The organism is Microbispora rosea, from assembly GCF_900156315.1.
Taxonomy (GTDB): Bacteria; Actinomycetota; Actinomycetes; order Streptosporangiales; family Streptosporangiaceae; genus Microbispora; species Microbispora rosea.
The window spans coordinates 112724-342704 of the sequence record NZ_FTNI01000002.1 but is presented as its reverse complement, the minus strand read 5'-3'; the positions used below and the strand labels follow the sequence as shown (position 1 = coordinate 342704).

At 72.1% G+C, this 229981-nt stretch carries 204 protein-coding genes and 1 pseudogene (2 of these 205 cut by a window edge); 79 read left to right on the top strand and 126 right to left on the bottom strand.

Annotated elements, in window-relative coordinates:
• The 5 genes from BXA11_RS04250 to BXA11_RS04230 form a co-directional block, all read right to left on the bottom strand.
• Positions 1-396: the beginning of a lysylphosphatidylglycerol synthase transmembrane domain-containing protein gene (locus BXA11_RS04250; protein WP_030509379.1), read on the bottom strand. Its footprint begins 531 nt before the window's first position; only the first 396 of its 927 coding nucleotides appear in the window; the start codon lies at positions 394-396; its stop codon lies beyond the left edge, outside the window.
• Complete coding sequence (locus BXA11_RS04245) at positions 393-1247, bottom strand: class I SAM-dependent methyltransferase (RefSeq protein WP_204053445.1); 855 nt, start codon at positions 1245-1247, stop codon at positions 393-395. Before BXA11_RS04245 ends, BXA11_RS04250 begins: the two co-directional genes overlap by 4 nt.
• A gap of 122 nt (positions 1248-1369) precedes the next feature.
• Positions 1370-2485, bottom strand: coding sequence for a glycosyltransferase family 4 protein (locus BXA11_RS04240; RefSeq protein WP_076432846.1), 1116 nt, complete (start codon positions 2483-2485; stop codon positions 1370-1372).
• Positions 2482-3414, bottom strand: a complete 933-nt coding sequence (locus tag BXA11_RS04235) for a glycosyltransferase family 2 protein (RefSeq protein WP_051761954.1) — start codon at positions 3412-3414, stop codon at positions 2482-2484. Before BXA11_RS04235 ends, BXA11_RS04240 begins: the two co-directional genes overlap by 4 nt.
• 63 nt (positions 3415-3477) lie before the next feature.
• Positions 3478-5601, bottom strand: coding sequence for a hypothetical protein (locus BXA11_RS04230; protein ID WP_239104730.1), 2124 nt, complete (start codon positions 5599-5601; stop codon positions 3478-3480).
• Between the two features lie 259 nt (positions 5602-5860).
• Here BXA11_RS04230 and BXA11_RS04225 point away from each other — a divergent pair, with 259 nt between their 5' ends.
• The 4 genes from BXA11_RS04225 (at position 5861) to BXA11_RS04210 (ending at position 13584) form a co-directional block, all read left to right on the top strand.
• A complete protein-coding gene (locus tag BXA11_RS04225) occupies positions 5861-7441 on the top strand; it encodes a hypothetical protein (protein ID WP_083743939.1) in 1581 nt (526 codons plus the stop codon).
• 303 nt (positions 7442-7744) lie between these two features.
• A complete protein-coding gene (locus BXA11_RS04220; protein ID WP_239104732.1) occupies positions 7745-9682 on the top strand; it encodes an LCP family protein in 1938 nt (645 codons plus the stop codon).
• Positions 9683-9980: 298 nt separating this feature from the next.
• Entirely contained in the window at positions 9981-12380 is a 2400-nt protein-coding gene (locus tag BXA11_RS41140) for an acyltransferase family protein (protein ID WP_143734068.1), read from the top strand.
• A 67-nt stretch (positions 12381-12447) separates the two neighbouring features.
• Positions 12448-13584, top strand: coding sequence for a glycosyltransferase (locus BXA11_RS04210; protein WP_076432844.1), 1137 nt, complete (start codon positions 12448-12450; stop codon positions 13582-13584).
• A gap of 22 nt (positions 13585-13606) precedes the next feature.
• Here the strand turns inward: BXA11_RS04210 and BXA11_RS04205 are convergent, their stop codons facing one another.
• Both BXA11_RS04205 and BXA11_RS04200 read right to left on the bottom strand, forming a co-directional pair.
• Positions 13607-14854, bottom strand: a complete 1248-nt coding sequence (locus BXA11_RS04205; protein ID WP_076432843.1) for an RNA polymerase sigma factor — start codon at positions 14852-14854, stop codon at positions 13607-13609.
• Complete coding sequence (locus BXA11_RS04200; RefSeq protein ID WP_076433154.1) at positions 14838-15206, bottom strand: YciI family protein; 369 nt, start codon at positions 15204-15206, stop codon at positions 14838-14840. Before BXA11_RS04200 ends, BXA11_RS04205 begins: the two co-directional genes overlap by 17 nt.
• A gap of 159 nt (positions 15207-15365) precedes the next feature.
• On the opposite strand from BXA11_RS04200, the gene BXA11_RS04195 reads away from it, so the two are divergent.
• Complete coding sequence (locus tag BXA11_RS04195; protein WP_076432841.1) at positions 15366-16115, top strand: acetoacetate decarboxylase family protein; 750 nt, start codon at positions 15366-15368, stop codon at positions 16113-16115.
• Between the two features lie 5 nt (positions 16116-16120).
• Here the strand turns inward: BXA11_RS04195 and BXA11_RS04190 are convergent, their stop codons facing one another.
• Complete coding sequence (locus tag BXA11_RS04190; RefSeq protein ID WP_083743967.1) at positions 16121-17011, bottom strand: ion transporter; 891 nt, start codon at positions 17009-17011, stop codon at positions 16121-16123.
• Positions 17012-17152: 141 nt separating this feature from the next.
• Here BXA11_RS04190 and BXA11_RS04185 point away from each other — a divergent pair, with 141 nt between their 5' ends.
• The gene (locus BXA11_RS04185; protein WP_076432837.1) at positions 17153-18004 is read left to right on the top strand and encodes a GNAT family N-acetyltransferase; all 852 of its coding nucleotides are present in this window, start codon (positions 17153-17155) and stop codon (positions 18002-18004) included.
• 18 nt (positions 18005-18022) lie between these two features.
• Here BXA11_RS04185 and BXA11_RS04180 read toward each other — a convergent pair whose 3' ends face one another.
• The 6 genes from BXA11_RS04180 to BXA11_RS04155 all read right to left on the bottom strand — a co-directional run bounded on the left by BXA11_RS04180 (position 18023) and on the right by BXA11_RS04155 (position 24005).
• Positions 18023-18904, bottom strand: coding sequence for a glycosyltransferase family 2 protein (locus BXA11_RS04180; protein ID WP_076432835.1), 882 nt, complete (start codon positions 18902-18904; stop codon positions 18023-18025).
• A 180-nt stretch (positions 18905-19084) separates the two neighbouring features.
• Complete coding sequence (locus BXA11_RS04175) at positions 19085-19843, bottom strand: CDP-alcohol phosphatidyltransferase family protein (RefSeq protein ID WP_076432833.1); 759 nt, start codon at positions 19841-19843, stop codon at positions 19085-19087.
• On the bottom strand, positions 19821-20861 hold the full coding sequence (locus BXA11_RS04170) for an iron-containing alcohol dehydrogenase family protein (RefSeq protein ID WP_076432831.1): 1041 nt from the start codon (positions 20859-20861) through the stop codon (positions 19821-19823). Before BXA11_RS04170 ends, BXA11_RS04175 begins: the two co-directional genes overlap by 23 nt.
• Positions 20862-20905: 44 nt before the next feature.
• Positions 20906-21637, bottom strand: a complete 732-nt coding sequence (locus tag BXA11_RS04165; RefSeq protein WP_030509397.1) for a phosphocholine cytidylyltransferase family protein — start codon at positions 21635-21637, stop codon at positions 20906-20908.
• A 93-nt stretch (positions 21638-21730) separates the two neighbouring features.
• Complete coding sequence (locus BXA11_RS04160; protein WP_083743936.1) at positions 21731-22396, bottom strand: DUF5941 domain-containing protein; 666 nt, start codon at positions 22394-22396, stop codon at positions 21731-21733.
• Between the two features lie 100 nt (positions 22397-22496).
• Positions 22497-24005 carry a CDP-alcohol phosphatidyltransferase family protein gene (locus tag BXA11_RS04155; RefSeq protein WP_239104734.1) on the bottom strand — a complete coding sequence of 503 codons (1509 nt, stop codon included), beginning with the start codon at positions 24003-24005 and terminating at the stop codon, positions 22497-22499.
• Between the two features lie 168 nt (positions 24006-24173).
• Here BXA11_RS04155 and BXA11_RS04150 point away from each other — a divergent pair, with 168 nt between their 5' ends.
• The 3 genes from BXA11_RS04150 to BXA11_RS04140 are packed head-to-tail and all read left to right on the top strand — an operon-like array spanning position 24174 to position 28135.
• The gene (locus BXA11_RS04150; protein ID WP_036407482.1) at positions 24174-25580 is read left to right on the top strand and encodes a bifunctional cytidylyltransferase/SDR family oxidoreductase; all 1407 of its coding nucleotides are present in this window, start codon (positions 24174-24176) and stop codon (positions 25578-25580) included.
• 34 nt (positions 25581-25614) lie between these two features.
• On the top strand, positions 25615-27465 hold the full coding sequence (locus tag BXA11_RS04145; RefSeq protein ID WP_083743935.1) for a CDP-glycerol glycerophosphotransferase family protein: 1851 nt from the start codon (positions 25615-25617) through the stop codon (positions 27463-27465).
• Positions 27466-27520: 55 nt separating this feature from the next.
• Complete coding sequence (locus tag BXA11_RS04140) at positions 27521-28135, top strand: Uma2 family endonuclease (RefSeq protein WP_076432827.1); 615 nt, start codon at positions 27521-27523, stop codon at positions 28133-28135.
• Here BXA11_RS04140 and BXA11_RS04135 read toward each other — a convergent pair.
• Positions 28112-29170 carry a glycosyltransferase family 2 protein gene (locus BXA11_RS04135; protein ID WP_030509403.1) on the bottom strand — a complete coding sequence of 353 codons (1059 nt, stop codon included), beginning with the start codon at positions 29168-29170 and terminating at the stop codon, positions 28112-28114. The genes BXA11_RS04140 and BXA11_RS04135 overlap by 24 nt on opposite strands.
• Before the next feature lie 54 nt (positions 29171-29224).
• Here BXA11_RS04135 and BXA11_RS04130 point away from each other — a divergent pair, with 54 nt between their 5' ends.
• Positions 29225-30763, top strand: a complete 1539-nt coding sequence (locus tag BXA11_RS04130; protein WP_076432825.1) for an LCP family protein — start codon at positions 29225-29227, stop codon at positions 30761-30763.
• A 34-nt stretch (positions 30764-30797) separates the two neighbouring features.
• Here BXA11_RS04130 and BXA11_RS04125 read toward each other — a convergent pair whose 3' ends face one another.
• The 3 genes from BXA11_RS04125 to BXA11_RS04115 form a co-directional block, all read right to left on the bottom strand.
• A complete protein-coding gene (locus tag BXA11_RS04125; protein WP_076432823.1) occupies positions 30798-31982 on the bottom strand; it encodes a serine hydrolase domain-containing protein in 1185 nt (394 codons plus the stop codon).
• Between the two features lie 40 nt (positions 31983-32022).
• Positions 32023-32400, bottom strand: a complete 378-nt coding sequence (locus BXA11_RS04120; protein WP_076432821.1) for a hypothetical protein — start codon at positions 32398-32400, stop codon at positions 32023-32025.
• 158 nt (positions 32401-32558) lie between these two features.
• Positions 32559-33212, bottom strand: a complete 654-nt coding sequence (locus BXA11_RS04115) for a TetR/AcrR family transcriptional regulator (protein ID WP_076432819.1) — start codon at positions 33210-33212, stop codon at positions 32559-32561.
• Positions 33213-33374: 162 nt separating this feature from the next.
• Between BXA11_RS04115 and BXA11_RS04110 the strand changes: the two genes are divergently transcribed.
• Positions 33375-35255 carry an AfsR/SARP family transcriptional regulator gene (locus BXA11_RS04110; protein ID WP_143734067.1) on the top strand — a complete coding sequence of 627 codons (1881 nt, stop codon included), beginning with the start codon at positions 33375-33377 and terminating at the stop codon, positions 35253-35255.
• A 71-nt stretch (positions 35256-35326) separates the two neighbouring features.
• Here the strand turns inward: BXA11_RS04110 and BXA11_RS42995 are convergent, their stop codons facing one another.
• From BXA11_RS42995 to BXA11_RS04090, 5 genes are all read right to left on the bottom strand, one after another.
• Positions 35327-35503, bottom strand: a complete 177-nt coding sequence (locus BXA11_RS42995) for a hypothetical protein (RefSeq protein ID WP_156081009.1) — start codon at positions 35501-35503, stop codon at positions 35327-35329.
• A gap of 104 nt (positions 35504-35607) precedes the next feature.
• On the bottom strand, positions 35608-36063 hold the full coding sequence (locus BXA11_RS04105) for a S26 family signal peptidase (protein WP_076432815.1): 456 nt from the start codon (positions 36061-36063) through the stop codon (positions 35608-35610).
• Positions 36060-37964, bottom strand: coding sequence for an ABC transporter ATP-binding protein (locus BXA11_RS04100; RefSeq protein WP_239104735.1), 1905 nt, complete (start codon positions 37962-37964; stop codon positions 36060-36062). Before BXA11_RS04100 ends, BXA11_RS04105 begins: the two co-directional genes overlap by 4 nt.
• Positions 37961-38503: a TlpA family protein disulfide reductase gene (locus BXA11_RS04095; protein WP_076432813.1), complete on the bottom strand. Its 543-nt coding sequence runs from the start codon at positions 38501-38503 to the stop codon at positions 37961-37963. The genes BXA11_RS04100 and BXA11_RS04095 overlap by 4 nt, the downstream gene beginning before the upstream one ends.
• Before the next feature lie 6 nt (positions 38504-38509).
• Positions 38510-39061, bottom strand: coding sequence for a MauE/DoxX family redox-associated membrane protein (locus BXA11_RS04090; protein ID WP_076432811.1), 552 nt, complete (start codon positions 39059-39061; stop codon positions 38510-38512).
• A 363-nt stretch (positions 39062-39424) separates the two neighbouring features.
• On the opposite strand from BXA11_RS04090, the gene BXA11_RS04085 reads away from it, so the two are divergent.
• Positions 39425-40777: a penicillin-binding protein gene (locus BXA11_RS04085; protein WP_076432809.1), complete on the top strand. Its 1353-nt coding sequence runs from the start codon at positions 39425-39427 to the stop codon at positions 40775-40777.
• A gap of 15 nt (positions 40778-40792) precedes the next feature.
• Here BXA11_RS04085 and BXA11_RS04080 read toward each other — a convergent pair whose 3' ends face one another.
• Positions 40793-41866, bottom strand: coding sequence for an FUSC family protein (locus tag BXA11_RS04080; protein ID WP_076433148.1), 1074 nt, complete (start codon positions 41864-41866; stop codon positions 40793-40795).
• A gap of 115 nt (positions 41867-41981) precedes the next feature.
• Positions 41982-42956, bottom strand: coding sequence for a GlxA family transcriptional regulator (locus BXA11_RS04075; protein ID WP_239104736.1), 975 nt, complete (start codon positions 42954-42956; stop codon positions 41982-41984).
• Between the two features lie 283 nt (positions 42957-43239).
• Between BXA11_RS04075 and BXA11_RS04070 the strand changes: the two genes are divergently transcribed.
• From BXA11_RS04070 to BXA11_RS04055, 4 genes are all read left to right on the top strand, one after another.
• Positions 43240-43878 carry an HD domain-containing protein gene (locus tag BXA11_RS04070; RefSeq protein ID WP_076432805.1) on the top strand — a complete coding sequence of 213 codons (639 nt, stop codon included), beginning with the start codon at positions 43240-43242 and terminating at the stop codon, positions 43876-43878.
• A gap of 71 nt (positions 43879-43949) precedes the next feature.
• A complete protein-coding gene (locus tag BXA11_RS04065; RefSeq protein WP_076432803.1) occupies positions 43950-44888 on the top strand; it encodes an NADP-dependent oxidoreductase in 939 nt (312 codons plus the stop codon).
• A 146-nt stretch (positions 44889-45034) separates the two neighbouring features.
• The gene (locus tag BXA11_RS04060) at positions 45035-46054 is read left to right on the top strand and encodes a methyltransferase (RefSeq protein WP_083743931.1); all 1020 of its coding nucleotides are present in this window, start codon (positions 45035-45037) and stop codon (positions 46052-46054) included.
• Between the two features lie 113 nt (positions 46055-46167).
• Positions 46168-47103, top strand: coding sequence for an LLM class F420-dependent oxidoreductase (locus BXA11_RS04055; protein WP_076432801.1), 936 nt, complete (start codon positions 46168-46170; stop codon positions 47101-47103).
• Positions 47104-47278: 175 nt separating this feature from the next.
• Here the strand turns inward: BXA11_RS04055 and BXA11_RS04050 are convergent, their stop codons facing one another.
• Positions 47279-48442: an acyl-CoA dehydrogenase family protein gene (locus BXA11_RS04050; RefSeq protein WP_076432799.1), complete on the bottom strand. Its 1164-nt coding sequence runs from the start codon at positions 48440-48442 to the stop codon at positions 47279-47281.
• Between the two features lie 225 nt (positions 48443-48667).
• Here BXA11_RS04050 and BXA11_RS04045 point away from each other — a divergent pair, with 225 nt between their 5' ends.
• Positions 48668-49981, top strand: a complete 1314-nt coding sequence (locus tag BXA11_RS04045; RefSeq protein WP_143734066.1) for a UDP-glucose dehydrogenase family protein — start codon at positions 48668-48670, stop codon at positions 49979-49981.
• On the opposite strand, the gene purE is transcribed toward BXA11_RS04045, so the two are convergent.
• Genes purE through BXA11_RS04030 form a run of 3 tightly spaced genes read right to left on the bottom strand, consistent with a single transcriptional unit; the run spans position 49978 to position 52663 of the window.
• Positions 49978-50493, bottom strand: coding sequence for a 5-(carboxyamino)imidazole ribonucleotide mutase (gene purE / locus BXA11_RS04040; protein ID WP_030509431.1), 516 nt, complete (start codon positions 50491-50493; stop codon positions 49978-49980). The genes BXA11_RS04045 and purE overlap by 4 nt on opposite strands.
• Entirely contained in the window at positions 50486-51652 is a 1167-nt protein-coding gene (locus BXA11_RS04035; protein ID WP_030509432.1) for a 5-(carboxyamino)imidazole ribonucleotide synthase, read from the bottom strand. Before BXA11_RS04035 ends, purE begins: the two co-directional genes overlap by 8 nt.
• A gap of 36 nt (positions 51653-51688) precedes the next feature.
• Positions 51689-52663 (bottom strand): hypothetical protein, encoded by a 975-nt coding sequence (locus tag BXA11_RS04030; protein ID WP_143734065.1) that lies wholly within the window; start codon positions 52661-52663, stop codon positions 51689-51691.
• Between the two features lie 242 nt (positions 52664-52905).
• On the opposite strand from BXA11_RS04030, the gene BXA11_RS04025 reads away from it, so the two are divergent.
• Positions 52906-53460 (top strand): GtrA family protein, encoded by a 555-nt coding sequence (locus BXA11_RS04025; protein ID WP_083743966.1) that lies wholly within the window; start codon positions 52906-52908, stop codon positions 53458-53460.
• 16 nt (positions 53461-53476) lie between these two features.
• Here the strand turns inward: BXA11_RS04025 and BXA11_RS04020 are convergent, their stop codons facing one another.
• The 9 genes from BXA11_RS04020 to BXA11_RS03980 all read right to left on the bottom strand — a co-directional run bounded on the left by BXA11_RS04020 (position 53477) and on the right by BXA11_RS03980 (position 61325).
• Complete coding sequence (locus BXA11_RS04020; RefSeq protein ID WP_076432793.1) at positions 53477-54745, bottom strand: sensor histidine kinase; 1269 nt, start codon at positions 54743-54745, stop codon at positions 53477-53479.
• Between the two features lie 35 nt (positions 54746-54780).
• Positions 54781-55449, bottom strand: coding sequence for a response regulator transcription factor (locus tag BXA11_RS04015; RefSeq protein WP_030451323.1), 669 nt, complete (start codon positions 55447-55449; stop codon positions 54781-54783).
• 284 nt (positions 55450-55733) lie between these two features.
• The gene (gene bfr / locus BXA11_RS04010) at positions 55734-56216 is read right to left on the bottom strand and encodes a bacterioferritin (protein WP_030509436.1); all 483 of its coding nucleotides are present in this window, start codon (positions 56214-56216) and stop codon (positions 55734-55736) included.
• Positions 56217-56229: 13 nt separating this feature from the next.
• Complete coding sequence (locus BXA11_RS04005) at positions 56230-56409, bottom strand: (2Fe-2S)-binding protein (RefSeq protein ID WP_030509437.1); 180 nt, start codon at positions 56407-56409, stop codon at positions 56230-56232.
• A 135-nt stretch (positions 56410-56544) separates the two neighbouring features.
• Positions 56545-57630 carry an S-(hydroxymethyl)mycothiol dehydrogenase gene (locus tag BXA11_RS04000; RefSeq protein ID WP_076433144.1) on the bottom strand — a complete coding sequence of 362 codons (1086 nt, stop codon included), beginning with the start codon at positions 57628-57630 and terminating at the stop codon, positions 56545-56547.
• Between the two features lie 10 nt (positions 57631-57640).
• A complete protein-coding gene (locus BXA11_RS03995) occupies positions 57641-58642 on the bottom strand; it encodes an adenylate/guanylate cyclase domain-containing protein (protein ID WP_239104737.1) in 1002 nt (333 codons plus the stop codon).
• Between the two features lie 39 nt (positions 58643-58681).
• The gene (locus tag BXA11_RS03990; RefSeq protein WP_076432791.1) at positions 58682-59194 is read right to left on the bottom strand and encodes a PH domain-containing protein; all 513 of its coding nucleotides are present in this window, start codon (positions 59192-59194) and stop codon (positions 58682-58684) included.
• A gap of 94 nt (positions 59195-59288) precedes the next feature.
• Complete coding sequence (locus tag BXA11_RS03985; protein ID WP_076432789.1) at positions 59289-60140, bottom strand: biotin--[acetyl-CoA-carboxylase] ligase; 852 nt, start codon at positions 60138-60140, stop codon at positions 59289-59291.
• A gap of 57 nt (positions 60141-60197) precedes the next feature.
• The gene (locus BXA11_RS03980) at positions 60198-61325 is read right to left on the bottom strand and encodes a glycosyltransferase family 9 protein (protein ID WP_204053447.1); all 1128 of its coding nucleotides are present in this window, start codon (positions 61323-61325) and stop codon (positions 60198-60200) included.
• Between the two features lie 114 nt (positions 61326-61439).
• Between BXA11_RS03980 and BXA11_RS03975 the strand changes: the two genes are divergently transcribed.
• The 3 genes from BXA11_RS03975 to fdhD all read left to right on the top strand — a co-directional run bounded on the left by BXA11_RS03975 (position 61440) and on the right by fdhD (position 63952).
• Positions 61440-61931: a glycosyltransferase gene (locus BXA11_RS03975; RefSeq protein ID WP_342200397.1), complete on the top strand. Its 492-nt coding sequence runs from the start codon at positions 61440-61442 to the stop codon at positions 61929-61931.
• Complete coding sequence (locus tag BXA11_RS03970) at positions 61924-62991, top strand: glycosyltransferase family 9 protein (protein ID WP_076432783.1); 1068 nt, start codon at positions 61924-61926, stop codon at positions 62989-62991. Before BXA11_RS03975 ends, BXA11_RS03970 begins: the two co-directional genes overlap by 8 nt.
• A 61-nt stretch (positions 62992-63052) precedes the next feature.
• Entirely contained in the window at positions 63053-63952 is a 900-nt protein-coding gene (fdhD, locus tag BXA11_RS03965; protein ID WP_076432781.1) for a formate dehydrogenase accessory sulfurtransferase FdhD, read from the top strand.
• Positions 63953-64059: 107 nt separating this feature from the next.
• On the opposite strand, the gene BXA11_RS03960 is transcribed toward fdhD, so the two are convergent.
• The 4 genes from BXA11_RS03960 to BXA11_RS03945 form a co-directional block, all read right to left on the bottom strand.
• Positions 64060-66696 (bottom strand): phosphoenolpyruvate carboxylase, encoded by a 2637-nt coding sequence (locus tag BXA11_RS03960; protein WP_076432780.1) that lies wholly within the window; start codon positions 66694-66696, stop codon positions 64060-64062.
• Positions 66697-66774: 78 nt separating this feature from the next.
• Entirely contained in the window at positions 66775-67248 is a 474-nt protein-coding gene (locus BXA11_RS03955) for a hypothetical protein (protein WP_143734064.1), read from the bottom strand.
• Between the two features lie 112 nt (positions 67249-67360).
• Positions 67361-68944, bottom strand: coding sequence for a hypothetical protein (locus tag BXA11_RS03950; protein ID WP_239104738.1), 1584 nt, complete (start codon positions 68942-68944; stop codon positions 67361-67363).
• Complete coding sequence (locus tag BXA11_RS03945; protein ID WP_076432777.1) at positions 68923-69684, bottom strand: ABC transporter ATP-binding protein; 762 nt, start codon at positions 69682-69684, stop codon at positions 68923-68925. Before BXA11_RS03945 ends, BXA11_RS03950 begins: the two co-directional genes overlap by 22 nt.
• Before the next feature lie 223 nt (positions 69685-69907).
• On the opposite strand from BXA11_RS03945, the gene BXA11_RS03940 reads away from it, so the two are divergent.
• The 5 genes from BXA11_RS03940 (at position 69908) to BXA11_RS03920 (ending at position 74987) form a co-directional block, all read left to right on the top strand.
• Complete coding sequence (locus BXA11_RS03940; RefSeq protein WP_076432775.1) at positions 69908-71497, top strand: acyl-CoA carboxylase subunit beta; 1590 nt, start codon at positions 69908-69910, stop codon at positions 71495-71497.
• Complete coding sequence (locus tag BXA11_RS03935; protein ID WP_076432773.1) at positions 71494-71730, top strand: acyl-CoA carboxylase epsilon subunit; 237 nt, start codon at positions 71494-71496, stop codon at positions 71728-71730. The genes BXA11_RS03940 and BXA11_RS03935 overlap by 4 nt, the downstream gene beginning before the upstream one ends.
• Positions 71731-71927: 197 nt before the next feature.
• Positions 71928-72812 carry an NYN domain-containing protein gene (locus tag BXA11_RS03930; RefSeq protein ID WP_231513917.1) on the top strand — a complete coding sequence of 295 codons (885 nt, stop codon included), beginning with the start codon at positions 71928-71930 and terminating at the stop codon, positions 72810-72812.
• A 169-nt stretch (positions 72813-72981) separates the two neighbouring features.
• Positions 72982-74496, top strand: coding sequence for a DNA-3-methyladenine glycosylase 2 family protein (locus BXA11_RS03925; RefSeq protein WP_076432771.1), 1515 nt, complete (start codon positions 72982-72984; stop codon positions 74494-74496).
• A complete protein-coding gene (locus BXA11_RS03920) occupies positions 74493-74987 on the top strand; it encodes a methylated-DNA--[protein]-cysteine S-methyltransferase (RefSeq protein WP_076432769.1) in 495 nt (164 codons plus the stop codon). Before BXA11_RS03925 ends, BXA11_RS03920 begins: the two co-directional genes overlap by 4 nt.
• A 97-nt stretch (positions 74988-75084) precedes the next feature.
• Here BXA11_RS03920 and BXA11_RS03915 read toward each other — a convergent pair whose 3' ends face one another.
• The 12 genes from BXA11_RS03915 to BXA11_RS03855 all read right to left on the bottom strand — a co-directional run bounded on the left by BXA11_RS03915 (position 75085) and on the right by BXA11_RS03855 (position 86864).
• Positions 75085-76050, bottom strand: coding sequence for a hypothetical protein (locus BXA11_RS03915; RefSeq protein ID WP_076432767.1), 966 nt, complete (start codon positions 76048-76050; stop codon positions 75085-75087).
• Positions 76047-76748, bottom strand: coding sequence for a hypothetical protein (locus tag BXA11_RS03910; protein ID WP_030508549.1), 702 nt, complete (start codon positions 76746-76748; stop codon positions 76047-76049). The genes BXA11_RS03915 and BXA11_RS03910 overlap by 4 nt, the downstream gene beginning before the upstream one ends.
• 142 nt (positions 76749-76890) lie before the next feature.
• Positions 76891-80247, bottom strand: coding sequence for a hypothetical protein (locus BXA11_RS43835; protein ID WP_076432765.1), 3357 nt, complete (start codon positions 80245-80247; stop codon positions 76891-76893).
• Positions 80244-80645: a pilus assembly protein TadG-related protein gene (locus tag BXA11_RS03900; protein WP_036406869.1), complete on the bottom strand. Its 402-nt coding sequence runs from the start codon at positions 80643-80645 to the stop codon at positions 80244-80246. Before BXA11_RS03900 ends, BXA11_RS43835 begins: the two co-directional genes overlap by 4 nt.
• Before the next feature lie 212 nt (positions 80646-80857).
• Positions 80858-81223, bottom strand: coding sequence for a TadE/TadG family type IV pilus assembly protein (locus tag BXA11_RS03895; RefSeq protein WP_076433136.1), 366 nt, complete (start codon positions 81221-81223; stop codon positions 80858-80860).
• A 20-nt stretch (positions 81224-81243) separates the two neighbouring features.
• Positions 81244-81831 (bottom strand): TadE family protein, encoded by a 588-nt coding sequence (locus tag BXA11_RS44325; RefSeq protein ID WP_239104740.1) that lies wholly within the window; start codon positions 81829-81831, stop codon positions 81244-81246.
• Positions 81832-81842: 11 nt separating this feature from the next.
• The gene (locus BXA11_RS03885; protein WP_030508544.1) at positions 81843-82082 is read right to left on the bottom strand and encodes a hypothetical protein; all 240 of its coding nucleotides are present in this window, start codon (positions 82080-82082) and stop codon (positions 81843-81845) included.
• A complete protein-coding gene (locus BXA11_RS44320; RefSeq protein ID WP_239104741.1) occupies positions 82082-83146 on the bottom strand; it encodes a type II secretion system protein in 1065 nt (354 codons plus the stop codon). Before BXA11_RS44320 ends, BXA11_RS03885 begins: the two co-directional genes overlap by 1 nt.
• Positions 83143-84075: a type II secretion system F family protein gene (locus tag BXA11_RS03870; protein ID WP_051761822.1), complete on the bottom strand. Its 933-nt coding sequence runs from the start codon at positions 84073-84075 to the stop codon at positions 83143-83145. Before BXA11_RS03870 ends, BXA11_RS44320 begins: the two co-directional genes overlap by 4 nt.
• Complete coding sequence (locus tag BXA11_RS03865; RefSeq protein ID WP_231513915.1) at positions 84072-85391, bottom strand: TadA family conjugal transfer-associated ATPase; 1320 nt, start codon at positions 85389-85391, stop codon at positions 84072-84074. The genes BXA11_RS03870 and BXA11_RS03865 overlap by 4 nt, the downstream gene beginning before the upstream one ends.
• On the bottom strand, positions 85388-86179 hold the full coding sequence (locus BXA11_RS03860) for a CpaE/TadZ family protein (RefSeq protein WP_030508540.1): 792 nt from the start codon (positions 86177-86179) through the stop codon (positions 85388-85390). Before BXA11_RS03860 ends, BXA11_RS03865 begins: the two co-directional genes overlap by 4 nt.
• 1 nt (position 86180) lies before the next feature.
• Positions 86181-86864: a hypothetical protein gene (locus BXA11_RS03855; protein ID WP_030508539.1), complete on the bottom strand. Its 684-nt coding sequence runs from the start codon at positions 86862-86864 to the stop codon at positions 86181-86183.
• A 506-nt stretch (positions 86865-87370) separates the two neighbouring features.
• On the opposite strand from BXA11_RS03855, the gene BXA11_RS03850 reads away from it, so the two are divergent.
• Entirely contained in the window at positions 87371-92131 is a 4761-nt protein-coding gene (locus BXA11_RS03850; RefSeq protein WP_076432763.1) for a type VII secretion EssC family protein, read from the top strand.
• Positions 92132-92178: 47 nt separating this feature from the next.
• Complete coding sequence (locus tag BXA11_RS03845; RefSeq protein WP_076432761.1) at positions 92179-92811, top strand: GNAT family N-acetyltransferase; 633 nt, start codon at positions 92179-92181, stop codon at positions 92809-92811.
• A gap of 59 nt (positions 92812-92870) precedes the next feature.
• Here the strand turns inward: BXA11_RS03845 and BXA11_RS03840 are convergent, their stop codons facing one another.
• Both BXA11_RS03840 and BXA11_RS03835 read right to left on the bottom strand, forming a co-directional pair.
• Positions 92871-93143: a WXG100 family type VII secretion target gene (locus tag BXA11_RS03840; RefSeq protein WP_030508536.1), complete on the bottom strand. Its 273-nt coding sequence runs from the start codon at positions 93141-93143 to the stop codon at positions 92871-92873.
• A 254-nt stretch (positions 93144-93397) separates the two neighbouring features.
• A complete protein-coding gene (locus BXA11_RS03835; RefSeq protein ID WP_231513914.1) occupies positions 93398-94030 on the bottom strand; it encodes a LysE family translocator in 633 nt (210 codons plus the stop codon).
• 165 nt (positions 94031-94195) lie between these two features.
• On the opposite strand from BXA11_RS03835, the gene BXA11_RS03830 reads away from it, so the two are divergent.
• Positions 94196-94633 (top strand): Rrf2 family transcriptional regulator, encoded by a 438-nt coding sequence (locus BXA11_RS03830; RefSeq protein ID WP_076432759.1) that lies wholly within the window; start codon positions 94196-94198, stop codon positions 94631-94633.
• A gap of 80 nt (positions 94634-94713) precedes the next feature.
• On the opposite strand, the gene BXA11_RS03825 is transcribed toward BXA11_RS03830, so the two are convergent.
• Positions 94714-95463, bottom strand: a complete 750-nt coding sequence (locus BXA11_RS03825; protein ID WP_076432757.1) for a glucose 1-dehydrogenase — start codon at positions 95461-95463, stop codon at positions 94714-94716.
• Positions 95464-95640: 177 nt separating this feature from the next.
• On the opposite strand from BXA11_RS03825, the gene eccB reads away from it, so the two are divergent.
• A complete protein-coding gene (gene eccB, locus BXA11_RS03820) occupies positions 95641-97056 on the top strand; it encodes a type VII secretion protein EccB (RefSeq protein WP_076432755.1) in 1416 nt (471 codons plus the stop codon).
• Between the two features lies 1 nt (position 97057).
• Here eccB and BXA11_RS03815 read toward each other — a convergent pair whose 3' ends face one another.
• From BXA11_RS03815 to BXA11_RS03790, 6 genes are all read right to left on the bottom strand, one after another.
• On the bottom strand, positions 97058-97600 hold the full coding sequence (locus BXA11_RS03815) for a hypothetical protein (RefSeq protein ID WP_076432753.1): 543 nt from the start codon (positions 97598-97600) through the stop codon (positions 97058-97060).
• A 10-nt stretch (positions 97601-97610) separates the two neighbouring features.
• The gene (locus BXA11_RS03810; protein WP_076432751.1) at positions 97611-98120 is read right to left on the bottom strand and encodes a hypothetical protein; all 510 of its coding nucleotides are present in this window, start codon (positions 98118-98120) and stop codon (positions 97611-97613) included.
• Entirely contained in the window at positions 98120-108055 is a 9936-nt protein-coding gene (locus BXA11_RS03805) for a WXG100-like domain-containing protein (RefSeq protein WP_076432749.1), read from the bottom strand. Before BXA11_RS03805 ends, BXA11_RS03810 begins: the two co-directional genes overlap by 1 nt.
• A 2-nt stretch (positions 108056-108057) precedes the next feature.
• Positions 108058-108408, bottom strand: a complete 351-nt coding sequence (locus BXA11_RS03800; protein WP_076432747.1) for a hypothetical protein — start codon at positions 108406-108408, stop codon at positions 108058-108060.
• Positions 108409-108438: 30 nt separating this feature from the next.
• Positions 108439-108855 (bottom strand): YbaB/EbfC family nucleoid-associated protein, encoded by a 417-nt coding sequence (locus BXA11_RS03795; protein ID WP_076433134.1) that lies wholly within the window; start codon positions 108853-108855, stop codon positions 108439-108441.
• An 85-nt stretch (positions 108856-108940) separates the two neighbouring features.
• Positions 108941-109792, bottom strand: a complete 852-nt coding sequence (locus BXA11_RS03790) for a helix-turn-helix transcriptional regulator (protein ID WP_076432745.1) — start codon at positions 109790-109792, stop codon at positions 108941-108943.
• Positions 109793-109895: 103 nt separating this feature from the next.
• Between BXA11_RS03790 and BXA11_RS03785 the strand changes: the two genes are divergently transcribed.
• Positions 109896-110264, top strand: coding sequence for a cupin domain-containing protein (locus BXA11_RS03785; RefSeq protein ID WP_076432743.1), 369 nt, complete (start codon positions 109896-109898; stop codon positions 110262-110264).
• Between the two features lie 146 nt (positions 110265-110410).
• Here BXA11_RS03785 and BXA11_RS03780 read toward each other — a convergent pair whose 3' ends face one another.
• Genes BXA11_RS03780 through BXA11_RS03760 form a run of 4 tightly spaced genes read right to left on the bottom strand, consistent with a single transcriptional unit; the run spans position 110411 to position 113966 of the window.
• Positions 110411-110749 (bottom strand): hypothetical protein, encoded by a 339-nt coding sequence (locus BXA11_RS03780; RefSeq protein WP_076432741.1) that lies wholly within the window; start codon positions 110747-110749, stop codon positions 110411-110413.
• Positions 110746-112026: an SseB family protein gene (locus tag BXA11_RS41130; protein ID WP_083743929.1), complete on the bottom strand. Its 1281-nt coding sequence runs from the start codon at positions 112024-112026 to the stop codon at positions 110746-110748. Before BXA11_RS41130 ends, BXA11_RS03780 begins: the two co-directional genes overlap by 4 nt.
• Positions 112026-112811 carry a hypothetical protein gene (locus tag BXA11_RS03765; protein ID WP_076432739.1) on the bottom strand — a complete coding sequence of 262 codons (786 nt, stop codon included), beginning with the start codon at positions 112809-112811 and terminating at the stop codon, positions 112026-112028. The genes BXA11_RS41130 and BXA11_RS03765 overlap by 1 nt, the downstream gene beginning before the upstream one ends.
• Positions 112812-112814: 3 nt before the next feature.
• Positions 112815-113966 (bottom strand): hypothetical protein, encoded by a 1152-nt coding sequence (locus BXA11_RS03760; protein ID WP_076432737.1) that lies wholly within the window; start codon positions 113964-113966, stop codon positions 112815-112817.
• Between the two features lie 239 nt (positions 113967-114205).
• Here BXA11_RS03760 and BXA11_RS03755 point away from each other — a divergent pair, with 239 nt between their 5' ends.
• The 6 genes from BXA11_RS03755 to BXA11_RS03730 all read left to right on the top strand — a co-directional run bounded on the left by BXA11_RS03755 (position 114206) and on the right by BXA11_RS03730 (position 118699).
• Entirely contained in the window at positions 114206-114556 is a 351-nt protein-coding gene (locus BXA11_RS03755; protein ID WP_143734063.1) for a WXG100 family type VII secretion target, read from the top strand.
• A 39-nt stretch (positions 114557-114595) separates the two neighbouring features.
• A complete protein-coding gene (locus BXA11_RS03750) occupies positions 114596-114895 on the top strand; it encodes a WXG100 family type VII secretion target (RefSeq protein WP_030508519.1) in 300 nt (99 codons plus the stop codon).
• 93 nt (positions 114896-114988) lie between these two features.
• Positions 114989-115345 carry a hypothetical protein gene (locus BXA11_RS03745; RefSeq protein ID WP_030508518.1) on the top strand — a complete coding sequence of 119 codons (357 nt, stop codon included), beginning with the start codon at positions 114989-114991 and terminating at the stop codon, positions 115343-115345.
• A gap of 30 nt (positions 115346-115375) precedes the next feature.
• The gene (locus BXA11_RS03740; RefSeq protein WP_076432733.1) at positions 115376-116842 is read left to right on the top strand and encodes a WXG100 family type VII secretion target; all 1467 of its coding nucleotides are present in this window, start codon (positions 115376-115378) and stop codon (positions 116840-116842) included.
• Between the two features lie 16 nt (positions 116843-116858).
• Complete coding sequence (locus BXA11_RS03735) at positions 116859-117284, top strand: hypothetical protein (protein WP_030508516.1); 426 nt, start codon at positions 116859-116861, stop codon at positions 117282-117284.
• A 26-nt stretch (positions 117285-117310) separates the two neighbouring features.
• On the top strand, positions 117311-118699 hold the full coding sequence (locus tag BXA11_RS03730; RefSeq protein ID WP_076432731.1) for a hypothetical protein: 1389 nt from the start codon (positions 117311-117313) through the stop codon (positions 118697-118699).
• A gap of 93 nt (positions 118700-118792) precedes the next feature.
• Here the strand turns inward: BXA11_RS03730 and BXA11_RS03725 are convergent, their stop codons facing one another.
• Both BXA11_RS03725 and BXA11_RS03720 read right to left on the bottom strand, forming a co-directional pair.
• Positions 118793-119233: a hypothetical protein gene (locus BXA11_RS03725; protein WP_030508514.1), complete on the bottom strand. Its 441-nt coding sequence runs from the start codon at positions 119231-119233 to the stop codon at positions 118793-118795.
• 191 nt (positions 119234-119424) lie between these two features.
• On the bottom strand, positions 119425-119835 hold the full coding sequence (locus BXA11_RS03720; RefSeq protein ID WP_076432729.1) for a hypothetical protein: 411 nt from the start codon (positions 119833-119835) through the stop codon (positions 119425-119427).
• Here BXA11_RS03720 and BXA11_RS41870 point away from each other — a divergent pair.
• The 4 genes from BXA11_RS41870 to BXA11_RS03700 are packed head-to-tail and all read left to right on the top strand — an operon-like array spanning position 119813 to position 122004.
• Positions 119813-120298: a hypothetical protein gene (locus tag BXA11_RS41870; protein ID WP_143734062.1), complete on the top strand. Its 486-nt coding sequence runs from the start codon at positions 119813-119815 to the stop codon at positions 120296-120298. The genes BXA11_RS03720 and BXA11_RS41870 overlap by 23 nt on opposite strands.
• Before the next feature lie 10 nt (positions 120299-120308).
• Complete coding sequence (locus BXA11_RS03710; RefSeq protein WP_030508511.1) at positions 120309-121181, top strand: hypothetical protein; 873 nt, start codon at positions 120309-120311, stop codon at positions 121179-121181.
• On the top strand, positions 121178-121615 hold the full coding sequence (locus tag BXA11_RS03705) for a YbaB/EbfC family nucleoid-associated protein (protein WP_076432725.1): 438 nt from the start codon (positions 121178-121180) through the stop codon (positions 121613-121615). The genes BXA11_RS03710 and BXA11_RS03705 overlap by 4 nt, the downstream gene beginning before the upstream one ends.
• Before the next feature lie 11 nt (positions 121616-121626).
• Positions 121627-122004 (top strand): YbaB/EbfC family nucleoid-associated protein, encoded by a 378-nt coding sequence (locus BXA11_RS03700; RefSeq protein ID WP_239104758.1) that lies wholly within the window; start codon positions 121627-121629, stop codon positions 122002-122004.
• 426 nt (positions 122005-122430) lie between these two features.
• Here the strand turns inward: BXA11_RS03700 and BXA11_RS03690 are convergent.
• Positions 122431-122730 (bottom strand): annotated as a pseudogene (locus tag BXA11_RS03690) (RNA-guided endonuclease InsQ/TnpB family protein); the annotation flags it as partial.
• 655 nt (positions 122731-123385) lie between these two features.
• Here BXA11_RS03690 and BXA11_RS03685 point away from each other — a divergent pair.
• On the top strand, positions 123386-124027 hold the full coding sequence (locus tag BXA11_RS03685; protein WP_083743927.1) for a PadR family transcriptional regulator: 642 nt from the start codon (positions 123386-123388) through the stop codon (positions 124025-124027).
• On the top strand, positions 124014-124793 hold the full coding sequence (locus BXA11_RS03680) for an SGNH/GDSL hydrolase family protein (RefSeq protein ID WP_076432719.1): 780 nt from the start codon (positions 124014-124016) through the stop codon (positions 124791-124793). Before BXA11_RS03685 ends, BXA11_RS03680 begins: the two co-directional genes overlap by 14 nt.
• Positions 124794-124843: 50 nt before the next feature.
• On the opposite strand, the gene eccD is transcribed toward BXA11_RS03680, so the two are convergent.
• Complete coding sequence (gene eccD / locus BXA11_RS03675) at positions 124844-126352, bottom strand: type VII secretion integral membrane protein EccD (RefSeq protein ID WP_239104743.1); 1509 nt, start codon at positions 126350-126352, stop codon at positions 124844-124846.
• Positions 126353-126425: 73 nt separating this feature from the next.
• On the opposite strand from eccD, the gene eccCa reads away from it, so the two are divergent.
• The 3 genes from eccCa to BXA11_RS03660 are packed head-to-tail and all read left to right on the top strand — an operon-like array spanning position 126426 to position 131856.
• Entirely contained in the window at positions 126426-130406 is a 3981-nt protein-coding gene (gene eccCa / locus BXA11_RS03670; protein WP_076432717.1) for a type VII secretion protein EccCa, read from the top strand.
• A gap of 20 nt (positions 130407-130426) precedes the next feature.
• Positions 130427-130732, top strand: coding sequence for a hypothetical protein (locus tag BXA11_RS03665; RefSeq protein ID WP_030508502.1), 306 nt, complete (start codon positions 130427-130429; stop codon positions 130730-130732).
• The gene (locus tag BXA11_RS03660; protein WP_076432715.1) at positions 130729-131856 is read left to right on the top strand and encodes a WXG100 family type VII secretion target; all 1128 of its coding nucleotides are present in this window, start codon (positions 130729-130731) and stop codon (positions 131854-131856) included. The genes BXA11_RS03665 and BXA11_RS03660 overlap by 4 nt, the downstream gene beginning before the upstream one ends.
• 4 nt (positions 131857-131860) lie before the next feature.
• Here the strand turns inward: BXA11_RS03660 and BXA11_RS03655 are convergent, their stop codons facing one another.
• Positions 131861-132721, bottom strand: coding sequence for an SDR family NAD(P)-dependent oxidoreductase (locus tag BXA11_RS03655; RefSeq protein WP_076432713.1), 861 nt, complete (start codon positions 132719-132721; stop codon positions 131861-131863).
• Between the two features lie 251 nt (positions 132722-132972).
• Between BXA11_RS03655 and BXA11_RS03650 the strand changes: the two genes are divergently transcribed.
• Positions 132973-133851, top strand: coding sequence for a helix-turn-helix transcriptional regulator (locus tag BXA11_RS03650; RefSeq protein ID WP_076432711.1), 879 nt, complete (start codon positions 132973-132975; stop codon positions 133849-133851).
• On the opposite strand, the gene BXA11_RS03645 is transcribed toward BXA11_RS03650, so the two are convergent.
• Positions 133838-134419 carry a TetR/AcrR family transcriptional regulator gene (locus BXA11_RS03645; RefSeq protein WP_076432709.1) on the bottom strand — a complete coding sequence of 194 codons (582 nt, stop codon included), beginning with the start codon at positions 134417-134419 and terminating at the stop codon, positions 133838-133840. The genes BXA11_RS03650 and BXA11_RS03645 overlap by 14 nt on opposite strands.
• A 74-nt stretch (positions 134420-134493) precedes the next feature.
• Between BXA11_RS03645 and BXA11_RS03640 the strand changes: the two genes are divergently transcribed.
• Positions 134494-135267 carry an oxidoreductase gene (locus tag BXA11_RS03640; RefSeq protein WP_076432707.1) on the top strand — a complete coding sequence of 258 codons (774 nt, stop codon included), beginning with the start codon at positions 134494-134496 and terminating at the stop codon, positions 135265-135267.
• On the top strand, positions 135264-135707 hold the full coding sequence (locus tag BXA11_RS03635; RefSeq protein WP_204053449.1) for a VOC family protein: 444 nt from the start codon (positions 135264-135266) through the stop codon (positions 135705-135707). Before BXA11_RS03640 ends, BXA11_RS03635 begins: the two co-directional genes overlap by 4 nt.
• Positions 135708-135881: 174 nt before the next feature.
• Here BXA11_RS03635 and BXA11_RS03630 read toward each other — a convergent pair whose 3' ends face one another.
• On the bottom strand, positions 135882-138188 hold the full coding sequence (locus BXA11_RS03630) for a serine/threonine protein kinase (protein WP_159454729.1): 2307 nt from the start codon (positions 138186-138188) through the stop codon (positions 135882-135884).
• A 116-nt stretch (positions 138189-138304) separates the two neighbouring features.
• Complete coding sequence (gene mycP / locus BXA11_RS03625; RefSeq protein ID WP_076432703.1) at positions 138305-139459, bottom strand: type VII secretion-associated serine protease mycosin; 1155 nt, start codon at positions 139457-139459, stop codon at positions 138305-138307.
• 210 nt (positions 139460-139669) lie between these two features.
• Here mycP and BXA11_RS03620 point away from each other — a divergent pair, with 210 nt between their 5' ends.
• The 3 genes from BXA11_RS03620 to BXA11_RS03610 all read left to right on the top strand — a co-directional run bounded on the left by BXA11_RS03620 (position 139670) and on the right by BXA11_RS03610 (position 144666).
• Positions 139670-141430: an acetyl/propionyl/methylcrotonyl-CoA carboxylase subunit alpha gene (locus BXA11_RS03620; RefSeq protein ID WP_076433128.1), complete on the top strand. Its 1761-nt coding sequence runs from the start codon at positions 139670-139672 to the stop codon at positions 141428-141430.
• 216 nt (positions 141431-141646) lie between these two features.
• Positions 141647-143062, top strand: a complete 1416-nt coding sequence (locus BXA11_RS43620; protein WP_076432700.1) for a hypothetical protein — start codon at positions 141647-141649, stop codon at positions 143060-143062.
• A gap of 350 nt (positions 143063-143412) precedes the next feature.
• A complete protein-coding gene (locus tag BXA11_RS03610) occupies positions 143413-144666 on the top strand; it encodes a pentapeptide repeat-containing protein (RefSeq protein ID WP_076432698.1) in 1254 nt (417 codons plus the stop codon).
• An 11-nt stretch (positions 144667-144677) separates the two neighbouring features.
• Here BXA11_RS03610 and BXA11_RS03605 read toward each other — a convergent pair whose 3' ends face one another.
• Positions 144678-145706, bottom strand: coding sequence for an ROK family transcriptional regulator (locus BXA11_RS03605; protein ID WP_076432696.1), 1029 nt, complete (start codon positions 145704-145706; stop codon positions 144678-144680).
• Between the two features lie 46 nt (positions 145707-145752).
• Here BXA11_RS03605 and BXA11_RS03600 point away from each other — a divergent pair, with 46 nt between their 5' ends.
• Positions 145753-146922 (top strand): MFS transporter, encoded by a 1170-nt coding sequence (locus BXA11_RS03600; RefSeq protein ID WP_076432694.1) that lies wholly within the window; start codon positions 145753-145755, stop codon positions 146920-146922.
• A gap of 24 nt (positions 146923-146946) precedes the next feature.
• On the opposite strand, the gene BXA11_RS03595 is transcribed toward BXA11_RS03600, so the two are convergent.
• Positions 146947-148338 carry an NAD(P)H-quinone dehydrogenase gene (locus BXA11_RS03595; RefSeq protein WP_076433126.1) on the bottom strand — a complete coding sequence of 464 codons (1392 nt, stop codon included), beginning with the start codon at positions 148336-148338 and terminating at the stop codon, positions 146947-146949.
• Between the two features lie 138 nt (positions 148339-148476).
• Between BXA11_RS03595 and BXA11_RS03590 the strand changes: the two genes are divergently transcribed.
• The 3 genes from BXA11_RS03590 to BXA11_RS03580 are packed head-to-tail and all read left to right on the top strand — an operon-like array spanning position 148477 to position 151438.
• The gene (locus tag BXA11_RS03590) at positions 148477-148929 is read left to right on the top strand and encodes a gamma-glutamylcyclotransferase family protein (RefSeq protein ID WP_030508487.1); all 453 of its coding nucleotides are present in this window, start codon (positions 148477-148479) and stop codon (positions 148927-148929) included.
• Between the two features lie 53 nt (positions 148930-148982).
• The gene (locus BXA11_RS03585; protein ID WP_373320529.1) at positions 148983-149780 is read left to right on the top strand and encodes a purine-nucleoside phosphorylase; all 798 of its coding nucleotides are present in this window, start codon (positions 148983-148985) and stop codon (positions 149778-149780) included.
• Positions 149781-149791: 11 nt separating this feature from the next.
• Positions 149792-151438, top strand: a complete 1647-nt coding sequence (locus tag BXA11_RS03580) for a phospho-sugar mutase (RefSeq protein WP_239104744.1) — start codon at positions 149792-149794, stop codon at positions 151436-151438.
• 207 nt (positions 151439-151645) lie between these two features.
• Here the strand turns inward: BXA11_RS03580 and BXA11_RS03575 are convergent, their stop codons facing one another.
• Both BXA11_RS03575 and BXA11_RS03570 read right to left on the bottom strand, forming a co-directional pair.
• Entirely contained in the window at positions 151646-154051 is a 2406-nt protein-coding gene (locus BXA11_RS03575; protein ID WP_076432692.1) for an ABC transporter permease, read from the bottom strand.
• Positions 154048-154782, bottom strand: coding sequence for an ABC transporter ATP-binding protein (locus BXA11_RS03570; RefSeq protein WP_076432690.1), 735 nt, complete (start codon positions 154780-154782; stop codon positions 154048-154050). Before BXA11_RS03570 ends, BXA11_RS03575 begins: the two co-directional genes overlap by 4 nt.
• A gap of 98 nt (positions 154783-154880) precedes the next feature.
• On the opposite strand from BXA11_RS03570, the gene BXA11_RS03565 reads away from it, so the two are divergent.
• A complete protein-coding gene (locus BXA11_RS03565; RefSeq protein ID WP_076432688.1) occupies positions 154881-155489 on the top strand; it encodes a response regulator transcription factor in 609 nt (202 codons plus the stop codon).
• 45 nt (positions 155490-155534) lie between these two features.
• Here the strand turns inward: BXA11_RS03565 and BXA11_RS03560 are convergent, their stop codons facing one another.
• From BXA11_RS03560 to BXA11_RS03545, 4 genes are all read right to left on the bottom strand, one after another.
• The gene (locus BXA11_RS03560; RefSeq protein ID WP_204053450.1) at positions 155535-157727 is read right to left on the bottom strand and encodes a sensor histidine kinase; all 2193 of its coding nucleotides are present in this window, start codon (positions 157725-157727) and stop codon (positions 155535-155537) included.
• Positions 157728-157809: 82 nt separating this feature from the next.
• Positions 157810-158391 (bottom strand): PH domain-containing protein, encoded by a 582-nt coding sequence (locus BXA11_RS03555; protein WP_076432686.1) that lies wholly within the window; start codon positions 158389-158391, stop codon positions 157810-157812.
• Positions 158388-159476, bottom strand: coding sequence for an adenosine deaminase (locus tag BXA11_RS03550; protein WP_030508479.1), 1089 nt, complete (start codon positions 159474-159476; stop codon positions 158388-158390). Before BXA11_RS03550 ends, BXA11_RS03555 begins: the two co-directional genes overlap by 4 nt.
• Before the next feature lie 47 nt (positions 159477-159523).
• On the bottom strand, positions 159524-159877 hold the full coding sequence (locus BXA11_RS03545) for a cupin domain-containing protein (RefSeq protein ID WP_030508478.1): 354 nt from the start codon (positions 159875-159877) through the stop codon (positions 159524-159526).
• A 156-nt stretch (positions 159878-160033) separates the two neighbouring features.
• Here BXA11_RS03545 and BXA11_RS03540 point away from each other — a divergent pair, with 156 nt between their 5' ends.
• Positions 160034-161980, top strand: coding sequence for a SigE family RNA polymerase sigma factor (locus tag BXA11_RS03540; RefSeq protein ID WP_076432684.1), 1947 nt, complete (start codon positions 160034-160036; stop codon positions 161978-161980).
• Positions 161981-162118: 138 nt separating this feature from the next.
• On the opposite strand, the gene BXA11_RS03535 is transcribed toward BXA11_RS03540, so the two are convergent.
• Positions 162119-163537: an MFS transporter gene (locus tag BXA11_RS03535; protein ID WP_036406766.1), complete on the bottom strand. Its 1419-nt coding sequence runs from the start codon at positions 163535-163537 to the stop codon at positions 162119-162121.
• A 104-nt stretch (positions 163538-163641) separates the two neighbouring features.
• On the opposite strand from BXA11_RS03535, the gene BXA11_RS03530 reads away from it, so the two are divergent.
• Positions 163642-164106: a MarR family winged helix-turn-helix transcriptional regulator gene (locus BXA11_RS03530; RefSeq protein ID WP_076432680.1), complete on the top strand. Its 465-nt coding sequence runs from the start codon at positions 163642-163644 to the stop codon at positions 164104-164106.
• 102 nt (positions 164107-164208) lie between these two features.
• On the opposite strand, the gene BXA11_RS03525 is transcribed toward BXA11_RS03530, so the two are convergent.
• Together BXA11_RS03525 and BXA11_RS03520 are read right to left on the bottom strand one after the other, a co-directional pair.
• The gene (locus tag BXA11_RS03525; protein ID WP_159454728.1) at positions 164209-165111 is read right to left on the bottom strand and encodes a VOC family protein; all 903 of its coding nucleotides are present in this window, start codon (positions 165109-165111) and stop codon (positions 164209-164211) included.
• Between the two features lie 11 nt (positions 165112-165122).
• A complete protein-coding gene (locus BXA11_RS03520; RefSeq protein WP_076432676.1) occupies positions 165123-166367 on the bottom strand; it encodes an MFS transporter in 1245 nt (414 codons plus the stop codon).
• A 58-nt stretch (positions 166368-166425) separates the two neighbouring features.
• Between BXA11_RS03520 and BXA11_RS03515 the strand changes: the two genes are divergently transcribed.
• From BXA11_RS03515 to BXA11_RS03505, 3 genes are all read left to right on the top strand, one after another.
• Positions 166426-167406, top strand: coding sequence for an ArsR/SmtB family transcription factor (locus BXA11_RS03515; protein ID WP_076432674.1), 981 nt, complete (start codon positions 166426-166428; stop codon positions 167404-167406).
• Between the two features lie 30 nt (positions 167407-167436).
• Positions 167437-167982, top strand: coding sequence for a helix-turn-helix domain-containing protein (locus tag BXA11_RS03510; RefSeq protein WP_076432672.1), 546 nt, complete (start codon positions 167437-167439; stop codon positions 167980-167982).
• 101 nt (positions 167983-168083) lie between these two features.
• Positions 168084-168761, top strand: coding sequence for a LysE family translocator (locus tag BXA11_RS03505; RefSeq protein ID WP_076432670.1), 678 nt, complete (start codon positions 168084-168086; stop codon positions 168759-168761).
• 3 nt (positions 168762-168764) lie between these two features.
• Here BXA11_RS03505 and BXA11_RS03500 read toward each other — a convergent pair whose 3' ends face one another.
• The 11 genes from BXA11_RS03500 to BXA11_RS03450 form a co-directional block, all read right to left on the bottom strand.
• Positions 168765-170051: a thymidine phosphorylase gene (locus BXA11_RS03500; protein ID WP_076432668.1), complete on the bottom strand. Its 1287-nt coding sequence runs from the start codon at positions 170049-170051 to the stop codon at positions 168765-168767.
• Positions 170052-170061: 10 nt separating this feature from the next.
• Positions 170062-170451: a cytidine deaminase gene (locus BXA11_RS03495; protein ID WP_030508470.1), complete on the bottom strand. Its 390-nt coding sequence runs from the start codon at positions 170449-170451 to the stop codon at positions 170062-170064.
• On the bottom strand, positions 170448-171719 hold the full coding sequence (locus tag BXA11_RS03490; protein WP_030508469.1) for an ABC transporter permease: 1272 nt from the start codon (positions 171717-171719) through the stop codon (positions 170448-170450). The genes BXA11_RS03495 and BXA11_RS03490 overlap by 4 nt, the downstream gene beginning before the upstream one ends.
• Positions 171720-171750: 31 nt before the next feature.
• Positions 171751-172881, bottom strand: a complete 1131-nt coding sequence (locus tag BXA11_RS03485; RefSeq protein WP_030508468.1) for an ABC transporter permease — start codon at positions 172879-172881, stop codon at positions 171751-171753.
• Complete coding sequence (locus tag BXA11_RS03480; RefSeq protein WP_076432666.1) at positions 172878-174413, bottom strand: ABC transporter ATP-binding protein; 1536 nt, start codon at positions 174411-174413, stop codon at positions 172878-172880. The genes BXA11_RS03485 and BXA11_RS03480 overlap by 4 nt, the downstream gene beginning before the upstream one ends.
• 101 nt (positions 174414-174514) lie before the next feature.
• Positions 174515-175582 carry a BMP family lipoprotein gene (locus tag BXA11_RS03475; RefSeq protein WP_204053451.1) on the bottom strand — a complete coding sequence of 356 codons (1068 nt, stop codon included), beginning with the start codon at positions 175580-175582 and terminating at the stop codon, positions 174515-174517.
• A 168-nt stretch (positions 175583-175750) separates the two neighbouring features.
• Positions 175751-176761, bottom strand: a complete 1011-nt coding sequence (locus BXA11_RS03470; RefSeq protein ID WP_239104745.1) for a BMP family lipoprotein — start codon at positions 176759-176761, stop codon at positions 175751-175753.
• 117 nt (positions 176762-176878) lie between these two features.
• On the bottom strand, positions 176879-178357 hold the full coding sequence (locus tag BXA11_RS03465; protein ID WP_076432660.1) for a serine/threonine-protein kinase: 1479 nt from the start codon (positions 178355-178357) through the stop codon (positions 176879-176881).
• A gap of 104 nt (positions 178358-178461) precedes the next feature.
• Positions 178462-179703, bottom strand: coding sequence for an amidohydrolase (locus BXA11_RS03460; RefSeq protein WP_373320530.1), 1242 nt, complete (start codon positions 179701-179703; stop codon positions 178462-178464).
• A gap of 240 nt (positions 179704-179943) precedes the next feature.
• Complete coding sequence (locus BXA11_RS03455) at positions 179944-181116, bottom strand: glutamate--cysteine ligase (RefSeq protein WP_030508462.1); 1173 nt, start codon at positions 181114-181116, stop codon at positions 179944-179946.
• Positions 181117-181182: 66 nt separating this feature from the next.
• Positions 181183-181383 (bottom strand): SCO4848 family membrane protein, encoded by a 201-nt coding sequence (locus BXA11_RS03450; protein ID WP_239104746.1) that lies wholly within the window; start codon positions 181381-181383, stop codon positions 181183-181185.
• 93 nt (positions 181384-181476) lie between these two features.
• Between BXA11_RS03450 and BXA11_RS03445 the strand changes: the two genes are divergently transcribed.
• A complete protein-coding gene (locus tag BXA11_RS03445) occupies positions 181477-182757 on the top strand; it encodes a D-alanyl-D-alanine carboxypeptidase family protein (RefSeq protein ID WP_076432656.1) in 1281 nt (426 codons plus the stop codon).
• On the opposite strand, the gene BXA11_RS03440 is transcribed toward BXA11_RS03445, so the two are convergent.
• Positions 182754-183614: an SDR family oxidoreductase gene (locus BXA11_RS03440; protein ID WP_076432654.1), complete on the bottom strand. Its 861-nt coding sequence runs from the start codon at positions 183612-183614 to the stop codon at positions 182754-182756. The genes BXA11_RS03445 and BXA11_RS03440 overlap by 4 nt on opposite strands.
• Positions 183615-183736: 122 nt before the next feature.
• Between BXA11_RS03440 and BXA11_RS03435 the strand changes: the two genes are divergently transcribed.
• Complete coding sequence (locus tag BXA11_RS03435; RefSeq protein WP_076432652.1) at positions 183737-184342, top strand: TetR/AcrR family transcriptional regulator; 606 nt, start codon at positions 183737-183739, stop codon at positions 184340-184342.
• A 15-nt stretch (positions 184343-184357) separates the two neighbouring features.
• Here the strand turns inward: BXA11_RS03435 and BXA11_RS03430 are convergent, their stop codons facing one another.
• From BXA11_RS03430 to BXA11_RS03420, 3 genes are all read right to left on the bottom strand, one after another.
• Positions 184358-185320, bottom strand: a complete 963-nt coding sequence (locus tag BXA11_RS03430; protein WP_239104749.1) for a YihY/virulence factor BrkB family protein — start codon at positions 185318-185320, stop codon at positions 184358-184360.
• 127 nt (positions 185321-185447) lie between these two features.
• The gene (trpS, locus tag BXA11_RS03425) at positions 185448-186461 is read right to left on the bottom strand and encodes a tryptophan--tRNA ligase (RefSeq protein WP_030508456.1); all 1014 of its coding nucleotides are present in this window, start codon (positions 186459-186461) and stop codon (positions 185448-185450) included.
• Positions 186462-186607: 146 nt separating this feature from the next.
• Positions 186608-187927, bottom strand: coding sequence for a hemolysin family protein (locus BXA11_RS03420; protein ID WP_076432648.1), 1320 nt, complete (start codon positions 187925-187927; stop codon positions 186608-186610).
• 158 nt (positions 187928-188085) lie between these two features.
• On the opposite strand from BXA11_RS03420, the gene galE reads away from it, so the two are divergent.
• Positions 188086-189036, top strand: a complete 951-nt coding sequence (gene galE, locus BXA11_RS03415; RefSeq protein WP_076432646.1) for a UDP-glucose 4-epimerase GalE — start codon at positions 188086-188088, stop codon at positions 189034-189036.
• A gap of 135 nt (positions 189037-189171) precedes the next feature.
• Here galE and BXA11_RS03410 read toward each other — a convergent pair whose 3' ends face one another.
• On the bottom strand, positions 189172-189918 hold the full coding sequence (locus tag BXA11_RS03410) for a CARDB domain-containing protein (protein WP_076432644.1): 747 nt from the start codon (positions 189916-189918) through the stop codon (positions 189172-189174).
• A gap of 213 nt (positions 189919-190131) precedes the next feature.
• Positions 190132-191559 carry an MDR family MFS transporter gene (locus tag BXA11_RS03405; RefSeq protein WP_239104750.1) on the bottom strand — a complete coding sequence of 476 codons (1428 nt, stop codon included), beginning with the start codon at positions 191557-191559 and terminating at the stop codon, positions 190132-190134.
• Between the two features lie 56 nt (positions 191560-191615).
• Here BXA11_RS03405 and BXA11_RS03400 point away from each other — a divergent pair, with 56 nt between their 5' ends.
• Positions 191616-192152, top strand: coding sequence for a PadR family transcriptional regulator (locus BXA11_RS03400; protein WP_076432641.1), 537 nt, complete (start codon positions 191616-191618; stop codon positions 192150-192152).
• A gap of 76 nt (positions 192153-192228) precedes the next feature.
• Here BXA11_RS03400 and BXA11_RS03395 read toward each other — a convergent pair whose 3' ends face one another.
• The 4 genes from BXA11_RS03395 to BXA11_RS03380 all read right to left on the bottom strand — a co-directional run bounded on the left by BXA11_RS03395 (position 192229) and on the right by BXA11_RS03380 (position 197688).
• Positions 192229-194598: a serine/threonine-protein kinase gene (locus BXA11_RS03395; RefSeq protein WP_143734060.1), complete on the bottom strand. Its 2370-nt coding sequence runs from the start codon at positions 194596-194598 to the stop codon at positions 192229-192231.
• 313 nt (positions 194599-194911) lie between these two features.
• Positions 194912-196129 (bottom strand): NADP-dependent isocitrate dehydrogenase, encoded by a 1218-nt coding sequence (locus BXA11_RS03390; RefSeq protein WP_030508449.1) that lies wholly within the window; start codon positions 196127-196129, stop codon positions 194912-194914.
• Positions 196130-196236: 107 nt separating this feature from the next.
• On the bottom strand, positions 196237-196521 hold the full coding sequence (locus tag BXA11_RS03385; protein WP_030508448.1) for a DUF3017 domain-containing protein: 285 nt from the start codon (positions 196519-196521) through the stop codon (positions 196237-196239).
• A 45-nt stretch (positions 196522-196566) separates the two neighbouring features.
• Entirely contained in the window at positions 196567-197688 is a 1122-nt protein-coding gene (locus tag BXA11_RS03380) for a citrate/2-methylcitrate synthase (protein WP_076432635.1), read from the bottom strand.
• 181 nt (positions 197689-197869) lie between these two features.
• Here BXA11_RS03380 and BXA11_RS03375 point away from each other — a divergent pair, with 181 nt between their 5' ends.
• Positions 197870-198526, top strand: coding sequence for an FHA domain-containing protein (locus BXA11_RS03375; RefSeq protein WP_030508446.1), 657 nt, complete (start codon positions 197870-197872; stop codon positions 198524-198526).
• 717 nt (positions 198527-199243) lie between these two features.
• Here BXA11_RS03375 and BXA11_RS03370 read toward each other — a convergent pair.
• The 3 genes from BXA11_RS03370 to BXA11_RS03360 are packed head-to-tail and all read right to left on the bottom strand — an operon-like array spanning position 199244 to position 202083.
• Complete coding sequence (locus BXA11_RS03370) at positions 199244-199813, bottom strand: hypothetical protein (protein ID WP_076432634.1); 570 nt, start codon at positions 199811-199813, stop codon at positions 199244-199246.
• A 6-nt stretch (positions 199814-199819) separates the two neighbouring features.
• Positions 199820-200650, bottom strand: a complete 831-nt coding sequence (locus BXA11_RS03365; protein WP_076432632.1) for a hypothetical protein — start codon at positions 200648-200650, stop codon at positions 199820-199822.
• 17 nt (positions 200651-200667) lie between these two features.
• Positions 200668-202083 carry a hypothetical protein gene (locus BXA11_RS03360; protein ID WP_076432631.1) on the bottom strand — a complete coding sequence of 472 codons (1416 nt, stop codon included), beginning with the start codon at positions 202081-202083 and terminating at the stop codon, positions 200668-200670.
• A gap of 57 nt (positions 202084-202140) precedes the next feature.
• Here BXA11_RS03360 and BXA11_RS03355 point away from each other — a divergent pair, with 57 nt between their 5' ends.
• Together BXA11_RS03355 and BXA11_RS03350 are read left to right on the top strand one after the other, a co-directional pair.
• Complete coding sequence (locus BXA11_RS03355; protein ID WP_076432630.1) at positions 202141-202395, top strand: hypothetical protein; 255 nt, start codon at positions 202141-202143, stop codon at positions 202393-202395.
• 86 nt (positions 202396-202481) lie between these two features.
• Positions 202482-203156 (top strand): hypothetical protein, encoded by a 675-nt coding sequence (locus BXA11_RS03350; RefSeq protein ID WP_076432629.1) that lies wholly within the window; start codon positions 202482-202484, stop codon positions 203154-203156.
• On the opposite strand, the gene BXA11_RS03345 is transcribed toward BXA11_RS03350, so the two are convergent.
• Complete coding sequence (locus tag BXA11_RS03345; protein WP_076432624.1) at positions 203095-204879, bottom strand: phosphatidylglycerol lysyltransferase domain-containing protein; 1785 nt, start codon at positions 204877-204879, stop codon at positions 203095-203097. The genes BXA11_RS03350 and BXA11_RS03345 overlap by 62 nt on opposite strands.
• Positions 204880-205052: 173 nt before the next feature.
• Between BXA11_RS03345 and BXA11_RS03340 the strand changes: the two genes are divergently transcribed.
• The gene (locus BXA11_RS03340; protein ID WP_083743922.1) at positions 205053-206324 is read left to right on the top strand and encodes an alpha/beta hydrolase; all 1272 of its coding nucleotides are present in this window, start codon (positions 205053-205055) and stop codon (positions 206322-206324) included.
• Between the two features lie 63 nt (positions 206325-206387).
• Here BXA11_RS03340 and BXA11_RS03335 read toward each other — a convergent pair whose 3' ends face one another.
• The 4 genes from BXA11_RS03335 to purN all read right to left on the bottom strand — a co-directional run bounded on the left by BXA11_RS03335 (position 206388) and on the right by purN (position 209757).
• The gene (locus BXA11_RS03335; protein ID WP_076432622.1) at positions 206388-207233 is read right to left on the bottom strand and encodes a bifunctional methylenetetrahydrofolate dehydrogenase/methenyltetrahydrofolate cyclohydrolase; all 846 of its coding nucleotides are present in this window, start codon (positions 207231-207233) and stop codon (positions 206388-206390) included.
• A gap of 35 nt (positions 207234-207268) precedes the next feature.
• Entirely contained in the window at positions 207269-207436 is a 168-nt protein-coding gene (locus BXA11_RS43615) for a hypothetical protein (protein ID WP_167769247.1), read from the bottom strand.
• A gap of 126 nt (positions 207437-207562) precedes the next feature.
• Positions 207563-209104: a bifunctional phosphoribosylaminoimidazolecarboxamide formyltransferase/IMP cyclohydrolase gene (gene purH, locus BXA11_RS03330; RefSeq protein WP_076432621.1), complete on the bottom strand. Its 1542-nt coding sequence runs from the start codon at positions 209102-209104 to the stop codon at positions 207563-207565.
• Entirely contained in the window at positions 209101-209757 is a 657-nt protein-coding gene (gene purN / locus BXA11_RS03325) for a phosphoribosylglycinamide formyltransferase (protein ID WP_076432620.1), read from the bottom strand. Before purN ends, purH begins: the two co-directional genes overlap by 4 nt.
• A 167-nt stretch (positions 209758-209924) precedes the next feature.
• Here purN and BXA11_RS03320 point away from each other — a divergent pair, with 167 nt between their 5' ends.
• The 3 genes from BXA11_RS03320 to BXA11_RS03310 all read left to right on the top strand — a co-directional run bounded on the left by BXA11_RS03320 (position 209925) and on the right by BXA11_RS03310 (position 211930).
• On the top strand, positions 209925-210329 hold the full coding sequence (locus tag BXA11_RS03320) for a hypothetical protein (protein ID WP_076432618.1): 405 nt from the start codon (positions 209925-209927) through the stop codon (positions 210327-210329).
• 156 nt (positions 210330-210485) lie between these two features.
• Positions 210486-211502, top strand: a complete 1017-nt coding sequence (locus tag BXA11_RS03315) for an MDR family NADP-dependent oxidoreductase (protein ID WP_076432617.1) — start codon at positions 210486-210488, stop codon at positions 211500-211502.
• A 23-nt stretch (positions 211503-211525) separates the two neighbouring features.
• A complete protein-coding gene (locus BXA11_RS03310) occupies positions 211526-211930 on the top strand; it encodes a MerR family transcriptional regulator (RefSeq protein ID WP_030508432.1) in 405 nt (134 codons plus the stop codon).
• On the opposite strand, the gene BXA11_RS03305 is transcribed toward BXA11_RS03310, so the two are convergent.
• The 4 genes from BXA11_RS03305 to icmB form a co-directional block, all read right to left on the bottom strand.
• Positions 211909-213570 (bottom strand): cell division protein PerM, encoded by a 1662-nt coding sequence (locus tag BXA11_RS03305; RefSeq protein WP_030508431.1) that lies wholly within the window; start codon positions 213568-213570, stop codon positions 211909-211911. The genes BXA11_RS03310 and BXA11_RS03305 overlap by 22 nt on opposite strands.
• Positions 213571-213879: 309 nt before the next feature.
• Positions 213880-214752 carry a succinate--CoA ligase subunit alpha gene (gene sucD / locus BXA11_RS03300; RefSeq protein WP_030508430.1) on the bottom strand — a complete coding sequence of 291 codons (873 nt, stop codon included), beginning with the start codon at positions 214750-214752 and terminating at the stop codon, positions 213880-213882.
• Entirely contained in the window at positions 214752-215933 is a 1182-nt protein-coding gene (sucC, locus tag BXA11_RS03295; protein WP_030508429.1) for an ADP-forming succinate--CoA ligase subunit beta, read from the bottom strand. The genes sucD and sucC overlap by 1 nt, the downstream gene beginning before the upstream one ends.
• 157 nt (positions 215934-216090) lie before the next feature.
• Entirely contained in the window at positions 216091-216492 is a 402-nt protein-coding gene (gene icmB / locus BXA11_RS03290; protein WP_076433118.1) for a coenzyme B12-dependent isobutyryl CoA mutase small subunit, read from the bottom strand.
• 309 nt (positions 216493-216801) lie between these two features.
• On the opposite strand from icmB, the gene BXA11_RS03285 reads away from it, so the two are divergent.
• Positions 216802-217695: a hypothetical protein gene (locus BXA11_RS03285; protein ID WP_143734059.1), complete on the top strand. Its 894-nt coding sequence runs from the start codon at positions 216802-216804 to the stop codon at positions 217693-217695.
• 161 nt (positions 217696-217856) lie between these two features.
• On the opposite strand, the gene BXA11_RS41125 is transcribed toward BXA11_RS03285, so the two are convergent.
• Both BXA11_RS41125 and pcrA read right to left on the bottom strand, forming a co-directional pair.
• Complete coding sequence (locus tag BXA11_RS41125) at positions 217857-218423, bottom strand: copper chaperone PCu(A)C (RefSeq protein WP_159454727.1); 567 nt, start codon at positions 218421-218423, stop codon at positions 217857-217859.
• A gap of 477 nt (positions 218424-218900) precedes the next feature.
• Complete coding sequence (gene pcrA, locus BXA11_RS03275) at positions 218901-221216, bottom strand: DNA helicase PcrA (protein ID WP_076432613.1); 2316 nt, start codon at positions 221214-221216, stop codon at positions 218901-218903.
• A gap of 49 nt (positions 221217-221265) precedes the next feature.
• On the opposite strand from pcrA, the gene BXA11_RS03270 reads away from it, so the two are divergent.
• From BXA11_RS03270 to BXA11_RS45245, 4 genes are all read left to right on the top strand, one after another.
• The gene (locus BXA11_RS03270) at positions 221266-222000 is read left to right on the top strand and encodes a PIG-L deacetylase family protein (RefSeq protein ID WP_143734058.1); all 735 of its coding nucleotides are present in this window, start codon (positions 221266-221268) and stop codon (positions 221998-222000) included.
• 110 nt (positions 222001-222110) lie between these two features.
• Positions 222111-222599, top strand: a complete 489-nt coding sequence (locus BXA11_RS03265) for a hypothetical protein (RefSeq protein ID WP_076432610.1) — start codon at positions 222111-222113, stop codon at positions 222597-222599.
• A 9-nt stretch (positions 222600-222608) separates the two neighbouring features.
• On the top strand, positions 222609-223769 hold the full coding sequence (locus BXA11_RS03260) for a sensor histidine kinase (RefSeq protein WP_076432608.1): 1161 nt from the start codon (positions 222609-222611) through the stop codon (positions 223767-223769).
• On the top strand, positions 223766-224605 hold the full coding sequence (locus BXA11_RS45245) for a response regulator transcription factor (RefSeq protein WP_076432606.1): 840 nt from the start codon (positions 223766-223768) through the stop codon (positions 224603-224605). The genes BXA11_RS03260 and BXA11_RS45245 overlap by 4 nt, the downstream gene beginning before the upstream one ends.
• On the opposite strand, the gene BXA11_RS03250 is transcribed toward BXA11_RS45245, so the two are convergent.
• The 5 genes from BXA11_RS03250 to BXA11_RS03230 form a co-directional block, all read right to left on the bottom strand.
• On the bottom strand, positions 224569-225429 hold the full coding sequence (locus BXA11_RS03250; protein WP_239104751.1) for a CPBP family glutamic-type intramembrane protease: 861 nt from the start codon (positions 225427-225429) through the stop codon (positions 224569-224571). The genes BXA11_RS45245 and BXA11_RS03250 overlap by 37 nt on opposite strands.
• A gap of 52 nt (positions 225430-225481) precedes the next feature.
• Positions 225482-226171, bottom strand: coding sequence for a neutral zinc metallopeptidase (locus tag BXA11_RS03245; RefSeq protein WP_076432603.1), 690 nt, complete (start codon positions 226169-226171; stop codon positions 225482-225484).
• 59 nt (positions 226172-226230) lie between these two features.
• Positions 226231-227691: a glutamate-cysteine ligase family protein gene (locus BXA11_RS03240; RefSeq protein WP_076432601.1), complete on the bottom strand. Its 1461-nt coding sequence runs from the start codon at positions 227689-227691 to the stop codon at positions 226231-226233.
• Positions 227692-227760: 69 nt separating this feature from the next.
• Complete coding sequence (locus BXA11_RS03235; protein WP_076432599.1) at positions 227761-228399, bottom strand: response regulator; 639 nt, start codon at positions 228397-228399, stop codon at positions 227761-227763.
• Entirely contained in the window at positions 228396-229571 is a 1176-nt protein-coding gene (locus tag BXA11_RS03230; protein ID WP_076433114.1) for an ATP-binding protein, read from the bottom strand. Before BXA11_RS03230 ends, BXA11_RS03235 begins: the two co-directional genes overlap by 4 nt.
• A gap of 143 nt (positions 229572-229714) precedes the next feature.
• Here BXA11_RS03230 and BXA11_RS03225 point away from each other — a divergent pair, with 143 nt between their 5' ends.
• On the top strand, positions 229715-229981 hold the start of the coding sequence (locus tag BXA11_RS03225) for a PspC domain-containing protein (protein ID WP_076432598.1). 1767 nt of this gene lie beyond the right edge of the window; only the first 267 of its 2034 coding nucleotides appear in the window; the start codon lies at positions 229715-229717; its stop codon lies off the right edge, out of view.

Genomic DNA, 229981 nt, shown 5'->3' with positions numbered 1-229981 from the left:
GGCGACCAGCAGTCCGGTGCCGAGGTAGATCGGATAGGTCAGGAAGAAGGCGGCCGCGCTGCGCGGCCGGGGGATGCCGTGGTCGCGGCCCATCTCCATCTGCGCGAGCATCGGCCACACCGACCCCGGGATGTACTTGCCGAGCTGGCCCACGAAGAAGATCTTGGAGGCGTCGGTGAACGCCAGCGGGGAGCCCAGGTCGGTCAGCAGCGCCCGCCACATGAGCATCCCCGACAGCAGCGCGCCGAGCACCGCCACGAGCGAGCCGGCGAGCTCCACCCACGACAGCCGGGCGAACCCGTCCGCCACGGCGGTCCACTGGCTCGCCACCGCCCAGACGCCGAACCCCAGCGCCACGAGCAGGAACAGCGCGCGTACGGCCTTGCGGCGAGTCATCGGGACGTGCGGACCGGCTCGGGCGACTGCGGGAGCGGCGCACCAAGGGGGCGGCGGGGCGTCTTGGTCGCGACCCACAGATACGTGGGGACGACCGGCAGCAGCGCCCGCAGGGCCGGGCGCGGAGTCCGCTCCAGCGTGGCCTTGGCGGCACGGCCGGCCGCGCCGGGGAACAGCTCGCCCCCGGCGAACCGCTCGGGCGCGGCCAGCACGGGGAACGTGTAGTCCCACACGTGGAAGTCCGCCAGCATGCGCCGGAGCCCGGGCCGGGTGCGGAAGCGCTCGTAGTAGTGGTCGGCGCGGCCGAACGCCCGCACGTACCGGTCGGCCGCGGCGGGCGGCAGGTAGGACAGGAAGGGCAGCTTGTAGTGCGGCTCCATGATCCCGAGCCGGTTGCCCAGGCCGAGGTAGAGCACGCCGTCGTCGGACAGCACCCGGTGCATGTCGGCGATCACGGCGTCGGGGTCCACCACGTGCTCGTAGATGTGGTTGAAGACCAGCACGTCGATCGAGCCGTCCGGGAACGGCAGGCGCGAGCCGTCCGAGCAGACGAACCCGACCCGGCCGCCGAAGCGGTCGGAGGCCTTGCGCAGGCCGGGGACGTCGATGTCGAGCCCGAGCGTGTGGCGCGCGCCCGCGGCGGCGAGCTCGTCGGCGATGAACCCGGCCGAGCACCCGACGTCGCCGACCGTCAACCCCGACAGCACCTCGCCGGGCTTGGCCGCGTCCCTGCCCAGGAAGTGCGCGAGCACGGCGATGATCTTGGCGGCCTTGCGCCTGCGCTTGTCCTCGTCGAGCATCGCGGCCTGGAACTCGGAGTATTCGAGCTGGGCCGCGCGTTCCGCGCTCACCCTCGTCCTCCGCTCACCCTCGTCTTCACGCTGCCCAACAGTACCCGTGCCCGCGCCGCCCCCGTCTCCCGATCAGCCCACCCTGTGGATAACCCGCGTGGCGGACCTACCGATCGGTAGCTTCAGGCCTCACCCTGGGGCGCGGCCAGCAACGTGTCGAGGTAGACCGCCCAGTGCGGCTCGGGATCGACGGGGGCGACGCCCGCCCGCAGCCGCTCGGGCGTCCCCGGCTCGTAGAACCGCTTGATCGCCTCCGCCAGCGCGCCGACCGAACCCGGCTCCACCAGGAGGCCGTCCACGTCGTCGCGTACGTTGTCGGGCAGCGCCCCGACCCGGGTGGCGATCACCGGCACGCCGTGCTCGTGACCGAGCCACACGTTCTGGCTCGCGGTCGCCGACCGGTAGGGCAGCACCAGCGCGTCGGCCTCGGCGAACAGCCCGGGCACCTCCTCGGCCGCCACGTATCCCGGCCGGATCTCCACCCGATCCGCCAGGCCGAGCCGGGCGATCAGGGCGCGGGTGTCCTCCAGACCTCCCCAGAACTCCCCCGCGACCGTCAGCCGTACGCCGGGCGCCTGCGTGAGCGCCTCGAGCAACAGGTCGAGACCCTTGTAGGGCCGGACGATGCCGAAGAACAGCAGCCTGCCGTGCGCCGTGTGCCCGGCCGCCTCCCGGGCGCCGCGCGCGGGCAGGTGCGGGGCGAGGGCGGCCACCCGCACCGGCGCGCCGGTGAGCGCGCGGGCGAGGTCCGCCTGCTGCTCGGAGTGGACGAGCACGCCGTCCACGCGACGCAGCAGCGCCTTCATCAGCGGCCTGTCGTACGGCTTGCTCTCGTGCGGCAGCACGTTGTGGCACAGTGCCACCACCCGCGCCTCTCGGCGCGATGCGACCACCGGCGTGCGGCGGCGCAGGCCGGACAGGATGCCGAGATACGCGGGCACCTGCACCGGGCTGAGCACGGTGAGCACGACGAGGTCGGCGCCGCGCAGCCGCCGCCCGCAGGCCACCCAGCCGTCCGGCCGCCGCCAGTCGAGGTCGCGGCGGGTGCCCGGGTAGGGCTCGCCCTCCGGGCTGTCGATCGTCTGCTGCCCGGGATACAGGAACGAGGGATACTGCGCCCGCCACGACTCGATGACCACGTCGTGGCCCCGGGCCCGCAGCCGGTGGGCCAGCTCGGTCGTGTGCTGCGCCCCGCCGCCCTTGTACGGATATGTCGGGCCGACGATCGCGATCCTCACACATCACCCCGAGATCGCACGATCAGGTCGGCCAGCAGGGCCACCGCCCCGATCAGCATGCCGGATATGAAGATCACGATGGCGTTGCTGGTGAGGTAGAAGCCGTAGCGGATCACGTCGTACAGGCCCTTGACGAAACCGATGCCGACCAGCCAGAGCGCGGGCGGCATGAGCACCTTGAGCGGGTTGAAGTACATGACCATCCGCAGCACCTGCAGGATGTAGCGGTAGGCGTCGGAGACGAAGTTGAACTTCGACTTCCCGGCCCGCTTCGAATACTCGATCGGCAGGTAGTAGACGTCGTGCTGGTTCGACATGAACGCCAGCGTGATCGTCGTGACGCAGGAGAAGCCGGGGGGCAGCAGGCGCAGGTACGGCTTGGCGACCGACTTGCGGAAGGCCCGCAGGCCCGAGTTGAGGTCGGGGATCTTCTGCCCGGCCAGCCGCTCGGCCACCTTGCGGATGAACCACTTCGCGGGCACCCGCAGGACCTTGTGCGAGCCCTCCTCCGTGGTGCGCGCGCCCACGACCTGGTCGATCGTCTGGTCCTTCTCCAGGATCTGCACCAGCTCGGGGATGCGCTCGTTCGGGTAGCTCATGTCGGCGTCGGTCCACACGACGATCTCGCCGCGGGCCTCCTGGCTGCCGATCCTGCGTACGGTGCCCGAGCCGCCGTTGCGGTGGAACGCCCTGATCCGCATGTGCGGGAAGCGCGGCGCGGCCTCCTGCAGGCGCGCCAGCGTCTCGTCGGTGGAGCAGTCGTCCACGGCCAGCAGTTCGTAGCTGTACCCGCTGGCGTCCATGGCCGCGCAGATGCGCTCGACCTCGTCGATGACGTGGTCCTGCTCGTTGTAACACGGCAGAACAATCGTGACGTACGGGGTTTCTGCGGGAGTCACGGCGCTTCCAGAGGTCTCGGGCGAGGTCACGTCCGGCTAGGGTACTCTGCCCCGCCAAATCCCGGTCTCACTTCACGGACGCCGTCCTGCCTGTCAGGTGGGTACGGTCATCCAGACGTCGATGGTGAGCGACCAGGTGCCGTTGGGCGGATCCACCAGCGAGCGTTCGTCCTGCCGGGTGTGCAGGCTCATCACCCGGGTCGCCGGGCCGTACGCCATGAGCTGCTCGGGCTCGGCGGCGAGCAGCACGGGCACGCGCCCGGTGCGGCGCACGGCCTCGGTCAGGCGCAGCACGTCGGCCCGGAGCGGCACGTCGGATCGCTGGGGATAGACCACCCGGGCCGTCGGCAGCCCGCACTGGCCGCGCAGGACCTGGGTCAGCCGGTCGCCGGTGACGCGCTCGGCGATGAGCACCGAGGCGTTCGCCGGGATCGCCCGGCACAGGCCCGCCACCGCCGCGGCCTCCCCCCGGTTGACCGGCGTGAACGCGGTGCCGATGGACGTGATCGCGGGCGGGACCGCCAGCAGCAGCGCCCCCGCCGCGACGGCGGCCCGCGAGCGTGCCGGACGGGCGGCGAACCAGCGCGTACGCGAGAACCGCCGCGAAAGCCACCGCAGCCCCCAGACGGCGAGCAGCACCAGGCCCGGGATGACGATCGGCACCAGCCTGCGCGAGGCGAAGGGGTGGTCGGGGGTGATCGCGGGACGCCAGAGCGTCGTCACCGTCGTCCAGCCGATCACGGCCAGCGGCAGCAGCCAGCCGAACCCCCCTCCCCGCATCGGGCCGCCCCTGGTCAGGCGCCGGGCGAGCACGGCCGCCGCCAGGGTCGCCAGCACGACGGCGGGGATCCCGACGTACCAGAAGACCCAGTCGAGGGAGTGCTCGTAGTACAGCCGGGACTTGTCGGGCATCAGGCCGTTGGCGACCTGCGTCTTCTCGATGAAGTCGGCCGTGAGCCTGTCCTCGGGCGTGACCGCGTCACGACGCACGGTCTGCGCCCAGGGCCGTACGGCGAAGCCCGCCATGACCAGCACGACCAGGGCCGCGGCGGCGTTCGGCAGCCACCCCGCTCCCGCGCGGATCCGGCGCACGCGTACGGCGATCCAGGGCGCGAGAGCCGTGCCGGCGACCGTGAGCGCCACGACGACGGCGCAGATCGCGAGCAGCGGCATGAGCGAGCCCGACAGATACTCCAGGTATGGCCGGGCGAGGACGTAGCCGTCGGTGAACCCCCACAGGGCGCCCACGGCCAGCCCGGCCAGCAGGGGCACGCCCAGCCGTCCCTCGGGGAAGGGCCTCGCGCGGGGAATCCGCCGCGACGCGATGAGCACCCCGGCGAAGGCGAGCACGGGCAGCACGTCACGCAGGCCGTCGATGCGCACCAGCAGCGCCAGCCCGAACGACAGCCCCGCGAGCGCGGCGGACGGGAAACCAGCCCCGGGCAGTGCCGCCTCGAGCCGGGCCCGGGCGTCGAGCAGCAGGTTCATCGCGCCGAACAGCAGGATCAGCGAGGGGATCTCGCTGAACGTCGTCCGCGACGTGTAGAGGATCGGCAGGCTGATCGCGAACAGGAGCGCGGCGAGGGGCGCCCAGCGCGTGCCCACGAGCCGCGCGGCGGTCCCGGCGACGGTGAGCACCGCGAGCGCGCCCAGCACGGGCGGCACGAGCAGCAGGCCGGGCACGCCGCCCAGCCAGTGGCCGATCGCGTAGGTCATCGGCGGCCCGGCCATGAACTGGGGGACGATCCCGCCGCCGGTCATGTAGACGCCCATGCTGTCGAAGCGGAGCGCGGGATCGGGACCGCCGAAGTCCCCCACCGGGATCGGCAGCGACCCGTGCCGGGCGAGCCAGACGGCGTACTGCGCGTAGGTCGACGGATCACGCCGGACGATCAGCTGCTCGCCGTGCAGGAGCCCGTTGAACACTCCCGATCCGAGCGCCACGGCGAATGTGGCGGCCGTGGCCCACCGGTGCGGCGTGGCGGTCCCGGGCAGACGGCGCAGGCCGTACGCGCAGAGCAGGAGGGCCGCGGCGCCGCCGAGCAGCGCCATGGGCAGCGGCCGGAACCACCCGAGCAGCAGGAGTGGCAGCCCGGCGAGCAGCCACCCGCTCAGCGCGAGCGCGGGCACGACGGAGGCGGCCGCGAGCGTCCTGCCCGCCGCCTCCTGCTCTGACGGCAGCCCTGTGCGGCCACGTGAGCGGCCGGATCTGTTCACTGGAATGCACCCGAGACTAGCGGCCCGCTCCCGCGTCACGCCTTCACCAGGAAGATCGTCCGCTGCGCGCGTCGCGGTTGTCCACAGGCGCGTACGGGGCTCACACGGGGGTCGTACGGAGCCGGTAGCGTACGCCGGGAGGCAGGCGGGGGGGCATATGAGGGTGTCGGACAGCCGGGGCTCGGCGCCCTGGCCCGAGCAGGATGGGCCCGAGCGGGACGGACCCGCCCGGTCCGGTGAGCCCTCGTCGAGGCCGCCCATGACGTCCGCGCGGGAACGGCTCGCGGGCCGGCGGCTCGGGAGCCGGGTGCGCGAGCGTCTGGCGCCCCGCGATCCGCTGCACCCGGTGGCCTGGGCGCGTGCGGAGCTCCGCGGGTGGGCGCGCAGGCATCGGTGGTTCCTCGTGGTCTTCGGACTGGGGACGCTCCTGCGGGTGGTGACCACGCTCGGCTACCGGCCCGCGCTGTGGTTCCCCGACTCCTACACCTATGTCGTGACGGCCATGCGGCCGAGGCCCGACCTCGTCCGCCCGGCGGGCTACTCGATGTTCCTGAGGCTCCTGGAGGCCTTCCACAGTTTCGCCCTGGTCGTGACCGTGCAGCACGTGCTGGGGCTGCTCGTCGGCGTGATGCTCTACGTGACCGTCCTGCGGCGCGGCGGCCCTCCGTGGGCGGGCGCCCTGGCCTGCGTGCCGGTGCTGCTCGACGCGTACCAGATCGAGCTGGAGCACCTGCTCGTCTCCGACACGCTGTTCACGTTCCTGGTCGTGGGAGCGGTGTGCCTGGCCATGCGCCGCCCGCTGACGCCGCGCTCGGCCGCCGCGCTCGGCCTCGTGCTGGCCGCCGCCACGCTGACCAGGACCGTCGGGCTGCCGCTGATCGCCGTCTTCGCGCTCCTCCTGCTCGCGTACGGCGTGCGCGGCGCGAGCGCGGACGCCCGCCCGGGCAGGGCGGTGGCCAGGCTCACCGTGCCCTTCCTGGTGGCCGCGCTCCTGCCGGTCGCGGGCTACGCGGGGTGGTTCTACGCGACCTACCAGCGCGTCGGGCTGGTCGGCTCGAACGGCGTCTTCCTCTACGCCCGCACGATGGCGTTCGCCGACTGTTCGGTGATGAAGCCGCCGCCCGACCTCGCCGTGTTGTGCGACTCCCGGCCTCCGGCGTCCCGGCCCGCGTCCCAGGAGTACATCTGGAACGCCGAATCCCCGCTCGTCCGGTTGCCCGGCATCACGTTCACCAAGGAGACCGACACCCTGGCCGGGAGGTTCGCCTCGCTCGCGATCCGCAGCCAGCCGCTCGACTACCTCCGCGGCATGCTGACCGAGCTCGGCAGGTCGTTCACGCTTGACCGGCCCGTCTACCCGGATCCCGAGACGTACGGGTACTACGAGTTCCCGGAGACCGTGCCGCCGCCGCCCGGGCGGCACCCCGCACTCGTCGGCAAGGAGTTCTCGCAGCGTTACGAGCGCGGGCCCGTCACGGTCCGCATCACCGAGCCGTTCGCCGGCGTGATGCGGGCCTATCAGGACGTCGCACGGCTGCCGGGGACCGCGCTGCTGGTGATCCTCCTGGTCCCCCCGGCCGCCTGGGCCGTGCGGGCCCGGTGGCGGCCGGGCGCGGCACGCACGCGACGGCCGCCCGCGCACCGGCTCCGCTCGAACGGGACCCACTCGAACTGGGCCGACTCGAACTGGGGCGTTGCCTATGTGACCGCCTGGGCTCTGCTGCTCGTCCCGCCCGCCACGGCCCAGTTCGACTACCGCTACGCCCTGCCCGCGGTGCCGCTCGCCTGTCTGGCCGCCGCCCTGTCCGTCCGGGCGTCACGGCCGGACATGACCGGCTGAACTGACCAAACAACATCCGAAACATCAAATCCCGGTAAAGGGAAACTCAATCCCATACCCAGAATGTCGGTGTTTAGTATGCTCTGCCCCTGGATCAGGGGGACGTGGCACGGCGTGATCGCGGCCCGGATCCTCCCAATCGCGGCGCCCGCAGACGCTCCAGTGACCTACCCTCGGAGCGCCACGTGTGATCGCCAGGCAAGGAGGACAAGTGTGCGAGCGAACCAGTAATCCTGCCGGCCCCTCGCCCACTCGTCCGGCCGCCCCACCATGCCGTACGGCCGCCTGCCGGGCAGGCCTGCGGTGAGTGAGCACAGGCGCATCGGCGCGCGTTCCGGCCGTCCGCCGGCTCCGTCCGACCAGAGAGTCTGGGGTTCCCCCGAAGACGGCGCGTACGACGGCGCCTTCGAGGCTCCCCGAGGCCGCAGAGGAGCCTCCGCGCCCGCGGGGTACGCCGACATGCCGGTGGCCACCGCCCCCGCGGGCTACGCGGAGATGCCGGCGAGACGAGGCCGGCAGCGGCCACCCGAGAACGGCTACCCGCCCGAGGCGTACGACGGGGGACGCCGGCGAGGCGGGCGGCGCGCCGAGCCGTCCGAGCCCCTGTACGAGCCCGATCCTCTCTATGAGGAGGAGGAGGAGGCACCGCGGCGGCGCGGCCGCAGGCGCGGCGGCGACGAGGACAGCGGCTACGGCGCGGCCCCCACCGCCCCGGGCCGCGCCTCTGGAGGCGGCGGCGAGCTCCCTCCGGACGACAGGCCGTCCCGCCGGCGCGGCGGGGGCGGCGGGGGCCGGTCCGGCCTGGGGATCGGCGGCTGGATCAGCGTGGTGCTCACGTGTGTGCTGGTCATCGGCACGCTGACGGCCTACAAGGTCTATCGGAGCACCATCGGCCTGATCAACAGAGGCGCGTCCACCGACGACCTCGACAAGAACCGTCCCGTCAACGAGACCGGTGCGATCAACGTTCTGCTCGTGGGTTCCGACACCCGGGCGGGGGACAACAAGAAGTACGGCCAGCACCTGGTCAACGATGGTGAGCGCACCGACACGATCATGCTGCTCCACGTGTCGCCCAACCGCGACGGGGCGACGCTGCTGAGCTTCCCCCGCGACTCCATGGTGATGATCCCCGCCTGCTACAACAGGAACAAGACGCTCGTCCCCGCGCATCTCGGGATGATCAACTCCGCGTTCTCCGACGGCGGGATGATCTGCACGCGCCGGACCATCGAGACCCTCACCGGTATCAGCGTCCAGCACTACGTGAAGGTGGACTTCACCGGCTTCAAGAACATCGTGAACGCGCTCGGCGGCATCGAGATCTGCCTGCCGCAGGCCGTCAACGACAAGAAGTCGAAGCTCACGCTGCCGGCCGGCAAGCAGATCGTGAAGGGCGAGGCCGCGCTCGGCTACGTGCGGCTGCGCTACGGCCTCGGCGACGGCAGCGACATCTCCCGCATCAAGCGCCAGCAGGTCTTCATCTCCCAGGTCGTGAAGAAGGCGACCAGCAGCGCCCTGCTCACCGACGTCGGCAAGCTGCAGAACTTCATCGCCGCCGCGGCGAAGTCCGTCACCATGGACGACGCGCTCAACACCGAGGAGCTCCTCAAGGTCGCCCAGAGCGCGCAGAAGCTCTCCGCGAAGGGCTTCAAGGCCACCACCGTGCCGTGGGAGCCGTACGTCGCCGACAAGAACCGCGTCCAGTGGAAGCAGCCGGCCGCGGGCAACCTCTTCAAGGCCATCGCGAACGACACCGAGGTGACCCCCACCGCCAGCGCCGCTCCGAGCGCGGCCGCCTCGCCCTCGGGCCCGGTGGTCACCAAGCCGCAGCAGGTCAAGGTGCAGGTGTTCAACGGCACCAACACCCCTGGGCGGGCCAAGGAGGTCGCCGAGGAGCTCGCCGGGCTCGGCTTCAACGTCGTCGGCGTCGGCGACGCGAAGAAGCCCGACGGCACCGACCAGCCGAAGACCATGGTCCGCTACACCGGTCAGGGCTGGAACTACTCGAAGATCCTGGTCGGCAAGCTGCTCAACCCCGTCAGCCCGGAGACCGGCAAGGCGGCGAGCGGCCCGGTCACGCCCTTCACGCCGTCCTCGCCCCCGCCGGACGCGCCCAAGGGCAAGGTGCGCGGGCCGATCATCCAGCTCGTCATCGGCGCCGACTGGAAGGGCGTGCGCGTCCCGCTGCAGGTCGGGGACAACGCGGTGACGTCCGAGACCAACATCTGCGCGAGCTGACACGCGTCGCGGCCGGGCCGGGGCTCCGAGATCGTCCACGAGGGCGAAGGGCCCCGGCCGGTTCCGTTTCCGCCGGTCTGACAACAAATCCCACAGAACTCACAGGATCTTCGTTCAACCCCAGAGGCGACATCGGCGTCCCAAGAACGTTAGGGTGAACACCTGGCGAACGCGCCCTGTTCGCCCGTTCGGGCTGATGCGCCGGGGCGCCTTCGCTAGTGTCCGAAAGGACGCGGCGACGCTACGCCAGGCGTGGCCGTTCCCCCGAACCTCCAACAGATAGCTGAGCGTTTCTCCCGTGAGTGACCCCCGCCATCACCCGCCGGTTCCCGGATCCCCGCAAGGCAACGACCCCGATGCCGAAGAGGCTCCCACCGGAGTGATAGGACGCATCACCGGAGACTGGCCCGCTCCGGACGGTGGCCTGCCACGGCGGGAGCCGAAGACCACGGGCGGTCCCGAGGCGGAGCAGGGTACGGGCCGGCCCGGCTTCCAGTCCCACGAGCGGCACGAGCACGGGCGTCACGAGGGCGGCGTTCCGGCGCCCGGCGACGAGGGCACGGCCGCACCGGCGTACGGTCGCCACGAGAGCGGTGAGAGGGCCCCGGGCAGCGCGGCAGGCGCCGCCGCCGAAGCGGGGAGCCCCGAAGGCCCCGGCGCCGCGCCGAGCGGTTCCACACCCGTCGGCGCCCCGACGTACGACAGCCCGTACGAGAAGCAGCCGCTGCCCGTGCGCAAGCCGCGGAGCGCCGGGGGGCCCGGCATCTCGCCCGGCAATGCCGCGACGGCCGGTTCCATGCCGGCCAATGCCATGCCGGCCGGTTCCACGCCCGCCCCCGCACCGGCGCCCGCCGCTTCCGCGTCGCATGACACGCCCTACGAGAAGCAGCCCCTGCCCGTACGCAAGCCGCGCCAGCCGGGCGCCTCCCGCCTGGGTATGCCGCCCGCGTCCGCCCCGAAGCCGGAGGGCTTCGACTACTTCTCCGCAGGCCGGGGCCTGGCTGGTCAGGACACGGCTCGCCAGGACACGGCTCGTCAGGGCATGCAACGTCCCGCGCCGCGCGCGGGCGCCGCCGACGACGCCGCGTGGCCGCAGGCGTTCCCCGAGCACGGTCCTCGCAACCTCGCGGACGCGTTCCCCGCCGCCGCCCGGCGGTCGTCCGCCCCCGGGCCGCAGGACGGCCCCGACGCCCCCACGCCCCCCTTCGGCGAATCCCCTGCCTTCCCCGCCCCGGCCTTCGGAGCCGGGCCGGAACCGGCGCCGACGCGCTTCGCGGGCTTCCCGGAGCCCCCTGCCTTTCCCGAACCCCTCGGCTTCCCTTCGCCGGCGGCGGCCGCCGGCAGGACGGCCAACCCCTTCCTCGACACTCCCCCGTCCGGCGCCGGCCCGGCCGTCACCCCGGACGACCCCTTCGGCGCCGCACCGGCCCCCGCGTGGCCGGGGCAGGAGGCCGGCGACCCCGCCCAGTGGGACCCCTGGCGGCGCTCCCCGGACGGCCCCGACGGCGCGAACGACCCCCGCCAGACCGGTCCGCTCGGCAGGCCGCTGCGTGCCCCGCTGCCCGCCTGGGCCGAGGCGCCCGCCGGGCCGGGCGACTCGGCCGCCCGAGGCGCGGGGCGGCGTGACGGCCAGGAGGGCGAGCGCGAGCAGGAGCGCGCGCCCCGGGCCAAGAAGCCGCGTGACCCCTACCTGGACAACGTGAAGTTCGTCGGCATCGCCCTGGTGCCGATCGGCCACTCGCTGGTCCCGACGCTGGCGGCCGACTCCTCACGGGCGGCCTACCTGTTCATCTACGTCTTCCACATGCCGCTGTTCGTCATCGTCAGCGGTTACCTGTCCAGGAACTTCTGGAATTCCAACGCGAAGACCAACAAGCTGGTCGACACGTTCCTCGTGCCGTACGTGGTCGTCGAGCTGGGATACGCGGTGCTGCGCACCGCCTTCGGGCACAAGTTCAGCATCACGATCACGGATCCCGCCTGGTTGAACTGGTATCTGCTCGCGCTGCTGTTCTGGCGGCTGTCCACACCCGTGTGGAAGCGGATGAAGTATCCGTTCGTCATCTCGATCGTCGTCTACCTGTTCGCCGGGTTCTCCCAGCTCTCCGGCGACTTCAGCATGGACCGCTTCTTCGGCCTCATGCCGTTCTTCGTCCTCGGCCTCGTGCTCAAGCCGGAGGTCTTCGACTTCCTCAAGCAGCGCTGGGTGATGGTGCTGTCGGTGATCGTGCTGCTGGGCGCCGCGGCCGTGGCGATCTTCCTGGTGAAGAACTACTCGATCAAGCTCGGCCCGATCTACTACAAGAACAGCTACAAGAACCTCCACCTGGTCTGGTGGAAGGGCATGCTGCTGCGCACCGGTCTGCTGGTGGCCGCGCTGGCCATGTCGGCGGCCGTGATGTCGCTGATCCCCCGCCGCCAGACGTGGTTCACCGACCTCGGCACCCGCACGCTCTACTGCTACCTGCTGCACGGCGTGCCGGTGATGATCGCCAAGGAGATGGGCTGGCTCAGCTTCTCCTGGCTGTACGGCCCGCTCGGCGTGGCGGCCATCGCGTGCTCCTGCTTCGCGCTGGCCATCGTGCTGTGCCTGCCGATCACCCGTACGGCGTTCAAGTGGCTGCTCGAACCCCGGCTGACCTGGTTGTACCGGAGGCCGAGCGCGCGGACTCCGCAACCGGCGAACACCGGAAGTTAAGCGCTATTTCGAGGAGCATTCACCCGGCGCATCCGGTCATTTCGGACGGTGCGGTCAACCTCGCCGTATGAGGGTATGCGTCGGCACGACAGTCCATCACCCCGAGGACGCCCGGATCGCTCACCGGCAGATCCGGGCGCTGCTCGACGCCGGGCACGAGGTCACCTTCGTCGCGCCGTTCACGCACTGCAACGTGACGCCGCGGCCGGGCATCCGGGCCGTCGACGTGCCGAGGGCCGTGGGCCTGCGCCGCGGCAAGGCGCTGCGGGCCGCCACCTCCGCCCTGCGCACGGCCGCGCGAGACGCCGACCTGCTGCTCGTGCACGACACCGAGCTGCTGCTCGCGCTGCCGCGCAAACGGCCGCCCACCGTCTGGGACGTCCACGAGGACACGATCGGGGCGCTGAACGCCAAGACGTACCTCCCCGGGCCGGTGCGGAGCGTCCTGCCGCCGCTGATCCGCGCCATCGAGGGCCGGGCGGAGCGCAACCTCCATCTCATCCTCGCCGAGGAGGCCTACCGTGAGCGCTTCCCCGGCACGCATCCCGTGGTGCCCAACCACACGTACGTGCCTCCGGCTCCGCCCGCGCCGCCGGGGGACTCCCGGGTCGTCTACGTGGGGCAGATCTCCCTGGCGCGCGGCGCGGCGGAGATGGTGGAGATCGCCCGGCGGCTCCGGCCACACGGCATCCGCCTGGATCTGATCGGCCCGGCCGACGCCGCGGTGCGTCCGATGCTGCGCGACGCACAGCGCGCTGGGCTGCTCGACTGGTTCGGGTACGTCCCCAACAACCACGCGCTGCGAATGGCCGAGGGCGCCCTGGCCGGGCTGTCCCTGCTGCACGACGTGCCGAACTATCGCCAGTCGACACCCACGAAGGTCGTCGAATACATGGCCCGCGGCATCCCCGTCGTGACGACCCCGCTGCCGAGGGCGGCGTCCCTGGTCGGGCGGGTCGACTGCGGGACGATCGTCCCGTTCGGCGACGTCGGCGCGGTGGCGGACGCGGTCGTGCAGTGCGTGCTCCGCCTGCGCGAGGACGCCGAACGGCGGGCCGCGATGGGCGCCCGGGGCTACGTCGAGGCGCTGAACCACTACCACTGGCCCGCCGTGGCCGGGGAGTTCGTCGCCCTGCTGGAGCGGTGGGCCCAGGCCCCGACCACGGTCCCGGCCCTGAGCCCCAGCCGTACGGTCCCGGCCTGACGCCGCTCAGCACCGCTCGCACTCAGGGCCGCTCAGGCTCCCGGACCTGACGCAGGCGCCGGTCGAGGAAGGCCCGCTCCGAGGCGTTCCGGGTGCGGGCGATCGCCGCCTCGTACGCCCGCGCGGCCTCCCCGGCCCGGCCGAGCCGCCGCAGCAGGTCGGCCCTGACGGCGTGGAACAGGTGGTAGCCGTCCAGGTCGAGATCGTCCACGAGGGCGAGCGCGGCCTGCGGCCCGTCCACCTCGGCCACCGCGACGGCCCGGTTCAGGGCCACGACCGGGTTGGGGGCGAGGGCGAGCAGGTGGTCGTACAGGCTCAGGATCTGCCGCCAGTCCGTGGCGGCGGCGACCGGCGCGTCGGCGTGGACGGCGTTGATCGCCGCCTGGATCTGGTAGGGCCCCGGCCGGCCGCGCCGCAGGCACGCCCGCACGATGTCCTGGCCCTCGGTGACGAGCGCGCGGTCCCACCGGCCGCGGTCCTGCTCCGGCAGCGGCACGAGGTCGCCGGCCGGGGTGGTGCGGGCGTCGCGGCGGGCGTGGACGAGCAGCATGAGCGCGAGCAGCCCCATGACCTCCGGCTCGTCGGGCATCAGCGCGGCCAGCAGGCGGCCGAGCCTGACGGCCTCCGCGCACAGGTCCTCGCGGGCCAGCCGGTCGCCCGCGCTCGCCGTGTGCCCTTCGTTGAAGATCAGGTAAACGACGGCGAGCACGGCCCGGAGGCGGTCCGGCAGGTCGGCCTCCCTCGGGACGCGGTACGGGATCCCCGCGTCACGGATCTTGGCCTTGGCCCGGACCAGCCGCTGGGCCATGGTCGGCTCGGGGACCAGGAACGCCCGCGCGATCTCGGCCGTGGTGAGGCCGCCGAGCAGGCGCAGCGTCAGCGCGACCCGGGTGGCCGGGGCGAGCGCGGGATGGCAGCAGGTGAAGATCAGACGGAGCCGGTCGTCGTGCACGGGGCCCTCCTCGGCCGGTTCGCCGCCGGCGTCGCCGGGGGTGTGGAGCAGGGCCGCCCGCGCGTGCCTGTCCGCACGCAGGGACTCCCGGCGGTGGCGGTCGATCACCCGGTTGCGGGCGGTCGTGATGATCCAGCCGGCCGGGCTGGGCGGCGGCCCGTCGCGCGGCCAGCGCCGCACCGCCTCGGCGAACGCGTCCTGGACCGCCTCCTCCGCGACGTCGATGTCGCCGAAGTGGCGGACCAGGACCGCGACGGCCCGGCCGTACTCCTCCCGGAACACCCGCTCGATGCCGGGGTCCCTACCGCCGGTCGTCATCGCCCTCCACGACGCCCGCGAAGGGGCGCACCTCCACCGGGAGCGTGGTCGCGCGGGCGAGCCTGCGCCCCCACTCCAGCGCCGCGTCGAGGTCGGGCGCCTTGATGATCGTGAGCCCGCCGACGTGCTCCTTGCCCTCGGTGTACGGGCCGTCGGTGACGAACTCCTCCCCGTCGCGCACCCGCACCACCGTCGCCGTGCCCGGATCGTGCAGCCCACCGGAGAACACCCACGCCCCCGCGGCGCGCAGCTCCTCGTTGAGGACCGCCAGATCACGCATGATCGGCTCCAGGACCTCCGGCGGGGGCGTCCCGCCGTCGGGCTGCTGGATGCTGAGCAGATAGTGCCTCATGGTCTCGTATGCCTCCTCGGCGAGGCCCGCCGGGCGCGGGCCGCTCACCCTTTACACGAACGGCCGCCCCGGATATCGACGTCCGCCGGAGAGCAGGTCTGGGACAACCTTGCCGCCGTACGGCTGTCGCCCGGCCGCCCGGCTTGCTGTACTGGGAGCATGGCTAGCCATCTCGTCCAGGGTCGCAGGGTCGAGACGCCGGTGAAGGTCCGTGACGCGTCGGTCTGCCTCGCCGCCTACCTGGTACGGGCCGACGCGGCCCGTGCGGTCCTCGCGTACTCCAGGATGGACGTCACCGAGGTCCTGCCGGGCAAAGCCCTGTGCTCGCTGGTGTTCGTCCGCTACCACGATTCCGATCTGGGCTCCTACAACGAGTTCGGGGTGACCTTCCTCGTACGGCCGGCCGACGCCGGTCCTCCGCCGAGGCGCGGGCCGCTGGCCGGGCTGAGGGACCTGCGCGGGGCGGGCTCGGGCGCCTTCGTCCACTGGTTGCCGGTCGATCAGACGTTCACGCTGGAGGCCGGGCGGACCATCTGGGGCTTCCCGAAGGAGCTGGCCGATGTGGACCTGCGGCTCGGCTCGCCGTACAAGCGGTGTCTGCTGCGCAGGGACGGCCGGATGGTCGTCGACCTGCTGCTCAGGCCCGGCATTCCGGCGACGCCCGCGCCGCTGCTCGGCGAGACGCTGCCCGTGCCGGACGCCTACGCCCACCTGGACGGGGTCACCCGCCGCATCCCCTGGACGGTCCGCGCCCGGGGCATCCGCTGGCGGCCGGGAGGCGCGCTCATCCGCCTGGGCAACCACCCGATCGCCAAGGAGCTGAGCGAGCTCGGCCTGCCCCGGCGGGCCCTGATGACGGCCACGGCCGAGCACGTGTCGATGGCCTTCCTGGAGCCGGGACGCGAGTGACGCCCTCACTCGGGCTGAGGCGCCTCGCCGCCCGTCGTGCGATCCGCCGGCGCGGCGTCACGGGCGTCGGCGCCCGCGGGACGGGTGCTCACGGCCACCGGCAGGGCGGCCGCCAGCCGGTCGACCCGCTCGCTCAGCGCCCTGATCTCGTCCATGACCGCGGTGTGCTGCTTCAGCTCCAGTTCCTGGTCCTCTTTCCACCGCTGGGCGTTCACCTCCGCCTCCATCGCGGAGACGATCACACCGATGAGCAGGTTGAGCACGAAGAACGCCGTGATCACGATGAAGGTGGCGAAGAAGATCCACGCCAGGGGCTCCTTCGCCATCACGTCCCCGGCCACCTGCGGCCCGTTCTCGACCGTGAGCACCGTGAACATGGTGAACAGCGACTGCCCGAGGTCCCCGAAGTACTGCGGGGCCACTTCGTGGAAGAGCTGCTCACCGATCACGGACGCCGTGTAGAGCGACAGCAGCAGGAGGACCACGGCCGAGGCCAGCCCCGGAATCGCGGTGAACAGCGCCGAGACGACCCGTCGCATGCCCGGCACGACGGAGATCAGCCGCAGGACCCGAAGGAACCGGAAGAGCCGCAGGATCGACACCGACTCCGAGGCCGGCACGAGGGCCATTCCGACGATGATCAGGTCGAACCAGCTCCACGGGTCACGGAAGAACGCCTTGCCGTGGACGACGATCCGCAGGATGATCTCGATGACGAAAACGCCGAGGATGACCCGGTCGATCACGAGGAAGGCCGTGGCGTGGCGGTCGGCCAGCTCGTGCGACGTCTCCAGCCCGAGCGCGATCCCGTTCAGCGCGATGACGGCGATGACCGCACGGTGGAAGACCGGAGAGTCGACGAAGACGCGGAGCCGTTCGCGATCGAAAACGGGCAATCCCACACCCCAAGATCAGACAGTGTGAACGCCCGAAATCCTCCAGTTTGCGCCTGACCTTGGTTCCAGAGCATCACCCGCCGCCGACCCCGGCCGCCTGCCGGGGCGCTACCGTCGGAGGGCCGTCGACGAAAGGTGCCCATGAAGCCCGCAGACCCGTCCTTCCCGCCCGTCCGCCGCCTCGGCCTCGGCGACCTGCCCCACTGCCTCGACCTGGCGCAGGATCGCTCCTGGCCCCGGGAGGAGCGCAAGTGGCGGCTCCTGCTGGAGAACGGCGAGGGCTTCGGCGCCGACGCCCCGGACGGCGGCCTGGCGGGGACCGTCGTCCTCACCCGGTACGGCACGACGGCGGCAGCGGTCGGCATGATGCTGGTGGCCTCCCGCTACAGCGGGCGAGGGCTGGGGCACCGTCTCCTGACCCACGTCCTGGCGGAGGCCGCAGACGCGACCGTGTTCCTGTGCGCGACGGAGTACGGCCGTCCCCTCTACGAGAAACTCGGCTTCGAGACGGCCGGTGTGGTCGAGGCCCGGGTCGGCCACTTCGACACCGGCGGCGACCCGAACACCACACGACTCGCCGAGCCCGGGCGGGACCTGGCCGCGCTGTGCGCCCTCGACGCGGAGGTCTTCGGGGCCGACCGATCGCACCTGCTGGCCCGTCTGTTCGCCTTCGCCGAGCAGGTCCGGGTCGCCGAGCGGGACGGCGAGATCACCGGCTACGGGGCGGCCTGGCCGAGCGGCGACAAACTGTTCGTGGGGCCGATCGTCGCGGAGGACGACGCGATCGCCCGCGCCCTCGTCACCGACCTGGCCCGGGACGCGGACGTCCGGATCAGGATCGACCTCCACCCCCGCCACGAGGAGTTGATCCCGTGGCTCGCCGGGCGCGGCCTGGCGCGGGCCTCCACGACGTCCTTCATGGTCCACGGCGGGCGGGTGCTCCCCGGCGACCGGTCCCGTCTCGTCGCGTCGTTCATGTCGGCGCTCGGCTGAGCGCCCGACAAGGCACTACTAGACGATGGGCGGGCGGCCGAGGCGGAGCATGCGCCAGGCGGTGCGCCAGGCCATCGGACGGCGCTCGCCGGCCGGCTCGCGCAGCCCTTCGAAGAAGCCGCGGAACCACGCCTTGATCGCGGGCATCGAGCGCTCGCGTACGAGCGTGAGCACGACCCAGTTGAGCAGGTAGAGCATCGCGAGCGGCCACGGCAGGTTGCGCCGGGCCAGCCAGACCCGGTTGCGGGCGTTCAGCCGGTAGAAGTCCGTGTGCCGGGACGGCAGCACCAGCGGGTGGTACATGACCGTCTCGGCGTCGTACTCGATGCGGTAGCCCTCGCCGAGCAGGCGCCAGGCGAGGTCGCTCTCCTCGTGGGCGTAGAAGAACCGCTCGGGCAGCCCGCCGACCTGGAGGAACGCCGACTTGCGGATCGCGCAGGCGCCGCCGAGGAAGGTCGTCACCGGGGAGGACCGCTCGGGGTCGCCGGCCCGCAGGCGCGGCACGTGCCGCCGCTGCACCGAACCGCCCTCGGGGTCCATCACCCGGAAACTGATCACGGCGAGGTCGGGCTCGTGCGTGAACCGCTCGCGGACGTGCGCGGCGACCTTGGAGTTGGCGTACCAGCCGTCGTCGTCCAGGAACAGGACGATGTCGCCCGAGCACTCCTGCACGCCGCGGTTGCGCCCCTCGGGGATGCCCGCGTTGTGCTCCAGCCGTACGGTCTTGATCGACGCGGCGGAGCCGGGCAGCGGCCGGACGGTCAGCTCCGGCACGTCCGCGCCGTTGCCGACGATGACCACCTCGATGTCGCCGTCGGTCTGGGTGAGCGCGGATTCCACTGCCCGGTCGAGCTCGGCGATCCTGTTGCCCATGGTGAGAATGACACAGGAGATTTTCACCGCGTCATCGCCTCGACGTGGGGCACACTACACACGACTTCATGATCACCGAGTCTGTATGGCCGGGCAATCCGGAATCTGCCTGGTTTACCGTTGAACAAGGGTATCGGAACTGCCACCAAACCCCTACCCAACCGCGAATGTACGGCCCATTAGCACGCCGCGCGGGAACCGGCGCGCTCATGAGAGCCGCCGGGAGGCGAGGATGCTGACCAGGTGCAGCAGGAGCTGGACCACCGCGATGATCACGCAGGCCACCACGAGGATCCGGGTGGCGGAGAACCAGTTGTCGAGCACCGCCGCGACCACGACGATCAGCGACAGCTCGACGGCCTGGATCACCCGGTGGAACCGCAGCGCCGCCGCGGCCTTGCGGGCCAGCGCGAGCCGCGGCGAGGTGAACTGCTGCGCCGCCGCCTCGGTGGTCGCCACCAGGCCCGACCGGGCGCGGGCGACGTCGACCAGGTCGGTCTCCGACTTGATCAGGATCGCGCCGAGCGCCGCCGCCACGCCCATCACCGTGTACCAGTCGGGCAGGGTGTCCGAGGCCCGGAAGCCCAGCCCGATCAGCAGGGCCGCCTCGGCGAAGTAGTGCCCGACCCGGTCGAGGTAGACCCCGGTGATCGAGGTCCGGCCGGTCCAGCGGGCCAGCTCCCCGTCGGAGCAGTCGAGCAGCAGGTAGACCTGGATGAGCAGGGCCGCGCCCAGCGCCGCCCAGAAGCCCGGGAGGGCGAGCACGGCGCCCGCCGCCACCCCGCACAGGATCATCAGGCCGGTGACCTGGTTCGGCGAGATGGGGGTCTTGGCCAGCAGCCAGGTGGCGTAGATGGACAGGCGCCGCATGTAGAGCAGGCCGGCCCAGTGCTCGCCGCTGCGGCGGTCCATGGTGGTCTGCGGCTGGGCGACCGCGCGAAGCTCAGCGACCGACGGCGCGGACATAGTCCTCAACTCTCCCCCGGACCTCGTGCTCGGACAGCCGGAGGTGCTCAAGGATGGTGTAGCGGCCGGGCCGGGTGCTGGGAGCCAGCATCACCGCGGCCGTGAACTGGTCGATCGTCAGCCCGACGTCGCCGGGGGCGACGGGCAGGCCGTGCCGTCTGAGACAGCCGGTCACCTGGCCGAGCCGGTGCGCGTCCTCACGGAGGAAGTAGCAGAACGCCGCACCGATGCCGGCCAGCTCACCGTGGTTGGAGGTGCCGGGGAATAGCTGGTCCACAGCATGAAGGATCTCATGATCGCCGCCACTCGCCGGACGGCTTGACCCCGCGATGACCATCGACATCCCCGACAGGATCAGCGCCTCGGCGAGCACGGTCAGGAACGCGTCCGACTCGATCGAGTCCGGCCGGCCGAGCACGGCCTCGGCGGCGGTGCGCGACATGGAGATCGCCAGCCCGTCGATGGGCTCGCCCCGCTCGGTGTTGCCGAGCTGCCAGTCCTCGATGGCCGACAGGTTGCTGAGCACGTCGCCGATGCCGGACCGGACGAGCGGGGGCGGGGCGTCGTGGACGAACTCGAGGTCCACCATGATCGCCAACGGCATGGGGACGCCGAACGAGCCCTTGCCGCCCTCGTGCACGAGTGAGGCCACCGGCGAGCAGATGCCGTCGTGCGAGAGGTTCGTGGCGACGGCGACGATCGGGATGCCGGCGAGCGACGCGGCGTACTTGGTGGCGTCGATCGTCCTGCCGCCGCCGACGCCGACGACGGCCTCGTAGTTGCCCTTGCGCAGATCCGCGCCGAGCGACACGGCGGCGTCCACGGTGCCGTCCGCCACCCGGAGCACCTTGGCCTCACCCAGCGAAGGCGCGATGACCTCCGCGATGCGGTCGCCCTGCCCGACGCCGACCGCGACCGCGACCCGGCCGGAGGTGGCCACCCTGCTGTCGGCGAGCAGGGTTCCGAGCTGCGCGATCGCGCCCCGCCGCACCTCCATGGTGAGAGGTGCGGGGAGCATCCTTGCCAGAATCGGCATGCGTACTCCTCAGAAGACCGCGGAAATCAGTACCGGCACGCGATCTCACGGGCCTTCGCGAGGTCGTCGTGGTTGTCCACCTCGACCCACTCGACCTTGCCGATCGGCGCGACGGCGATCTTCTCGCCGCGCTCCACCATCTCCTGGTAGCCGTCCTCGTAGTAGAGCTGCGGGTCGCGCTCGAACGTGGCCTTCAGCGCGTCGGCGAGCCGCTCGGCCGCGCCCGGCCGGATCAGCGTCGCGCCGATGTACTCGCCGTACGCGTCGGCCGGGTCCATGAGCTTGGTGATCCGCTTCAGCCGGCCGTCCTCCAGGGTGACCTTCATCTCCTCGTCCGCCAGCGACTTCACGTCGTCGACGGCGAGCAGGATGTCGGAGGTGTCCTCCGCGGCCAGCAGGGTCCGCTCCACCGACACGGGGTGGACGGTGTCGCCGTTGACCAGCAGCGCGCCCTGGGAGAAGTAGTCGCGGGCGCACCACAGCGAATAGGCGTTGTTCCACTCCTCGGCCTTGTCGTTGTGGACAAGCGTGAGCTTCACCCCGTGGCGGCGCTCCAGGTCGGCCTGCCGTTCCCGTACGGCCTGGGCCTGGTAGCCGACGATCACCACGACCTCGCGGAGGTCCACGGCCGCCAGGTTACGCAGAGCGATGTCGAGGATCGTGGTCTCACCGTCGACCGGCACCAGCGCCTTCGGCAGCGTGTCGGTGTACGGCCGCAGGCGACGTCCGGCCCCGGCGGCCAGCACCATTCCGAGCAATTTCCCGCACTCCTTGAGGTCGAGCGTCAGACAGTAACCCCAAAGGTTAGTTGGCTCGGCACCCCGATTGGGTAATCCACCGTTGGTCTGACGTTAATCGGCGGGTGCCGGTTCCACGGCCTCGTCGGGCGTGCGGGGGGCGGCGAGCCAGCAGGTCACGCTCTCCCAGGCGAACAGGGCCCACAGATAGACCGCGAGCAACACGAACACGGCCGTCACCACGTCGAGCAGGCCGCCCAGGGCGACGGCGAGCATCCGGCCGTCCCAGCCCAGCCCGGCCGTCGCCAGCCACGGCGGCGGATACACGTGCTGACGCAGCCGGTAGACCGTGTCGTAGTGGTGGAAGGCCATCGCGCCGAGCAGCGCGACGATGAGCACCGGCGGGACGGAACGGGCGAACCCGGCCGAGGCGATGAAGCCGTACTCGGTCAGCCGCAGTATCGGGGGCGCCAGCCAGTCGAGCCGGCCGTCGTGCCGGTGGGCGCTGCCCGCCCCCGCCAGCAGCAGGGCCACTGCCGGGGCGAAGACCGCGAAGTCGTCGGCCCCGGCGATGCCGAGCACCAGCAGCACGGCGGTCACGAAGGCTCCCGCGACCACGGGCGGCAGCGGCGGGAGCTGCCCGGCCACGAGCAGCCCCATCGCCTTCGACAGCGGGCCGTCGTCGCGGTTGGCCACCACGACGCTGCGCGGCACCGGGGTCATGTGCACGGAGATCGCGCCCCTGGCCTTCCCGCCCGTCTCACGAGGCCGCCTGCTCATGCCACCTCCTCGCCTTCGGCTCGGAGTCCGGTCGTGCCGGAGGCACGCGAATCAGCACTTCGCCAAGCGCTGTGTCTACCGATTCGCTCGCTACGCTCGCTCATGCGAAGGACCTCGCCATCCGCCCGCCAGTCGTGTAGGCCAGGGCCACCGCGCCCCAGCCCAGCAGCGCGAGGAACGTCACCCGCGCGTCGAACAGCGCGGCGGTCACCGAGATCAGCGCCATGCGCTCCCCAATCGGCAGGACGATCATCTTCTTCGCCCAGTAGGCCACGCCCCTCGCGGCGCTCAGCGCGTCGAGCCGCCGCGACAGCGCCAGCACCGATCCGGTGCCCTTCGCGGCGGCCGCCGCGGGCGCCTCGTCCCAGGGCACGGCCATCGAACGCGGGGCCGCCGCCCGCAGGCCGGCCGCTCTGGCCCGGTCGGCCATCGCTCCCGCGTAGGAGAAGTCGACCATGTGGCGGACCGTCTGGAGGATCATCGCGCCCACCGCCAGGGCCCAGATCTCCCACGGCTCCCGGGACCCTGCCACGTATCCGGCCGCCAGGCCGACGTACACCAGGTATTCCTTCAGCCGGTCGCAGATCGCGTCGAGCCAGCTCCCGAGCGGCGAGAAGCGGCGCGTGTACCGGGCGAGCTGCCCGTCGAGGCAGTCGAGCACGAACGACAGGTAGAGCGCGACGGCGCCGACCACGAGCCCCGCCCGGCGTCCGTCGGAGAACCAGATCGCGGCGATGGCGGCGAACCCGACCGAGATGCCGGTGACCGTGTTCGGGGTCAGGCCGAGACGGGCGGCCGGGCGGATGAGGTGGCGCGACCACGAGCTGACGCAGTGGGTGGTGAAGAAGCCGTCGCCGCTCTTCACCGCGGCGTCGAGCCTGGCCTGCGCCTCGTCGACGTCGGCCAGCTCGCGTACGGCGCGCTCGGCGGCCGGGCGCGTGCCGGCCCGCCCGCAGTGCAGGGTGTCCAGCGCGACGGCGTGCACCTGCACGCCCGCCCGCACCAGGCCCGTGAGCAGCAGCTCGGGAACCTCGCCGTCGCCGACCCGCCCGAGGTGGCGGCGCTGGGCCAGGTCGGCCAGGTCCTCGGCGATGTCGGCCAGCCCGGCCAGGTGGGCCTCCCCCACCTGGAGGACGCCGCGGAAGGTGCCGTTGGCCCACTCGACCTCGTGGAAGGACGTGCCCGCCGACACGACGCGGCCCCACTCGGTCCGTACGGGCGGCCGCAGCGGGGCCGGGTCGCCGCTGGCGACGAGCGCGCCGGTCGGGCGCGCGGGATGGCCGAGCAGCAGCGACAGCGCCTCGGTGTGCGCGACCAGGTCGGCCGCCAGCACGGCGACCGGGGAGGTCGAGGCGCGGGCCGTCTTGGCCACGATCCTCAGGTCCTCGGCGAGCCCGTCGCTGACGCGAATCTGGTGGGGCGGGCCGCTCTCCGCGCCCTTCTCCCATCCCTCCGCCTGGGCGTCCTGGCCGCGCACCACGACCAGCACCTCGCGAACCGGCAGCGCGCGGAGCTGGCCGGTGAGCCGCTCCAGGAGGCTGCCGTCGGATCGGGCGCCGTCGGACCAGGGCAACCCGGCGGCCGGCGAGGTCGCGAGGACGATCGCCACCGTTTCTGTGTCCCGTGACGTACCGGGCTTGCTCGGATCCGCCCCCATATGAAACCCGCTTCACGTTGACCGCACGTGCTCACCTCGCAAAGTAACCGAGTGATCACTAGGTGGCAATCACCTTCTACGGCTTCCGGCACGGGTATGGTCTCCTCCGGGGAGGACATCATGATCGCCGAATCGCGTCTGCGCAGGGTGGGGGTGGTGCTGGCCGGCGGTGTCGGTCAGCGCGTGGGCCTCAACACCCCGAAACAGCTTCTGAAGATCGCCGGGAAGACGATTCTGGAGCACACGCTCGACGTGTTCGACGGCCACCCGGAGATCGACGAGGTCGTCGTCCTGATGGCCCCCGGCTTCGTCGCCGAGGCCGAGGAGCTCGTCAGGAAGAACGGGTACACCAAGGTCGGCCGGGTGCTCGAAGGAGGTGCGAGCCGCACCGAGACGACCTGGCGGGCCCTGTCCGCGCTGGGCGAGCAGGAGTGCGACGTGCTGCTGCACGACGCCGTACGGCCGCTGATCGAGCCCCGCATCATCAGCGAGTGCGCGGCCGCGCTCGAACGCTACGAGGCGGTCGAGGTGGCGATCCCGTCCTCCGACACGATCGTGGTGGCCGCTCCGGGCCCGCGGGGCGACATCATCCGCGACATCCCCGACCGCTCCCGGCTGCGCCGGGGGCAGACCCCGCAGTGCTTCCGGCTGTCGGTGATCCGGGCGGCGTACGAGCGGGCCCTGGCCGACCCCGAGTTCCCCTCGCTGCCCACGACGGACGACTGCGGCGTCGTGCTGCGCTACCTGCCCGACGTGCCGATCTACATCGTGCCCGGCAGCGAGCACAACATGAAGGTCACCCATCCGGTCGACGTCTTCATCGCCGACAAGCTCTTCCAGCTCGCCGAGAACACGGCGCCCGCGCTGGACGAGGAGGCCTACCGGGCCGGGCTCGAAGGCCGCACGCTCGTGGTCTTCGGCGGCAGCTACGGCATCGGCGCGGACATCGTCGCGCTGGCCAGGGGATACGGCGCGAGCGTCCACTCGTTCTCCCGCAGCCAGAACGGCGTGCGCGTCGAGGACGTCGCCGCCGTGGAGGACGCGCTCGCCCGGGTGTACGCCGAGACCGGCCGGATCGACTACGTCGTCAACACGGCGGGCGTGTTGCACATGGGCAAGCTCGGCGAGTCCGGGCAGCACACGATCGAGGAGACCATCGGGGTCAACTACCTCGGACCGGTCAACATCGCTCGCGCCTCGGTGAAGTACCTGATGGAGACCCGCGGCCACCTGCTCCTCTACACCTCCTCGTCCTACACCCGCGGCCGGGCCGACTACAGCCTCTACTCCTCGACGAAGGCCGCCGTCGTCAACCTCACCCAGGCGCTCGCCGACGAGTGGGCCTGCCAGGGTGTCCGCGTCAACTGCGTCAACCCCGAGCGCACCGCCACCCCCATGCGGCTGCGCGCGTTCGGCGACGAACCCGCCGGAACGCTTCTCTCCCCCGCCGCCGTCGCCCGCACCAGCATCGACGTGCTGCTGTCCCGCCTCACGGGACAGGTCGTGGACGTACGGCTCAGCCGATGACCGCAACCATCTACGGAGGGATGGGCGCCCGCCCATGGGGGGAAACATCACGGGGCGCAGGGCCCCGAACGCACTGGTCAGGCTGGCCCGGCGGCCGGCGCTGAGAGGCCTGGCCGGTGGACGCAGAAGCGCGTTCACCGCGCTCACGCTCGCGTCGTACCCGGCCCTGCTCGCCGCCGCCGTGTGGCCGCTGCCCGCGACCTTCGCGGTGCTCGTGCCGCTGTCGTACGCCGCGGAGATCGCGCTGCCCGGCCGGGCGGCGGGGACGCTGAGCCGGGCCCATCTCGGGGCCACGGTCCGCTTCCTGTCGCGTGAGACGGCCGTCGTCGTGCTGCTGGCACGGCTGGCCTCGGAACGGTCGTGGTGGTTCGCGGCGTTCGCGGCCGGGCTGTTCCTGTTCCACGGTCTGCGCGCGGTGCAGACGTGGCTCGCCGAGCACGTCGACCGGCGGCACAACCAGATGCCGGTGGTGACCCGCAACATCCGCCTGCCCGCGCTGCGGATCCCGCCCGCGCCGCCCCGCGCGCTGCTCACCTGGCGGGGCGCCAAGCTGCTCTACCTCGACGCGCTCGCGGTCGTGCCGGCCGCGGCCGGGGCGTCGGCCGGCCTGGGCTGGACGGGCGCGGCGGGCGCCGCCGCGGCCCTGGCGCTGGAGGTCGTCGCGGTGGCCCTGCTGCTGGCGCACGCACGGCGGGCCAGGCACCTGGGCGACCGGCGCCGGGTCCTCGCGGTCGTGGACGAGTGGGTCGCCGCCTACCGGCCCGAGGTGGTCATGTACTTCTCCGGGCCGGTCACCGCGGCCTACCAGGCCACGATGTGGCTCGAGACGCTGGAGCGGATCGCGCCGAGGACGCTGGTGGTGCTGCGCGAGCGGGCCCTGGTCACGGCCCTCGGGTCGACGACGCTGCCGGTGGTGTGCGTCCCCTCCTCCGTCGACCTCATGAACTTCCGCGCGCTCGACGGCGTGCGGGTCGCGCTGTTCCCCGCCAACGTCGGCAACAACATCCACATGCTCCGGGTGCCGGGTGTGCGGAGCGTGTTCATCGGCCACGGCGACAGCGACAAGGAGGCGTCCTTCAACCCGTACACCAAGGTGTACGACGAGGTCTGGGTGGCAGGGCCGGCCGGGCGGGACCGCTACCTGCGCGCCCAGGTGGGCGTGCGCAACGAGGCCGTCGAGGAGGTCGGCCGCCCCCAGCTCGCCGGGGTGCGGCGCACCAGCCCGTACGCCGAGGGGACCTCGCCGCACCGGACCGTCCTGTACGCGCCGACGTGGGAGGGGTGGAGCGACGACCTGTTCCACAGCTCGCTCGTCGCCATGGGCCCGGCGATCGTGCACGCCCTGCTCGCCGAGCCGGTGCGGGTGATCTACAAGCCCCACCCGCTGACCGGCCACCGCTCGCAGGCCGCCCGCTTGGCGCACCGGAAGATCATGACGCTGCTGGGCGAGAGCACCGGCATGCCGCACCTCGTCGTGACCGGCCGCGAGCCGTCGCTGTACGAGTGCTTCAACGAGGCGGATGTGCTGATCTCGGACATCTCCAGCGTGGTGTCGGACTTCGTGGCCAGCGGCAAGCCGTACGTCGTGGCCAACGTGGCGGGCCTGCCGGAGGACCGGTTCCGCGAGCGCTACCCGGCCGCGGGGGCGGCGTACCTGCTCGGCACCGACCTGGCCGAGCTGCCGGACATCATGCGGCGTCTCGACGTGCCCGGAGAGGACGACATGGCCGCCGCCCGGCGGGCGCTGCGCGCCTACCTGCTCGGCGCCGACCATCCGGACCCGCTGGCCCGCTTCGAGGAGGCCGTACGGCGTGCCGCCGCACGGGCCGAGGCGCGCGCCCGCTCCCTCGGCCTGAACGCCCTCGATCCTGTCGTTCACGAGTGAGATACTGACCGCGTCAACTCAGCGTATCGGCGCGGACACGAAGGGACACCAGCCCATGGTCGCGTTCTCACGCAAACCCCACGGCCCCGCTCTGGCACCCGTACCCGAGCGGCCACTGCCCGGCACTCCTCGTGAGCTGTTCGATTCGCTGCCCCCACTTCCGGGTCTGCGGACCGAGATCATCGACGGGAGACTGATAGTGAGCCCCGTGGGCACCCCCGAACACGGCCTAGCCGCCATGCAGTTGTTCCGCGCGTTCATCCCTCTCTTGGACGAGCGCGGCTGGCGCGCCTGGGCGGGCAACGTCGACGTGTGCATCGACGGCAGCCGGGATCCGGTCGAGCCGGACTTCGTCCTCGCCCCCAAGGACTGCCCACGCTGGGGGGAGCGCGAACTGCTCTCCTCGGGGCTGATGCTGGTGGCCGAGGTGGTCTCGAAGGGCAGCGCGGAGGACGACCGGCTCAAGAAGCCGACGATCTACGCCGAGGGCGGCGTCCCGGTGATGCTCCTCGTGGACCCGCTGACGAGGCCCGCGTCGGTCACGGTCTACAGCGACCCCAAGGAAGGTCAGTACCAGGTGACCTCGACGGTGCCGTTCGGGCGGGAGATCCACGTCCCCCACCCGATCGGCTTCACGCTGGACACCTCAGTCTTCGAAGAGGTCCTCTAGCCGCGCCCGTTCGGGCTTGGGACGGGGCTTGCTGAGCTTCGGGGGGCTGGTCAGGAAGCCCGTCCCCCACGAGACGTGCATGGTGGCGTACACGACCGGCAGGCGTACGAGCGCGGCGCCGGACAGCCCGCGGCCGGTGAGGACCGAGCCCGCGAGGATCGCCAGGAGATAGCCCCCGGGGATGATCAGGCCGGGCCAGAAGAACGGCGAGACCACCAGGCCGAGCGCCATCGCCGCCACGGCGGCCGGCGGGGCGAGGTAGCGCAGGTTGATCGTGCCCTGGTGGGTGCGGGAGACGACCCGCCGCCAGCGGCCGTAGTGGAAATACTGCTTGGCCAGGGCGCGCACGTTGGGCCGGGGACGGTAGGTGACGCGCATCCTCGGCTGGAACCACACCAGCCCCCCGGTCTCCCGGATGCGGTGGTTCATCTCCCAGTCCTGCGCGCGCAGGAAGTGCTCGTCGTAGCCGCCCACGCGGTCGAGGGCGCTGCGGCGGAAGACGCCCAGGTAGACGGTGTCGGCCGGGCCCGCCTCCCCACCTGTGTGGAAGCGCGCGTTGCCCACGCCGATCTTCGAGGTCATGGCGCAGGCCACCGCCTGCTCGAACGGCGTGATGCCCTCGGCGGCCATGATGCCGCCGACGTTGTCGGCGCCGGTCTGCTCCAGCGTCTCCACGGCCGTACGGAGGTAGTCGCGGGGCAGGATCGCGTGCCCGTCGACCCGCGCGACGATGGGGTTGCGCGACGCCGTGATGGCGGCGTTCAGCGCGTTGGGGGTGCGGCCCGTGGGGTTCGGCACGACGACGACGCGGCGGTCCTCGGCCGCGATGGCGTCGGCGACCTCCTGCGTGCGGTCGTGGGAGGGCCCCACGCTGATGACGACCTCAAGAGGGCCCTCGTAGTCCTGTTCGAGGACCTGCCGTACGGCGTCGCGCAGGTGCCGTTCCTCGTTGAGCACCGGCATGATCACCGACACCGGCGGCCAGGGCCGCGCGGGATTCTGGCTCGACTGTCGCGAGTCGGGAAAGGGCTTCATGGCGGCGCTCACGCTACTGTACGGAGGGGTGGAGACGGCAACCGGAGGACGGGAATGCCCGGCGACCATGAGGAGGACTCCGGCGTCCGCGTAGGGGGCGACGGATACGGCGGCGTGAGGCTGACGGCACAACGCGCCCGCCAGCGGAGGACGAACCTCCGATCCCTCGTCATTTCGGGCTCGCTGTCCGGAGTCGTGCTCATCGGCTCGGGCGTCGCGTGGCTGGCGCCGAACTACGCGCTCAACCGGATCCACTCGGTGGACGCAGGAACGAGCGAGGCCGAATCCACGGGTGCGATGAACATCCTGCTGGTGGGCGTGGACAAGCGCGACAACCTGACCAGGCGCCAGCAGAACCAGCTCCACCTCGGCCGCGACGTCGGGCAGCGCACCGACACGATGATGGTGATCCACCTGTCGGAGGACCACCGCGGGGTGACCGTGGTCAGCCTGCCGAGGGACACCTGGACGACGATCCCCGGCAAGGGCGAGCACAAGATCAACGCTGCCTACCAGTTCGGCGGCGCCAAGCTGGCCGTGAAGACGGTGGAGCAGGCGACGGGCCTGCGCATCAACCACTACGTCGAGGTCAACGTGCTCGGGTTCATCGACGTGGTGGAGTCGCTGGGGGGCGTCACCGTCTGCACGCCGGTGGCCATCGACGACCCGAAGACCAAACTGAACCTGCAGCCGGGGACGTACACGCTGGACGGCGTCAACGCGCTCGCGTACGCCCGCACGAGGGCCACGGCGCGCTCCGACCTCGACCGCATCGACCGGCAGCAGCAGGTCATCTCCGCGCTGCTCGGCAAGGCGCTCAGCGGCGGCACGCTGACCAACCCCGCCAGGCTCGCCGGGTTCCTCGACTCCACGTTCAAGACGCTCACCGTGGACGCGGCCCTGCAGAAGAACCTGCTCGGCATGGTGAACCAGTTCAAGGACGTCTCGACCGACGACGTGTCGTTCGCGACCGTGCCGCTGGCCGACGTGAACTACCACGCGCCCACGGGCGAGTCCGCGGTGCTGTGGGACAAGACGGCCGCCCGCGCCCTGTTCCAGCAGATCGACGCCGACCAGCCCCTCGTCAAGCCGTCGGCGAAGGCCTCGGCGTCCGCCTCGGGCAGCGCCGCGGCGCCGGCGAGCCCCGCGTCCTCCCCGGCGTCCTCCCCTGTGGCCTCTCCGGCGGCCTCTTCTGGTGCGCTCACGATCCCGCCGGGCCGCATCTCGGTGAAGGTGCTCAACGGCACGCTCATCACCGGCCTCGGCGCGACCACGAAGGCCCGCCTCGTCGAGGCCGGGTTCATGGTGCCGTCGCCCCCCGGCGACACGGCACGCCGTGACTTCGCCACCACGGTCATCCGCTACCCGCCCGGCCGCGAGGACTCGGCGCGTACGGTGGCCGCCGCCATTCCGGGGGCCGAGTTGCGCGAGCAACCGGACGTAACCGGCATCGAGGTGGTGGTGGGCCAGAAGAACCACGACGTGAAGAAGGTGACGGTCGCCGCGCCGGCGGGCTCCGCCGCGTCCGCCTCGCCCACGCCGCAGGCGATCCCCTCCGCCCGCACCGCCACGCAGAACATCTGCAAGAAGTGACCGCCCCGGCCCGCGGCGTCCTCCGACCCCGCGGCTATCGCGCCCCGGCCCTGATCGCGCCGCGGACCGCGTCGAGGAGCGTGGCGGCCCTCCGGTCCGGTACGCCTTCCCTGATGTGGTTCATGACGTAGCCGAAGGCCAGGCCGGTCGCCGGGTCGGCGAAGCCGAGGGAGCCGCCGTAGCCGGGGAACCCGAAGGCGGCCGGGCTGTACCAGAAGGCGTCGGGTGTCGGCAGGCCGAAACCGGTGGCGATCCGGACGGGCACGCGCAGGACGCGGTCCACACCGCTGACCTGCTCGGTGGTCGCCGCCGCCAGAGTGGCGGGTGAGAGGACGCGATGCCCGTCGACCTCACCGATGAGCGCGGCGTAGAAGCGGGCCAGCGCGCGTGCGGTGCAGATGCCGTTGGTCGACGGCATCTCCGCGAGCTGCTCGGCGGGGTCGTCGTGGTTCAGCATCGGCGTGACGACGGTCATCGCCCGCATCGTCAGTGACGTGGGATCGGCGTAGGCCCGCATCACCTCGCGCGCGGGCTCGGGCAGGGCGTCCAGGTCGATCCCGGCCAACGCGCCGAGGTCGATCGGGGCGGCGACGATCCGGCTGACCCGATGCTGCTCGGATTCCGGCAGCCCGATCCACAGGTCCAGGCCGAGCGGTGCCGCGATCTCCTCGGCGAGGAACGTGCCGAGACTTCGGCCGGTCACCCGGCGGACGACCTCGCCGACCAGCCAGCCGTACGTGTGGGCGTGGTAGCCGTGATCGGTGCCCGGCTCCCAGAACGGCCGCTGGGCCGCCAGTGCGGTCACCATGGGGTCCCAGGCGATCGCCTCCGCCGGAGTGATCGGGTGATCGAGCGCAGGCAGTCCGGCCTGGTGGGTGAGCAGCCAGCGGACCGGGATCCGATCCTTTCCGCATGCCGCGAACTCCGGCCAGTAGTCGGCGACGGGTGCGTCCAGGTCCAGTTCGCCGCGCTCGGCGAGCAGGTGGGCGCAGGCGGCGGTGACACTCTTGGTGGTGGAGAACACGACCTGCAGGGTGTCGCGCTCCCAGCGGCGGCCGGTCCCGGGGTCGGCGATCCCGCCCCACAGGTCGACGACCTTCCGGCCGCGCAGGTAGACGGCGACCGCGCCGCCCACTTCCTGTCCGCCGGCCAGGTTGGCCGCGAACGCCTCACGTACCGCTTCGAATCCGGGTGCGGTCTCGCCGCCGATTTCGGGCATGCGTCATCGCCTTCGTGATGGGATTGATCGGGGGGAAGTGCTACCTCCGCCAGTGCCCGATGAGCCAGGCGCAGATTTCCGGCTCGGTCATCTCGGGGAAGTCCTCGGACAACGTGACGAGCGCGCGCAGCGCCTCGTCCCGGTCCATGCCTCGCGCCGACGCTTCCTTCAGGTATTCCTGTCGCGCGGCGGTAGGACGTCCGCCGCCCGCGCCACGGCCCGGCAGGCCGTTGCGCCACTCGATGATCTCCGCCAGGCGGTCAGGCCGCCAGCCGGGAGTTCCGTCGACCTCGACGTCGGGCTCCGGGAACGGGCGCTCCGAACCGCCGGGATAGCGGGAGCGCCACTTGTGCACCGCGTGCCGGCTCACGCCCAGCGCCTCGCCGATGCCGACGACGCCGAGGTAGCGCTTGGTCATGGTGCACCAACTCTGTCTGTATGGCCTCCTCCGCGGATCTCATTACTACCATGCCATCACGACGAGCTAACTTCGTCCCTTGCAGAGACGAAGTTAGACCAGGAGGCGGAACATCGTCAACAGAAGCCGACGGTCATGCGTAGGAGACGATCTCCGCCTCACCTGCGAGAGAGACGCTCCACCGGTGGGGGCTCTCCAGGCAGGCGGAGCGTACGGTGGACCATCTGGTGCAGGTAGGTGCGGAAGCGCCACAGCGCGCCGGAGTGGTCGTGGTCGTAGCGCCGGCCCGACCGGTCGTACACGCCGCTCTGCACGAAGCTGTGCACGCACCAGATCACCGCGTTGATCGTGTAATCCACGTCCACGTCCGGGGTGGTCACCAGCGGGGCGATGGTGTCGATCACGAACTGCGCCGCCGGCGCGGCGTACATCGGCTCCAGCTCGGGGATGTCGGTGGCGTCGGCGAGCCACCTGTGGGTGTAGAGCGCCGGATACTCCGGCTGGTGACAGCAGAAGTCGATGTATCGGTCGAGGAGCCGGTGCAGGGCGACGATCTTCTGATCGGGCGAGGCGCCGACGATGTCCTTGATCCCTTTCTCCAGGACGGCGTTGTGCGCGCTGTTCATGCGGTCCATGACCTCGAGGTAGATCTCCCGCTTGTCGCCGAACTGCCGCCTCACGAAGGCCACGTCCGTGCCCGCGGCGTCGGCGATCTGCCGCATGTCCGTGCCGTCATAACCCAGCCCGGCGAACAGGCGGGTCGCCACCTGGAGAACGCGGTCGGACAGGTCCCCGTCGCCCGTACCCGTCATGCGGTAGTCGGTTCCCGCCTGGTTGCCCCCTAATCACCGTACGGTGGGCCCGGTCCGGAACTGTTCCGGACACTCGCCGGGCTTGTGCGGGTTCCCGGCGGGCCGGGATCTTCGTGGGGTTCTCTCAGACGCTCCTCGCGAGACGCCTATGGAGGTCCCCTCGTGCACCGATCATCCGCTCCGGAGGGCGGATCGACGCTTCGGTTCGGGTTGCTGGGCCCGGTCGAGGTCAGGAGGAACGGCAGGCCCATCCCGCTCGGCTCACCCAAACAGCGCGCCCTGCTGACCGCGCTGCTGCTCGAACCCAACCGGGTCGTGTCGATCGACCGGCTGGTCATGGCCGTGTGGGACGAGGAGCCGCCCCGCTCCGCCGTCGCCAACGTCCGCACCTACATCAACCGGCTGCGGGGCACGCTCGGCGAAGGCGAGCGGCTGGCGGCCCGGCCGCCCGGCTACGTCCTCACCGTGCACGCCGGCGAACTCGACGTGAACGAGTTCGCCGGTGCCCTGCGTCAGGGCAGGCAGGCGCTGTCGGCCGGGCGGCCGGAGACGGCGCTGCGGCACCTGACGGCGGCCCTCACCCGGTGGCGCGGCGCGCCGGCCGAGGACGTGCCCAGGTCGGCGGCGCTCGGCCCGCGCCTGGACGCGCTCGCCGAGCAGCGCTGCCTGGCGCTGGAGGCGCAGGCCGAGGCCCGCCTCATGCTGGGCGAGCACGCCGACGCGGTGCCGGAGCTTCGCGAGACGGTGGCTGCCCATCCGACGAGGGAGCGGCTGTGGGGCAGCCTCATGCTCGCGTTGTATCGCACCGGCGACTCCGCGGCCGCGCTGTCCGCCTACGGGCAGGCGCGTACGTTCCTGGCGGAGGAGCTGGGTGTCGAACCCGGGCCCGAGCTGGCCGAGCTGCACCGGAGCATGCTCAACCGGGATCCCGCGCTCCGGGCGGTATCCCCGCTCGCCGCCCGCGACCCGTCCCACCCGGTGCCCCCGCCGAGAACGGGGCAGCAAACGGGGCCGAAACCGGCGCCGGTCGCGGCTTCCGGAGGTCTCGCGAGTCTCCTGGGCCGGGATCCGGAGCTGAACCAGCTCGTGGCCGCGATCACCGCCGGACATCCGCGGCCCGTCGCCGTGCACGGCGCGGCGGGGGTGGGCAAGTCGGCCCTGGCCCTGCACGCCGTCCGGACGGCGGCGCCGGATTTCCCGGGCGGCGTGTTCCACGTCGATCTGCGGCCCTTTCCCCGGCCCGGTGCGTACGAGACGCTCGCCCGGCTGCTGGGACTGCTGGGACTGACGGACGGTGAGATCGCCGCCGATCTCGACGACGCGGTGCTCCAGCTCGCGAACGCCACGGCCGGCAGGCGCGTGCTCGTCCTCCTCGACAACGTGACCGACGAGGGGCAGGTGCGCCCGCTGGTCGGCGCATGTCCCGGCTGCCGGTTCGTCATCACCAGCAGGACGGTGCTCGCGGCGCTCGACGACGTCGACCACCTGCCTCTCGCTCCCCTGACGGACGACGCGGCGTACGCGCTGGTGGTCCGCCTCTGCGGCAGGGACCGGGTCGATCCCGAGCAGGTGAGGAGAGTGGCCCGGCTCTGCGACAACCTGCCGCTCGCGCTGCGGATCGCGGGCAAGCGACTCGCGGTCCGGCGGGAGTGGACGCTGGCGGCGTTCGCCGACATGCTGGCCGGCGAGGAGCACCGGCTCGACCTGCTGACCTGCGGCGACCTTTCCGTGCGCAGCGCCCTCGACCTCGACTACCAGGTCCTGCGGCAGTGCGGGGGAAAGGCGAACGGCAGTGCGCTCGGCCTGTTCCACCGCCTCGGCGAACGCGGCATGGCCGGCTGCGGGTCGGCGACCGCGGCGGGGCTCCTCGGATGCGACCGGCGCACGGCGTGGGCGGCGCTCGGCAGGCTGGCCGATCTCCGCCTGATGACGTCCATAGCCCCGGACCAATACCGGATGAACGACCTCACCCGCCTGTACGCCATGGAGGTCGCCAGGGCCGCGGGAAAACCCGCGGACGGGAATTCGGCGGCATTCGCTTGACGGGCGATGCGAGAGCGGAACGCCCTTTACGCGAGGGGAATTCGCGCGACAGGGCGCTCCGCCGTACCCGTTCAGCAGGTGTACTGCCACGGAGTGCAGTAGCCGCTGGGGATGCCCGACCCGGTGCAGCAGTAGCGGCGGACGCAGGTCCCCGAGTACTCGTACCAGCAGTTGACGGCCTCCGCGCGGGTGGCCGGGACCAGCCTGGCGACCATCCGGTCCGCCAGCCGCTGAATCGTCCGTGTCATTCAGTTCCTCCTTTTGAAGGGACTCCTTTTCGGTGACCGACGTTAGGAGCGGATCCGATCGCGGACGTACCACTCCGATACACGAATTCCTGTATCGGCTTCATTCACGCGTGCAACCGCCGGAGCACGACACCCGTGATCCTGGTATCCGGAAGGAGACCCCAGTGGCGCGAGTCGGTGCTGCGCGACGGGTTGTCTCCGAGGACGAGCAGCCGCCCCGGTGGCACCCGGGTCTCCCCCAGCGCCTCGAATCCCGGAGGGATCGGATCCCCGGCCACGGCCGCGGCCCTTTTGATCACCAAATTCGTGCCGCCGTCGAGGGCGAAGCCCTCCCCCGGGCCCACACGGGAGATGACCACGACGTCCCCGCGCCGGACGCGTCCCCGAGACCGGCCGGGCCGGCCCGGCCGCAGCCTGCGTACGAGGACCCGGTCACCGGACCGCAGACCGGGCTCCATGCTCTCCCCGTGCACCTCGACGACGCGCAGCGTCCGCCTGGCCGCCGTCACGGCGCCACCGCCGAGCGCCGATGCGAGCAGGACGAGCAGGACGGGTGTCATCGTGCCCCCGAGAGCCGGTCGTGCGGAGCATCGGAGTTCCGGTCCTCCCGGTGCCGGTATCCCTCGGCCTGCAGGGCGAACAGGTGGGCGTAGATCCCGCCGCAGGCGAGCAGCCCGGTGTGCGTGCCCTGCTCGGCGACCTGTCCGCCGTCCAGGACCACGATGTGGTCCGCGTCGCGCACGGCGCCGAGCCGGTGGCTGATCAGCAGGCTCGTGCGGCCGCGGCGGTGCTCCCGCAGACCCCGGTGGATCTCGTGCTCCGCCTCGGCGTCCAGGCCCGAGCTGGGCTCGTCCAGGATCAGCAGATCCCTCTCGCCCCGCAGGTAGGCGCGGGCGAGGGCGAGCCGCTGCCACTGCCCGCCGGACAGGTGGACTCCCACGTCACCGCCGCCGTCCTCGGTGAGAACGTCCTCCTTGAGACCGTCCTCCACGGGCCCGGTGAAGATGCGGGACAGCATGGTGTCGTACCCCCGGGGCAGACGGCCCACGACGTCGTGCACGCCCGCCCGCCGCGCCGCCGCCTCGATCCTCCCCCGGTCGTCCATCGCGGTGAGGTCGCCCAGGCCGATGTTCTCGGCCGCGGTCATGTCGTAGTGCATGTAGTCCTGGAACACCGCCCCGATCCGCGCGCGAAGCTCCGCCGGGTCCATCTCCCTGAGGTCGATCCCGTCCCAGCGGATCGAGCCGCGCTCCGGGTCGTACATGCGGCACAGGAGCTTGACCACCGTGCTCTTGCCGGCGCCGTTCCTGCCGGCGAGCGCCACCGCGCTGCCGTACGGAATGGTCAGGCTGACGCCGCGCAGGGCCCAGGGGTGGTCGGGTGAGTAGCGGAACCACACGTCGTTCAGCTCGATCCCCCGGCGCAGCGGGCCCGCCCGCCGGGGCCGGGCCGGGACCGGCAGGTCCGGTTGGGCGTCCAGGACGGCGAGGTAGTGGCCGAACAGCAGCACCTGCTGATGCGCGGTGACGAGTTCGAGGACGAGGCCGCCGGCCGCCGCCTGGACTCCGGCGACGGCGGCCACGAACAGCGCCACGTCACCGATCGCACCGGTGCCGTTCGCCGCGGACACGAGGACCCACAGCAGGCCGCCCCCGGCCGCGAGCGCGGCCGTCGTCCCGGTGACGGCCTGGACGCCCAGCTCACGCCGGTCGGTACGGCTCCGCTCGGCGTTCGCGGCCCGCCGCTGGGCGTTCATGAGCCCGCGCAGGTGCGCCCCGATGCCGAAGAGCCTCAGCTCCTTGGCCGCCTGGACGTTGACGAGAAGCTCACCGAAGAAGATCTCGCGGCGCTCGACCGGGCCGATGCCCCACAGCATCGCGGCCCGCCGCCGCGACAGCCGGAGCTCAGCGGCCAGGGACGGCACCACGGCGCCGAGCACGAGGGCGGCCATCCACGGGCTGATCGTCATGAGGGAGACGAGGAACCCGGCACCGGTCATCGCCGTCCTGGCGGCGCCCAGGGCGGCGGAGACCACCATGCCCGGAGTCGCCCCGCCGTACTGCTGGGCCATGCGGATCCGGTCGTGGAACGCGGGGTCCTCGAACCTCGCGAGGCCGACGAACCGCTCGGTGGCCCGGAAGAGGCGGTCCTGTGCGACGAGGCCGATCCTGCGCCCGCTCTCGTCCTTGACGTACTGGACGATCTGCGGCCCGAGCGCCGTCAGCACCCCGCACCCAGCGAGCACCGCGCCCAGAACCGCCGTCACGCCGGCCCCGGGGCGGCCGCCGGCGATCTCGTCGAGGACCAACTTGGTGCACCAGGCGATCGTCACCGGCAGGACGGCCATGAGCGCGCTGAGGACGGCGAAGGCGATGGTCAGCCCCCGGCTCGCCCGCCAGGCCATGCCGAGAGCGGTGACCACCGCCCGCGCTCCGGCCGAGCCCCGCACCCGCGGCCTCACGCGTGTGCGGGAATCTTGTCGAGGTCCTCCAGCGTGGTCCCGCTGGCGACGACCCTCCTGTGCTCGTCGACCAGGGCGAGGGAGGGGAAGCCGCGCACCTGCAACGCCTTCGTGAGGCCGGTGCCGTACTCCTCGATCAGCACCAGGGCGACCGGCTCCAGCATCCGCCGCTCGTCCGCCATCTCCTCCTCCGTACCGACGAGCACGGCCAGCACGTTGCCGCGTCCTCCGGGGAAGGACCGCGCGTGCTCGGCGAACTGCGGCAGGCGTTCGTGGCAGGCCGAGCAGTCGGGCGAGAAGACCCCGACGAGGACCGTCTCGGTCAGCGTCTCGTCCGAGACGTGGACACCGTCGGTGCTCGTTGCGGAGAAACCGCCGATCACCGCCCCGGGTGGGAGCACGATGGACGGCAACCCCGCCGGTCGCGCCGACAGCATCTCCTCGTGCGCCCGCAACCGCCGGATCACGCCGACCGTCAGCACCAGATCGACCAGGCACAGGACGCCGACGCTCAGGACGAGCGCTGTCAGGAACGGCATGAAGAACTACCTCCGTCGGGATGAACTGGTGAAGAGACCGGCGATCTCGCCGATCGCGGACAGCAGGACCGCCACGGCCCCGGCCGCCAGGGCGACCGCGGCGAGCCCGGCCGGCCCGAGGCCCGCGAAGACGGCACCGGCCCCCGCTTGGACACCGCCGGCCCCCGCTTGGACGGCCCCGGCCGCCGCCGCCACGATGAGCACGGCGTTGCGCGCGAGATGACCGGCCCCCACCGGAACGGCGGAGGCGCCGAAGCAGCGGCAGGAAACCCGCCTGCCGCGCCGCAGGGCGACGACGATGGCCGCGGTGAACGCCACGAGCAGCCCGAGCGCGACGCAGAAGCCGGCGAGCACGGTGGGCCGCCAGGCCAGCAGCGGCGCGACGGCGATCTCGGCGGCGACGACGAGCGCCGCGACGGGCCGGGACGGCAGCCGCACGAGGGCGCGGGTGGCCGCCGTGAACTCCTCGTACGCCGCCCGCCCGCGCAGCTTGCTCACGGCGGACATGAGGAAGACGATCCCCGTGAGCAGCCGGCAGAAGGCGAAGAGATAGGCCACGGGCGTCCTCGATCCCCGGTCGGGCAGGCGGGTCTCCCACCACGCTAGGAACCCCCGCGGGACGCCGGATATACGACGGCTACACGCCGCGATGTACCAGGTCGAACGCTCCTGTACGACGGAAATCGAATCGTCGATCGGCAGGGCCGAAACCCGATAACTCGATAACCCCGGACTCGGGATTTCGACCCCGGTCGCCATCACCGGAATCGCCCCGTCGAGGAATGGGCCGTCAAGGTGCTCGTGCGAATTTGGCCGGTGTGACGCGGGGACTGCATCATGGGTGACGTTTCGCTCCGGCGACGAATCGGAGCGGTATGGAAACGGGGCGGAAACGCGGCCGTGGGAGACCGAAGGGCGACGATGAAGGCATTTCTGGTTTTCCTCGGCGTCGCCATGCTGGGGGCGGTGATCGCGACTCTCCTGCTGTTGTGGAGTCCGGCGGGCGACGCGGACAAGGAGCCCGTGGCCTCGGCTTCCACCTCCGCCGCCTCCGCGTCCCCCGTGGCCGGGAAAAGCGTGCTGCTGGATGCCGATGGCGGCGTCATCGAGGAGTTCTCCCGCGACTGCACGCGCAGCGGATATCCCTACCTATGCCAGTACGTCAGTGAGCGGCTTCGCGCCGAGGACCCGCAACTGCTCACCCGCGACGGATTGACGATCCGGACGACCATCGACCAGCGGCTCCAGCGGGCGGCGCAACGGGCCGTCGACGCCTACGTCTACCGCGACGACCCGCAGATCGCCACGCAGGTAGTGGTCGTTCCGGGCGAAGGGGCCGTCAAAACCATGGTCACCAGCCGTGATCCCGCCGACGGGCCGGGCCTCCACCAGGGCACGACGGCGATGCCCTACGCCCTGGCCGCCGCGCTCGCCGCCGGGTTCCGGTACGACGACGGGTTCGTTGTCTCAGACGAGTACCGACCCTCGATCTTCGCTAAGTTCAAGAACTGCGCGGGCCGGCCTGTCGCAGATCCGTACCACAGCATCCACAACCGGAAGAAGGGCGGAGTCCGGTTCGTCACCCTGCGGTCGGGCACCCGGGACGCGGTGAACACCTTTTTCATGCGACTGCAGGAGAAGGTGGGCCTGTGCGAGACCGTCCAGATGGCCCAGCGGCTCGGGCTCAAAACCTTCGACGGGAAGCCGCTACAGGAGTTCGAGTCCTTCCCCCTGGGCCTTACCGAGGCCGATCCCGTCTCAGTGGCCAACTCGTACGCGAGCCTCGCCGCCCGCGGGCGCTTCTGCGAGCCGAGGGTGATCACGGAGATCCGCGACGGCTCGGGCGCCGTGCGCTCCTTCCCTGCGCACTGCGCGCAGGTCCTGGACCCGGCGGTCGCCGACGCGGTCACCGGCGTGCTGAAGGACGTTCTGGCCATGAGCGCGCTCAAGGGCATCGGCCGCGAGGCGGCGGGCATGCCCGGCGACGGCGATACCTTCCGCACCGCCTGGTACGTCGGCTACACCCCCGGCCTGGCCTCGGCCGTCAGCCTCGGCGACTCTCGCAGCACGATCCGCTACCCGTTGATCGACGTCACCATCGGCGGCCGCCGCTACTCACACGTTGACGGCGCGTCGGTTCCCGGCCTGATCTGGAAGAAGACGATGACCGAGGCGGTGCGGGGGACGCAGGAGACCCGTTTCACCCGGCCGGACGCCGCGCGCTTCGGCGGCTGCCGCGACGCCTGCCCGCTTCCGTCCCTCCGGCCACGGTGAGCGGGACGTTCGACCTCAGCCACGCATGCTCTCGTCGCGGAACTCGTCGAGCGGGGTCAGCGCGGCCGATGCCTCGTCATGATCCATGCCGGTCGCCTCGAGCAGATCGACGGCGATGGACCGCAGCTGCGCGAGGATGACGTTCGCCGAGAAGCCGAGGTTCTTGGGCCGCTCCCGCGCGGCGACGGCGAGCAGCGCCTGCCTGGTCAGCATCGGTTCCCGTCCGGCCCCCAGTTCGAGCTGGAGCAGCAGCGCCGCCTCCGAGACCTCGCGCAGCACCTCGGCCAGGGCGACCGGCGGCGGGCTCGCCTCCCCCATCGCCGCAAGCGTGCGGCGCACCAGGACGCGTGCGTTGCGCAGGGCGAGATCCACCGGCAGGGCGGCGGTCTTGTACCTGGCCAGCCTGGCCCGGTGATGCCAGCGCAGCGGCGATATCTTGATGATCTCCTCGCTGTTGTCCAGCGCCGCCGTGAACTCCTCGACCGCGGTCTGGGTCCTGCGGCCGCACTCCAGCGCCTCGGCGGCCAGGTCCGCGTCACCCTTCTCGATCGCCTCCGCCGCCTGTTCGAGCATGGTGGAGAAGGCGTCGAGCACGCCGGACAGATGTCTGCCCGCGATGGTGAGCGGACTGGCGGGCAGCAGCGCGACCGCGGCGAGGCCGATGACGCCGCCGGCGAGCGCGTCGGCCATCCGGTCCAGCCCGCCGGCGTCCGTGCCCGGCACCAGCATGGCGACCAGCACCGCGGACGACCCGGCCTGCGACACGAACAGCTGGCCGCTGTTCAGCAGCCACGCGATGGTCATCGCCAGCGCGATCACGAGGGCGAGCTGCCAGGGGCCCGAGCCGATCCAGGACACCAGCAGGTCGCCGACGCCCACGCCCAGACTGACGCCGACCACCAGCTCGGCCATCCTGCGCAGCCGCTGCCCGATCCCCAGGCCCACGCAGATCAGCACCGAGATGGGCGCGAAGAGCGGATGAGCGTGTCCGAGAAGATGAACGGCGACGATCCAGGCCAGAGCGGCGCCTACGGCGCACTGCGCGATAGAAGGCCCGATCAGCCCGAACGTGCCCAGCCGTTTCCTCACCTGATCAACGAGCCACGCGCGCACCCCTCCACGATCGCGGATCTTTATGACATTGGGATCACATTTGCCCCGAAATTGTCCGATTCGGACCGCTCAGTGACGGCCCGGCCTGCGGTCAGCCCGCGTTGGCGCGGCGGGCCGTGCCGAACCGGCGCTGGTAGGCGGCGGGGCTGATCGACAGCTTCCTGGCGAAAACTCGTCGCAGGCTCTCGTAGCTGGGGAACCCGGCAAGGGTCGCGGCCTGCGTCGCGGTGTGTCCTTGATCGAGCAGTGCCCTGGCCATGTCGAATCGGATGTTCTCCACGTAGCGGGCCGGCGTCGTGGACAGCTCGTCGCGGAAGAGCCGGGTGAGGTGCCGGGTGCTCACGTTGAGGTGTTTGGCGAGTTCGCCGAGCGAGTGGTTCCCACCGGGGTTCGCCGTCACCACGTCGGTGATTCTGCGGAGCGCCGACGAGCGGGGCGGCGGTCCTTGCAGCGGCGCGGAGAACTGGGACTGGCCACCCGCACGCTGCATGTACACCACCAGGGCGCGGGCGACTTCGCGCGCGAGATCGGGCCCGTGGTCCTCCTCGACGAGAGCGAGCGCCAGATCGATGCCGGCCGTCACCCCTGCCGACGTGTAGACGGCGCCATCGCGCACATAGATCGCGTCGGGCTCGACCCGGCACGTCGGGCACCGTACGGCGAGCTCGTGCGCGACCTTCCAGTGGGTGGTCGCGCGCCTGCCGTCAAGGAGGCCGGCGGCGGCGAGGACGAACGCCCCGGTGCAGATCGACGCGACGCGGCCGGCCACCGCCGCCGGTGTCCGCGCCGCGTCCGCCAGCTCGCCGGGGACGGGGGCACGCGGATAGAGATCGGACCCGGCCACCAGCAACGTGTCGGAGGCCGGCTCCGAGGAGACGGCGCCGTCCACCGCGATCCGGACCCCGAGGCTCGACGTGACGTCCGCACCCGTCGGCGACAGCAACACGATCCGGTAGCCGGCGCCGAACCGGTTCGCCTCCTTGAAAACCTCCGCGGGACCGGCGACGTCGAGCAACGTCACTCCGTCATAGACGAGGATCGCGACGCGATGAGGGGCGGCGTCCACCACTCCGGCCCCTCCGGAGCCGGAGCCGCGCGGTGACCGGCCGGACCCCGCCGGCACCGACCGCCCTCGGGCCGGCGACGCAGGAGGCATGGGCACCGTTCATTGGTAGCACACCGTTACCGACGATCACGGGACCCCCTGGACGGGGTGAACTCGATACCGCCCTGTCCGGATATAGGGGATTCCTGTCCAGACGAGGGCGGCGTCGCACGCCGACGACGGGGAGCATGGAAGTCGGACATACGACCCATGGTCCGACATAGCTCCCGGAAGGTCAGAGGTTATGCCAGAGGTCATCGCGGGATTGGAGATTCCCGAGACAGCGGCGGTCGCCGAAGCGACCACGCTCATCCAGGAGACGACCACTCCCCTCATCTACCACCATTCCCGGCGGGTCTTCTTCTTCGGCCTGATTCACGCGCGCACGCTCGGTGTGGAACCGGACCCGGAGCTGCTCTACCTCGCGGCCATGTTCCACGACGCCGGTCTCCTGACTCCCTTTTCCGATGTCGAGCAGCGCTTCGAGGTGGACAGCGCCGACCACGCGCGCAGGTTCCTCCTGGAACGGGGTTTCTCAACGGCCGCCGCCGAGACCGTCTGGACGGCGATCGCGCTGCACACGACGCCGGGCATCCCCGACCGGATGTCCCCCGAAATCGCGAGCACGTACCTCGGCGTCCTGACCGACGTGATCGGCTTCGGTCTGGACGGACTGGAGCAGGATCGACTGGACGAAATCCTCGCCGTCCACCCTCGCGGGGACTTCAAGAACGAGTTCCTGCGCGCCTATGTCGACGGGCTCAAGAACCGCCCCGAAACCACGAACGGGACCGTGAACTCCGACGTGCTCGAACACTTCGTCCCCGGCTTCCGGCGTATGACGACGGTCGAGCGCATCCTCGGCTCAGCCTGGCCCAGCTGACCGGCATCACCTTCATGGCGCGAGATGAGCGGTGTGAGTCACTTCGACACCGCTGTGGAAAGGATTCGGACATGCGAGCGATCACCGTACGGGATCGTGCCGCGGGCGTCGGCGGCCTCACCCTGACCGACATGCCTTATCCCCACGCCGCCGAGAACGACGTCATCGTGCGTGTGCACGCCGCGGGCTTCACCCCCGGAGAGCTCGACTGGCCGGCGACGTGGTCCGATCGCGCCGGCCGCGACCGGACCCCCAGCATCCCCGGGCACGAGCTGTCCGGAGTCGTGGTCGAGCTCGGCTACGGAACCACCGGCCTCACCGTGGGCCAGCGGGTGTTCGGGCTGACCGACTGGGCCCGCAACGGGTCCCTGGCCGAATACGCGGCAGTGGAGGCGCGCAACCTCGCCCCCCTCGCGGCCGACATCGACCACTCTGTGGCCGCCGCGCTGCCCATCTCCGGACTGACCGCGTGGCAGGGACTGTTCGACCACGCCCACCTCACAACCGGCCAGACCGTCCTCATTCACGGCGCCGCGGGCGGCGTCGGCTCGATCGCCGTCCAACTCGCGCGGGAGACGGGCGCCCACGTGATCGGCACCGGCCGGGCCGACGACCGCGATGTCGCGCTCGGCCTCGGCGCGCAGACCTTCCTCGACCTGGACGCCGACGACTTGCGGCACGTCGGCGAGGTGGACGTGGTGTTCGACGTGATCGGCGGCGACATCCTCGAGCGATCCACCGAGCTGGTGCGCCCGGGCGGCACCCTGGTCACCATCGCCATGCCACCCACCGTGCAGCCCAAGGACGGGCGAGCCGTCTTCTTCGTCGTCGAACCCGACCGCGCCCGACTGGCGGACCTCGCCCAGCGCGTGCGGGCCGGACGGCTCACCCCCATCGTCGGCGACGTGCGACCGCTTGCCGAAACTGCCTCCGCGTTCGGCCGCCACCGCCGCACGCCCGGGAAGACGATCATCCAGGTCGCGGACGACCAAGCAGCGCGGCCCTCCTGATCAGCGTGCGAATCACGGCAGTGTGCCGATAGGCACGACTGCCGCGATTCCACAGCCCGCCCCTCACACCAGATGTCCCGTTGCCGGCCACACCGGCAGAAGCCGATGCCCGTCCGGGCAGCGACGAGATGAAAGTACGGAGCACCATGAAGGACCTTGAGCAGGAACGCGACTTCGGCAGGCTGTTCCAGATGATCACCGGCCACGGGGTCGCGCAGATCGTCCGAACGGCGGCGGCCCTGTCGATCACCGACCATGTCGCCGCGGGGGCACGTACGGCCGATGAGGTCGCGGATCGGGCATCCACCCATCCGGCCACGACCTATCGCCTGATGCGGGCGTGCGCCTCGATCGGACTGCTCGCCTACGAAGGCCACGGCAGGTTCGCCACCACCCCGATGGGAGAACTGCTGCGCGAAGGGGTCCCGGGTTCACTGCGCGACACCACCCTCCACCTGGCGGGCTACTCGACCTGGGTGAGCTGGGCGCACCTGCCCGATGCCGTGCGCGAGGGCAGAACGCAGGTGTACAAGGCACTGGGCATGGACCAGTTCACCTACTTCTCCCAGCATCCGGAGGAGGGTGACGCCTTCGCCTCCAGCGGTTCGAGCATGTCGGAGATCGTCGCGGCCGAGGCGGCGAGCGTGCTCGACCTCTCGGGTGTTTCGACGGCCGTCGACGTGGGCGGCGCCAACGGCCGGCTCGTGCTCGGGCTGATGCAGGCCAATCCCGGACTGCACGGCATCGTCCTTGACCAGCCGCATGTGACCGCGGCCGCTGCCCGCGCCGCCGGGGAACTCGGCCTCTCCGACCGCTTCAGCGCGGTGCAGGGCGACTTCTTCGAAGGGGTGCCCGCGGCGGACCTGTACCTGCTGAAGTGGGTCCTGCACGACTGGGACGACGACGCATGCGTTCGCCTTCTGCGCAACTGCCGTGCCGCTGCCCGGCCAGGAGCGCGTGCCGTCGTCTTCGAGCTCGTGCTCGGCGAGGTCGGTACGCCGGACTTCGGCGCCGTGGCGGACATGAACATGCTGTCCGTCACCGATGGAGGCCGGGAACGCCACCTTCACGAGTATGACGCCCTGTTCACGGCCGGAGGATGGCGTCGAATCTCCGCCCGGCCCACTCGCTCACTACTGTGGATCATGGAACTCGAGGCCGCCTGACGCCGTCCAGCGCCGGCCCGGCCACCCCGGAATGGTGATCACCGCAGCGCCGCTTCTGGCATAGCCGAACCCCACCTCGCTTCCAACCGCGTTCCAATTCAGGAGTCAGTCACATGCCATTGAAACTTGGCGTCAATCTTCCGCAGAGCTCCGACTACGACTTGACGACGGACGTCGTGAAGTTCGCGCGGGCGGCCGAAGAGATCGGGTACGACAGTCTCTGGGTGTACGAGCGTGTGCTCGTGCCCGTCGACCAGAGCGGTCCCCATGGTTTGTACGGCATTCCTGACGCTCCCTGGCCGGACGTCTATGCGTCCACCGGCGAGCCACTTTTGACTCTGGCGATGGCTGCTGCTGTCACCGAGCGGGTCGAGCTGGGCACGGGTGTCCTCGTTCCGCCGCTGCGCACGCCGTTTCAGCTGGCCCGATCCCTGGCGGCGCTGGATCACCAGTCGGGTGGCCGAGTCATCGCGGGCCTGGGCAGTGGCTGGTCGATCGATGAGTATCACGCGGCCGCGCCGCGGCCGTACTCCGAGCGCGGCGTGGCTCTCGACGAGTTCCTGGACATGGCCTCGGCGGTGTGGGGTCCCGACCCGGTCTCGTTCGACAACGACCGCTACCGCATCGCCCCGGCGCTGGTGAAGCCGAAGCCGGCTCGCCGGATCCCGATCTATCTGGCCGGTGCTGGTCCGGCCGCGCTGCGACGCATCGCCCGCCGCGGCACCGGTTGGCTGCCCACCGGCGTCCCGCCCGAACAGGTCGTGGCGCAGCTCGCGCAGCTTCGTGAGATGGCAGCCGAGGCGGGACGGGACCCGGCCGAGATCAACTGCGTATACCAGGTGCTCGTGCAGGACCTGTCCGACGTGCCGGCGGAGGGCCGGCAGCCCTTTGCCGGCAGCCCGAAGCAGCTGGTCGAGGACCTGGCTGTCCTTGCTGAGGGAGGTGTGCACCACGTCTATGTCACTGCGACGATGGCCAGCAAGGACGTCAACGAGCTGATCGACAACAGTGCGGCGATCCATGAGGCCGTGCGTGGCGCAGGACTGTGACCCGAGAGCCTGAGCCAGGGACCGTTTCCCCCGCCCGGGCTTTGATCGTTATTCCGACTTGAACCTCGAGCTTTCGTGGCGAATTTGAGTGAGTTTGATCGTTTATATGCTCATCCGCCGGCATGACAACCCCGCCCGTCCCTCGGCGGCAGACGGGGTTCTCGCTGCTCAGCGGCTACTTGAGGAGCTGGCGGGCCATGACCACGCGCTGGATCTGGTTGGTGCCCTCGTAGATCTGGGTGATCTTGGCATCGCGCATCATCCGCTCGACCGGGAAGTCCCGCGTGTAGCCGTACCCGCCGAGGAGCTGGACGGCGTCGACGGTGATCTCCATGGCGGCGTCGGAGGCGGCGCACTTGGCGGCGCTGGAGAAGAACGTGAGGTCCTTGACCGGGGTTCCGTTCATGGCCAGCTCCGACTTCGCGGCGGCGGCGTAGGTGAGCTGACGGGCGGCCTCCAGCTTCATCGCCATGTCGGCGAGCATGAACTGCAGGCCCTGGAAGTCGGCGATCGGCTTGCCGAACTGCTTGCGCTCCTTGACGTACCCGAGCGCGTAGTCGAGCGCGCCCTGGGCGATGCCGAGCGCCTGGGCGGCGATCGTGACGCGGGTGTGGTCGAGCGTGGCCAGGGCGGTCTTGAACCCGGTGCCCGGCTCGCCGATCATCCGCGAGGCCGGGATGCGGACGTTCTCCAGGATGACCTGGCGGGTGGGCGAGCCCTTGATGCCGAGCTTCTTCTCCTTGGGCCCGAACGAGACGCCCTCGTCGTCCTTCTCCACCACGAACGCCGAGATGCCGCGGCCGCCAGCCGAGGGGTCGGTCACGGCCATGACCGTGTAGTACTCCGACACGCCCGCGTTGGTGATCCACATCTTGGTGCCGTTGAGCACGTAGTGGTCGCCGTCGCGCACGGCCCTGGTCTTCATGGAGGCGGCGTCCGAGCCGGCCTCCGGCTCGGACAGGGCGTAGGAGAACATGGCCTCACCGCGCGCGACCGGCGTCAGGTAGCGCTGCTTGAGCTCCTCGGACGCCGACAGCAGCAGCGGCACGGTGCCCAGCTTGTTGACGGCCGGGATCAGCGAGGACGAGGCGCACGCGCGGGCGACCTCCTCGATCACGATCACGGTCGCGAGCGCGTCGGCGCCCGCACCGCCGTACGCCTCGGGGACGTGGACGGCGTGCAGGTCGGCCGCGACGAGGTCCTTGTAGACCTCCCAGGGGAACTCCTCGTTCTCGTCGGCCGCCGCGGCACGCGGGGCGATCTTCTCGTCGGCGAGGGCCCGGACCGTCTCGCGGAGCATCTCGTGCTCCTCAGCGGGGGCGTAGAGAGGGAAGCTCATAGCGCCGATACTAGGACGTCCGACTAGAAAGTTACCAGTCAGTACGGCGGCCTCCCTGACCGAACCTCCTGACAAGGGTGAGGAACCGGTCGCCCTGCATCGACCGGGCGGGCTGAGAGCCGTACCGTGGGGCCAAGGCGCCGGTTTGCCCAGGTGGCTCACAGGGCAGTTGACTGGGCCGGTACCATGCCAGATCACAAAGAGTCGGTAAGAGGGGAGCATGCCGTGCCGTACCGCCTCACTGTGCTGGGGACCGGATACCTGGGTGCTACGCACGCGGCGTGCATGGCCGAACTGGGCTTCGAAGTGCTCGGTCTGGACGTGGATCAGAGCAAGATCGAACGGCTGCAGCGCGGCGAGCTGCCGATTCACGAGCCCGGCCTGGAGGAGCTTCTCCGCCGCAACCTCGACTCGGGCAGGCTGCGCTTCACCACCTCCTACGAGGAGGCGGCGGCGTTCGGCGACGTCCACTTCATCTGCGTGGGCACGCCCCAGAAGAAGGGCGAGCAGGCCGCCGACGTCTCCTTCCTCGACGCGGTCGTCGAGGCGCTGGCCCCGCACCTCGACCGCGAGTGCCTGGTTGTGGGCAAGTCCACGGTGCCGGTCGGCACCGCCGAGCGCCTCGCCGACAAGCTCGTACGGCTCTCACCCGCCGGGATGCAGGTCGAGCTGGCCTGGAACCCCGAGTTCCTGCGTGAGGGCTTCGCCGTGCAGGACACGCTCCGCCCCGACCGGATCGTGCTCGGCGTCGCCTCCGAGCGGGCCGAGAAGGTGCTGCGGGACGTCTACGCGCCCCTGGGCGAGGTCCCGATCGTGGTGACCGACTTCCCCACGGCAGAGCTGGTGAAGTCGGCCGCGAACGCGTTCCTGGCCACGAAGATCTCGTTCATCAACGCCATGGCCGAGCTCTGCGAGGCCGCGGGCGGCGACGTCACCCAGCTGTCGCAGGCGCTGTCGTACGACGAGCGGATCGGCGGCAGATACCTCAACCCCGGCCTCGGCTTCGGCGGCGGCTGTCTGCCGAAGGACATCAGGGCGTTCACGGCCAGGGCCGACGAGCTCGGCGCCCCCGGGGCGCTCGCCTTCCTCCGCGAGGTCGACGAGATCAACCTGCGCCGCCGTTCCCGGATGGTCGACCTCACCCGCGACATCCTGGGCGGGGCGTTCGACGGCCGCAGGGTGGCGGTGCTGGGAGCGGCGTTCAAGCCCAACTCCGACGACATCCGGGACTCCCCGGCCCTGGACGTGGCCCTGAAGATCGCTGAGCAGGGCGGGCAGGTCACGGTCTACGACCCGGTCGCCCTGTCCAACGCGCGGGCGGCCCACCCCCACCTCGGGTACGCCGATTCGGCCATGGAGGCCGCTCAGGGGGCCGAGGTCGTGCTGCTGCTCACCGAGTGGCAGGAGTTCGTCGCCCTCGACCCCGAGGAGCTGGGAAGCGCGGTCGCCACCCGCACGATCGTCGACGGCCGCAACGCGCTCGACGCGGACTCCTGGCGCGAAGCCGGATGGGACTACCGCGCCCTCGGCCGCCCCTAACCCCTCGGGTGGGGGTGGAGGGTGGCGGCTTCGGCGCGCAGGCGCTCGCCCTTGGCGTGCGCCTGGTCCCGCAGGGCGGCCTGGAAGTCCTCCATCCGCCGCCGCAGCCCCTCGTCCGACGCGGCCAGGATCCGTACGGCGAGCAGCCCCGCGTTGCGGGCCCCGCCGACGGCGACGGTCGCCACGGGCACCCCGGCCGGCATCTGGACGATCGACAGCAGCGAGTCCATGCCGTCCAGATACTTGAGCGGCACCGGGACGCCGATCACGGGCAGCGGGGTGACCGAGGCCAGCATGCCCGGCAGGTGGGCGGCGCCGCCCGCACCCGCGATGATCACCTTCAGCCCGCGTCCGGCGGCGCCGGAGCCATACTCGATCATCTCGGCCGGCATGCGGTGCGCCGACACCACATCGGCCTCGAAGGACACGCCGAACTCCGCGACCGCCTCGGCGGCCTGGCGCATCACCGGCCAGTCCGAGTCGCTCCCCATGACGATCCCGACGTCAGGCATCCACAGGTCCTCTCAGGCAGGTGACGGCGTGGTGGGCGCGGGCCCGCACCTCGTCGAGGTCGGTGCCGAGCGCGGTGACGTGCCCGATCTTGCGGCCGGGCCGGACGTCCTTGCCGTAGAAGTGAATCTTGATGCCCGGGTCGTTGGCCATCACGTGCTCATACCGGGAGTACACGTCGGGGTCGGGCCCGCCGAGCAGGTTGGCCATGACGACGACCGGCGCGGTCATCGACGGGGACCCGAGCGGCAGGTTGAGCACGGCCCGCAGGTGCTGCTCGAACTGCGAGGTTCGGGCGCCCTCGATCGTCCAGTGACCGCTGTTGTGCGGGCGCATGGCCAGCTCGTTGACCACGAGCCCGGACTTCGTGACGAACATCTCGACCGCGAGGAGCCCGGTCACGCCGAGGTCGCGGGCGATCGTGAGCGCGACACGCTGGGCGTCCGCCGCCTCCTCCTCGCCCAGGTTCGGCGCGGGCGCGATGACCTCGACGCAGATGCCGTCCTGCTGCACGGTCTCGACCACGGGATAGCTGACGCCCTGGCCGTGCGCCGACCGGGCGACCAGCACGGCGACCTCCCGCTCGAACGGGACGAACGCCTCGGCCAGCAGGGCCACGCCGGTGGCGAGCACCTCGCGCGCCTCGTCGGGGGTCTGGCACATCCACACGCCCCGGCCGTCGTAACCGCCGCGCACGGCCTTCAGCACCACGGGCCAGCCGTGCTCCTCGGCGAACGCCTCCACACCGGCCAGGTCCTCGACGCGGGCCCAGGCGGGGCAGGGCGCGCCGATGGCGGTGAGCCGCTCCCGCATGACCGCCTTGTCCTGCGCGTGGACCAGGGCGTCCGCCCCGGGATGTACGGCGTGGCCGTCGGCGGCCAGCGCCCGGATGTGCTCGGTCGGCACGTGCTCGTGGTCGAAGGTGACGGCGTCGCACCCCTTCGCGAACTCCCGGAGATCGGCGAGGTCGCGGTAGTCGCCGAGCCGGGTGTCCACGATCACCTTGGCGGCGCTCTCGTCACGGGTGTTCGCGAGCACGCGCAGGTCGATGCCGAGCGCGATCGCGGCCTGCTGCGTCATCCTCGCCAGCTGGCCCGCGCCGACCATGCCCACCACGGGCGCGGTCACGGGTTCGGAAGGGGGAACGTTCGGGCTGTTCACGACACGTCAGCCTACCTATTGCGCGGCGAAACCCAGTCAGCCGGACCCCTGCCCGGAGCCCTTGGTGATGTCGGCGAGGACCCGGCGCATGCCGACCGTCGTCATCGTGGCGTCCTTGGCCACCCTGGTGGCGAGCACCAGGATCTCGCCGCCGGTGACGGTCGTGGCCGCGCCGCCCGTGAAGGCGCGTACGTCGGCGGCCCGGTAGCGGGGGTGCGCGAGAGAGGAACGGCCCGAGCCCGGCTTCTGGGTGAAGACGACGCGCAGCGCGTGGAACACCAGCGACCCGCCGCCGGGCAGCGCGAGCGCGCGGGCCGGTCCCTCGATGCGCACGTCGGTGGACAGGTGATCGGGACGGACCCTGCCGGGGGCGCGGACCAGCTCCACGAGAAGGCGCCGCATGGGGTCGCCGGAGGCGAAGCGCACCCCGCTGACCCCGTCGCCGCCCACTCCGGCGGGATCGGTGAGGAACGCGACGTGCCGGGTGGGCGCGAGCCGCGCCCCGACGGCCGTGTCCGGGTCGGCCGCGGCGTCGATCACCTCGCCGTCCGCGCCGCCCCCCACGTCGGGCGCCTTGCCGACGAGCGGGATCGGCCCGGCGCCGAGCCGCCATCGGCCGTCCGCCCGCACGAAGACGAAGTAGGCCGGCTCGGGCTTGCGGGCCAGCACGGCGAACCAGGCCCCGTCCTCGCCGTCCTCCCGGCCGGGCAGCAGGAACTCCGGGTCCCGATAGGCGGTCGGACCTGGCGAGCGGCCGGCCGCGCAGAGGCGGCTCCCGATCGTGCTCTCCACGCCGGTCGTGAGCTGCTCGATCTCGGCGCAGTCGCGGTCCTTCCAGGCGTCCGACAGGTCGCCGAGGCCGTCGAAGGCCGCCTGCGCGTCGGCCGTGGTGATCTCGACCGTCGCCGGGGACGTGGCGCCCGGCTCGGCCGGGGTCTCGCGTAGGCCCTCGGTTCCACACCCCGCGAGCAGGACGAGGCCGAGACCGAGGGCCGTGAGTCTGCGCAACACGAGAAAGGCCACCCCTCCAGAACGCGCGCGTCCCCGAACTAGGTGATCCTGGTCGGGCGAGAGCGTAGTGCGAAGAGGGCCCACTCATCCCAGATAGCAGTATTTTTCTTGAAATGTTCTTCGATGACCTGGGACGAAGCGGGCGAAGGTTGCGGCAAGACCCCGATTTGTGCTTGCTACCGGTAGCCTGAGAAGACCTCGCCGCCGACCATGGCCGCCGATCAGGAAGGACCGTGCGGGACGTGCAGTTGCTACGACGTGCCTACGAGCGGTTCGCCGCGCTCATCCACGAGTTGATCAAGTTCGGCCTGGTGGGCGCCATCGCGTTCGTCATCGACTTCGGCGGCACGAACCTGCTGCGGTTCGGCGTCGGCATGGGCCCGCTGTTTTCGAAGGTCGTGGCCACGATCGTCGCCGCCACGTTCGCGTACCTGGGAAACCGCTTCTGGACCTACCGTCATCGGGAACAGAGCGGCCTGGCACGCGAGTACGTCCTGTTCTTCGTGCTGAACGGCTTCGGGCTGCTGCCCCCGCTGCTCCTCATCGGCTTCGTGACCTACTCGCTGGGCCTGCACGACGCGGTGAGCTACAACATCGCCCAGTTCGTCGGCGTGGGGCTCGGCACGCTGTTCCGGCTGTGGTCGTACAAGAAGTGGGTGTTCCTCGCGGCCCCCGAACTGGCCGAGGAACCCACCGTGGGAGCCGCCGTGGGGACCGCAGAGGGAGCCGTCGAGAGGGTCGGCGCGCGGCCTCACTCCGACGTGAAGGCACAGCCCGACCCCCTCACCACCAGCTGACCCCTCCGCCGGACCGTCAGGCGGGGCCGCTCACCACGCGATGACGTCCGCTGTCGCGAGTGTGGCGTAAGAAGATGGCGAAGGTCGCCGGGCGGCGCTTGACCAGTTCCAGCCGCCCGCCGTCGGCCGCCACCAGGGCGCGGGCGAGGGTGAGCCCCAGGCCCGTGCCGCCTCCCCCGCTCACGCTTCGCTCGAATACCCGGTGGCCGAGTGCCTCCGGGATGCCCGGGCCCTCGTCGGCCACCTCGATCACCACAGACCTGCCCGTACTCGATGTGTTGATCGTCAGCACGCCGTCGCCGTGCTTGAGGGAGTTCTCCAGCAGGGTGGACAGCACCTGGCTGAGCCCGCCGGTCGTGCCGAGCGCACTGAGGCCGCGGTCGCCCGCGAGCACCAGCGACCGGTGGGCCCGGCGGAACGCCGGCTCCCACTCGGTGATCTGCTGCCCCACCACGTCGTCCACGTCGATCGGCTCCGCCTGGGCGTGCCGCTGACGGCGGGCGGCGGCCAGCAGTTCGTCGATCACGGCGGTCAGCCGCTCGACCTGCACGACCGCGGCCTCGCCCTCCTCGCGGACCACCTCGGGCTGGTCGGCCGCCGCGACGATCTCCTCCAGGCGCATGCTCAGCCCGGTCAGCGGCGTGCGCAGTTGATGGGAGGCGTCGGTCGCGAACTCGCGCTCCCGCGCGAGCAGGTCGGAGATCCGCAGCGCGCTGCGGTCCAGCACCTCGGCCACGAGATCCAGCTCGGGGATCCCGTAGCGGTGCCTGCTCGGCCTCGCGTCGCCCGAACCCAGCCGCTCGGCGATCCTGGTGAGATCTTGGAGCGGCAGGCTCAGGCGACGCGAGGTGACGGTGGCCAGCCCGATCGCGGCCCCGAGGGCCACGACGGCGAGCGCGATGATGAGCACCAGCCGCGCCTGGGTGTCCTGCTGGACTTGGGCCGCGTCGCGGCTGACGCGTACGTAACCGTTCTCGGAGCGCGCCTCCTCGGTCAGGTCACGGCCCGCACGTGGAGGCGAGCCGACGACGATCGGCGGTTTCCCGCGGACGAACACCTGGAGGTATCGGTCCGGGTAGTTCCGCGTGAGCTGGTCCGGACTGATCCCCTGGCCCTGGCTGAGGGAGTACTCCACCCCCAGCAGCAGCCGGTTCGCATCCGTTCTGAGCTCCTGGGCGACCTCGTCGTTGAACAGACGCACGACGACCACACCCAGGGGCACGCCTAACAGCATTACCGCGATGACCGCGACGAGCAGCATGGAGGACAGCAGGCGCCGGCGCACGTGCTAGCCCCTCCCCCGCAACCGCCCCACGGCGGCTACTCGCGCTCGAAACGGAAGCCGACCCCTCGGACGGTCGTGATGTAGCGCGGCTTGGCCGCGTCGTCGCCGAGCTTGCGGCGCAGCCACGAGATGTGCATGTCCAGTGTCTTTGTCGACCCCCACCAGTTCGTGTCCCACACCTCGCGCATGATCTGCTCGCGGGTGACGACCTTGCCGGCGTCCCGTACGAGCACGCGCAGCAGGTCGAACTCCTTGGTGGTCAGGTGCAGTTCCTTGTCTCCCATCCAGGCCCGGCGGGAGTCGGCGTCGATACGGACGCCTTGCACCACCGGGGTCTCCGATGTTCCGCGCCGGAGCAGAGCCCGCACTCGGGCGAGCAGTTCTGCCAGGCGGAACGGCTTGGTGACGTAGTCGTCGGCACCGGCGTCGAGACCGACGACGGTGTCGACTTCGTCGACACGGGCGGTGAGGATCAGGACCGGAGTCCCGTGTCCCTCCGCGCGAATGCGGCGCGCGACCTCCAGCCCGTCCATCTCTGGAAGGCCGAGGTCGAGAACAATCAGGTCGACGCCCCCCGACAAGGCCCTCTCCAGGGCCTGCGGGCCATCGGGGCTCACCTCCACCTGATAGCCCTCCCGGCGCAGGGCTCGCGCCAGCGGCTCGGAAATCGAGGTGTCATCCTCGGCGAGAAGTACGCAGGTCATGGTGCGATCGTAGGACCTTGTGCGATCGTTTCCCGGCTACAGCGCGCCTTTTGACTTGTCGTTGACCCATCAATTGACCTGGGCAAACACTGATAAATCCAGGATAGTCAGCACGCAACCGACGCGATCTTCTGCCCTATTCTCGACCATTCCGAACTTCGTCGCTGGAAACCGGATAATGGCAGGAAAAACGCCCGCCGAAACGATGACGGCGGGCGTAGTCGATCTGATTTTCGCGTGTCCGGAGCGACCGCGGGGAGAGCGCCGGGCCAGCAGAGCGCGGCTCAGGAGGACGACGGCGGCTCCGCGTACCGCTGAAGGTACAGCTGCTCGCCCAGACTCTCCAGGAGGCCCAGCTCGGTCTCCAGGTAGTCGATGTGGTGCTCCTCGTCGGCCAGGATGCGCTCGAAGAGCGTGGCCGAGGTGATGTCCCCCCGCTCCCGCATGAGGGCGATACCGGGCCGCAGGCGCTTGACCACGCCCAGCTCGAGCTCCAGGTCGGCCTGAAGCTGCTCCCTGACGGTCTGGCCGATGTGCAGGGTGTTCAGCTTCTGGTAGTTCGGCAGACCCTCCAGGAACAGGATCCGGTCGGTGAGTTCCTCCGCGTGCCGCATCTCGTCGATGGACTCCGCCCGCGTGATCGCGGCGAGCTTCGTATATCCCCAGTTCTCCTGTAGCTTCGCGTGCAGGAAGTACTGGTTGATGGCGGTCAGCTCGGAGGTGAGCTGCTCGTTGAGCAGCGCGATGATCTCTTTGTCGCCCTGCATAAGCTTCCTCGATCTATGCGCTGGTGACCAGGTCCTCTGACCGTTTCAGGATCGCACAGATCTTCCGGACGCAGGACGCGCAGTCCCCCCCTGCACCCGTGACGTCCCGCACCTGGCGAGCCGTCCTCGCCCCGTCGGCGATGCAGTCGTGCACCTCGCTCTCGGTGACGGCGCGGCAGATGCAGACGTACATGGTCGCCTCTCAGGATCTTGAGGAAGGTTAGGCATACCTAAGATAACCCAGTTTGGTAAGGCTTGCCTATGTGATCCAAGGCACAGAAAGGGGCGGCACTCCGCAAAAGGAAGCGCCGCCCCTCGCCCGCGGGCGTCAGAGCACCACGACCGACCGCAGCACCTCCCCGCGGTGCATCTTGCCGAACGCCTCCTCGACCTGGTCGAGGCCGATGGTCTCAGAGACGAACCCGTCGAGGTCGAGCCGTCCCTGCAGATAGAGGTCGATCAGCATGGGGAAGTCCCGGCTGGGCAGGCAGTCGCCGTACCAGGAGGACTTGAGCGCGCCGCCGCGGCCGAAGACGTCGAGCAGCGGCAGTTCGAGCTGCATCTCCGGGGTCGGCACGCCGACCAGCACGACGGTCCCGGCCAGGTCGCGGGCGTAGAAGGCCTGCTTGTACGTCTCGGGACGGCCCACCGCCTCGATCACGACGTCGGCGCCGAACCCGCCGGTGAGGTCGCGGATGGCCTCCACCGGGTCGGTCTCCCGCGAGTTGACGGTGTGCGTGGCGCCGAAGCCGCGGGCCCAGTCGAGCTTGCGGTCGTCCACGTCCACCGCGACGATGGTCCGGGCTCCGGCGAGGTGCGCGCCCGCGATGGCCGCGTTGCCCACGCCGCCGCAGCCGATCACCGCGACCGTGTCGCCCCGGGTCACGCCGCCGGTGTTGATCGCGGCCCCGAGGCCGGCCATCACGCCGCAGCCGAGCAGCCCGGCGACGGCCGGCTTGGCCGCCGGGTTGACCTTCGTGCACTGCCCGGCCGCCACCAGGGTCTTCTCCAGGAAGGCCCCGATGCCGAGCGCCGGGCTGAGCACGGTGCCGTCGGCCAGCGTCATCTTCTGCGCCGCGTTGTGGGTGTTGAAGCAGTACCACGGCCGGCCCCGCAGGCACGCGCGGCACTGCCCGCACACCGCCCGCCAGTTGAGGATCACGTAGTCGCCGGGCTCGACCTCGGTCACGCCCGCGCCGACCGCCTCGACGACGCCCGCGGCCTCGTGGCCCAGCAGGAACGGGAACTCGTCGTTGATGCCGCCCTCGCGATAGTGGAGGTCGGTGTGGCAGACCCCGCAGGCCTGCACGTTCACGACCGCCTCGCCGGGCCCCGGATCCGGCACGACGACCGTCTCCAGCGTCACCGCCTCTCCCTTGCCGCGCGCCACCACGCCTTGGACTTCGTACGGCATGTGCTGCACCTCAACTTTCTCGGGTGGATCTCCTCAGAACATACGGCTCCACCACGCCGAGCCCGCGGGCGGGACGGCGGCGGAGTTTGACCAGGTCGACGCCGGGCGCCCCGGCGAGGCCGGCGGCGAGCTCACTGTCGGCCAGGATCGTGCCGGGCCTGGCGATGGCCGTCAGCCGGGCCGCCAGGTTGACCGTCGTGCCGAAGACGTCGCCCATCGCCGGGAGCACCGGGCCGTACGCCAGCCCGACCCGCACGTCGGGCCCCTCGGCGTCCCGTTTGAGCTCGTCGAGCAGGTCGAGCGCGATGAGGGCCGCGGTCCTCGGGTCGGCGGCGGTGAAGAGCACCTCGTCGCCGAGCGTCTTGACCAGCCGGCCGTCGTGCGCCGCGATCACGTCGGAGGCCCGCGACTCGAACCCCTCGACCAGGTCGGCCAGCGCCAGCTCGTCCAGCTCCCGCGACACGCGGGTGAAGGCGACCAGGTCGGCGAACCCGACCCCGAGCCTCGGCCGGGTCGGCGAGACGTCCTCGCCGGGTTCGGCGAGGGAGACCAGCCGGCTCGCGGTCGCGGCGAGCTGGGAGCGCCAGACGTGCACCAGCGTCTGCTCGAAGTCCGGCAGCAGGCGGCTGACCGTGTCCACCACCTGCCGCAGCGCGTCCTCCCCCGCCTTCGCGCCGGGCTGGATCAGCGCGTCCAGCATGATCTCGGCCTGCCACTGGGCGAGCCGCGCGGTCGTGCGGCCGAGGGCCCTGGCCATGCGGATGACGGTCCGCTCGTCGAGCGTCTCCGTGTCGATCAGGTCGCGGATGCGGTGCAGGGCCGCCAGGTCGGCCTCGGTGAACGCCACGGCGTCGTCGGCGAACGTGGCGAAGCCGAGGGCCCGCCAGATCCGCGCCGCCAGGTCCTGCGGGATGCCGGCCGCCTCGGCGACCTGCCTCCGGGTGTAGGCCGGTGCCGGCCCCAGGAACAATCGCCGCATGTCGTCGGCGCCGGGCCGCCCGCTAGTGTCCACGTCCCCCTCCCCCGCACGGCGCGCAGGCCGCGCCGCGTTTCATTCCCCGTCGATGTTCCCGTCCGCGGCGTCCTCCACCAGCCGGAACAGCTCGTGCCGCACCCGCTGGATCTGGGGGATGTCGCGATAGTCGATGTCGCCCTTCTCCGAGGCCGACTCGACCCGGAGCGTGCCGCATCCGAGGATGCGCTCCAGGAGCCGCTGGTCGGAGCTCACGCTGCTCACCTTGGCCAGCGGGATGTCGTCCTCCGACTTGTTCAGCACGCCCGTGCTGATCGCGAAGCGGTGCGAGGTCAGCGTGTACGACGTCGTCACCCAGCGCAGATAGGGGACGATCGTCCACAGGACCAGCGCCACGAAGGCGACCACGGCCACCGCGCCGCGGGCGTATCCCGCGTACTCGTAGTCGCCGGGGATGAAGATGAAGGCCGCGACGGCGGCGGCCAGCACGACGATGAGGGCGAGGACCGGAAGGATCAGTCGCTTCCAGTGCGGATGGAACGATAGAACGACGCGCTCGCCGTCGGCCAAGTAGTGATCCGGGAGACCCATGGCGCAAATCGTGACACGATCGCCGGTCGATTGCATGCGTTCGACTGATCACCCGGCGGCTCCGATCACGCGGAAGCCCTGATCACCCGACAGCTCAGGCCGCCGGGCCGGTCTCCGGCGCCGGACCCTTGCGGACGTGGACGACGTCGCCCGCGCTGAGCGTGTGCTCCCCGTCGCCGGCACGCACGACCAGATGGCCGGACGCGTCGACGCCGGTCGCCAGGCCGGTCAGCACCCGCTCTCCCGGCAGCTCGACCCTGACCTCCTGGCCCACGGTGGCCGACCAGGCGAGGTAGGCGGCACGCAGGCCCGATGCGTCCGGGTCGCCGTCGGCGGCCTTCCAGTCGCGGTAGTGCGACTCGACCTCCCGCAGGATCGCGCGCAGCAGCGGATCGCGGTCGGTGCAGGCCGCGTTCTCGACGGCGAGGGACGTGGCCCGATCCACGGGCAGCTCCTCCGGCCGCAGCGAGACGTTGAGCCCCATGCCGACGACCACCATGCGGTCCACCCGCTCGGCCAGGATCCCGGCGAGCTTGCGCTCCCCCACCATGAGGTCGTTGGGCCACTTGAGCCGCACGTCGATCTCCGCGATCCGCCGTACGGCCGAGGCGGCGGCGAGGCCGACCAGCAGCGCCAGCCAGCCCTGCCGGGCGAGCGGCGCCTCCGGCCGCAGCAGCATCGAGAACGTCAGCCCGGAGCGCGGCGGCGCGGTCCACGGGCGTCCGAGCCTGCCCCGGCCGGCGAACTGCGACTCCGCGACGAGCACGGCGCCCTCGGCCGGGCTCTCGCGCACGGTCCTGGCCAGGTCGGCGTTGGTGGAGCCGGTCCGCTCGACGACGCGGATGGACGACCACAGCGAGCCCGGGCGCACCAGCGCCCTGGTCAGCGCGGTCTCGGACAGCGGAGGCCGGTCGAGATCGGCGTACGGCGAGTCGGGCACGCACATCAGGCTATCGGCCGCAGGACCCGCCTCCGCCGCCCCGTCCGTCGGCCGGAGGCGCGATCACCGGGCGTCCCGGGCGCCCGCCGGGGTCCGCCACCAGGGACCGCCGCACTCGTCGGTCAGGCGCAGCGCCTCGGCGGCCACCTGCTCGGGCGGTATGTCGAGGCAGTCGTGGGCGAAGGGGCAGGCGAACTGGCGGCAGGGCGAGCAGGCGGTGGGCACCGTGAGGATCGACGCCGGGCCGAACCGCGGCCGATACTGCTCCACCTGCTCGGTGCCGGCGAACAGCACGACCACGGGCGTGCCGAGCGCGCTGGCCAGGTGCGCCCCGCCGCTGTTGTTGCACACCACCACGTCGACGGCGTCGATGAGCGCCGCCAGGACCGGCACGTCGAACCGTCCGGGCAGCAGGACCGCGCCGGGCACACCGGCGCCGGTCGCCTCGACGAGCGGCGCCTCGCGGGCCGTGCCCGCCACGAGGACCCGCAGCCCGGCGGCCGTGAGCAGCCCGGCCACCTGGGCGAACCGATCCGCCGGGTAGCGCCGCGCGGAGCAGGAGGCCCCCGGAAGGATGAGCGCGCACGGCCGCCTTCCGTGGCCGTCCGCGTGGCCGTCCTCATGCCCGTCCGTCTGCCCGTCCACGCGCCTGTCGCCTGTGGGTCCGCCGCCGAGCAGGCGGCGGGCCGTACGGGCCGCCTCGGCGGGCACGCGCACGCGCAGCCTGCCCTCGACCGGAGGGACGCCCACCCGTTCGAGCATGTGCAGCGCGCGATCCACCTGGTGGGTCTCGTCCGGCGGCGAGGGCACCCAGTGGGTCAGCCCCGCCCCGCCGAACTCCTTGGACATGCCGACCCTCACGGGCAGTCCGGCGAGCCTGCAGAGGTTCCCGGCCGGCCAAGGGGCCTGGGAGAACGAGGTCAGGATCACCGCCGCCTCGTAGCCGCCCCACCCGATCCGCTCGACGAGATCCAGGTCGTCGGTGACCGGGACGTCCTCACCGCCCGTCTTCTGCCACGAGACCGAGGCGGTGAGCACGCCGTCCACCTCGGGGAGCAGCGCGGCCGCGGCGGCGCCCGCGGGAGTGGCCAGCAGGTCGAGCCGGGCCCGGGGAGCGGCCCGCCGCAGCGATCGCAGCGCCGGGCCCGCCATCACCACGTCGCCGACATTGTCCGGCCTGATCACGAGCACGCGGGCGAGCCTCCGCCACGGGACAGGTGGGCCTGTGAGCGCCGCGGGATGCTCCATCTCCTGCGCGTACCCCCCGAAAACGAGACATAAAGCCCCGTAAATGCATGGTTTGCCCTGGAAGTCCGTCGGGCGCCGGAGGCCGAGGCGCGGGCCTTCCGGGCGGAGCTGGAGGCGCTGGCCGCGCGGCACGGCGTCGCGGACGCGGTGACGTTCACCGGGCACCTGCCCGCCGCCCGGGTGTCGGAGTTCCTGCACGCGGCGGACGCCGGGGTGCTGCCCTTCACCGCCGGGGTGACGACCAAGAGCGGCGCGCTGCTCACGATGCTGGCGCACGGGCTGCCGACCGCGGTCACCGTGCCGGACGAGCCCGACCCCGCCCTCCCGCTCGGAGAGGCCGTCGCCGTGATCAGAGCCCGCCGCGACCCCGCCGCCATCGCGGACGCCGTCGCGCCGCTGCTCGACGGCTCCGGGCCGGGGCGGCGCATGGGGAGGGCGGCCCGGCGGCTCGCCGCCCGCCACTCCTGGTCCCGGGTCGCCGCCGCCCACCGTGAGCTGTACGAGACCCTGGCCGGCCCCGGTCGTCCGCCCGGCCGCCCGGATGCGTGAGCCGTACCGGGAGATCCTGGTGGTCGACCTGCTCGGCGGGATCGGCGACCTGGTCATGCTCCTGCCCGTCGTGCACGGCCTGGCCCGCGCGAACCCCGGCGGGTCGCTGCGCGTGCTCGCCCACGAGCCCGGCGCCGCACTCCTGCGCGGCGACCCCGCCGTCACGCGGGTGCTCACCCCCCGCCACGGCGGCGCGGGCGCGGCACGGGAGGCGGTGGCCGAGGCGCTGGCCGCACGGCGTCCGGATCTCGCGGTCACCTCCACCCGCTACGACGGCATCCCGGATCTCCTCGCCGCCTCGGGCGCCCGGTGCGTCACCGACCTGTGGCGCCGCCCGCCCCCTGACGAGCCCGTCGGCGAGCGCTACCTGCGCATCCTGCTCGCCGAGGGCCTGCTGCGGCCCGAGGACGTCGAGGTCCGGCCCGCCGTGCGCCTGACGCCGGCCGAGATCGCGTACGGCGAGAGCGCGCTCGCCCGCCGCGTTCCCGCCGGCACACCGACAGGCACGGCGCGTCCCCCGGTCGTGCTGGTCACGGACGCGGGCATGGACGTGAAGCGGTGGCCCGCCGGACGCTGGCGGGAACTCGCCGCGCTGCTGGCCCGGCGCGGCCACCCCCTGCTCACGCCCGGCGCGCCGTCCGGACGCGGCGCGGTGGACGCGGCATCCGGCGCGGAGGTCGCCGTGCTGCCGCGGTGCGGCCTGCGGGGGCTCGCCGCGTGCTTCGCCGCCGTCGCGCGCCGGGGCGGCGTGGTCGTGGGCGGCGACACCGGACCGCTGCGGCTCGCCGCGGCCGCCGGAGCGGCCACCGTCGGGCTGTTCGGGCCCACCTGGGCCGGCCGGTACGGCATCGGCTCCCGGGACGACCTGCAGGGGCTGCCGGGCTGCCCGCACCGCAGACCCGCGGCCATCACCGAGCAGCCGTGCTGGTGGACGGCCTGCTGCCCGCTGTCCCCGGCGGGCCCCGCCTGCATGGCCGACATCCCCGTGGCGTCCGTCATGCGCGCCGTGACCCGCCTGTGCGCCGGTTCCCCCGCGCGCCACCCGGCGGGCGACGGCTGACTCGCGGCGTGGCAGGCTGCGTACGGGAGAGAAGGCAGCCATGCCGCCGAGGAGGAGACAGATGGAATTGGACGGCGCGGCGCGGCCCACTGCCCGTCCGGGGCCCGTCACGCGGTCACGCGTCCGGAGGGTGTCCGGATCGGCCGTACGCGACCGGCGTGACGACCTCGCCACGGAGGAGCCGCTGGAGATCCGGCTCCTGGCCGGAGGCGAGAGCCGTACGGTGGCGATCACGATGCGGACGCCGGGCGCGGACTTCGAGCTCGCGGCGGGCTTCCTGCACGGTGAGGGGATCGCCGGCCCCGGCGACATCGCCGCGATCGGCTACTGCACCGACGAGGACCTGGACCCAGAGGCGCGCTACAACACGGTGACCGTGCGGCTCACCGCCTCCCGGCTCCCCGACCTCGGCGCCGCGGCGCGGAACTTCGTGACGTCGAGCGCGTGCGGCGTCTGCGGCACGGCGAGCCTCGACGCCCTGCGCGACCGCTGCGCCGTGCCGGCCGCGCGCACGCCGGTCGCCGTGTCCGCCACGACCGTGTACGGCCTGCCCGACCGGCTGCGGGAGGCCCAGGGGGTGTTCGGCAAAACGGGCGGGCTGCACGCCGCCGGGCTGTTCACACCCGACGGCACACCGCTGGCCGTGCGGGAAGACGTGGGACGGCACAACGCCGTCGACAAGCTGGTCGGCTGGGCGCTGCTCGGCGGCCGGACCCCCCTCGACCGGCACGTCCTGCTGGTCAGCGGCCGGGTCGGCTACGAGATCATGCAGAAGGCCGCGAGCGCCGGGATCCAGGTCGTGTGCGCCGTGTCCGCGCCCTCCTCGCTCGCCGTCGACCTGGCGCGCGAGTTCGGCGTCACGCTCGTGGGGTTCCTGCGAGAGGAGCGCTTCAACATCTACGCCTGCCCGGAGCGGATTGAGGTCGGGCGGATCGAGGTCGAGCAGGCCGAGACCGCCTGACCCGCTCGCGCGCCACCGGCGGCAGGGTCCCGACCGGCCGGACCGGCGGGACCCTCCCGAGGTGGTCGCCGGAGCCGCGAGCAGGTTCGCGGCGCCGGCGGGCGTCGTCAGCCGGTGTTCTGCAGGCCGGCCGCGACGCCGTTCACACTGAGCAGCAGCAGCGTGGACAGGCGCTCACGCTCCTCCTCCGACAGGTCGCCCGGCGCCCGCAGCGCCGACAGCGCCCGCAGCTGCAGGTGGCTGAGCGCGTCCACGTAGGGGTCGCGGAGTTGCACGGCCCGCGACAGCACGCGCCGGTTCTCCAGCAGGCGGGCGTGGCCGGTCACCTCCAGCACGAGCCGCCTCGTCAGGTCGTACTCCTCCAGGACCTGCTCGGCGAAGTCGCTCCGACCGCCCAGGGCCAGGTAGCGGGACGCGATCGAGCGGTCGGTCTTGGCCAGCGACATCTCCGCGTTGTCCAGCATCGCGGCGAACAGCGGCCACTCCTGGTAGGCCGAGCGCAGCTCGGCCATTCCGCCGTCGGTTACCACGGCGGCCAGGCCGCTGCCCAGGCCGTACCAGCCGGGAAGGTTGACCCGCGTCTGGGCCCACGAGAACACCCACGGGATGGCCCGCAGGTCGTCCAGCGAGCGGGGCGCGCCGAGGCCGCGCCGCGCCGGCCGGGAGCCGAGCCGCAGGGATCCGAGCTCCTCCAGCGGGCTGACCAGCGCGAACCACTCGGGGAAGCCGGACGCCTCGGTCAGCGACCGATAGGCGCTCTCGGAAGCGGCGGCCACGGTGTCGGCCAGCCGGCGGAACTTCGCCGCCGCGGCGGCCGTGCTCGCCTCCACCGCGGAGGTGGACGCGAGCATCACGGCGTTGGTGACCTGCTCGATGTGCCGCTTGGCGATCGCCGAGTGGCCGTAGCGCGCGAAGATGACCTCACCCTGCTCGGTGACCTTGAACCGGCCGGCCACCGATCCCGGGGCCTGGGCGAGCACGGCCCGGTTGGCCGGGCCGCCGCCCCGGCCGAGCGCGCCGCCCCGGCCGTGGAAGAGCGTGAGCGTGATGTCGTTGGCCGCGGCCCAGGCGGCCAGCGCCGCCTGCGCGTCGTACAGGCGCAGGGTGGCCGCCGCCGGGCCGAGTTCCTTGGCCGAGTCGGAGTAGCCGAGCATGACCTCCATGCGCCGCCCGTTGTCGGCGAGCCGCCGGCGCACGGGCTCCAGCTTGACCATGCCCTCCAGCACGGCGCTGGAGTTGTCCAGGTCCGCGCCCGACTCGAACAGGGGGACCACGTCGAGCACCGGGGCGCGGTCGCCTAAGGCGTGCCTGGCCAGCTCGTAGACGGCCGCGATGTCGTCGGCGGAGCGGGTGAACGAGACGACGTAGCGGGAGCAGGCGGTCACGCCGAAGCGCTCCTGGATCCACCCGATCACCCGGATCGTGGCCAGGACCTCCTCGGTGCGCTCCGACACCGTGCCGGAGGCGATCTCCTTGAGCGCCGCCGCGTGCACCGCCGAGTGCTGGCGCACCTCCAGCTCCGCCAGGTGGAAGCCGAACGTCTCGACCTGCCAGATCAGGTGCTGCAGCTCGCCGTACGCCTGCCGTACGGCGCCGGCTCCGCGCAGGGAGTCCTGCGTGAGCCGCAGGTCGGCCAGCAGCTCGGCGGGCGCGCGATAGGCGAGGTCGAGGTCGCGACGGCGGGTCGCGGCGATCCTGGCCGCCACGAACATCAGCCACTGGCGGTGCGGCTCCCGCGGCGACCGGGTGGCCATCTCCGACACCAGGTCGGGGTGGTCGTCCTCGGCCTGCGCGAGCGCGGCCCGCAGCTCGGCGGACGGCGGCGTGAAGACACTGGCGAGGGTGAGCGACCTGCCGATCCGGGTGGCCGCGTTCTCCAGTGCGATCAGCACGTGCTCGGCCTGGATCTGGATGGCCTCCCTGGTCACCTTGGCGGTGACGTTGGGGTTGCCGTCGCGGTCGCCGCCGATCCAGCTTCCGTAGCGGATGTACGCCTTGGCCAGCGGCTCCCGCGTCCCGGTGCCGGACCCGAGCGCCGCGTCGAGCGAGCGGTAGATCAGCGGAACGGTGCGGAACAGCGTCTCGTCGAACGCCGCCATCGCCGTACGGACCTCGTCCAGCGGGTCGAGCTTGGTGTGACGGAGCTGGGCGCTCCTCCACAGGATGTCGATCTCCTCAAGCAACCGCCGGTGGGCCTCCTCCCGCTCGGCCGCGCCCCGTCCCGGGGCGTTGTAGGCGTCGAGCTGGGCGCTGATCCGCTGGATGGCGGTGACGATCGCCCGCCGTCGCGCCTCCGTGGGGTGGGCGGTCAGCACGGGCCGGAACTCCAGCCCGTCGATCAGGTCCTGGAGCCGGTCGTCCCCGCGCAGCCGCTGCACGGCCTCCGCGAGGGACTCGCGCAGCGGCACGTCGTCCTGGTCGCGCTGCCGCAGGGTGCGGATGCGGTAGTGCTCCTCGGCGAGGTTCGCGAGATGGAAGTAGCAGGTGAATGCGCGGGCGATCTGCACGGCGCGGTCCACGGGCCATTCGGCCACCAGGGCCGCGACCTCGTCCGCCGTCGTCTCCTGACGGCGGGCCGCGATCACCGCCTTTCTGAGCCGTTCTACGTCGGCGAGGAGGTCGGGGCCGCCGTGCTCGGCGATCACCTGACCCAGTAGTCCACCCAATAGGCGCACGTCAGCGCGGAGTTCGTCCGGCATCTCCGCTACGGCGTTGTGTCGTTCGGCAGGAGCGATGGCGGCCATGTTTGGAAGGCTAGCGAATCCCGCTCGGTGGCTTGAGGGCGGTCTCACCAATTGGACTAGACCACTCGGACGCGCAGGTCAGACCGGGCGCGCGTCCGGGGTGCGGAGCGCCTCGGCCGGGGCGTGCGGGAGCGCCCTGAAACGGCGGGTGAGGTGCTGGGCGAGCCGCCCGTGCGCCACCACGATCGCGGCGAACGCCACGATCAGCATCGTGATCGGCGTCAGCTGATCGTCGTCGGCCAGAACGATGATCTTGGCGTCGCCGAGCCCCGTCCTCGCGGCCACCAGTCCTGTGAGCGCCACGGTCACCCAGCGACCGGCATGCATGATCGCCGGACGCGCGGCCGCGGTCACCGCGGCCGGCAGGGCCAGCACGACGAAAGCGACGAGGATCGCGACCGTGCCCGCCAGGGACATGCCGGTCAGCCCGCCGACGGCCAGCGCGATGCCCCGCATCAGGAGGCGCGCCAGCCCCCCGATCACCAGCCCGCTCAGTGCCGCCGCGGCCACCGGCGCCCAGATCACACGGCCCCGCGGCCTGCCATCGCGCATTGCTTCCTCCTTAGAACGGTCCAAACGGTTATAGATGCGGGTCATATCGCCCGCAACACCGCAAGGACTTCGCGATCGCTCCGTTATAGGAGGGGACGGTGGAACAACGCGGTCAGGTGGGACGGGAGACGGCGGCGAGGAGTTCGGGGAGGCGGGCGAAGCCGATGCCGGAGGCGATCCTGCGGCCCGCCCAGGCGACCCCCACGCCGTACGGCACGGCCAGCACGGCCCACCAGGTCAGGCCGAAGAGGACCGGCAGCACCACCGGCAGCGTGAGCACGCCGGTGACGAGCATCGTGGCGAAGGAGGCCGCGAACGCCTGCCCGCCCTGCCCCGGAGCGGCGCCGCTGAAGGCGTTCAGGCGAGCGGGATAGGTGTACGGCGCGGTCACGCTGGTGATCGCGCCGACGCCCATGGCGACTCCGAGCACGCCCCAGGCGATCGGGGCCGCGGCGAGGGCCCAGACCGCGTCGCCCGCCACCAGGGCGGCGAACAGCGACACCAGGGCCAGCAGGGGCACGCCGATGACCGCCATGGCCAGGTGCCGCCCGGCCAGGTCGGTGCGCACGTCGCGCGGGGTGGAGAACGCCACGGCGTTCATCCACAGCGACCCGCCGTCGATCCCGAAGGAGTTGCCCGCCTGCAGCCCGATCATGACGGCCGCCAGGCAGGCGGGTCCCAGCACCGATCCCAGCCCGGCCCCGCCGTCCTGTCCGTGCAGGGAAAGCGTGACGATCACGGTGACGAACAGCGCGACGATCCAGTTCACCCGGCCCCGCGGCTCGCGCCCGGCGTACTTCAGCTCCTTGGCGACGACGGCGCCGAGCATGCCGTCAGGCAGGAACCTGCCGATCGAAACCCGTCCGGACCGCCGGACGGAGCCGCCGCTCCCGGTGGAGGCGTCGGGCCGCACCAGCGCGTGCCGCAGCGCGACGATCCACAGCCACGCCAGCACGACGACCGCCATCGCGACGACGATCAGTTCGGCGACGCCGATGAGGCCGCCGTCGGCGATCGCGTGCGCGGCCAGCCCCGGCGGCGTCCACCGCAGGACGTCCCCCGCCGACGCCAGGATCCGCGTGGGGTCGCCCGACAGGCCGCGGTTGACCAGCAGGTTGGGCAACTGGACGAGCAGCACCACGAAGATGGCGGCGACCGCGAGCAGGTCACGCCCCCGGCGAGTGCGCAGCACACCGGACAGCGCGGTGGTCACCAGGCGGGAGGCCGTGAGGCAGAAGGCGAACTGGAGGACCACCGCGGGCACCCCGAGCAGCACTCCGCCCGGCCCGTGAGAGAGCGCGACCACGCCGCCGAACAGCGCGGCCAGCGAGGCGACCGGCCACGCCCCGGTCGCCGACGCGGCCAGCATGCCGGTCGCGAGCTGCCGGGTGGTCAGCGGGAACACGGCCAGCCGGGCCGGGTCGAGCGTCTCGTCCAGCCCGAACGCCGTCAGCGGCACGACGATCCACCCGACGGCGAACACCGCGAACGCCACCGTCACCAGGTCGAGGGCGACGCCGGACGGCGCGAGCCTGATGAGGGACAGCAGCGCGAACCCCGCGACGGCGGCGAGAAGGGCGGCGGCCAGCGAGAAGACGAAACCGGCCTGCTTGCCGGCGTCGTCGCGCAGGCCCCCGCGCACCAGGCTGAGCTTCAGCCGGACGAACAGCAAGGTCATGCCGGCGACCCGAGCCACGACAGGCCCTCCTCCCCGTTGCCGCGCGCGCCGACGAGGTCGAGGAACGCCTCGTTGAGCGTGCGGCCCCGCCGCACGTCGTCGAGCGGGCCCTGCGCGACGACGAGGCCCCGGTTCATCACCGACACCCAGTCGCACAGCCGCTCGACCAGGTCCATCACATGGCTGGAGAAGACGACGGTGGAGCCCGAGGCGGTGTATCTGCGCAGCACCTCGATCAGCGTGTTGGCGGAGACGGGGTCGACGCCCTCGAACGGCTCGTCGAGGAACAGCACGCCCGGGTTGTGCAGCAGCGCCGCCGCGAGGCCGATCTTCTTGCGCATGCCGGTGGAGTAGTCGACCACCAGCTTGTCCTGCGCCTCGACCAGGTCCATGACCCTGAGCAGCTCGTCGGCGCGCCTGCCGACCTCGTCGATGGGGATGCCGCGCAGCTGGCCGCCGTACATCAGCAGTTCGCGGCCGGACAGCCGTTCGAACAGCCGCAGGCCCTCGGGCAGCACGCCGATGCGCGCCTTGACGCTGACGGGGTCGGCCCACACGTCGTGGCCGTCGATCTCGATCCGCCCGCCGTCCGGCCGCAGCAGCCCGGTGATCATGCTCAGCGTGGTCGTCTTGCCCGCGCCGTTGGGACCGACCAGCCCGGTGAAGCTGCCCCTCGGCACGACCAGGTCGACCCCGCCGACCGCCGTCTGGTGTCCGAAGCGCTTGTACAACCCCTGCGTGCGTACGGCATCCGTCATGGAGCCCCCACTCGTATAAAGCCGTCGTAAAGCCGAACGAACGGCATGCGAGCCGCGTTCCTGCGGGGAGTTCCCGCCCGGCCAAATGCGATCCCGGTGAGCGCGACCCGGAGCGACCGCGCGACGCCGGTCTGGTTACCCTGTCGGCCATGGATTCGACGCGACCCGGAGCGGCGTTCGGGACCCGAGGGCCGCTGAGCATACGAGGAACGGTGAGCGGGCGATGAGCGCCGAACACGCCCCCGAGATCGATATCCACACCACCGCCGGCAAGATCGCCGACCTGGAGCGCCGCCGGCGCGAGGCGGCCCACGCCGGCTCTCAGCGGTCGGTGGAGAAGCAGCACGCCAAGGGCAAGATGACGGCCCGCGAGCGGCTGGCGGCCTTCCTCGACGAGGGCTCCTTCGTCGAGTTCGACGAGCTGGCCAGGCACCGGGCCACCGCCTTCGGCCTCGATCGCGAGCGCCCGTACGGCGACGGGGTCGTCACCGGGTACGGCACGGTGGACGGGCGGCCGGTCGCGGTGTTCGCGCAGGACTTCACTGTGTTCGGCGGCTCGCTCGGCGAGGTCTTCGGCGAGAAGATCGTCAAGGTCATGGACCACGCGCTCAAGACCGGCTGCCCGGTGATCGGCATCAACGACTCGGGCGGGGCGCGCATCCAGGAGGGCGTGGTCTCCCTCGGCCTGTACGCCGAGATCTTCAAGCGCAACGTGCACGCCTCCGGCGTGGTCCCGCAGATCTCGCTGATCATGGGCCCGTGCGCGGGCGGCGCCGTGTACTCCCCCGCGCTGACCGACTTCGTCCTGATGGTGCAGGAGAAGTCGCACATGTTCATCACCGGGCCGGACGTCATCAAGACCGTCACCGGCGAGGAGGTGACGTTCGAGGAGCTGGGCGGCGCGCACACGCACAACTCGCGCTCCGGCGTCGCCCACTACGAGGCCTCCGACGAGCAGGACTGCCTCGACTTCGCCAGGGCGCTGCTGTCGTATCTGCCGTCCAACAACATGGACGATCCGCCCGCCTTCGACGTCGAGGCGGACCTGGAGACGACCGACGAGGACCGCGAGCTCGACACGCTCATCCCCGACTCGGCCAACCAGCCGTACGACATGCACACGGTCATCGAGCACGTCCTCGACGACGGCGAGTTCCTGGAGGTCCACGCGGGGTTCGCGCCCAACATCGTCGTCGGCTTCGGCCGGGTCGAGGGGCGTTCGGTGGGCGTCGTCGCCAACCAGCCGATGAGCTTCGCCGGCACGCTCGACATCGACGCCTCCGAGAAGGCCGCCCGGTTCGTGCGCACCTGCGACGCCTTCAACATCCCGGTGCTGACCTTCGTCGACGTGCCGGGCTTCCTTCCGGGCACCGGCCAGGAGTGGAACGGCATCATCCGGCGCGGCGCCAAGCTGCTCTACGCCTACGCCGAGGCGACCGTCCCGCTGGTCACCGTCATCACCCGCAAGGCGTACGGCGGGGCGTACGACGTCATGGGGTCCAAGCACCTCGGCGCGGACGTCAACCTGGCCTGGCCCACCGCCCAGATCGCCGTGATGGGAGCCCAGGGGGCGGTCAACATCCTCTATCGGCGGGAACTGGCCGCCGCCGACGAGCCGGACGCCGCGCGGGCCCGTTTCATCAGCGAGTATGAGGACACGCTGGCCAATCCGTATCTCGCCGCCGAGCGCGGCTATGTGGACGCGGTCATCCGGCCCTCGGACACCCGGGTCCAGGTCGTCCGCGCGCTGCGCGCCCTCCGTAACAAGCGGGCCTCGCTGCCCCCGAAAAAGCACGGGAACATTCCACTGTGAGCAGCCGCGAGCCGTTTCTCAGCATTGTCCGGGGGGACGCCACCCCTGAGGAGACCGCAGCGCTCGTCGCCGCGCTGGCGGCCCAAACGGCGGCACGGGCGGCGGCGGGCGCCGCCCGGCCGGCGGCACCGCGATCAAGCCCGGGAAACTGGAGAAATCCGGCACATCGGCTGCGGGTGGGTCTCCCGCACGGCCCGGGAGCCTGGCGTGGGGCCTTCTTCCCCGGCGGGTGAGACGTCTTTCGACGCCATCGGCGACGACTACGGACCGATTACATCGCCGGAACAGGGTGTCAACTGGCTCAAGAGTTGGGACTATCTAGAAAGCGGGGGAATATAGTCAGCCGATCAACTAGTGACGAGTCCTGGAGGACACCATGGCCATCCCGGACTTCAGCGCACATGGCATTGCCGCAAAGTATGCCGTTCTCGTGGACGTCGGTTACCTTTACGCGGCCGCCGGTGAAGTTCTCTTAGCCGCCAAGGAGCGTAAGGAGTACCGCGTCGCCGCGGACGAGCTGATCCAGGCGCTCCAGAAGCACGCGCTCGAGCGCATCCCGGGTGAGCTGCTGCGCGTCTACTGGTACGACGCCGCCCGTGACCGCGTGCCCACGGTGGACCAGCGTGTGATCGCCCAGCTGCCCTGGGTCAAGGTGAGGCTGGGCAACCTGAACGCCCGTGGCCAGCAGAAGGGGGTGGACGCCCAGATCCGCAGCGACCTCGAGGCCCTCGCCCGCCATCACGCCGTGAGCGACACCGTGCTGATCGCCGGGGACGAGGACATGGTGCCCGCCGTTGAGGCCGCGCAGGCGTACGGCGTGCGCATCCACCTGTGGGGGGTCGAGCCGCCGTTCGGGACCAACCAGGCCGAGCGGCTCGTCTGGGAATCGGACACTGTCGAGATATTGAGCGCCGACTTCCTGCGTCCGTTCTTCACCCGCGCGCCGGTGCCCGTGCCCGTGCCGCCCACGCCGTCGCCCGCGCAGGTCTTCGCGGGCCGCACGGTCAAGCCGATGCCGCCGAAGTCGCCCGTCGGCCAGGTCGCCAAGCTGGGCCCGGGCCGGCCCCGCGTGGAGGAGGTCGGCGAGCACGTGGCGCAGAAGTGGATACTGACCCGCGGCCGGGACAACATCCGCGATCTGCTGCCGGGCCCGTTGCTGCCCACGGTGATCGACACCGAGCTGCTGATCGAGGCTGAGAAGGAGCTCGGTCACTCCCTGCGGCCCTACCCGGAGGCGCGCGTGTGGCTGCGCGACGGTTTCTGGGCCCGGGTCTACCGCGAGTTCGACCTCGGGGTCGGCATCTCCAGCAAGTGACGTCAGGCCTTCCGGTCCGGCGTCCGGCCTCGCGCGGGAGCACTCCCGGCACAGGACGCGCTCCCGTGCCCGGTCTCGCGCGAGCCCCCTCCGCGCTGTCGGGGCGCTCTGACGGCCGCGTCCGATTTCCGCCAGCCCGCATCGGTGGCCAGCGCATAACGTCGTGTGCGTGACCACACGACAGCTCGACTTCGACGCGTGCTACCTCGCCGTCTCCGCGCGGGACTCCCGCTTCGACGGGCGTTTCTACACGGCTGTCACCACCACCGGCATCTACTGCCGCCCGATCTGTCCCGCCCGCACCCCCGCACGGGGCAACGTCCGCTTCTACCGCCACGCCGCCGCGGCCGAGGCCGCCGGCTTCCGGCCCTGCCGCCGCTGCCGTCCGGAGCTCAGCCCCGGCGACCCCGGCTGGGACGTCCGCGCCGACCTGGTCGGACGCGCGCTGCGGCTGATCGACGACGGGGTGGCCGACGAGTCCGGCGTCGCCGGGCTGGCCCGCCGCCTCCACGTGACCGAGCGGCATCTGCACCGCCTGTTCGCCGCCGAGCTCGGCACCGGGCCGCTCGCCGTCGCCCGCACCCGGCGGCTGCTGCTCGCCAAGCAACTGCTCACCGAGACCACCCTGCCGATCACCGATGTCGCGTTCGCCGCCGGGTTCGGCAGCGTACGCCAGTTCAACGCGGCTATGAAGGAGTCGTACGGCTTCGCGCCGGGAGAGCTGCGCAGGACCAACGGGCCGATGCACGAGAAGGGAAGTCCGGTCGCCCTCACGACCGGGCTGACCCTGCGGCTCGGCCACCGGGAGCCCTACGACGCGCAGTCGGTGCTGCGGTTCCTCGCCGCCCGGGCGATTCCCTCGGTGGAGGCGGTCTGCCGGTCGGGGGACGACGTGACGGCCTACACGCGGGCCGTGCCGGGCGGCTCGATCACGCTGCGGCCCGCGACCGGTCACATCCGGCTCACGGTGCGGACCACAGAGACGCACCTGCTCTCCCGGCTGGTCGCCCGCTGCCGCCGCCTGCTCGACCTCGACGCCGACCCCGGCGCGGTGCGGGAGATCCTCGGTGCGACGTCGCTCGGGCCGCTGGTCGCGGCCCATCCCGGGCTGCGCGTGCCGGGAGCGTACGACGGGTTCGAACTGGCGGTCCGGGCGGTCGTCGGGCAGCAGATCTCGGTGGCCGGGGCCCGCACCCTGCTCGGCCGCATCGCCGCCCGGGCCGGGCTGCCCGCCGTACCGGACGGCTCCGTCGACGGGAACCTCGACGCCGCGGCCGGTCAGGTGCCGTCGCTGTTTCCCACGGCCGACCGGCTCGCCGCCGCCGACCTGGACGGCCTCGGGCTCACCACCCGCAGGGTCGCCACGATCAGGGCGCTGGCCGAGGCGGTGGCATCCGGCACGATCGACCTCGACGGCGCGGACGACCCGGCCGACACCACGGCCAGGCTGCTGGAGATCCCCGGCATCGGCCCGTGGACGGCCGGCTACATCGCGCTGCGCGCGCTGCGCGACCCGGACGCGTGGCCCGAGGGCGACCTCGTGCTGCGCAGGACGATGGAACGGCTCGGCATCGCCGCGGACGAGGCCGAGCGATGGCGGCCCTGGCGGGCGTACGCCGCGCTCCACCTGTGGAGCCACACCTCCGGCGATCCGGACACCACACCACAAGGACGCAACAAATGATCATCACGCAGACCGTGCCCACCCCGGTGGGCCCCCTCGCTCTGCTCGCCCGCGGCGGCGTGCTCGTCGCGGCCGGTTTCACCGCCGACCCCCTGGAGATGTTCGCCAGGCTCTCGCCGTCCCTGCGGGCGCTTCCCCTGCGGGAGGGCGATCTCGGCGACGCGGCCGAGGCCGTGCGGGAGTACCTCGACGGGAAGGTCGGCGCGCTCGACCGGATCCCCGTCGAGCAGCCGGGCACCCCCACGAGGCAGCGCCTGTACGAGGCGCTGCGTGCCGTGCCCGCCGGGACCACCGTGTCGTACGGGCAGCTGGCGGAGAAGGCGGGGCTGCCCAGGACGGCCGCGCGGGCCGCGGGGTCGGCCTGCGCGCAGAACCTGATCGCGCCGTTCGTGCCGTGCCACCGCGTGGTGCCCTCGACCGGCGGTTACGGCAGTTACTACTACGGCACGCCGGTCAAGGAATGGCTGGTCGCCCACGAGTCCCGCGCCTGACCTGCTCGCCGGGGCCGACGTCCGGGGCGGGTCCGGGGCGGGTCCGGGGCGGGTCCGGGGCGGGTCCGGGGCGGGTCCGGGGCGGGTCCGGGGCGGGTCACTGCTTGACGATGCTCTGGACCTCGCCGACGGGCACGTCCCTGGTCGCCGAGACCTGGATCGGGTCGTACGCGAACGGGACGGCCTCGCCGCCCTGGTTGCCGTTGCCGGCGACGGTCCAGACGCTCGTCACGGTGAGCGTGTAGACCTTGCCCGGCAGGTCGACGGAGGAGTGCCGGTAGACGACGCCGCACTCCGGTTCCTTCGTCCCGTCCTCGTCGGCGCCCTTCACGTACGGCTTGCCGGTGGTGCCGCATCCCGCGGTGAACACGGTGGCGCGCTTGTCGTCCTTGGTGCCGGCATCGATCTCCAGGTGGTCCGGCGTCGCCGTGACGGTGGCGGACATGACGCCCGGCAGGGTGGCGGTGACGGACCGGGGGGCGGCCTCGGCTCCGTCCAGCCACACCCACGTCCCCAGATTGACGTAGCTCTTGGCGTCCGGGCTCAGCTTGATCTTCGGCTCCGGGACGGTCAGCGCGGCCCGGGCGATCTGCATGAGCTGCTCCAGCGTGATGCCTCCGGCGGGGACGGTCCCTTCCGGCACCCAGACGAGCGGCTCCAGTCCGGCGGCGCACGAGGGTCCGTCCGGGTTGCCGGCGTCGTAGGCGACGCCCCACCACTGGCCCTTGTCGCCGATCTTGTCGCCGAACCTGTCGAGATCGACGTCGTAGTCCAGCCCCGCCTCCACCGCCTGCTTCTTCTGCTGCGCCTGGAGGTTGCGCATGTCGTCGGCCGACGAGTTCGGCTCGTACCAGCAGGGGCGGGGCATCCGGTAGCCGTCGCTCTTGCCGCCGAGCCCGTTGCCGGACAGCCCGATCTTGGAGTTGGTCAGCTTGACGCCGGCCGTGTTGCCCTTCTGGAACGCCTCGCCGTGCGCGCCGACGTCCGGGTCGGCGGCGGCGGGTGGCGCGCACAGCGCGAGCAGAGCCCCCGCCAGCAGGGACGTCACAGCAATGGCCCTCATCGCAGGCACTCCTTCGCGCGCTCGTCCGGATAGTCCGCATGGCGGTAGAGCCGGATCCGCCAGACGCCGTCGTCGCCCTGCCCCAGGCCGGCGGTCTGCAGGAAGACCGCCCGCGGGCGCTTGAGCCAGGCGGGCTGACGGGCCAGCGGGGTGCCCTCTCGGTCGGTCAGCCGCACGCCGGTCAGGTCGACGCAGCCGTCGGCCTCCGCCCCGCGCCCCATGACGGAAGGCACCCGCAGGGCGTAGAGCCTGGCCACGCCCCGGGCCGACTGCCCGTCCTTGAGGAACCCCTGCACCCAGGTGACGGACTCCATGTAGGCGGACGACTCGGCGTCGATCCCCTTCACGTACGAGCGGTCCCGGCCGGAGGTGCCGACGGCCCGCCACTGCGCCGTGAAGTCACCGGCGAACGCCTTGATCACGGCCGACCGCTTCGGGTCGGGTTCGAGCGGCCACTCGATCTCGATCGTCAGTCCCGGCGCCGCCGTGACCGTCTCGGTGCCCGGCTGCGGGCCCGGCGTCTCCGAGGCCGTCACCGCGGCCGGCTCCATGCCGCCGCCCGGAGTGAAGCCGCGGTCGGCGTCCGGCGCGGCGCACGCCGAGACGAGCAGTGCGCAGGCCGCCAGGAGCGGTGTGCAGGCCCAGCGCAGCGTGCGGGCCGAGGCGGGCGGTGCCGCCGGGGCGAGTCCTGGACGCATCACCGGGATCCTCCGCAGTACGCGATCTCCCGCCGCTGTCACCCCCGCCGCTGCCAACCTAGGAACGGCCGTGGGGGGTGAGCCAGCGCTATGCGTGGATCGGCATGATTCGGAGGTGGACGTCCCTGGCATTGGGCTCCGATCAGGCGAGACGTGAGGTTCTGAGGTCCGCCGGGTTTCCGGGGTCCGAATTCGTGAGGGCCGAGCTCCTGAGGCCGGGGTTTCCGAGGCCAGGGTTCCTGACGGCAGGGTTCCTGAGATCCGGGGAGACGGTCCTGCGCCAGTCGGGCAGCAGCTCGTCGATGAGCGCCTCCGTCTCCGGCGCCATCCCCCCGCCGTACGGGTGGGAGGTGGCGCGGCGCAGCAGGCCGTCGACGACCGCCCGCAGCCGGACGGGCTCCCCGGTGGCGTGCGCCGCCCGGAGCAGGTCGCGCCACAGCCCCTCGTCGTCGGCTGCCAGCAGCAGCCCGGCCCGGGCCGCCGCCACCGCGCCGTGCGGGTCGTGGCGGGCCAGCCGGATCTCGCACAGCGCATGGGCGGCGTCCGCCACCCAGGCCGTCACGTCGTACTCCAGGGGGTCGGCCGCCAGCCAGGCGTACCGGTCGGGCGGCCTGCCGTTCAGCATCGGGCCGCGCACCAGCGCCAGCGCGCGCTCCAGCAGGTCGGTCTCCATGTCGCCGGACCTGCCGCCGGATTTGCCGCCGGTGGGACCGGCGGTGTCGGCCCATTCGCCGGCCTGCCGCACGAGGTCCTGGAACAGCCGCCAGTCCGTACGGATCTCCGGCCCGAGCCGCAGGCGCCCGGACCGGTCGAGAAACAGGTGGGGGCGTCCCTCGGAGTCGCGCCCGAGCCACTCGGCGACCCTGGCGATCGTGGCGTCGCGCACCGCGAGCTGCACGCCGCGCGGCCACAGCACGCCGGTCAGCACGGCCGGGTGCACGCCGTCCGGATGGGTGGCCAGGTAGACGACGAGCTCGTGGGCGAGCGCCGCCCGGCCCTCTTCGAGCGGGTTCACCGGGCTGATCTCGATCGGGCCCAGAATGCGCACCTCGATGGAGGGCGGCTCCTCGCTCAGCCGTTCCACCACGGGGGTGAGCGGCTCGCCCTCCTGCTGCCGGGCCGTGCGGAACAGGCCGATCACGGCGTCGTAGTGCCGGCGCGGCAGCAGGTGGGCCTCGATGTCCAGGCCGAGGGCGTCCACCCGGGCCCGGCCGTCGTCGGTGACCTCCCACGTCCAGGTGGCGTGCGGCACCTCGCCCGCGATCACGAAGCCGCTCGCCGTACGGGTGCCCTTGCCGAGCAGTGCCAGGCGGCGCGCCTCGTCCTCGTCGGGGCGGATGGCCGACAGGAGGTAGTGCGGGGTGTACGCGGGGTCGGCCACGCGGCTGTGGACCCGGCCGGTCAGCACGTCGCCGTCGTGGCGGGCGCGCTCCTCGAACTCCGGCAGCACCTCGGCCAGGCTGCCCGCCGTGCTGATCCTCTCGGGCGCGAGCAGGGTCAGTTCCTCGCCGAAGCCGACGAGCGTGATGCGCATCCGGTCGGACCACCGGTTGGTGGCCAGTTCGACGGCGAGCGCCGACAGCGCGGCGACGGTGTGCGCCCCGGTGATCGCGATCACGCCGTGGGCGGCCTCCAGGTCGACCAGGACCCGGCCGCCCTGCCCGGTGCCGATCGAGACCAGCCCGGGGTAGGGAGCGGGCACCCCGGCCAGCACCTGCTCGTCGATGCGGCGTCCCTCGTGGGCCGGAAGGCGCCACACCTGCCCGTCGTCGCAGGTCTCCCACGGCTCCGGCGCGTCCTGTTCGGCCGGGTGGATCCACAGGTCGAGGCCCCGGTTGGACAGGTGGACGGCGTAGATCGTCGGCGGGCGCCGGTCGGCGTCGGCCAGCAGGCGGCCGAGCAGGCGCAGGCCGATGTCGAGCATGCGACTGCCGGGGGCGTCGGCGCCGAGGCGGATGGCGACCTCGGCCTCGGCGGCGTCGCCGCGTGGCCGCGCGATGCGCCGTCCGAAGGCCCGGCGCCACAGCTGCTCCCGCCGCCTGCGGCCGAGCATGGCCAGCAGCCCGGCCGCCGCCAGCGACGAGGCCGCCAGGTAGTCGGCGAGGACCGGGCCGCCCTGCCGCTCGTCGGCGGTGTGGTGGCCCGCCTCGGCGGGCGCGATCGCGGGCTGGACGGTGGTGGTGATAATGACCGGGCGCGGGGAGGGCGTCGTGCGCGCGGTGGCGGGCGTGTCCTTCACCTCGCCCGTGCGGCCCCCCGGCTTCGACGGGGTGTCCTGCGGCATCGCGGGCGGCGGCAGCACGATCCCCGGCTTGCCCGGCTCGGGCGTCACCCTGCCCCGCTCCTGGCCGGTGTCGCCGGACCGCCCGGCCTCGCCCGGCCTCTGGTCGCCGCTACCGTCGGGCCGTGTGGTGTCCCCCTCGGTTCCCGTCGTGCCTTCGGCGCCGGACCCGGTGTGCGAACCGGCGGTGGGGCGCGGGTCGGGCGTCGCACGCCGGTCCTCCGTCGTGCGCCGGTCTTCTGTCGTGTGCCGGTCGGTGTGGACGTCGCCGCCGGTCGCGTCTCCCCCGGCGTACCGGGTGTCGCCGTCGAGTTCGGCGGGCGCGTGGCGGTGCTCCTTCAGAGTCTCCGGCCGGTCCTCGTCCACCGGCACGACGTGGACGTTCCTGGCGTCGTCCGGCATGTCGAGCACCCAGCCGGGACGGATGAGGTCGGCCATGTGCAGCCGGCTGCCGTCGGGCTGCTCCTTGTGCTGGTTGAGCCGGTAGATCTCCGGATAGCGGCGCCCGTCGCCCAGGCACTTCTCCGCGATCTCCCACAGGCTCTCGTGATGGCGCCCGTGCGGAGGCTGCACCACGTAGACCTTCTTGACCTCCCTGGCGTGCAGGGCCGGTCGCTCCACCTCGGCCTGCGGCACCGGCGCCGACAGCGCCGCGACCTGGGGCCTGATCGCGGCGGGGGCGCCCGCACGGGCGATGGGCACCGCCACGGCGGCCGCGGTGAACAGCAGCAGCACGGCGGAGACCAAGCGGTTCGCGAGCGCCTGGGTGCCGCCCGACAGCGGCACCCGGGCCGGCATGCCGACCCGCCGCAGCGCCGCGTAGACCTCGACGACCACGCACAGGAACAGCTGCAGCCAGGCCAGCCACACCAGGAGGATCAGGATCGCGGTGATCGTCTCGGGTCCGACCTGGCTCGTGAACAGGTCCGCGTTCAGCAGGTCACCGGTGATCGGCGGACCGGCCAGCCGGAGCAGCGCGTACGGCACGCCGCCCACCAGGCCCACCAGCGCGACCAGCGCCCCGAGGCCCGCGAGGACGTCCCCGGCCGTACGCCGGGACCGCAGCCGCACGGGCCGGTGCCGGTCGTCGTGCCAGTGCTCGGGCGCCCGCTGCGGCCCCAGCACCGACGGCATGCCCTCGGGGCGCGGTCGCGGTCCCCGCCGGCTCTCGCGGTCGAACTCCTCCCGCCGGCCGCCCGGCGGCCGGGTCCCCGTCACGCCTCCCCCGCATCGGGAGCGGCCGTGGCCTCGGCCTCCATGTCGGAGCCGGCGAAGCCCAGCGCGGACAGGAAGAAGGCGTCCCAGTGAACCGACACCGCCACCGTCACGTCCGCCTGGCCGCCGCCCACGGTGCACTCGGTCATGCGCACGCCGTCGGCCCCCTGAGCCGCCGTGATCTTCTCGGCCTCGCCGCACACCGCGCCCTCGTCGGCGAGCAGCCGCACCTGGCCGGTGGCCCGCAGGGTCTCGACGTCGATCTGGTCGGCGGCGGCGCGGGCGGCCTGCTCGGCGATGTCTGCGGCCTTGAGGCGGGCGTTCATGGCGGCCCCGCCGTCCACCAGCAGTCCGGCCAGCAGGAACACCACCCCGGAGAAGAGGACCACGAACACCGACATGGAGCCCCGCTCCCGCACCCGCCCGTCTCCGGCGGGGGACGGCGCCCTCGTGAGGGCGCGCGGCGCGGTCGACGGTCCCAGGGCGAGGCGCGGAGCGGGGCCTGGGGTGAGGCATGGAGCGAGGCCTGGGGCGGGGCCTGGGGCGAGGCGCGGAGCGGTCCGGCGGTGGCGGATGCGCGAACCACACCATCCGCGACACGGACGCGGCGGGGTCACTGCACCCTCCGATACCGTTCGAGCGGCACGACCGAGGTGCCCGACATCTGCTTGGCGGCGCCGAACCCGAGGAAGTCGAGGTTCAGCTCGCAGGTCACGGTCACCCGGACGGAGCCGTCCATCGTCCAATCGCTGCCCGACATGTCCACCTGGGGCGAGCAGTCTCCGGAGAGCGCGGCCTGGGCGGCCTCCTTTGCGGCCGACTCGGCCTCCGACTCGGTCCGCTGCACGGAGGCGGCACGAGCGGCGTCCCGCGCGGCCCCGTTGACCTCGCCCTGGGCCTCCACGATCCGGCCCGCGCCGACGAGGAACAGCAGGAAGAGCAGGAACAGCGGGGCCAGCATCACCGTCTCGGCCGTCATCGAGCCGCGCTCCGGCCGGGTCATTCGCAGCCGTCCGAGCCGTCGTCGGGGCGGAAGCACTCGATGGGCCCGCCGAAGCGTGACGTGATCGTGAAGGTCATCGCGGGCAGCAGCGGCACCACCTGGACGGCGCTGCCGGTCACCTCGACGCCGCGCTGGTCGCCCTGCTCCCACGCCTGCGCCTGGGCGTTCTTCAGCAACTGCGGCCCAATCGCCTGCACGATCTGCCGTGCCTTGCCCTCGGCCGACTCCTGCCAGCCGTCGGAGCCACCCGCACGGGCGATCCGCGCGCCCTCCCGAGCGGCGGCGTCGGCGACCTGGCGGCCGTGGAACCAGAGCGTGACCTGGACGATCAGCAGCACGACGGCGAGCACGATCGGCATGAGCATGGCGAGCTCGATCACCGTGGCGCCCCGCTCGCCACGCCCGCCCCGCCCGCGTCGCTCGATCCACCGAGCCCGCTCGCGGCGCTCGACCTGCTCACTCTGCTCGCCGCGCTCGACCTGCCCGCCTTGCTCGCCGCGCTCGACCTGCCCGCCTTGCTCGCCGCGCTCGACCTGCCCTCCACGCTCGCGGCGCGTGGCGGCCGATGCGCGAGGGCCGGTCACGCCCTGCACGGTCACTCCCCGCTACCTCCGCCGGCGCCGCCGCCCGCGCCGCCCCCGCTGAAGCTGTTCTGGATGTCCGACTGCTTCTGCTCGACCAACTGCTTGATCAGCGTGGCCAGGCCGAGCGCGACTCCGGCGATGATGGCGGTGATGATCACCCATTCGACCGCGGAGGCCCCCCGGGACGGGGCGTTCCTCGCACGGTCCAGCCGTACGTGGAGCACGGCGATCAAGTAGTGGAACCAGAGCATCAGGCCCCCAACATCTTCATGGCTGCGGGAAAACTGAGAAAGATGACGAAGCCCGCGCACAGCAGGAGCTGGGCGACGAGCATCGACTGGGACCGCTCACCCGCCTTGCCCTCGACCTCCGCGAGTTCGCGGCGGCGGAGGGTGGCGGCACGGGCCGTGAGGGAGGCGCGGACCTTGGCGCCGTCGTCGGCCACGAGCCCGAGCGCGGCCGACAGGTCCCGCAGCTCGTCCACGTTGATCTCGTCGCCGAGCTGGCCGAGGGCCTGCCAGGGGGTGATGCCGACGATCCGGGCGTTGGCGAGCGCCTCGCGGATGCGTTCCATCGCCCAGTTGGAGCCGGGAGCGGGACCCGCGCCGTTCGCCGTCGCGGCAGCGGACGCGGCGCCGTTCAGGGCACTGCTCGCCGCGCCGTTCACGGGGCTGTTCACGGTGCCGTGAACAGCCCCGCCCAGTGTGCCGTTCAGCGCCCCGGGCGTGGTGACAGGGCTGCCCACCGCCACCGCCATCATCAGCGCCTCGGGCACGCCCCTGCCGCCCGCGAGGTTCATCGACACGAGGTCGAGGAAGGCGCCCACGGCGTGCCGGAAGTCCCTGCGCCGTACGGCGGCGTCCCGCCTGATCTGCGCGTCGGGCAGCAGGAAGAAGATCACGCAGACGACGAGCGCCGACCAGAGCGGCACCTGCACCGAGACGCCCCATCCCATCAGCGCGAGCCAGCCGACGAGGAGCGGGAACGCCAGCAGGCCCGAGACCCCGAGCAGCAGCTTGGTCGCGAGGAACCCCTCGAACGACTTGCCGAGCAGCGCGAGATCGGCCTTGACCGACCGCGCCTCCCACCCCCGCGCCGCGTAGAACCGGGCCAGCCGCAGGCCGAGCATGCGGCGAAACTCGCTGACCTCCTCCTCGGGCGCGATCAGCGGCGCCCGCGGCACGCCCTTGCCGTCGCGGGCCTGGTCGAGCGCGGCGAGCCGGGCGGTCAGGCCGGGCCGGGGCGGGAACAGCGCCCGCACCAGCAGGAAGAGCCCGAGACCGAGCACGGCTCCGCAGAGCACCGTCGCGATCACCTGATCACCTCCGCCGGCGGCTGCGCCTGCGCGGCCACCGCGGACCGCGGGCGGTGGTAGGGGGCGAGGATCCTGGCCGGCTTGTCGAAGCGGGCGAGCCGCCGCATCCAGGCGAACCCCGCGCCGAACAGGCCCGCCACCACGACGAGCACGGCCTGGCCCAGCACGGAGTTGTACTCCTCCACGTAGGAGCGGTTGAAGACGACCAGCGCGGCGGCGAAGGCGAGCGCGGTGCCGACCACGATCTGCACGCTCTTGCGCGTGGACCTGCGCTCGGCCTCCACGCGCCGGCGCATGTCCAGCTCCTCGCGTGCCGAGACCGCCAGGGCCGACAGCACGTCGCGCAGGCCCGGCCCGCGTAGCCGCGAGTTGAGGATCAGCGCCGCCACGACGAGGTCGGCCGAGGGGTCGTCCAGCTCGTCGGCGAACATCCGCAACGCGTCGGCGAGCGGCATCCGCGTGTGGAGCCGGTCGACCAGGGCCCGCAGGTGCGGCTGCAGCATGGGGGCCGCGGCCCGGATCGAGGAGGGGATGGCCTGTTCGAGGCCGGCCGCGCCCGCGATCGTGTCGCGCAGCGACTCCGTCCACGCCGCCAGGCCCTCCAGACGCCGCATGGCGGCCCGCTCCTCCGCCGCGCCGCCGGTGAAGCCCCGCCAGGCGAGGACCAGCAGCACGGCTCCCGCCGCGATGACCGGCCAGCCGGTCACCACGAGCACCACGACACCCGTCACCGCCGCGATCGCCGACCGCGTGGACAGGGTGCGCAGCAGACGCATCCGCTCGGCCCGGCCGTCGGGCGTGGCCGGTCGGGGGCGCAGGCCGTACACGGCCAGGGCGAGCAGGAAGAGCCCGCCGCCCGCCGCGGCCCCGGCCAGCAGCACCAGGGGGTCGAGGACGCCGGGGGGCAGCGCCGGCAGCAGGCCGCTCATCGCCACGCTCCCCGCGCCGGGTCGTACCCGTGGGCGGCCAGCTCGTCCGCGCAGGAGATCGGGGCGTGCGGCACCAGGTAGTCGCCCGCCATGGCGAACACCTCCGAGGACAGCACGCGCCCGTCGCAGCCGGTGACCTCCCGCACGCTGGACACGTAGCGCCGCAGGGTGCCTCCCCGGTGGTAGTCGTTGCGCTTCTCGATGAACACCACGAAGTCGATGGCCCCGGCGATGAGCATGTGGGTGGCCTCGATCGGCAGCCGCTCCACGGCCTGCAGCGCGTAGGTCGCGATGCGGTTGAACACCTCCATGCTGGAGTTGGCGTGGATCGTCGACAGCGACCCGTCGTTGCCCTGGGTCATCGCGTTGAGCATCGTGACGATCTCGTCGCCCAGCACCTCGCCGACGATCACCCGCGAGGGGTTCATCCGCAGCGACCGCCGCACCAGCTCGGCCATCGTGATCTCGCCCTGCCCCTCGGCGTTGGGCAGGCGGTGCTCGAATGCCACCGCGTTGGGGTGCAGCTCGGGGAACTGGTCCAGCCCGAGCTCCAGCGCCCGCTCCACCGTGATCAACCGCTCGTGCGGCGGGATCTCGTTGGCCAGCGCCCGCAGCAGCGTGGTCTTCCCCGCGTTCGTCGATCCCGCGATCATGATGTTCTTCCGCGCGGCCACGGCGGCGGTGAGGAAGCGGCCCAGCTCGGGGGTGAGCGTGCCGTTCCCGACGAGGTCGCTGAGGAACACCTTGCCGAGGCGGGCGCGGCGGATCGACAGCGCCGGCCGCACGGTGACGTCCATGACGGCCGACAGCCGGGAGCCGTCCGGCAGGCGCAGGTCGAGCTGCGGGTTGGCGGTGTCGAACGGCCGCGACGACAGGCCGGAGTACGCCGCCAGGATCTGGATCAGCTCGATGAGCTCCTCGTCGGAGTCTGCGACGGGGTCGTGCATGAGCTCCTGCCCGTCGGCGTAGCCGACGAAGACCCGGTCGCAGCCGTTGATGTCGATGTTCTCGACCTCGGGGTCGTCGAGCAGCGGCTGGAGGCGGCCGACGCCGAACAGCGCGGCGTGGATGCCCGCCGCCAGCGCCTCCTCCTCCTCGGCCGTGGGCGGGGTGCGGCCGACGCCGATCTCACTGCGCGCGTGCTCCTCCAGCACCTGCGCGATCAGCGCCCGGGCGAACTGCCGCTCGTCCTCCCCCGACATCGGCGGCACGCCGCTCGCCTGGTCGATCCGCCGCTGGTGCGCCAGCCGGTCGCCGACCTCCTGCCGGAACCGCTTCACCAGGCCGTGGTCGATCGGCCGCCGCTGGGAGTTCACGACCGCACCTCCGGCTGCCGCTTCGCCCGCCCGGCGGCGGGCGGCGCGGCCGTCTCGCCGCCCGCGGCCAGCTGTGCGGCCAGGCGGGTGGCCAGCTCCCTGGCCGTACGGATGAGGAGGCTGCGGTCGAGCCGCCCGCCCCACTGGCCGCGCAGCAGTTCCGCGCCCTTCGGGTCGTAGGCGAGACCGCCGACGAAGGCGACGTCCCAGCCGGAGACGATGCGCCGGATCTCCTCAAGCGACGACCGGTACGACCGGGGGTCGGCGATGACCACGACCCCGACCTTCCGCCCGATCAGCGACAGCCGTTCGCGCAGGTGGGCGACGTGGTCCAGGCTGGCCCTGGTGAACAGCACCACCTGGTCGGCCTCGGCCACCAGGTCGCCGATCTGAGGGTGCAGCCCGAGCCTGCCGCAGTCGGCGAGCACGTCGGCCTGCGGCAGGGCGGCGAACGCCCGGCCGAGCGGGCCCCACAGCCAGGTGAGGCCGGCCGCCTGCTCGCCGTTGGTCAGGCCGCCCAGCACGTCGAGACCGCCGACGAGCCGCTGCGTGTGCTCGTAGATCAGCTCGGCGTGAAGCCCGCGCCGCGCGACCGCGCCGAGGCTGAGCAGGCCGCGCCCGGGGTTCAGCACGCTCCCGTCGTCGCCCGGCAGGCGGTAGGCGAGGTCGCCGCCGGAGGGATCGCACTCGGCCAGCAGCACCGGCCGGGGCCACACGGCGCCGAGGGCGGTCGCCGCGGTGGTCACGCCGGGCGCCCCCTTGTCGGCGGCGAGCACGATCAGCGCCACGTCACTTGACCCCCGGGAGCGTGACGAGGGCGATCTCCCCGCTGGAGGCGTACTGGGCGATGGCAGGCGCGATCGACGTGTCGACGACGACCGTGACCAGCCCGCCCCCGGACCGTCCCGAGGACGCGCTCTCGACGCGGGCGGCGGTCGCCAGCACCTTCTGCTGGGCGGTGCCCGACCCCCGGCCGGCCGCCGGCACGTAGATCACCTGGACGATGTCGCTCCATTTGAGGTCGGCAGGCATCTGGCCGGCCTTGAGCGACAGGCCCACCTTGGCCTTGCCCGGCCCGACCTGGTCGGTCGTCTTGGCGGTCATCGGCTCGGTGAGCAGCGTGCCCGGCAGCAGCGTCACCCGGGCGTACGTCGTCGCCACCTGCTCCCTGAACCGCCAGGGGACGTAGTCGACGCCGGTGTCGGCGATCTGCACCTCCCGCATCGCGGACAGCGGGATGAGCTGCCCGGCCCCCACCTGCTGGGTGATCTGCACGGCCGAGACGCGGTCGCCGCTGCGCATGACCAGCAGCGTGGTGGCCAGCGCGCCGCCCAGGATGAGGAGGACGGCGAGCGCGGCGAGCGCGGGCTTGCGCTCCCTCGGCGGAACGGGCAGCTTGCGTGCCGCCGGCCCGGACAGGCCCGGCCGCGCGGGCGCCCGGCCGTCCTGCGACGTCTTCTCGCTGATCCTCATGGGTGGGGGACTCCCAGGGATGAGAGCGCCCTTCTGTTTTCGGGCCGCTCGAATGTGTTTATGGTCTTGCCGTTTGTTGCGAATTCACTCCATTATGGCCAGCTTGCGCCGCCATAAGTGGCCTGATGCGGCGACCCATGCTTATCCGTTAGGAATACGCCTGTCAACGGGAGTGGATCTATCGTCATATCGACACAAGGCTTTACTGGCGTGATATTTCGTGATAGTACATTTGCACTTCTTTACCGGTTGTCACACCATTCACACTGTTCGCACTCCACGGGCGGCAGGCATATGCGGGAGGCATGTCACGACGGCGTCGTACGAAGGGCGCGATGACAGGCACCTTTACCTATTCGGGGAAACGCCCGGATGCGCGCGGACGGCACGGCTACCGTGTTCCCGCAGGCCGCCGGGCCCGCGCACCCGGAGATCTTCACGGGGACGCCCCGGGATGAAACGCTTTCCGCGAGGCCGCCGCACAACCGCCTTCTGGGAGTTCGCGCATGCGGATAACGCTCACCGTGGTCAGCGAGGACGGTCGCCGCGACGTGCTGGTCGAGGGCGACGAGAGCACGACGGTCGCCGGCCTCGCGACAGCGCTCGGCGGCGCCGCCGCCCGACCGGCCAACGTCGTACGGCTTCCGCACGCCCGCGCGCCGTACGACCTGGACCGGGGTGACCGGCAGGCCCGGCCGTCCGGCGAGGTGAAGCTGTGGGTCGACGGCCGGCCCGTCGACCCGGACGCGCCCGTGTTCGGCCTGCTCAGGGATGGCGACCTGGTGGCCGTGGACGGCCACGCCGCCGCGGCGACGGTGACCGAGGAGCCCGGCGGGCCGGCGGAGCTGCGGGTCGTGGGCGGTCCGGGAGCGGGGACCGTCCACCGGATCGGGCTCGGCGCCCACACGATCGGCGCCGACCCCGCGTGCGCGATCTCCGTACCCGACCCGGGGATGCCGCCGGTCGCCCTGGTGGTGCGGCTGGCCCCGGGAACGGCCACCGTGGAGCCCGCCGTCTCCGGGGGCGACCCGATGGCCCGGCTTGAGGGCGAGCCGCTCACGGAGGCGGTGGCGTGGCCTCCCGGGGGCATGCTCGCCTGCGGCGGCTCGGTGTTCGCCCTGGGGCCGGTCCTGCCGCCGGACGCCCACCTCGACGCGCTGCCGGACGGCGGGCTCGCCTACAACCGGCCGCCCCGCCTCCAGCGGCCCGAGCGGCAGCGGCGCTTCACGGTGCCCGCCGAGCCGAAACGGGGCGAGGGGATGCGGCTGCAGTTGCTGGCCGCGCTGCTGCCCGCCGTGCTCGGCGTGGTCATGGCCGCCGTCACCCACACGTGGTACTACCTGCTGATCGCGTTCATGACGCCGCTGATCATGATCGGCCAGTGGGTGAGCGACCGCAGGCACGGCAGGAAGAAGCACCGCCGGGCGGTGAAGGCCTACCGCGAGCGGATGGCCGCCTTCGAGGAGGAGGTGGCCCGCGCGGTGCGGCAGGACGAGGAGGCCAGGCGCGGCGGCGCGCCCGACCCGGCCGAGGTGCTGCTCACCGCGACCGGGCCGCGCCGCCGCCTCTGGGAGCGCCGCGTGCACGACCGCGACGCGCTGCGGCTGCGCGTGGGGCTGGCCGACCTGCCCGCCGACCTGGAGTTCGAGCCCGAGAGCGGCACGCCCCAGGACGGGCCCCGCCGTGAGCCGCCCACCTGTCACGACGTCCCCGTCGCGCTGGTCATGCGGCGTCTCGGCGTGGCCGGGCTCACCGGTCCCAGAGACGTGGCGCTCGGCTGCGCGCGCTGGCTCGTCGGCCAGGCCGCCGCCCTGCACAGCCCGCGTGACCTGGCCGTCGTGGTGCTGTCAGCCAACGCCGACGGCGCCGGGCAGTGGGGGTGGGTGCGCTGGCTGCCGCACTGCGCACCCGACGCCGCCGCCCGCGGCGGCGCCCTGTCGTCCGACTGCGCCGCGCTCGTCGGGGCGGACCCCGAGGCCGCCGCCCGCCGGGTCGCCGAACTCGCCGCCCTGGTGACCGAACGGCTCGACGCCGAGAACGGCTCCGGGCCCTACCCGGGGGTGCCGCGTGGCGCCCGCCTGTCCGGCGGCCCGGCCGGCTGGGAGGACCTGGGGGGCGCGAGCGGCAAAAGGCCCCCCGAGCCGGCCTTCGCGACCTACGACGAGCGGCCGTTCGACGTGCTCGTCGTGCTCGACGGCGCGCAGGTGCTGCGCGGCCTGCCCGGCATGCCGCAGGTGCTGCGGCAGGGCCCGCGTGCCGGGGTCTACACGATCGCCATCGACGACGACGAGCGGCTGCTGCCCGAGGAGTGCGCCACCGTCGTGTCCTGCGACCGCGAGGGCGGGGTGCGCCTCCACGGCGGCGGGCTCGACCCGATCACCGGCATCCGCGCCGACCGGGTCTCGCCGTTATGGGCCGAACGCCTGGCCCGCGCGCTGGCCCCGCTGCGCGACGTGAGCCGCGACGACCCCTCGGCCGCCCTGCCCGACGCCGTCCGCCTGCTCGACCTGCTGGAGGTGTCCCTCGACCCCGCCGCGCTCGCCGAGCGGCAGGGCCGTACGACCCGGGCCCTGATCGGCGTCGGGCCCGAGGGCCCGTTCGAGGTCGACCTGAGCAGGGACGGGCCGCACGCCCTGGTCGCGGGCACGACCGGCGCGGGCAAGTCGGAGCTGCTCCAGACGCTGATCTGCTCGCTGGCGGTGGCCAACCGGCCCGACGAGATGACGTTCGTGCTCATCGACTACAAGGGCGGCGCGGCCTTCAAGGAGTGCGTACGGCTCCCGCACACGGTCGGCATGGTGAGCGACCTCGACGGCCATCTGACCCAGCGGGCCCTGTCGTCGCTGGCCGCCGAGATCCGGCGCAGGGAACGCCTGCTGCTGGACGCGGGGGCCAAGGACATCGAGGACTACCAGCGGGCGCGGGGCGCCACCTGGGTGCTCGGCGCGGGGGGAGTCCGGCGGGCGCGCGGCGGCGGCATCTTCGCCGCCCCGGTGCCGGAGACCGCCGGAAGCAAGAGGGACCTGCTGCCGCTGCCCCGGCTCGTGCTGATCATCGACGAGTTCGCCGCCCTGGTCGCGGAGCTGCCCGACTTCGTCGAGGGACTGGTCGACATCGCGCGCAGGGGCCGCTCGCTCGGCATCCACCTGATCCTCGCCACCCAGCGGCCCGGCGGCGTGGTGACCGCCGACATCCAGGCCAACACGTCGCTCAGGATCGCGCTGCGGGTCACCGACGCCGGCGAGTCCACCGACGTCATCGACGTGCCGGACGCCGCCCACATCTCGCGGACGACGCCCGGACGCTGCTATGTGCGGGCCGGCTCCGGGGCGCCCGTGGCCGTGCAGACGGCCAGGATCGGCGGCCGCACCCCTCATCCGCGGTCCGCGGTAGCGGCCGACGCGGGGGACGATCTCCGGGTGCTCGACCTGCCCTGGCAGGCGCTCGGCCACCCGCTGCCCGCCCTGCCCGCGCAGGCGGCGAGCGGCACCGACCTGGCCCTGCTCGTGGACGCGCTGCGCGAGGCCGGGAGCGAGATGCCCCGGCAGCCGAGCCCGTGGCTGCCTCCGCTGCCCGACCAGGTCGTCCTCGACGCCGGGGCCGCGGGCACCTCCGGCGGCCTGCTCGCGGGCCCCGCGCCGTACCGGCCGGGGGCCGAGGAGGTGCCGCCGCTGCCGTTCGGCGTGACGGACCTGCCGTGGGAGCAGGGCCGGCGTCCGCTCGCGCTGGACATGCGGCACGGCGGCCATCTGCTGATCGCGGGCGGCGCGCGCAGCGGACGGTCCAGCGCGCTGCGGACGATCGCGGGCTCGATCGCGGCCGGCGCCTCCCCCGAGGACGTGCACGTCCACGCCGTCGACTGCGGGTCGGGCGCGCTGCTGCCGCTGGTCGCGCTGCCGCACTGCGGGGCGGTCGTCACCCGCGACCAGCTCGACCGGGTGGAGCGTCTGCTGACCCGCCTGCGCGCGGAGGTCGGGCGCCGCCAGCACCTGCTGGCCGAGGCCGGGTACGCCTCGCTGGCCGAGGCCCGCACCGCCGCCAGGTCCCGGGCCGCCCGCGACCGGGCGGGCGTGGGCGCGCTGCCCTGGCTGGTGCTGCTCGTGGACCGCTGGGAGGGGTACGTCGCCGCGTTCGAGAACTACGACTACGGACGGCTGGTCGACGCCCTGCTGCAACTGCTGCGGGAGGGTCCGGCCGTGGGGCTGCGGGCCGTCGTCACCTCCGACCGGTCGGGCCTGCTCGGGCAGATCTCCACCGTCTTCGAGGACCGGCTCGTGCTGCGGCTCGCCGATCCCGCCGACTACGGGCTCGCCGGGCTGCCGATGCGCGACCTGCCGAGCGTCATGCCCCCGGGCCGGGCCCTGGCCGTCGGCGAGCACGGCCTGGCGGAGAGCCAGATCGCGCTGCTGTGCGACGACCCCTCCGGCCCCGCGCAGGTGGCCGTCCTGCAGGAGCTCGCCCGTACGGCGGCGGCGCGGTTCGGCGGCACGGACACTCCCGGGACGTGGGCCTGGCCGTCGGAGCCGCCGCTGCGGGTGGACGCGCTGCCGATGCGGATCACGGCGAGCCAGGCGCTCGGCCTGGCGCCGTCGCACGAGCCGCCGTCGGCCCTGTGGGCGCTGCTCGGCGCGGGCGGCGACGCCCTCGTCCCGATGGGCGTGGACCTGCAGGGCCAGGGGCCGGCCGCCGTCATCGCCGGGCCGCCGCGCTCGGGACGGTCGTCCGCGCTGGTCACGGCGGCGCGCTCGCTGCTCGACCGGGGAACGCCCGTGCTCGTCGTGACCCCGCGCCGCAGCCCGCTGCGCGACCTCGCCGGGGCGCCGGGGGTGCTGGCCGTGCTCGACGGCAACGCCAGAAGCGTGACCGGAGGCGGCGCGGACGCCTTCGGCGGCCTGCCGGGCGCGCTCGACCCGCTCGCTCTGGTCGCCGGGCACGAGCGCTACGTGGTGGCCGTGGACGACGCGGAGCTCATCTCCCCCGACTCCGCGCTCGGCCTGGCCCTGGACGAGATCCTGCGCACCGGGCGGGACGGCGAGCACGGCCTGCTCGTCGCGGGGGCCACCGGCGACCTGGCGACCGCCTACCGGGGATTCGCGGCCGAGGCCCGCAAAGGCAGGACCGGCCTGCTGCTCAACGTGCAGAGCCCCGCCGACGGGGACCTGTTCGCCGTACGGCTGCCGCGTGGCGCGGTCGGCGGGCCTCCCGGGCGGGGCCTGCTGGTCGTCTCGGGCGCGGTGACGCCGATTCAGGCCGCGGTGCCGGATTGAGCCGAGGGGCTTGTTGGGAGCGCTCCCACCCTGTCAGCCTGCTCCGCATGACCGTGCGCATCAGGCCCTACCGGGACGCCGACAGGGACGCCCTCTACGACATCTGCGTCCGCACCGCCGACGCGGGCGAGGACTCCCGCCACCTCTACCCCGACCTCGACCTGATGCCCAGCATCTTCGCCGCGCCGTACGTCCGGCTGGAGCCGGACCTGGCCTTCGTCGCCGACGACGGCGAACGGGCGGTCGGCTACATCGTCGGCACCGCCGACACCCCGGCCTTCGTCACGGCGTACCGCGACGAGTGGCTGCCGGCGCTGGCCGGCCGCTATCCCGCGCCACGGCGCCCTCCGGCCTCACCCACGGAGGAGATGATCGCCCTGATGCACAACCCCGAGCGGATGGTGCTCCCCGAGCTGGCCGCCTACCCCGCCCACCTGCACATCGACCTGCTCCCCGGCCACCAGCGCGCCGGGCACGGCCGCGCCCTGATGACGGCCTTCCTGCACGCCCTCGCGGCGAAGGGCGTGCCCGCCGTGCACCTGAGCATGCTCACCGTCAACACCCGCGCCCGCGCCTTCTACGACCGGCTGGGCTTCCACGAGATCCCGGTGCCCGACCCCGGCCCCGTCACCTATCTCGGCCGCTCGACCGAGCCGCCGGTGGAGCCGCCGGTCGCATGAGAAGGCCGCCGGACGCCATGGCACTCATGGCGGTCCGGCGGCCGGCGGTCTGCGGGCGGTCAGCGGGTGGCGGACTCGATGTTGCCGCGGTAGGTCGTGATGACGCGAGAGGCCTCGTTGAGTTCTTCCGCCATGCGCTGGAAGGCCGCCCGGTAGCTCTGCCAGGCGTCGTGGAAGCGCTGCGCGCCGGGGCCGGTCCAGGCGGTGCCGACCTTGGCCGCCTCGCGGTCGAGGTTGGCCATCGTGGTGCGAACCTGGTCCGCCTGCTGGCTGAACTGCGCGGCCATGCTCTGCATCTCCGCGGGGTCGCCGCCGAGCAAGCTGTTACTCATCCAGTCACTCCTTCATCGACAAAGGGGCCGCCCTCACCGTAAATCCTTTGTCAATCTTGTGAACCCCTTATGCCGAGCGGCTATATCGAGAGCAGGGAGAATCTGGCTTTTCCGCCACTCCATTCCCCTTTTTCCTAGCGCCCGGAAAGCCGAGCGGAGGGGGACGGCGAGAGCCTCGGCCGATGCCGCGGCGCCGTTGATCGTGGCCCTTCACACCGGTCTGATCCCCCGGAGGACTTGGTTGTGCACGCGGGCTAGCGGCCGTCCGTGGCCAGGCGCACCGCGAGCGCGGCGAAGACGGTGCCGGAGATTCGATGAAGCCACCTCTGGACGGCAGGGCGCCCGCGGACGAGGTCGCCCAGGCGGCCGGCCAGCAACCCGGCGGAGGCGTCGACCGACAGGCCCACGACGATGAACAGCGCGCCGAGGAAGAAGAACTGCGCGGTCACGCTGCCCCGGGCCGGGTCGACGAACTGCGGGAAGAACGCCAGGTAGAAGGCGATCACCTTGGGGTTGGCGAGGTTCGTCAGCACGGCCTTGCCGTACACGCGTCCCAGCGGCGCCCGGGGCTCCTGCCCTGGGACGTCCTGGTCGCGGCGGGCGGCGAGGAACGACGTGACGGCCAGGTAGACCAGGTACGCGGCACCAGCGACGCGGATGACGTCAAAGACCGTGGGAAAGGCGTTCAGCAGCGCCCCCAGGCCCAGCGCCGCCAGCGTCGTGTGCACGGCCAATCCCGTGGACATGCCGACCGCCGCGAGCACGCCCGCCCGGGGCCCCGATGCCAGTCCGGTGGCGGCGATGAACAGCATGTCGGGGCCGGGCACGAGGGAGACGACGAGGGCTGCCAGGCAGAACGTGACGACGATATGGGGATCAACCATCATGGCGTCACCATAGTGCTCGGCTGCGTGAGCCCCCGGATCCGCCATAATCGGCGGCAAGCTATGTGGGCGGGGCCGTCGCCACCGAACCATCGCTGCACGGCTGCCAGAAGCGCTTCGATCTCCGTGGGACGTAACCTTACGAGTTACAAGGAGAGGGACGGGCGGATGAGTGCGAACAGCAGGCTGACGGTCGCGGTGCACGTCCTGACGTGGATGGTGCTCGACCGCCGGGAAGGGCACGAGGTGGCCACCTCCGAACGCATCGCGGGCAGCGTCAACACGAACCCTGTCGTGATCCGGCGATGCCTGGGCGACCTGCGCAAGGCGGGCCTCGTGGAGGCCAGACGGGGCACCGGAGCGGGCTGGGTCGTCACGCGCGACCCCGAGTCGATCACCTTGCTGGACGTGTACGAGGCCCTGGACGCGGGCGGCCTCTTCGGCATGCACAACGCGCAGCCGAACCAGTCGTGTCCGGTCGGCTCCGGAATCCAGCCGACGTTGCGGCAGGTGTACGACGGCCTGGAGGACGCCATGAGGAAGCAATTGGCGGGCACCACCATCGCCGACGTGCTGCGGGACGTACTGGCGCGACAGAGGGAGTAGGCAGCGGGCGCCGAGCCCGCCCGGGGGGTGAGGGCGGATGGAGGAGCCCGGCCGGCTCGCGCCAGGAGCGGGAGACCGGCTCAGACCTGGTTCATGCCGCCGTCGGCGTAAAGCTCGGCGCCGTTGGTGAAGCTGCTCTGGTCCGAGGCCAGGAAGAGCACCGCGCTCGCGATCTCCTCCGGCCGCCCCATGCGGCCCAGCGGCACCTGGCTCGTCAGGGCGTCCTTGAGCTGTCCGGCCCGCTCCTCGTCCGGAGCCAGACCGGTGATTCCAGGGGTGTCGATCGGCCCGGGGACGATGACGTTGACCCGGATGCCACGCCCCTTGAGCTCGTTGGCCCACGTGCGGGCGAAGGACCGGATGGCGGCCTTGGTCGCGCCGTACACACCGAACGCCTCGGCTCCGGTGGTCGCGGCCGTGGACCCCGGCAAGATCACCGAAGCGCCCTCGTCGAGCAGCGGCAGCGCCTTCTGGACGGTGAAGAACAGCCCGCGGACGTTGACGGCGAAGGTCCGATCGAAGTGCTCCTCCGTGACCTCCTCCAACCGGGCGAACTCGCCCCCGCCCGCGTTGGCGAACAGCACGTCGATCCGGTGGCCGTGCCGGGTGACGGCCGCGTAGAGCCGGTCGAGGTCGGCGAGGTCGGCCACGTCCCCCTGAATCCCGATGACGTTCGAGCCGATCTCCTCGACGGCGATGTCGAGTTCCGGCTTCCGGCGGCCGGTGATGTACACCTGTGCGCCCTCGGCCGCGAAGCGCTTGGCGGTGGCGAGGCCGATGCCCGTGGTGCCGCCGGTGACGATCGCGACCTTGCCCGAGAGCTGACCCATGTCGATCTCCCATCGATTTCGAACGCTGTAACTATTTGTGTTACAACGACAGCTGTAACCGTACACGTTACAACGAGCGCCTTCGTCAACGCGGGACCGCCGGGACACTGTGGAGATCACAGGGACGCCGCAGGATCAATATGCTGGCCTCCACGCCGTTTGACGCGGAGAGGTGACGTGCAGACCCGAAAGGACCTCTACCAGGCATACCGGCTGATGCAGCAGCGCCTGGGCCAGGCCCTGCTGCAGGGCGAGCCGGACGTCGCGGAGTCGCCGATGCGGCGGCACACCATCGCCACATTCTGCGGGATCCTGCTGTCGGTGCTCCTGCTCGCCGTCTTCGGCATCTGGGGTGTGATCAAGCCGGGCGGCGCGACCAAGCTCACCGAGCCCGGCCAGCTCCTCGTCGAGCAGGACACCGGCGCGACCTACGTCTACAGCCAGCAGGAGCGCGTGCTGCTCCCCACGGCGAACTACGTCTCCGCCCGGCTGCTGCTCGACACCGCCGACGTGACGGTGCGCGACGTCTCCGCCGCCTCTCTGGCCGAGCTGCCGCGCGGGCCGCTCGTGGGCATCCCCGGCGCGCCCGACTCGCTGCCGCCCAAGGACAAACTGGTCCGGGGACCGTGGTCGGTGTGCGTGGTGGACGGCCCGGACGCCACCGGTGCGCCCCGGCCGTACGTCACGCTGGTGGGCGGCCTGGACGTCGGCGGCAGGCCACTCGGCGGCGGCGCCATGGTCGTGGACGACGGCCGGCAGAAGTGGGTCGTCTGGGGCGACCGGCGGATGCGGGCGAGCTCCAGTGCGGTGAGCGCCCTGAACGCCCAGCCCAGGAAGGTGCCCGCGACCTGGCTCAACGCCCTCCCCGAAGGCCCCGACTTCAGCGGCCCGAAGGTGCCGAATCTGGGCAGGAAGGTCCGGGGGCCCGACGGCGCGGTCACGGCGGCGGTCGGGCAGGTCTTCACGGTGCCCGGCATCGGGGGCGCCCCCGCCCGCTGGTACGTCCTGCTGTCCGACGGCCTCGCGCCGATCTCTCTCACCCAGGCCACGCTCCTGCTGTCCGACCCGGCCATCAAGGCGGCGTACGGCAGGCGTCCGCGCCAGCCGGTCCAGATCGACGCGGCCACGGCCAACGCCTCCCTCTCCAAGCAGCCGAGCGTGCTGGGCGGCGGGATGCCCGAGACGATGCCCACGGTGGTCTCCCCCGCCTCCACCTCGCCGCTGTGCGCGGTCTACGCCGGCACCCGCGGCGGCTCGACCCGGGCGACCCTGACCGTCGGCGCCTCGATCACGATTCCCACGCCCAGGACTCCGGGCAGCCAGGAGACGTTCGACCAGGTGCTGCTCCCGCCGGGGTCGGCGGCGGTCGCGGGTCTGCTGCCCGGCGAGGGACAGCTGGGGTCGATCACGAACTACTTCCTGGTGACGGACCAGGGCCGCAGGTTCGCCGTCGCCTCGGCCGCCCTGCTGCCGAAGCTCGGCTACGACGCCTCCGACGCCACACCGGTGCCCGCGCACCTGCTGCATCTCATTCCGGAGGGCCCGGCACTCGACCCGGCCGCCGCCCGCGTGCCGGTGCCGCTCGGCAAGTAGGTCAGCCGCCGAAGCTGCGAAAGTCGTCCAGGTTCTGCTGGTAGAACGCGATGTCCTCGGCCAGCCGGTCGCGCAGGAAGCAGTCGGGCTCCGCCTCGCGGGCGGCCAGCCCCGCCTCGGTCCAGAACGCCTCGGCGGGCACCTCGTCCTCGCCGGGCGGGATGAACTTGAGCGCCTCCCCGAGCGCGTCCCTGGCCGTCTCCCAGCCGCTCACCACCCGCTGGAAGAGCCCCTCGTCCCCCGGCTCCTCGGCGTATTCGAGGTCGTCGGCGAGCGCGCGGCGCGCGTATGCGGCGCCGGCGAGCCGCCACTGACCGGGGTCGATCAGCTCGGACAGGCCGACGCCGAACCGCTCCCCCTCGTCCCTGGCCTCCGCCTCGCTCGCGTACGGCACGAGCACCTCGACCGCACCGGACCGGACCGTCCACGCCTCGGGCCCCTCGACCGGCGGCTCCTCGGGTGCGGCCTCGTGCGCGGTCAGCGCGAGATACAGCCGGGCCTCCGCGAGCGTCCGCGCGTACGGGATCGGCACTGCCTGCTCCATGCCTGCAACCTTATGCTCCGGCCAGCTCCCGGTAGGTGTCGCGTACGACGAGCAGCCGGTCGAGACGGAACCGCCCCGGCTCGGCGGCGCGCACGGCGCGTCCCCGCTCCGACCAGAACGCGTCCTCGGGCACCTCGTCCTGCCCGGGCGGGACGAATTTCATCACTTCTTCGACCGCGGCCCGCGCGATGGACAGCGCCTGCCTGCGATCTCCCTCAGGGACGTTGCCCGCCGTCAGGTCGGCCACCCACAGCCACTCGCCGGGGTCCAGCAGCTCGGACGGCTCCGCGCCGCCGAACGTCGGGAAGCCGGTGGGCGTCACCTCCCGTTCCGGAAGTCCGAACAGGTACTCGCGCTCGGCGCCGCACGCCGCGCAGCGCCCGTCGTAAGAGGTGACCAGCTCCCCTTCGACGTTCGCCAGGCCGCTGTCCCAGCCGGTGTCCACCGAGCCGCAGGCGCAGGGGTGCAGGTCGAGATAGAGCTGCGCCTCGTCCCTGCTCCTGGCGATCGAATAGGGCATCACGCGTTCCTCATCTGTCGCTGTCCTGCGTCCTCCGGCCGGGGGACGGTTTCGTCATCGTCGTCGGGCGGCTCCCAGCCCGAGATGTTGCTGAGCCTGCGCATCCGCTCCCACCGGTCGGGGACCGGCGCCTGGGGCGGCACGGTGACCCACGGCGGCGGAGGCGCCGCCTGGCCCCGCGCGCCGAGGTCGCGGGCGACCGCCTCGATCTCGTGCCGCAGCCGCGCCCGCTCCTCGGCCGAGGTCGCCGCCAGCCACTTGCGGGACAGGTAGGCGTGCTCGTTGCGCCGGGCGGTGGCACAGGCGTCGTAGCCGGGATCGACGGCGTTCAGGAACCGGCGCACCACCCCCTGCTCCAGCGCGGCCCGCTTCTGCAGGGTGTCGCTGATCTCGTGCAGCAGCACCCGGGCCACCACGTCGGGGGCCAGCCTCGGCGACAGCCGGATCACGTTCGGGTCCGTGCCCGCGCCGAGGTCCGTACGGGCGGGGCGGCCGCCGCCGGGGTTCTCCGGCAGCACGAGGAAGCGTTCCGTGCCGGACCTGGCGGTCTCGACGGTGACGACCGTGCCGTCCGGCGTCGCGGTCACGGCGCGGACGCCCCGGCCGAAGTCCGCCGGGCGCAGGTCGGCGACGGCCGGGGGAACCTCGGCGTTCGACAGGTCGGGCAGGTGCGGGGCCCGGCCGTCGGCCACGAACGCGGTCTTCGGGATGGACTCGGCCGTCACGGAGCCCGGCGGGGCGGTGATGAGGGGGTTGCCGCCCCAGGTGCCGTCCGCGGCCGTCTCGGGCACCGGCCATCCCGGGTCGGCCGGCGCGGGCCGGGCGACGCCGAGGGCGTCGAGCCGTTCGCCGATCCGGCCGGCGAACCCATCGGGCCGCCCGCCGTACAGGTCGCGCAGGTCGAGGCCGTGCCGATCGGCCAGCTCCACCAGGCCGGGCGGCACCGCGCCGAGCGCCTCGGCGAAGGGGTCGCCGGACAGTTCGCCCACGGGCGTGGCGTGAAAGCGCTCGACGGTGCCGTCGGGCCGCCGGAGATCGAGGTGGACGTCGGCGCCGAGGTCGCGGGCGAGCAGCCTGGCCTCCTCCACCAGAGCCGTCGAACCCGTGGGGCCTGCGTCGGCGACGATCCCCACGGGAAGCGTCCCGGTCCTCCCTCTGAGCACCTCGGCCATCGCCTTGGTGAGCGTGGCGGGCGCCGCCGGGTCGTACGACGGATGTCTCGCGGCCATCTCACGCACGCGGTCGTGGGAGAAGAAGACGCCGGGCGCCGCGGCGCGCTGCCGGTTGAAGTCCCACAGCGGCCGGGCGGCGCCGGCGTCGCGCCGCGCCAGCATCTCCTCCAGCGCGTGCTGGAACATGATCAGGTGTGCCGTGCCGGTCGCGCCGCGCGGGACGTCCACGGTCCGCAGCACCGTCTCCGCGCCGTCGCGCGCCACCTGGCGCACCTCGAACCGGAGGTCGAAGTCGACCCGGAACCGCACCTTGGCCCCGGTGCCCTTCGCGAAGACGCTGGTCTCGTCGCGGTTGCCGCCGCTGCCCGAGCTCGACTGCGCGGTCTGGTCCCCGGCGCCGAGGTCGGTGCCGACACCCGCCGCGCTCCCCCCGCTGTACGTGCGGCCGGCCGGCGTCATCTGCCCCCGGTCGGTGGCCGTGCCGGCCGTGTTCTGCTCACGGTCCACCTGCCCCAGCTCGGTGTCCTGCAGGCCCAGCGCCACCGGGTCGGGCTCGGACAGGTCGGCGTGGATCCGCACGTCCACCATCTGGCCCGGCCGGCCCGGCATGGGCAGCCGGACGAGCCGGTGTCCGTCGGGGCCGGTCATCCGCTCCAGCCGGGTCGTGAGGCCGTTCCCGGTGAGCGCCTTGGCCAGTGCGGCGTAGTTCTCCATGGCGGCGGCCCCGCCGAGCAGGTCCTTCTTGGAGAGCCGGTCGAACACGGCACGCAGCAGCCCGTCGGCCCTGAGCCGCTCGGTCACGAAGACCTCGGGCGGCGCGACCCGCCGCACGTCGGGCCGGGCGGACTGCCTCGCGGCGACCGTGCCCTCCTTCGCCACCATGCCGTCCGGCAGCACCCGGGCCATCGTGCCGTCCAGCGTGACGGCGCTGGTCCGGGGGACGCGGGTGGTCTTGGCCACGGCGCCGCGCAGGCGGCCCGAGGTGCGTTCGACCTCGATCGTGATCGTCACCGGATGCGCGACGAGCTGCCCGCCGCGGAACGCCGCCGCACGCTGGATGCGGGTCCGCTGGGTGCCGGTGGAGGCCGTGCCGGTGTGCGAGCGGTCGGTGGCGGCCGTGCGGCCGCCGCTGCCGGCGGCCGGGCCCGCCCCGGCGTTCGCGTTGCCGCCGAACGTCTTGCCCGACGACTCGGTGCGGTCCTCCTGCGTGTACGTGTAGTCCTGGAGGATCTGGCCGAAGTTGTGGACGTTTCCGCCGTAGCTCGCCTCGTCGCCGTGGAGCACCGCCCTGATCCTGACCGTGACGTCCTCGGTGAGGTGGGGGCCGATCTTGAGCGAGTACGTCTTGACGAAGCCCGCCTCCCCGCTCATGTCGTCGATCTTGCCCCACCAGCGTTTGCCCGCGAAGTCGCCGAACAGGCTGCGCAACAGGACCGGGTCACGCTTGAGCGCGCCGGGCGCCACCCTGCCGATCTGGTCGAGCACCTGGTCCAACACGTGGGTCGGCGTGCCGTCCGGGGCCTTGAGATCGGTCTTCTTCACGGTGCTCTCGCCGAGAGAGTCCCGATAGAGGTCGGGGACGTCCACGGGGCTGGCGAGGTCGGGCAGCCTGTCGTGCATCCGCTTGAGCCGGTTCCCCTCGGCGGCCAGGCGCATCGGGAAGTCCTTGGCGAGCCGTTCGGCGAGCATGGCGCGGGGGTGCTTCTGCTCCAGGTCGGACCGGGGGTGGCCGTCCCTTCGCGCCAGCGCCCGATCGGCCAGATATCTGCGGACCAGCGGCACGGCCGTACGCGGGTCGAGCTGGAGGTTGTCGTCGAGCAGCCGCGTGACCGCGTCGGCCACCTGGTCGAGGGGCAGCTTGAGCTCGCCCCTGCCGTAGAGGTCGAGCGCGTCGCGCTCGGGGAGGGAGTAGACGACCGTCCTGTCCCGCAGCGGCTCCGCGTCGGCCCGCCGGTTGCCCGCCTCGTCCCCGGAAACCGTGATGTCCGTCTTCATCGCGAACACGTAGTGCTTGCCGGTGTCGATGGCCAGCCGTTCCCTGCCCCAGATCGCCGTGTCGGAGATCGAGGACGACGTGCTCCCCGCCGCGGACGCGCCGGCCCCCTCTCTGCCGCCGAACGCGCGGGGCAGGGCCTCGCTCACGCCGGACGAGGCGTCCACGGACCGTCCACCGCGCGTCTCCGTCCGCGCGGTGTACGCGCCCATCGTGAAGTTGATGTCGCCGATCACCAGGTCGGCCGCGGTCACGAACGCCGACTCACCCGGCCGGGCCGTGATCCACGCCGACGCCCGGTGCGTACGCAGGCCACGCGGGCGCACGGCCATGGCGGTGCTGTACGTCGTGGCGGGCGTGGCGGGGTCGGCGAGCAGCCACTCCGGGTGGGAGATGAGGTTGCGCGTGTTGAACGCCTCCGCGAGGTGATGGAACGACACCGAGCCCGGCCGCATCGCCTTCGGCAGCACCGATTGGAGTGCGTCGACCACGCCGGTGCCGTCCACGTGCAGCAGGGTGGCCAGGCTCAGCGCCTCCGGGGACGTCGGGTGGCTGGGCGACACCCCGGCCCGGTCCTCGGGCAGGAGGTCGGAGGGCAACAGCACCCGCATCCACACGTCGTCGCTCTGGGCCAGCGGCGTGACCGTCCCGTTCTCGATCAGGTCCACGGTGAGTGTGTGCGGGACCTCGAAGACCGCCGCCGGAGAGGTGCCCTCGATCAGCGTGACCAGGTTGCCCGTGTCGTTGAGGGTCATTCCGGCCGTACGGCCCTTGTTCCGGTGGAAGCCCCCCTCGCCGCCGGTCGAGCCGGCCTCGCCCGGCTTCGTCTCCAGGCCGAGGGAGGGGCCGACGTCCAAGGACCGGCCGCCCGACCTGCTGACCGTGCGGCCGGAGGTCTCCGACGAGATGTCGAGGTCGGCCGCGATGTCGGCGGCGCTGGTGCCCAGGAACTCCTCCTGGCCCGACTGGTTCAACCGGATTCGCATCGTGAGGTGCCGGCTGGCCCGGCCGATGCCCTGGCTCACCAGATCGAGGAATATGCCGTCCTGCATGGCCTGGTCGTAGCCGGTCTGCAGGCGGGCCGGGGAGAACTGCTCGGCCACCTCGATCATGTTGGCGATCTGGCTCGCCCGGGTCAGCGGGTCGCGGGACAGCCGGCCGTTCTCGTCCGGCAGCAGGCCGAGGTCACGCAGCCGCCTCACGACGTCCGCCCGCACCTCGTCGAAGTTCCGGACGCTTTCGGGGCGCTCGCTCGCCTGGACGAGCCCCGGCCCGGCCCCGGTCTCGCGCGACCAGCCGGGCAGCCTGGGCAGGCGGCCCTTGGGCGTGCCGGGCTTCGGGTCGTCCCTGAGCCTGCCGTCCTTGAGTACGGCCGACCGGTCGACGGGCAGGCCGTAGCGGTACGCCTGCGGCTCGGGCATGCGGAACAGGCCCGTGCTCCGGCCGCTCACAGGGGGAAGCGGGGAGTCGTCGGTGTTCAGCTGCACGGTCACCGTGTGCACGAGCTCCAGCGCGTACGCCTGGGTGTGGCCCGCCCAGCGCTGCACGCTCGGCCGGATGGCGGTCCCGCCCGCGCTCATCGACCGCGACCACGACCAGGAGCGGCCGAACCCCCCGGTGAGCCGCGGGATGGCGGTCTTGTAACCGCCGAGGCGGACGCGGCCGAGCAGACTCGGGTTGCCGATGGGAACCTGGACCCCCGTGGTGCCCTTGATCTCGACCGACCGGCCGGCCGAGCGCGAGCCCGACGCGCCCGAGAACCCCACGCGCAGCCGTTCCAGGCGGTGCTTGATGCTCGGGGTGCCGACCGGCCGCGCCGTCTTCATCACGACCCGGCTCTTGATCCGCACGTAGCCGACCACCCGCCCGTTCACGGTGATCGGACGGTGCAGCCCCTCGGGATCGTTGATCGCCTCGCCGAGCCGGGCGGGCAGTTCCTTCGTCATGATCGTGAAGATCTGGTCGCGGGTCATACCGCCGATCTGGGAGCGGCCGGTCCGCTCGGCGGTGCGCTCGGCGAGGTCCTGCAGCCCGGTCAGCCCGGTGACCCCGTGCTCGGGGAACGGCGTGCGCTGCCGCTGTTTCTCGTCGAGCCGGGTGACCTCGGCCGGCCCCCGCTGCGCGTGCGTGTGCGGCAGATACACCTGCAGGCTCTGGGCGTCGCCGGCGGTGCCGCTGTCCACGCGCGCCCGCTCGGTGCCGTTCGCGGTGCGCAGCTCCGCCTCCACCGAGGCGAGCCCGTCGAGCACCAGCGCCTCGCCCGCGTTGTCCTGCACCGCGCCGGCCAGCGCGAAGTCCGACGCGTTGCCGTTGAACGACTCGCTCCCGCCGAAGGCGACACCGCCCTTGAACACGCCGAACTTCATCAGCATCCCGACCCAGTGCACGTACTGCAGCGGTTTGCTCACGGCGTTCAGGTCGAAGTTCGGCGCCAGGCGCACCGAGCGGTTGGCGGTGGCGGAGGCCGAGCGGCCGCCCTGCGGCAACTGGCCGAGCATCGACTGGGAGTGCCGCACCGGATGGCCGAAGACCTCGACCAGGTCCGTGACCTTCAGCCGCAGCCGCAGCTCGCCCCGCGTGCCGCGGCCCACCCGCAGCAGCGCGCCGTCCGGCGACACCAGCCACCTGAAGTTCGACCGCAGCACGTGTGACAGCTCGTCGGGCGAGTAGCGGTGGTCGACCCCGGCGCGTTCGAGCATGTCGTTGACGACCCGCGTGAGCCGTTCGAGGTGGGGCAGCCGGCCCGCGGGCGTCGCCTCCGGCAGAACCTCCGGCGACGGCAGGGCGTCCGCGTGCGCCTCCGTGTACGCGGTGTGGGCCGCCTCCGCCTCCCGGGCCAGCCGGGCGACATCCGCCGGCAGGGTGTTGTTCGCGCCCGGGGGGAGGGCGTCGAGGGCCTTCTCCAGCGTCTCGTACTTCCTGCGCGCGGCGATCGCCCGCCGCACCGCCTCCGCGTACGCCTCCCTGCTCCGGCGGGCGCGCTCGGCACTCGCCCGGTGGAGGTCGCGGTCCGCCAGCGCCTTGCGGCGGCGCTCCTCCGCGCTGCGGTCCTCTTCCCGCGACGCCTTCTCGGCGGCCTCCTCGGCCTTCTTCGCGTCGGCCGTGGCCGCTTGGGTGCTGTCGATCTTCTCCTTGACCGCGTTGAGCAGTTCGCGGGTGGCGTCCGTCAGCGTCTCCCGCTGGGTGCGGGCCAGCCCGAGCAGCTCCGCCACCGGATCGGACGCCGCGGAGCCCTGTGTGGTCGAGCTCTGCGTGGTCGAGCTCTGCGTGCTCGAGCTCTGTGCGGGGGCGGTTTGTGCAGTGGTGGTTTGTGCAGTGGTGGTTTGTGACCAGGGGGGCGCGGGGGCGACGTGCCCGAGCCCCACGATCTCCCGCCCGAGCTGCTCGATCTCGTGCGCGATGGCGGGGCGCTCCGGCGCCGGGGCCGCCTGCCACTGCCTGGCCAGAAGCGCGTGCTCGCGATAGCGGGCGGTCACGCAGGCCGTGGCGTCCCGCTCGGCCGTACGGCTCAGGAAGGAGCGGACCACGCCCTGCCGGGGGCCGGACATCCGCTGGAAGACGTCGCTGATCTCGTGCAGCCACACCCGGGGGAGGACGTCGTTCGCCAGGCGCGGCGACAGCCGTACGACGTGGGGCTTCGCGGCCGTGCCCGACCTGACCCTGGTCCTGGCGAGACGGCGGCCGCGCACCCGGCCGATCTCGTACCGGAAGTGCTGCGCGCCGAACCGGCCCGTGTGCACGACGACCGTCCGCCCGCCGGCCGGGTCCAGCGCCGTCACGTCCGGACCCACGTCGGACGGGTGGAGCGACCTGAAGCCCTGCTCCGCCTCACTCGACGACAGGTCGGCCAGATGCGGCGCCCTGCCGTCGGCGACGAACAGGCTCCGCGTGATCGGCCGGGCGGTCACCTGGCCGTTCCCTCGGGTCGTACGCGGTCCGGGCCGCGTGTGACCCGTGGGGTTGGCCGTCTGGGCGGAGCTCGTCGCCGGAGCGGTCCCCGTGGTCGAGGGCGCCGTGGTCGAGGGCGCCGTGGTTGAGGGCGCCGTGGTCGAGGGCGCCGTGGTCGAGGGCGCCGTGGACGGGATTCCGGCGAGGGCCTCGGCGCGGCGGACGATGTCCGCGGCGGTGCCGGAGGAGCGGCCGACGCGGAGGGCGTGGCCAGGTCCGTACGGCGAGACCGTCGCCTCCTCCACCAGCACGGCCCCCGCGTCGCTCAGCCGGCCGGGCCGCCAGCCGCGCGGGTTGTCCTCCAGCACCTCGCCCGCCACCTCGACGGCGGCGGCGCGGTTGTCCGGCGTCGCGTCGGCGAGCCGGGCGAGCGCGTCGAGGGCCCCCTCGGCCGGGAAACCCAGGCTCTCCTCGGCGATCCTCGCCCCCAGCAGGGCGGCCGCCTCCGCGCGGAGCCGAGGCGTGTCCACGCCCTCGGCGGCACGCGCCGTCAGCCGATCCGTGAGGGTCGTGATGTCCTCGCCCGACAGCTGGATCGGCCTGCCGTCGGGGCCGGTCAGCCTCGCGCCCTGGTCGTCGGGCAGGAAGCGCGCGTCGGGCGCGATCGTGGACAGCACATCGGAGACCGCCGTAGCCGACGCCTGCGCCGCGGCGGTGCTCCCGGAAGCGCTGCTGCCGCTCGTTCCCGAGGACGCTGCCGGGGCCGGGGCGGCTGGTGACGCCGCGGCGGATGACGTGGTGCCGCTGGAGGGGGAAGCGGACGGCGGTGTCGCCGTGCGGGTCGCGGGTGCGGCTGCGGCGGGCGTGCTCACGGGACCGGCGGCGGCGGACGCAGCGGCGCTGGCAGCGGCCGCCGAGTTGCTCGCACCGGCCGCGTTCGCCGGGTTCACCGCGTTGGCAGGACCAGCCGCGTTCGCAGGATTCGCTGCGTTGGCCGGGCTCGCCGGACCAGCCGCGTTCGCAGGGCCAGCCGCGTTCGCTACGTTGGCCGGGTTCGCTGCGTTGGCCGGGTTGCTTGAGCCGGACGCAGCGGCGGTGCCGCTCGCACCCGCGCCCGGGGCGGAACCGGCGGTGGTCTGCGCGCCGGACGCGCTCTGCGAGGCCCCCGGCGCCTGACCCGGATTCGCGGCGGTCGCACCCGCCGCGTTCGCGCCGTTCGCGTTCGTGGAGGTGCCCGCGTTCGTCGCGTTGGCCGCGTTCGTCGTGCCGGCGGAACCCGCCGTGCCGGGGTTGGCACCGCCCGCGTTGGCGGTAGTGGCTGTGCCGGGGTGCGTGGTGTTCGCGCCGGGCTGCGCGGAGGACGACCCGGTGGTGGGCTGGCCGGAGCCGCCGGGTGGTGCGGCCGTCACCTGGCCGGACGGCGCGGTGCTCGCCGCCTGGGCGGATCCGCCCGGCGTCGTGGCCGCCTGGCCGGCACCGGACGGGGCGGCCGGGCCGCCGGAGGGGTGCCCCACGACGGACGCGGTGCTCGTACCACCCGAGTTCGCGGGTCCGCCGCCGCTCGCGGTCTGGCCGCCGCCGGTCGTGTTCGTGTTCGCGGCACCCGGATCGCCGCCCGAAGGCTGTCCGGCCGTGGGATCCGGAGACATGGCGGAGAAGGCGCGGATCAGGTCGGTGCGCACGCTGGTGTCGTACGCCGAGGCCAGGGCCGTACGCGGGCTGACGACCGCCTGGATCGCGTCCGGGTTGAACGGGCTGATCGTGTTCGTACGGCCGGCGCCCGACAGGGCGGCCCCGAGCAGCGACTCCCCGTCGGGCAGCTCCCACTGGCCGTACACGAGCCCGTTGGCCAGCAGGCTCCCGGCCGGGGAGGCGATCACGTTGGTCAGCCCGGTCGTCAGCGCCCTGCCGGGGAAGCGCTTGAACGCGTTGCCGAAGCCGGGGGCGTCGGTGTTCAGCCTTCTGAGCAGGGGCGTCCTGTTGACCAGGTTGCTGATCGGGTGCGCGGCCCGCATGCCGATGCCCGCGCCTCCCGCCGCGCCCAGGGCGGTAGCACTCGTCATCTTCCAGTCCCAGCCGTCGCGGGTGCCCGACTTCCGCTGGTGGGACTGGGCGAGGGCGTCGCCGGCGACCTCCTCGCCGATCTCCTCGACGAGTTCCCTGCCCAGGGGGTTGGCGAGGATGCGTCCGAGCAGGCCGGCCCGTACCGAGGCCAGCACGGTCCCTCTGGCGAGCGCCTGGGCCGCGGCGGGGCGCCCGGCGGCGAGGGCGAGCCGTTCGAGGATCTTCTCCGTCTCGGCCCGGGCGCGGGCGGCGATCGGCCCGATGAACCGGGTGGAGGCCCCGGCGGAGTAGAAGGCGGCGACGAGCGCGATGAACGTGGCGATCAGCGCGATCCAGAACACCACGTTGACCGACAGCTTCGAATACTGCGTCTCGCGAGCGAAGTTGTCGGCCTGCGCTCCGTAGGCGAAGTGGTTGTTCGCCACCTTGAGCAGGCCGGAGTCCTCCGAGTAGTGGTCGCCGAGCCGGTCCAGGAACGCCTGCATCGACGGGCCCTGCATCCCGCTGAGCACGGCGACGGCGGCGGCTCCCACGGGATCGATGGACCGCACGACGCTCACGGTCGCGGACCGGTGGGCCCGGGCGAGCTGCCACAGCAGGCTCTCGCTCGCCTCCGGCCATGTCTGGCCCGCCGTGAGCAGGGCGATGAGATCGTCGGCCCAGGCGGGCAGCGACTCGCCCCAGGCGGGGGTGACGTCGACGACCGAGCCACCGCCGTCGGCGAACGCGGGCAGCCCGGTGCCGTCCGAGGTGACGTCGCCGTTCGTCGTGGACGGGTTGGCGCCGGAGCCCGTGCCAGTGGTGGAGGAGTGCGTCATCGTCAGACCCGCTTCAGGATCTCGCGCACCTCTCTGGCCCGTTCTCCGTCCATCCCGCGGGCGTTCTCGGCGCTGCGCCGTACGGTCGGGCCGAGCTCGACCACCTTCGCGGCGAGTTCCCCGCCCTGCTTAATCAGCGTGTCGGGCCCGTCGCCCTGCATGTAGGCGGAGCGGAAGGCGGCGCCGGCCGTGTCGTGTCCCCACGGCTCGGCGGCGTTGAGCCGCTGGATCTCCCCTTGGGCGGCGGCGTAGCCGCTCTCCACGTCGGACGACGCGGCGTGCCACTGCGACAGGCCCTTCGCAAGCTGCTGCGGGCGGATGTCGACGTAGTTCACCTCGAACAGATCACTCATGCCAACCCCTCGCCTGGCGGCTCCGCTCGCTCATCGGCTCTCCGGTGTCCGCTTCGGCATCTGCCTCGACATCTGTTCGAGCACGGCGTCGAGGTCGCCATCGATGTGCGCCCTCATCTGCTCTGCGGGGACAAGCGGCGCGAAGATCTCGACGACCCGGTCCTGGGCCTTGGCCACGGCGGCCTGGATGGTCCGGGTGATGGCGTCGGCCAGGCCGCGCGCGTCCTGCCGGCGATAGATGCGCGGGTCGAGGTCGAGCCTGATCAGGTCGCCGTTCGCACCGACGGTGGCCGCCACGAGCCCGTCACGCGACTTCTCCGTCACCTGCACGGCACGCGCCTTCTCGTGCAACGCGGGCGCTTCCTCCTGCAGGCGCATGAACGTGGCCCGCAACTCCTCGGCGTACGCCCGCATTCCGGCGGCATCCGGCGTCTGTCCCCCGGCCATGTTCATCACCCCGATCGACCGCGTTCACCTGAATGATGATCAATGTCCAATATCCGGGATTATCACACCTTCGTTTGACATCCGGCTAGTGACGGGACGCCTGAGACGCCTGACGGGTACGCCTGCGTGACACGTTCTCACCGGCGGCATAGCGCGCGGGTGTGACGCCGACATGCCGGGTGAAGTGCCGGTTGAGGTGCGCCTGGTCATGGAATCCCACGCTTGTCGCCACACCGGCCGGCCGTTGACCGTCCAGCAGGAGCCCGCGCGCCAGCTCTATGCGCTTGCCCGTGAGGTAGGTGTGCGGCGGCAGGCCGTACGTCTGCGTGAAGCAGCGGATCAAGTGCGTCGGGTGAGAGTGGAGGACGGCGGCCGCCTCCCGCAGCGACAGACCCACCCGGACCCGGGCGTCCAGCAGTTCACGCAGCTCGACGGCCAACCGGTGCGCATCCCGACCCGGTGCCCGATGCCGGAACGCCTCAAGATGGAAGCGCAGCCTCTCCGCGACGAGGAGCAGGCGTGATTCGGCCTCGACCGCCTCTCCTGGGTGACCGACCGCGACATGCAGCCGGTGGATCCGATCCCGCAGTAGTGGATCGGCCAGGATCGGGGCGTCCACCGCCTTGCCGACGAGGCGTTCCGGCAGCACGGTGGTGTCCAGGTAGAGCACGCGTTTGCGGAAGCCCGCGGTGGTGACGGTCCTGCCGTCATGCCGGACACCGGGAGGCAGGAGCAGTACGGCGGAGAGATCGGCGGCGGCGTGCCGGCGACGGTCCAGCCCGAAGTCGACCGCACCGTCATCGAGGATCATCAGGTCCCACGTGTCGTGAGTGTGAGCCGGGTAGGCGTGGTCGGTGAAGTGTGCGTGGAAGACCTCGGCGATGCCGGGCACCCGCGGCCGCCAGGCACTGACGGTCGGCGGGCGACGGTGAGCCATCACGCTAGAAACGTACAAGACGGGCGGCAGAGGGCCGGGCCACGCTCATCACATCCGCCATCGCCCTCCCCGGCGGTGCACCCGAAGTGAGAGGCGCCACACGATGTCCGTTTCCCTCGACCCCGTCAACATCGCCGACAAGCTCTCCCTGATCGACGAGCTGTGGACACAGAGGAAGATCGCCGGGCTCAACGACTACGAGATCAAGCTCGCCAAGCTGAAGGGAGAGTTCGTCTGGCACACCCACCCGGAGACCGACGAGCTGTTCGTGGTCGTCAGCGGCCGGCTCACCATCCGGCTGCGCGAAGGGGACGTGGTCCTCGGACCCGGCGAGCTCTACGTGGTGCCCCGCGGCGTCGAGCACTGCCCCGTGGCCGAGGAGGAGACGGCCGTCATGCTCGTGGAGCCGGTCGGCACGCTCAACACCGGTGACACGGGAGGTCCGATGACCAGGGCCGCCGAACCCCTGTAGGAGATCGAGCAGGAGCAGATCGAGCAGCGCGCGCTCCCCTCGTCCCCCGGGCGAGGGCGGGGACGAGCCGGGCGTGGACCGCTTGGGCAACGGCGCGGCGAGGAGTCTCCCCGGCGTGCTTCAGGGAATCCCGAGACGGCCTCGGGTCATCCGCCGGCGAACCGCTGCGCGACTTCCCTGGCCCATCGCGCGGCCTTGGCCGCCTGCTCGCCGGTCACGGGCGCCCCGGGCATCCGGCTCAGACGCTCCACCTGCTCGGCGTAGCGCAGGTGTTCCCGGTGAGCGTGTTCCCGGCAGGCGAGGCAGGTGACGCTCTCCGGGCGGGTCGAGGTCATCGCGTAGGGCACCCGGAGCCCGCACCCGGCGGTGACGACATCCGGCGCGTCGGGCGCGCGCCCCAACGACGACGCGATCAGATTGCGGTAGGCGGCGCCGGCCTGCATCACCTTCTGCTCGACGTGGATGTGCGGATCGGTCTCGCTCATCTGCGTCCATCCCCTTCACCCGAGCCCAGGTCGAGGGGCTCGGCGTGCTCGCGTGGCTCGCTCACCTCCTCGCGGCCCACCCACCGCCGGTGGACGCCCCGTTCGATCCGCTCCATGCCCAGTGCCCGCGCCACCGGCAGCCGCCCGCCGGTGTATTCGAGCAGCAGCTCGCCCGTGCGCTCGTCGCGTACGAGGCAGGGGGCGCCGCGCCACTCGCACACCCGTGTGACGTGGAAGACCGCCTCGCACTCCTCGGCGGGCACCGGCCGCACGAAGCGGCCGGGGGCCCGCTCCTCGAACCCGTCGGCCGGCACGTCGCTGAGCAGCCGGATCAGCAGCCCGTCATGCCCCGCATCCGGATTCGCCGCGAACTCGGCTCCCCGCCAGCGCGCCCGGTAGGAGCTCGCCGGGGTATGGCTCGGGTGCTCGCCGGGCAGCCAGCGGCCGAGGTCGCCGTCGTGGACCGCGCGTACGACCTCGGTCCCGGCCGCGGTCAGCTCGACGATCTCCGAGCCGTGCGGCAGCCGTACGGCGTCCACCTTGTATTCGCGGACCAGGGAGTCCACGTTCGGCGCGAGGCCCATGCCGACGAACGGCGGCTCCTCGATGACCCAGCCGGCGACCGCCGCCATGCCCGCCTCGTCGATCCCGCCGTACGGCGTGCGGTAGAGGTTCAGCCCCACCGTGCGCCACCGCAGCAGGAACAGCGAGCCCTCGCCGCTGATCAGACCGTCGTCGGCGCCCCGGCCGAGGGCGTCGGCGAGCACGGCGGGCGTCGCCACGTGCGCGACGTCGAGCGCGTGGTGGCAGTAGCCGGAGACGCGTGACTCCCCCTCGCCGAGGTGGGTCCGCAGGTCGTACGGTGTGAGCGGCTTCTGCACGACCGGCAGCGCGGGCTCGGGCTCCGCCCTGCGGTCCTGCGCGAGGGTGGGGACCGCGAGCCTGGCGACGGTCCCCGATTCGAGCAGGAAGCGCACCGGCAGGCCGGGGTTGACGGCGAGACCCCACCGGGGATCGGGCCAGCCCGCGGCCAGCTCGGCCAGCGAGGTGATCCTGACCCGCGACAGTCCCGTGGCCGCCCGCATCGCCTCGACCGACGTGTAGGCGGGCAGCCACACCCGGTCGGGCGCGGTGATCGTCGGCCAGGCGGCGCCTCCCTCCGGGGGTGCGGGCAGCGCGAGCTCGGTGTCCCTGAGCATGCTCAGGCAGGCCGCCGTGTCCCCCGCGTCGTACGCCGCCCCGAGCCGCCGTTCGAACGCGCTGGTGGCCCACTCCATCAGAGGCTGAAGGGAGGCATGAAGGACGGCGGCTTCGGTATGTCGTCGGGGTTCGGAAGGGGATCGGCGAGGCCTCCGGTGGCCGGGTCGAAGGCCACCTTGGCCTTGGTGAAGTCGGGCGCCTGCATGGTGACGGCCTGCATGCCGGGGAACTTCTGCTGGGCGCCGCCGGCGAGGTAGGCGACTCCCGTGAAGATCGCGGCGACCTTCCAGTTCAACCTCGCCAGGACCGCGAACACCTTCTGCGCGGTTCTCGACATGGTGGCCAGGATGCCGGTGACGGTGGGCTGGATCGCGGCCATCGAGAGGGGGTTGGTCTTGGCCGCGACGCTGATGTTCGCCAGCGCCAACGCCGTCCCGCCCATCGCCAGCGAGATGTAGCTCGCCGCCGTGTAGAGCTGGGACGCGGAGTCGAGGCTGGCGCCGACGCCCTTCGTGCCCTGGTCCAGCCCGTCGAGCTGGTGGTCCAGCTCGGCGAACTTCTGCTTGACCGTGGTCAGCATCCGCCCCTTCAGATGTCCGTTCGACTCGAGTGCCGTGAGCTGCGCTTGGAGATCCTTACGCAGCTGCCCGATGCCGGGGGGCGCCTGTCCGTTCTCGCCTCCCTCGTTGCGCCACTCGCGCGCGCCCCGCGACATGGCGTCGGGGTCGGCGATCATGGTGGCCAGCAGCCCCGCCAGCGGCAGCGCGCTCGGCTCCAGGACGGCGGCCATACCGGCCAGGCCGGCCCCGGAGATGAAATTGTTCCGCGCGTCCCAGATCTCGACGTTCCCGATGCTCACCATGGGCTAGACGTCCTCCTGCATCCCGAGGACGGAAGGCGCCACGTCCTCGTCGCCGAACCAGGTGCTCTCGTCCTCCGGCACCGCCGGACCCCGCGTGCGCTCCTTGCCGTCGTCGTTGCTCCCCGCGCCCGCGCCCATCGGGGCGTACGGCATGGCGGGTATCCCCCCGGCCCCGCCGCCGGCACGACCGGCGGCGCCCGGGCCCCCGCCCGAGCCGTACGCGCCGGAGCCGTACGTTCCCGAGCCGGAGCCGCCCGAGCCGTACCCGCCGCTCCCCGGCCGGTTCGCGGAGTAGTCGCCCGGCCCGTAGCCGGTCGTGCCGAGGTCGGGGACCGGTGGCGGCGTCGGCAGGGACGACGGGTTCGGGGTGTACGACGAGAGGGCGGTGTCGCCCGGGTTGTTCAGTTTGGGCGTCTCCAGCGGGTTCACATTGTTCTGGCCGAGCCCGTCCAGGCCCGTACGGCCGAGGCCGTCCTGACCGAGGCCGCCGCCGTTCGGGTCGAGCCCGCTGCCGCCGAGGCCGTCGCCGTTCACGTCACCCGGGCCGGGCAGGCCGTCGCCGTTCCCGCCGGGGCCGGGCAGCGTGCTCCCGTCGGGCAGGTCCGGGTGCGACAGGCTGTCGTCGATGTCGGTGCCCAGTTTGTCCTTCGGAAGCGTGAAGTCGTTCCCGAGGCCGGAACCGGGGCCGGTCTTCGGCAACCCGCCGCCGAGTCCGAGCTTCTTGGGGTCGAACCCGGGGGCCTTCGGGCCGCCCGGCAGGCCGGGCTTACCGCCCTTCCCGTTGTCGCCGGAGCTCTGCTTCTCGGCTTCCTTGGCGTTCTTGACCGCCTGGTCGACGGCCGCCTTCCAGGACTCCAGGACCTCCTTGCCCTTCGCCACGGCATCGGCCGTCGTGTTCCGCACCTGGCTGTGCACGCCGTTCAGGCTGCCGCCGATCACGCCGAAGGTCAGCATCGGAAGGTGGATGTTCTTGATCCGCCCGCTCGTGTCCGCCAGGACCTGTCCCCGGCCGGCCACGTCGTTGCCGAACTTCGTGACCTCGGGGTAGTCCATCTTGAACTCGGGGTCCGCCAGACGGGGGTCCACCGCGCCGCCCGTGTACATCGTGTTCGCCAGGCCGGCGAAAGGATTCCCGCCGCCGCTCGTATCGGTCACAACACCCTCCAGCCGACTGCCGGCAGATTGCGTTTTCAACTACTTACGGCCGAGTCACCACAAAGCTCGCAAATCGTACAAAGCTCCTAACCGGCCGTCTGACAAAAGCGCAATAGACGTGACAAAATCTTAATCTCGGACAGCCCCGGCAAGTCCCCCGCTGATCCATTACTGTGACTTTTGGGTCATCACCCGACCCTCCTGGTCGGGGGAATTCGACAGGATCAGTGGAGGTGACCATGTCGCACTCTGGCGCAAGCCAGGCCCAAGTGAGCCGGCACGACCTGGATGAGGCGATCACCTGGATCGGCGACGCGGCCGAGAACATCCGCGGCATCCAGCGTTACCTGGACGGTGCCGGCGAGAACCTCAAGGTCCACTGGCAGGGTGAGTCGCACCACGCGTTCGACAAGGTGCACCTGCTGTGGCACGAGCGCATGGACGTCATCCTGGGCAGCCTGCAGACCCTCGCGGAGAGCATCAGGGCGAACAACAAGAACTACGCCGAGTTCAACGCGCACGCGACCGCCGAGATCAACAAGATCGAGGCGCTCATCAACCAGGCCCCGCCCGCCACGTACAGCCGCTGAGCCCGAGACGACCACCAGGAACGGACGGAGAGCGCGACGGTGGACTTCGACATCACAAAGGTCAACTTCAGCGGTCTCGACACGGGCGAGACCGAGTTCCAGAACGCCTTCAACAGGCTGGTCACGGAGCTGGAGAACCTGGAGAACAAGCTCAACACCAAGACCGCGATCTGGCAGGGCGGCGCCAAGGACGCCTACGACCAGACCCGGCGGATCTGGCAGCAGGAGGCCAAGGGCCTGGCGGACATCGTGTCCCTGCTGGCCAAGAACATCAACATCACGAACATGAACATGCAGGACGTCGAGCGGATCAACGCCGCCATGTTCGACGGCAAGTAGGACGGCAAGCAGAGCGAACGTCCGACGGTACGGCCGGCGGCGCCGGCGATCCCTCGCCGGAGCCGTCCTCGGCCGTGAACGGGAGGGTGACGCATGTCCGGAGGCGTGGAGGTCAGCCGCACGGCCCTCAGGAACGCCCGCAAGGACTTCGAGGAGGCGCTCGAACTGCTGGCGCCCGGAGCGTCCAAGCGCGAGGTGACTCCGGTCGCCTTCGCCGAGGGCGGCGCGGTGAAGAAGCTGATCGCGCAGCGTGACGCGATCGGCGGGTTCTGGGCCGCCGCCATCGGTTTCCACACGAGCCTGACCAGCGCGGAGGGCGCGGTCACCGCCGTCTACGCGGAGATCGCCGCGACTCTGGGCATCGCCGCCGAGCGCCTGGAGCTGGCGATCAGGAACCTCGACGCCGGAGAGCAGGCGGGCGTGCAGCAGGCCGGCACGGCGCAGGTCTAGCCGTACACGGGGAGCGGTTAAGGAGGCGTCTTGGCCGAGAGGAAGATGCCGATCAGGGCGGCGTTCGACGCGTCCGACCCGGGCGTCGTCATGTTGGACACCCTGCGCACCGCGCTCGGGAAGACCGACCCCGAGCTGATCAGGGCGGCCTCGGGTGAGTTCAAGGGTGTGCACGACAAGCTGAAGTCCGTGGTCGACACCCTCGACAGGCATCTCGACGCGCTCGACAAGCACTGGACCACGGGTGACGACGCCAAGCAGGTGAAGGCGCAGCTCCACCGGCTCAGGACCTCCACGGTCGCGGTGATGAACGCGATCGTGGAGACCTCCCTCCCCGGCGGCCGCTCCGGACCGCCCTCCACACCGCGCGGCGTGGTTCCCGCGCTGGACGTGTACGCCAGCTCGCTCAACCAGTTCCGGGGCGAGAACGTCCCGAAGCCCACCGAGAGCGACATCGACTGGTACGACGCCGCCCTGGAGGCCGGGGCGGTCGGCGCCGCGGGCGGCGCGATCGCCGGATCTCCCTTCGCGGGCGTCGGGGCCATCCCCGGAGCCGTCATCGGCGGCGTCGGCGGATTGATCGTCGGCGGCATCGTCGGCGGCATCGGCTCGATCTTCGGCGACGGCCCCTTCCTCAACCTCTTCGGGGAGTCGAAAGAGGAGAAGGACATGAAGGCCGCCGAGGAGCACCTCAAGAAGCTCACCCAGGCGACACAGGCCGCCAACGACATGTTCCCCGCCTCACTCGACACCGACGTGCCGAAGTTCGACATGACGCCACCCACGTTCACCCCGATCACCGCGCCCGGAGGGCCCCTCCCGAACGCGAACATCTCCACCGGTGTGGACGGCCCCGGAAATCTCGGGTCGCTCGGCGACCTCGGGACCGGCCTTCCGGGCGACGGGCTCGGCTTCGACCCCGCCGCGTACGGCGGCTACCCGCCGTACGGGCCGGGCGACGGGTCCGGATCGGCGCCGGGCGGCGGACAGTACGGGGACGGACTCGACGGCGGCGGGTCGAACGGGACGGGCCTGGACGGGCTCGACGGCTCGGGGCTGAACGGGACCGGGCTGAACGGTACTGGGCTGAACGGCGCCGGGCTGGACGGGAGTGGTCTCAACGGCGACGGCACCGGCAACGGGCCGAACGGCGTGGGTCAGGGCACGAGCCTGGCCGCCCACACGCCGCGGTTCGACGCACCACCCGGCGGATCCGGCGGCGGGCCGGGCACGGGCTACGGCACGGGCTTCGGCGCCAACGGCTATGGCGGAGCCGGAGCCGGAGCGGGCGGCGGCACCGGGGCCGGCGGCGTCACCGGCGTGAACGCGGCGGGTCTGCGGCCCTCCGCCGGAGGCTCGATGCTCCCGGTCGCGCCGCACGGCGCGGGCCGGGGCGAGGAACGCGAGGAACGCGAGCGGACCACCTGGTTGCTGGAGGACGAGGACTTCTTCATGAGCGACCAGCAGACCACCTCCCCCCGCATCGACAAGGCATGATCAAGGAAGGTGTGACGTGACCCTTGACTCCGGCGGCGGTTCGCCGCCACCGAAGCTGCGCCTGCCCGCGGGCTGGCCGGGTCTCGACGGGAGCCCGGACGGCGCGGCGGGCGGGCCGTACATCGAGCACACCCGGGTCCTTCAGGTCCTCAAGGGGCTGCGGGAGGAGCTCGGGAGCCTGCGCGGCCGCGCTCCGGCGAGCATGAGCGCCACCTGGAGCGGCCCGGGCACCGCGGGTGAGGTCCAGGGCCTGACCAACGTCGGTCCGGCCGAGGCCGGCCCGTGGGACACGGCCAGATACTTCGGACTCAACGCCGAACAGGCCCACGAGGTGCTCAGCGGCAAGTACCAACTGCTGATCGACCGGGTCGAGGCGCTGGTCACGGCCGTCGAGCAGGCGGTCGCCAACTACCAAAAGGGCCACGAGAGCAGCAGCGCGTGAGCCAGAGGGCAGGGAGATAGACCGCGATGGGATCCGACTCCGGCTGGGAGCTGATCAAGATCTACGAGACCCTGTACGGTCTCGACCAGGGCAACCTGACCCGGGAGCAGATCAAGCAGAAGCTCGACGCCGCCAAGCCGGACGACGTGGGTAGAGCCGGCCAGACGTTCCTCGACGCCGCCGACCTCGTGGGCGGGACGATCGGCGGCAACGGCCCGTCCGAGGCCGGCATCCAGGCCGCGCTGAGCAGAACGGCCAAGGAGCTCGCCCAGGTGTGGCGGGGCCCGGCCGCGGTCCAGGTGCAGTCGGCGCTCCGCGCGCTGTACGCCACGGCGGGCGCGCTGGGTGACGCCATGACGTCCAGCGGGGCCGCCATGTCCTGGTATGCGAGCGTGGTGAAGAACGCGCAGGCCAACTTCCCCGCCGCCACGGACACGAGCAACGAGGGCGCCGGGGGCGGCACCACGGGAAGCCCGCCCACCGATGCGGACGAGGCCGCGCGCAACCACTTCCGCAAGCTCAACGAGGACATCCAGCAGGCGAACAACGCCTTCGCCGAAGGGCTGGCCTTCGAACTGCCCGCGATCGAGCCGATGACCATCGACCTCACCCGGTCGCCGCGCGTCCACGTGGGCGGGACGGGGGCGCCCGTCACGAGCACCGGCGCGTGGCACGGCTCCACCGGTGACGGCACGTCCGGATCGGGCACCTCAGGCTCGGGCACCGCAGGCTCGGACACGTCCGGCACGGGCGGCTCGGGCACGGGCGGCTCGGGTTCCACCGGGTCCGGATCGAGCGGTTCCGGCTCAGGCGGGGACGGCAGCACGGGCGGTCCCGGCTCCGACGGCACCGGCTCGGGCGACCCCGGCGGCGCGGGCGACACCGGCGGCTCGTCGGACACTGGACAGACGGGCGCAGGGCAGGCAGGCACCGGCCAGTCAGGCACGGGGCAGAACGCGGGCCAGCAGGGCGGCTCCGGCGACGGGTCGGGCACGGCTCCGGCCGTGATCGGCGGCTCCGACAGGACCGACCTGGCGAACGCCCATCCCCTGCCCGTCGGCACCAACCCCGCGGGCGCCACCCCCAACGCGCTCACCGGCTATCCGGACCCGCACCTCCCCGTCACGACGGCCGGGCCCACCGGCACGCTGCCGCCCGGCGGGGTGATCGGCACGTACGGCGGGCAGCGCGGCGGATTCGGGACCGCATTCGGCGTCGGCGGCGCCCAGGCGGGCGAATCCGTCCTCGGCGGCCTGCGGCCGGGCCAGACCGGCGCCGGCTCCTCCTTCATGCCCTACGGCCCGGGAGGCGCGGCCGGATCGGAGGGCCGGGAGGAACGCCAGCGGGAGATCTACGACCCCGAGCCGGACGTCTGGCGCGTGACGAGCACCATCAGCCCCGACCGCATCGGCTGACGCCGTCAGCCCGGCGCGGCGGCCGGCTTTGAGCCCCGGCCGCATCGGCCGCATCGGCTGTCGAAGGCCCGCCGCAGCGGAACAGGCGGCGGGTCAGAGGCCCAGCCTGCGGCTGATGCGGTCGAGCTCGCCCAGCACGTCCTCCGCGGTCCGGTCGAAGGCGGACTCCGCCTCCTTGACCTGGGCGAGCACCGCTTCCGGGTCGTCCAGGAACCTCGACTGGTCGCCCTCCTGCCCGAACGCCTCGGCCATGGCCCCGTTCATCTGCCGGTAGAGGTCGTCGGACGCGGCGCGCATCGTCTCCTTGATCCGCTCGGCCAGCTCGCCCGAGCTCAGCCGCATGGCCTTGGGGTGAAGCTCCAGCTCGCTCAGCCCCCGGGTGGAGAACTCCACGCTGACCAGGCCGTCCTCGTCCCGAGCCCGGCCGACCAGCGAGGACAGGGTGCTCTGGAGCCGTTCGACGGCCCCGATCCTGGCGTCCGTCCGCGCCTGGAACCGCTCCACGTCGAAGTCGTCGAACCCGCCGCCAGCCATTTGAGCCCCTTTTCCCCGCGATTTCCGGAACATCGGCAAGTTAACGCATCCAAACCGGGGCGTACGGGTTTTACGGGCTCACCCGTTACGCATCAGTGAACATCGCCCTAATTTACGCTTTCGAGCTGCGGAAACGTCTCCCAGACGCGTGGCAGCGACGCGAAGCCCGGTGATAGGGAAGATCACGTGTCCTACGGTGAACCCTCGCCAAGCCAGTCACCGGTGACCTCCACGACGGCGTCGCCCACCGGCTCGGTGAGCGCGACCCCGAGCGTGCCGGCCTCCCCGGCTCCGCCCGCCTCGACCGCACCGCCGACGACCGCACCGCCGACGACCGCACCGGCGTCCACGGCACCCCCCTCGGCGGGGCCGTCCACCATGCCGTCCACCATGCCGTCCACCATGCCGTCCACCATGCCGTCCACCATGCCGTCCACCATGCCGTCCACCATGCCGTCCACCATGCCGTCCACCATGCCGTCCACCATGCCGTCCACCATGCCGTCCACCATGCCGTCCACAGCACCGTCGACCGGCGCGCCCACGGTGACGGCGACGCCGACGCCGTCCGTGCCTTCGATGGTCAGCCCGTGCCCGCACACACCGCCCTGCCCGCCGCCGGGCCCCTGCCTGCCCGACTCGCTGCGCGTACGGCAGGCAGGGACGGCTCAGGCCCCGGCGCCGCCCGCGGCTCCGGTCACGTCCCCCGCCGGCCCAGGCGGTGGTCCGGGCGGCGGCTCGTCGGGCCTGCCCGGCTACGAGGTGGCCGCGAATTTCATCAGGAAGTTCGCCGGCACGGTGGGCGGCTCCGCCGACGGCGTCCGGCGACTGGGGGACGCCACGCCCCGTTTCCAGGGCTGGAACCTCGCCCCGCTCGCCGGGATCCCCATCGTCGGGCTCACCTTCGTCCACCGGTTCAACGCCGTCTCCGACACTTGGTCGAACGCCGCGGGCATCCTCGGCGACGCCCTGCACAGGGACGGCGAGACGCTGGTCAGGGCCGCCGACAACTACGTCGCGGCGGAGAAGGCGAGCAAGGCGGCCATCCAGCAGACGCGCCCCTGAGAGGACACGTATGTCGACCCCGCCCAGCGAGCCGGGCACGCTGTTCGTTCCCGGCGGGCCCGCGCCGGGCCCCAAAGAGCTCTACATCACGGACTCGAGCGGCAACGTCCAGCGGGCCGTTTCCGTGGCGCCGGCCGACACGGCCGCCGCCTCCGCCGCCACCCGCACCGATCCCGGCTTCTTCAGGAACCTCATCAAGGCGCTGAATCCGCTGCGGCAGCAGACGCGTACGGCATCGGCCATGTCCGGACTGGGAATCGCGGCCCTCGCCCTGGACGTGGCCGCCACGATGAACCTCGGCAACCCCTTCCTCTTCTACGACCGGCGGGAGCTGTGGAAGGAGATGGGCGGCCGGCTGGAGAGCGGCAGGTCCGACATCTGGTTCTCCTACTTCCAGGACGTCAGCCCGAACTGGAAGGGCCAGGCGGCGGACCTGCTCGGGCGGCGGGTCCGCTTCAACACCACGGTCCTGTACGAGAAGCTCCACGGCGTCACCGGCGAGATGAGCGGCGCGATGCACAGCCAGTTCAAGGAGGTCCTGGAGTACGACCTGTCGGTGTTCGGCCTCTACGCGGCCTCGGCGCCGGTCCTCCGCACGCTGGCGGCGATGAGCGCGCACCCGGCCGGGCGGGTCGCGCTGATCTCGCAGGCAGGCGTGTTCGTCAGCGCGCTGGGCAACCTCGTCAAGCAGTTCGCCGACATCTACATGGCCTACGAGAGCGACCTCAACAAGATGGAGCAGAAGCTCAACGACGTGCGGGCCGCCTTCTACGAGCAGGGCGATCCGGCGCGGGGCCGCCGGGACCTCACGCTCACCCCCGCTGTGGCGGACCGTGCGCACATCCACGACTACTGGCAGCCGGCGAGCAAGGACCTTCGATGAAGAACACGGCCGCGTTCAACGACGGCAGGGAGGGCGACGTCGCCGGCCTGGTGCGGGAGGTCCAGGGCCGCGTCGGCGCGCTCGCCGACCTGCTCCACGGGCTGAGCGAGGAGGTGATCGAGGGGACCGACGCCACGGGCGCGGTGGTGGCCCGGGTCAACGGCGCGGGTCACCTGCTCGGGCTGAGCATCGACCCGCGGGCGATGCGCGACCTCGACCACGTCGCGATGTCCGCCGCGATCCGGGGCGCTATCGGCGCCGCGCGGAGCGAGACGGCTGAGCGGCTGGCCATGGCCATGGAGGGCTTCACGGCGGACTCCACGGGGCACTCCGCGGCGGACATCACAAGGGACATCACGGGGGACTTCGCCGATTCACCCTCGCCCGGTGACCCGCTCGCCCCCTACGTCCAGGCCCTGCTTCGCGAGGGGTGAGCGTGGACGAGATGCGTGAGCTCCGCACGCGCATGGAGCGGCTGACGGCCGCGGCCGCCTTGATGGACGAGCTCGCGACCGAATGGAGCACGCGGGAGCACACCGGCAGGGCCGACGAGGGCCGGATCACGGCGACCGTCGACGCCGTGGGCACGCTCCGCGCCCTCGAAATCCACCCGCTCAGCATGCGCAGGCTCGACGGCCGCGCGCTCGCCGAGGCCGTCCTGACGGCCGTACGGCGGGCCGAGGCGGCCGCGGAGGCGGCGAAGGAGGATCTGCTGCGCGGCGGGCTGGAGGCGGCGGGAGTGCCGCACGTGGCCGGTCTCCTCGGTGACGCCCGCCGCGCGTTCGACGAGCGGGCGTCGCCCCGAGGCGCCGATCGGCCCTAGCCGGCCCGCCGCTCCCGAAGCCGACCCCCGCCCGCGCCGCAGTCATCGGGCCAGGGGGATGATCCTGCGGAACTTGCCGCTGGCCGACTGCTCCGGCGGCTCCTCGGCGCGTTCCAGCGCGACGTGCTCGGCCTTGTGCTCGGCCAGCAGGCGCGAGATCTCCTCGCGCACGCTCCGCCACACGTGATCGGGATCGGCGCCGTCCGCCTGCTGCAGCCGCACCCGCAGCGTGGCCGGCGCCCTCTGCACGACCTGGAACTGCGCGATGCCGGGGACGCGGTCCAGCAGCGTGCCGAACGCCATGGGGGAGATGCGGACGTGCCTGTCGCCGCCGGCGGGAAACTCGAGCAACTCCGCCGCGCGGCCCTGCACCTGGACAGCGGGCAGCGGGCTGCCGCACGGGCAGGCGTCGGGCCGCACCAGGAGCAGGAAACGCGGATTGTCCACCTTCCGCCCATCGGAGGTGACGGCGAAGTGGGACAGCCCGAGGTCGATCCCCACTTCGGCGGCCGACTCCGGGAGCGGGACATCGCTCGTCTCAACCACGAACGAGGCGAAGTACCTGCCGGCCGCGTCCTTGACCACCGTCACACTGGACGGTTCGGCGGGCAGGTCCCGTGACCAGCGGACCGGAACGTCTCCGATCTTCGGCAGGCGCAGCTTCCCGCCCGCTGTGACGGAGAACCGGGCGTTCTTCGTGAAGCGGATCGCCTGCCGGTTGTCCTGAAGCGCACGAGGTCGCGGACCCCCAGCCCGGCTCGCGCACGCTGCCCGACCGCGTTGCCCACGGCCAGGCTCCGTTCGTCCTGCAGGAAGATGCCGCGCAGCCCGCTGGTGCCGGACGTGGTGGCGACGAGGTACCGCCGCTCGCCCACGAGGGCGGGGTCGGCGACGAACTGCCGGGCCTTGGCCAGCGTCACGTCCGGATCGGTGACCCATTCGTCGAAGCGCGCCATGAGCGCCTGCTTGCCGGTGACCGGGAGCCGCGCCGGGTCGTCGATGTCGTCGGGCACGCCCGGTACAGCTCGCGGTAGTAGGGCGAGTGGGCGGGGCGTAGGCCACGGCCGCGGCCAGGCGGGCCCGTTGCCGCCGCGCGGAGCCGGTCATCGCGGCGGCGGTGATCGGATCCAGCCGGTCCGGGAACGCCTTGAGCAGTTCGCCGGCCATCCTGCGCTGCAGGTCCAGCAGCAGGTACAGCCCCTTGGCCTGCAGCGCCGGCGTCGTCATCATCATCAGGCGGACCCCCGCCGACAGTTCCTCGGGCACGCCCGCGCGCACGGCCTCGACTCACTCGACCAAGCCCACGACTTCGTGGATCTCCTGATACTCAGGTCGTTGAATAGTCATATCCTTGACTATGGGAGAGCGAAGGGAGCGATTCATGGCACTGCGGCACGCCGTCCTCGCGGCGTTACTCGACGGGGAGCTCAGCGGCTACCAGCTGGCCAAGGCGTTCGACGTCGGCGTGGCGAACTTCTGGCACGCCCTGCCCCAGCAGCTGTACGCCGAGCTGGCCAGGCTGGAGAAGGAGGGGCTGGTCGCGGGGCGGCGGGTGGTCCAGGAGACCCGGCCCGCCAAGCGCCTCTTCCACGTCACCGACGCCGGGCTCGCCGAGCTGGAGCGGTTCGCGGCGGCAGCGTCTAAGCCGTCGTTCGTCCGCGACGACCTGCTCGTCAAGGTGCAGGCGGCCGACCATGTCGACGCCGGGCCGCTGATCCGGCAGGTCGAGGAGCGAGCCGCCGTGGCGGAGGCCAAAATCGACCTGTTCCGGCGGATCCTGCGGAAGATGCGCGGCGACCTGGGCGAAGAGGAGTTCCTTCGCGCGGGCCGGCGCGTAGGGCCGTACCTCACCTGCCTGCGTGGCCTGGCCTTCGAGGAGGGAAACCGCGACTGGTGCCTGCGAACCGCCGCGATCCTGCGCGACAGGAACGCGGCCGTCGCAGGCGCGGGCACCCCCGCCGTGCCGGGCGAAGGGACCGCACCGGCTTATCGCCGCCCGGAGGTGGCCCGTGCCGAGCGGTGAGCGCCTGCGTTACGTCGCCCTCGGCGACAGCCAGACCGAAGGGCTCGGCGATGGCGACCCCGCCCGCCCACGGGGCTGGGCCGACCGGCTCGCCGAGCGGCTCACGGCCGTGGACCCGGAGGTCACCTACGCGAATCTCGCGGTGCGCGGGCGGCTCGCGGGGGAGGTGCGGGCGGAGCAGCTCGCACCGGCCCTGGCCCTGCGCCCCCATCTGGTCACCGTCGTCGCGGGCGTCAACGACCTGATCAGGCCGCGGTTCGACGCCGCCGGGGTGGCCGGGCATCTGGAGGCGATGTTCGCCGCTCTCACGAGGGCGGACGTCCGCGTCGCGACCCTCACGTTCCCGGACGTCGGGAAGATCGCACCGATCGCCCGGCCGCTCCGGTCGCGGGTGTTCGACCTCAACGACCGCATTCGGGCGGCGGCGGCGCGACACGGGGTCGTGGTCGCCGAGACTGCGTACCACACCGTCTGCACCGACCCCCGGCTCTGGAGCGCCGACCGGCTCCACGCGAGTCCGCTCGGCCACGAGCGCATCGCCGCGGCCGTGGCCCACGCCCTCGGCCTGCCCGGCAGCGACGACGGCTGGACGCTGCCCCTGCATCCCCCGCTCGACCCGGCCGGCTGGCGTGCCGTGGGCGCCGAGGTGCGCTGGGCCGGCTCGTTCCTCGGCCCGTGGCTGGTGCGGCGCCTCCTCGGCAGGTCGTCCGGCGACGGCCGGACCGCCAAGCGCCCCGCTCTGCTGCCCGTACGACCGGCCGCGTGACCCCCGCGTCCCCGCCCCCGCGAGACGGCCCTCGGCGCGGCTCGAGACGGTCAGCCCGACAGGCCGCGCACCCAGGCGTACAGGTCGAGCACGCCCAGCGTGAGCGGGACCAGCGCGACGATCAGCAGCACGTCGAGGATGTCCGCCGCCCGCCCCCAGAACGGCGAGGGCCTGCCCGAGGGCAGCCAGAGGCCGAGGCCGAGCACGAGCAGGGCCGTCCACAGCACCCCGATCGTCACGGCCACCTCGGCGACGGCGTCGGCGCCGGTGCCCAGCGCGAACGCCAGGGTGGCGGCCCCGGCCGCGGCGGTGAGGACCATCCACAGCCGCTGGGCGACCCCCGCGAACACCCGCGCGCGCATGGCCAGCGCCAGCGCCAGCGTCGCCGCCGTGGCGCGGGCGACCCAGCCGCCGTGCTGGACGAGCAGCAGCTCCGCCGCGACGCAGGCGAGCGCGATCGCGATGACCATGCCGGTGGCGTACCGGTGGGCCTGGGCGGTCCGCTGGAGCACCAGCGGGCCGTCGATCCGCTGGTTGTCGCTGCGCAGCTCCTCGGCGCTGGTGGGCAGCGGCGGCAGCGGCACCCTGGCCATCCGGAACGACAGCGTGGGGATGAGCGGGCTCAGCGCCAGCAGGGCCGTCGCGACCACGGCCGCCGCCCCGGCGCCCGATCCCCCGAACACCATCACGCACCCGGCTCCCACGGCCCCGGCGACGGACGCGACCGCCACGCCGAGGAAGCCGGCCACGCCGTCGGCGATCAGCACGCCGCCGACCGTCGCCACCAGCGCGGTGTACGCGAGCCCGGCCAGCAGGTTCGGCGCCCCGAGGACCAGCACGGCGCCCGAGGCGCCGGGCGTGAACAGCCCGGCGAGGAAGGCGTGCGGCAGGGCCGCGTAGCCGACGAGGGCGCCGGCGGTGGGCTGGCCGACGGCCCTCGACACCACGGCCCCGGCGGCGACGAGCAGCACCGCGACGGCTCCCGCCACCCCTGCCGTGAGCCGCGGCGGGGCCGCCGCGAGGGCGAGGACGACGGCGCCGAGCGCGAGCAGCCCGGCGGCCACGCCCATGCCGAGCAGCCTCGTGTGCCGCGGCTCCCACCTGCCGCCGCCCTCCTTGGTCCCGGTGGCGACGACGTCGGCCACGTCGTCGTACACCGCGGGCGGCATGACCGCGTCGCGCGGGCGCAGGTAGAGGACCTCCCCGTCGAGGACGCCCAGCGCCCCCAGGCTCTGGCCGAGGTCGAGCGGCGGCCCGCCGAGACGCTGGAGCACCCAGCCGGGGGCGGCGGCGGCGTCGCCCCCCGCCTCGCCGACCGCGCGGAGCAGGCCGGGCATGACGTGCGGCAGCGGGATGTCCGACGGCAGCGCGAGGTCCGCCTTCCTGCGCGGGGCGACCACGGTGACGTGGCACAGGGGCGGCAGCGGCACGGTCGCCTGCGGCAACGCGCCCTGCTGGGCCGGGCCCTGATGACCTGTGCCCTGATGGCCCGGGCCGTGGTGAATCATGCCCTGCTGGACGACGCCCTGCTGGACGTGAAGGGGGACCGGCGATGACACAGCGGGAATCCTCTCGCGAAGATCTCTCTGACAGCCCGAAAATATCGGCAAACCTGGTAGAAAAGTCAGTCAGATGAGCATTGTCGTGGTCTCGCGTCCCGAGCGCCGCCCGGGCCCCAAGCCACCCCGTGGCGAGATCCTCCTGGAGTCCCCGCCGGAGATTCCCGAGGTCCAGCCGCAGGGTCTGATGTCCATGCTCACGTACGTGCCGATGCTGGCCGGCGGCGCGGCGATGGGGCTGATGTTCACGGCGGGCGGCACCGGCAACCCCCTCATGTACGTGGCCAGCGGACTGTTCGCCGTCTCCATGGTCGGCATGAGCGTCGGCCAGCTCGGGCGCAACGCCGGTGAGCGCAGGAACCGGCTCAACGGGCTGCGCCGCGACTACTTCCGCTACCTGTCGCAGATCCGCAGGAAGGTCCGCAGGGCCGCCGTGCAGCAGCGGGAGGCGCTGGAGTGGAGCGGGCCGCCGCCCGACTCCCTCTGGTGGATCGCGATGGGGCCGCGCCTGTGGGAGCGCAGGCCGCGCGACGACGACTTCGCGACCGTACGGCTCGGCACCGGCGTGCAGAAGCTGGCCATCCAGCTCGTCCCGCCGGACACCAAGCCGGTGGAGGACCTCGACGCCCTGTCGGCCGGGGCGCTGCGCCGGTTCGTCCGCGCGCACGCCACGGTGTCGGGGCTGCCCGTCGCGGTCGCCCTGCACTCCTTCGCCCGCATCCACCTCACCGGTGACCCCACCGCGATGCGCGAGCTGGTGCGGGCGGTGATCGCCCAGCTCGTCGTCTTCCACTCCCCCGACGACATGCGGATCATGATCTGCGCGAGCAAGGAGTGGATGCCCCACTGGGAGTGGGTGAAGTGGCTGCCGCACGCCCTGCACCCGGAGCAGGCCGACGCCGCGGGCCAGGTCAGGCTCATGGCGGAGAACCTCGCCCATCTCGACGCGCTGGTCGGGGAGGAGCTCAGGGAGCGGGCCAGGTTCCGGCCGGGCGCCTCCGCCGAGGCCCTGCCGTACCACGTGGTGATCGTGGACGGCGGGCACGTGCCGCACGACAGCCAGCTCGGCTCCGACGCCATCCAGGGCGTGACGGTGATCGACCTGTCCGCGGCGACCGGACCGGTCCCCGAGGCGATCACGCTCCGGCTGGACGTCCAGGCCGACGGCTTCCACATGGTCAAGATCGACCACACGGGACGGCGGTCGAGCAACCGGCTCGGCGACCCCGACCTCCTCGGCTTTCCCCAGGCGGAGGGCCTGGCCCGGCAGCTCGCGCCGCTGCGCGCCTCCGCCGGCGCCCAGGGCGAGGCGCAGGACGTGCTCGGCGTCAACACCTCGCTCACCGACCTGCTCGGCGTGGGCGACCCCGTCCATCTCGATCCCGGGGTGATCTGGCAGCCCCGCGCCGGGCGCAACCGGCTGCGGGTGCCGATCGGCCTGGGCGCGGACGGGCGGGTCGTCGAGCTCGACATCAAGGAGTCGGCGCAGGGCGGCATGGGGCCGCACGGCCTGGTCATCGGGGCGACCGGCTCCGGCAAGAGCGAGCTGCTGCGCACGCTGGTGCTCGGCCTGGCCATCACGCACTCCTCCGAGATCCTCAACTTCGTGCTGGTCGACTTCAAGGGCGGCGCGACGTTCCTCGGCCTGGAGTCCCTCTCGCACGTGTCGGCGGTCATCACCAACCTGGAGGACGAGCTGCCGCTCGTCGACCGCATGCACGACGCGCTGCACGGCGAGATGGTGCGCCGCCAGGAGCTGCTGCGGGCAGCGGGCAACTACGCGTCGCTGCGCGACTACGAGCGGGCCAGGGAGCAGGGGGCCGACCTGCGGCCGATGCCGACCCTGTTCGTCGTGATCGACGAATTCAGCGAGCTGCTCAGCGCCAAGCCGGAGTTCATCGACCTGTTCGTGATGATCGGACGGCTCGGCCGCTCGCTCGGCGTGCACCTCCTGCTGGCCTCCCAGCGCCTGGAGGAGGGCCGGCTGCGCGGCCTCGACACCCACCTGTCGTACCGGATCGGCCTGCGCACGTTCTCCGCCATGGAGAGCCGGGTCGTGCTCGGCGTCGCCGACGCCTACGAGCTGCCGCCCGCGCCGGGCAACGGCTACCTGAAGTACGACACCACGGGGATGACCCGGTTCAAGGCCGCCTACGTGTCCGGGCCCCACCACGCCGACCCCGGGCGGTCCGCGCCCGGCGATCCCGGCCGGCCGGTGCGCGACGTGGTGGAGTACGGGACCGCCTTCGCGCCCGTCGAGGTGACCGAGACGACCAGGGAGCTGGCGCCCGCCGAGGAGCACGGCGGCCCGCGGCACAGCCTGCTCGACGTCGTGGTCGGCCGCCTCACCGGCCACGGCCCGCCCGCGCACCGGATCTGGCTGCCCCCGCTGGCCGAGCCGCCGACGCTGGCCCACCTGCTGCCGCCGCTGTCCGTCACCCCCGAGCACGGCCTGACCACGGCGGGCTGGGGCGGCCGGGGCCTGCTCCACGCGGCCGTCGGCATCGTCGACCGGCCGTTCGAGCAGCGCCGCGACCCCTACTGGCTGGACCTGTCGGGAGGCGCGGGCCACGTCGGCGTCGCGGGCGGCACGCAGAGCGGCAAGAGCACGGTGCTGCGGACGCTGATCACGAGCATGGCCCTGATGCACACGCCGCGCGAGGTGCAGTTCTACTGCCTGGACTTCGGCGGCGGTTCCCTGGCCTCGCTGGAGGCGCTGCCCCACGTGGGCGGCGTCGCGAGCCGCCTCGACGCCGACCGCGTCCGCCGTACGGTCGCCGAGATCTCCACGATCCTGGAGCGGCGTGAGGCGGACTTCGCCGAGCACGGCATCGAGTCGATCGCGGCCTACCGGCGGATGCGGGCCGAGTCCGGCCGCGACGGCGACGGCTGGGGCGACGTGTTCCTGGTCGTGGACGGCTGGCTCACGCTCAGGCAGGAGTTCGAGTCCCTCGAACCCGTCGTCACCGACATCGCCGCCCGGGGCCTCGGATACGGCGTCCACGTGGTGGCGGCCACCAACAAGTGGTCGGAGTTCCGGGCGAGCATCCGCGACCTGTTCGGCACCAGGGTCGAGCTCAAGCTCGGCGACGCCTACGAGTCCGAGGTGAACAGGAAGGCGTCGTTGGCGGTCCCCGAGGGCGTGCCGGGACGCGGCCTCACCAAGGATGGGCTGCACTTCCTGTCCGCGCTGCCGCGGATCGACGGCGTGCAGAGCTCCGAGGACCTCGCCGCGGGCGTCCGCGGTCTGGTGCACGCGGTCAGGGAGGCCTGGCAGGGGCCGCCCGCGCCGGCGATCCGGCTGCTGCCGCCGGTGCTGCCCGCGACCGCGCTGCCCGCTCCCGGGGAGACCGGCCCGAAGATCCCCATCGGCATCGACGAGGCGACGCTGTCGCCCGTGCTGCTCGACTTCGACGCCGACCCGCATTTCGTCGTCCTGGGCGACACCGAGAGCGGCAAGTCGAACCTGCTGCGGCTCGTCGCCGAGGGGCTGGTGGCCAGGCGGGAGCCGCACGAGGCGATGATGATCGTCGTCGACTACCGCAGGTCGCTGCTCGACTCGGCCGCGACCGCCCACCGCATCGGCTACGCGGCGTCGAGCACCGCCGCCCAGGAGCTGGTCAACGACGTGCGCGGTGCCCTGCTCAAGCGGCTGCCGCCGGCCGACCTCACCCCCGAGCAGCTGCGGACGAGGAGCTGGTGGCAGGGTTCCGACGTCTACATCGTGGTGGACGACTACGACCTGGTCGCCACCTCGTCCAATCCGCTGCTGCCCCTGGTGGACCTGCTGCCGCAGGCGCGGGACATCGGGCTGCACCTGGTGCTGTCGCGCCAGATGGGCGGCGCCGGCCGGGCCATGTACGACCCGGTCATCCAGAAGCTGAAGGACATGGCCAGCCCCGCCGTCATCCTCTCCGGCAACAAGGACGAGGGTTATCTGTTCGGCAACGTCCGGGCGCATCCGCTGCCACCCGGCCGGGGCTACCACGTCGACAGGAGGTTCGGCGCGCGGCTCGCCCAGACCGCGTTCCTGCCTCCTCCGGACGGTGAGTGACGGACGGAAAGGAGCAGCACGTGACCGGTTTCGACATCCACTTCCAGGCGCTCGAAAGCTGCCGTACGGCGGTGAGCAAGGCCTGGGGCCAGTACGAGAGCCTGCACGGCGGCCTGCCCGAGACGCCCGGCACCCGCGCGGCCTCCTTCGGGCACGTGGACGGCGCGGCGGCGCTGGCGGCGGCCGTCGACGCGGCCTACTCCGCGCTCACCGCGGAAACGGCCGACGCGAGGACCAAGCTGAAGGGCGTCGAGCGGGCGCTGGAGAGCGTGCAGGACAACGTCCGGACGGCCCACAAGGCCACGTCCACCTCGATGCAGGTATGAGTGGCGTGGCGGACCTGCCGGGGGGTGCGGAGCTGGCCGCCATGGCGCAGAAGGTGAGCGGCGACCCCGGCGCGATCCGCGACATCGCCGGGAAGTGGCGCGGCGCGGCCGGCGACGCGCAGGACTACGCGGGCGGGGTGGGCCGGGCCGTGCGCACCGTGGACGCCGCGTGGCAGGGCCGCTCCGCCGACGCCTTCGTCTCGTACATGAACAGGTACGGCAAGGCGGCGGACGGCCTCCACGACGCTCTGGCCGCGTGCGCGGGCGCGCTGGAGAAGGTCGCCACCGCGCTGGAGAGCGCCAAGTCGAAGATCGACGGCATCTGCGGTGACGTGGTCGCCGAGGCGGCGGCCTACCGCGGCCGGCATCAGGACGCCACGGACAAGGAGCTGGAAAGCGGGCTGCGGGCCATCGTCTCGCGGGGCGTCGAGGACGCCCGGCCGCATCTGGAGCAGGTGACCACGGCCGTCGGCGACGCCACGAAGACGCTGGGCGCCCGCCTCGGCGGTGACTACCGTGACGGCGCGCTCACCTTCGCCAAGATCCCCGACCCGGGCGGACAGGAGTTCGTGCCCCGGCACGGGCACACCGTCGACTGGCAGCGCACCCCGGGCTACACGGGCGCCCCCGGTGACACGGCGCACCCGACGTACGCCTCGTACAACCCGACGAGCCTCAGCGGCGCGAGCGGCCCGGGCGGGAGCGGCGGCTCGGGCGGCTACGGCCCCAGCGGCCCGCCGCCGGCCGGCGGCGGGCCCGCGCCCACGGGACAGGTCAAGGACTGGATCGAGCAGGCCGTCGCGATACTCAAGGCCCAGGGCTACCCCGTCGAGAAGATGAACCGGGACGACATCTGGATGATCATCCGGCACGAGTCGGGCGGCAACCCGCACGCGATCAACAACTGGGACTCGAACGCGGCCGCCGGAACCCCGTCGAAGGGACTGATGCAGACCATCGACCCGACGTTCAGCCGCTGGTCCCTGCCCGGGCACAAGGACATCTGGAACCCGGTGGACAACATCATCGCGGGCGTCCGCTATGCCATCGAGCGCTACGGCTCGGTCTCGGCCGTGCCCGGTGTGGTGGGCATGAAGACCGGCACCGGATACCGCGGATACTGATCGTTCAGGCGGCCGGGAAGTCCGTGGCGGGCGCGGTGCCCGCGGCGGCCTCGACGTTCGCCCGCAGGGCCTCGACCTTGGCGCTGGCGTAGGAGTGGGCGTCCGAGCCGAGCAGCAGCCGCAGCGGGCCCTCCCCCGCCAGGACCCGGCCGACGATCGCGGCGGCGCCCTTGACCGGGTCGCCGAGCTGGCCGCCCTGGAGCTTGAGATGGTCGCGGACCATCGCGCGGATGGCCGGGTAGTGCGCGGTCGTCTCGGCGGGCAGGGCGAGCGAGTCCTCGGTGAGGAAGTCGGTGCGGAAGTAGCCGGGCTCCACGACGGTGACCCCGACGCCGAAGTCCGCCACCTCGGCGGCGAGGGCCTCGCTCAGTCCTTCCAGCGCGAACTTCCCGGCGCAGTAGAGCGCCCAGCCCGGGACGGCGGTCAGGCCCAGGATCGAGGACACGTTGACGATGTGGCCGCCGCGCTGCTCCCGGAGGACGGGCAGGGCGGCGCGCAGCACGTTCCAGACGCCCACGACCTGGACGTCGAGCATGTCGCGGACCTCGCGGTCGCCGGTCTCCTCCACCGCGGCCAGGAAGCCGTAGCCCGCGTTGTTGACGACGACGTCCAGGCCTCCCCACCGCTCGGTGGTCTCCTGGACGGCCCGCCCGACCGCCGCCTCGTCGCGCAGGTCGACGGTGAGCGGGAGAAGCCGCGACGGGTCGATCCCGTCGCCGAGCGCGGCGAGCAGCCGCTCGGACGACCGCGTCGTCGCGGCCACCCGGTCACCGCGCGCCAGCACCTGCCTGACCAGTTCGAGGCCCAGGCCGCGGGAGGTGCCGGTCACGAACCATACGGCCGGTCGATCTGTCGGGAAGCTCATGGTCATCCTCTGCATGTCGAAGGCTGTGCTTGTCGAGTGCTGTGCTCGCCGAAGGCTCTGCTTGCCGAAGCCCGTGCTTGCCGATTCGGCGGCGGCGCCGGCCGGGAGGTCCCGGTGACCGGCACAGCACCAGCATCCTTCGCCGCGACCGGCTGCGGACGCCCATATCGCGCCCTGTGCGACCGCGCACCGGGCAACCTAGGACGCACAGGACCAGTCAGGATCCGGCGGCGAGAGAGACACTGGATGTCATGGCCGAGACCAACCGCGAACTCGCCGACTTCCTGAGACGCGCCCGGAGCCAGGTCGACCCGTCACGGGCCGGCCTGCCCCCCGACGGCCGCACGCGGCGGGTCCCCGGCCTGCGTCGCGAGGAGGTCGCCCTCCTGGCCGGAGTCTCGGCCGACTACTACGCCCGCCTCGAACAGGGCCGGCGCATCACCCCCTCGCCGGCGGTCGTCGAGGCCGTCGGCCGCGCCCTCGGGCTCGACGACGCGGGACGCGCGCATCTGCGCGACCTCATCGGAACGACCACGGCGCCCGTCCGGCGACGCGCCCGCGGCGTCCAGCGCGTACGCCCCGGGCTCTACCAGCTCCTCGACGCCCTCGACGGCGAGCCCGCCCTCGTCCTCGGCCGCCGCACCGACGTGCTCGCCGCCAACCGGATGGCGAAAGCGTTGTTTACAGACTTCGAACGGCTGCCGCCCCGGCACCGCAACTACGCGCGGTGGATGTTCCTCGAGGACGCCGCCCGATCGCTGTTCGTCGACTGGGACGTCCAGGCACGGGCCGCGGTCGAGAGCCTGCGGCTCGACGCCGGCCGCGACCCGGACGACCAGGCCACCGCCGCCCTCATCGCCGACCTGCGCGACCACAGCCGCGAGTTCGCCCACTGGTGGGAGCAGCACCGCGTCCACCAGCGCACCCACGGCTCCAAGCGGCTGCGCCACCCCCTCGTCGGTGAGCTGACCGTCGAGTACGAGACGCTCTCCCTGCCCGGAGACCCCGACATGACGCTCTTCGTCTACACGGCGGAAGCCGGCTCATCCTCGAAACGCGCCCTGGACCTTCTCGCGAGCTGGACCCTCTCCGGCCATTCACGCAACCCTGAGCACATCAGTCCCTCGTGATGTCGGCGCGGCATCGCAGGCCGTCGAAGAGGAGTGCGGTTATCCGTGTAGCGTCCTCACGCCAGCCTTCCGCGGCGCGCAGGTTGCAGACGCCTCCCATAGCGCGCAGGAGAGTCTTGCCGTCGACGTCGGCACGGATCGTGCCCGCCCCGGAGCCTGCGGCGAGCAAGCGGTCCAGACAGGCGGCCATCTGTGCGCGCGCGTCGACGAAGACCGGCGAGTCCGTCGCCATGATGCTCGCAAGCGCGGCGGCCATTCCCTTGCCGATCGCGGCATGCTCCACGAGCAGGAGCAGGAACTGCCGTAAAGCCTCGTCCGGGGCGTGCTGTTCGAGGAGCGCCGAGGGCGCGGCGCACAGTTCGGCGACCTCCTGCCGGTAGACCTCCTCCACGAGGGCCTCACGCGTTTCGAAGTGGCGGTACAGCGTGCCGACAGCGACGCCGGCCCGTCGGGCGATGTCCTCGACGTGCGCATCGGCCTCGCCGGCGAGGAACGCGTCGCGCGCCGCGGCGAGGAGGGCGTCCCGGTTGCGCTGGGCATCGGCGCGCAGCGGTCGTGACGATGGCAACAGTTGCTCCTTAAGGTGAACCGGGTTCAGTATAGTTCCGGAGTCCGATTCACCTTACTGAAGGAGCAGTAGTCATGGCAGTACCCGAAGAGGGTCTCCGCGGCTTGCGCGTGCTGGTCACCGGCGGAAGCCGCGGCCTGGGGGCGGCCACCGCGCGCCGTTTCGCCGATGCCGGCGCGCAGGTGCTGACCGCCTCACGCAGTGCGCCCCCGGAAGGCTTCCCGGCGACGTTCATCCCTGCGGATCTTGGGACCGAGCAGGGCGTGGCGGTGCTCGGCCGACGAGTGATCGACGCTGTCGGCGGGGTGGACGTGCTGGTCAACAACGCGGGCGCGACGACCGGCGCGGTGCCCACGCTGCGCCGTTCCGACGAATCCTGGCGCTCCGAACTCGACATGAATCTGCTCAGCGCGGTGCGCCTGGACCGGGTGCTGGTGCCGGGGATGGTGGAGCGGGGCTCCGGCGTGGTCGTGCATGTTTCCTCGATTGCCAGCCGGGTGCCGCAGCCGTCCGAGGCGCCGTACGCGGCGGCGAAGGCGGCGCTCAACGTCTACAGCCGTGAGTTGGCCACCGACGTGGGCAAGCACGGCGTGCGCGTGGTGTGCGTCCTGCCGGGTTTCGTCGTCACTGAGGGGTCGACGGAGCACCTGCAGAGCATCGCGGACCGCCAGGGCATCGGACTGGAGGAGGTCAAACAGCAGATTGTGGACCACCTGAACGTGCCGATGGGGCGGCCGGGCGAGCCCGAGGACGTCGCGGAGATGATCGCCTTCCTCGCCTCGCCGCGCGCGAAGTGGCTCACCGGTGCCGAATTCCGGGTCGACGGGGGCATCATCCCGGCGGTGTGACCGATCACCGCCGGCAGTCCTCGAAGCTCACCCGCACCACGTACGACCACGAATCCCGAAGTGAGGAAGTCATGAAGTTCACCCTGAGCGCGGTGCTCCTGGAGGCTGCCGACCTGGAGCTCGAGAGCGCCTTCTGGCATCAGTTGCTGGGCGGCACCGTCACCCGGACGCAGACCCATCATTTTCTCCGGATCGACGGGTTTCCGGCGTTCGTGATCCAGCTGGCTCCAGAGCATCTTCCACCGCAGTGGCCCGGCGGCCGTTCACAGCAGATGCACGTCGATCTGGCGGTCGATGATCTGGAGGCCGCGGACCGTCTGGCGGTCTCCGCCGGGGCCCGTCGTCTCAGTCCCGTGGGCGATGTCGCCGTCTCACCGGCCACGGGCTCCCGGGTCTACGCCAGCCCCGCCGGGCACCCCTTCTGTCTCCGCGCCGAATGAGACGGCATGACCGCCTCCGGCACTGGCAGGTGCCACTCGCGGTGCCGGGTCTCGTGACCGTCGTCATCGACGCCCTGGGCGGCTGGACCTCAGGCGGAACGCAGACGAAAGGCCGGGCGGGTGCCCCCGCCCGGCCTTCGTGTGAATCGGTCAGCCGCAGTGTCAGTCGCGGTGTCAGCCGCAGTTGGCCCAGCCGGCGCTGGCGCCGGACGAGCCGACGCTGCCGGAGTACTTGACGCACTTGCCCTTGGCCTGCAGCTTCACCGGACCGGCGTAGTACTCGTAGTTACCGCTGTCGGTCCTGCTTCCGCCGCCCTGGACCTCCAGGGTCGCGGAGACCGGCGTCGCCTTGCCGACGTCGGCCGTCTTGATCGTGACGACGCAGTTCTCCCCCGTGCCGGGGTTGTACAGCTGGTAGGTGGTGCCACCCGCCAGAGCGCTGCTGCGCTGCACGGAGAAGCCCGCCCCGCAGACCTGGACCGGGCTGTAGGGGTTCCGGACCGGCGCCGCGGTCGTCGGCTTCGGTGTCGGCTTGGGCGCCACCGTGGTCGGCTTAGGCGCCACCGTGGTCGGCTTCGGTGTCGGCTTGGGCGCCACCGTCGTCGGCTTCGGTGTCGGCTTGGGCGCCACCGTCGTCGGCTTCGCGACCGGAGTGCTCGGCGCCGGCGTCGCCGTCGTGGGCTTCGCCGCCGGAGTGCTCGGCTGCGCGGACGCCGTCGGCTCCTCGGTGGACCTCCGGGTGTGCCTCCGGGCGGGCCTCTCGGTGGGCACCCAGGAGGGAACCCAGCTGGGCCTCTCGACCGGCTTGTCTGTCGGCTTCTCTGTGGGCTTCCCCGTCGGCTCCTCGGAGGACTCGGTGGGCTGTGGGCTCGGCACCTGCTCCTGCCTGTCCGTGGCCGCCGGGCTCGGCGACTGCGTGGGCGGGGGCTCGGGAGTCGGCTGCGTCGGCACCGGGCTGGGCGGCGCGGTGACCGTGGCGGTGGTCGTCACCCGGGCCGTCGGCTGCGTCGTCTGCCCGGGCGGCTGCGCCGGCGGCGGAACCACCGGCTGGGTCGGCACCGGCACGATCGGGCCGGGGGTCGGGACCGAGGTGAGCTCCGGCGTCACCGGAGCGTCCGTCGGCCACTCGCTCGGCAGCACCAGCGGCTGCACCGGAGAGTCGGGGTCCTCGGACGACAGCGCCCACGGCACCGTCACCTGCGGCGCCGCCGTCGGGGCCTGCCCGCCGCCTCCGGTCCCGCCACCCGTGGTTCCGCCACCCGTGGTCCCGCCGCCCGTGTCTCCGCCGTTCGCGTTTCCGCCGTCCGCGAGCACGCGCCCACCGTTCCCGTGCTGGCCCGCGGCGCGCTCGGCGGCGGCCGGCGACAGCTGGACCTGGGAGTAGTGTCCGGCGCCCCACAGACCCACTCCGGAGAGCAGGACCACGGCGCCGACCGCCGCCGCGAGGCCGACGGGGAACGGCCTGCGCTTCACCGTCTCGACCTTGCCCTGGGTGGTCGGCGGCCCCCACGTCTGCTGCTGGGGCTGCTCCTGGGGCATGGCGGGCGGCTGCCAGGAGGCGCCGGACGCCTGCTGGGGCTGCTGCGGGACGGGCGGCGGGCCCCACGTCTGCTGCGGAACCGGCGCCTGCTGCGGACCCGGCGGAACGGGGATTCCCCCGACCGGCGGCTGCGACGGCTGCGCGGACGGTAGCACCACCGTCGCGCCGGGGCCCGGCGCCGGTTGGGCGCCCGCGGCACCGCCGCCGAGCAGTTGCAGCATCGCGGTGTAGGCGGTCGGCCGCTGCCCCGGCTCCTTGGCCAGCGCGGGCAGCACGACCTGGCGCAGCCGCTCCTCCAGGCCGCCGAGGTCGGGCGGCGCGTTCAGCACCGCCTGCGGCTCCTGCGGGAACGGCGGACGCCCGGTCGCCGCGAAGACCACCGTGGCGGCCCAGGCGAACATGTCCGCGTACGCGTCGTACCGCTCGCCCCTGATCTGCTCAGGAGCCCGGTAGGCCGGCTCGCCCACCGGCGGCCCGACGGCGACGTCGGTCAGCTTGACGCCGTCGTCCGCGACGATGACGTTGTGCGGGGCGAGCGAGCCGTGCGCGAGGTCGGCGAGGTGGACGGCGGTCAGCGCGGTGAGCACGCCCACCGCGACCCGTTCGAGCGCCTCCCCCGAGAGCGGGCCCTCGGCCGCCACGACGGCCGCCAGGCTGCGCCCTTCGACGTGTTCCCTGACGACGTAGGGTCGATCCCCGAGCAGGCCCGCCGTGATCGTGCGGGCCACGTATGAGCTGGACACACGCGTGGCCACAGTGAGCCGGTCGAGGACGGCCTGCCCCGAACCCGGCTCAGCGGCCAACAGCTTGATCACCCGCACAGGGGCGTCGTCGCCGGTCTCCTTGCCGACATAGACGTCGCCGCGGGGCCCCTCGTCCAGCCGTCCCAGGATGGCGTACTCGCCTATCTGCTCGGGATCACCCGGCCGTAAAGGGTGCATCTCAGTCCTTTCTGGAAGTGACCTGATAAGGATCATTCAACCAAGAGGACACGGAGCAAAGCAGTAGTTTCCGGCAGGCCAAAACATTTAATCGTCAATTACCCAAAGCGGACGAGTCAACCTTCACGGCCGGGACGCCACCTTCTCCGCCTGCCCATCGGCACGAACACCCGCACGGCCACGATCAACCCCACCGCGCACAGCGCCGCCGCCGCGATCGTCAGCGCCAGGTCGATCGCCTCCCGGTCCACCGGGGCCGCCCTGCTCACCGCGTTCTCCGACAGCGGGGCAGGCGCCGGCGGCGCGATGACGGGGGCGTCGGCGGCCTCCAGCGGCAGGATCGCGGTGACGGCGAGCAGCGGATTCACCATCCCCGCGCCCGTGCCCGTCCCCGCGCCGCCGTCCGCCGTGGCGGTGATGCGCCAGCGCACCCGCTCCTGGTCCAGCTCCGGATGGCGGGCACGCACCAGCGCCGCCACCCCCGCGACGTACGGCGCGGCGAAGCTGGTGCCTTCGAGCCCGCTCATGTACGACCGCCCTGGCCAGGTGGAGGTGATGTCCTGGCCCGGCCCCAGGACGGATACGGGAGTGACGGTGTTGGAGAAGTCGGCACGCCTGCCGTCCGGGGTGGCCGACCCCACGGCGAGCACCCCCGGATACGCGGCGGGGTAGGAGGCCTCCGGCGTGCCGTCCTCCGCGGTCGTGTTGCCCGCCGCCGCCACGATCACCACGTCCTGGCCGAGCGCGTACGCCACGGCCTGCCTGAGCTTCGGGTCGTCGCGGGCGTCGATCGACACGTTGATCACGTCGGCGCCGAAGTCGGCCGCGTCCACGATGGCCCTGGCGAGTATGTCCGGGTCGCCGTGCTCCTCGTTCGTCTGCTTGAGCGAGATCAGCCGCACACCGGGCGCGACTCCGTGGAAGGGGACGCCCTTCAGATACTGGGCGGCGATGACGCCGGCGACCGCCGTGCCGTGCCCGACGCAGTCGCGGTGTCCCGTGCCGGTGTAGTCCACCTCCTTGGCCACCCGGATCTGCGGATGCGTCAGGTCCACCCCGCTGTCGATGATCGCGACCGTGACGCCCTCGCCACTGGTGAGCGGCCACACCCGCTTTGGGTCGAGCCTGCGCTGCGCCCACGGCTCGGCCACCTGCATGCTGCCCTTGCGCGGCGTGCACCGCACCGGCGCCGCCCGCGCCTGGGCGGGCGGCGCGGGCGGTGCCACGAGAAGCAGAGCCAGCACGGTCGCCAGAAGGCCGGATCCCCGCATAAGCGATCAGCCTAACGAACTCCACCGGCAATACCGCTTCACAACATGAAGGTTCAAACCAGACATACCGGCGATGAGGACGGGGGAACGTCGCCGACGAGGCACGACGGCGGTCCCACTCAGTAAGGGGGCGGACGCCGTCCAGCGCCGGCAGGTGCATAAAATCCACCACAGCTCGTAACCCAGGGGCCCGAGGGAAGGATGCACGCGGTGCACAAGGTCTTGATCGCCAATCGCGGTGAGATCGCCGTACGGATCGCCCGGGCCTGCGCGGACGCCGGGATGTCCAGCGTCGCGGTCTACGCGGACCAGGATCTGGACGCGCTGCACGTGCGGGTGGCCGACGAGGCGCACGCGCTCGGCGGGCAGAGCCCGGCCGAGACCTACCTCAACATCGACAAGATCCTCTCGGTGGCGCGGAAGACGGGCGCGGACGCCGTCCACCCCGGATACGGCTTCCTCGCCGAGAACGCCGGCTTCGCCCAGGCCGTGCTCGACGCCGGCCTGATCTGGATCGGCCCGCCGCCCTCGGCGATCACCGCACTGGGCGACAAGGTCCAGGCCCGGCACATCGCGCAGCGTGTGGGCGCTCCGCTCGTCGCCGGAACCCCCGACCCGGTCTCCGGGGTGGACGAGGTCGTCGCCTTCGCCGCCGGGCACGGCCTGCCGATCGCGATCAAGGCGGCGTTCGGCGGCGGCGGGCGCGGGCTCAAGGTGGCCCGCACCATGGAGGAGATCCCCGACCTGTACGAGTCCGCGGTGCGCGAGGCCGTCACCGCCTTCGGGCGCGGGGAGTGCTTCGTGGAGCGCTACCTCGACCGGCCGCGGCACGTCGAGACCCAGTGCCTGGCCGACACCCACGGCAACGTCGTCGTGGTCTCCACCCGCGACTGCTCCCTGCAGCGCCGCCACCAGAAGCTGGTGGAGGAGGCCCCGGCCCCGTTCCTGACCGGCGAGCAGCTCGAACTCCTCTACTCCTCGTCCAAGGCGATCCTGCGCGAGGCGGGCTACGTCGGCGCGGGCACGTGCGAGTTCCTCGTCGGCCAGGACGGCACGATCTCCTTCCTGGAGGTCAACACCCGGCTGCAGGTCGAGCACCCGGTCAGCGAGGAGGTCGCGGGCATCGACCTGGTGCGCGAGATGTTCCGCATCGCCGACGGCGAGGCCCTGGGCTACGACGACCCGGTGCTGCGCGGCCACTCCATCGAGTTCCGGATCAACGCCGAGGACGCGGGCCGGGGCTTCCTGCCCGCGCCGGGGACGATCACCTCGATGCGCGTCCCGTCCGGCCCCGGTGTGCGGCTGGACGGCGGTTACGAGACCGGCATGAGCGTGCCGCAGGCGTTCGACTCGCTCGTGGCCAAGCTGATCGTCACCGGAGCGACCCGGCAGCAGGCGCTGGAGCGGTCGCGCCGCGCCCTGGCCGAGTATGAGATCGACGGCATGCCGACCGTGCTGCCGTTCCACCGGGCCGTGGTGAACGACCCCGCCTTCACCGGTGAGCCGTTCTCCGTGCACACCCGGTGGATCGAGACCGAGTTCGACAACACGATCACGCCGTACGACGGTGAGGTGGGCTCCACGGAGCCGGCCGAGCGTGAGCGGATCACGGTCGAGGTCGGCGGCAAGCGCCTGGAGGTCGTCCTGCCCGCCGGGCTGGGCTCGCCGGCTCCGGGCGCGACCGGCTCCGGCCCCGCCAGGAAGGCGACGCCCCGGCGGTCCGGCGGCGGCGCCAAGAAGACCGCGGCGAGCGGCGACTCCCTCGTCAGCCCGATGCAGGGCACGATCGTGAAGGTCGTCGTCGCCGACGGCGACACCGTCGAGCCCGGCGACACGGTCGTCGTCCTCGAGGCGATGAAGATGGAGCAGCCGCTGACCGCCCACAAGGGCGGCACGATCACCGGCCTCGCGGCCGCCGTCGGCCAGACGGTCACCGCCGGGGCCGTCCTGTGCGAGATCAAGGACGCCTGAGCCTCACCGCCGGCCGTGGAGGCCGGCGGTCTCCGGTGGCGGGCTCTCGCCGGACAGGCGAGATCGCGCGCGGGCGGTTCGGCGACCGACGCCACCGTCATTCATCGGCAGGAAGACGCATGCCGGCACCCAGGTGCGGAACGATAGGTGTTCGTGGAGGAACCATCGCGCCCTGCCGTTCGTCCAGTAGGGCGAAGGAGGCTTGAAGCCGTGACCATGAAGACACCGCTCGGCCGGGTGGGGGCCGCCCTGGCGGCGCTGCTCGCCGGACTCATCACTGTGCTCGCGCTCGCGCCGTCCGCCATGGCGGCTGCTCCCCCGGACCCGGCCACGGTCCTGTCGTCCTGGAAGAGCGGCAATCCGCTGTTCGTGCAGAGCGGCGCCCCGCTGACGTCCGACCAGCAATCGGGCATGCGCGACGCGCTCGAGAACGCGAACACGAAGATCTACGCGGTCGCGCTGCCGGACGGGACGATCACCTCGTCGCAGCAGGCCGGCGCGTACATCACGCAGCTCGGCAACTCGCTCGCCCAGGCGGGCAGGACCGCGGCGACCGTGGCCGTGATCGACGGCACGAACCTGTTCGCCGGGTCCAGCGCGCTCGGCAGGAACTCCCAGGGCGCCGCCGGCCAGATCGCGAACCTGGCCGCCGCCAACAACAAGGGCGACCCGGTCGCCGTGATGGAGGACTTCGTCCACCGGATCGACCAGTTCGCGGGCGGCAACCGCAAGGAGCCCCTGACCCCGGGCAGCAAGACCGGCGGCGGTGGTTCGGGTGTGCTCATCGGCATTCTGGGCATCGCGGTCGTGGGAGGTGCCGGTTTGTGGATCATCGGACGCCGCAACAAGCGCAAGCGCGAGGAGCGCGAGGCCGCCGAGCTCGCGGCCGTCAGGCAGACGGTCGAGGAGGACGTCACGAAGTTCGGTGAGGAGATCACCGCCCTCGACATGGACGTCAGGATGCTCCCGCAGAGCGAGTCGACGAGCGACTGGCAGCGGGCCCTCGACTCCTACGAGCGGGCCAAGACCGAACTCGCCGCGATCAAGCGTCCGGAGGACCTGCGCACGGTGACCTCCACGCTGGAGGACGGCCGCTACGCGCTGGCCTGTGTCAAGGCGCGCGTGAACAACCAGCCGCTGCCCGAGCGGCTGCCCCCGTGCTTCTTCAACCCGCAGCACGGCCCGTCGGTGCGCAACGTCCGGTGGGCGCCCCCCGGCGGCGCGGTGCGCGACGTCCCCGCCTGCGCGGCGGACGCCGAGGCGGTGGAGCGCGGCTTCGACCCGCAGATGCGCGAGGTCATGGTGAACGGCCAGCGCAGGCCCTACTGGGACGCCGGTCCGGCCTACCAGCCCTACGCGTACGGCTACTACGGCGGCTTCGGCGGCGGCGACCTGCTGACCGGCATGCTCGTCGGCACCATGCTCGGCGGCGCGTTCGGCGGCTGGGGTCACGGCGGATACGGCGCCGGATACGACTCCGGTTACGCCGCGGGCGTGGAGTCCGGCGGCGGAGGCGACTGGGGCGGCGGAGGCGACTTCGGCGGCGGAGGCGGCGACTGGGGTGGCGGCGGAGGCGGCGACTGGGGCGGCGGCGACTTCGGCGGAGGGGACTTCGGCGGCGGCGACTGGTGACGCCCGAGCGCATTCGGCGCAGAAGCGCCTGAGCGCTCTCGGCCGGCGCAGAAGCGCGTAAGCGCTTTCGGCAGAGCAGAGCTCTCGGCACAGCTTCGGCACGGCGCTGCTCTCGGCACAGCGCGGCTCTCGGCACAGCGCGGCTCTCGGCACAGCGCGGCTCTCGGCACAGCGCAGACGAGGGGCGGACCCGAAGGTCCGCCCCTTCGTCGTGTCCGCACCCGGCCCGGCCGGGTCGTCCACCATCGTCCACCACCCTGGAAACGCCGGGATGAGGGCCGGTCAGCGGATTGCAAGTGCGATTAAAGATCGCATGGGAGACTCGGGGCGTTCCCCTCAGGAGGCCCCCCGTGCGTCGCTTCGCCCCCCTGTCCGTCGCTGCCCTGTTCCTGTCGCTCGCGTCTCTGTCGCTCGCGTTCCTCACCCTCGCGTTCCTGGCACTCCCCGCGACCGCCGTGCACGCGGCCTCCGCTCCCTGCAAGCCGGGCAGCGGCGTGAAGCTGCGCGGCAAGGACCTCACCGGCGCCGCCCTGCCCCCCGTCATGCGGTGCGCCGACCTGAGCGGCGCGAAGCTCGACGGGGTGGATCTCACGGGCAAGGACCTCACCGGGGCCGTCCTGCGCAAGGCCTCGCTGAAGGAGGCCGACCTCGGCCAGGCACGTCTCGACTACGCCGACCTGCGCGGGGCCGACCTCAGCGAGGCCGACCTCGGCCAGATGCAGGCCAAGCAGGCGAACCTGCGCGGGGCGGTCCTCACCGACGCCGACGCCGTGCAGGCCGAGTTCCCGCACTCCGACCTGACCGGCGCGGTCCTCACCCGGGCCGTGCTCACCCAGGCCAACCTCACCGACGCGAAACTCGTGGACGCCGACCTTAAGGACGCCACGCTCGGGCAGATCAAGGGCCGCACGGCGGACTTCACCCGGGCCAAGCTCGGCGAGGCCAAGCTCGGCCAGGCCCACCTGGAGCACGCCGTGCTGAGGGACGCCGACCTGTCCGAGGCGGAGTTCACCCAGGCCGAACTCGACGGCGCGGACTTCCACGGGGCGGACGTCGACAAGGCGTCCTTCACGCAGGCCGACGACGTGGACCTGACCGGGGCGCGGGGCACGCCGGAGAACCTGCCCGACGACGCCGTCGCGCCCGGCGCCGCCGGGGACGAACCGGCCGAGGACGCGACGCCCACCTGGGGGCGGGACGTGCCCGGGAACGCCGTCCGCTCGAAGGGCCCGTCGCCCGCGCTCGTCCTCGTCATCGTGTCCGGGCTCGGCCTGAGCCTGACGCTGATCCTGTGGGGCGTCGCCCACCGGCGCAGGGAGCGTTTCGTGGCCGAGATGGCGGTGGCCAGGCACGCCGCCGAGGAGGACGTGACCCGCTTCGGCGAGGAGATCGACGCCCTCGACTTCGAGATGAAGATCAACCAGGTCAGCGGGCCGACGCACGAGTGGCGCGCGGCGCTCGACGCGTACGAGGCGGCCAAGCAGGCGCTGAACGTCGCCCAGACGCCCTACGACCTGCAGGCGGCGGCCACGGCGATCGGGCGGGGACGGCATGCCCTGCATGTGGTCAGGTCACGGCTGTCCGCCACGGACGGTCACCGCTGACCTCGGCGGGTTCACGGCCGGCCCTGCCCGAAGACGGCGTCGCGGGCGATCGAGAGGGCGGTGGAGACCGCACCCCGCAGGACGGGATTGTCCGGGATGCCGCTCACGCGTACGTGCACGGGCACGGGTGAGACCTCCGCCAGGCGCTCGGCGACCAGGGCCGCCAGCGGCTCGCCTCCCGCCAGGCTGGTGGCGCCGCCGAGGACGACGAGACCGGGATCGAGCACGGCCACGAGCGTGAAGGCGGCCGTCACGACCCTCTCCGCCAGGGCGGGGAGGTCCAGCCCGCGTACGGCCTGCGTGCCCAGCAGGTCGCACACCCTGATGTCGAGCCGGCCGAGGAAGCCGATCTCACCGGCTCCGCCGGAAGCGCCCCGGCGGAGCCTGCCGTCCAGCACGACGGCCGCGCCGACGCCGTCGTCCAGCCAGAGCAGGACGAAGTCGTCCCGCCCGGCGGCCGCCCCGGTGGCGTGCTCGGCGACGGCGGCCAGGTTGACCTCGTTCTCCATGCTGACCGGCGCGTCGACCAGGGTACGCAGGGCCGGGAGGAGCCCGGGCCGCCACGCGGGCTCGACGTTCCCCGCCGCGAGGTCTCCGGTCTGCGGGTCGACCATCCCGGGGGCGCCGATGACGACGGCGTGCAGGGGACGTGAACCGGCCGCCTCGGCGAGCGCCTCCGCGACCAGCGCGGGCAGGTTCTCCCCGATCGGCCGCGTCGCCGCGCCCACGGTGGCGCCGGTGATGTCGGCGACCGTCACGTTGACCACGTCGCGCCGCACGTCCACTCCGCCCACGAAGGCCCGGCCGGCGACGATGCCGTAGAGGCGGGCGTTGGGGCCGCGCCGGTCGCCGCCGCTCTCCCCTGTGACCCGGATCAGCCCGTTCACCTGCAGGCGTTCGATCAGGTCCGACACGGTCGGGCGGGACAGGCCGGTGAGCGCGCGCAGCTGGGGCGCGGTCAGCGGGCCCCGTTCCAGGAGCAGGTCGAGCGCGAGCCGGTCGTTGATGGCCCGCGCGAGCTGGGGTGTCGCGGTCTTCACGAAAAAACCTCTTTTTATCAGGAACCCTGCCTGTTAATTTAGCCGTATGCGAGACAGACATCAACGGGCCATCGCCCTCGTCTTCGCCGTTCACGGAGCGGTGGCGGGCACCCTCTTCACCCGCATGCCGTGGCTCCAGGACCACTTCGGCCTGGGCACGGCCGCCCTCGGGCTCGTCCTGCTCTGCCCGCCGATCGGCTCGTTCCTCACGATGCCGGTGACCGCCCGGCTGGCCTACCGGTTCGGGCCCAGGGCCACGACCCGGACCCTCCTCGCCCTGTGGTGCGCCTCCCTGGCCCTCCCCGTGCTGGCGCCGGGCCCCCTGTGGCTGATCCCCGTGTTCCTCACGTCCGGCGCCGCCGCCGGGATGTGCGACCTGGCCATGAACGCCCAGGGCGTGCTCGTCGAACGGCGCCTGGGCCGCTCGGTCATGTCCGGCCTGCACGGCATGTGGAGTGTCGGCAACCTGTGCGGCGCGGGCATCGGGGCCGCGGCGGCGCAGGCGGGCCTGGACGCGCGTGCGCACCTCGCCCTCATGGCGGCGGCGCTGATCGCCGTGGGTGTCGCGGGAAGCCGCGCGCTCCTCGACGACGGGCCCGCACCGGACGAGAAGCCGCCATCGCGCTTCACGCTGCCGCCGAGGGCCGTCCTGCTGATCGGCCTGATCGGCTTCTTCGCCACCTTCGCGGAGCGGGCCAGCGGCCAGTGGGCGGCGATCTACCTCACGAACGTCGCGGGGGCGGGAGCGGGCGTCGCCGCGGCCGGCTACGCCGTGTTCACCGCGTGCATGGTCACGGTGCGGCTCGGCGGGGACTTCGTCGTGCGCAGGCTCGGGCCGGTCGCGACCGTGCGCGCCGGGGCCGTCACCGCCCTCCTCGGCGGTGTGGTCGTGGTCGCGTTCCGCACGCCCGCGCCGGTGATCGCGGGGTTCGCGTTGTTCGGCGCCGGTATCGCCGTCGTCGTTCCGCTGGTGTTCGCGGCGGCGGGTCAGGTCGCCCGTACGCCGGCCGAGGGCGTCGCGGGGGTCGCGACGATCACCTGGATGTCGGGGCTCGTGGCGCCGTCCGTCATCGGCTGGCTGGCCGGCACGTTCGCCTTCCCGTTCGCCTTCGCCCTGGTGACGTGCACGGTCGGGGCGATGATCTGGCCGGCGCGCGCGCTGAGCCCGCGCACCGCCGCCACCCGCGTTCCCGTAGGCGCGGCGTGCGCGGACTGACCCGGCCGTGGAGAGGGGAGCCGGTCAGATGCCGGCGGTCAGCGGGGACATGAGACGGCGGGCCGCCTCGGTGATCGAGCCCGACAGCGACGGGTAGACGGCGAAGGTGTGAGCGAGCTGGTCCACGGTCAGGCGGTGCTGCACGGCCACCGACACGGCCAGGATCAGCTCCGACGCCCGGGGCGCGACCACCACGCCGCCGAGCACGATGCTGGTGTTCGGACGGCAGAACAGCTTCACGAAACCGTCGTTGAAGCCCTGCATCTTGGCCCGGGCGTTGGTGGCCAGCGGCAGCTTGACGACGTTCGCCTCGATCTCGCCCGCCTCGATCTGCCGCTGCGACACGCCCACGGCGGCGATCTCCGGGTCGGTGAAGATGTTGGCGGCGACGGTGGCCAGCCGGATCGGCTGCACGGCCTCGCCGAGCGCGTGCCAGACCGCGATCCTGCCCTGCATGGCGGCGACCGAGGCGAGCATCAGGACGCCGGTGCAGTCTCCCGCGGCGTACACACCGGGCGCGGAGGTCCGCGACACCTTGTCGACCTCGATGAAGCCGTTGCGGTCGAGCTTCACGCCGTTGTCCTCCAGCCCGAGCCCGGAGGTGTTGGGCACCATGCCGACGGTCATGAGGCAGTGGCTGCCCTCGGCGGTGCGGCCGTCCTCCAGGGTCACGACGACGCCGTGCTCGGTGCGCTTGACCGAGGCGGCGCGTGAGCGGCCCATGACGTTCATGCCGCGGCGCCGGTAGACGCCCTCCAGCACCTCGGCCCCGTCGGCGTCCTCGTTGGGCATCATCCGGTCGCGCGAGGAGACCAGCGTGACCTCCGACCCGAGCGACCGGTAGGCGCCGGCGAACTCGGCGCCGGTGACGCCGGAGCCGACGACGATCAGGTGCTCGGGCAGCTCTTCCAGGTCGTACAGCTGGCGCCAGCTGAGGATGCGCTCGCCGTCGGGCTCCGCCCCCGGCAGCACGCGGGGGTGGGCGCCGGTCGCCACGATGACCACGTCGGCCCGGATCGTACGGTCCCCCGCGCGCACCACCTGGGGATCGACCAGACGGCCCCGGGCGCGGATGACCTCGACGCCCTCGGCGGCCAGCCGGGCGGCGATGTCGTTCGACTGCGCGAGCGCGAGCTCCTTGACGCGTTTGTTCACGTCGATCATGTCCACGCTGACGCCGCCGGTGTCGTGGTCAGGACCGCCGTCGAAGCGGACGCCCAGCGACGACGCGTCGAGAAGCGCCTGCTTTCTGACGGAGGAGGCGATCAGGGTCTTGGACGGCACGCAGTCGGTGAGCACGCACGCCCCGCCGGGTCCTTCCTCCTCCACGACGGTGACCTGGGCGCCCAGTTGCGCGGCGACCAGGGCCGCCTCGTATCCGCCGGGGCCGCCACCGATGATCACGATCCTTGTCACGTGCTCCATTGTCCCGCATTCTGGTTACGTATTCCCGGCGAGGTGCGCGTAACGGGCCGACTACGCGGATTTTCTCGCCACACCCCCGTACGCGCGTACCCGTCCAACTTTCGGGATCTTGGTTTAGGCTTGTGTGCCGTGCCTGTTTACGCGGCCTACGGCAGCAACATGGACCCCAAGCAGATGGCGGAGTGGGCGCCCCACTCGCCCATGCGAGGAACGGGCTGGCTCCCGGGCTGGCGGCTCACCTTCGGCGGCGAGGACGTCAGCTGGGAGGGCGCTCTCGCCACGATAGTCGAGGACGCCGACGAGCAGGTATTCGTCGTCCTGTACGACGTGCCGGAGTGGGACGAGGCGTCCCTCGACCGATGGACGGGCACCGACCTCGGCCTCTACCGGAAGCTCCGGCTCCGGGTCGCGACGCTGGAGGGCGACGTGCTCGCCTGGTCGTACGTGCTGGACTCCTACGAGGGCGGGCTGCCGTCGGCGCGGTACATCGGCATCCTGGCCGAGGCCGCCGAGAAGGCGGGCGCGCCCGACGACTACGTCGCCTGGCTGCGCACCCGTCCCTGCAAGAAGCTCGGCGACTGACACGGGCCCGGCACTTATCCGCCGGGTTCATGCTCTTCTGTACCCTCAGCAAAGTGACCCCATATGACCTGGCGGCCGAGGCCGCGACCACGCTGAGGAACCTCACCGGCATCCCTTCCTTCGACGTCGCCCTCGTCATGGGCTCGGGCTGGGTCCCGGCCGCGGACGCGATCGGCGAGACGGTCGCCGAACTCGCGGTGACGAAACTGCCGGGGTTCTCCCCTCCCGCGGTCGCGGGTCACGCGGGAACGGTCCGCGCGGTGCGCACGGCCTCCGGGCTCAACGCCCTGATCTTCCTTGGACGCACGCACCTGTACGAGGGCCGCGGGGTGGAGCCGGTGGTCCACGGGGTGCGCACGGCCGTCGCGGCCGGGGTGCGCACGGTGGTGCTGACCAACGCGGCGGGCGGGCTGCGGCCGGAGACCCAGAAGGTCGGCGACCCGGTGCTGATCAGCGATCACATCAACCTCACCGGCAGCAACCCGATCACGGGTGCGACGTTCATCGACCTCACCGAGGTGTACTCCAAGCGCCTGCGCGACCTGGCCCGCGCGGTCGACCCCTCGCTGTCCGAGGGCGTGTACGTCGCCTTCCGCGGCCCGACGTACGAGACGCCCGCGGAGATCCGCATGCTGCGCACGCTCGGCGGCGACCTGGTGGGCATGTCCACCGTGCTGGAGGCGGTCGCCGCCCGGGAGGCCGGGGCCGAGGTGCTCGGGATCTCCCTGGTCACCAACCCGGGCGCGGGCCTGGTGGGCGAGCCGCTCAACCACGAGGAGGTCCTGGAGGTCGGCCGGGCCACGGCCGCCCGCATGGGCGTCCTGCTCGCCCAGGTCGTCGACAAGCTGTAGGGAGCCCATACGTGATCGACCCAACGACCGACTTCGTACGGCTCGCACAGGAATGGCGTGACCAGGACCCCGACCCGGAGACGCGGGCGGAGCTCGACGCGCTTCTTGAGCACGGTGATCCGGCCGCCCTGGAGGACCGCTTCGGCGCGAAGCTGGAGTTCGGCACGGCGGGCCTGCGCGGCGCGCTGGGAGCCGGGCCGAACCGGATGAACCGGGTCACGGTGCTGCGGGCGGCCGCCGGCCTGGCCCGCGTCCTCGGCCCGGGACGCCACGTGGTGATCGGCTACGACGGGCGGCACAAGTCCGACGTGTTCGCCGCCGACACGGCCCGCGTGCTGACCGGGGCGGGCCTGCGCGCCTCGGTGATGGCCGCCAAGTGGCCCACCCCCGTCCTGGCGTTCGCCGTGCGTCATCTGGGCGCGGACGCGGGCGTCATGGTCACCGCCTCGCACAACCCTCCCCAGGACAACGGTTACAAGGTCTACTGGGGCGACGGCGCGCAGATCGTGCCGCCGCTCGACCGGGAGATCTCCGCCGCCATCGACGCGGTCGGCCGTGTGGACGCGCTGCCGCTGGGCGACGACTGGCGGACCCTCGGCCACGACGACATCGTCGTGCCGTACCTGCGGGCCCTCACCGCGCTCCCGATCGGCGACGCCCGCGAGATCGCGGTCGCGTACACGCCGCTGCACGGCGTCGGCGGCGCGACCGTGTCCGAGGCGTTCCGTGTGGCGGGCTTCGAGGTGCCGGTCATGGTGAGCCGGCAGGCGATGCCCGACCCGGATTTCCCCACCGTGGCGTTCCCCAACCCGGAGGAACCGGGCGCCATGGACCTCGCGCTCGAACTCGCCGCCGCGACCCGCGCCGACCTGGTGATCGCCAACGACCCGGACGCGGACCGCTGCGCCGTGGGCACCCCGCTGCCGGGCGGCGGCTACCGCATGCTGACCGGCGACGAAGTGGGCGGCCTGCTGGCCGAGCACGTGCTGCGGCACACCTCGGGCGGCGACCGGCTGGTCGCCACCTCGATCGTGTCGTCGTCGCTGCTCGCCAAGATTGCGGCCGGTCACGGCGTGCGGCACGCCGAGACGCTGACCGGCTTCAAGTGGATCATGAAGACGGGCCCGGGGCTGGTCTTCGGCTACGAGGAGGCGCTGGGCTACAGCGTGGGATCGGACGCCGGGCTGCCGGTCCACGACAAGGACGGCGTGGGGGCCGCCCTCACCGTGGCCGGGATGGCCGCCACGGCCAAGCGGGACGGCAAGTCGCTGCTCGACCTGCTGGACGACCAGGCCCGCCGCTACGGCCTGCACGCGACCGCCCAGCTCTCGGTCCGGGTCGAGGACCTGTCGCTGATCGCCAAGGCCATCGAGCGCCTGCGTACGCACCCGCCGGTGCAGCTCGCGGGCAGGACGGTGGAGTCGGCCGAGGACCTGTCCCAGGGGGTGGCGGGGCTGCCGCCGACCGAGGGCCTGCGCTACCGCCTGTCCGGCGACGCCCGGATCGTCGTACGGCCCAGCGGCACCGAGCCGAAGCTCAAGTGCTACCTGGAGGTCGTCGTGCCGGTCGAGGGCGAGGACGTCGCACCCGCCCGCGCCCGGGCCGCGCAGGAACTGGAGGACCTGAAGAAGGACCTCGCCGTCGCCCTCGGCCTGTGAGCGCGCCTACCGGAAGATCGACTTTCCGGCCGGTCGCTCGCCGGTGACCGGGAACCTGGTGACGGTGCCGTCGCCACAGGCGTCGCCGTCGACCGGGTGGGGACCCGTGCCCGCCCGAGTCGACGGCGACCGCGCGCGCCCGGCCCGACGCCTCGCGCATCCGCGGGGCTACCTGTACGCCGTCGCCGGGTCGCGCGGGTGCCGTGTTCACTGGCGGGCGCCGACGGCCTCGGCCGGGCGGGGGCGCAGCGCGAGGCGCGCGGGGAGGCTCGTGGCGGCCAGGGCGAGCGCGGCGACGGCGGCGATCACCAGCGCATAACCGGCCGGGGGGATGTACGGCAGGGCCGATCCGGTCATCCCCCTGCTGAAGGCCGACAGCGTGATCAGTGCGATGCCGGTCCCGGCGACCACGGAGACGATCAGCGCGGTCAGGGTCTCCAGGCGGAGCATGCGCAGCACCTGCCGCCGGGTCGCGCCGACCAGGCGGAGCAGGGCGAGCTCCCGCGATCGGTCCGTGGTGGACATCGCCAGAGTGTTGACCACGGCGATCGCGCTGAACGCGATGATCAGGCCCATGGCCACGTAGTTGACCTCGGCGTTCGGGGTCTCTCCCCCGGCCCCTCCCATCGGCGACACCACCGGCGCCGCGGCGGCCAGGGCCGCAGGCGAGACCGAGGGGGCCTCGACGAGCAGAGCGCCCGACGGATCGTCGACATGACCGGAGACCAGCGCGTACGGGAGGGTCAGGTCGCCGAAGCCGAGGCCGCGGGAGTAGATCGCCACGACCTTCAGCTCGACAGGGGTCCCGTCGCCCAGGGTGAGCCTGACCGCGTCACCGGTCGACAGCCCGAGCCTGGAGGCCGCCGACTCGCTCAGCGCGGCCGATCGGGCGCCGAATCCGTCGAGCGAGCCGGACACGACCCCGAGGTCCACGGCCTGCCCGATCGGCCGCCCGCCGCCGTCGACGCCCTGCGCGCCGTACTTGTCCAGTCCGATGCGCACGGAGGTGCGCACCACCGAGGTGACCGCCTTCACACCCGGCACCCGGCGCACCGCGTCCGCCGTCGCTCCGCTCACCACGTAGTCGGCGTGGGCGCCTGCGGCCACCTGCGCGGCCGACGCGTGCCCCATGGTGGTCTGGGTGAACAGGATCGTGCAGGTCATGGCCACCAGAAGGGTCAGCGGCGCCATCACGGAGGCCATCCGTCCCGGGCCCGACCGCAGGTTGCGCGCCGCCAGATATCCGGCGCGGGAGGCGCGCAGCGCGACGCCGAGCAAGGCGGTCGCGACGCGGGCGAGCACCGGACCGAGCAGGGTGACGGCCACCGTCCAGACGAGCGCGGTCAGCATCGTCACCGGGCTCGACGCCGCCTCGGTCTCGAGTCCCGAGAGCACCAGCGTCAGCGTGATCCCGGCGGCGACGCAGAGGACGCCCGCGATCGACCGGCCGAGGGGCAGGCCCCCGCCCATGGCGGCCTCGCCGAGCGCCTCGACGGGGCGGATCCGCGCGGTGCGGCGGACCGAGAGGCGGGTCGCGGCCCAGGCCGCCGCCACGGCAGCCATCAGAGCGGCGGCCGCCGGGAACGGGCTCACCACCAGGCGCAGGTTCGCCGGCATGGCGCCCAGCTCGACGAACCGGCCGCGCAGCCAGAACCCGAGACCGACGCCGGCCGCCGATCCGATGACGCCCGCCGCCAGGCCGACCAGCAGCGACTCGCCGCCCAGCAACCTGCGCACCTGCCCGGGTGTGGCGGCGACCGCGCGAAGGAGGGCGATCTCACGCCGTCGCTGCTGGACCGCCAGGGCGGAGGTGCCCGTCACGACGAGGATCGCCACCAGCAGCGACGTGCCGCCCAGGGCGCCGCCCAGGCTGATCAGCCGCACCCGCGCCTGTTCCGCGTCGAGGAACTCCACCGTGCCGCGCTCGTCCCCGCTGTAGGCCGCAAGACGCTCTCCTGTGGACAGCACCGACGACGCGTCCACCGGCATCCCCACCCGGGGGAACACGCCGATCGCGGTCACCAGCCCGGGACGCCCGGCCAGCCGGCGGGCCTCGGCCGTCGAGAAGAACACCGTGTCCTGGCTCGGCGGAGCCTGCGCGGTGACCCCCACGACCCGGTACGACCGCCCCCGCACGTCGAGAGCCGCGCCCACGGACAGGCCCGAGCGGCCGTCCACGACCACCTCGCCGTCCGCGCGCGGCGGGCGTCCCCGCGCGATCGTGAACGGCGTGAGCCCGGCCGACTCCCACCCGTGGCCGAGAGCGTGTCCGTTCACGGGGAACGTCACCTCGGTCAGCACCTTCGCAACGCCCGGCAGGCCGCGCAGCTTCGCGGCGGTCGCCTCGGGGATCCAGACCCGCTCCGAGAGCGGCTTGGCCTTCGTCTTGACCTTCCCGGAGGACTTGGTCACGGTCTCGTGGACGTTCTGATCGCCGGCGACGATCAGGGGCGCCCCCGCGTAACGCTCCGGCGCGACCCCGCCCCGCAGGCCGGTCTCCAGCAGCATCAGGCACGCGCAGACCAGCGCGGCGGCGCACACCAGCGCCACGAACGCCCCCGCGAACGCCGCCCTGCGGTGCCGCAGGGTCTTCAGTGCGAGTCCCGTGATCATGCCGCGTACGCCCCCAGCCTCGTCATCCGCTCGGCGACCTCCTCGGAGCTCGGCGCGGTCATCGCGTCCACGATCCGGCCGTCGGCGAGGAACAGGACGGTGTCGGCGTAGGAGGCGGCGACCGGGTCGTGGGTGACCATCACCACGGTCTGGCCGAGGCCGTCCACCACCTCCCGCAGCAGCCGGAGCACGTCACGGGCCGTCATCGTGTCGAGCGCGCCGGTCGGCTCGTCGCCGAAGACCACCTGCGGCCGGGTCACCAGCGCCCTGGCGATGGCCACCCGCTGCTGCTGCCCGCCGGACAGCTGGGCGGGGCGGCGCCCGGTGCGGCCCGCCAGTCCCACCCGCCCGACGATCTCCTCAAGCCACGCCCGGTCGACCCGCGCCCCGGCCAGCCGCATCGGCAGCGTGATGTTCTCCAGCACGGTCAAGGACGAGACCAGGTTGAACGCCTGGAACACGAAGCCGATCCGCTGCCTGCGCAGCTCCGTCAACCGGGTCTCGTCCATGCCGGACAGCTCCGTGCCGCCCAGCCGCACCGACCCGGAGGAGGGCGTGTCCAGCCCCGCCGCGCAGTGCAAGAACGTGCTCTTGCCCGAGCCCGACGGTCCCATCACGGCGGTGAAGCTCCCACCGGGGATGGTCACCGAGACCTCGCGCAGGGCGGCCACCGCGCCCTGTCCCTTTCCATACACCTTGCTCACCGCGTCAAGGCGAAGCACCTCTGTCATGTGCTCAAGCCTGCTGATCAGCGATGTCGCTTCCCAGAGACGGCCTCACCTCGTGACCATGACCTCGTCATGATCCGGACACTGGTAGACATATCTGCGTGATTCGCGTACTCCTTGCCGAGGACCAGCACGTCATCAGGAGCGCTCTCGCCGCCCTGCTCGGGCTGGAGGAGGACCTGGAGGTCGTCGCGACCGCGGAGTCCGGAGAGGCCGCCCTGGCCGCCGCGCTGGTCCATCTCCCCGACGTCGCCGTCCTCGACATCGACATGCCCGGCAGGCTGGACGGTCTGGCCGCCGCGGCCGAGCTCCGTACGCGCCTGCCCGCCTGCCGTGCCCTGATGCTGACCGCGTACGGCAAGCCGGGGCACCTGCGCCGCGCCCTCGGCGCCGGTGTCGCCGGATTCGTGCTGAAGACGGCGCCGCCGGACGAACTCGTGGCCGCCATCCGCAGGGTCGCGGCCGGTGAACGGGTGCTCGACCCCTCGCTCGCGGTCACCGCCTGGGACCTGGCCGACAATCCGCTCACCCCGCGCGAGGCGGACGTGCTCCGCCTCGCGGCCGCGGGCGCGGACGCGGCGGACATCGCCGCGCGGCTCCACCTGGCGGCGGGCACCGTGCGCAACTACCTCACCGGGATCGTCACCAAGCTCAACGCCCGCAACCGGACCGACGCCGTGCGCATCGCCACCGAGGCCGGCTGGATCTAGGGGCCCGCTGGATCCAGGGGCGATCGGATGCAGCGGCGATCGGATCTAGGCGGGCACCGGCGCGCGGTGCGGCACGCAGGCCTCCAGCGTGAACCGGTCGCCGTCGACGTGCGAGGTCAGCCGGCCGTCCAGGGCGGCGAGGCGGGTGGTCAGGTTGCCGATGCCGGACGACCCCGGCCGCGTCCTCCCTGTGTGAGCACCGGCACTGCCCACCCCGTCGTTGCTGACCCGCAGCAGCAGCCCGCCCTCACCGGCCCGCATCGTGATCGCACAGTGGCGGGCCTCGCTGTGCCTGAGCACGTTCGTCACGGCCTCCCTGAGCACGGCGCCCAGCACGGTCCCGACCTCGGCGGGCAGGTTCAGCCCGGCCGGTTCCACGGTCACCCGGATCCCGGCGGCCGACAGCACCGTGCGCGCCGACTCCACCTCGTCCGCCAGGGACAGCTCCCGCTGCTCGCCCGACACCGAGCGCAGGTCCGCTCGCGCACCCTCCGCCATGGCGACGATCTCCTCGATCCGCTCCCGCGGGCACTTCAGGCGGCGGGCCAGCTCACAGGTGAGAAGGATCGCGGCCAGCGAGTGTCCGAGCAGATCGTGCAGGTCGCGGGCGGCGCGCAGGCGTTCCTCGACGATCGCGGCGCGCGCCAGGCTCTCCCTCGCGGCCTGGAGCTCCTTCACGATCTGGGCCAGGCGGAGCAGAGCGTAGACCACCAGCCCGGTGACGAGCGCGCTGAGCGTGCTGTTGGCGAGGACGGGGGCCGGCAGGCCGAACATCATCCCGGCCGCGGCGACGCCTCCCACGATCGCCGCCGTCATCGGCCAGGCGGCCGGCCATGGGAAGGCGAGCAGGACCGGCCCGGCGAGGAAGCCCGCCACTCCCAGCCAGACGGGCCCGAAGACCGGGATGGGCGCGTACGTGAGCACCGCCATCACCCCCAGCGCCACCATGTGACGCCCGTTGACGGAGCGGAGCTGCATGACGACGATCACGGCGAGGCACGCCGCGGCCGGGATGACGAGAGCGCCGGAGAGCAGGAGCAGCGCCTTGACGCTGAAGCCCACGAGTACGGCCGCGAGCACCGCCACCGACACCGCGTACGACGCGTCGTGCGTGAGCGTCGGCAGGGGCCGTCGCCGCCTTCGGCCCGCCGGGGGTTCCGGAGCACCTGCGCCGGCCGTGCCCGTCTCACCGGGCAGGGCCGCGGGGGAATGGCCGCGGGGAAGGGTCGCCTCCACCACGAAGTGTCCGGTGGGGGACAGACCGGCGACGAGGGTGCCGCCCGCCTCCTCCAGCCGGAGGCCGTCGAAGTCGGGGCTCTCGGCGGTGCGGTGGCCGTCGTCGATGACGCGCAGCCGCACCGTGTTTCCTGGCTTGTCTCGCTGCTCGCTCGTCTCGGTGGCTCCCTGCTCGTCTCCCTGCTCGCTGGTCTCGATGACGCACAGCCGGGCGGTGCCCCGCCGTACGACGTCGGTGACGGCCTCACGCAGCACGTTCGCCAGCAACGCCCCGCCGGGACCGAGGGGCTCGGTGTGGCCGCCGCGCACCTCGACGGCGATCCCCGCGGCGTCGAGCATCACCCGCGCCGTGACGAGCTCCGGCGCGAGGGAGGTGGCTCGGTAGTCGGCGGAGGCGGCGCGGGCGTCGGCCAGTGCCGCACGCGCGGTGGCGGTCACCGAGGCCAGCACCTCGCCCGCGCGGTCCGGCTCCGCGAGCGCGCGGCGGCCGCCCTCGACGATCACCTCCAGGCTCCGCCCGAGGCCGTCGTTCAGCTCGGCGGCGAGACGCAGCCGCTCGGCGGCCACGGCCGCGGCGGCCAGCGAGAGCCGGGCGGCGTGCATCTCGCCCGCGCGCTCCACGAGCCGGGTGAGGCCGAAGACGACCAGCGAGACCAGCAGCACGGTGATCGTCGCGTCGGCCGTCGCCCCGCCGCGGGCGGCGTCGATCAGCGCCGCGCTCGCCACCACGAGCGGCGCCAGCACGCGCGCGGTATCACGATGGGCAGGGGTCAGCAGCAGCGAACCGGCCAGGAATCCCAGGATCCCGGTGGAGACGCCGCCGGCGACGCTCGCCGTGTAGACGAGGACGGCCTGCGCGGCGAGCAGCCACCACCTCCTGAGCTTCAGCAGATAGAGGACCTGCACGCCGAACACCGCCAGTGCGATCGGCGCACCCGCGACCACGTAGACGCTCGCGAGCGCGGCGAGCACAACGACGACGATCACTCGCGCCAGACGCACTCAGACCCCTCCGGCAAACGACTGCCGCCTCGACGTCGCACGGGCGCCGCGAGCGGCCCCCGCTCCCGGTCCGTCCAGGTGATCAGGAGACGACGAGAGCGGCCACGACCAGGACGACCGCGGCGGCGACGGCCGCCAGGGCGGACGGCGACCAGGTGACGCGGGTCTCGCCGGAGGAGCTCTCCCGGCGGGACCGGCTCATCTCGGTGAGCTGGTCGGCCACCCAGTCGGCGTGGGTGCGGGCGCCGACGGCCTCGGCCGCCGCCCGCTCGGCCTTGTTCGCCGACTTGGCCGCCTTGGCGGCCCGCCCGGCGGCCCTGACCCGCTCACGGGCCGTCGCCTGGGGCGTCCAGCACCGCACGGTGGTGTCCCCCGACTCGATGACGACGGCGTTGGTCACGGACACGTCGTCCACGGCGTTCCAGGGGACGTAGGCGTTCCTCAGCACGTTGCGCACGCGGACGCCGCCCTCCTCGACGACGACGGCGGGCCGCAGCGCCATCACGAAGACCAGCGCCGTGATGACGCCGAGCACCGCGCCCGCGATCAGCGCGCTCGGCATGTGGCCGTGGGCCGTCAGGTCCCACACGTTCCAGGCGGCGAACAGCATCCAGACCCAGCCGAGGAGCCAGGCCGCCTTCGACCTGAAGACCTGCGGCTTCACGCTTGCCACTTCATCTGCGCGTACCCGGGCTTGATCACGCCGTTGATCAGCGCGAGCCGTTCGTCGAACGGGATGAAGGCCGACTTCATCGCGTTCACCGTGAACCACTGCAGGTCGTCCCAGTCGTAGCCGAAGGCGTCGACCAGCGTGGCGAACTCCTGCGACACGCTCGTCCCGCTCATCAGCCGGTTGTCGGTGTTGACCGTCACCCGGAAGTACAGGCGGCGCAGCAGGCCGATCGGATGCTCGGCGATCGACGGGGCCGCCCCGGTCTGCAGGTTCGAGGTCGGGCACATCTCCAGCGGGATCCGCTTGTCGCGGACGTACGCCGCCAGCCTGCCGAGCTTGGCCTCGCCGTCGTCCGACACCGTGATGTCGTCGATGATTCGCACGCCGTGGCCGAGCCGGTCGGCGCCGCACCACTGGATGGCCTGCCAGATGGACGGCAGCCCGAAGCCCTCCCCCGCGTGGATCGTGAAGTGGGCGTTCTCCCGCTGGAGGTACTCGAACGCGTCCAGGTGCCGGGTGGGCGGATAGCCGGCCTCGGCTCCGGCGATGTCGAACCCGACCACGCCGAGGTCCCGGTAGCGTACGGCGAGCTCGGCGATCTCCATCGAGCGGGCCTGGTGGCGCATGGCCGTCAGCAGGGTGCCCACGCGGATCCGCGGCTTCCCGTCCGGCCCGGCCGAGCCGAGCCGGAAGCCTTCGAGCACGGCTTCGACGACCTCATCCAGCGACAGGCCCTGGGAGGTGTGCTGCTCGGGCGCGTAGCGCACCTCCGCGTACATCACGCCGTCGTCCGCCAGGTCCTCGGCGCACTCCGCGGCCACTCTGACCAGCGCCTCGCGGGTCTGCATCACCCCGACGGTGTGCGAGAACGTCTCCAGGTAGCGCTCCAGCGAACCGGAGTCGGCGGCGTCCCTGAACCAGACCGCGAGCTCAGCGGGGTCGTACGTGGGCAGGGTGTGACCGCAGTCGCGGGCGAGGTCGACGATCGTGCCGCTCCGCAGCCCGCCGTCGAGATGGTCGTGCAGGAGCACCTTGGGCGCCCTGCGAATCTCCTCCAGCGTGGGCAGCCTGGTCATGCCCCCTCCTCGCCGTCGTTCTTCCGGCAATCCTAAGCCTGGCGGTCCTACTCCTCGCGGTTGGCGGTGTCCGGGGAGAACGCGGGCAGGCACACGGCGACGTACTCCGCGCCGGACGGCCCGGAGCTGTAGCGGATCTTCTCGCCGGGCTCGCTGACGAACGCCTGGCCCGCCTCGACCACGGTCGTGCCGCCCGCGTGCTCCACGACGACCGATCCCTTCAGCACGAGCGTGTACTCGGCGAACTCCGGGGTCTGCGCGGGCTCCTCCCAACTGGGCGGGGCCACCATGTGCGCGATGGAGAGCTGCTCGTCGCCGCTGTTGACGCGGCCCACGTATTCGTCAATGACCTTGCCGCCCGGCACCGGAATGCGGGTGGGGCCTTCGATCCTCCTGACCATGCCACCTAGTGTGGCAGTTGATCCGAAACAACGTCATATGAGCACATCCGCACTACGCTTGAGCGGCTGCAGGGGCGGGAGAGACCGCCGGGCCGGGAGTGCGAACGTGAACCAGACACGACGCGGGCCTCGCCGCCGTACGGACGAGGAGCCGCGGTGAGAGATCTGCCGGGATTTGACGCCTTCGCCGCGGATCAGGCGCAGCCGCTCGCCCGTACGGCCCTGTCGCTGACGGGTGACCCGGAGGCCGCCCGCGCCCTCGTGGTGACCGCCCTCTCGGTCGTGGCGGCCAGATGGCGCACCGTACGCTGGTCGTTTCCCACCCACGCCGCCCGTGAGGCGCTGTACGCGGCCTACCTCAAGCGCCCGCGGGCCCGTAGAGCGGCACGCGGGCCCGGCCGTCTCGCTCCCGATACGGACGCGGCGGCCCTCGCGGAGGCGCTGACCGGGCTGACACCGCGGCGCCGCGCCCTCGTCGTGGCCTGCTTCCACGACGGGCACACCACCTGGCAGGCGGCGGGCCTGTGCCGCATGGACGCCCGGACGGCCAACACCGAGACCGTGCTCGCCGTCGCCGAACTGCGCGATCGCCTTCCCGCCTCCTTCGTGACGGGAGGGCCGCCGGAGCCGGGGGCGGAGCCGGCCCCGGACGAGACGCCCCAGGAATCCGACGGGAGTCCCCCGGCCGGCGCGGTTCCTCAGGAAGGACCCGCGCCGGAGGGGCCCGGCTCGGAAGGGTCCACCTCGTGGGCGTCGCCGTCCCCGGCCGGGCCCGCGGAGATCACGCCGTCCGCGGCGCCGTTCGTCCCGCCCGCCGCCTCCGTCTCTCTGCCGGGGAACAGCGGTCCCGGCGACCGCGGCGAGGGTCCGTGGGAGGCGGCGCTGCGCAGGGAGTTGGCCGTCCTGTCCGCGCGGATGCCCGCGCTCGACCCCGTCCCGCTCACCGCCGAGGCCACGCGGATCGGCCGGCGGCAGGGCACACGACGTCGCGCCCTGGTCACCACCATGAGCGTCACGCTCACCGCCCTGGTCGTCGTCCCCCTCGCCTTCGGCGCGGCCGGCCTGTTCGGGCGCGCCGGGCAGAGCGCGAACGGCGGCTCCCCCGGCGTGCTCGACGAGAACGCCGCGGTTCCCACGCTCCCGCCCTCCCTGCCCGCCCCCGTGCGCTTCGCCTACCGGGGGTTCTGCACCGCCGACGACTGGGACGTGCTGGCCGACGAGTTCGCGGACAGCGGCTGTGCCCAGTGGCGGGTGGTGGCGACCACCGGCGAGCAGTGGCGCGTGGCGGACGTGTCCCCCGTCCTCAGCGACGGCTGGCAGCCCCTTCTCGCGATCAGCGGGGACGGCAACCGCCTGGTCTACTTCAGCGCGGCGTCGTCCGACTTCGTCATGATCGATCGGCTCGACACCACGACGAGGAGGACCGACATGGTCCCGCTCGCCGGGGAGGTCTCACCGGAGGACACCCACGTCGTCATCTCGCCCGGCGGACGCTGGATGGCCGCCGACTTCGGCCCGGCCGCGGACGCGCTCCGCCCTCGGCTGCAGAACCTCACCACCTATCGGGTCAGGACGTTGCCGCGGCGGATGCGGGTCCTGGCCGTCTCGGACGACGGCACGGTGACGGGCACGGCCTCGTGGGACAGCGACGCGGTTCCCGGCCGGATCACCACGACCGTCCTGCTGCGGGTGGGGCCGGACGGGCGCACGCTGAGCCGTACGCCGGTCGACTCCGCGCTGTTCGAGGACGGTGCCGCGGTCTCCCCGGACGGACGGGCCGTGGCCGTGGCGGTCGAGCGCGCCCACCCGGCCAAGGGCGACCACGGCCTGCTGGTCACACTCGACTCCACGACCGGCCGGGTGCTCACCCGGCGCGAGGCGGCCCTCCCCGAGGACGCGCACGTCTTCGCCGTACGCGGCTGGGCGAACGAGCACGAGGTGATCGTGGAGGTGGAGCGGATCCTCGACGACGCGGACGAGGAGGAGCCGGCGGCGGAATACTCGGTCCACGCCGTCGACGTGCGCACCGGGGCCGCCCGGCCGATCATGCTGGACCAGGCGGGCGTCGTGCCCGCCCTCTGGGTCCCCGGCACGCTGCGCTGACCCGGACGCACTGATCAGATCGCACTGATCAAGACGCACTGATGAGGCCAGGCTGCGCCGCTCCGGACCGCGGGAGGGGGCGCCCCGGCCACACCGGGACGCCCCCTCCTCAGACGGCGGCAGGAGCCGGAGGACGGGTCAGACCGTCTCCAGCGCCGGCTCCTCCCGCGCCTCGACCGGCTGCCGGCCGGACCGGAGCCCGGTGAGGGCGACGGCCAGGCCGACAAGGGCGAACCCCGCCGAGACCACGATCGCGGCCCGGAAGTGGGCGATCGGGTCGCCGCCGTCCGCCCCCGATGTAAGGACGGCGGTGACGATCGCCAGCACCACGGCTCCGCCGACCTGGCCGGAGGTGTTCAACAGGCCCGAGGCGAGCCCCTGTTCCTCGTCGTCGACCCCGGCCGTCGCCTGGATGTTGAGCGAGGGGAACGACAACGCGAACGCGATGCCCAGCAGGACCATTCCCGGCAGGACCATCCAGAGCAGGCTGGGGTGGAGATCCACCCGCAGGAACACCGCGTACCCCGCGAGCAGCGCCACCGAGCCCACCACGATCAGCCGCGCGGTGCCGAACCGGTCGGCGAACCCGCCCATAGTGGTGGAGGTCAGCGCGACCAGCAGCCCCGCCGGCAGGAACGCGAGAGCGGTCTGCAACGCGCTCCACCCCAGCAGGTTCTGGAAGTACTGCATCGCCACGAACTGGAAGCCGACGTACGAGCCGAACAGGATGACCAGGCCGATGTTGGCCCGTACGAGCGGCGCGGAGCGCAGGATACCGAGCCGGACCAGCGGGTGCCGCACCCGGCGCTCCAGCCAGACGAACAGCCCGATCAGGGCGGCGGCCCCGGCGAGCGACAACACCGTGCGCACCACGCTCACCTTGGGCGCCTCGACGACGGCGAAGACCAGGAGCAGCATGGCCGCGGTGATGGTCGCGGCGCCGAGGAGGTCGTGGCCGCCCTCGCCGCGCTCCTCGCTCCGCTGGAGCAGCCGCGTCCCGGCCACGAGGGCGATGATCGCGACGGGCACCGGCATGAAGAACGTCCAGCGCCATCCGATCTCGGTGAGCAGGCCGGACAGGACCAGCCCGAGCGAGAAACCGCTGGCGCCGCACGCGGTGAAGATGCTCAGGGCCCGGTTGCGGGCCGGGCCCTCGGCGAAGGTCGTGGTGATGATGGACAACGCGGCGGGGGCGGTGAACGCGGCGCTGACGCCCTTCACGAAACGGGCCGCGATCAGCAGGGTCCCGTCGCTCATCAGCCCGCCGAGCAGCGAGGCGACGGCGAAGACGACAAGCGCGGTCAGGAACACCCGGCGGCGGCCGAGCAGGTCGGCGGTCCGGCCCCCGAGCAGCAGCAGACCGCCGTATCCCAGCACGTAACCGCTCACCACCCACTGCAGCGACGAGGTGGTCATCCCGAGATCGGCCTGGATGGACGGGAGCGCCACCCCGACCATCGACACGTCAAGAGCGTCGAGGAACACGACGGCGCAGAGAACGGTGAGGGCACCCCACAGGCGGGCCCCCCAGCGCTCGTCCTGAATGGAGGAAGTCATGGAACGGGAACCTACATGCACATGCATTCAATGCACAAGCAAATAATGCGTTTGCATCTAATGTGTGCGCATGGTATGGTCGCGGCCGAGAAAGGCGGTCTCGCATGAACGACATCGATACCGGCTTCGTGGTGATGGCCTGGCGCGAGCTGCTGGCCCGGCACGCGGAGGTGTCGTGCGCGCTGGAGCGGGAGCTGAGCGACAGGCACGGGCTCGGCGTGAGCGAGTTCGAGGTGCTGGAGCGCCTCGTGGAGGCCGGCCAGTCCTCCTCCTGCGCCGGGCCGGAGGCGGCCAAGTTCCGCGTGCAGGAGCTCGCCGGCCAGGTTCACCTGAGCCAGAGCGCGCTGTCACGACTCATCGCCCGGCTGGAGCGTGAGGGACTGGTCGCCCGCGCGCTGTGCGAGGCGGACCGGCGCGGGGTGTTCGTGCACGTCACCGAGGAGGGCCGGCGACGGCACGCGGAGGCGACCCCCACTCACCGGGCCATCCTGTCCGCGCACCTGTTCCCCCACCTCGTGAACGCCGGCTACGCGCCGGCCGCGCCGGACGAGGCGCCTCGCCCCGTCTGACGGAGGGGCGCCGGCCCACGGCACACGCGCCGCGCAGGCAGGCCCCCTCTCCTCGGTCTCGACCGGACGGGACGAATTCCTATGCCGGAGAGGATGGCGGGGTCAGACGATCAGGAGCGGCACGCCGTCCGCGTCCACGAGCACTCCGTCGGCGCCCTTCAGCACACCGTCCGCGGCCATCAGCACAGCGTCAGCGTTCACCGGCACAGCGTCCGCGTCCACCCGCACGCCGTTCCCTGCCACCCTCGCGCCCGCCTCCACGAGCCGGGAGGCCACCTCCTCCGGGTCCTCGGCGGCGATGGCGACACGCCGGAAGCCCCGGCGGCACGGGTCGGGGGTCCACGGGCTCGCGGTCGTGGGAGCGGTGAACGTGAACAGCTCCAGCACCGCGTTCCCGGCCAGCAGGTACGTGATCAGGAAGCCTCGCGGGTCCTGGTCCTGCGATATCTGGCCGATGACCTCGTAACCGAGCCGGTCCCGGTAGACGGCGAGCGCGGCGTCGAGGTCGGCGGACGTGACCGCCACGTGGTCGAAGACCGGCGGCGCCGTACGCGGCCTGCTCAGGGTGGCCTGCCGCTCCCGCTCGGCCAGTTCCGGCGAGGCGACCCGGTGATATCGCAGGTAGTTGTCCGTGATCTCCAGATGGGTGCCGTCCGGGTCCTGGAAGAACGCGATCCGCACGCCGCCGACCGCGTCGAGCGGCGGCAGTGTGAAGGGCACCCCGGCGTCGCGGACGCGCTCGGCCCGCAGATCGACGTCGCCGACCTTGAAGCCGATGTGCCGGATGCCGCGCTGGAGGTCGTCGTTCACCCAGCCGCCGAGATCGCCGTCGCCCGTCTCGACCAGTTTCAGCAATACGGACCCGGCCGACAGCCACGCGACGCCCGGCCCCGCGGCCGGGCCCTCCGCCGGAGCGAGGTCCAGCAGGTCGCGGTAGAAGTCGAGCGAGCGGGCCAGATCGGCGACGCCGATCTCGACATGCCGGATGCCTTCGTGATGTGACACGGTGCTCAAACCTACTCCCGGCCTCTCCGCGTGCCGAGCGGTCCCGTACGGCGGGACGCGCCGGCGCCGGTGACCGTGGCGGAGCGGACCTCGGTGGCCGTGCCGGCCCGCAGGCCGGGCGCCAGCGCGAGGGTGACCACGACGGAGGCCACCGCCATCACGCCCATGGCGGCCGCGGGCGAGGTGAACTGGGCCACCGCCCCCGCGATCGCCGCGCCGACCCCCTGCATGGTGAGCACGCCCGACGACTGCAGCCCGAGCGCCTGCCCGCTCATCTCCTCAGGGGTGACGGACATGAGGCGTTCCTGGAGCAGCAGGCTGGCCGAATATCCGGCCGAGGCGAGCACGACGGCGGCGACCGCGACCGGCAGGGCCGGGTGGAGGAGGAAGACCAGGTACGGCACGGCGAGCAGCAGCCGCAGCGGAGCGCTCAGCCGCTCGCGCCACCGCTTGGGGACGAACCGCCCCATCAGCGTGTCCCCGGCGAGCATCCCGGCGGCGGCGCAGCCGAACAGCAGCCCGGCGTGCCGGGAGTCGTAGGCGACGTACAGCGACTCGCAGCCCACGATCAGGCCGTTCGGCACCCACAGAGCGAGGTAGAGGCGGCGGCGCAGCCCTGACGACCAGAGCGCGCGGTTGATCCGCCACGTCTCCGCGGGAGAGGGCCGTCCCTGTGCGCGGGGCGCGCGGGCGGTGAGCCCCCACCGGGCGACGGCCGCGGCGACGAGATACAACCCCGCCCCGGCGATCAGGGTGCCGCGCGGGGACAGCGCGGTCACGAGCACGCCTCCGGCGACGAAGCCGACGATCTGCTGCACGCCGACCGACATGCTGAGCACCGAGCGGCCGAGCAGGTAGCCGTCCCTGGGCAGGATCTCGTTGAGCAGCCCGAACCGGACTCCGCCGCCGAGGGAGGCGGCGAGCCCCATGCCGAGGACGACGGCGAACACCGCCCACAGCGGCAGCCCCGGCACGGCGAGCGCGGCCGTGCCGGCGCAGTGCACCAGCGCCAGCGCCGTCATCGCGGCACGCGGGGGCAGCCGGTCGGCGGCCGACAGCAGCACCGTCGCCCCGAACACCTGCGCGAAGGACGAGCCGAACATGCTCAGGGCCGACAGCATCGGCGACCCCGTCGCCCCGTAGACGAGCGTGCCGAGCGCCAGGCCGCTCACGGTCGAGGCCGCCACCTGCGCGGACGCGACGGTGAACAGGGGCGTGAACTCGGGGGTGCGGAACAGTTCCCCATATGTACGCATGACGGGAGCCTCGATCGTCGCCGCGCTCCGCCGTTATTGTTTCGCGGGGAGGCGAAACATGGGCTGGTGGCTGATCAACGCCGACACTCTCGCGGAGAGCAGGTTCGTGATCTCTCCGCTGGCCGAGGCCACCGCCTGCCTGTTCACCCTGGAGCGGGCGTCGGCCGCGCACCCGGGCGAGCGGGAGTGGCTCGACGCCCACCTGCCCGCCTTCCGGTCCCGACTGGCCGGCGACCCGATCACCGCGCTGCTGCTGAGGGCCGCGCGGGGACGCAACTGGACCGCCGACTTCCTCACGCTCGCTCCGACCGGCGAGGGCGAGCCCGCCTTCGAGGAGGAACTGGCCCGCGTCCGCGCGACCCCGCCCGAGACCGCGCACGCCGACATCGAGGTGGCGCTGCGCGGCCCGTTGCCGGAGCCGCTGCGCCGTCCCGACCTGCCGGAGCGCGCGGCCGGCCTGCTGGAGTGGGTCTGGACGCGCACCGTGCTGCCCGACTGGCCGCGCCGCCGGCGGATCATGGAGGCCGACGTCGTCGCCCGCGTGGGTCACATGAGTCAGGGCGGCTGGGCCGCCGCGCTGAACGACATGCGCAAGGGGATGCGCTGGCTCGGCGGCAACCGGCTGCAGATCAACACCTATGACTACCCGCCGAGGCAGATCGGCGGGGCGAGGCTGGTGTTCGTCCCGGTCACTCCCCGCCAGGCGTGGACCGCCTGGACGGCGGGCCGGCACTACGCCCTGGTCTACCCCTGCTCCGGAACGCTGGCCGAGCCCGATCGGGCGCCGGTGCCCGAGGCGCTCGGCAGGCTGCTCGGCCCGGCGCGGGCGCGGGTGCTCGTGCTGCTCGCCGCGCCGAAGAGCACGACCCACCTCGTGGCGCTGACCGGCCAGGGCCTGGGGTCGGTGGGCCGCCACCTCAAGGTGCTCCTCGACTCCGGCCTCGTACGGCGGCGCAGGGCCGGGCGGTCGGTCCTGTACTACCGCACGCCCCTGGGCGACGCCCTCGCCGCGAGCGACCTGGATAGCCGTTCGGTATAGCGAACGTATGGTTCCATGTAAGATGTCGTCATGAGCAGGGCGGCGACGGCGATCGGTGCGCAGATCCGGCTGCGCCGGGCACAGCGCGGCATGAGCGCGGCCGAGCTCGCCCGCCGGGCCGGTCTCGGCAAGGCGACGCTGTCCAGCCTGGAGGCGGGCACCGGCAACCCGACGATCGAGACGCTTGAGGCCGTCGCCCTGGCGCTGCACATCCCCCTGACCGACCTGCTGACCAGGGACACCGACGCCGGTCCCGTCCACCTGCCCTCGACGCCCGCGGCCGCCGACGGCCCGACACGCGAACTGCTGCGCCGGATCGGCAGCGGGCACAGCCTGGAGCTGTGGCGGCTGCGCATGCCGCCGCACACCGACCTCGCCGGCGTCCCGCACGCGCCCGGCACCGTCGAGCACCTGCTCGTCGCCGCGGGCGAGGTCACGGCCGGCCCCGACGACGATCCGCGCCTCCTCGGGCCGGGCGATCTGCTGGCGTTCGCGGGCGACCGCCCGCACCGCTACCGCACCGGCGACGGCCCGGCGGACGTCACCGTCGTCATCGCCTCGCCCGTGGCCGGCTGAACATGCCCTCTCCGGCTCCCCCGCCTCCAGCCCGCACATCCCCCGCCTCTCCTGCCGAACCCGTCCACGGCTGGCCGAGCCCGGCCAGGAAGGACCCACCCATGTCGTGGTTGCCGTTGCTTCCCCTGCTCGGCGTCTGGATCCTGGTGGTGATGAGCCCGGGACCGGACTTCCTCATCGTGCTCAGATACTCGGCAGGCGGGTCGCGGCGCAGCGGCGTGCGCGCCGCCGCGGGCGTCGTCACCGGCATCGGCGTGTGGGCGGTCGCCGGTCTGTTCGGCGTCACCGTGCTCGTCCAGCGGTTCGAGTGGCTCTACACCACCGCCCGCGTCGCCGGCGCCCTGTTCCTCGTCGCGTTCGGCGTGGCCACCATCCGCGCCGCCCGCAGGCAGTCGCCCCCTGCCTACAGCGACACGGCCGACAGCGACACGGCCTCGGCCGACGACGCCGCCCCGGCCGCCGCCACGCCCGTCAACACGCACGGTCCGGGCAGGCTGCGCGAGTGGCGCGCCGGGCTGCTGACCAACCTCGCCAACCCCAAGGCCCTCGTCTTCTTCGGCGCCCTGTTCGCCAGCCTGCTCCCGCACCGTACGGACCTCGTCATGCGGGCGGTCACGCTCGGCGCGATGCTGGCCGTGGCGTTCGCCTGGTTCTCCGCCGTCGCCTTCCTGGCCGGCAGCCCGTGGATCACCAGGGGCTACCGGCGGCTGAAGAAGCGGCTCGACCTGCTCACCGGCGGCCTGTTCGTCGGGATGGGCGCGCTGTTGATCCCGCGCTGACGCTCAGGCGGTGAGGCGGTCGATGACCAGCGGTAGCAGGTCCGCGCCGCCGTCCTCGCCGATCTCGTACGCGCCCTCCAGAGCCTGGAGGGCCCGGTCGAACCTGGCGGCCTCGTCGGCGTACAGGGTCATCAGCGGGGCTCCGGCGCGGACCGTCTCGCCGGGCTTGGCGTGCAGGACGATGCCCGCACCGGCCGACACCGGGTCCTCCTTGCGGGCCCGTCCGGCCCCGAGCCGCCAGGCCGCCACGCCGACCTTGAGCGCGTCGAGCGTGCGCAGCGTGCCCGAGGTGGGGGCGGTGACCACGGCCGACTCGGCGGCCACCGGCAGCGGCGCGTCCGGGTCGCCGCCCTGGGCGACGATCATGCGCCGCCAGGCGTCCATCGCCGAGCCGTCCTTGAGCGCCTCCTCCGGGTCCCTGGCGCCCGGGACGGCGGCGGCCTCCAGCATCTCCCTGGCCAGCCGCACGGTCAGTTCGACCACGTCGGCGGGGCCGCCGCCGGCGAGCACCTCGACGGACTCCTCGACCTCCAGCGCGTTGCCCACCTTCAGGCCGAGCGGCCGGTCCATCGCGGTGAGCAGGGCGACCGTGCGCACCCCGGCGTCGGTGCCGAGCTCGACCATCGTCCGCGCCAGCTCCCGGGCGTCGTCCACGTTCTTCATGAACGCGCCCGAGCCGGCCTTCACGTCGAGCACGAGCGATCCCGTGCCCTCGGCGATCTTCTTGGACATGATCGAGGAGGCGATCAGCGGGATCGACTCGACCGTGCCGGTGACGTCGCGCAGCGCGTAGAGCTTCTTGTCGGCCGGGGCGAGGCCCGCGCCCGCCGCGCAGACGACCGCACCGGCCGAGCGGATCACGTCCAGCATCTCGTCGTTCGACAGCGACGCCCGCCAGCCGGGGATCGACTCCAGCTTGTCCAGCGTGCCGCCGGTGTGCCCGAGGCCCCGCCCGGACAACTGCGGCACGTACGCGCCGCAGGCGGCGACCAGCGGGGCCAGCGGCAGAGTGATCTTGTCGCCGACCCCGCCGGTGGAGTGCTTGTCGGCCGTGGGCCGGTCGAGGGAGGACCAGTCCATCCGCTCCCCCGACCTGATCATGGCCTGGGTCCAGTCCGCGATCTCCCTGCGGTTCATGCCGTTGAGCAGGATCGCCATCAGCAGCGCCGACATCTGCTCGTCGGCCACCTCGCCCCGCGTGTACGCGTCGATCACCCAGTCGATCTGGGCGGTCGACAGCTCACCCCGGTCACGCTTGACGGTGATGACCTCGATCGCGTCGAACCCCACGCTTCCCCCTCTATCTCGACAGATCGTCGGGCCCGAAGGCGAACGGCAGGAAGTCGGCCATCCGCATCGGCCCGTCGGGCGTCTCCACCAGCAGGTCCCGCCCGCCGTGCTCGAACAGCAGCTGACGGCAGCGGCCGCACGGCATCAGCAGCTCGCCGTGGCCGTCCACACAGGTGAAGGCCACCAGCCTGCCGCCGCCGCTCGCGTACAGCGCCGAGACGAGCCCGCACTCGGCGCACAACCCCACGCCGTACGACGCGTTCTCGACGTTGCAGCCGGTCACGACCCGGCCGTCGTCGACGAGCGCCGCCGCCCCCACGGGAAACTTCGAGTACGGCGCGTACGCGCGGGTCATGGCCTCGCGGGCCGCGACCCGCAGCGCCTCCCAGTCGATGCTCATTTCGCCTGCCCCCTTCGATACGGGACGCCGTCGGCCGCCGGCATGCGCAGCCGTTGCGAGGCCAGCGACAGCACCAGCAGCGTGGTCAGGTGGGGGGTGAACGAGGTGAACTGCTCCGGCACGGTGTCCGTCAGGGCGAACACCACGAACACCGCGATCGCCACGACCGCGGTGATCAGGGCCGCGCCCCCGCGCCGCTGCCGTACGAGCTGGTAGACCGCCACGGCGACGAGCAGCAGCGCGACGACCAGCAGCAGCGCGTGCACCGAGATGCCGCCCTGCCGGAGCTGGAGCGCGTCGGTGTAACCGAACAGCGCCGCGCCGCCGGCGAGCCCGCCGGGACGCCAGTTGCCGAAGATCATCGCGGCGAGGCCGATGTAGCCGCGCCCGCCCGTCTGCCCGTCGCGGTAGATCCCCGCGGCCACGAGCGACAGGAACGCGCCGCCGAGCCCGGCGAGCACGCCGGAGACGATCACGGCGGCCCACTTGTACGCGTAGACGTTGACGCCCAGCGACTCCGCCGCGACCGGACGCTCGCCGCACGCCCGCAGGCGCAGGCCGAACGGCGTGCGCCACAGGATGTAGAACGACAGCGGCACCAGCAGGATCGCCAGGATCGTGAACCAGGACACGCCCTGGGTGATGCCCCGCAACACGCCCGCGAAGTCCGACAGCACGAACCAGTGCTTGGCCTCGACGGTCCGCAGCGGGTCGTCGAGGAAGCCCAGGCTCACCGTGCCCATCTTGGGCAGCGGCGGCGAGTTCTTCGTCCCGCCGCCCGGCATGCCGTCGAAGACGAGCTGGGACAGATACTGGGTGAAGCCGACGCCGACGATGTTGATCGCCACGCCGGAGATGATGTGGTCGACGCCGAAGGTCACGGTCGCGACGGCGTGGATCGCCGCGCCCAGCGCCCCGCCGACGGCGCCGGCGACCACGCCCGCCCAGGGGCTGTGGAACTGGAGGGCGCCCCAGGCTCCGAACCAGGTGCCCAGCACCATCATGCCTTCGAGGCCGATGTTGACCACGCCGGCCCGTTCCGACCACAGGCCGCCGAGACCGGCGAGCCCGATCGGCACGGCGAGGCCGAGCGCGGCGCTGACCGTGCCCGCCGAGGTGATGTCGTTCGCCCCGGTCACCAGCCGCGCGATCGACAACAGCACCACGAGCCCGGCCAGGCCGAGCAGGAGCACCGGCGCCGACAGCCGGAAGCGCCGCGCGGGGGGCGTCTCGACCGGGCGTTCGACCGGGAGGTCCGTCGCCGTCATGCCGTCTCCTCGATTCCGTCCGGCCTCGTTGTCATGCCGCCGCCTCCGCCTTCGGCGCCTCCTGTGGCGCGGCGAGCTCGCGGCTGACCCTGCGCTGCTCCGCGACGATGCGGTAGCGGTGGACCAGCTCGTACGCGATGATCACGGAGAGCACGACGACGCCCTGCATGATCTGGACGATCTCCTTGGAGATGTCCAGCAGCTGGAGCTGGTTGGACGAGTTGTCCAGGAAGCTCCACAGCAGCGCGCCGACCGCCATGCCGACCGGGTTGTTGCGGCCGAGCAGGGCGATCGCGATGCCCGTGAAACCGAGGCCGGCCGGGAAGTTGTTGCTGTACTTGTAGGAGGCGCCGAGCAGCTCCGGCATGCCGATCAGACCGGCGACCGCCCCCGACATGACCATCGTGACGACGATCATCTTCTTCACGCTGACGCCGCTGGCCACCGCCGCGGACTCGGACTTGCCGGTCGCCCGCAGCTCGAAGCCGAACCGGGTGCGGTTGAGCACCACCCAGTACGCGATACCGAGCAGGACCGCGACCACGATGAACCCGTTGACCAGCACCGGCGTGCCGGCGATGAGCGGGATGCCCGGCATGTGCGCGTCGTCGGGGATGGGCCTGGTGCCGAGGTCGTTGCCGGTCAGCACGCCGAAATGCTCGCTGACCAGCCACGAGCCGAGGCCGGTGGCGATCGCGTTCAGCATGATGGTCGAGATGACCTCGCTCACGCCCCGGTAGACCCGGAGCAGGCCGGCGATCGCGGCCCACAGCGCGCCGACGACCACCGCCACGACGATCACGAGGACGATGTTGAGCACGCCGGGCACCACGGCGGCGCCGCCGAGCCCGGCGGCGACCACGGCCGCGAGCCGATACTGGCCGTCCACGCCGATGTTGAAGAGGTTCATCCGGAAGCCGACGGCCACCGCGAGCGCGGAGATGTAGTACATGACCCCGGTGTTGAGGATCATGGCCATCGACCGCGGCTGGGTGCCGTACTCGGCGAGGGTGGTGAACGCCCCGACCGGATCGCTGCCCGCGATGAGCAGGACCACCGAGGTGATCAGCACCGCGAAGGCGACCGCGATGACCGGCGCGGCGACGGCGAGCCAGCCGCCGAGGCGCACCCGGCCGAGCAGCCGGTCGACGAACCCGTTCATACGCCCTCCCCGGCGCCGGTCATCGCCGAGCCCAGTTGCTCGGGGGTCACGTTCGCGGGATCGACGTCGGCGACGATCCTGCCGCGCAGGATCACCTTGAGCGTGTCGGACAGCCCGATCAGCTCGTCGAGGTCCGCGGAGATCAGCAGCACGGCCAGCCCGGCGGCGCGCGCGGTGCGCAGGTGGTCCCAGATCGCCGCCTGGGCGCCGATGTCCACGCCGCGGGTGGGGTGGCTGGCGATCAGCAGCACGGGGTCGCCGCTCATCTCCCGCCCGACGATCAGCTTCTGCTGGTTGCCGCCGGACAGCGTGGCCGCGTCCACGTCGATGCCGGGAGTGCGCACGTCGTACTCCTCGACGATGCGCCGCGTGTCGGCCCGCGCGCCGGCGCGGTCGATCCACGGGCCCTTGACGTTGGGCCGGCGGGTCTGGTGGCCGAGGATGCGGTTCTCCCACAGGGGCGACTCGAGCAGCAGGCCGTGCCGGTGGCGGTCCTCGGGGATGTAGCCGATGCCGCCCGCGCGCCGCTTCAGGGTCGACCACTGGGAGATGTCGGCGCCGCCGAGCGTGAGCGCGCCGGCCTCGCAGGGGCGCATGCCCATGATCGCCTCGACGAGTTCCGCCTGGCCGTTGCCCTCGACGCCCGCGATGCCGAGCACCTCGCCCTTGTGGATGTCGAAGCTCACGTCGTCGACCACCGGCCGCCCGTCGCCGGTGCGCACGGTCAGGTCGCGTACGGACAGGGCGACGACGTCGGTGACGGTCGACTCACGGGTCTCGGGGCTGGGCAGCTCGCTGCCGACCATCAGCTCGGCGAGCTTGCGGGAGGTCACGTCCTTGGGGTTCACGGTCGCCACGGTGGTGCCGCGCCGGATCACGGTGATCTCGTCGGCCACCCGGAGGACCTCGTCCAGCTTGTGGGAGATGAACAGGATCGTCAGCCCCTCGCGGACCAGGCCGCGCAGGTTGTCGAACAGCTCGTCCACCTCGTGGGGCACGAGCACGGCGGTCGGCTCGTCCAGGATCAGGATGCGGGCGCCCCGATAGAGCACCTTCAGGATCTCCACCCGCTGGCGGTCGCCGACCCCCAGATCCTCGACCGGCACGTCCGGCCGTACGCCCAGGCCGTACGCGTCGGAGATCTCCCGGATCTTCTTGCGTGCGGCGGCGAAGTCGAGGGCGAGGCCGCCGCGGCGCGGCTCGCTGCCCAGAACCACGTTCTCCAGCACGGTCAGGTTGTCGGCCAGCATGAAGTGCTGGTGGACCATGCCGATGCCGGCGCCGATCGCGTCGGCGGGGGTGTGGAAGCCCACGGGCTTCCCGTTGACGCGGATCTCACCCTCGTCTGGACGCTGCATCCCATACAGGATCTTCATCAGCGTGGACTTCCCCGCTCCGTTCTCGCCGACGAGGGCGTGGATGTGCCCCTTGACGACGCGGAGGTGGATGTCGCTGTTGGCGACGACTCCCGGGAACCTCTTGGTGATCCCGGTGAGTTCTACTGCGGGTTCCGTAACGGTCGCGGCGGTAATGTCGGCCTCCTCCTCGCGGAGTGCCCGGTGACGGTCAAGTGATAGTGAGGGTAGAGCAAAGGGCCCGGGGCGGGTGCCTCCGGGCCCCTCGATTGCGCAGGTCAGGACGTCGGGACCGTGATCTCGCCGTTGATGATCTTCTGCTTGTACTCGTCGATCTTCGACTTGATGTCGTCGATCTTGCCGCCGGTCGTGGAGTAGTCCACGCCGCCCGCCTTGAGGTCGTAGACCGACGGGCCCGACTTGACCGTGCCGGTGGTGTAGTTCTTCAGGAAGTCGAAGACCGCCACATCGACCTTCTTGATCATCGAGGTGATGATCACGTCCTTGAAGTCGGCGTACGCCGGGAGCGCCGCCTGGTCGGAGTCGACGCCGATCGCCATCGCGTTGGCGGCCTTGGCCGCCTCGAAGACGCCCGCGCCCGAACCGCCGGCCGCCTGGTAGACCACGTCCGCACCGGCGTCGTACATGCCCTGCGCGGCCGTCTTGCCCTTGGCCGGGTCACCGAAGCCGCCGAAGTCCGGGGGCTGGGTGAGGTACTTGCTCTGGATCTTGATGTCCGGCTTGACGGCCTTCGCACCGGCCTCGAAGCCCGCCTCGAACTTGTGGATCAGCGGCACGTCGACGCCGCCCACGAAGCCGACGTTGCCCTTCTCGGACTTCAGCGCCGCCGCGGCACCGACGAGGAACGACCCCTGCTCCTCGGCGAACATCAGGTTCGTGATGTTGTCGCCCTTGGCCGCGTCGTCGTCCACGATGGCGAACTTGACGTCCGGGAACTCCTTGGCGACCTTCGCCACGGAGCCGGAGTAGGCGAAGCCCACCGCGATGACCGGGTTGTAGCCCCCGGACGCGAGCAGGCGCAGCCGCTCCTCCTTCTGGGCGTCGGTCTCGCCCTGGGTGGCCTCCAGCTCCTTCTTCTCGACCTTGAGCTCCGACTCGGCCTTGTCCAGGCCGGCCGCCGCCGCGTCGTTGAAGGAACCGTCGCCGCGGCCACCGATGTCGTACGCCAGGCCGACCTTGACCTGGGAGGCGGCGGGCGCGCTGGACGCGTCTGCCGAGGCTCCGGTCGTGGTGGTCTCGTCGCTACCCCCACACGCCGCGGCGGCCATGAGCAAGGCGCCGCTCGCTGTGGCGGCGGCCAGTTTGCTAACTCGATTGCGGAGCAAGGTCGTGACTCCCCTTCCGTTCCCCGCCCGTCTGACTCTCGTCGCACGCACGCAGGAACGCACGGCAACCCTGCACGGAAGATAGTTGTTTGACCTGCATAGACCAAACCCGCGCACGAGTCCGCAACATGTCCGTTATTGAGACCAGTCCGCACCGTGACCGGGGGGTCAGCCTGGGGAAACCCTGACCTTGCCGTGGATGATCTCCTGCTTGAGCTGCTCCAGGCGCGGCTGGATGTCGGTGATGTGGCCGCCGGTGAGGCTGTAGTCGACGCCGCCGCGCCTCAGGTCGTACACGACCCGGCCGCTGGTGACGGTGTGGTCGGCGACGCTGGCGAGGTAGTCGTAGACCGCGACGTCGATCCTTTTGATCATCGAGGTAAGAATCACGTGGCGCACGGCCGGGTCGGCGCTCTTGGCCTGGTCGTAGTCGACGCCGATCGCCCACGCCCCGGCCTTGTCCGCCGCGCGGAACACCCCCGCCCCCGAGGCCCCGGCCACCTGGTAGACCACGTCGGCGCCCGCCCGGTACATGCGCTGCGCGGCCTTCCGCGCCTTGTCCGGCCGATCGAAGCCGCTCAGATCGTGGGGGGCGGTGAGGTAGGCGATCCTGATCCGCGCCCGCGGCTTCACGTGCTTCACGCCCTGGACGTAGCCGATCTCGAACTTCCTGACCAGCGGCGACCGGTTGCCCCCGACGAAGCCAACGTCCGCGGTTTTCGACTTCATCGCCGCCGCCGCGCCCATCAGGAACGAGCCCTCCTCGGAGGCGAACAGCAGGTTCGTGATGTTGGGGCCGGACACCGTCGGCTCGTCGACGATCGCGAACCGGGTCTTGGGGAACCTCGGCGCGATCCGCGCCAGCGCCGGCGCGTACGAGTAGCCGACGGCGATGACCGGGTCGTAGCCGGCCTCGGCGAGCGCCCGCACCCGCTCCACCTTTCGGCCCGCGGGCTCGCCCGGCGCGGCCTCGACCTCCCGCACCCGCAGGCCGGTCAGGTTGCGCTTGGCCTCGTCGACTCCGACTGCCGCGGCGTCGTTGTACGACTGGTCGCCCCGCCCGCCGATGTCGTACATGAGCCCGACCTGCAGCGGGCGGGTGCGCGGCGACGTCGTACTCACCACGCCGCCGCATCCCGCGACGACGGTCACGGCGGCGACGACGGCGCCTGCGATCACCGCCCGGAATGTCCGCAATCGGACCCCCAACCCGGAATGAACCCATCTGCGCGATACCCACTGGGCGCGCGAGAGAACGCGCCACACAAAGGCCCTGACAGATTTATCCCGTTTGAGTCAATTCGTACGGGTAAGGGATCCTGAGTATCGGGCGTCCTGTTCCCCTTCGCGTGTCACCGCGAAGTCGGCCGCGCTCTCGCCCCGCCATGTGATCGAGACGCTTCCGGGATAACAGGCGTCGCCCCTCACCTGGTCGAGGCGCAGCACGAACACCTCATTCGACCCGCTCGCGGGGGTGAGACGGCCGGAGCAGTGCAGGTCGGCGCCCCACCTCATCCGCGCCGGGGCGGCCAGACGGATCTCGACCGGGAAGACACGGCCGGCCGAGGGATAGCGGGCGACGCCCGTCCACGTCCCGCCGGGCCGCCCGGATTCGCGGGCCGTCAGGACCCACGCGGCGCCCGCCGCGACGACCACGACGAGGACGGCGAGCGAGGCGATGGCCACGCGCGCTCGCCCGCGACCGCGCCCACGGGTCCCGGCCTGCTCGAGGCCGGTCGGCCCTGGACCGACCGGCAGTCCGGTGGGATCAGAGCCGGTGGGATCAGGGCCGGTGGGATCAGGGCCGGTGGGATCAGGGCCGGTGGGATCAGGGCCGGTGGGATCGGTGTCGGCCCGGCCGGCGTCGGCCCGCGCCCCCGGCAACGTGTCCTCCACCTCCCGCCGTGGCCGCGCCGTGGAGCCGGATAAGTTCGGCGCGGTCAGGCCCTGCGCCGCCTGGCCCGGCCGCCCGGCGGACCGGTCGAGCAGGGCGCTCAGCACCTGTCCGGCGTCCGGCCTATCGGCCGGCTCCGCGGCCAGGCACGCCACGACGAGGTCTTTCAGCAGGCCGGTGAGCGGCCCGAGGTCCGGCGTGCCGTACAGGATGCGCGCCATGACGGCCGCGTGCGTGTCACCGGTGTACGCGTGCCGTCCGCTCGCCGCATAGACGAGCGTGAGCGCCCAGCAGAACACGTCCGCCGCCGGTCCGGCCGGCCGGCCTGCGAGCTGCTCCGGCGCGATGTAGGCCGGGGTGCCGACCAGGCTTCCCGTCGTCGCGGTGGCGTCGGCGAGGCGGGAGATGCCGAAGTCGACGACCCGCAGCCCGTCGGAGCCGAGGAGCACGTTGCCCGGCTTGAAATCACGGTGGACCACCCCCGCCCGGTGGATCGCGGCCAGCGCGGTCGCCGTCCCCACGGCGACCCGGTCCAGGTCGCCGCCCGTCCGCGGGCCCGCCGCCGTCACGTGCTCGCGCAGCGACGGCCCGTCGACGTACTCGCTCACGATGTACGGCCGGTCGCCATCGAGGTCGGCGTCGAGGACCTGGGCGGTGCAGAAGGGCGCGACCCGGCGCACCGCCTCGATCTCACGGGCGAAGGCGCGCCGGGCGGAGGTGCCGTCGACCCGGGCGTGCAGGAGCTTCACGGCCACCGGCCCGCCCGACGCGGCGGCGCCGCGGAAGACGACGCCCTGGCCGCCCACGCCGAGGCGGCCGTCGAGCCGGTAGCTCCCGAGTTGCCGGGGATCCTCGGGACGCAGGGGGGAGACGTCGGGCACGGCGGCGTACGGCTCAGCGGGCTCGGCCGCTTGGGCGGTCGAGGTTCACCGGGCTCGGGTTCATCGGGCGCGGGTTCGGTGGGCGCGAGGTCATCAGGCGCGGATCAGCGGGCGCCGCCCCACAGCGCGGTCAGCGCGGTGGCGGCCATGACCTGGACGCCGATCCCGATCGCCCTCTCGTCCACGTCGAACAGCGGCCGGTGGATGTCGACCTCGTCGACGACCCCCGGCGGCCGGGTGCCCAGCCGGGCGAGCGCGCCGGGCACCGACTCGAGATACCAGGAGAAGTCCTCGCCGCCGAGGCTCTGCGGCGTGGGCACGGCCGCCCCCTCGCCGATGATCTGGGTGACCGCGTCGTGGAGCATCTGGATGCTGGTGGCCTCGTTCACCGTGGGCGGCGTGCCGCGCCGGTAGTCGATCTCGGCGTCCACGCCGTACGCGCCGGCGACCGAGTCGAGCAGGGCCTTGACCATGTCGGGCGCCTGGTGCCAGGCGTCCTCGTCGAGCGACCTGACCGTGCCCTGAGCCACCCCGACGTCCGGGATCGCGTTCGCCACCGAGCCCGCGGAGATCTGGCCCCACACGAGGCTGAGGCTGGAGCGCGGGTCGACGCGGCGGGACAGCGCGGCCGGCAGCTCGGTGACGATCTTGCTGAGCGCGTAGACGAGGTCGACGGTCAGGTGCGGCCGGGCGGTGTGCCCGCCCGGGCCCGCGACGCGGATGCGCAGGCTGTCGCAGGAACCGGTGATCGGGCCGGTGCGCAGGCCGATGTGACCGACGTCGAGGCGCGGATCGCAGTGCACCGCGAAGATGCGGTCGACCTGGTTGAGGCCGCCGTCGCGCATGACCTCCAGCGCGCCGCCCGCGACCTCCTCGGCGGGCTGGAAGATCAGCCGCACCCGGCCGGGGAGCGCTCCCGCGTCGGCCTGCGACGCCAGGAACAGCCCGGCGCCGAGGACGATCGAGGTGTGCACGTCGTGGCCGCAGGCGTGGCACGCGTTGGGGTTCGTGGAGCGGTAGGGGACGTCCTTCTCGTCCTCCATCGGCAGCGCGTCGATGTCGGCGCGCAGGGCGACCGTGGGCCCCTCGTCGCGGCCGAGGTCCACCCACAGGCCGGTGCCGCGCGACAGCGGGTGCGGGGTGAGCCCGGCGTCCGTCAGCCGCTCAGCGATCTTCTCTGTCGTGCGATGCTCGCTGAAGGCGATCTCCGGATGCGCGTGTACGTCGCGCCGGAACTCGATCAGCTCATCGTTGTGCTCGCGAAGGAATTCCGCCAGCTGCCCGGCCAGGCCGTTGCTTCCTGGCACGGCCGCGTCCGGCGTTGCGAGCTTCGATGAGGTGGCCACGGGGTCTTCCCTTCTCCGGTGCGCCGTCCCGCCACGGATCGCCGGATCGTCCATATGATCATGAAAAGTCACGAAAAAGCCCAAAAGGGTCGCGCGGGCGTGTCTCGCCTCCACCGACCCTTCATTCACAATCCTTCCATGCCGCGACCCTCCGATACGCCGGATTGCCCAGTATTTACACCGGGCACCGCGCGTTGTCAGAACTGAGGCACTGTTACCGGACATATCAGGCCTACCCCGTCAGGTGGCCGATTGTCCGATCTCGCGGTTGGGGTTCGAGGTGACGAACCTGTCCTCGGCGAGCTCGATCACCGTTGCGTCGACCACGTCCTGGAGGGTCCCTCCGTCGGCGAGGATCGCCCGCTGGCGCTCGGATGAGCTCCCCTGCTCCAGCACCTCGGTCACGACCGCCAGTTCGTCGGCACAGCCGAGCCGCTCGGCGACGGGTTCGAGTTCACGCTGAAGTTCATACAATACGTCGCGCATCGGCGCCGTGGAGCCATGGTCGTCGGTGATGACGTCCGCGTCGAGGCCGTAGCGCGTGGCGCGCCACTTGTTGTCGCGCACCACCCACGCCGCGGGGTGCGGCAGCTTGTATCCCCGGTCGAGCTGCTGATCGAACTGCTGCACGAGGCACTGGGTCAGCGCGGCCACCATGCCCACCTCGCGCGGCGTCGGGATGCCGTCGAACATCCGCACCTCGATGGTGCCGAAGTCGGGATGCGGCCGGATGTCCCACCACACCTCCTTGATGCTGCGGATCGTGCCCGCCCGCAGCAGCGTGTCCATGTACTCCTCGAACTCGGCCCAGTCGGCCAGCAGGTGCGGCGGCCCGGCCGTGGGCAGCGAGCCGAAGACGATGGCCCGGCTCGATGCCAGCCCGGTGTCCTGCCCTCCCCAGTAAGGGCTGGAGGAGGTGAGCGCGAGGAAGTGCGGCAGGTATGCCGCGAGGGCGTTGACGATCGGAATGACCTTGTCCCGTTCCTTGACGCCCACGTGGACGTGCACGCCGAACGTCTGGATCCGCCAGGCGAGCCACTGCAGGTCCTCGACCAGCTCCACGTAGCGCTGGCTGGGGGCGTAGACCGCGTCGCGCCAGTCGCTGATCGCGTGGGTCCCCGTGCAGGCGAGCGCGATGCCGCGCGGCTCGACGGCCTCGGTCAGCCGGCCGATGCTCTTCTTCAGGTCCTGCACCGCCTCGGCCACGGTGTGGCAGACGTCGGTGACGATCTCGACCTGCGACTGCATGAGCTCGTGCATGGCCTTGGGCCGCTGTCCCTCACTGAGATCGGGAACCGCGCCGAGCACCTCCTTGGCGTCCTGGCGGAGATGACGCGTATGCCGGTCGACGAGCTGAAGCTCCCACTCCACGCCGAGGGTCGCGCCACGCGAGGGGTTGAAGTCGATCGCCAAAGCTTGCCTCCATCACGTTCGGTCCCTGCCGACCTGTGGGTCGCAGCGGACAAGGTCGTTCCAGGCTCAGGCCCTACCCTTCATCCATCCCCGCACGCCGACCGCCCCGAGCGCCAGTGCCAGGAGGATGTTCACCGCGATGAGTACGCCGTGGACGACGTAGAAGGACGTCTCGTGCCCGTCGGCGAGATTGAAGCCGAGGTTGATCCATTCGAAGATCATGAAAACGGCGAGTGCCACAAGAAAGATCGATACACGTCTCGTCATGTCCACAGTATCGGCGGCCGCCTGCGTGGCCCTGTGACATATGGGGCATATGTCACTTCATGCGAAGGCAGTCGAGGCTAGGCTGAGCGACCTATGGGGACGAACCTGCGGGCTCTCGCCGCGACCGTGACGACGGTGGGAATGCTGACGACGGTGCTGCTCGGCGCCCCTCCCGCCGCGGGCGCGCCGGCCGCGCCCGGCCTGGCGCCGCGGGAGACCGGCACGGCCGCGGCCGGCGCCACCGTGGCCGGAATCGGCAGGGGAAACGGCACCGTGGGCGGGGATCTGCTCGCCGGCCACGGGATCGTCCGGCCCGCCGGGATCAACCCTCCGCCCAAGACCGAGGCCAGCGCGTACGTCGTGGCCGACGCCGACACCGGCGCGGTGCTCGCGGCCAAGGACCCGCACGGGCACTACCTGCCCGCGAGCACGCTCAAGACGCTGACGGCCGTCACGCTGATCCCCAGGCTCGACAAGAACCGCAAGATCAAGCCGAGCGAGGAAGCCTGCAACGTGGAGGGCAGCGCCGTCGGCATCGTCCCCGAGCCGATCTACAAGGTCGACGACCTGATGCGGGCGCTGCTCATGGTCTCCGGCAACGACGCGGCGGTCGCGCTCGCCGAGGCCAACGGCGGCGTGAAGAAGACGCTCACCGACATGAACAAGGAGGCGCGCAAGCTCCAGGCGTACGACACGGTGGCCAAGACGCCGAACGGCCTGGACGCCCCGGGCCAGCGCAGCTCGGCCTACGACCTCGCCCTGATCGCGCGGGCCGGGCTGGCGATCCCGGACTTCCGCGAATACATCAGCACGAAGGTCGCCAAGTTCCCCGCGCCCAAGGAAGACCCGAAGAAGAAAAAGAAGAAGAAGCGCGGTGACGACTCCGAGGCCAGTGAGTCTCCGGCGCCCGCCTACTACGAGATGGCCAACCACAACCGGCTCCTCGGACGCTACAAGGGCATGCTCGGTGTCAAGAACGGCTGGACGTCCAAGGCGCTGGGCAGCTTCGTAGGCGCCGCCCGGCGTGACGGCCACACCATCCTCGTCGTGATCATGCATCACCCCGGCGGTTTCTGGGACGAGGTCGCCAAGCTGCTCGACTGGGGCTTCGCCGCGAGGGGCAAGGCGGCCCCCGTGGGCCAGCTGGTCGGCCCGGCGCCCGACCCCAAGCCCTCCTCCTCCCCCCTGGCCGTACGGCCCTCGCCGACGCCGGGCGCGGCCGACGTCGGCGCGGCCAAGGCACGCGGAGAGGACCCGGCCTCCACGGGCGCGGCCACCCCCCTGCTGATCGGCGGCGGCGTCCTCGTGCTCCTCGCCCTCGGCGCGTACGGCCTGCGCCGGCGCCGCAGGACGCCCGGCGACGCCGCCGGCTAGCGGGCAGGCGGGGCGGGGATGGCGTGCTCGGCGGCGCGGCTGACCTCCTCCCAGCGTGCCCACGTCTCCATGCGCCGGCGGGAGACGTCGAAGGCCAGGTCGTAGGCCGTGCCGCCCAGCAGCAGCCGTAGTGGGGGCTCGTCGCTGCCGACGAGCGTCAGCACGGCCTCGGCGGCCAGCCGGGGATCGCTGTCCACCGACCCCTCGGCCCACTGCTTCTCCAGCTCGGCCCGCAGAGGGGCGTAGCCGGGGATCGGCGTGGTCGCGGTCATGCTCGTGTACAGGTCGGTCCAGTAGCCGCCGGGCTCGACGATGGTGACCTTCACCCCGAACCGCGCGGCCTCCATCGCCAGGGCCTCGCTCATGCCCTCCAGCGCGAACTTGCTCGCGCTGTACAGCCCCGTGGTGGGGAAGCCCCCGAGCGCTCCGATGCTGGAGATCTGCACGATGTGCCCCGACCCCTGAGCACGCAGGCAGGGCAGGACGGCCTGGCTGACCCACAGCGCGCCGAAGAAGTTGGTCTCCATCTGGGCCCGGGCCTCGGCCTCGGTGAACTCCTCGATCATCCCCATGGACATGATCCCGGCGTTGTTCACCACGACGTCGAGCCGGCCGAAGCGCTCGGTCGCCCGGTCGACCGTGGCGTGGACCGCCGCGCGGTCGGTGACGTCCAGAGGGAGCACGAGCAGCCTGTCCTCGTGCTCGGCGGCCAGGCCCTCCAGCGGCGCCACGGTCCTGGTCGCGGCGACCACCCGGTCGCCGTTGTCGAGCGCGGCCCTGGTGAACGCCAGGCCGAGCCCCCGCCCCGCACCGGTGATGAACCAGACCCGTCCCGAAGCGGCGGTCGTCGTACGCATGGACACTCCATTCGCTTACCTCAATGAAACGAGACGTATCGTCTCGATTGGCCAATCATGGCGTCGCTCCGAATCCTTGTCAAGACGGATCGTCTCGTCTCGTTTTTGGTAGGTTCGGCGGCATGACGGCACAGCACGGCACGGCTCCCGGCACGAAGCGCCGCAGCGAGACCTCACGGCGGGCCATCCTCACCGCGGCGTTCGAGCTCGTCGGCGAGGTCGGCTACGCGAAGCTGAGCATCGAGGGGATCGCCGCCCGGGCCGGGGTCGGCAAGCAGACCATCTACCGCTGGTGGCCCTCCAAGGGGGCGGTGCTATTCGACGCGTTCCTCATGCTCTCCGAGGGGGAGGACGAGTCGGCGGCCCTGCCCGACACCGGCGACCTGGAAGCCGACCTCAAGGCGGTCCTGCGCGCGACGGTCGCCGAGCTGAACGACCCGCGATACGACGAGCCGATGCGCGCGCTCAACACGGAGATCCTGCACGACCCCGCGCTCGCCGCCGCGTACGCGGAACGGCTCGACGGGCCGATGAAGGAGCTGAAGAGGCAGCGGCTGCGCAGCGCGCAGCGGGCCGGGCAGCTGTCCGGCGACCTGGACCTCGACGTCGCGATCGAGATGCTGTGGGGACCGCTGCTCAACCGATGGCTCCAGCGCAGCGGCCCGCTCACCCCCGAGTACGCCGACACGGTCGTGGAGACCGCGCTCCACGGATTGCGCCCCCGGTAGGGGCGCATCGGTAGGTCAGGCGGGGCCGGTCGTGGGCGTGATCGCGGGCGACGGCAGCGGGGTGGGCTCGGGCGGCGGGCCGAGCGTGGCCGTCGCCGTCCACGCGGCGGCGTAGAGGATCACCCGGGCCGACAGGTTGATCCACAGCAGCAGCCCCACGACCACCGCGAACGTGCCGTACACCGGGTTGCGCAGGGTGAAGGACAGGATCAGCGCCGCGAGCTGCTTCAGCACCCCGAAGCCGACCGCGCCCAGCAGCGCGCCCTTGAGCACGACGAGGAACGGCTGCGACGGCTTGGCCAGCCAGCCGAGGATGACCAGGAAGAGCAGCAGGTCGGCGACGAGGCTCGCGGCGATCCCGGCGAGCCATACCCCGAAGCCGGCCAGCGGCGAGGAGCCCAGGCCGAGCCATCCGGCGACCGTGGTCGTGGCCCCGGTGGCGAACCCGCTCGCGATCACCGAGACCAGCATGGCGAGGCCCATCAGCACGAGCGCGACGAGGTCGCGGAGCTTGCCGACGAAGTAGTTGAGCGGCGGCGCGCAGGTCATCCAGACGGTGCGCAGGGCCTCGCGCAGGGCGTTCATCGCGCCGAGCCCGGCGTACAGGAGGCCGAGCAGACCGATGACCCCGGCCCGGGCCCGGGCGCCGGCGAGCTGGTCGATGTGGAGCTGCCCGGCGAGCCCGGGAAGCTGGCTGTTGATCGCCTCGGTGAGCGTGGCGAGCGCGTCCGGGCGGATCGTCACGACATACCCGAACAGGGCGAACGCCAGCGCGATCAGCGGGAAGAACGACAGGAACGCGAAGTAGGTGATGGCGCCGGCCAGCCGGTCCCCCGTCTGCACCTGGTAGCGCTGCACGGTCCGGATGAGGTGGTCGAACCAGGGAAAGCGGATCCGGTCACGCTCGATCCGCATCCGGCCCCACGCCCTGACCTCGTCGACCCGCCGCGTGACCTGGCCGACCATCGCCATTCCCATCGGCATTGTGTACCCGGAGGAGGCGTCTCGATGCGTGCGGCGACCGCGGCCCGGGGCGGGGCCGCGGCCTCAGGCGTGGTCTCAGGCGTGGTCTCAGGCGTGGTCTCGGACGCGGCTCAGGCGTGGCTCAGTCGAAGTGCGGCGTGGGAAGCAGGCCGAGGCGCTCGCGGACCTGCTCCATCGTCTCGCGGGCCACCGCGCGGGCCTTGGCGGCGCCCGCGACCAGCAACCGGTCGAGCTCGGCCTCGTCGGCCAGCAGCTTCTCCGTACGCTCCCGGATCGGGGAGAACGTCTCGATGACGGCCTCGGCGACCTCCTTCTTGAAGGCGCCGTATCCCTGCCCGGCGAACCGCGTCTCCAGCTCCGGGATCGGCGTGCCGGTCAGCGCGGACAGGATCCGCAGCAGGTTGGTGACGCCCGGCTTGTTCTCCTCGTCGGCGACGACCTCGCTGCCGGTGTCGGTCACCGCGCGCATGACCTTCTTGCGCAGGACGTTCGGCTCTTCCAGCACGTCGAGGATGCCCTGCGGGCTCGACGACGACTTGGACATCTTGGCTATCGGGTCCTGGAGGTCGGTGATCTTCTCGACCTCCTTGAGGATGTAGGGGCTCGGCACCTTGAACGTCTGGCCGTAGCGGCTGTTGAAGCGCTGCGCGAGGTCGCGGCTGAGCTCCAGGTGCTGCTTCTGGTCCACCCCGACCGGCACCTGGTCGGCCTGGTAGATCAGGATGTCGGCCGCCTGGAGGATCGGGTAGGTGAACAGGCCCACGCTGGCCGAGCTCTCGCCGTACCGCGCGGACTTGTCCTTGAACTGCGTCATCCGCCCGGCCTCGCCCATGCCGGTCTGGCAGATCAGATACCAGGCGAGCTCGCTGTGCTCGCGCACGTGGCTCTGCGCGAAGACCGCGGCGCGCTCCGGGTCGAGCCCCGCGCCGAACAGCTGGGCGGCGGCGATCCTGGTGCGCCGGCGCAGCTCCTCGGGCTTGGGCGCGACGGTCAGCGCATGCAGGTCGGCGATGAAGAAGAAGGCCTCATGGGTGTCCTGCAGCGCGACGTACTGACGGATGGCGCCGAGGTAGTTGCCCAGGTGGAACGAGTCGGCGGTGGGCTGGATACCGGACAGGACGCGAGCAAGAGCCATACCGCAATTCTGTCAGGAGTCGCGGGCTGCCCGCGACAGACGCGGCCATGGCGCGGGCGCCGTCCCCGCCGGGAGACGCCTCCATCTGGCGCGGCCGTGGGAAGCGCCGCACCGGCCCCGCATCGGTCCCCCGCACCGCCCGTCGCTCAGCCGGTCGCCGCGGGCGCCGCGTCTTCGGGAGGAGTGCGGGTGACGCGGACGCGGGAGACGCGGCGACCGTCCATCTCCGTCACGGTCAGCTTCACGCCCGGCGCCTCGGCGATCTCGCCGCGCTGGGGCAGGTGGCCGAGGAAGGCCATGACGTATCCGCCCAGCGTCTCGTACGGCCCGGTGGGCAGCCGCACACCCGTCTGGGTGTGGAACTCGTCCAGGTTGACCAGCCCCTCGACCTCCACGTCTCCGGCGATCACGCGTACGGCGTCGCCGCTCTCGTCGTACTCGTCACGGATGTCGCCCACGAGCTCCTCGACGAGATCCTCCAGTGTCACGATGCCGTCGGTGCCGCCGTACTCGTCCACCACGATGGCGAGGTGGTGGCCCTCGTCGCGCATCTCCGCGAGCGTCGCCAGGACCCGCTTGCTCGCGGGCACGAGCTTGACCGGGCGGATCGGCACGACCTCGCTGATCGGGTCCAGCCGCCCGGTGCGCACCGGGTCGAGCAGGTCCCGCACGTGGACGAACCCGATGACGTCGTCGTAGGTGTCGCGGTAGACGGGGAACCGGGAGTGCGGCATGGCCGCGGCGAGCACGGCGGCCTCGGCGAGCGGGGTGTCCGCCGCCATGAACTCGACCTCCGTGCGAGGCAGCATGACCTCCCTGAGCTGCCGCTTGCCCGCCGCGAACACCTCGGCGATCACGTCGCGCTCGTCCTGGGTGAGCTCCGAGTGGCCCACCACCATGTCGCGCAGCTCCTCGGTGGTCATGGCCGCCCTGTCGGCGGACGGGTTGCCGCCGAGTAGCCGTACGACGCCGTTGGTCGACTTGGACAGCAGCCAGATCACCGGCCTCGACAGCGTGGCGATCCGGTCGAGCAGCGGGGCGGTCACGAGCGACAGGCTCTCCGCCCGCTGCCGGCCGAGCCGCTTGGGCGCCAGCTCGCCGAGCACCAGGGTCACGTACGAGATGGCCAGCGTGACGGCCACGAACGCGACGGGCGCGGCCACGCTCGGCCGCAGGCCCCACTGCTGCAGGACAGGGGCGAACCGCGGGCCCAGCGCGTCCGCGCCGAGCGCGGCCGACAGCACGGTCGCCACGGTCACCCCGACCTGGATGGCGGACAGGAAGCGGTTGGGGTCGCGGGCGAGCTTCTGGACCCGCGCGCCGCGGCGTCCCTCGTCACGGCTCAGGCGGCGGATCTGGCTCTCCCGCAGCGAGACCATCGCCATCTCGGCCGCGGCGAAGAATCCGCCGATCACGATGAATATCAGGACCAGGGCGATGGTCACCGCGACGTTGCTCAACGTCATCAGTCCGTTCGGGTGTCAGGCAGGCCAGGCCGGTCGTCGCAATCTCCTGCGGCTTGCTGAGATTGCGGTACTGGTGGCATTTAACCCGCTCCTCCTGGGAACCGCGTAAGCTAGGCCCTGGACGTACATAATCAAACAAGTTTGAACAGGAGCAAACAGTGAAGCTGCTGGTTACTGGTGGAGCCGGGTACATCGGCAGTGTCGTGGCGGCGCAACTCCTGGAGGAGGGGCACGAGGTCACGGTGCTCGACGACCTGTCGACCGGGCACGCCGACGCCGTCCCGCCGGGAGCGGCGTTCGTGCAGGCGTCGATCACCGAGGCGGGCGGCGTGCTGTCCGAAGGGTTCGACGCCGTGCTCCACTTCGCGGCCAAGTCTCTGGTGGGCGAGTCGGTGGAGAAGCCGGGGCTGTACTGGTCGCACAATCTCGGCGGCACGCTCGCGCTGCTCGACGCCATGCGGCAGGCCGGGGTGAACCGGATCGTGTTCTCCTCCACCGCCGCCACGTACGGCGAGCCGGAGCGCACGCCCATCCTGGAGACCGACCCGACCCGCCCGGGCAACCCCTACGGCGCGTCCAAGCTCGCCGTGGACACCGCGCTCACCGCCTTCGCCGGGCTGTACGGCCTGGGCGCGGTCAGCCTGCGCTACTTCAACGTGGCCGGAGCGTACGGCGAGTTCCGCGAGCGGCACACGGTCGAGACCCATCTGATCCCCAACATCCTGAAGGTCGCCCTCGGCGAGCGCGAGTCGGTCAGCGTCTTCGGCACCGACTACCCCACCCCGGACGGCACCTGCGTCCGCGACTACGTCCACGTCGCCGACCTCGCCCGCGCGCACCTGCTCGCCCTGGACGCCTGCACACCCGGCGAGCACCGGATCTACAACCTCGGCAGCGGCACGGGCTTCTCGGTCAAGGAGGTCGTGGACGTCTGCCGCGAGGTGACCGGGCACCCCATCCCGACCACCGTCGCGCCGCGCCGTCCCGGTGATCCGGCCGTGCTGGTGGCGTCGTCGGAGAAGATCCAGCGCGAGCTGGGCTGGAAGCCGGCCCACGCGTCGCTGCGGGACATGGTCGCCGACGCCTGGACCGCCTCGACCCCCGCCTGAACCCGACGCCCGCCTGCACGCAAGGCTGCTTGGCACTCGATGTCCGCCGTCAACGAAGACCGGCCTGAACCCGCTGTTCCGCCGATCTGCGGTGTCCGGGCCGGCCGCCGACCCGGCTGACGGCCCGTCGCCGGGTCAGGCGCGGCGCAGGGCCACCCGTACGCTCGCCTTGTTGTTGGCCGGGCGGCGGTCGCCGTAGCGGCGCGAGTAGACGGTGGCCATCGTCGCCACGGCGTGCGAGGCCCGGGACGGCACCCGGAACACGAGTTCGATCAGCCCCCGCGACCCCGACCTGATCGGCGGCAGCGAGCACCCCACGAACTGGCGGTTCCCCCGGCAGCGCCCGCCTCGTGCGGACAGCAGCCGGGCCTCGCGCGGCTGGAAGAACACGTAGGCGTCCCGCACGACGCGCGGCCCCCGGTTGCGCACCTCGGCGCGTATGGAGAACCAGTGGCCCGGGCGGATGAACCTGGCCGAGGAGCGGAACCGCATCGACAGGTCGGCCCCCTCGTCGACCCGGGTCACCGCCTCGGCCGTGTTGTCGGCCTCGTCCTTGTCGAGCACCTCGGACGTCAGGTCGGCCCGCGCCCGCAGCGGGCCGTGCGCGCCCGGCGCGATCACTCCGGTGATCGTCATGTCGCCCGAGCCGCCGGGCAGGACATCGTCGGACGAGTGGCAGACGACCCGGTTGCGCGCCTTGCCGGGCTCGCACTCGGCCACGCCCACGTTGACGATCCTGAAGTCCTTCGGCAGCGCGACCCGCAGCGTCGGCAGCACGGCGTCCCCCGGGCCCTTGTTGTGCACGGTGACGTGGTAGGTCAACGGCTGCCCCGGCTGCGCCACCTTCGGTGAGGCGGTGATGCCGACCGCGAGGTCGGTCATGCCCCAATGATCCTTGACCGGCGCCGGCCGGGGTGGCTCCCCGGAGAAGGCGAGCGCCGGATGCGGCGCTCCGGCGACGAACACACAGACCAAACCCGTGACGACCCTACGACCCACTGCCGCTCCCCCGAACGCTTGAGATCAATTCAACCGTGTCGGACGGGCCCCGCGCACCGTCCGACACGCCGCTCGGAGCACCGCTGACGTGCCGTCTCACGCCGCGACGAGGTCCTGCTGCGGCGCGGGCCTGTCGAGCCGCACCCCACCCCGCGGCAGCAGGCTGAGCGCGAGGAGGGCGACGACCGCGCCCACGACCCCCAGCCAGGGGATGACGGTCGCGGTCGCGGCGGCGTGGGCGGCGGGCAGGCCGTGCACGGGCGCCTCCCGCGTCACCACGGACGCGTACGCCGTGCCCGCGACGGCCAGCGCGACCGAGCCGCCGATCTGCCGGAAGAACGTCAGGTTCGCACTGGCCGTGCCGATGTACTGGGGCGGCACGGAGGTCTGGATCGCCACGGTGAGGCCGGACAGCATGGGCCCCATGCCGAGCCCGATCAGCGCCATCCACACGACGAGCAGCGGAGTCGAGGTGCCGGCCTCGAGGTTCGCGCACAGCGCCGTGCCCGCGACGAGGAAGACCGGCGCGATCACCAGCCAGGGCTTGTAGCGGCGTGTGCGCGAGATGAGGGCGCCGGTGACCGCGCTGCCCACGACCATCGCCAGCATCAGCGGATAGATGTGCAGCCCGGAGGAGGTCGCGCTGAGGCCGTGCGCCTCCTGGAAGTAGCGCGGCAGGAAGACCACCCCGGCGTACATGCAGAACGCCGTGAAGAACGACGCGACGTTGACCAGCGAGTACGTGCCGTTCGTGAACAGGTGGAGCGGCACGATCGGCTCCGCGGCCCGCCGCTCGACGAGGACGAACACCACGAGCAGCGCGAGCGCGGCGCCGATCGGCCCGGCCACCGGCCCGCTCGTCCAGGTGTGGCCGTCGATCCCCTTCTCGGTCAGGCCGACGAGCAGGGCGCTGATCGCCGCGCTGAACACGGCGATGCCGAGATAGTCGGGCCGTGCCCCACCGTGCCCCGGCCGATACGGCAGCCGCCACACGATGATGGCCACGAGGACGGCGCCGATCGGGACGTTCACGTAGAAGGCCCAGCGCCAGCTCGCGTGGTCGGTGAACAGGCCGCCGAGGAACGGCCCGGCGATGTAGCTCAGCGCCATGACGCCGCCCAGGGCGCCCTGCACCCGTCCGCTGCGCTCCGGCGGGAGCAGGTCGATCACCAGCGCCAGCGACAGCGGCAGCAGCGCGCCCGCGCCGAGCCCCTGCACGCCGCGGAAGGCGATGAGCTGCCCCATGCTCTGCGCCGCCCCGGACAGGATCGAGCCGAGCAGGAACAGCACCACCCCGACCAGCAGAAGCGGCTTTCGCCCGTACGCGTCGGAGAGCCGGCCGTACAGCGGGACCGTGACGGTCGAGGTGAGGAGGTAGGCGGTCACCACCCAGGTGTAGAGGCCGGAGCCGCCCAGCTCGGTGGTGATCCTCGGCAGCGCGGTGCCGACGATCGTCTGGTCGAGCATCGCCAGGAACATGCCGCCGAGCACGGCGAACAGGAGGAGCCCGTTTCTGGATCGCATATGTCGAAGGTGACATGTAGGTGCTGACATGTCAATCCATAGGTATAGTGAGGGGCATGTCCCTGCGCATCGCCCTTCTCGGTCTGCTGACGGCGTACGGCTCGGCGAGCGGCTACGACCTGACCAAAGGGTTCGAGAAGTCGGTGGCCCACGTCTGGCAGGCGGGGCACAGCCAGATCTATCCCGAGCTGGCGAAGATGACCGCCGACGGGCTGGTCACGGTGGAGGCGGAGGGCGCGCGGGGCCGGAAGATCTACTCGATCACGTCGGAGGGCCGCGCGGAGCTGCGCGCCTGGTTGATCGGGCACGACCCCACGGGCCCGGCGCGCAGCGAGGTCGCGCTGCAGGCGTTCCTGCTCCCGCTGCTCGAACACCGCGAGGCGCTCGACGTGCTGGAGCGGCTGAAGACGCACGCGGAACGCAAGCTGGCCGAGCTGGAAGCTCTGTGGGCGGCCAAACACGCCTCTCCCGTCCCGGAGGGCGCGTCCGGGGTCAGGTTCGGCGACCTCGCCCTCGATCTCGGCATCCGGCAGTCCCGCACCACCGTGCAGTGGACGAACGACGCGATCGCTCAGCTCGAACGCCAGGCCTGACCCATCCTGATCCACGCCAGGGACGGGCGGCGGCGTCAGCCGCGGCCGGGCTCAGTGACAGAGCTTGTGACACGGCTCAGTTGCAGGCGAGCTTGGGCGGCGCGTCCCGTTCGGGATCGAAGTCGACGTTGCCGAAGTGCTTGCGCAGCAGGTCACGCATCGTGCCGTCGCCGTACATGCGGCTGATCGCGTCATCCACGGCCCGGCAGGTGCGCACGTCGTTCCTGGGCAGGCCGACGGCGTAGCGCTGGTCGGCCAGCCGCAGGCCGAGCACCGACAGCTTGAGGCTCGCCACCCGGTTGGCGAAGCCGGCGATGATGAGGTCGTCCCCCGGGACGGCGTCCACCTTGCCGTATGTCAGCAGATCCATGCACTCGGCGTAGTTGCCCGCCCGGACCTGCTCGACGTCCACCTTGCCGGCGACGAGCCGGGCGGTGCCGCTCCCGGCGGGCGCGCACATCCGGCGCCCGGCCAGATCTTCCAGCTTCTTGATCCGCGAGCCGGAGAGCACCAGCAGGTCGGTGTGGGCCGTGTAGTACGGCCCGGCGAAGGTGACCGCGTCGTCGCGGTTGTCGTCATAGGAGTAGGTCGCCACGACCATGTCCACGGTGTGATCGGTCAGCGCGCGCACCCGGTCGTTGACGCCGACCCGGCGGAAGGTGATCCCGCTCGCCGGAACCTTCATGCTCCTGGCGATGGACGTCGCCACATCCACGTCGAACCCGCTGAACCCGCTCGCCTGCTCCAGGCCGACCCCCGGCACGTCCCACCGCACGCCGATCGTCAGCCGCTTGGTCCGCTGCGCCTTCTCGTACACCGAGGCGTACGTCGGGCTCGGCCGCGGCGTGACCTCGCCGGTGCTGCCGTCATCGGTCGCGCCGCCGAAGGCGAAGCCGGTCTTGGCGGCGATCAACGCGCCCCCGGCGGCCAGGACGGCGAGCACGGCTGCCAGCGCGCCGACGAGCCCCCTCCCACGACGCCGCGCCCGGCCGGTCGTGTCCGGATCCATCGCAGGCGGCCCGGTTCCAGTCAACGCGGTGGCCTGCAAGCCGCCGTCGCCTGGCGCGGTCCCAACCGACCCGATTCCAGGTAGCCCGGTCCCATGCGAGCCGCCACCGCCCGATCGCATCCCAGCCGGCCCGGCCCCGCCCGGCCCGGGTGTGGCGTCGGATCCCCCCGCCCCGGGCCGTACGGCGCCGTGACCGCCGGGACCCGCACCCTCGCGCGGGACGCCGCCGAATCTGAGGTCGGCGGGGACGGAGGACGACAGGACGGACCGGAACGCCTCGGTCGGCACGTCGTTCTCGGGGTGGCCGTCTGTGCCGGCGCCACTCCCGGCTCCCGTGCCGGTTCCAGCCCCCATGCCGGCTCCGGTCCGCGTACCGGCTCCGGCACCCACGCCGCTCCCGGTCCTCTCGCCCGCTCCGGTCCGCGTGCCGTCCCCGGCCCCCGCACCAGTTCCGGTCCGCATGCCGGATCCGGTCCGCAGGCCGCTCGCGGGCAGCGGACGCGCGCCGCCCGTCGTCAGGGCACGGTGAGGAGCCGTGCGTGCGAGGCGCGTGGCGTCCGGGTCGGCCGCGTGCGCGGCCCCTTCGGACAGCACGACCGCCGACGCGTCGTCCGACACCGCGCGGCCCAGCAGGCGCAGCAGGATCTGGTCGGCCGCCGGGCGCTCGTCCGGCGACTTGCGCAGGCACGCCCGTACCACTCCGCCGAGCGGCTCGGGCAGCATCCCGGTGTCGATGTCGTGGTTGAGGATGCGGTTGAGCACGACCGCGATCGAGTTGCCGCCGAACACGACGTCGCCGGTCGCGGCGTACGCGATCGTGGAGGCCCAGGAGAACACGTCTGCCGGGGGCCCGACCGTGTCACCGGAGATCTGCTCGGGCGCCATGTAAGCGGGTGTGCCGATCGCCCGGCTGGTGATCGTGGCGGTCGAGTCGAGGATGCGGGCGATGCCGAAGTCCACCACCCGCGGGCCGTCCACGGCCAGCAGCACGTTGTCGGGCTTGAAGTCGCGGTGGACGATGCCCGCCTGATGGATCGCGGTGAGCGCGGTGGCCGTACCGACCGCCAGCCGCTCCAGGCCCGAGCCGGTCAGCGGCCCGTTCTCCTCGACGGTCTCACGCAGCGACCGCCCGTCGATGAACTCGCTCGCGATGTAGGGCGTGTCGCCCTCCAGGTCGGCCGCCAGGACCCGGGCGGTGCAGAAGCTCGCCACGCGCTGGGCGGCGCGCAGTTCCCGGGCGAAGCGGGACCTGGCCGTCGTATCGCCGGAGAACTTGACGTGCAGCAGCTTGACCGCGGCACGCTCGCCGGCCTGGTCCTGGCCGAAGTAGACCACGCCCTGCCCGCCCTCGCCGAGACGGCCGGACAGCACGAAGGGACCGAGCCTGGTCGGATCCCCCGGTTGCAACGGCGCGATCTGCGGCATCCCGTTCCCCACGATTCGGCAAAGTACCGGCCCAGCAGAACTTTACGGCCCCGGTGCGACGGTTCCGCGGCTCGATACCGCGCCGTGACGTCAGGAAACCGTGACAAAGCAGCGAGCGGTCCCTACCTCCGAGTGACGGGAAAGGGCCGCCCGGAAGTCTCGGACGGCCCGAGGTGTGATCGCCCGGCAGTCCGGGCCGCCACGCCCTCGCACTCGGCGCGCCGTCTTCCGGGCCCTGCGACGTCTCATGGCCCGCAGACGGGCCGGAAGAGCGGACGGGCCTCTGCCCCGGCGGTGAAACCGCAGGCAGAGACCCCCGTTCCGGCTACAGCGCCATCTTCTTCTTGAGGTTCTCGTCGAGCGCCGCGAGGAAGTCCTGCGTGGTCAGCCACTCGGCGTCGCCGCCGACCAGGAGCGCGAGGTCCTTGGTCATCTGGCCGCCCTCGACGGTCTCGACGCAGACCTGCTCCAGCTTCTCGGCGAAGTCGATGACCTCGGGCTGGTTGTCGAGCTTGCCGCGGTGCTGCAGGCCGCGGGTCCACGCGAAGATCGAGGCGATCGGGTTGGTGGAGGTCGGCTTGCCCTGCTGGTGCTGGCGGTAGTGACGGGTCACCGTGCCGTGCGCGGCCTCGGCCTCGACCGTGCGGCCGTCGGGGGTCATGAGCACGCTGGTCATGAGGCCGAGCGAGCCGAAGCCCTGCGCCACCGTGTCCGACTGGACGTCGCCGTCGTAGTTCTTGCAGGCCCAGACGTACCCGCCCTCCCACTTCAGGGAGGCGGCCACCATGTCGTCGATCAGGCGGTGCTCGTAGGTGATCCCGGCGGCCTCGAAGTCGGCCTTGAACTCGGTCTCGTAGACCTCGGCGAAGATGTCCTTGAACCGGCCGTCGTACGCCTTGAGGATCGTGTTCTTGGTCGACAGGTAGACCGGGTAGCCGCGGTTGAGGCCGTACCGCATGGAGGCGCGGGCGAAGTCGCGGATCGACTCGTCCAGGTTGTACATCGCCAGGGCGACGCCCGAGCCGGGGAAGTCGAAGACGTTGAGCTCGATCGGCTCGCTGCCGTCCTTCGGCGTGAACGTCAGCGTCAGCGTGCCCTCGCCGGGGATCTTCAGGTCGGTGGCGCGGTACTGGTCGCCGAAGGCGTGACGGCCGACGACGATCGGCTTGGTCCAGCCGGGGACGAGCCGCGGGATGTTCGACATGATGATCGGCTCGCGGAAGATGACACCGCCGAGGATGTTGCGGATCGTCCCGTTCGGGGACTTCCACATCTTCTTCAGGCCGAACTCCTCGACGCGGGCCTCGTCCGGCGTGATCGTCGCGCACTTCACGCCCACGCCGTACTGCTTGATGGCGTTGGCGGCGTCGATCGTGACCTGGTCGTCGGTGGCGTCGCGGTGCTCAATGCCGAGGTCGTAGTACTTCAGGTCGACGTCGAGGTAGGGAAGGATCAGCTGGTCCTTGATGAACTGCCAGATGATCCGGGTCATCTCGTCGCCGTCGAGCTCGACGACCGGGCCCGCTACCTTGATCTTGGGCATGCGTGGGGTTCCCCTTCTGAATTAACTGGCCAGCACGTCCTTTTTGAGGCTCACTGGCCGTTGAGGCTATCGGACGGGTGTGGTAAGTCCGCGACGAGGTCGTGTTCCTACGAGTCGTGCAGCCGCAACAGCATGAGCAGCGAGCCGACGAAGAGCGCCGCGCCGAACGCCGCCAGCGTGAGCGCGTCCATCCGTTTGCTGCGGACCGCGAGCGCACCCGCCCGCCGTTCGGAGACCGTCACCCGGACCAGGGATCCGGCGAGAAAGCCACATCCCATGATCGCACCACCCACGGGCACCGACACACCCAGGCCGATCACACCCAGCCCGGCGGCCGCACCCGCCACCACCAGCAGGTACGGCCCCCAGGCCGTACTCTCGCTCGTTCTCACGTCTCTCCCATGCCTGCAACTGCGGTCCCGGCGCGTCCCTCGCTGTCACCGCTCGTCGATGGGCACCCACTTCTGGTCGCGCTCGCCGATGTACTCGCTGTCCGGCCGGATCAGCCGGTTGTCGGCGTGCTGCTCAATCACGTGGGCGGTCCACCCGGACATCCGGCTGACCGAGAACACGGGCGTGAACAGGTCCGTGGGGATGCCGAGGTAGTGGTAGACGGTCGCCGCGTAGAAGTCCACGTTCGGATACAGGTGCTTGTCCGCGAAGACGACCTCCTCCATCTCCCGCGACATCCGGTAGTAGGTGTCGTCGCCCGAGGCCTCGGCCAGCTCCTGCGACATCCGCCGCAGGTGCGTCGCCCGGGGGTCCTCGGTCTTGTAGACGCGGTGTCCGAAGCCCATGATCTTCTCGCCCGCCGCCAGCTTGTCCCGTACGGCCTGTGCGACGCCGCGCGGGTCCAGCGCTTCCAGCGTACGCATGACCTGCTCGTTCGCCCCACCGTGGAGGGGGCCTTTGAGCGTGCCGATGGCGGCGACGATCGCCGAGTGCATGTCGGATAGCGTCGCGGCGCACACGCGGGCGGCGAACGTGGACGCGTTCATCGTGTGGTCGGCGTGCAGCACCAGGCAGGTGTCGAAGATCTCGACCTCGCGCCGCTCGGGACGGCGGCCGGTGATCTGCAGCAGGAAGTTCGCCGCGGTGCTCAGCTCGGGGTCGGGCGCCGGAATGTCCGCTCCCGTCCTGGCCGCGTGGTAGCGGGCGACGAGGATCGGCTGCTGCGCGGTGAGCCTGGCGGCCTTGCGGCGGTTGGCGTCGGCGGAGTTGGAGTCCTTGTCCGGGTCGTCGGCCCCGGCCAGCGAGACCAGGGTGCGCAGCGCCTCCATGGGCGCCTGCCTGCCGGCGATCTCGGCGACGTTGCTCTCGACGAGCGTGCCCAGGGTGCGGCCTTCGGCCAGCTCCGCGCCGTAGTCCGCGAGCTGCCGTCGGGTCGGCAGCGTGCCACGCTGGAGCAGGTGGGCCACCTCTTCGAAGGTGGCGTGGCCGGCCAGGTCGTGGATGTCGTATCCCCGATAGAAGAGACGGCCGGCCTGGCCGTCGATGTCGCTGAGCGCGGTGGACGCGGCGACGACATCGGCGAGGCCTTTGGTGGGCTTGTCCGCCATAAGTGTTTCCTCCGCTTATCTCCGCCCGAAGTCTACCCGTGAGCAGGTAAAGCGCCCCTCAAAGGTCCAGACCAATTTCAGGATTGATTCTGCTCCTGGCAAAGGCGATTCCCCCTCGCCACGGGTGGGTAAGCCGCAGCTATAGGGAAAGTAACGGCGGGCTACCTGGGGAGGAACTGCCGTGGAGGGGCCGTTCATACGGATCGAGGACAGCGGCGAGGTGGTGCCGCTGCGCCCCGACGTCACCACGATCGGCCGCGGCCGAGGCGTGGACATCCGGCTGACGGATCCGAGCGTGTCACGGCTGCACGCCGAATTCGTCCGTCGCGGGCCCTACCTGTACGTCGTGGACCTGGGCCTGTCTCGCAACGGCACCCGGGTGAACGGCAGGCCGATCGCCAGGAGGGTGCTGGACGACGGCGACGTCGTCTCCTTCGGGGCCGCCCGGGCCCGGGTCGGCGGGATCCCGCGGGAGGACCTCGCCCCCGAGGTCGAGCTGCGCCGCGCCGCCGCGCCGGAGCTCACTCGCCGGGAGGTCGACGTCCTCACCTCGCTGTGCCGTCCGGCGCTGTCCGACGAGGCGTTCGTGGCGCCCGCGACGGCCCGGGAGATCGCCGACGACCTCGTGGTCACCGAGGCTGCGGTCAAGCAGCATCTGCTGCGGCTTTACCAGAAGTTCCGCATCCCGGAGGGCACCAACCGGCGCACCCGGCTCGCCAACGAGGTCGTCGCCCTCGGCCTGGTGCGGCCCACGCCGGTCGTGCCGCCACAGCGGGCGACCGGACCGGCCGAGCCGGAACCGCAGCCTCGCACCAGCGCGGGCCGCCGGGCCTCCTGAACCAGCGGCACACCGGCCGCCGGGGGGCGGAAGCCGTTCCACCCCCGGCGGCCAGTGGAGCGTTCCCAACGGCCCGTGGCCGGCGTACGGCCGTGAGCCCCCCGGATGCGGTCCGGACTGGCCGTACCTCGCAGGCCCGCGCCATGAGCGCTGCCCTGCCGCCCGCCGTCGTGCCTCAGCGATCACTCGTGTCAGCGCGGCGAGAAAGGCCTGCGGTTTCACCACCGCCACCAGGTAGTGTTCACCGCCCCGCCCGCCGAACTCCACGGTCTGCATGCCCACCGGAACGTCGTACCCGCCGCCCAGCAGACGGGGCCTGCGGCCGCTGGCAGGCGGGTGGAGCGTGATGTCGGCGACGGGCAAGGTGTGACGGCCCACGCGCAGCGTCCGGGACGTCAGGGTGATCGCGTTGTAACGGCGCTTGCTCAGCGAGACCAGCCCGGGGATGGAGGCGATGCCGAAGAACAGCGGAGTCAGGACGACCAGGGCATCAAGCGGGATCTCGTGATGCTCCGTCTAGTAGTCCCAGAAGGACCAGATCATGAGCGCGGCGCACAGCGCCCAGCGCACGCCGAACCACAGCTTCGGCTTCCCGGGCCGTTCCACATAGACGATCTCGGCGCCAGACAAGAGAGACCTTTCGTGTCAAAGAGCGATGCCGTCGGCGACCTCCAGCCGATATGGGGACTGCCGGGCGGTTCCCCACCTTGAACGGCGTCACGCGTTGCCCTCCGAACCGTTCAGGAACGACATGACCCCAGAAATGATCGCTCCGCCGACAGTCAGCACGAGCCTGTCAGCACCTTGAAGGATGAGAGCCAGGGACAGATCGGTGGCATCGGCGTCTGGCAGCACGAGCATGGTGATGCCTGCGTTGGCGCCAGGTGCACCCTTTCGTACCACTGGGCCACGTTCGCTGTCCCACAACTCCTCCCGCCCCGTATCACCGCATAGGTAGGTATAACTACGACCCCCTAGCCTGATTTCAATGCCCCGATCCTCCTTCCGCAAGGCTCGACGGTTCCGGGCGAGACTGGCGGTGACCCCGCCCACCACCAGCCGCGTCCGCGCGTCCACCGGGATGTAGCCGGACGGTGCATCCGGATGTGAGAGTGACGCCTCCGGCAGGCCCTCTGCGACCAGTGTGGCCTCCTCGGGATAGGTAGTGATCCTCAGGCTCACCTCTCCGTACGGCCCGGCCGTACCGGCCAGGAGGCGAAAGGTACGCTTCCGCTCACGGCGGTGAGCGGGCTTCTGCGGCACGAGCTCGAATGTGAAGCCAGACATGTCACATCACCGTCCGACAGGAGCGGGCAGTTGATCGAGGCCGGGGAGGAGCTCGGTGATCAGCTCCCAGACGCGCGGCGTCTCGGTGAACACCAGCCGGAGCTCGCTGTCGGGCGTCACCGCCCCCGGCATGATGGGCTCGGCTGGACGCTCCCGCAGCCAGTATCCGAGGGGACCGCAATCAAGCACGGTGATACCGCGGATGTCTGTTCCCCGGCCCTCGCGGTTGTTCCACGCGACGGTCATTCGCCAGTTGCCGTTGAGCTGAAGCAGCAGGTGGATGAAGACCGTCAGTTCGGGGTCGGCGAGCCCACCCTCGGCAGCAAGCGCCGCACGCAATCGCTCGACAGTCTCCCCCACGTCGTCGGTGTCCGCTTCGGCGAGCGCCACGAACCCGGCGTCCATGACACCGACCGTCGTGGTGATGATCGTCGCGACCGGAGGCTTGGCGTCGCTTTCACGCAGGCCCACCGCCCTGGCGAGTGACCACACGAGGGTGCTGAGGTCGGTGCGGACATACTCCGACTCCGGTTCGCCTGGCCACCCTTCGTACACATAACAGGCGTCGTTGCCGATGACCGCGCCGTGGTTCGTCACGCCCTGGCCTCCGGTCATCTCTATACCGACGAACACAACCGGCTCGGCGAGGGCGTCCGCCAGATCGGCGAGTTCGGGAACGACGGCGTCGTCGTCACTTATCAACCCGGCGGCCCGCAACTCACTCCGGGCAGTCATCAGGTCAGCCGTAACCGCCTTCCCCTCATAGAGACAACCCAGGACCCCCAGATGGGCGGCGCCGAGCCGGAATCGCTCACGCGCGCTGTCGAAGGACGGCATCAGTCGATCTCCCTGCGCTAGTCGAAGGGGTTGAGGCTGCTGAATACCTTTTTGGCCCCGTCGCCGATCGCCTTGCTCACCTTCTTCGCGCCGGCCTCGATGTCGTTCCAATTTTCGACGACTTTGGCACCGACGTAAACGGCACCAGTGATCACGGTAGCTCCGAGAGTGACGGGATTAGGGCAGATCATCGCGGCGGTGAGGGAGGCGTTGAAACCCACCTCGGCGATATCCGCGACATATCCGGCGCCGTTGCGCTTGAACGCGGCGATCGGATCGCCCTGCGAGATGACGTTCGCCGCGCTGTAGCCGGTGGAGACGACCCCGCCCACGACGCCCAACGCCCGAACGGCGCCGGCGGTCCGGGCCACCACTCCAAGCCGGGTGAGAGCGGTCGGCTCGACCTTCAAGATTGCGGCGGCGGCTTCCATCTTCGTCGGGTCCGCAGTCGCCGACCAGACCTTGAGCAGGTTGGCCTCTCCGGAAACTTTCACCTCCGCTCCGGCATGGGTTTCGCCGCCCAGTAACCTGGCGAGCCGGTTGTCACCGAAGGCGCGGTTGAGAAGGTTGTTCACCCGGGCACCGGCAAGAGACCTACCTGCTGCCACCGCCTTTCCGGCGCCCTCCAGTTCTATGTCATGAGGGAGCATGGCCACGTAGTCACGGTAGAGCTTGCTCTTCATGAACAGCCGGCGAGTGAGGCCGGCGAGGCCGGTACCGGGGGCTGTGCCGGACTTCGCGGGCAGCTGGAATTCACTCCCCAGCAACAAGTCTTCCAGTTTCGGACTCGCCCTGATCAGGCTGCTCTCCGTGAGCAATTTGCTGTTCCTGGCCTTCGCCAGCAGTGGGTTGACGGTCGGTCTCAGGACCTGGTTGTGGAACAGCACGCGGCTGAGGGACACGGCCTGGGTGGTGACGATCGGGGCCGTGCTGGTGACGCCTTGGACATCGCCCAGCATCTTGAGGACGTTGGCGACCGTCGCCTCGTGCGGCGTGAGGGCCGGAATCGCCTTGCTGATCGCGGCAGCCTCGAGTCGCTTCAGGTAGTCGTCCAGCGACTCTCCGGACTTGCGCTGGAAATCCGAATTTCCTGTCTTGGTCGCCCAGTCCGCGACCGAGTTGACGGAGATGAGAGTCGCCGGGTCGATCTTGTTGCCATTCGCGACGATTTCCAGCGGTGGAAAGCCGGCCCACGCGAGCCCGGCGAACGGGTCACCGGTCTGCAATCGTCCAATAGCCGCCCGCCGCCTCAGGTCCTTGGCCGTGTCACTCCCCCAGCGCGGCATTTCCCCCAACGGTGTGACGAATTGGGACGCCTGCAGGGGCCAGGCACGCTTAAAAACCTCATCCGCCGACCTGTTCAGGTCGTCCAGAAGGCCGGCCAGACGTTCAAGCTCTTCTGGCCTGAAGCTCCGCGTCACGCCTTCCCCCATGCGGCGGGAGCCTACCTGTAACTTATCCTCTGATAAAGCGCTCCGAGAGGAGAAAAGGTGTCGTCTCCGCCCGAGGCGCAGGAACTCGAGAACAGGGCCGCCAAACTTCGGGAATTAGCCGGCGACGTGGAAAAACTGGTCGACGGCGTGAGCGGTATGGCGGCCACTATGGAGTGGTCGGGCCCGTTGACCGACCGGGTACGCGGTGAGATCGGAACTTGGAGAACGCGCTGCGGCACGGTGGCGGCTCGGCTTCTCGACGAGGCCGATCGGCTGCAACGCGAGGCCCGCGACTTGGCGAACAGGCGCTGACGGGCGACATGCCAGACAACGTGCAGAACAAAATCCGCGAAGGCCCCGTCGAACGGGACGTCGACCGATCGGCAAGGGAGCATGCGATGCGCAGGGTTCTGACGTCCGTGGCGGCGGCCGCCGCGGTCACGGTGACGGCTACGGTGACGGGCGCGAGTCAGGCACAAGCGGCGCCAGTCGCGCGCGTGACGGCCACGGCGGCGGACGCGAGCCAGGCGTCTGCTCCGGCCGTGCTGCCCAAGGGTTTCCTGCTGAACGAGGCCAAGGTGAACGGCCCGCGCAGGCCGTGGGAGCACCTGAAGCTCACCGACAGCCTGAAGAAGCCCCTTGAGGTGAACCCGTGCGGACGCAGGGCCGCCCGCGACGGCCGCAGCGCGAGTCGTACGTTCACCTATGTGGCGGAGACCGTCTACCGCGGCGAGCAGGTCGTGCTCTACCCGTCGGAGCGAGACGCGAAGGCGGCGATGCGGTCCGTACGCGCCGACCTGGCCGAGTGCGCCGCGAGAGGCCGCGGCGCGAACCGTCACTCGTACAGGTGGAAGAGCATCGGAATCGGCGACGAGGCCCTCAGGATCGGCGGCTTCTTCTTCGAGAACCGCTCCCGCACCGTCGTCGTCCGCAGGGGAAGCGCGCTGGCGGTCTACGTCAGGACCGGCCTGGTGACCAAGAGCCTTCCGGTCTCCCAGTTCCGGCCGCTGATCAAGGACGCCCGGACGATGGCCGCCAAGCTCTGCGGCCTGCCCGGCGTCTGCCGCCGGTGACCACGTCGGAGACGGCCTGCGGGTGGCGCCGCCGTCGGAACAGGCCGCTCCCCCAGCCCAGGCCGGGCAGCGTGAGGAACGCCTCGGCCTGGAGCGCGGAGAGGCCGATGCGCGGCAGATCACGGGCGGTCGGGTAGACCAGGAACCTCGGCTCCCACACCGGCCGGAACTTGGCGTTGAAGCGATACAACGACTCGATCTGGAACCAGCGGGACAGGAAAACGAGGATGCCGCGCCACGCGCGCAGCACCGGCCCCGCCCCCAAGCGCTCCCCCCGCGCCAGCGCGGAGCGGAACATCGCGAAGTTCAGCGACACTCTGGTCACGCCGAAGTCCGGCGCGGCCTGCAGGGCCCGGACGATCAGCAGTTCGTTGAGCCCGGGGTCGGCCTCTCGGTCGCGCCGCATGAGGTCGAGGGAGATGCCGTCGAATCCCCAGGGCACGAAGTGCAGGACGGCCTGGACGTCCCCGCCCGGCCTCTGCTCGCCCTCGGGCGTGGCTCGATGGGCCGTGACCACCAGGCATTCGGCGTCGGCGGGGTCGCCGAACCGGCCGAGCGCCATCGAGAAGCCCCGCTCGGTTTCGGTGCCGCGCCAGGAGTCGGCCGCGGTGCGGATGCGCTCGCGCTCGGCCTCGCTCAGGTCCCCCGACCGCCGCACCCGGCAGGTGTAACCGAGCCGCTCCACCCGCTTCACCATCTGGCGCACGTTGCGCATGGCCCGGCCCTCCAGCGTGAACCCGGCCACCTCCACGACGGCCTCGTCCCCGATCTCCAGTGCGTCGAGGCCGCCTTCCCTGGTCCACACCTCGCCGCCGGTCTCGCCGCAGCCGATGACGGCAGGGACCCACGCGTGCCGCCCGGCCTCCTCCAGGAACCGCCTGATCGCACCGGGCCACGCCTCCGGGTCGCCGATCGGGTCGCCGCTGGCCAGCATCACCCCAGCCACGACGCGGTAGGCCACGGCGGCCTTGCCGCTGGCCGAGAAGATCACGCTCTTGTCCCGGCGGAGCGCGAAGTATCCGAGCGAGTCCTGCCGGCCGTAACGGTCGAGCAGCGCCCGCAGCCGCCGCTCGTCGTCCCCGGAGAGCGCCGCGACCGGTCGTTCCGGCCGGAGGGCGAGGTAGATCGTGGTGACGGCGGTGAGCGCCCCGAGCCCCGCGAGCGAGAAGTAGACCAGGTCGCCGGTGCGCTCGGACGTGAACACGACCGGCCCCTCCAGGCCCACCAGACCGAGCACGACGTGCCACACCTTGTCGCCGAAGCCGGGGCTGCCCGCGACCGTCCGGTGCTGCGCGGCGACGAGGATCCACCCGATCACGACGTCGAACGCGCCGAGCACCAGCAGGTTCCACAGCGCCCGCCAGCGCGAGCGCGGGTCGGACAGGGCGTAGAACTCCCGTCTCCCGACCAGCAGCACCACCCAGAGAAGCAGCGAGACCGACGCGGCGACCGGGTGCCGGTGCAGCACCTCGAGCACGGCGCCCACCGGCAGCAGCACCACGACCGCGCGCCAGGCCCGCGCCTTGCGCCGCCTGAGAGCGTGGGCAAGCATGATCAGCAATATCCCGACCAGCAACGAGGCCGTCTCGGCGAGTGTGGTGACGCCGCCGGGCAGGACGCTCGCGATCTCGCTGATCCTGCTTCCGCGCAGGCGCGGGAACACGCCTTTGGCGATGTCCAGGATGCCGATGAACAGGGCGGCGTACGCTGCCGCTGCGGGCACCCATGGACGCGCTGTCCCGCTGCGGGAAATGTGGGTCCGACGGCTCACGGACGAGACCTTAGATGCTGATATCCGCTCCGGGAGCAGGGATCGCAGTCCTTAACCACTCCCTTACGCCCCCAGAGTACCTTTGCATGAACCGGCACCACGGGGGACTTCAGGAGAGGCCGGATTTGGAACTCACAACGGCATACGTGCAGGTCCTGTTCGTCGCGCTCGCCGTCGGGGGGCTGGTCGCGACGGTCTGGCTGTGGCCCCGGCTGAGCGGGCCGTCCTGGCGCTCCGTCGCCGCGCGAGCGGGCGTGCTGGTCGCCGACCAGACCCTGCTGCTGCTCGCGACCGCCGTCGTCGTCAACGCGTACTTCGGGTTCTTCGGCTCGTGGGGCGACCTGCTGGGCACGGACGCCGCCGAGGCGCCGGCGATCATGGCGGGCTCGGCCGGTACGGCGGCCGGCGGGGCGGGCCTCGTCCGGGTGCTCGGCAGCAGGCCGGTGGAGGTCACCAGGCCGAAGGCCGGCCTGCCCGCGGGGCGTCTGGAGCAGGTGACGATCGCCGGGGCGAGGACCGGGCTGAGCTCGCCTGCGTACGTGTACCTGCCGCCGCAGTATTTCGACGCGAAGTACGCCGGTCGGCGCTTCCCTGTGATCCTCGGGCTGACCGGCTATCCGGGAGACGCGGAGAACCTGGTCACCCGGCTCGGCATGCCCGCGCTCACGGCGACCTCGATCCTCACCCACGAGATCGGCCCGACCGTCCTGGTGCTCATGCGCCCCACGGTCGCGCCGCCCCGGGACACCGAGTGCGTGGACGTGCCGGGCGGGCCGCAGGCCGAGACGTACTTCGCGTCGGACGTGCCGCGGGCGGTGGCCGCGGCGTTCCGGGTCGGCACCGAGGCCGCCAACTGGGGCGTTCTCGGCGAATCGGCCGGGGGCTACTGCGCGCTCAAGCTGACCATGCGGCACCCCGAGGCGTTCTCGGCCGCGGTGTCCCTGTCCGGGTATTTCCACGCCCCCGTGGACGTGACGACGGGCGACCTGTTCGGTGGGAACCGTCGGCTCCGGGACGAGAACGACCTGATGTGGCGGCTCGCCAACCTGCCGGCCCCGCCGGTGTCCGTCCTGGTGGCGAGCAGCCGTCAGGGCGAGTCCGGCTACCAGGCGACGACGGACTTCCTGGCGGCGGTGAAGGCGCCGATGCGGGCGTCCTCGTTGATCCTGCCGAGCGGGGGCCACAACTTCGCCACCTGGAACAGGGAGCTTCCCCAGGCCCTGCCCTGGCTCGCCCAGCAACTGCACGCGCCCGCGCAGACGCCGTCCCGGGCTGCGAGCGAAAAGGGAAGCAGGCGCCTCGCCCGCGAATCGCCCCGGCGCCCTCGCCCCGACCGGCACTCCCCCACCCACAAGGTCGCGAAGAGGAGAGGCCTCAGGCCGGCGGGGAGGGCATGAGGACGCCGCGAAGCGGGTCCCGGCCGATCCCGCGCGACCGGCCCGGTTGACCGGCCCGAAAGATCAGCCGCGCTCGGCGGCCTCGACGACGTTGGCCAGCAGCATGGCCCGGGTCATCGGCCCCACCCCGCCGGGGTTGGGGGCGACGAAGCCCGCGACCTCGCGTACGTCGGGGGCCACGTCACCGGTGAGCTTCCCGTCGACCCTGGAGACGCCCACGTCGAGCACGGCCGCGCCGGGCTTGACCATGTCGCCGGTCACGAGGTGGGGCACCCCGGCCGCCGCGACCACGATGTCCGCCCGGCGCACGTGGGACGCCAGGTCCTGGGTGCCGGTGTGGCAGAGCGTGACGGTGGCGTTCTCCGTCCGGCGGGTGAGCAGCAGGCCCAGCGGACGGCCCACGGTGATGCCCCGGCCGACCACGACGACCTCGGCGCCCTTGAGCGGCACGCCGTACTCCTGGAGGAGGACCACGATGCCGCGCGGGGTGCACGGCAGCGGGGCGTCGACCATGTGGACGAGCCTGCCCAGGTTGACGGGGTGGAGGCCGTCGGCGTCCTTGGCCGGGTCCATGCGCTCGATGAGCGCCTGGGTGTCCAGGTGGCGCGGCAGCGGCAGCTGGACGATGTAGCCCGTGCAGGCCGGGTCGGCGTTCAGCTCGTCGACCGCGGCCTCCACGTCCGCCTGGGTGGCGCTTTCCGGAAGGTCCTTGCGGATGGAGGTGATGCCGACCTCCGCGCAGTCGCGGTGCTTGCCCGCGACGTAGATCTGGCTGCCGGGGTCGTCTCCGACGAGGATCGTGCCCAGGCCGGGGGTGACACCCCGGGTCGCCAGGGCCTTCACCCGCTCCGCCAGCTCACTCTTGATCTTGGCGGCGGTCGCCTTGCCGTCCAGAAGCCGCGCGGTCATGGCTCTCCCTGTCCTTCCGGGGTCCTTCCGATGCTTTACCGTCCCCCCTCGCGCCGCTCGATGATCCGGCGGGTGAAGGGGATGAACTCCACGATCCGCCAGCCGAAGTAGGCGGCCAGCGCGGCGACGGGCAGCAGCGCGATCGGGCTGTTCCACACGCCGTTCATCGTCGCGAAGGAGCTCATGATCGTATCAAGGGGCATGGAGGGACTCCGTGGGGAGGATGGGGTGGGCGCTTCAGGCTAACCGCCCCACCGGGGTGATCGTGCCGTTTTCACCCCATCCATCCCGACAGTTGCCCCTCCGTGCCGGTACGTCGGCCTTCTCGATCAGTGGAAGAAGTGCCGGGTGCCGGTGAAGTAGAGCGTGATGCCCGCCTCCTTGGCCGCCTCGATGACCAGCTCGTCGCGGATCGAGCCGCCCGGCTCGACGATGGCCTTCACCCCGGCCTCCGCCAGCACCTGCAGGCCGTCGGGGAACGGGAAGTACGCGTCGGAGGCGCCGACGGACCCGGCCGCGCGCTCGCCGGCCCGGGAGACCGCCAGCCGGGCCGAGTCGACCCGGTTGACCTGCCCCATGCCGACGCCGACGGTCGCACCGCCGGACGCGAGCAGGATCGCGTTGGACTTCACCGAACGGCAGGCCCGCCAGGCGAAGGCCAGATCGGCCAGCACCTCGGGCGAGGCCGCCTCTCCGGTCTTCAGCTCCCACGTGGATGGGTCGTCGCCGGGCGCGTCCACGCGGTCGACCGTCTGCACGAGCAGGCCGCCGTCGATACGGCGGAACTCCGCGGCGTTCTCCGGCCCCTGCGGGCAGGCGAGCAGGCGGATGTTCTTCTTCTCCCTGAGCACGTCGAGGGCGTCCGCCGTGAACGACGGCGCGACCAGCACCTCCGTGAAGATCGGCGCGATCTGCTCGGCCAGTTCGCGGGTCACCTCGCGGTTGACCGCGATCACCCCGCCGTACGCGGAGACCGGGTCGCACTCGTGCGCCTTGCGGTGCGCCTCGACGACGTCGGCGCCCACCGCGATCCCGCAGGGGTTGGCGTGCTTGATGATGGCCACGCACGGCTCGGCGAAGTCCCAGGCGGCCCGCCACGCGGCGTCAGCGTCCACGTAGTTGTTGTAGGACATCTCCTTGCCGTGGAGCTGCTCGGCGTTGGCCAGGCCGCCCTTGCCGCCGGTGTAGAGGGCCGCTCCCTGGTGCGGGTTCTCGCCGTACCGCAGGGCGGCCTTGCGCTTCCACGCCGCGCCCATGAAGGACGGCCAGTCGCCCTCGGGCGCGTACACGTTGGCGAACCAGGACGCGACCGCGACGTCGTAGGCGGCGGTGTGCGCGTACGCGGTGGCGGCCAGCCTCCTGCGCTCGGTCAGCGTGAAGCCGCCCTCGGCGACCGCGGCGAGCACCTCACCGTACGCCGCGGGGTCGACGACCACGGCCATCGTGCCGTGGTTCTTGGCGGCGGCGCGGATCATCGCGGGCCCGCCGATGTCGATCTGCTCGACGCACTCGGCGTCGGAGGCGCCGGAGTTGACCGTGGCGGCGAACGGATACAGGTTCACCACCGCGAGCTGGAACGCCTCGATCTCCAGCTCCTCCAGCTGCTTGACGTGGGAGGGGTTGGCGCCGTCGGCGAGCAGCCCGGCGTGGACCCGCGGGTGGAGGGTCTTGACCCGTCCGTCCAGGCACTCGGGGAATCCGGTGAGCGACTCCACCTTGGTGACCGGCACGCCGTAGGAGGCGATCGCGGCGGCGGTGCCGCCGGTCGACACGATCTCCACGCCCGCGGCCTCGAGCCCCCGCGCCAGGTCTTCCAGACCCGTCTTGTCGTAAACGGTGATCAGCGCACGGCGGATGGCGATGCGGGTCACTTCGTGATCCTTCCTGGTTTCGGGCCGTCTGCGGCCTGTCCTGCGACTCGTCCCGTCCCCAGGCGCACGGTCCGCCCGGTCAGGGTCCAGCCTTCGCGGGCCATGCGGCCCACCGTCTCCACGAGAAGACGCCGCTCGACCGTCTTGATGCGCTCGTGCAGCGACTCCTCGTCGTCCCCCTCCCGTACGGGCACCGCCTCCTGGGCGATCACCGGTCCCGTGTCCACGCCCGCGTCGACGAGGTGCACCGTGCACCCGGTGACGCGGACGCCGTACGCGAGGGCGTCGCGCACGGCGTGCGCACCGGGAAAAGCGGGCAGCAGCGCAGGATGGGTGTTGACGACGGGGAACGCGCCCAGCACGCGAGGGCCGAGGATCTTCATGAAACCGGCGGAGACCACGAGGTCGGGCTTGTGCTCGGCGATGCGCCCGGCCAGCCTCTCGTCCCAGTCCTCCCGGGTCGGATGGTCGCCCACCCTCTCCACGAACGTGGGGACGCCGGCGCGCTCGGCCCGGGCCAGACCCTCGATGCCGGTACGGTCGGCCCCGACGGCGACGACGGCCGCGCCGAACGCGTCGTCGATCGCCGCGTCCAGCAGCGCTTGCAGGTTGGTCCCCGAACCCGAGACGAGGACGACGAGCCGGGCGGACAGAGCGGAACTCCTTTGTGAGCTGCCTTCGTTTTGCAGGTGATTGCCGGGAGATGGTTCCTTAGAGAATGGTCGAGCGTGGAGGACCGTCCCTCGACGCAGCTAAAGCGTATCGGGCGCCGGCCATCACGACTGACGACGGGTTATGCGGAACGCGAGGCGAGGAGACCGTGACAACATCCCTACAGACGCCGACCCCTGCGACCGGAGGTCGCAGGGCTCTCGTGCTCGCCATCATGGCGCTGGTCTTCACGCTGATGCTGCCGGCGGCCGGGCTGGCGCTGTCGATATTCGCGATCGTCATCGCGATCCGTGACATCCGCCTGCTCAACCGCGAACGACGCGGGATCGGGATGGCGACCGGGGCCGTCGTGCTCTCGTCGCTCGCGTTCGTCCTGGGGATCGTGACCACGGGATTCCAGCTCTACTTCTCCGACGAGCTCAACGCGTACAACGAGTGCCGCAAGGGCGCGGGCACGGTGGCGGCCCAGCAGGACTGCTCCGAGCAGCTGATGCGGGCGTTCGAACGGAAGATGGGCGTGGCCTGGCCCGCCGGAGTCCCGGCCCCCGCCTGACGGCACGACCGCAGGTGAGCCGTCCGCGCCGTCGCGGACGGCTCACCGGTCTTGCCCTTGACGCGCGGGTCAGGGGTTAGCGTCGCGGGGCCGTGCGGCCGTGCCTGGTCGAGACGCCGCACGAGCGGTCCCTGTCCCGACACCGTGGGAGTTCCCATGCCCCCGACCCTGCCCCGCACCGCACGGGAGATCCGGCTCGCCGAGGTTCCGTCCGGCCTTCCCGGCCCCGAGCACCTGACCGTTTCCGAGGTCCCGCTGCCCGTGCCGGGGGCCGGTGAGGTCCTGGTGCGCAACCGCTGGTTCCAGGTCTTCCCTTCGCTGCGCACGCTCATCGCCGGGGGCGTGCCCGGCACGCCCTTCCCTCCGCTCCGCCCCGGAGACGCGCTGTTCGGCCCGGCCGTCGGCGAGGTCGTCGCAGCCCCGGCCGGCGGCGATCTGCGGCCGGGCGACCTGGTCGCGCATTTCCAGGGCTGGCGTGAGTACGCCGCGGTTCCCGCGGCCGCGCCGCTGGGCGACGCCCTGCCCGACCCGGCCGCGCACCTCGCGTCCGGCGCGACCGCGTACGCCGCCCTGACCCGGGTCGCCCGCCTGCGCGCGGGCGAGACGGTGCTCGTCACCGGGGGCGCCGGAGGCGTGGGGTCGCTCGCCGGCCAGATCGCCCGGCTGCTGGGCGCGGCGCGCGTGATCGGCACCACCGGCTCGCCGGCCAAGGCCGGGCGCATGACCGCAGAGCTCGGCTACGACGCGGCGGTACTCCGCGACGGCGGCCCGATCGGCGGGCGCCTGGCCGAGGCGGCGCCCGACGGCGTCGACGTGGTCGTCGACACCGTCGGCGGCGAGCAACTCCAGGCCGCGGTGGCCGCGGCGCGGCCCGGCGCACGGCTCGTCGTGGTCGGCACCCTGGCCGCCCAGCTGTCGCCCGCGTCCGGCGGCACGACGGCCCCGGTGGAGCTGGACGCCTTCCAGCTCATCGCCAAGAACATCACCCTGCGCGGCCTCACCGGCGTCGACGACGAGATCCACACGGAGTGGACGGAGCGCTTCGGCGCCTGGCTGCGCTCGGGCGCCGTCACCTTCCCGCACACGCGGATCGCGGGCATCGAACGCGCGCCGCTGGCGTTGCGTGAGTTGTTCGAGGGGCGGCACGTGGGGACGGTCGTCATAGAGACGTGAAATGAAAGCAGCCGGGAGGTCTCATGCGGATCGGTGACGCCGCGGCGGCGGCCGGGACCACGCCACGCGCCCTGCGCCTGTACGAGCAGCGCGGATTGCTCCTGCCGCCCCCGCGGACCTCGTCGGGCCAACGGGAGTACGGCCCGCGGGACATCGCCCGTATCCGCCTCGTGCGCCGGCTGCTCGCCCTCGGCCTGACCATCGAGGACGTCGCCCGCTGCGCCGACCGGCTGGACCTGCTGGAGGGCGACGCGCTCCCGCCGTACGGCAGCCCCGGCTGCACCGGCGGCGGCAGCGGCAGCGGCGTCGTGCAACGCCGGATCGCCGCCCTGGACGCCGAGATCGCCCGCCTGACGGACCTGCGGGACCGGCTCGCCTCGGCCGTCGCCGAGCCGGACCGGACAGATCAGTCGCGGTCCCAGGCGTAGGGATCGACGTAGATGACGTGCCCCCCGCGGTCGTCGGTCTCGTCCACGATGTCCTTGCGCGGCGTCGGCGGGGGGCTCGGAGCGCGACGCTTCGCGGCCGGTTTGCGTGGTCTGTCGGAGACCGGAGAGGGAGCCCCGGTCCGCGGCGCGCCCATGTCGTCGAAGGTCTCCGCCGCCGCCGCGGCGTGTTCGTCGGTCCAGTCGTCCCTGATGACCGGGATCGGCTGGGTGTCCGCCTCGGTGGCGTCCAGCCAGTGGCCGGGCAGGTGGGCGCCGCGGGCGGGCCGTACCCGCCCGGCCGCCTTGGCGATCACGGCGCCGGCCTTCCGCACCGGCTCGGGCGGGGTGGCAGGCCGCCGGGAGATCAGCCACCAGTTGGCGATGCCGGCCGAGATGCCGGCGGCCACGCCGACCTCCAGCGTGACCGACAGCGCCACCTCCCAGGGGGACGGCCCCACCGCGGCCAGGCCCGCCCCGCCGAGGGGGCCGCCCGACAGCGCGGCGAGCGTTCCCGCGACGAGGCCGGAGGTGATCCCGCAGACGAATCCCCACAGCGGTGCGGCTTCGATCGAGGGGGTCGGCGCGACCCGGGCCGTCACCACGCCGGCGACCGCGCCGGCCGCGAACGGCACCGCGATCACGCCCATGACCCAGGGGGGTGCGGCGCCGGACGGCGGCAGGGCGCCCAGCAGCGGCAGCATGGGCACCGCGCTCAGCTTGACCCCGGTGGGCGCGACCAGCGTCCCGGCGCCCACCGCGAACCCGGGCCCCGAGATGTAGGCCAGGCCCCAGACGACGGCGTTGAAGAAGTAGAGGACCTCCAGGAGCAGGAGCAGCAGGCCGCCGACCACTCCGGGGCTGAGGACCTCCGACATCTGCTGGATCCGGGCGAAGTTGACCGCCACGGCCCCGAGGACAAGCACGGCCCCGGCCACGAGCATCAACGCGGTCGCGACGGCCGTACCGGCCACGAGCGACCGCGGTCGCTCGGGCAGCAGCCGCAGCATCGACCGCCACGGCCCGATCGTGCGTGCGGTGGCCACCGACCCGGTGACGAAGGCCAGCAGCAGGTGGCTGACCAGCGCCTCTCCGAGGAACGGCTCCATGATCTCGTTGCCGGAGACGAGGGCGATCACCCCGGCGAGCAGCGCGTACGGCGCGGCCAGCGAGATGCCGGCCTGGGCGAAGAGCGCGAGCTGGGCGCGGCGCCGGGCGTTCTCGATGTCGCGCGGCGTGCCCTTGGGCAGCCGGGCCGGCATCCGCACCCGCAGGTCGGCGTCCCGCGCCATCCACAGACCGGCCCGGTAGAGCAGCACCCCCGGCAGGATCATCAGGCCGATGGGCAGCAGGCCCACCCGGCCGCCGGGGATCGCGAAACCGGCGTGGTGGGCGGCGAGCCAGAGCTGGCAGGCCGTACGGAAGACGCCCGGCAGGCCCTCGCCGAACGGCCCGCGGGGCGCGGCCATCCAGCCGATGAGGGTGAGCGTGGTGAGCACGGCGAGGCCGACGCCGAGCGTCCCGACCGCGGCCAGCATGCCGGAGACGGGCAGCGGACGGCGGGTCTCCTCGTCGTCGCCCGCCCCCATGCGGCCGAGCACGGCACGGGGAGCGGTCCTGAATTGATCGAGAAGGCCCGTCACGCTACCGCATCATCCCAGCCCCACGGCCTCCCTCCACGTCGCCACGCCGTCCACCCCCCAAATCGCCGTGATCTTGTAGTTTGTTGCACATCAGCCGCCCAAGCTGGGCACGGAGCATCCGTGATCTTGCAGAAAAACCGCGGACACCACCACGACCTGGGCCCATACGCATCGTGACCTTGCACTTCATCGAAAAGTGCAAGGTCACGAATGACAAAACCGCCGGCAGGAGCGCCGATCGCCCGGCGACTGCATGATCACCAACGGTGGTGGCGCAGGCCAAAGGGCCGCCTGCGACAAACTACAAGATCACGCGGACATGATGTCGCGCATAAGGCGGGCGGTCTCGCTGGGTGTGCGGCCAACGCGGACGCCGACCTTCTCCAAGGCCTCCTTCTTGGCCTGGGCGGTGCCGGCGGAGCCGGACACGATCGCGCCGGCGTGGCCCATGGTCTTGCCCTCGGGCGCGGTGAACCCGGCCACGTAGGCGACGACCGGCTTGGTCACGTGCTCGTCGATGTAGGCCGCGGCGCGCTCCTCGGCGTCGCCGCCGATCTCGCCGATCATCACGATCGCGTCGGTCTCCGGGTCGTCCTGGAACGCCTGGAGAGCGTCGATGTGCGTCGTCCCGATGACCGGGTCGCCGCCGATGCCGACGCAGGTGGAGAAGCCGATGTCACGCAGCTCGTACATGAGCTGGTAGGTCAGCGTGCCGGACTTCGACACCAGGCCGACGCGGCCCTTGGTGGTGATGTCGGCCGGGATGATGCCCGCGTTGGAGGCGCCGGGCGAGGCGATGCCGGGGCAGTTCGGGCCGATGATGCGGGTCTTGTTGCCCTTGGAGACGGCGTACGCCCAGAACTCCGTGGTGTCGTGGACCGGCACGCCCTCGGTGATGACCACGCACAGCGGGATCTCGGCGTCGATGGCCTCGCGGACGGCGGCCTTGGTGGCGGCCGGGGGCACGAAGACGACGGACACATCGGCGCCCGTCTGCTCCATGGCCTCCTTGACCGTGCCGAAGACCGGCAGGCCCTCGTGCGTGATGCCGGCCTTGCGGGCGTTCACGCCGCCCACGACCTTGACGCCGGCGGCGAGCATGCGGCGGGTGTGCTTGGTGCCCTCACCACCGGTCATGCCCTGAACGATGATCTTGCTGTTCTCGGTGAGCCAGATAGCCATTACGCACCTACCGCGGCGAGCTCGGCGGCGCGCTTGGCCGCTTCGTCCATGGTGTCGACCAGCTCGACCCGCGGCAGCGCGGCGTCGGCCAGGATCTGCCGCCCCAAGGCGGCGTTGTTGCCGTCCAGGCGGACGACCAGCGGGTGGGTCACTTCCTCGCCCCGGCTCTGCAGGAGCTGGAAGGCCGAGACGATGCCGTTGGCGACCGCGTCACAGGCGGTGATGCCGCCGAAGACGTTCACGAAGACCGACTTCACCGACGGGTCGGACAGGATGATCTCCAGGCCGTTCGCCATGACCTCGGCCGAGGCGCCGCCGCCGATGTCGAGGAAGTTGGCCGGCTTGGGCTGGCCGGGGAACTCCTCACCCGCGTACGCCACGACGTCGAGCGTGGACATGACCAGACCCGCGCCGTTGCCGATGATGCCGACGTTGCCGTCCAGCTTGACGTAGTTGAGGTGCTTCTCCTTGGCCCGGGCCTCCAGCGGGTCCTCCGCGGCCTTGTCGACGTACGCGGCGTGCTCCGCCTGGCGGAAGTTCGCGTTCTCGTCGAGGGTGACCTTGCCGTCGAGCGCCTTCACCTGGCCGTCGGCCGACAGGATCATCGGGTTGACCTCGACGAGCGAGGCGTCCTCGTCGACGAAGACCGCCCAGAGCTTCTCGATCAGCTCGGCGGCGCCGTCCAGCGCCTGCTGCGGCAGGCCGCCCGCCACCGCGATCTCGCGGGCCGTGGCGCGGTCGACGCCCGTAAGCGGGCTGACCGGCACCTTCGCCACCTTCTCCGGCGCGGTGTGCGCGACCTCCTCGATGTCCATGCCGCCGGAGGCGGAGCAGATGGCGAGGAAGGTGCGGTTGGCGCGGTCGAGGAGGAAGGAGAAGTAGTACTCCTCCGCGATCTGGCTGGCCTCCTCGATCAGGACCTTGTGGACCGTGTGGCCCTTGATGTCCATGCCGAGGATCTGCGTCGCCTTCGCGTGCGCGTCGGCGGCGTCGTCGGCCACCTTCACGCCGCCGGCCTTGCCGCGCCCGCCGGTCTTGACCTGGGCCTTGACGACAACGCGTCCGGTGAGCTGCTCGGCAGCCGCCCGCGCCTCCTCCGGTGTGTGCGCGACGATTCCGCGCGGCACCGGGATGCCGTACTCCGCGAAGAGCTCCTTCGCCTGATGTTCGAACAGGTCCACGAGGGTCCGTCCCTTTTGATGTCCGAGGCCGGGCGCCGTCGTCCCGCCCGGCGTTTCCGCGCATGAAGCCTAGTCCCCGTACGAGCGTGACCGCGTCGTCGGGTCCCACCGGAGCCTTGTCAACAACCCTGCAGTACGGCAGGGTTGGGCAAAATGCCTAAACGGTGGCTGGAACCGCCGAACGCACCCATTCCACGATCTCCTGCGTCGTGGAGCCGGGCGTGAAAATCCGGGCGACTCCCATCTTCGCCAGTTCGGGGATGTCCGCCTCGGGAATGATGCCCCCGCCGAACACGACGATGTCCTCGGCGCCCTCTTCCCGCAGGACCTCGAAGAGCCGGGCGAACAGCGTCATGTGGGCGCCGGACAGGATGGACAGCCCGATCGCCGCCGCGTCCTCCTGGATCGCCGTACGGACGATCTGCTCGGGGGTCTGGTGCAGCCCCGTGTAGATGACCTCCATGCCCGCGTCGCGCAGCGCCCGCGCCACCACCTTGACTCCGCGATCGTGCCCGTCGAGCCCCGGCTTCGCGACGACGACCCGAATCCTGCCTGCCATGAAGACCTCCCGCAGATGGTGCTCGCTGCCCGAAGCGTAACCGCCGCCCGGGGCCCGGCCCCGGAACGCCCCCCATACGTCAGCCACCCATCGGCCGTTCCCGTCTTCATCTCCTGAGGGGTCATCCGCGTGCGCGTTCGGCGGGATCGCGTCCGGCCTTTTACCGCGGAATGGCAATCGGCCGCATACCGGATCACAAATTGAAAACTCACAGGAGATGCTGATTTTCGTGACACTCCCGTGATCATGAGTCGCAATGATTTCCGGGCTGCCCTCCTGATCATGAGGGCACCTACGGGAGGAATCACTGTGAAACGAGCATTCTTGGCGCTGGCGTGCGCCGCGACGGCCGCGCTCGTGGCGCCCGCCGTCGCCGCCCCCGCGCAGGCTCAGACCTCTACTCGGGCCCAGGCCCCCGCCGCCGACCCCGTGGCGGCACTGCGCAAGCAGTTCGTCGCCGGCCACGGCGTGCGGTTCGTCTCCACGGGCACGCTGAGCCTGGCAGGCGTCACGGCCATCAAATACACCTCGAACGGCGGCTACGCCTTCGGCCGGTCCGGCGTCGTCGCCTCGGACAGCACCCAGAAGTCCAAATACAGCGAGCTGCTGAAGGACGAGAACGACGACCTGAAGGACGCGGAGAAGCCTCTCCGCATGATCGTCATTGGCTCGACCGGCTACTTCTCGGGCGGGGTCTACACGAGCCTGCTCCCCGAGGGCAAGACCTGGCTGCGGCTCCCCGGGCTGCGGCCGAACTCCTCGGCGAGCCCGCTGAACCCCCTCGACTGGCACAACCTCAAGGCGGTCCTCGCCACCACCAAGGCCAAGGGCCCCGGCGGCAGAGTCAACGGCGCGAAGACCACGCTCTATCGCGGCACCATCACGCTGGGCCAGCTCATGAAGGCCAACCCGGGCGCCAAGGACAGCCTGGCCGCCATTGGGTCCAACCCCGCCAAGAACGTGGTGTCCTGGAAGCTGTGGATCGGCTCCGACCAGCTCGTCCGCCGCGCCTCGGCCAGCGTCGACCTGAAGCTGAAGTCCGAGGGCGAGTCCTTCACCTTCAACCTGTCCACCGACAGCACGTTCGCCGGCTGGGGCAGGAAGGTCACGGTCAAGGCGCCGCCGAAGAGCAAGGTCGCCAAGCTGTCCGACCTCGACGGCGACGTGCCGGAGACGTCGGGCACCGTAATCCTGCCCAACTGAACCGGGCGAGGCCGATCAGGCACTGAACCGTGCGGCCGAGCCCCTCGCACGGCGTGGCACAGCGGCGGCCGGCTCCTGGTGATCATCGCCCGGGGACCGGCCGCTCCGTTCGTTCCGGCCGGGCGCGCGCCGCCCGTACGCCCGCCCGACCGGCCGCCGCACTAACTGCGGGCGGGCGTGGGCGATCCGGCCCCTCGTGACAGCGGGAGCACGGGGATGCGCAGGGTGATCGTGCCCGCGGTGGGGAAGCGGAACGTGACGTCGATGGGAATGGCGCCGAGCGGGCGGTGGATGCCGACGAGCTCCAGGTGCGGTCGGTCGTGACCTTGCTGGAGGGAGACGGCCCCGTGAGGGGGGATCGTCACGTTGACGGCCTGCTGAGGAGAGGACGGCCCTTGCCGGTAAGCGACCCGCTCGGCGTGGACGGTGCTGACGCCGTCGAGCGTCTGCGGTCTGTCGCTGTTGTTGACCAGGGTCAGGTACAGCCCCAGGTCGTCGCCGGCCTTCTGCTCGTTCATGGGCGGGGCGAGGATGTGGACGTGCAGCAGCCGCACCTGGCCGACCTGCCCGTCGACCAGACCGCTCCTGCTCCAGGTGGCGTGGGGCCTGGCCCGCTGCCGCGGGGAGTCGCACGCCTGTAGCGCCAACGCCAGGCAGGTCGCGAGCAGGATGCACAGCGCCGCTACTCGCCGGTGATCCGTACGACGACGGTGAGATGACGTGTTCATGCGGCGCTCCCTGGTCAGGCAGCCGAGAATGCGGCGTTGCGGGTCGTCCTCCTGGCATGCGGTCCGATGACGTGAAATGAGCCGAATGCAATCGCCGGCTGCGTCGCCGACGGTGATTCCCGCCGATTCGCCGCTGATCGCCCCCGCTTCGCGGGTCTTGCCCGGGCCCGGAAAAGCCTCCACGCGCTCCGAGAATGCCCCGTCACGATCACACGACGACGAAGCCGCGTTCATACGTGGCCATGGCGCATGCGCGCCAGGCCTCCCCGCGCGCGAGTGGCACCGCCCACCCCGCGCGCGTGTGACATCGCTCCACGCCAGTATGCGACCGGTCCCACGGCGGTCGCAAGGTGACGAAACACCCGTGACCTGGGCTCTTACCTGCTCTCCAACGCGCGGGCTGCGGCCTGGCCGCGTTTCCCGCCACCTCCGCCCCCCGGGGGCATGGCACCGGGGGCGGGGCTCAGAGCTCGTCGATCAGAGCTTGTCGATGGGGGCGTAGGCGAGCAGCAGGGTCTTCTCGCCCTCGCTGCCGAAGTCGATCTTCACGCGCGTCTTCTCGGCCTGACCGTCCACCGCCACCACGGTGCCGAGCCCGAACGTGTCGTGGGTGACCCGGTCGCCCGGCGACAGGTTCGGGATCTGCCGGCCGCCGGTCTTCTGCGCGGGAGCCGTACGGGCGGCCGGGCGCGAGGTCGCGGCGGACCAGGCGGTCTTGCCCGGGTCGCCGCGCCACTCGATCAGGTCGCCCGGCACCTCGGACAGGAAGCGCGAGGCGGGGTTGAACGACGGCGCGCCCCACGCCGAGCGGACCGCCGACCTGGACAGGTAGAGCCGTTCCATCGCCCGGGTGATGCCGACGTACGCCAGCCTGCGCTCCTCCTCCAGCTCCTTCGGGTCGCTCAGCGAGCGCATGTGCGGGAAGACGCCGTCCTCCATGCCGGTGAGGAACACCACGGGGAACTCCAGGCCCTTCGCGGTGTGCAGGGTCATCAGCGTGACCACCCCGCCGTGGTCGCCCCCGTCCGGGGCGCGCTCCCCCGGGGGGACGACCCCGCCAGACCCTCCCGGGATCTGGTCGGCGTCGGCGACCAGCGAGACCTGCTCGAGGAAGTCGACGAGCGTGCCCTCCGGATTGGCCTCCTCGAACTCGGCGGCCACCGCGATCAGCTCGTTGAGGTTCTCCAGCCGGCTCTCGTCCTGCGGGTCGCCCGAGGTCTCCAGCTCCGTCCGGTAGCCGGTGACGCTCAGCACCTCCTCCGCCAGGTCCGGCAGTGGAAGCTCCTTGGCGCGCAGCTCGTCGAGCATCGCGACGAAGTCGCGGATCGCGTTCAGCGAGCGGGTGGCCACCCCCGGCGCCTCGTCGGCCCGGCGCAGCGCGTCCCAGAAGGCGATGCGCTCCCGGTTGGCGAACGCCTCGACCATCGCCTCGGCACGATCGCCGATGCCGCGCTTGGGCACGTTGAGGATGCGCCGCAGCGACACCGTGTCGTTGGGGTTGGCCAGGACCCGCAGGTAGGCGAGCAGGTCCTTGACCTCCTTGCGCTCGTAGAACCGCACCCCGCCCACGACCTTGTACGGCAGGCCGGTGCGGATGAAGATCTCCTCGAACACGCGGGAGGCGGCGTTCGTGCGGTAGAAGATCGCCACGTCGCCGGGGGTGACGCCGTGGTCGTCGCTGAGCCGGTCGACCTCCTGCGCGACGAACATGGCCTCGTCGTGCTCGTTGTCGGCCGCATAACCGATGATCTTCGGACCCGCCCCCTGGTCGGACCACAGGTTCTTGGGCTTGCGGCCCTCGTTGCGGGAGATGACCGAGTTGGCGGCGTTCAGGATCGTCTGGGTGGAGCGGTAGTTCTGCTCCAGCAGGATCGTCCGCGCGTCCGGATAGTCGCGCTCGAACTCCAGGATGTTGCGGATCGTCGCGCCACGGAAGGCGTAGATCGACTGGTCGGCGTCGCCGACGACCACCAGCTCGGAGGGCTCGACGCCCTCCCGCACCACGTCGCCGTCGGCGGTGCGCACCTCGGGCCGCCCGACCAGCTCGCGGATCAGCGTGTACTGCGCGTGGTTGGTGTCCTGATACTCGTCGACCATCACGTGCCGGAACCGCCGCCGGTAGTGCTCGGCCACGTCCGGGAAGAGCTGGAGCAGCGTGACCGTCAGCATGATCAGGTCGTCGAAGTCCATCGCGCCGGCCTCGGTGAGCCGCCGCTGGTAGGTGCGGTACGCCTCGGCGAGGGTCCGCTCCAGATGGGTCGAGGCCCGGTCGGCCGCCGTCTCGTAGTCGATCAGCTCGTTCTTGAAGTTGCTGACCTGGGCCGAGAAGGACCGCGGCGGGTAGCGCTTGGGGTCGAGGTCGAGCTCGCGGCACACCATCGCCATGAGCCGCTGCGAGTCGGCCTGGTCGTAGATCGAGAAGCTGGAGGAGAAGCCCAGCCGCTTCGCCTCGCGCCGCAGGATCCGCACGCAGGCGCTGTGGAACGTCATGACCCACATGGCCCTCGACCGCGGCCCGATGAGCTTGTCGACCCGCTCCTTCATCTCGCGGGCTGCCTTGTTGGTGAAGGTGATCGCGAGGATCTCCCCCGGCTGGACGCCGCGCTCCGCCAGCAGGTAGGCGATGCGGTGCGTCAGCACCCTGGTCTTTCCGGAGCCGGCCCCGGCGACGATCAGCAGCGGGCTGCCCTGGTGGGTGACGGCGTCCCGCTGCTGCGGGTTGAGGCCGTCGAGCAACGGATGAGTGGCGGCTCGGGTGGACACTCTCCTTAGGTTATGGCCGCGCACCGACATCCGGAGCCCACTCGCCCGGCAAGTCACGTTTAAGGTGATGTGCCGGACCATGAGGAGGCTGCTCGTGCTGGACGAGGCGGATATCAAGAAGGTGCTGGTGGTCGTCGCACACCCCGACGACATCGACTTCGGCGCGGCGGGCACGGTCGCCCGGCTGACCGAGGCGGGGGCCGAGGTGACGTACTGCCTGGTCACGGACGGCGACGCGGGCGGGTTCGACCGTGCGGTGGACAACGGCGGCATGGCCGCGCTGCGCCGGGCCGAGCAGACGGCCGCCGCCAAGTGCGTGGGCGTGAGCGACCTGCGCTTCCTCGGCTACCAGGACGGCGCGGTCGAGCAGACGCTCGGCCTGCGGCGGGACATCGCCCGGGTGATCCGCCAGGTGCAGCCGGACCTGGTCATCACCTCGACCCCCGAGCGCAACTACACGCGGATCAGCCCGAGCCACCCCGACCACCGCGCGGTCGGCGGCGCCACCCTCGACGCCGTCTACCCCGACGCCCGCAATCCCTACGCCTTCCCCGAACTGCTCGCCGACGAGGGCCTGGAGGCCTGGACCGTCCGCGAGGTGTGGCTCACCGGCGGCATGACCCCCAACCACTACGTCGACGTCACCTCCACCGTGGACCGCAAGATCGCCGCGCTGCGCGCGCACGAGAGCCAGACCTCGCACATCCCCGATCTGGACGGCATGATCAGGGGCATGCTCTCCGGTCACGCCGCCGCCGCGGGCCTTCCCGAGGGCTCGTACGCGGAGGCGTTCCAGCTCGTGATCACCGCCTGAGCCGGGCGGACCGGGCCCTCCACCTCCGGGTGGAGATCGCCTGATCTCCACCCCGGTTTTCCACCCTCGCGCCGATCCGGTGCGCGCCCGATATTCCTACCGTCGAGCGCATGGAAACCACACAGATCGTCGCCCTCGCCCTCGTCGTCGTCGCCTTCGTGATCTACCGGCAGATGAGGCCGAGGCCCGTCGCCAGGCCTGTGGCCTTGATCATCGCCGCCGTGATGGTCCTGGCCGGTCTCAGCGGCGGCGGGCTCGTCGACGCCGGCCACGCGTCGCTGAGCATCGCGGTGCTCGTCGCGGAACTCCTCGTGGCCGCCGGTCTCGGCGTGCTGCGGGCCATGACGACGCGCGTGTGGCGTGACCAGCACGGCGTGGCGTGGTCGCAGGGCGGCGTCCCGACCCTCATCGCCTGGGTGGGCTCCATCGCGGTCCGGGTCGCGATGATGGCCCTGACCTCCTTCCTCGGCCTCGCCTCGTCGCAGAGTTCCGTGCTCCTGTTCGTCGGGGTGACCCTCGGTGTGCAGTTCCTCGTCGTCGCCCGGCGGGCGAACGCCCTGCCCATCGGCCCCGCATCGGGCATCCAGACGGCCCGCTAACGTCGGGATGTGCCCAGTCGTGACGGACATGTCCAGGCCGGCCCGGAGTCCAGCCGCAGGAACGCGATCGCCGGCGCGTTTCTGCGGCTGGCTGTGATCGCCCTGCTGGTCGGCGGGCAGGCGACCGGCCCGCCGGGGTTCGGCCTGACCGGCGACCGGCTCGCCATCACCGCGCTGACCGCCGCGATCGCCGTGACGCTGTCCCTCATGGTCGTCATCCGGCTGCGGCCGATCCTGCCGGGACGCTGGAACGACGGGCCGGCGGAGGCCGTCCTCGTCGGGCTCACCATCGTGGCGGCCATCGCCCTCGACATGGTCTCGGACAGCGGCCCGGCCGTCGCCGTGCTCATGTTCGCCGTCGGGGCCGCCGCCGTACGGCATCCGCTGAGATGGTCGCTGCCGCTCCTGCTGCTGGCGCTCGCGGGTCTGGGATCGAGCGTCGCGGGACTGCTGCCGCCGCCGTTGACCCCCGAAGCGCAGCAGCGCGACCTCAGCCTGTGCGTCTCGATCTGCGTGGTCTTCGCGGTCGCCTTCGCCATCAGGCAGCGCAGGGCCGCCACCGCCGCCCAGGCGGGCGAGGCCGTGCTGGCCGAGCGCGCCCGGATCGCCAGGGAGATCCACGACATCCTCGCGCACTCCCTGTCGGCGCAGATCGTGCATCTGGAGGGCGCCCGGCTGCTGCTGCGCGCCGACCGGTCGCAGGAGGCCCTCGACCGCGTCGAACGCGCCCGTGAGCTGGCCAAGCAGGGCCTCGACGAGGCGCGCAGGGCCGTCGCCGCGCTCCGCGACGACGCCCAGCCGCTGCCCGCCGCGCTGGACGCGCTCGCCGGGGAGTTCCGCGACGCGACCGGCAGGGAGTGCGCCGTCGTCGTCTCCGGTCACGAACGCCGGCTGCCGCCCGAGACCGAGCTGGCGATGATCCGCACCGCCCAGGAGGCCGTCACCAACGTGCGGCGGCACGCTCCGGGCTCCCCCGCCACCGTACGGCTGAGCTTCGGCGACCGGACGTGCGAGCTGGAGGTCGTCAACCCCCCGAGTGACGCGCCGGGGACGCCAGGAGGAGGATACGGACTCGTGGGCATGCGCGAACGCGCCGAACTCCTGGGCGGCACCCTGGAGGCCGGCGAGACCGAGGACGGTTTCCTGGTCCGGCTGCGGGTGCCGGCATGACCGCCCGCGTGCTCGTGGTGGACGACCAGGCCGTGGTGCGCGACGGGCTCGTCCTGCTGCTCGGCCTGCTGCCGGGCATCGAGGTGGTGGGGTCGGCGTCCGACGGCGAGACCGCGCTCCGCCTGGTCGCGGACGAACGGCCCGATGTGGTGCTGATGGACCTGCGCATGCCCCGCATGGACGGGGTCGAGGCGACCCGGCGGATCCGCGCCGGATTCCCGGACACCCAGGTCGTCGTGCTCACGACCTACACCGACGACGAGTCGGTCTTCGCCGCGCTGCGCGCCGGCGCGCGCGGCTTCCTCACCAAGAGCGCCGACGCCGAGGAGATCGCCCGCGCCGTGACCACGGTGATGAACGGCGACGCGCAGCTCGACCCCGGCGTGCAGCGCCGCCTTCTGAACACCGTCACCGGCACGGGCGGCGGCGCCGGCACCGCGCCGCCCGCCGAGACGCCCGCCCCGGCCGCCGCGCCGGCTCACCGGTCACGGTTCTCATCGCGCCACGCCCGCGAGGCACGGCGAGCGGGCCGGACGCCCGGGGCCGGGACGCAGCCAGACGCCGGAACAGCGGGAAGCACCGGAAGAGCAGGATGCACCGGGACTTCGGGAAGCGCCGGCACACCGCCCGACGGGCTGACTCCGCGCGAGGCGGAGGTCCTGCGGCTCATCGCGCGCGGCCTGTCGAACGCCGAGATCGCCGCCGCCCTGTTCATCGGCGAGGCCACGGTCAAGACGCACATCAACAACCTCTTCGCGAAGGTCCGGGTGCGCGACCGCGCCCAGGCGGTCGCGTACGCCTACCGGACCGGCCTGGCCGACCCCCGCGAGGGCTGATCCAGGCGGCGGCCCACACGGGCGGCGGCGTAGCCGAGGGAGTTGGTCGCCAGGTGGAGCAGCGCGGGCGCGAGCAGCCCGGCGCGGTGACGCAGGGCGTGGAACGCGAGCCCGGCGACCGCGGTGGACGCCACCGTCCCCGCCACCAGCCGTCCCGTCTCCGCCGGCCGTCCAGCCTCGGGCCGTCCGTCCTGCACTGGCCCTCCTGTCTGCACGCCGCGTCCGGCCTGCGCGCGTCCTGCCTGTACGGGCCGTCCCGGCTCGACCGGGTCGCCTGCCTCGGCCGGGGTCTCCCCCGCGGTCAGCCGGCCGAGGGCGGGGTTGGCCCCGGCCATGTCCATGGCGGGCAACACGTGCCACAGCCCGAACAGCGCGGCCGAGGCGGCGACGGCCGCACGCGGCGGGAGCGAGCGGCCGAGCAGGGCGGGCAGCACGCCGCGGAAGCCCACCTCCTCCAGCAGCACGGTCCCGAAGGGCACCTGGACCAGGGCCTCCTCCAGCACCCGGCGGCGCGACAGCGCGAGCGCGCGCTCGTCGTGGAAGAGCACGCGAGTGCGAGGATGGGCGACGCCCGCCGCGTAGACGGCCGCGACGCCGGCCGCGAGCGCGCCTCCGGTCAGGGCCCCGGCGCAGGCGCGACGGAAGCCCAGCTCCCGCCAGGTGATCCCCTCCCTGCGGGCGACCAGCACCAGAGCGCCGGTCGCGACCGCCGAGGTCAGCGGCGCCCACCGCCGCGCGACCCGGTTGTTGAGCACGTTCGCGGCCATGAGCACGCCGAGAGTGCCGCCCAGCGCCCCCGCCCGCCTCGTCCGGTTCCTCGTCACGCCGGCCATGTTCCCATCGCCGGGACGTGCGAGGCCTCCGCCGAGCACCGCCTCAGCAGGTTCCCACCCCCTCGGTGTAACCGTGGGCGAAATGCCCCTGGCGCTGCTGTGGAGTGCCGTGGGCGTCCGGAGCCCACCAGACGTCGGTGGGGTCGCCCGCCGCCTGGAGGTTCGTGAGCAGTTCCTCCTCGTCCCCCTGCTCCGCGTTTAGCGCGCCCACCCGGATGAGACCGCTCAGCGCGGCGCCCGCGTAGCAGTCGGCCTGGAGCTCCCGCTGCACGTTGAAGCCGAAGTCCTCGACGAGCTGGGCCTGCACGGCGTGGCCCAGCTCGTGCGGGATCACGACGTAGACCGCCCCGTCGCCCATCTGGTCGTACATCGCCTTTAGCCAGACCGCGTCGTAGGCGATGAAATGGCCGTACGGGCAATAAAAGGCGTTTTCCGGCACCGCCGCCTGTCCGCCGCAGTCGGGACCGTCGGCGCCCCGATAGGCCACGAATCGGGTGATCGGGCGATAGGCCCCGCCGCTCTCCTGGAAGCGTTGCGACCAGAACCATTCGGTGAGGCACCGGGCGAGTTTGACGTCGCCGGGGAAGTCGTCGCCGGTGCCCTCGCACGGCGTTCCCCGGGACGCCGCGTCCCCCGGCTGTGCCCGGTCGGGCGGGGAGCCGGTGAGCGTGCCGCAGGAGGCGACGAGGACCGCCGCCAAGAGCAGAAGCACGGCGAGTGTTCGGCGAGTCATTTCCATATGAATACCCATTTAGGCGGCAACAATTTGCACCGCCGCCGAATGGCGGGATTTCACATGCCCCAGGTGTGAACGGGCTCGTTGGTGTGCATGTGCTCCAGATAGCGCAGGGTCATGCGGCGCAGCGCCTCATGGTCGCCACCGAACGCGCGGGCCGTCCTGACCTGCCAGTCCGCCCCCGTACGGCCGGTCACGCAGCGCCGCTCGATGATGCCGAGCAGGCGGTCGCGCTGGACCGGGTCGACCTCCCACAGGTCGAGCCCGTGGTAGGCCATGGGCAGCAGCCTGCGCAGGATCAGCTCGGAGGCGGGCACCTCCCCCAGGCCCGGCCAGTAGAGGCGGGCGTCGAGGCCGTACCGCGCGGCGTTGCGGAGGTTGTCCTCGGCGGCGGCGAAGGACATGCGCGTCCACACGGGCCGCTCGGCCGCCGGGAGCACCCGCATCAGCCCGTAGTAGAACGCGGCGTTGGCGGCGATGTCGGCCACCGTCGGCCCGGCGGGCAGCACGCGGTTCTCCACGCGCAGGTGGGGGACCCCGTCGGACACGTCGTAGACGGGCCGGTTCCATCGATAAACGGTGCCGTTGTGCAGACGCAGCTCGTGGAGCTCGGGCACCCCGCCCTCGTCGAGCACCCGCCTCGGGTCCTCCTCGTCGCACAGGGGAAGCAGCGCGGGGAAGTAGCGGACGTTCTCCTCGAACAGGTCGAAGACCGACGTGATCCACCGCTCGCCGAACCAGACGCGCGGCCGCACGCCCTGCGTCTTCAGCTCCTCGGGCCGGGTGTCGGTGGCCTGCTCGAACAGGCTGATCCTGGTCTCGCGCCACAGCTCCTTGCCGAACAGGAACGGCGAGTTGGCCGCGACCGCGACCTGCGGACCGGCGATGACCTGGGCCGCGTTCCAGTGGTCGGCGAACGTCTCCGGGCTGACCTGCAGGTGGAGCTGCACGCTCGTGCACGCCGCCTCGGGGGTGATGCTGTCGGCGTAGGTGTCGAGCCGGTCCACCCCCTCGATCACGAGGTGCAGGTCCTCGCCCCTGGCGGCGAAGATCTGCTCGTTCAGCAGCTTGTAGCGGGGGTTGGCCGACAGCGTCCCCTCGTGGACGTCGCTCTCGCGCAGCGTCGGCAGGATTCCGACCAGCATGAGCTGCCCGCCGACGCGCGCCGCCCGCTCCTGCGCCCGGTTGAGGCGCAGCCGTATGGACTCCTCCAGCAGGCGGCCGCCCTCGCCGGACAGCACCTGGGGCGGGATGTTGATCTCGACGTTGAACTGGCCCAGCTCCGTCGCCCAGTCGGGCTCCGCGATGGCGGCCAGCACCTCGGCGTTCTTCATCGCCGGCTCGCCCCGGGAGTCGACGAGGTTCAGCTCGATCTCCAGACCCGTCTGGGGCCGGTCGAACCCGAACCGCGACTCCCGCAGCATCTCGGCCAGGACGTCCAGCGACAGTTTCACCTTGTCCCGGTAGCGACGGCGGTCCTCCCGGCTGAAGGAGACGGAGGGTACGTCACGGCCCATTCACCGAGCGTCGCATGCCGAGGGGCGATCGCACCAGACGGATCCGCCCAGACGGATGCGCAGACGGGGTCAGACCAGCCGTCTGGCGGTGGCCCAGCGCGACAGCTCGTGCCGGTTGGACAGCTGCAGCTTGCGCAGCACGCTCGACACGTGCGTCTCGACGGTCTTCACCGAGATGAACAGCTCCTTGGCGATCTCCTTGTAGGCGTAGCCCCGGGCGATCAGCCGCAGCACCTCGCGCTCCCGCTGGGTGAGCGAGTCGAGCTCCGGGTCGATGGGCGGGGCCTCCGTCGAGGCGAACGCGTCGAGGACGAACCCGGCCAGCCGCGGGGAGAAGACCGCGTCGCCCTCGGACACCCGGATGATCGCGTCGGTCAGCTCCGCGCCGCTGATCGTCTTGGTCACGTAGCCGCGGGCGCCGCCCCGGATGACCCCGATCACGTCCTCGGCCGCGTCCGACACCGACAGCGCGAGGAAGCGCACCTGGGAGCCGGAGCCGAGCACGCGCCGCAGCACCTCCTGGCCGCCGCCGCCCGGCATGTGCACGTCGAGCAGCACCACGTCGGGCTGCAGCTCGCCGATCGCCGTCACCGCCGACTCCACGTCCTCGGCCTCGCCGATCACCTGGATCGACGGTCCGAGCTCGGCCCGTACGCCGGACCGGAACAGCCGGTGGTCGTCGACGATCAGCACGCGTACGGTCTTCATTGCTCCCTCTTCATGGTCAGCATGACCTCGGTTCCGTCGCCCGGCTCGGTCCTGACCCGGGCGCTTCCCCCGTTGCGCTCCATCCTGCCGATGATCGACTGGCGGATGCCCATCCGGTCACCGGGGACGTCGTCGAGCACGAAGCCCTTGCCCCGGTCCCGGACGAACACCGTCACCTCGTCGGGCTCGACCTCGGCATAGACGGAGACGACCGGAGCCCCACTGTATTTGCACGCGTTGACCATCGCCTGCCTTGCGGCGTGCAGCAGGGCCACCAGGCCCTCGTTCAGCTCGCAGTCGCCCACGCAGACCACCTCGATCTGCACCCCGTGGGCGTCCTCCTCCTCGGCCGCGACCCGCCGTACGGCCGCCGCGAGGCTGGCGTCGGCGTCCTGCTTGGGCTGGTAGAGCCAGTTGCGCAGCTCCCGCTCCTGCGACCGGGCGAGCCGGGCGACCTCCCGCGCGTCGTGGGCGTTGCGCTGGATCAGGGTCAGCGTGTGCAGCACCGAGTCGTGGACGTGAGCGGCCACCTCGGCCCGCTCCTCCTGCCTGATGCGCTCGGTGCGCTCCCGCTGCAGCTCCTTCACGAGCGTGGCCAGCCAGGGCGCGGCGATCATCAGCATGCCGCCGACGACGACCGCGGTGAACACGAGCCCGGTCCTCGCCTTGGCCAGCTCGCCGCTCGCGGCCAGGAAGCCGATCGCGCCCACGACGACGAGCAGCGCCCCGATGCCGGTGCGCACCCAGGTCGTGCTGACCTGCTTGACCGCGCCCGACATCCACCGCTGCCGCCGTCCCGGATCGGCCTGCTGCCAAAGGATCAGCGCGCCGATGCCGCCGACCGCGATCGGCCACGTGCCGAACCCTCCGCTGGAGGCGCCCGTCATCCAGGCGAAGCCCGCCAGCACCAGCCACAGCACGCCGTATGCGGCGAGCTGGCCCCACTCACGGGCCGGCTCGCGGCCCTTCACCTCCTCCTTGGGGGTGAACATCCACAGTGCGGCGTACGCCACGACGCCCAGCCCGTCGACGACGGTGAGCAGCACGAACGCGAGGCGCAGCACGACGGGGTCGAGCCGCAGCTGGGCGGCGGCACCCTGGGCGACGCCCGCGACCACCCGGCCCGTGGCGGGCCGGACCATCCGGGAATACGCCGCGGGGGCGTTAGGCATCTCAGACATCTCGGAAAGCATCGTCACACGTCGCAAACCATGAGCGCATCAGGGCATGCCCTGACGCCACCCCTGAGGGGTCGGGGACGAGTCAGGGGTTCCCCCGATGGCAGGGATATGGCGCGCGAGGCCAGGATGGGACCATGACCGAGGCACCACCGACACCCACTCCCGACTCCGCCGGCGCGCCCGAGCCCGAGAAGGTGCTGAGCCGCTCCAGGGACGGGCGCATGATCACGGGCGTCTGCGCGGGCCTCGGCAGGTTCACCGGCATGGACCCCGTGCTCTTCCGGGTCGGCTTCGCCGTGCTCGTCCTCGCCTCCGGCATCGGCGTCCTGCTGTACGTCGCGGCGTTCCTGTTGATGCGCCAGCCGGGCGGCGGCCCCGGCCATCTGGAGCAGTGGACCCGG

Excerpts from the sequence above, each read along its gene's own strand:
- BXA11_RS03910 (WP_030508549.1), bottom strand. The coding sequence starts at position 76,748 with ATGCGTCCAGGACTCGCCCCGGCGGCACCGCCCGCCTCGGCCCGCACG.
- BXA11_RS03430 (WP_239104749.1), bottom strand. The coding sequence starts at position 185,320 with ATGGGAATGGCGATGGTCGGCCAGGTCACGCGGCGGGTCGACGAGGTC.
- BXA11_RS04065 (WP_076432803.1), top strand. The coding sequence starts at position 43,950 with ATGCGAGCGATCACCGTACGGGATCGTGCCGCGGGCGTCGGCGGCCTC.
- eccCa (WP_076432717.1), top strand. The coding sequence starts at position 126,426 with ATGAGCATTGTCGTGGTCTCGCGTCCCGAGCGCCGCCCGGGCCCCAAG.
- BXA11_RS03490 (WP_030508469.1), bottom strand. The coding sequence starts at position 171,719 with ATGACGGCGACGGACCTCCCGGTCGAACGCCCGGTCGAGACGCCCCCC.
- BXA11_RS04095 (WP_076432813.1), bottom strand. The coding sequence starts at position 38,503 with ATGCCGTTCCTGACAGCGCTCGTCCTGAGCGTCGGCGTCCTGTGCCTG.
- BXA11_RS03235 (WP_076432599.1), bottom strand. The coding sequence starts at position 228,399 with ATGAAGACCGTACGCGTGCTGATCGTCGACGACCACCGGCTGTTCCGG.
- BXA11_RS03700 (WP_239104758.1), top strand. The coding sequence starts at position 121,627 with ATGCGTGAGCTCCGCACGCGCATGGAGCGGCTGACGGCCGCGGCCGCC.
- BXA11_RS04130 (WP_076432825.1), top strand. The coding sequence starts at position 29,225 with ATGCCCGGCGACCATGAGGAGGACTCCGGCGTCCGCGTAGGGGGCGAC.
- BXA11_RS03710 (WP_030508511.1), top strand. The coding sequence starts at position 120,309 with ATGTCGACCCCGCCCAGCGAGCCGGGCACGCTGTTCGTTCCCGGCGGG.
- BXA11_RS41125 (WP_159454727.1), bottom strand. The coding sequence starts at position 218,423 with ATGAACACGTCATCTCACCGTCGTCGTACGGATCACCGGCGAGTAGCG.
- BXA11_RS45245 (WP_076432606.1), top strand. The coding sequence starts at position 223,766 with ATGACCGCCCGCGTGCTCGTGGTGGACGACCAGGCCGTGGTGCGCGAC.
- BXA11_RS03705 (WP_076432725.1), top strand. The coding sequence starts at position 121,178 with ATGAAGAACACGGCCGCGTTCAACGACGGCAGGGAGGGCGACGTCGCC.
- BXA11_RS03970 (WP_076432783.1), top strand. The coding sequence starts at position 61,924 with ATGCGTGAGCCGTACCGGGAGATCCTGGTGGTCGACCTGCTCGGCGGG.
- BXA11_RS04105 (WP_076432815.1), bottom strand. The coding sequence starts at position 36,063 with ATGACACCCGTCCTGCTCGTCCTGCTCGCATCGGCGCTCGGCGGTGGC.
- BXA11_RS03955 (WP_143734064.1), bottom strand. The coding sequence starts at position 67,248 with ATGCGCGATGGCAGGCCGCGGGGCCGTGTGATCTGGGCGCCGGTGGCC.
- BXA11_RS03650 (WP_076432711.1), top strand. The coding sequence starts at position 132,973 with ATGGCCGAGACCAACCGCGAACTCGCCGACTTCCTGAGACGCGCCCGG.
- BXA11_RS03435 (WP_076432652.1), top strand. The coding sequence starts at position 183,737 with ATGACGGCACAGCACGGCACGGCTCCCGGCACGAAGCGCCGCAGCGAG.
- BXA11_RS04145 (WP_083743935.1), top strand. The coding sequence starts at position 25,615 with ATGGGGGGAAACATCACGGGGCGCAGGGCCCCGAACGCACTGGTCAGG.
- BXA11_RS03825 (WP_076432757.1), bottom strand. The coding sequence starts at position 95,463 with ATGGGTCAGCTCTCGGGCAAGGTCGCGATCGTCACCGGCGGCACCACG.
- pcrA (WP_076432613.1), bottom strand. The coding sequence starts at position 221,216 with ATGTCGGTGCGCGGCCATAACCTAAGGAGAGTGTCCACCCGAGCCGCC.
- sucD (WP_030508430.1), bottom strand. The coding sequence starts at position 214,752 with ATGGCTATCTGGCTCACCGAGAACAGCAAGATCATCGTTCAGGGCATG.
- BXA11_RS43615 (WP_167769247.1), bottom strand. The coding sequence starts at position 207,436 with ATGCCCCTTGATACGATCATGAGCTCCTTCGCGACGATGAACGGCGTG.
- BXA11_RS04125 (WP_076432823.1), bottom strand. The coding sequence starts at position 31,982 with ATGCCCGAAATCGGCGGCGAGACCGCACCCGGATTCGAAGCGGTACGT.
- BXA11_RS03485 (WP_030508468.1), bottom strand. The coding sequence starts at position 172,881 with ATGAACGGGTTCGTCGACCGGCTGCTCGGCCGGGTGCGCCTCGGCGGC.
- BXA11_RS03685 (WP_083743927.1), top strand. The coding sequence starts at position 123,386 with ATGGCACTGCGGCACGCCGTCCTCGCGGCGTTACTCGACGGGGAGCTC.
- BXA11_RS03655 (WP_076432713.1), bottom strand. The coding sequence starts at position 132,721 with ATGAGCTTCCCGACAGATCGACCGGCCGTATGGTTCGTGACCGGCACC.
- BXA11_RS04195 (WP_076432841.1), top strand. The coding sequence starts at position 15,366 with ATGGCTAGCCATCTCGTCCAGGGTCGCAGGGTCGAGACGCCGGTGAAG.
- BXA11_RS04225 (WP_083743939.1), top strand. The coding sequence starts at position 5,861 with ATGACGTCCGCGCGGGAACGGCTCGCGGGCCGGCGGCTCGGGAGCCGG.
- BXA11_RS04070 (WP_076432805.1), top strand. The coding sequence starts at position 43,240 with ATGCCAGAGGTCATCGCGGGATTGGAGATTCCCGAGACAGCGGCGGTC.
- BXA11_RS03405 (WP_239104750.1), bottom strand. The coding sequence starts at position 191,559 with ATGCGATCCAGAAACGGGCTCCTCCTGTTCGCCGTGCTCGGCGGCATG.
- BXA11_RS03335 (WP_076432622.1), bottom strand. The coding sequence starts at position 207,233 with ATGACCGCGCGGCTTCTGGACGGCAAGGCGACCGCCGCCAAGATCAAG.
- BXA11_RS03730 (WP_076432731.1), top strand. The coding sequence starts at position 117,311 with ATGGGATCCGACTCCGGCTGGGAGCTGATCAAGATCTACGAGACCCTG.
- BXA11_RS03885 (WP_030508544.1), bottom strand. The coding sequence starts at position 82,082 with ATGCTCTGGTTCCACTACTTGATCGCCGTGCTCCACGTACGGCTGGAC.
- BXA11_RS41870 (WP_143734062.1), top strand. The coding sequence starts at position 119,813 with ATGGTCAGCCCGTGCCCGCACACACCGCCCTGCCCGCCGCCGGGCCCC.
- BXA11_RS04005 (WP_030509437.1), bottom strand. The coding sequence starts at position 56,409 with ATGTACGTCTGCATCTGCCGCGCCGTCACCGAGAGCGAGGTGCACGAC.
- BXA11_RS03660 (WP_076432715.1), top strand. The coding sequence starts at position 130,729 with ATGAGTGGCGTGGCGGACCTGCCGGGGGGTGCGGAGCTGGCCGCCATG.
- BXA11_RS03315 (WP_076432617.1), top strand. The coding sequence starts at position 210,486 with ATGCCCCCGACCCTGCCCCGCACCGCACGGGAGATCCGGCTCGCCGAG.
- BXA11_RS04170 (WP_076432831.1), bottom strand. The coding sequence starts at position 20,861 with ATGCTCCCCGCACCTCTCACCATGGAGGTGCGGCGGGGCGCGATCGCG.
- BXA11_RS04140 (WP_076432827.1), top strand. The coding sequence starts at position 27,521 with ATGGTCGCGTTCTCACGCAAACCCCACGGCCCCGCTCTGGCACCCGTA.
- BXA11_RS03900 (WP_036406869.1), bottom strand. The coding sequence starts at position 80,645 with ATGTCGGTGTTCGTGGTCCTCTTCTCCGGGGTGGTGTTCCTGCTGGCC.
- BXA11_RS04205 (WP_076432843.1), bottom strand. The coding sequence starts at position 14,854 with ATGACGACCGGCGGTAGGGACCCCGGCATCGAGCGGGTGTTCCGGGAG.
- BXA11_RS03600 (WP_076432694.1), top strand. The coding sequence starts at position 145,753 with ATGCGAGACAGACATCAACGGGCCATCGCCCTCGTCTTCGCCGTTCAC.
- BXA11_RS03810 (WP_076432751.1), bottom strand. The coding sequence starts at position 98,120 with ATGCCCTATTCGATCGCCAGGAGCAGGGACGAGGCGCAGCTCTATCTC.
- BXA11_RS03765 (WP_076432739.1), bottom strand. The coding sequence starts at position 112,811 with ATGGTGAGCATCGGGAACGTCGAGATCTGGGACGCGCGGAACAATTTC.
- BXA11_RS03575 (WP_076432692.1), bottom strand. The coding sequence starts at position 154,051 with ATGATCACGGGACTCGCACTGAAGACCCTGCGGCACCGCAGGGCGGCG.
- BXA11_RS04085 (WP_076432809.1), top strand. The coding sequence starts at position 39,425 with ATGAAGGCATTTCTGGTTTTCCTCGGCGTCGCCATGCTGGGGGCGGTG.
- BXA11_RS04210 (WP_076432844.1), top strand. The coding sequence starts at position 12,448 with ATGAGGGTATGCGTCGGCACGACAGTCCATCACCCCGAGGACGCCCGG.
- BXA11_RS41130 (WP_083743929.1), bottom strand. The coding sequence starts at position 112,026 with ATGGAGTGGGCCACCAGCGCGTTCGAACGGCGGCTCGGGGCGGCGTAC.
- BXA11_RS04015 (WP_030451323.1), bottom strand. The coding sequence starts at position 55,449 with ATGACCTGCGTACTTCTCGCCGAGGATGACACCTCGATTTCCGAGCCG.
- BXA11_RS03790 (WP_076432745.1), bottom strand. The coding sequence starts at position 109,792 with ATGGCTCACCGTCGCCCGCCGACCGTCAGTGCCTGGCGGCCGCGGGTG.
- BXA11_RS03390 (WP_030508449.1), bottom strand. The coding sequence starts at position 196,129 with ATGCCCAAGATCAAGGTAGCGGGCCCGGTCGTCGAGCTCGACGGCGAC.
- BXA11_RS03945 (WP_076432777.1), bottom strand. The coding sequence starts at position 69,684 with ATGACGGATGCCGTACGCACGCAGGGGTTGTACAAGCGCTTCGGACAC.
- BXA11_RS04135 (WP_030509403.1), bottom strand. The coding sequence starts at position 29,170 with ATGAAGCCCTTTCCCGACTCGCGACAGTCGAGCCAGAATCCCGCGCGG.
- BXA11_RS03800 (WP_076432747.1), bottom strand. The coding sequence starts at position 108,408 with ATGAGTGATCTGTTCGAGGTGAACTACGTCGACATCCGCCCGCAGCAG.
- BXA11_RS03535 (WP_036406766.1), bottom strand. The coding sequence starts at position 163,537 with ATGACTTCCTCCATTCAGGACGAGCGCTGGGGGGCCCGCCTGTGGGGT.
- BXA11_RS03550 (WP_030508479.1), bottom strand. The coding sequence starts at position 159,476 with ATGACCAGGCTGCCCACGCTGGAGGAGATTCGCAGGGCGCCCAAGGTG.
- BXA11_RS03445 (WP_076432656.1), top strand. The coding sequence starts at position 181,477 with ATGGGGACGAACCTGCGGGCTCTCGCCGCGACCGTGACGACGGTGGGA.
- BXA11_RS03920 (WP_076432769.1), top strand. The coding sequence starts at position 74,493 with ATGATCATCACGCAGACCGTGCCCACCCCGGTGGGCCCCCTCGCTCTG.
- BXA11_RS03830 (WP_076432759.1), top strand. The coding sequence starts at position 94,196 with ATGAGTGCGAACAGCAGGCTGACGGTCGCGGTGCACGTCCTGACGTGG.
- BXA11_RS03400 (WP_076432641.1), top strand. The coding sequence starts at position 191,616 with ATGTCCCTGCGCATCGCCCTTCTCGGTCTGCTGACGGCGTACGGCTCG.
- BXA11_RS03840 (WP_030508536.1), bottom strand. The coding sequence starts at position 93,143 with ATGAGTAACAGCTTGCTCGGCGGCGACCCCGCGGAGATGCAGAGCATG.
- BXA11_RS03990 (WP_076432791.1), bottom strand. The coding sequence starts at position 59,194 with ATGGGTCTCCCGGATCACTACTTGGCCGACGGCGAGCGCGTCGTTCTA.
- BXA11_RS03755 (WP_143734063.1), top strand. The coding sequence starts at position 114,206 with ATGTCGCACTCTGGCGCAAGCCAGGCCCAAGTGAGCCGGCACGACCTG.
- BXA11_RS03895 (WP_076433136.1), bottom strand. The coding sequence starts at position 81,223 with ATGACGGCCGAGACGGTGATGCTGGCCCCGCTGTTCCTGCTCTTCCTG.
- mycP (WP_076432703.1), bottom strand. The coding sequence starts at position 139,459 with ATGCGGGGATCCGGCCTTCTGGCGACCGTGCTGGCTCTGCTTCTCGTG.
- BXA11_RS03545 (WP_030508478.1), bottom strand. The coding sequence starts at position 159,877 with ATGGTCAGGAGGATCGAAGGCCCCACCCGCATTCCGGTGCCGGGCGGC.
- BXA11_RS03795 (WP_076433134.1), bottom strand. The coding sequence starts at position 108,855 with ATGGCCGGGGGACAGACGCCGGATGCCGCCGGAATGCGGGCGTACGCC.
- BXA11_RS04185 (WP_076432837.1), top strand. The coding sequence starts at position 17,153 with ATGAAGCCCGCAGACCCGTCCTTCCCGCCCGTCCGCCGCCTCGGCCTC.
- purE (WP_030509431.1), bottom strand. The coding sequence starts at position 50,493 with ATGCCTGACGTCGGGATCGTCATGGGGAGCGACTCGGACTGGCCGGTG.
- BXA11_RS03370 (WP_076432634.1), bottom strand. The coding sequence starts at position 199,813 with ATGTCTGGCTTCACATTCGAGCTCGTGCCGCAGAAGCCCGCTCACCGC.
- BXA11_RS03515 (WP_076432674.1), top strand. The coding sequence starts at position 166,426 with ATGGGCTGGTGGCTGATCAACGCCGACACTCTCGCGGAGAGCAGGTTC.
- BXA11_RS03850 (WP_076432763.1), top strand. The coding sequence starts at position 87,371 with ATGCGGATAACGCTCACCGTGGTCAGCGAGGACGGTCGCCGCGACGTG.
- BXA11_RS03985 (WP_076432789.1), bottom strand. The coding sequence starts at position 60,140 with ATGTGCGTGCCCGACTCGCCGTACGCCGATCTCGACCGGCCTCCGCTG.
- BXA11_RS03780 (WP_076432741.1), bottom strand. The coding sequence starts at position 110,749 with ATGAGCGAGACCGATCCGCACATCCACGTCGAGCAGAAGGTGATGCAG.
- BXA11_RS03640 (WP_076432707.1), top strand. The coding sequence starts at position 134,494 with ATGGCAGTACCCGAAGAGGGTCTCCGCGGCTTGCGCGTGCTGGTCACC.
- BXA11_RS03245 (WP_076432603.1), bottom strand. The coding sequence starts at position 226,171 with ATGACTCGCCGAACACTCGCCGTGCTTCTGCTCTTGGCGGCGGTCCTC.
- BXA11_RS03835 (WP_231513914.1), bottom strand. The coding sequence starts at position 94,030 with ATGATGGTTGATCCCCATATCGTCGTCACGTTCTGCCTGGCAGCCCTC.
- trpS (WP_030508456.1), bottom strand. The coding sequence starts at position 186,461 with ATGGCTCTTGCTCGCGTCCTGTCCGGTATCCAGCCCACCGCCGACTCG.
- BXA11_RS03380 (WP_076432635.1), bottom strand. The coding sequence starts at position 197,688 with ATGGCGGACAAGCCCACCAAAGGCCTCGCCGATGTCGTCGCCGCGTCC.
- BXA11_RS43620 (WP_076432700.1), top strand. The coding sequence starts at position 141,647 with ATGAAGACACCGCTCGGCCGGGTGGGGGCCGCCCTGGCGGCGCTGCTC.
- BXA11_RS03440 (WP_076432654.1), bottom strand. The coding sequence starts at position 183,614 with ATGCGTACGACGACCGCCGCTTCGGGACGGGTCTGGTTCATCACCGGT.
- BXA11_RS03265 (WP_076432610.1), top strand. The coding sequence starts at position 222,111 with ATGGAAACCACACAGATCGTCGCCCTCGCCCTCGTCGTCGTCGCCTTC.
- BXA11_RS04200 (WP_076433154.1), bottom strand. The coding sequence starts at position 15,206 with ATGAGGCACTATCTGCTCAGCATCCAGCAGCCCGACGGCGGGACGCCC.
- BXA11_RS04150 (WP_036407482.1), top strand. The coding sequence starts at position 24,174 with ATGATCGCCGAATCGCGTCTGCGCAGGGTGGGGGTGGTGCTGGCCGGC.
- BXA11_RS03870 (WP_051761822.1), bottom strand. The coding sequence starts at position 84,075 with ATGAGCGGCCTGCTGCCGGCGCTGCCCCCCGGCGTCCTCGACCCCCTG.
- BXA11_RS03940 (WP_076432775.1), top strand. The coding sequence starts at position 69,908 with ATGAGCGCCGAACACGCCCCCGAGATCGATATCCACACCACCGCCGGC.
- BXA11_RS04050 (WP_076432799.1), bottom strand. The coding sequence starts at position 48,442 with ATGAGCTTCCCTCTCTACGCCCCCGCTGAGGAGCACGAGATGCTCCGC.
- BXA11_RS03845 (WP_076432761.1), top strand. The coding sequence starts at position 92,179 with ATGACCGTGCGCATCAGGCCCTACCGGGACGCCGACAGGGACGCCCTC.
- BXA11_RS03270 (WP_143734058.1), top strand. The coding sequence starts at position 221,266 with ATGAGGAGGCTGCTCGTGCTGGACGAGGCGGATATCAAGAAGGTGCTG.
- BXA11_RS03745 (WP_030508518.1), top strand. The coding sequence starts at position 114,989 with ATGTCCGGAGGCGTGGAGGTCAGCCGCACGGCCCTCAGGAACGCCCGC.
- BXA11_RS03960 (WP_076432780.1), bottom strand. The coding sequence starts at position 66,696 with ATGGCCGCCATCGCTCCTGCCGAACGACACAACGCCGTAGCGGAGATG.
- BXA11_RS04175 (WP_076432833.1), bottom strand. The coding sequence starts at position 19,843 with ATGTCCGCGCCGTCGGTCGCTGAGCTTCGCGCGGTCGCCCAGCCGCAG.
- BXA11_RS03410 (WP_076432644.1), bottom strand. The coding sequence starts at position 189,918 with ATGACCGACCTCGCGGTCGGCATCACCGCCTCACCGAAGGTGGCGCAG.
- BXA11_RS03230 (WP_076433114.1), bottom strand. The coding sequence starts at position 229,571 with ATGCCTAACGCCCCCGCGGCGTATTCCCGGATGGTCCGGCCCGCCACG.
- BXA11_RS03495 (WP_030508470.1), bottom strand. The coding sequence starts at position 170,451 with ATGAGCATCGACTGGGAGGCGCTGCGGGTCGCGGCCCGCGAGGCCATG.
- icmB (WP_076433118.1), bottom strand. The coding sequence starts at position 216,492 with ATGGCAGGCAGGATTCGGGTCGTCGTCGCGAAGCCGGGGCTCGACGGG.
- BXA11_RS03310 (WP_030508432.1), top strand. The coding sequence starts at position 211,526 with ATGCGGATCGGTGACGCCGCGGCGGCGGCCGGGACCACGCCACGCGCC.
- BXA11_RS04000 (WP_076433144.1), bottom strand. The coding sequence starts at position 57,630 with ATGCCGTACGAAGTCCAAGGCGTGGTGGCGCGCGGCAAGGGAGAGGCG.
- BXA11_RS03855 (WP_030508539.1), bottom strand. The coding sequence starts at position 86,864 with ATGAGGATCAGCGAGAAGACGTCGCAGGACGGCCGGGCGCCCGCGCGG.
- BXA11_RS04120 (WP_076432821.1), bottom strand. The coding sequence starts at position 32,400 with ATGACCAAGCGCTACCTCGGCGTCGTCGGCATCGGCGAGGCGCTGGGC.
- BXA11_RS03240 (WP_076432601.1), bottom strand. The coding sequence starts at position 227,691 with ATGGGCCGTGACGTACCCTCCGTCTCCTTCAGCCGGGAGGACCGCCGT.
- BXA11_RS03530 (WP_076432680.1), top strand. The coding sequence starts at position 163,642 with ATGAACGACATCGATACCGGCTTCGTGGTGATGGCCTGGCGCGAGCTG.
- BXA11_RS03450 (WP_239104746.1), bottom strand. The coding sequence starts at position 181,383 with ATGACGAGACGTGTATCGATCTTTCTTGTGGCACTCGCCGTTTTCATG.
- BXA11_RS03725 (WP_030508514.1), bottom strand. The coding sequence starts at position 119,233 with ATGGCTGGCGGCGGGTTCGACGACTTCGACGTGGAGCGGTTCCAGGCG.
- BXA11_RS04160 (WP_083743936.1), bottom strand. The coding sequence starts at position 22,396 with ATGAGCAGGCGGCCTCGTGAGACGGGCGGGAAGGCCAGGGGCGCGATC.
- BXA11_RS03365 (WP_076432632.1), bottom strand. The coding sequence starts at position 200,650 with ATGCCGTCCTTCGACAGCGCGCGTGAGCGATTCCGGCTCGGCGCCGCC.
- bfr (WP_030509436.1), bottom strand. The coding sequence starts at position 56,216 with ATGCAGGGCGACAAAGAGATCATCGCGCTGCTCAACGAGCAGCTCACC.
- BXA11_RS42995 (WP_156081009.1), bottom strand. The coding sequence starts at position 35,503 with ATGACACGGACGATTCAGCGGCTGGCGGACCGGATGGTCGCCAGGCTG.
- BXA11_RS03915 (WP_076432767.1), bottom strand. The coding sequence starts at position 76,050 with ATGAGGGCCATTGCTGTGACGTCCCTGCTGGCGGGGGCTCTGCTCGCG.
- fdhD (WP_076432781.1), top strand. The coding sequence starts at position 63,053 with ATGGAATTGGACGGCGCGGCGCGGCCCACTGCCCGTCCGGGGCCCGTC.
- BXA11_RS03520 (WP_076432676.1), bottom strand. The coding sequence starts at position 166,367 with ATGCGTACATATGGGGAACTGTTCCGCACCCCCGAGTTCACGCCCCTG.
- BXA11_RS03570 (WP_076432690.1), bottom strand. The coding sequence starts at position 154,782 with ATGACAGAGGTGCTTCGCCTTGACGCGGTGAGCAAGGTGTATGGAAAG.
- BXA11_RS04055 (WP_076432801.1), top strand. The coding sequence starts at position 46,168 with ATGCCATTGAAACTTGGCGTCAATCTTCCGCAGAGCTCCGACTACGAC.
- BXA11_RS03815 (WP_076432753.1), bottom strand. The coding sequence starts at position 97,600 with ATGGAGCAGGCAGTGCCGATCCCGTACGCGCGGACGCTCGCGGAGGCC.
- BXA11_RS04115 (WP_076432819.1), bottom strand. The coding sequence starts at position 33,212 with ATGACGGGTACGGGCGACGGGGACCTGTCCGACCGCGTTCTCCAGGTG.
- BXA11_RS03505 (WP_076432670.1), top strand. The coding sequence starts at position 168,084 with ATGTCGTGGTTGCCGTTGCTTCCCCTGCTCGGCGTCTGGATCCTGGTG.
- BXA11_RS03805 (WP_076432749.1), bottom strand. The coding sequence starts at position 108,055 with ATGACGCACTCCTCCACCACTGGCACGGGCTCCGGCGCCAACCCGTCC.
- BXA11_RS03420 (WP_076432648.1), bottom strand. The coding sequence starts at position 187,927 with ATGACGTTGAGCAACGTCGCGGTGACCATCGCCCTGGTCCTGATATTC.
- BXA11_RS03510 (WP_076432672.1), top strand. The coding sequence starts at position 167,437 with ATGAGCAGGGCGGCGACGGCGATCGGTGCGCAGATCCGGCTGCGCCGG.
- BXA11_RS03630 (WP_159454729.1), bottom strand. The coding sequence starts at position 138,188 with ATGCACCCTTTACGGCCGGGTGATCCCGAGCAGATAGGCGAGTACGCC.
- BXA11_RS03350 (WP_076432629.1), top strand. The coding sequence starts at position 202,482 with ATGCGCAGGGTTCTGACGTCCGTGGCGGCGGCCGCCGCGGTCACGGTG.
- BXA11_RS03360 (WP_076432631.1), bottom strand. The coding sequence starts at position 202,083 with ATGGGGGAAGGCGTGACGCGGAGCTTCAGGCCAGAAGAGCTTGAACGT.
- BXA11_RS03785 (WP_076432743.1), top strand. The coding sequence starts at position 109,896 with ATGTCCGTTTCCCTCGACCCCGTCAACATCGCCGACAAGCTCTCCCTG.
- BXA11_RS04060 (WP_083743931.1), top strand. The coding sequence starts at position 45,035 with ATGAAGGACCTTGAGCAGGAACGCGACTTCGGCAGGCTGTTCCAGATG.